At 61.8% G+C, this 227492-nt stretch carries 218 protein-coding genes and 2 tRNA genes (2 of these 220 cut by a window edge); 152 read left to right on the top strand and 68 right to left on the bottom strand.

Annotation, left to right across the window (positions count from 1 at the left end):
- The 4 genes from fliG to motA form a co-directional block, all read right to left on the bottom strand.
- Nucleotides 1–25, bottom strand: partial view of a flagellar motor switch protein FliG gene (gene fliG, locus K6M89_RS06155; protein ID WP_097582523.1) — the 5' end (the start) only. 1016 nt of this gene lie to the left of the window's left edge; only the first 25 of its 1041 coding nucleotides appear in the window; its start codon is at nucleotides 23–25; the stop codon falls past the left edge of the window.
- A gap of 27 nt (nucleotides 26–52) precedes the next feature.
- Nucleotides 53–640 carry a flagellar motor switch protein FliN gene (gene fliN, locus K6M89_RS06160; RefSeq protein ID WP_222138783.1) on the bottom strand — a complete coding sequence of 196 codons (588 nt, stop codon included), beginning with the start codon at nucleotides 638–640 and terminating at the stop codon, nucleotides 53–55.
- A 65-nt stretch (nucleotides 641–705) separates the two neighbouring features.
- A complete protein-coding gene (locus K6M89_RS06165) occupies nucleotides 706–1656 on the bottom strand; it encodes a FliM/FliN family flagellar motor switch protein (protein ID WP_222138784.1) in 951 nt (316 codons plus the stop codon).
- Nucleotides 1657–2529 carry a flagellar motor stator protein MotA gene (gene motA, locus K6M89_RS06170; protein WP_009993223.1) on the bottom strand — a complete coding sequence of 291 codons (873 nt, stop codon included), beginning with the start codon at nucleotides 2527–2529 and terminating at the stop codon, nucleotides 1657–1659. It abuts the gene before it with no gap.
- Between the two features lie 252 nt (nucleotides 2530–2781).
- Between motA and flgF the strand changes: the two genes are divergently transcribed.
- The 13 genes from flgF (at nucleotide 2782) to fliP (ending at nucleotide 11798) form a co-directional block, all read left to right on the top strand.
- Complete coding sequence (gene flgF / locus K6M89_RS06175; protein WP_097582528.1) at nucleotides 2782–3516, top strand: flagellar basal-body rod protein FlgF; 735 nt, start codon at nucleotides 2782–2784, stop codon at nucleotides 3514–3516.
- Nucleotides 3517–3611: 95 nt separating this feature from the next.
- Nucleotides 3612–5006 carry a flagellar protein export ATPase FliI gene (gene fliI / locus K6M89_RS06180; RefSeq protein WP_222138785.1) on the top strand — a complete coding sequence of 465 codons (1395 nt, stop codon included), beginning with the start codon at nucleotides 3612–3614 and terminating at the stop codon, nucleotides 5004–5006.
- Nucleotides 5007–5008: 2 nt separating this feature from the next.
- Complete coding sequence (locus K6M89_RS06185) at nucleotides 5009–5551, top strand: flagellar protein (RefSeq protein WP_222138786.1); 543 nt, start codon at nucleotides 5009–5011, stop codon at nucleotides 5549–5551.
- Nucleotides 5552–5712: 161 nt separating this feature from the next.
- Complete coding sequence (gene flgB, locus K6M89_RS06190; protein WP_183839495.1) at nucleotides 5713–6105, top strand: flagellar basal body rod protein FlgB; 393 nt, start codon at nucleotides 5713–5715, stop codon at nucleotides 6103–6105.
- 4 nt (nucleotides 6106–6109) lie between these two features.
- The gene (flgC, locus tag K6M89_RS06195) at nucleotides 6110–6526 is read left to right on the top strand and encodes a flagellar basal body rod protein FlgC (RefSeq protein ID WP_010029463.1); all 417 of its coding nucleotides are present in this window, start codon (nucleotides 6110–6112) and stop codon (nucleotides 6524–6526) included.
- Nucleotides 6527–6529: 3 nt separating this feature from the next.
- Nucleotides 6530–6871, top strand: a complete 342-nt coding sequence (gene fliE, locus K6M89_RS06200; protein WP_222138787.1) for a flagellar hook-basal body complex protein FliE — start codon at nucleotides 6530–6532, stop codon at nucleotides 6869–6871.
- Between the two features lie 19 nt (nucleotides 6872–6890).
- The gene (flgG, locus tag K6M89_RS06205; RefSeq protein WP_097582536.1) at nucleotides 6891–7679 is read left to right on the top strand and encodes a flagellar basal-body rod protein FlgG; all 789 of its coding nucleotides are present in this window, start codon (nucleotides 6891–6893) and stop codon (nucleotides 7677–7679) included.
- Nucleotides 7680–7695: 16 nt separating this feature from the next.
- Entirely contained in the window at nucleotides 7696–8178 is a 483-nt protein-coding gene (gene flgA / locus K6M89_RS06210; RefSeq protein ID WP_097664721.1) for a flagellar basal body P-ring formation chaperone FlgA, read from the top strand.
- Nucleotides 8175–9296: a flagellar basal body P-ring protein FlgI gene (locus K6M89_RS06215; RefSeq protein WP_222138788.1), complete on the top strand. Its 1122-nt coding sequence runs from the start codon at nucleotides 8175–8177 to the stop codon at nucleotides 9294–9296. Before flgA ends, K6M89_RS06215 begins: the two co-directional genes overlap by 4 nt.
- Nucleotides 9293–9832 carry a MotE family protein gene (locus K6M89_RS06220; RefSeq protein ID WP_097582542.1) on the top strand — a complete coding sequence of 180 codons (540 nt, stop codon included), beginning with the start codon at nucleotides 9293–9295 and terminating at the stop codon, nucleotides 9830–9832. Before K6M89_RS06215 ends, K6M89_RS06220 begins: the two co-directional genes overlap by 4 nt.
- Nucleotides 9829–10545: a flagellar basal body L-ring protein FlgH gene (gene flgH / locus K6M89_RS06225; RefSeq protein ID WP_085776958.1), complete on the top strand. Its 717-nt coding sequence runs from the start codon at nucleotides 9829–9831 to the stop codon at nucleotides 10543–10545. The genes K6M89_RS06220 and flgH overlap by 4 nt, the downstream gene beginning before the upstream one ends.
- A 12-nt stretch (nucleotides 10546–10557) precedes the next feature.
- The gene (locus K6M89_RS06230) at nucleotides 10558–11064 is read left to right on the top strand and encodes a flagellar basal body-associated FliL family protein (protein WP_222138789.1); all 507 of its coding nucleotides are present in this window, start codon (nucleotides 10558–10560) and stop codon (nucleotides 11062–11064) included.
- Nucleotides 11061–11798 carry a flagellar type III secretion system pore protein FliP gene (fliP, locus tag K6M89_RS06235; protein ID WP_222138790.1) on the top strand — a complete coding sequence of 246 codons (738 nt, stop codon included), beginning with the start codon at nucleotides 11061–11063 and terminating at the stop codon, nucleotides 11796–11798. Before K6M89_RS06230 ends, fliP begins: the two co-directional genes overlap by 4 nt.
- A gap of 75 nt (nucleotides 11799–11873) precedes the next feature.
- Here the strand turns inward: fliP and K6M89_RS06240 are convergent, their stop codons facing one another.
- A complete protein-coding gene (locus K6M89_RS06240) occupies nucleotides 11874–13790 on the bottom strand; it encodes an O-linked N-acetylglucosamine transferase, SPINDLY family protein (RefSeq protein WP_222138791.1) in 1917 nt (638 codons plus the stop codon).
- 433 nt (nucleotides 13791–14223) lie between these two features.
- Between K6M89_RS06240 and K6M89_RS06245 the strand changes: the two genes are divergently transcribed.
- From K6M89_RS06245 to folD, 26 genes are all read left to right on the top strand, one after another.
- Nucleotides 14224–15129, top strand: coding sequence for a flagellin N-terminal helical domain-containing protein (locus tag K6M89_RS06245; protein WP_097582550.1), 906 nt, complete (start codon nucleotides 14224–14226; stop codon nucleotides 15127–15129).
- Nucleotides 15130–15411: 282 nt separating this feature from the next.
- Nucleotides 15412–16320, top strand: a complete 909-nt coding sequence (locus K6M89_RS06250; protein WP_097582552.1) for a flagellin N-terminal helical domain-containing protein — start codon at nucleotides 15412–15414, stop codon at nucleotides 16318–16320.
- A 246-nt stretch (nucleotides 16321–16566) separates the two neighbouring features.
- A complete protein-coding gene (locus K6M89_RS06255; protein ID WP_222138792.1) occupies nucleotides 16567–17478 on the top strand; it encodes a flagellin N-terminal helical domain-containing protein in 912 nt (303 codons plus the stop codon).
- 299 nt (nucleotides 17479–17777) lie between these two features.
- Complete coding sequence (locus K6M89_RS06260; RefSeq protein WP_222138793.1) at nucleotides 17778–18740, top strand: flagellin N-terminal helical domain-containing protein; 963 nt, start codon at nucleotides 17778–17780, stop codon at nucleotides 18738–18740.
- 201 nt (nucleotides 18741–18941) lie between these two features.
- A complete protein-coding gene (locus K6M89_RS06265) occupies nucleotides 18942–19571 on the top strand; it encodes a hypothetical protein (RefSeq protein ID WP_222138794.1) in 630 nt (209 codons plus the stop codon).
- The gene (locus tag K6M89_RS06270) at nucleotides 19568–20887 is read left to right on the top strand and encodes a MotB family protein (RefSeq protein WP_222138795.1); all 1320 of its coding nucleotides are present in this window, start codon (nucleotides 19568–19570) and stop codon (nucleotides 20885–20887) included. Before K6M89_RS06265 ends, K6M89_RS06270 begins: the two co-directional genes overlap by 4 nt.
- Before the next feature lie 10 nt (nucleotides 20888–20897).
- Entirely contained in the window at nucleotides 20898–22193 is a 1296-nt protein-coding gene (gene motC, locus K6M89_RS06275) for a chemotaxis protein MotC (protein ID WP_222138796.1), read from the top strand.
- On the top strand, nucleotides 22190–23623 hold the full coding sequence (gene fliK, locus K6M89_RS06280; RefSeq protein WP_222138797.1) for a flagellar hook-length control protein FliK: 1434 nt from the start codon (nucleotides 22190–22192) through the stop codon (nucleotides 23621–23623). Before motC ends, fliK begins: the two co-directional genes overlap by 4 nt.
- The gene (locus K6M89_RS06285; protein WP_376744682.1) at nucleotides 23571–24128 is read left to right on the top strand and encodes a lytic transglycosylase domain-containing protein; all 558 of its coding nucleotides are present in this window, start codon (nucleotides 23571–23573) and stop codon (nucleotides 24126–24128) included. Before fliK ends, K6M89_RS06285 begins: the two co-directional genes overlap by 53 nt.
- A gap of 280 nt (nucleotides 24129–24408) precedes the next feature.
- Entirely contained in the window at nucleotides 24409–25080 is a 672-nt protein-coding gene (gene rem, locus K6M89_RS06290) for a transcriptional activator Rem (protein ID WP_097582565.1), read from the top strand.
- Between the two features lie 124 nt (nucleotides 25081–25204).
- Nucleotides 25205–26506 (top strand): flagellar hook protein FlgE, encoded by a 1302-nt coding sequence (locus tag K6M89_RS06295; RefSeq protein WP_097582567.1) that lies wholly within the window; start codon nucleotides 25205–25207, stop codon nucleotides 26504–26506.
- A gap of 19 nt (nucleotides 26507–26525) precedes the next feature.
- Nucleotides 26526–28013, top strand: coding sequence for a flagellar hook-associated protein FlgK (gene flgK, locus K6M89_RS06300; RefSeq protein ID WP_222138798.1), 1488 nt, complete (start codon nucleotides 26526–26528; stop codon nucleotides 28011–28013).
- A gap of 3 nt (nucleotides 28014–28016) precedes the next feature.
- Nucleotides 28017–29069: a flagellar hook-associated family protein gene (locus K6M89_RS06305; protein ID WP_097582571.1), complete on the top strand. Its 1053-nt coding sequence runs from the start codon at nucleotides 28017–28019 to the stop codon at nucleotides 29067–29069.
- A 36-nt stretch (nucleotides 29070–29105) separates the two neighbouring features.
- Nucleotides 29106–29453 carry a flagellar biosynthesis regulator FlaF gene (gene flaF / locus K6M89_RS06310; protein ID WP_010028573.1) on the top strand — a complete coding sequence of 116 codons (348 nt, stop codon included), beginning with the start codon at nucleotides 29106–29108 and terminating at the stop codon, nucleotides 29451–29453.
- Nucleotides 29450–29899, top strand: a complete 450-nt coding sequence (gene flbT / locus K6M89_RS06315; RefSeq protein ID WP_012482697.1) for a flagellar biosynthesis repressor FlbT — start codon at nucleotides 29450–29452, stop codon at nucleotides 29897–29899. Before flaF ends, flbT begins: the two co-directional genes overlap by 4 nt.
- The gene (flgD, locus tag K6M89_RS06320) at nucleotides 29890–30330 is read left to right on the top strand and encodes a flagellar hook assembly protein FlgD (RefSeq protein ID WP_222138799.1); all 441 of its coding nucleotides are present in this window, start codon (nucleotides 29890–29892) and stop codon (nucleotides 30328–30330) included. Before flbT ends, flgD begins: the two co-directional genes overlap by 10 nt.
- A gap of 90 nt (nucleotides 30331–30420) precedes the next feature.
- Nucleotides 30421–30687 carry a flagellar biosynthesis protein FliQ gene (fliQ, locus tag K6M89_RS06325; RefSeq protein ID WP_009992823.1) on the top strand — a complete coding sequence of 89 codons (267 nt, stop codon included), beginning with the start codon at nucleotides 30421–30423 and terminating at the stop codon, nucleotides 30685–30687.
- Between the two features lie 90 nt (nucleotides 30688–30777).
- A complete protein-coding gene (flhA, locus tag K6M89_RS06330; RefSeq protein ID WP_222138800.1) occupies nucleotides 30778–32865 on the top strand; it encodes a flagellar biosynthesis protein FlhA in 2088 nt (695 codons plus the stop codon).
- On the top strand, nucleotides 32862–33614 hold the full coding sequence (gene fliR, locus K6M89_RS06335) for a flagellar biosynthetic protein FliR (RefSeq protein ID WP_222138801.1): 753 nt from the start codon (nucleotides 32862–32864) through the stop codon (nucleotides 33612–33614). Before flhA ends, fliR begins: the two co-directional genes overlap by 4 nt.
- A gap of 7 nt (nucleotides 33615–33621) precedes the next feature.
- Nucleotides 33622–34035, top strand: coding sequence for a hypothetical protein (locus K6M89_RS06340; protein ID WP_097582577.1), 414 nt, complete (start codon nucleotides 33622–33624; stop codon nucleotides 34033–34035).
- A 31-nt stretch (nucleotides 34036–34066) separates the two neighbouring features.
- The gene (locus tag K6M89_RS06345) at nucleotides 34067–34630 is read left to right on the top strand and encodes a rod-binding protein (RefSeq protein WP_222138802.1); all 564 of its coding nucleotides are present in this window, start codon (nucleotides 34067–34069) and stop codon (nucleotides 34628–34630) included.
- Nucleotides 34631–34754: 124 nt separating this feature from the next.
- A complete protein-coding gene (locus K6M89_RS06350) occupies nucleotides 34755–35120 on the top strand; it encodes a hypothetical protein (RefSeq protein ID WP_097582581.1) in 366 nt (121 codons plus the stop codon).
- A complete protein-coding gene (locus tag K6M89_RS06355; RefSeq protein ID WP_222138803.1) occupies nucleotides 35120–35659 on the top strand; it encodes a hypothetical protein in 540 nt (179 codons plus the stop codon). The genes K6M89_RS06350 and K6M89_RS06355 overlap by 1 nt, the downstream gene beginning before the upstream one ends.
- A gap of 293 nt (nucleotides 35660–35952) precedes the next feature.
- Nucleotides 35953–36792 (top strand): WecB/TagA/CpsF family glycosyltransferase, encoded by an 840-nt coding sequence (locus K6M89_RS06360; protein WP_097582584.1) that lies wholly within the window; start codon nucleotides 35953–35955, stop codon nucleotides 36790–36792.
- A gap of 190 nt (nucleotides 36793–36982) precedes the next feature.
- Complete coding sequence (locus tag K6M89_RS06365; RefSeq protein ID WP_222138804.1) at nucleotides 36983–38743, top strand: GumC domain-containing protein; 1761 nt, start codon at nucleotides 36983–36985, stop codon at nucleotides 38741–38743.
- 121 nt (nucleotides 38744–38864) lie between these two features.
- Entirely contained in the window at nucleotides 38865–39764 is a 900-nt protein-coding gene (gene folD, locus K6M89_RS06370; protein WP_097605621.1) for a bifunctional methylenetetrahydrofolate dehydrogenase/methenyltetrahydrofolate cyclohydrolase FolD, read from the top strand.
- An 8-nt stretch (nucleotides 39765–39772) separates the two neighbouring features.
- Here folD and K6M89_RS06375 read toward each other — a convergent pair whose 3' ends face one another.
- Nucleotides 39773–40807: a LacI family DNA-binding transcriptional regulator gene (locus K6M89_RS06375; RefSeq protein WP_097584632.1), complete on the bottom strand. Its 1035-nt coding sequence runs from the start codon at nucleotides 40805–40807 to the stop codon at nucleotides 39773–39775.
- Nucleotides 40808–41106: 299 nt separating this feature from the next.
- Between K6M89_RS06375 and K6M89_RS06380 the strand changes: the two genes are divergently transcribed.
- From K6M89_RS06380 to K6M89_RS06405, 6 genes are all read left to right on the top strand, one after another.
- The gene (locus K6M89_RS06380; protein WP_222138805.1) at nucleotides 41107–42468 is read left to right on the top strand and encodes an ABC transporter substrate-binding protein; all 1362 of its coding nucleotides are present in this window, start codon (nucleotides 41107–41109) and stop codon (nucleotides 42466–42468) included.
- Nucleotides 42469–42655: 187 nt separating this feature from the next.
- Complete coding sequence (locus K6M89_RS06385) at nucleotides 42656–43669, top strand: carbohydrate ABC transporter permease (RefSeq protein WP_222138806.1); 1014 nt, start codon at nucleotides 42656–42658, stop codon at nucleotides 43667–43669.
- Between the two features lies 1 nt (nucleotide 43670).
- Complete coding sequence (locus tag K6M89_RS06390; RefSeq protein WP_222138807.1) at nucleotides 43671–44834, top strand: carbohydrate ABC transporter permease; 1164 nt, start codon at nucleotides 43671–43673, stop codon at nucleotides 44832–44834.
- 34 nt (nucleotides 44835–44868) lie between these two features.
- Nucleotides 44869–46521: a beta-galactosidase BglA gene (bglA, locus tag K6M89_RS06395; protein WP_097584625.1), complete on the top strand. Its 1653-nt coding sequence runs from the start codon at nucleotides 44869–44871 to the stop codon at nucleotides 46519–46521.
- 21 nt (nucleotides 46522–46542) lie between these two features.
- On the top strand, nucleotides 46543–47631 hold the full coding sequence (locus tag K6M89_RS06400; RefSeq protein ID WP_097584623.1) for an ABC transporter ATP-binding protein: 1089 nt from the start codon (nucleotides 46543–46545) through the stop codon (nucleotides 47629–47631).
- Between the two features lie 176 nt (nucleotides 47632–47807).
- Nucleotides 47808–48161: a hypothetical protein gene (locus K6M89_RS06405; RefSeq protein ID WP_020920408.1), complete on the top strand. Its 354-nt coding sequence runs from the start codon at nucleotides 47808–47810 to the stop codon at nucleotides 48159–48161.
- A gap of 84 nt (nucleotides 48162–48245) precedes the next feature.
- Here K6M89_RS06405 and edd read toward each other — a convergent pair whose 3' ends face one another.
- The 5 genes from edd to K6M89_RS06430 form a co-directional block, all read right to left on the bottom strand.
- A complete protein-coding gene (gene edd / locus K6M89_RS06410) occupies nucleotides 48246–50066 on the bottom strand; it encodes a phosphogluconate dehydratase (protein WP_097584621.1) in 1821 nt (606 codons plus the stop codon).
- Nucleotides 50067–50133: 67 nt separating this feature from the next.
- Nucleotides 50134–50832 (bottom strand): 6-phosphogluconolactonase, encoded by a 699-nt coding sequence (gene pgl / locus K6M89_RS06415; RefSeq protein ID WP_097584619.1) that lies wholly within the window; start codon nucleotides 50830–50832, stop codon nucleotides 50134–50136.
- Nucleotides 50833–50842: 10 nt separating this feature from the next.
- Nucleotides 50843–52318 carry a glucose-6-phosphate dehydrogenase gene (gene zwf / locus K6M89_RS06420; protein WP_222138808.1) on the bottom strand — a complete coding sequence of 492 codons (1476 nt, stop codon included), beginning with the start codon at nucleotides 52316–52318 and terminating at the stop codon, nucleotides 50843–50845.
- A 135-nt stretch (nucleotides 52319–52453) separates the two neighbouring features.
- Nucleotides 52454–53749: an NAD(P)/FAD-dependent oxidoreductase gene (locus K6M89_RS06425; RefSeq protein WP_222138809.1), complete on the bottom strand. Its 1296-nt coding sequence runs from the start codon at nucleotides 53747–53749 to the stop codon at nucleotides 52454–52456.
- 10 nt (nucleotides 53750–53759) lie between these two features.
- The gene (locus K6M89_RS06430; protein ID WP_097584615.1) at nucleotides 53760–55196 is read right to left on the bottom strand and encodes a glutamine synthetase family protein; all 1437 of its coding nucleotides are present in this window, start codon (nucleotides 55194–55196) and stop codon (nucleotides 53760–53762) included.
- Nucleotides 55197–55283: 87 nt separating this feature from the next.
- Between K6M89_RS06430 and K6M89_RS06435 the strand changes: the two genes are divergently transcribed.
- The 4 genes from K6M89_RS06435 (at nucleotide 55284) to K6M89_RS06450 (ending at nucleotide 61717) form a co-directional block, all read left to right on the top strand.
- Nucleotides 55284–56504 carry a BaiN/RdsA family NAD(P)/FAD-dependent oxidoreductase gene (locus K6M89_RS06435; protein ID WP_222138810.1) on the top strand — a complete coding sequence of 407 codons (1221 nt, stop codon included), beginning with the start codon at nucleotides 55284–55286 and terminating at the stop codon, nucleotides 56502–56504.
- Between the two features lie 176 nt (nucleotides 56505–56680).
- Complete coding sequence (locus tag K6M89_RS06440; protein ID WP_167482299.1) at nucleotides 56681–56824, top strand: hypothetical protein; 144 nt, start codon at nucleotides 56681–56683, stop codon at nucleotides 56822–56824.
- A 312-nt stretch (nucleotides 56825–57136) separates the two neighbouring features.
- A complete protein-coding gene (locus tag K6M89_RS06445) occupies nucleotides 57137–59665 on the top strand; it encodes a methyl-accepting chemotaxis protein (RefSeq protein ID WP_222138811.1) in 2529 nt (842 codons plus the stop codon).
- A 204-nt stretch (nucleotides 59666–59869) separates the two neighbouring features.
- Complete coding sequence (locus K6M89_RS06450) at nucleotides 59870–61717, top strand: methyl-accepting chemotaxis protein (RefSeq protein ID WP_222138812.1); 1848 nt, start codon at nucleotides 59870–59872, stop codon at nucleotides 61715–61717.
- On the opposite strand, the gene K6M89_RS06455 is transcribed toward K6M89_RS06450, so the two are convergent.
- Nucleotides 61690–61944 (bottom strand): hypothetical protein, encoded by a 255-nt coding sequence (locus K6M89_RS06455; protein ID WP_097584607.1) that lies wholly within the window; start codon nucleotides 61942–61944, stop codon nucleotides 61690–61692. The two genes, K6M89_RS06450 and K6M89_RS06455, sit on opposite strands and share 28 nt — an antisense overlap.
- 87 nt (nucleotides 61945–62031) lie before the next feature.
- On the opposite strand from K6M89_RS06455, the gene K6M89_RS06460 reads away from it, so the two are divergent.
- Nucleotides 62032–62901 carry a LysR family transcriptional regulator gene (locus K6M89_RS06460; protein WP_222138813.1) on the top strand — a complete coding sequence of 290 codons (870 nt, stop codon included), beginning with the start codon at nucleotides 62032–62034 and terminating at the stop codon, nucleotides 62899–62901.
- 86 nt (nucleotides 62902–62987) lie between these two features.
- Here K6M89_RS06460 and K6M89_RS06465 read toward each other — a convergent pair whose 3' ends face one another.
- Nucleotides 62988–63224, bottom strand: a complete 237-nt coding sequence (locus tag K6M89_RS06465) for an SMc00767 family acetate metabolism repressor (RefSeq protein ID WP_039617955.1) — start codon at nucleotides 63222–63224, stop codon at nucleotides 62988–62990.
- Between the two features lie 21 nt (nucleotides 63225–63245).
- Nucleotides 63246–64535, bottom strand: coding sequence for an isocitrate lyase (gene aceA, locus K6M89_RS06470; RefSeq protein WP_222138814.1), 1290 nt, complete (start codon nucleotides 64533–64535; stop codon nucleotides 63246–63248).
- A 192-nt stretch (nucleotides 64536–64727) separates the two neighbouring features.
- On the opposite strand from aceA, the gene K6M89_RS06475 reads away from it, so the two are divergent.
- From K6M89_RS06475 to K6M89_RS06495, 5 genes are all read left to right on the top strand, one after another.
- The gene (locus tag K6M89_RS06475) at nucleotides 64728–66137 is read left to right on the top strand and encodes a helix-turn-helix domain-containing protein (protein ID WP_222138815.1); all 1410 of its coding nucleotides are present in this window, start codon (nucleotides 64728–64730) and stop codon (nucleotides 66135–66137) included.
- Between the two features lie 124 nt (nucleotides 66138–66261).
- Nucleotides 66262–67359 (top strand): polyamine ABC transporter substrate-binding protein, encoded by a 1098-nt coding sequence (locus tag K6M89_RS06480; RefSeq protein ID WP_222138816.1) that lies wholly within the window; start codon nucleotides 66262–66264, stop codon nucleotides 67357–67359.
- Between the two features lie 204 nt (nucleotides 67360–67563).
- The gene (locus tag K6M89_RS06485; protein ID WP_222138817.1) at nucleotides 67564–68706 is read left to right on the top strand and encodes an ABC transporter ATP-binding protein; all 1143 of its coding nucleotides are present in this window, start codon (nucleotides 67564–67566) and stop codon (nucleotides 68704–68706) included.
- A gap of 4 nt (nucleotides 68707–68710) precedes the next feature.
- Nucleotides 68711–69622: an ABC transporter permease subunit gene (locus K6M89_RS06490; RefSeq protein ID WP_222138818.1), complete on the top strand. Its 912-nt coding sequence runs from the start codon at nucleotides 68711–68713 to the stop codon at nucleotides 69620–69622.
- 3 nt (nucleotides 69623–69625) lie between these two features.
- Nucleotides 69626–70444 carry an ABC transporter permease gene (locus K6M89_RS06495; protein WP_184313066.1) on the top strand — a complete coding sequence of 273 codons (819 nt, stop codon included), beginning with the start codon at nucleotides 69626–69628 and terminating at the stop codon, nucleotides 70442–70444.
- A gap of 1 nt (nucleotide 70445) precedes the next feature.
- Here the strand turns inward: K6M89_RS06495 and K6M89_RS06500 are convergent, their stop codons facing one another.
- On the bottom strand, nucleotides 70446–72338 hold the full coding sequence (locus K6M89_RS06500; protein WP_222138819.1) for an AsmA family protein: 1893 nt from the start codon (nucleotides 72336–72338) through the stop codon (nucleotides 70446–70448).
- Nucleotides 72339–72568: 230 nt separating this feature from the next.
- On the opposite strand from K6M89_RS06500, the gene K6M89_RS06505 reads away from it, so the two are divergent.
- Nucleotides 72569–74521, top strand: a complete 1953-nt coding sequence (locus K6M89_RS06505) for an acetoacetate--CoA ligase (protein ID WP_222138820.1) — start codon at nucleotides 72569–72571, stop codon at nucleotides 74519–74521.
- Between the two features lie 329 nt (nucleotides 74522–74850).
- On the opposite strand, the gene K6M89_RS06510 is transcribed toward K6M89_RS06505, so the two are convergent.
- The gene (locus K6M89_RS06510; protein WP_222138821.1) at nucleotides 74851–78648 is read right to left on the bottom strand and encodes a sensor histidine kinase; all 3798 of its coding nucleotides are present in this window, start codon (nucleotides 78646–78648) and stop codon (nucleotides 74851–74853) included.
- A 211-nt stretch (nucleotides 78649–78859) separates the two neighbouring features.
- Here K6M89_RS06510 and K6M89_RS06515 point away from each other — a divergent pair, with 211 nt between their 5' ends.
- From K6M89_RS06515 to K6M89_RS06530, 4 genes are all read left to right on the top strand, one after another.
- Nucleotides 78860–79309 (top strand): phasin, encoded by a 450-nt coding sequence (locus K6M89_RS06515; RefSeq protein ID WP_222138822.1) that lies wholly within the window; start codon nucleotides 78860–78862, stop codon nucleotides 79307–79309.
- Nucleotides 79310–79440: 131 nt separating this feature from the next.
- Nucleotides 79441–79517 (top strand) — tRNA-His (locus K6M89_RS06520).
- Nucleotides 79518–79609: 92 nt separating this feature from the next.
- Entirely contained in the window at nucleotides 79610–80047 is a 438-nt protein-coding gene (locus tag K6M89_RS06525; RefSeq protein WP_222138823.1) for a DUF4174 domain-containing protein, read from the top strand.
- A gap of 33 nt (nucleotides 80048–80080) precedes the next feature.
- On the top strand, nucleotides 80081–80248 hold the full coding sequence (locus tag K6M89_RS06530; protein ID WP_097667589.1) for a hypothetical protein: 168 nt from the start codon (nucleotides 80081–80083) through the stop codon (nucleotides 80246–80248).
- Here K6M89_RS06530 and K6M89_RS06535 read toward each other — a convergent pair.
- Nucleotides 80245–81126, bottom strand: coding sequence for a LysR family transcriptional regulator (locus K6M89_RS06535; RefSeq protein WP_222138824.1), 882 nt, complete (start codon nucleotides 81124–81126; stop codon nucleotides 80245–80247). The genes K6M89_RS06530 and K6M89_RS06535 overlap by 4 nt on opposite strands.
- A complete protein-coding gene (locus tag K6M89_RS06540; RefSeq protein WP_222138825.1) occupies nucleotides 81123–81437 on the bottom strand; it encodes a putative quinol monooxygenase in 315 nt (104 codons plus the stop codon). Before K6M89_RS06540 ends, K6M89_RS06535 begins: the two co-directional genes overlap by 4 nt.
- Before the next feature lie 173 nt (nucleotides 81438–81610).
- Between K6M89_RS06540 and K6M89_RS06545 the strand changes: the two genes are divergently transcribed.
- The 10 genes from K6M89_RS06545 (at nucleotide 81611) to K6M89_RS06590 (ending at nucleotide 92433) form a co-directional block, all read left to right on the top strand.
- Nucleotides 81611–83107, top strand: a complete 1497-nt coding sequence (locus K6M89_RS06545) for a CoA-acylating methylmalonate-semialdehyde dehydrogenase (RefSeq protein WP_222138826.1) — start codon at nucleotides 81611–81613, stop codon at nucleotides 83105–83107.
- Nucleotides 83108–83262: 155 nt separating this feature from the next.
- A complete protein-coding gene (locus tag K6M89_RS06550) occupies nucleotides 83263–84345 on the top strand; it encodes a YjgN family protein (RefSeq protein WP_222138827.1) in 1083 nt (360 codons plus the stop codon).
- On the top strand, nucleotides 84335–85384 hold the full coding sequence (locus K6M89_RS06555; RefSeq protein WP_222138828.1) for a M48 family metallopeptidase: 1050 nt from the start codon (nucleotides 84335–84337) through the stop codon (nucleotides 85382–85384). Before K6M89_RS06550 ends, K6M89_RS06555 begins: the two co-directional genes overlap by 11 nt.
- 110 nt (nucleotides 85385–85494) lie before the next feature.
- Entirely contained in the window at nucleotides 85495–85977 is a 483-nt protein-coding gene (gene rirA, locus K6M89_RS06560) for an iron-responsive transcriptional regulator RirA (protein WP_222138829.1), read from the top strand.
- 335 nt (nucleotides 85978–86312) lie between these two features.
- Nucleotides 86313–87908 carry an ABC transporter substrate-binding protein gene (locus K6M89_RS06565; protein WP_222138830.1) on the top strand — a complete coding sequence of 532 codons (1596 nt, stop codon included), beginning with the start codon at nucleotides 86313–86315 and terminating at the stop codon, nucleotides 87906–87908.
- Nucleotides 87909–87995: 87 nt separating this feature from the next.
- Nucleotides 87996–89000, top strand: a complete 1005-nt coding sequence (locus tag K6M89_RS06570) for an ABC transporter permease subunit (RefSeq protein ID WP_222138831.1) — start codon at nucleotides 87996–87998, stop codon at nucleotides 88998–89000.
- A 9-nt stretch (nucleotides 89001–89009) separates the two neighbouring features.
- The gene (locus tag K6M89_RS06575) at nucleotides 89010–89900 is read left to right on the top strand and encodes an ABC transporter permease subunit (protein ID WP_222138832.1); all 891 of its coding nucleotides are present in this window, start codon (nucleotides 89010–89012) and stop codon (nucleotides 89898–89900) included.
- The gene (locus K6M89_RS06580) at nucleotides 89900–90916 is read left to right on the top strand and encodes an ABC transporter ATP-binding protein (RefSeq protein WP_222138833.1); all 1017 of its coding nucleotides are present in this window, start codon (nucleotides 89900–89902) and stop codon (nucleotides 90914–90916) included. Before K6M89_RS06575 ends, K6M89_RS06580 begins: the two co-directional genes overlap by 1 nt.
- Complete coding sequence (locus K6M89_RS06585; protein WP_097605589.1) at nucleotides 90913–91866, top strand: peptide ABC transporter ATP-binding protein; 954 nt, start codon at nucleotides 90913–90915, stop codon at nucleotides 91864–91866. The genes K6M89_RS06580 and K6M89_RS06585 overlap by 4 nt, the downstream gene beginning before the upstream one ends.
- A 27-nt stretch (nucleotides 91867–91893) precedes the next feature.
- On the top strand, nucleotides 91894–92433 hold the full coding sequence (locus tag K6M89_RS06590) for a gluconokinase (protein WP_222138834.1): 540 nt from the start codon (nucleotides 91894–91896) through the stop codon (nucleotides 92431–92433).
- Here the strand turns inward: K6M89_RS06590 and K6M89_RS06595 are convergent.
- From K6M89_RS06595 to K6M89_RS06605, 3 genes are all read right to left on the bottom strand, one after another.
- A complete protein-coding gene (locus tag K6M89_RS06595; RefSeq protein WP_222138835.1) occupies nucleotides 92423–93670 on the bottom strand; it encodes an NAD(P)/FAD-dependent oxidoreductase in 1248 nt (415 codons plus the stop codon). The genes K6M89_RS06590 and K6M89_RS06595 overlap by 11 nt on opposite strands.
- Before the next feature lie 73 nt (nucleotides 93671–93743).
- Entirely contained in the window at nucleotides 93744–94247 is a 504-nt protein-coding gene (locus K6M89_RS06600) for an isoprenylcysteine carboxyl methyltransferase family protein (RefSeq protein WP_222138836.1), read from the bottom strand.
- Complete coding sequence (locus tag K6M89_RS06605) at nucleotides 94244–95296, bottom strand: type III polyketide synthase (protein ID WP_222138837.1); 1053 nt, start codon at nucleotides 95294–95296, stop codon at nucleotides 94244–94246. Before K6M89_RS06605 ends, K6M89_RS06600 begins: the two co-directional genes overlap by 4 nt.
- Nucleotides 95297–95463: 167 nt before the next feature.
- On the opposite strand from K6M89_RS06605, the gene K6M89_RS06610 reads away from it, so the two are divergent.
- From K6M89_RS06610 to K6M89_RS06620, 3 genes are read left to right on the top strand one after another with little or no spacing between them, the layout of a single operon-like run.
- Nucleotides 95464–96000, top strand: coding sequence for a tetratricopeptide repeat protein (locus tag K6M89_RS06610; RefSeq protein ID WP_222138838.1), 537 nt, complete (start codon nucleotides 95464–95466; stop codon nucleotides 95998–96000).
- Nucleotides 96001–96044: 44 nt separating this feature from the next.
- Entirely contained in the window at nucleotides 96045–96650 is a 606-nt protein-coding gene (locus K6M89_RS06615) for an RNA polymerase sigma factor (protein WP_222138839.1), read from the top strand.
- The gene (locus tag K6M89_RS06620) at nucleotides 96647–97447 is read left to right on the top strand and encodes an anti-sigma factor family protein (RefSeq protein ID WP_222138840.1); all 801 of its coding nucleotides are present in this window, start codon (nucleotides 96647–96649) and stop codon (nucleotides 97445–97447) included. Before K6M89_RS06615 ends, K6M89_RS06620 begins: the two co-directional genes overlap by 4 nt.
- A 42-nt stretch (nucleotides 97448–97489) precedes the next feature.
- On the opposite strand, the gene K6M89_RS06625 is transcribed toward K6M89_RS06620, so the two are convergent.
- The gene (locus K6M89_RS06625; RefSeq protein WP_222138841.1) at nucleotides 97490–98278 is read right to left on the bottom strand and encodes a glycosyltransferase family 2 protein; all 789 of its coding nucleotides are present in this window, start codon (nucleotides 98276–98278) and stop codon (nucleotides 97490–97492) included.
- A 251-nt stretch (nucleotides 98279–98529) separates the two neighbouring features.
- Here K6M89_RS06625 and rfbA point away from each other — a divergent pair, with 251 nt between their 5' ends.
- From rfbA to K6M89_RS06735, 22 genes are all read left to right on the top strand, one after another.
- Nucleotides 98530–99441: a glucose-1-phosphate thymidylyltransferase RfbA gene (rfbA, locus tag K6M89_RS06630; RefSeq protein ID WP_222138842.1), complete on the top strand. Its 912-nt coding sequence runs from the start codon at nucleotides 98530–98532 to the stop codon at nucleotides 99439–99441.
- A gap of 24 nt (nucleotides 99442–99465) precedes the next feature.
- Nucleotides 99466–99840 (top strand): sugar 3,4-ketoisomerase, encoded by a 375-nt coding sequence (locus tag K6M89_RS06635; RefSeq protein WP_096764889.1) that lies wholly within the window; start codon nucleotides 99466–99468, stop codon nucleotides 99838–99840.
- 1 nt (nucleotide 99841) lies between these two features.
- Nucleotides 99842–100948 (top strand): DegT/DnrJ/EryC1/StrS family aminotransferase, encoded by a 1107-nt coding sequence (locus tag K6M89_RS06640; RefSeq protein WP_222139028.1) that lies wholly within the window; start codon nucleotides 99842–99844, stop codon nucleotides 100946–100948.
- Nucleotides 100945–101820 (top strand): ABC transporter permease, encoded by an 876-nt coding sequence (locus K6M89_RS06645; RefSeq protein ID WP_222138843.1) that lies wholly within the window; start codon nucleotides 100945–100947, stop codon nucleotides 101818–101820. The genes K6M89_RS06640 and K6M89_RS06645 overlap by 4 nt, the downstream gene beginning before the upstream one ends.
- Complete coding sequence (locus K6M89_RS06650; RefSeq protein ID WP_222138844.1) at nucleotides 101820–103139, top strand: ABC transporter ATP-binding protein; 1320 nt, start codon at nucleotides 101820–101822, stop codon at nucleotides 103137–103139. Before K6M89_RS06645 ends, K6M89_RS06650 begins: the two co-directional genes overlap by 1 nt.
- Nucleotides 103136–104116 carry an NAD-dependent 4,6-dehydratase LegB gene (locus K6M89_RS06655; RefSeq protein ID WP_222138845.1) on the top strand — a complete coding sequence of 327 codons (981 nt, stop codon included), beginning with the start codon at nucleotides 103136–103138 and terminating at the stop codon, nucleotides 104114–104116. The genes K6M89_RS06650 and K6M89_RS06655 overlap by 4 nt, the downstream gene beginning before the upstream one ends.
- On the top strand, nucleotides 104109–104822 hold the full coding sequence (locus K6M89_RS06660) for a sugar phosphate nucleotidyltransferase (RefSeq protein WP_222138846.1): 714 nt from the start codon (nucleotides 104109–104111) through the stop codon (nucleotides 104820–104822). The genes K6M89_RS06655 and K6M89_RS06660 overlap by 8 nt, the downstream gene beginning before the upstream one ends.
- Complete coding sequence (locus tag K6M89_RS06665) at nucleotides 104815–105660, top strand: NAD-dependent epimerase/dehydratase family protein (protein ID WP_222138847.1); 846 nt, start codon at nucleotides 104815–104817, stop codon at nucleotides 105658–105660. Before K6M89_RS06660 ends, K6M89_RS06665 begins: the two co-directional genes overlap by 8 nt.
- A gap of 1 nt (nucleotide 105661) precedes the next feature.
- On the top strand, nucleotides 105662–106732 hold the full coding sequence (locus K6M89_RS06670) for a radical SAM/SPASM domain-containing protein (protein ID WP_222138848.1): 1071 nt from the start codon (nucleotides 105662–105664) through the stop codon (nucleotides 106730–106732).
- Between the two features lie 73 nt (nucleotides 106733–106805).
- On the top strand, nucleotides 106806–107822 hold the full coding sequence (locus tag K6M89_RS06675; protein ID WP_222138849.1) for an N-acetylneuraminate synthase family protein: 1017 nt from the start codon (nucleotides 106806–106808) through the stop codon (nucleotides 107820–107822).
- Entirely contained in the window at nucleotides 107819–108496 is a 678-nt protein-coding gene (locus tag K6M89_RS06680) for a cytidylyltransferase domain-containing protein (RefSeq protein WP_222138850.1), read from the top strand. The genes K6M89_RS06675 and K6M89_RS06680 overlap by 4 nt, the downstream gene beginning before the upstream one ends.
- The gene (locus tag K6M89_RS06685; protein WP_222138851.1) at nucleotides 108478–109443 is read left to right on the top strand and encodes a PseG/SpsG family protein; all 966 of its coding nucleotides are present in this window, start codon (nucleotides 108478–108480) and stop codon (nucleotides 109441–109443) included. Before K6M89_RS06680 ends, K6M89_RS06685 begins: the two co-directional genes overlap by 19 nt.
- Complete coding sequence (locus tag K6M89_RS06690) at nucleotides 109440–110141, top strand: WbqC family protein (protein WP_222138852.1); 702 nt, start codon at nucleotides 109440–109442, stop codon at nucleotides 110139–110141. The genes K6M89_RS06685 and K6M89_RS06690 overlap by 4 nt, the downstream gene beginning before the upstream one ends.
- Complete coding sequence (locus K6M89_RS06695) at nucleotides 110138–110770, top strand: PIG-L deacetylase family protein (protein ID WP_088395293.1); 633 nt, start codon at nucleotides 110138–110140, stop codon at nucleotides 110768–110770. Before K6M89_RS06690 ends, K6M89_RS06695 begins: the two co-directional genes overlap by 4 nt.
- The gene (locus K6M89_RS06700; RefSeq protein ID WP_222138853.1) at nucleotides 110755–111633 is read left to right on the top strand and encodes a hypothetical protein; all 879 of its coding nucleotides are present in this window, start codon (nucleotides 110755–110757) and stop codon (nucleotides 111631–111633) included. The genes K6M89_RS06695 and K6M89_RS06700 overlap by 16 nt, the downstream gene beginning before the upstream one ends.
- A gap of 1 nt (nucleotide 111634) precedes the next feature.
- Nucleotides 111635–112501: a methyltransferase, TIGR04325 family gene (locus K6M89_RS06705; RefSeq protein WP_222138854.1), complete on the top strand. Its 867-nt coding sequence runs from the start codon at nucleotides 111635–111637 to the stop codon at nucleotides 112499–112501.
- Nucleotides 112498–113484, top strand: coding sequence for a class I SAM-dependent methyltransferase (locus tag K6M89_RS06710; protein WP_222138855.1), 987 nt, complete (start codon nucleotides 112498–112500; stop codon nucleotides 113482–113484). Before K6M89_RS06705 ends, K6M89_RS06710 begins: the two co-directional genes overlap by 4 nt.
- Nucleotides 113485–113498: 14 nt before the next feature.
- Entirely contained in the window at nucleotides 113499–114377 is an 879-nt protein-coding gene (locus K6M89_RS06715) for a glycosyltransferase family 2 protein (protein WP_222138856.1), read from the top strand.
- Nucleotides 114374–115381: a class I SAM-dependent methyltransferase gene (locus K6M89_RS06720; RefSeq protein ID WP_222138857.1), complete on the top strand. Its 1008-nt coding sequence runs from the start codon at nucleotides 114374–114376 to the stop codon at nucleotides 115379–115381. The genes K6M89_RS06715 and K6M89_RS06720 overlap by 4 nt, the downstream gene beginning before the upstream one ends.
- Before the next feature lie 11 nt (nucleotides 115382–115392).
- Nucleotides 115393–116526, top strand: coding sequence for a CgeB family protein (locus tag K6M89_RS06725; protein ID WP_222138858.1), 1134 nt, complete (start codon nucleotides 115393–115395; stop codon nucleotides 116524–116526).
- Nucleotides 116526–117338, top strand: a complete 813-nt coding sequence (locus K6M89_RS06730; protein WP_222138859.1) for a class I SAM-dependent methyltransferase — start codon at nucleotides 116526–116528, stop codon at nucleotides 117336–117338. Before K6M89_RS06725 ends, K6M89_RS06730 begins: the two co-directional genes overlap by 1 nt.
- Entirely contained in the window at nucleotides 117335–118306 is a 972-nt protein-coding gene (locus tag K6M89_RS06735) for a hypothetical protein (protein WP_222138860.1), read from the top strand. Before K6M89_RS06730 ends, K6M89_RS06735 begins: the two co-directional genes overlap by 4 nt.
- A gap of 48 nt (nucleotides 118307–118354) precedes the next feature.
- Here the strand turns inward: K6M89_RS06735 and rfbB are convergent, their stop codons facing one another.
- On the bottom strand, nucleotides 118355–119410 hold the full coding sequence (rfbB, locus tag K6M89_RS06740) for a dTDP-glucose 4,6-dehydratase (protein WP_222138861.1): 1056 nt from the start codon (nucleotides 119408–119410) through the stop codon (nucleotides 118355–118357).
- Between the two features lie 181 nt (nucleotides 119411–119591).
- Between rfbB and gmd the strand changes: the two genes are divergently transcribed.
- Nucleotides 119592–120653, top strand: coding sequence for a GDP-mannose 4,6-dehydratase (gmd, locus tag K6M89_RS06745; RefSeq protein WP_222138862.1), 1062 nt, complete (start codon nucleotides 119592–119594; stop codon nucleotides 120651–120653).
- The gene (gene fcl, locus K6M89_RS06750; protein ID WP_313138690.1) at nucleotides 120654–121607 is read left to right on the top strand and encodes a GDP-L-fucose synthase; all 954 of its coding nucleotides are present in this window, start codon (nucleotides 120654–120656) and stop codon (nucleotides 121605–121607) included. It abuts the gene before it with no gap.
- 191 nt (nucleotides 121608–121798) lie between these two features.
- Here fcl and K6M89_RS06755 read toward each other — a convergent pair whose 3' ends face one another.
- The 3 genes from K6M89_RS06755 to K6M89_RS06765 all read right to left on the bottom strand — a co-directional run bounded on the left by K6M89_RS06755 (nucleotide 121799) and on the right by K6M89_RS06765 (nucleotide 125711).
- Entirely contained in the window at nucleotides 121799–123328 is a 1530-nt protein-coding gene (locus K6M89_RS06755) for an AMP-binding protein (protein WP_222138863.1), read from the bottom strand.
- A gap of 30 nt (nucleotides 123329–123358) precedes the next feature.
- Nucleotides 123359–124189, bottom strand: coding sequence for a p-hydroxycinnamoyl CoA hydratase/lyase (locus K6M89_RS06760; RefSeq protein ID WP_222138864.1), 831 nt, complete (start codon nucleotides 124187–124189; stop codon nucleotides 123359–123361).
- 70 nt (nucleotides 124190–124259) lie between these two features.
- Complete coding sequence (locus K6M89_RS06765; RefSeq protein ID WP_222138865.1) at nucleotides 124260–125711, bottom strand: aldehyde dehydrogenase; 1452 nt, start codon at nucleotides 125709–125711, stop codon at nucleotides 124260–124262.
- Between the two features lie 130 nt (nucleotides 125712–125841).
- On the opposite strand from K6M89_RS06765, the gene K6M89_RS06770 reads away from it, so the two are divergent.
- Both K6M89_RS06770 and mhpT read left to right on the top strand, forming a co-directional pair.
- Nucleotides 125842–126324 carry a MarR family winged helix-turn-helix transcriptional regulator gene (locus K6M89_RS06770; protein WP_222138866.1) on the top strand — a complete coding sequence of 161 codons (483 nt, stop codon included), beginning with the start codon at nucleotides 125842–125844 and terminating at the stop codon, nucleotides 126322–126324.
- A 47-nt stretch (nucleotides 126325–126371) separates the two neighbouring features.
- Nucleotides 126372–127580, top strand: a complete 1209-nt coding sequence (gene mhpT, locus K6M89_RS06775; RefSeq protein WP_222138867.1) for a 3-(3-hydroxy-phenyl)propionate transporter MhpT — start codon at nucleotides 126372–126374, stop codon at nucleotides 127578–127580.
- An 82-nt stretch (nucleotides 127581–127662) separates the two neighbouring features.
- Here mhpT and K6M89_RS06780 read toward each other — a convergent pair whose 3' ends face one another.
- Nucleotides 127663–128430 (bottom strand): coniferyl-alcohol dehydrogenase, encoded by a 768-nt coding sequence (locus tag K6M89_RS06780; protein WP_222138868.1) that lies wholly within the window; start codon nucleotides 128428–128430, stop codon nucleotides 127663–127665.
- An 82-nt stretch (nucleotides 128431–128512) separates the two neighbouring features.
- Nucleotides 128513–129985, bottom strand: a complete 1473-nt coding sequence (locus K6M89_RS06785; protein WP_222138869.1) for a benzaldehyde dehydrogenase — start codon at nucleotides 129983–129985, stop codon at nucleotides 128513–128515.
- Nucleotides 129986–130308: 323 nt separating this feature from the next.
- Between K6M89_RS06785 and K6M89_RS06790 the strand changes: the two genes are divergently transcribed.
- On the top strand, nucleotides 130309–132108 hold the full coding sequence (locus K6M89_RS06790) for a sigma-54-dependent Fis family transcriptional regulator (RefSeq protein WP_222138870.1): 1800 nt from the start codon (nucleotides 130309–130311) through the stop codon (nucleotides 132106–132108).
- A gap of 487 nt (nucleotides 132109–132595) precedes the next feature.
- Here the strand turns inward: K6M89_RS06790 and K6M89_RS06795 are convergent.
- Nucleotides 132596–132669 (bottom strand) — tRNA-Gln (locus K6M89_RS06795).
- A gap of 242 nt (nucleotides 132670–132911) precedes the next feature.
- On the opposite strand from K6M89_RS06795, the gene K6M89_RS06800 reads away from it, so the two are divergent.
- From K6M89_RS06800 to K6M89_RS06810, 3 genes are read left to right on the top strand one after another with little or no spacing between them, the layout of a single operon-like run.
- On the top strand, nucleotides 132912–134462 hold the full coding sequence (locus K6M89_RS06800) for a Ppx/GppA phosphatase family protein (protein WP_222138871.1): 1551 nt from the start codon (nucleotides 132912–132914) through the stop codon (nucleotides 134460–134462).
- Between the two features lie 10 nt (nucleotides 134463–134472).
- The gene (locus K6M89_RS06805) at nucleotides 134473–135192 is read left to right on the top strand and encodes an RlmE family RNA methyltransferase (protein WP_222138872.1); all 720 of its coding nucleotides are present in this window, start codon (nucleotides 134473–134475) and stop codon (nucleotides 135190–135192) included.
- 34 nt (nucleotides 135193–135226) lie between these two features.
- Complete coding sequence (locus K6M89_RS06810) at nucleotides 135227–135610, top strand: VOC family protein (protein WP_222138873.1); 384 nt, start codon at nucleotides 135227–135229, stop codon at nucleotides 135608–135610.
- A gap of 5 nt (nucleotides 135611–135615) precedes the next feature.
- Here the strand turns inward: K6M89_RS06810 and K6M89_RS06815 are convergent, their stop codons facing one another.
- Nucleotides 135616–137037: a DHA2 family efflux MFS transporter permease subunit gene (locus K6M89_RS06815; RefSeq protein ID WP_222138874.1), complete on the bottom strand. Its 1422-nt coding sequence runs from the start codon at nucleotides 137035–137037 to the stop codon at nucleotides 135616–135618.
- A gap of 241 nt (nucleotides 137038–137278) precedes the next feature.
- On the opposite strand from K6M89_RS06815, the gene K6M89_RS06820 reads away from it, so the two are divergent.
- The 6 genes from K6M89_RS06820 (at nucleotide 137279) to K6M89_RS06845 (ending at nucleotide 145239) form a co-directional block, all read left to right on the top strand.
- Nucleotides 137279–138271, top strand: a complete 993-nt coding sequence (locus tag K6M89_RS06820; protein WP_222138875.1) for an MBL fold metallo-hydrolase — start codon at nucleotides 137279–137281, stop codon at nucleotides 138269–138271.
- A 209-nt stretch (nucleotides 138272–138480) separates the two neighbouring features.
- Entirely contained in the window at nucleotides 138481–139965 is a 1485-nt protein-coding gene (gene guaB / locus K6M89_RS06825) for an IMP dehydrogenase (RefSeq protein ID WP_038687056.1), read from the top strand.
- Between the two features lie 2 nt (nucleotides 139966–139967).
- Nucleotides 139968–140522 (top strand): hypothetical protein, encoded by a 555-nt coding sequence (locus tag K6M89_RS06830; RefSeq protein WP_097580079.1) that lies wholly within the window; start codon nucleotides 139968–139970, stop codon nucleotides 140520–140522.
- An 86-nt stretch (nucleotides 140523–140608) separates the two neighbouring features.
- The gene (locus tag K6M89_RS06835) at nucleotides 140609–141025 is read left to right on the top strand and encodes an MAPEG family protein (RefSeq protein ID WP_097580078.1); all 417 of its coding nucleotides are present in this window, start codon (nucleotides 140609–140611) and stop codon (nucleotides 141023–141025) included.
- A gap of 211 nt (nucleotides 141026–141236) precedes the next feature.
- A complete protein-coding gene (locus K6M89_RS06840; RefSeq protein ID WP_222138876.1) occupies nucleotides 141237–144335 on the top strand; it encodes an autotransporter outer membrane beta-barrel domain-containing protein in 3099 nt (1032 codons plus the stop codon).
- Nucleotides 144336–144597: 262 nt separating this feature from the next.
- Nucleotides 144598–145239 (top strand): TetR family transcriptional regulator, encoded by a 642-nt coding sequence (locus K6M89_RS06845; protein WP_097580109.1) that lies wholly within the window; start codon nucleotides 144598–144600, stop codon nucleotides 145237–145239.
- 6 nt (nucleotides 145240–145245) lie between these two features.
- Here the strand turns inward: K6M89_RS06845 and K6M89_RS06850 are convergent, their stop codons facing one another.
- A complete protein-coding gene (locus K6M89_RS06850) occupies nucleotides 145246–146202 on the bottom strand; it encodes a LysR substrate-binding domain-containing protein (protein ID WP_012482798.1) in 957 nt (318 codons plus the stop codon).
- Between the two features lie 202 nt (nucleotides 146203–146404).
- On the opposite strand from K6M89_RS06850, the gene K6M89_RS06855 reads away from it, so the two are divergent.
- Nucleotides 146405–146704, top strand: coding sequence for a YjiS-like domain-containing protein (locus K6M89_RS06855; RefSeq protein ID WP_010032235.1), 300 nt, complete (start codon nucleotides 146405–146407; stop codon nucleotides 146702–146704).
- Nucleotides 146705–146792: 88 nt separating this feature from the next.
- Here the strand turns inward: K6M89_RS06855 and K6M89_RS06860 are convergent, their stop codons facing one another.
- From K6M89_RS06860 to K6M89_RS06890, 7 genes are all read right to left on the bottom strand, one after another.
- Nucleotides 146793–147686, bottom strand: coding sequence for a DUF937 domain-containing protein (locus tag K6M89_RS06860; RefSeq protein ID WP_222138877.1), 894 nt, complete (start codon nucleotides 147684–147686; stop codon nucleotides 146793–146795).
- 176 nt (nucleotides 147687–147862) lie between these two features.
- Nucleotides 147863–148351: a GNAT family N-acetyltransferase gene (locus K6M89_RS06865; RefSeq protein ID WP_222138878.1), complete on the bottom strand. Its 489-nt coding sequence runs from the start codon at nucleotides 148349–148351 to the stop codon at nucleotides 147863–147865.
- 171 nt (nucleotides 148352–148522) lie between these two features.
- Nucleotides 148523–149896 carry a glutamate--cysteine ligase gene (locus tag K6M89_RS06870; RefSeq protein WP_222138879.1) on the bottom strand — a complete coding sequence of 458 codons (1374 nt, stop codon included), beginning with the start codon at nucleotides 149894–149896 and terminating at the stop codon, nucleotides 148523–148525.
- Nucleotides 149897–150043: 147 nt separating this feature from the next.
- Entirely contained in the window at nucleotides 150044–150781 is a 738-nt protein-coding gene (locus K6M89_RS06875; RefSeq protein WP_097580074.1) for a 16S rRNA (uracil(1498)-N(3))-methyltransferase, read from the bottom strand.
- Between the two features lie 132 nt (nucleotides 150782–150913).
- The gene (locus tag K6M89_RS06880) at nucleotides 150914–152422 is read right to left on the bottom strand and encodes an inorganic phosphate transporter (RefSeq protein WP_222138880.1); all 1509 of its coding nucleotides are present in this window, start codon (nucleotides 152420–152422) and stop codon (nucleotides 150914–150916) included.
- 62 nt (nucleotides 152423–152484) lie between these two features.
- Entirely contained in the window at nucleotides 152485–152997 is a 513-nt protein-coding gene (locus K6M89_RS06885) for an NUDIX hydrolase (protein ID WP_222138881.1), read from the bottom strand.
- A 375-nt stretch (nucleotides 152998–153372) separates the two neighbouring features.
- A complete protein-coding gene (locus K6M89_RS06890) occupies nucleotides 153373–154269 on the bottom strand; it encodes a LysR family transcriptional regulator (RefSeq protein WP_222138882.1) in 897 nt (298 codons plus the stop codon).
- 147 nt (nucleotides 154270–154416) lie between these two features.
- Between K6M89_RS06890 and K6M89_RS06895 the strand changes: the two genes are divergently transcribed.
- From K6M89_RS06895 to K6M89_RS06910, 4 genes are all read left to right on the top strand, one after another.
- Entirely contained in the window at nucleotides 154417–155856 is a 1440-nt protein-coding gene (locus K6M89_RS06895) for an FAD-linked oxidase C-terminal domain-containing protein (RefSeq protein WP_222138883.1), read from the top strand.
- Entirely contained in the window at nucleotides 155853–157055 is a 1203-nt protein-coding gene (gene glcE, locus K6M89_RS06900; protein WP_222138884.1) for a glycolate oxidase subunit GlcE, read from the top strand. The genes K6M89_RS06895 and glcE overlap by 4 nt, the downstream gene beginning before the upstream one ends.
- A 221-nt stretch (nucleotides 157056–157276) precedes the next feature.
- Nucleotides 157277–158587: a glycolate oxidase subunit GlcF gene (gene glcF, locus K6M89_RS06905; protein ID WP_222138885.1), complete on the top strand. Its 1311-nt coding sequence runs from the start codon at nucleotides 157277–157279 to the stop codon at nucleotides 158585–158587.
- 46 nt (nucleotides 158588–158633) lie between these two features.
- Nucleotides 158634–159074: a hypothetical protein gene (locus tag K6M89_RS06910; RefSeq protein WP_097580067.1), complete on the top strand. Its 441-nt coding sequence runs from the start codon at nucleotides 158634–158636 to the stop codon at nucleotides 159072–159074.
- 27 nt (nucleotides 159075–159101) lie between these two features.
- On the opposite strand, the gene K6M89_RS06915 is transcribed toward K6M89_RS06910, so the two are convergent.
- From K6M89_RS06915 to K6M89_RS06925, 3 genes are all read right to left on the bottom strand, one after another.
- A complete protein-coding gene (locus tag K6M89_RS06915) occupies nucleotides 159102–159776 on the bottom strand; it encodes an outer membrane protein (RefSeq protein WP_222138886.1) in 675 nt (224 codons plus the stop codon).
- Between the two features lie 122 nt (nucleotides 159777–159898).
- On the bottom strand, nucleotides 159899–160585 hold the full coding sequence (locus K6M89_RS06920) for a L,D-transpeptidase (protein WP_222138887.1): 687 nt from the start codon (nucleotides 160583–160585) through the stop codon (nucleotides 159899–159901).
- A gap of 135 nt (nucleotides 160586–160720) precedes the next feature.
- Complete coding sequence (locus K6M89_RS06925; RefSeq protein WP_222138888.1) at nucleotides 160721–161467, bottom strand: L,D-transpeptidase; 747 nt, start codon at nucleotides 161465–161467, stop codon at nucleotides 160721–160723.
- Nucleotides 161468–161695: 228 nt separating this feature from the next.
- On the opposite strand from K6M89_RS06925, the gene K6M89_RS06930 reads away from it, so the two are divergent.
- Both K6M89_RS06930 and K6M89_RS06935 read left to right on the top strand, forming a co-directional pair.
- Entirely contained in the window at nucleotides 161696–162325 is a 630-nt protein-coding gene (locus K6M89_RS06930) for a DNA-3-methyladenine glycosylase I (RefSeq protein ID WP_222138889.1), read from the top strand.
- The gene (locus tag K6M89_RS06935; protein ID WP_222138890.1) at nucleotides 162322–162828 is read left to right on the top strand and encodes a hypothetical protein; all 507 of its coding nucleotides are present in this window, start codon (nucleotides 162322–162324) and stop codon (nucleotides 162826–162828) included. The genes K6M89_RS06930 and K6M89_RS06935 overlap by 4 nt, the downstream gene beginning before the upstream one ends.
- A 38-nt stretch (nucleotides 162829–162866) precedes the next feature.
- On the opposite strand, the gene K6M89_RS06940 is transcribed toward K6M89_RS06935, so the two are convergent.
- Nucleotides 162867–163571: an HAD family hydrolase gene (locus tag K6M89_RS06940; RefSeq protein ID WP_096762661.1), complete on the bottom strand. Its 705-nt coding sequence runs from the start codon at nucleotides 163569–163571 to the stop codon at nucleotides 162867–162869.
- Between the two features lie 269 nt (nucleotides 163572–163840).
- Between K6M89_RS06940 and K6M89_RS06945 the strand changes: the two genes are divergently transcribed.
- Nucleotides 163841–164890 (top strand): aldo/keto reductase, encoded by a 1050-nt coding sequence (locus K6M89_RS06945; protein ID WP_222138891.1) that lies wholly within the window; start codon nucleotides 163841–163843, stop codon nucleotides 164888–164890.
- Between the two features lie 216 nt (nucleotides 164891–165106).
- Here K6M89_RS06945 and copM read toward each other — a convergent pair whose 3' ends face one another.
- Both copM and K6M89_RS06955 read right to left on the bottom strand, forming a co-directional pair.
- Nucleotides 165107–165445: a CopM family metallochaperone gene (gene copM, locus K6M89_RS06950; protein WP_222139030.1), complete on the bottom strand. Its 339-nt coding sequence runs from the start codon at nucleotides 165443–165445 to the stop codon at nucleotides 165107–165109.
- Nucleotides 165408–166157 (bottom strand): hypothetical protein, encoded by a 750-nt coding sequence (locus K6M89_RS06955; protein WP_222138892.1) that lies wholly within the window; start codon nucleotides 166155–166157, stop codon nucleotides 165408–165410. Before K6M89_RS06955 ends, copM begins: the two co-directional genes overlap by 38 nt.
- Nucleotides 166158–166294: 137 nt before the next feature.
- On the opposite strand from K6M89_RS06955, the gene hisS reads away from it, so the two are divergent.
- The 3 genes from hisS to hisG all read left to right on the top strand — a co-directional run bounded on the left by hisS (nucleotide 166295) and on the right by hisG (nucleotide 169806).
- A complete protein-coding gene (gene hisS / locus K6M89_RS06960) occupies nucleotides 166295–167818 on the top strand; it encodes a histidine--tRNA ligase (protein WP_222138893.1) in 1524 nt (507 codons plus the stop codon).
- 174 nt (nucleotides 167819–167992) lie between these two features.
- Nucleotides 167993–169114 (top strand): ATP phosphoribosyltransferase regulatory subunit, encoded by a 1122-nt coding sequence (locus K6M89_RS06965; RefSeq protein ID WP_222138894.1) that lies wholly within the window; start codon nucleotides 167993–167995, stop codon nucleotides 169112–169114.
- Nucleotides 169111–169806 carry an ATP phosphoribosyltransferase gene (gene hisG, locus K6M89_RS06970; protein ID WP_097580058.1) on the top strand — a complete coding sequence of 232 codons (696 nt, stop codon included), beginning with the start codon at nucleotides 169111–169113 and terminating at the stop codon, nucleotides 169804–169806. Before K6M89_RS06965 ends, hisG begins: the two co-directional genes overlap by 4 nt.
- An 81-nt stretch (nucleotides 169807–169887) precedes the next feature.
- Here hisG and K6M89_RS06975 read toward each other — a convergent pair whose 3' ends face one another.
- The gene (locus K6M89_RS06975) at nucleotides 169888–170301 is read right to left on the bottom strand and encodes a DoxX family protein (protein ID WP_097580057.1); all 414 of its coding nucleotides are present in this window, start codon (nucleotides 170299–170301) and stop codon (nucleotides 169888–169890) included.
- 200 nt (nucleotides 170302–170501) lie between these two features.
- Here K6M89_RS06975 and K6M89_RS06980 point away from each other — a divergent pair, with 200 nt between their 5' ends.
- Nucleotides 170502–171212, top strand: a complete 711-nt coding sequence (locus K6M89_RS06980) for a glutathione binding-like protein (RefSeq protein WP_222138895.1) — start codon at nucleotides 170502–170504, stop codon at nucleotides 171210–171212.
- A 229-nt stretch (nucleotides 171213–171441) separates the two neighbouring features.
- On the opposite strand, the gene K6M89_RS06985 is transcribed toward K6M89_RS06980, so the two are convergent.
- From K6M89_RS06985 to groES, 3 genes are all read right to left on the bottom strand, one after another.
- On the bottom strand, nucleotides 171442–171888 hold the full coding sequence (locus tag K6M89_RS06985) for a hypothetical protein (protein WP_222138896.1): 447 nt from the start codon (nucleotides 171886–171888) through the stop codon (nucleotides 171442–171444).
- A 602-nt stretch (nucleotides 171889–172490) separates the two neighbouring features.
- On the bottom strand, nucleotides 172491–174128 hold the full coding sequence (gene groL / locus K6M89_RS06990) for a chaperonin GroEL (protein WP_097580054.1): 1638 nt from the start codon (nucleotides 174126–174128) through the stop codon (nucleotides 172491–172493).
- Between the two features lie 71 nt (nucleotides 174129–174199).
- On the bottom strand, nucleotides 174200–174496 hold the full coding sequence (gene groES / locus K6M89_RS06995) for a co-chaperone GroES (protein WP_004675403.1): 297 nt from the start codon (nucleotides 174494–174496) through the stop codon (nucleotides 174200–174202).
- 335 nt (nucleotides 174497–174831) lie between these two features.
- Here groES and K6M89_RS07000 point away from each other — a divergent pair, with 335 nt between their 5' ends.
- The 4 genes from K6M89_RS07000 (at nucleotide 174832) to K6M89_RS07015 (ending at nucleotide 180628) form a co-directional block, all read left to right on the top strand.
- On the top strand, nucleotides 174832–175680 hold the full coding sequence (locus K6M89_RS07000) for a TIGR01459 family HAD-type hydrolase (protein ID WP_222138897.1): 849 nt from the start codon (nucleotides 174832–174834) through the stop codon (nucleotides 175678–175680).
- A 14-nt stretch (nucleotides 175681–175694) separates the two neighbouring features.
- A complete protein-coding gene (locus K6M89_RS07005; protein WP_222138898.1) occupies nucleotides 175695–176678 on the top strand; it encodes a bifunctional riboflavin kinase/FAD synthetase in 984 nt (327 codons plus the stop codon).
- 282 nt (nucleotides 176679–176960) lie between these two features.
- Nucleotides 176961–179867, top strand: coding sequence for an isoleucine--tRNA ligase (gene ileS / locus K6M89_RS07010; RefSeq protein WP_222138899.1), 2907 nt, complete (start codon nucleotides 176961–176963; stop codon nucleotides 179865–179867).
- A 131-nt stretch (nucleotides 179868–179998) separates the two neighbouring features.
- Complete coding sequence (locus tag K6M89_RS07015; RefSeq protein WP_097580051.1) at nucleotides 179999–180628, top strand: hypothetical protein; 630 nt, start codon at nucleotides 179999–180001, stop codon at nucleotides 180626–180628.
- A 315-nt stretch (nucleotides 180629–180943) separates the two neighbouring features.
- On the opposite strand, the gene K6M89_RS07020 is transcribed toward K6M89_RS07015, so the two are convergent.
- Entirely contained in the window at nucleotides 180944–181381 is a 438-nt protein-coding gene (locus K6M89_RS07020; RefSeq protein WP_222139031.1) for a nucleoside deaminase, read from the bottom strand.
- A 90-nt stretch (nucleotides 181382–181471) separates the two neighbouring features.
- On the opposite strand from K6M89_RS07020, the gene K6M89_RS07025 reads away from it, so the two are divergent.
- The 3 genes from K6M89_RS07025 to K6M89_RS07035 are packed head-to-tail and all read left to right on the top strand — an operon-like array spanning nucleotide 181472 to nucleotide 184950.
- A complete protein-coding gene (locus K6M89_RS07025) occupies nucleotides 181472–183514 on the top strand; it encodes a pseudouridine synthase (RefSeq protein WP_222138900.1) in 2043 nt (680 codons plus the stop codon).
- Nucleotides 183495–184055, top strand: coding sequence for a 16S rRNA (guanine(966)-N(2))-methyltransferase RsmD (rsmD, locus tag K6M89_RS07030; RefSeq protein ID WP_222138901.1), 561 nt, complete (start codon nucleotides 183495–183497; stop codon nucleotides 184053–184055). Before K6M89_RS07025 ends, rsmD begins: the two co-directional genes overlap by 20 nt.
- A 13-nt stretch (nucleotides 184056–184068) precedes the next feature.
- Complete coding sequence (locus K6M89_RS07035; RefSeq protein ID WP_097580048.1) at nucleotides 184069–184950, top strand: patatin-like phospholipase family protein; 882 nt, start codon at nucleotides 184069–184071, stop codon at nucleotides 184948–184950.
- 4 nt (nucleotides 184951–184954) lie between these two features.
- Here the strand turns inward: K6M89_RS07035 and K6M89_RS07040 are convergent, their stop codons facing one another.
- The 4 genes from K6M89_RS07040 to K6M89_RS07055 all read right to left on the bottom strand — a co-directional run bounded on the left by K6M89_RS07040 (nucleotide 184955) and on the right by K6M89_RS07055 (nucleotide 189238).
- On the bottom strand, nucleotides 184955–185410 hold the full coding sequence (locus K6M89_RS07040; protein WP_222138902.1) for a copper uptake system-associated protein: 456 nt from the start codon (nucleotides 185408–185410) through the stop codon (nucleotides 184955–184957).
- A 13-nt stretch (nucleotides 185411–185423) separates the two neighbouring features.
- A complete protein-coding gene (locus K6M89_RS07045; RefSeq protein ID WP_222138903.1) occupies nucleotides 185424–186797 on the bottom strand; it encodes a PepSY-associated TM helix domain-containing protein in 1374 nt (457 codons plus the stop codon).
- Nucleotides 186798–186886: 89 nt separating this feature from the next.
- A complete protein-coding gene (locus K6M89_RS07050; protein ID WP_222138904.1) occupies nucleotides 186887–187309 on the bottom strand; it encodes a DUF2946 family protein in 423 nt (140 codons plus the stop codon).
- A 114-nt stretch (nucleotides 187310–187423) separates the two neighbouring features.
- A complete protein-coding gene (locus K6M89_RS07055; RefSeq protein WP_222138905.1) occupies nucleotides 187424–189238 on the bottom strand; it encodes a monovalent cation:proton antiporter-2 (CPA2) family protein in 1815 nt (604 codons plus the stop codon).
- 119 nt (nucleotides 189239–189357) lie between these two features.
- On the opposite strand from K6M89_RS07055, the gene K6M89_RS07060 reads away from it, so the two are divergent.
- From K6M89_RS07060 to lpxK, 6 genes are all read left to right on the top strand, one after another.
- Complete coding sequence (locus K6M89_RS07060; RefSeq protein WP_222138906.1) at nucleotides 189358–190704, top strand: TldD/PmbA family protein; 1347 nt, start codon at nucleotides 189358–189360, stop codon at nucleotides 190702–190704.
- A gap of 28 nt (nucleotides 190705–190732) precedes the next feature.
- On the top strand, nucleotides 190733–191542 hold the full coding sequence (locus tag K6M89_RS07065) for a 3'(2'),5'-bisphosphate nucleotidase CysQ (protein ID WP_222138907.1): 810 nt from the start codon (nucleotides 190733–190735) through the stop codon (nucleotides 191540–191542).
- Between the two features lie 63 nt (nucleotides 191543–191605).
- Complete coding sequence (locus K6M89_RS07070; RefSeq protein ID WP_004673745.1) at nucleotides 191606–191854, top strand: DUF4170 domain-containing protein; 249 nt, start codon at nucleotides 191606–191608, stop codon at nucleotides 191852–191854.
- 183 nt (nucleotides 191855–192037) lie between these two features.
- Nucleotides 192038–193357, top strand: coding sequence for a lipid IV(A) 3-deoxy-D-manno-octulosonic acid transferase (gene waaA, locus K6M89_RS07075; protein ID WP_097580042.1), 1320 nt, complete (start codon nucleotides 192038–192040; stop codon nucleotides 193355–193357).
- A gap of 9 nt (nucleotides 193358–193366) precedes the next feature.
- On the top strand, nucleotides 193367–194089 hold the full coding sequence (locus K6M89_RS07080) for an HAD family hydrolase (RefSeq protein WP_222138908.1): 723 nt from the start codon (nucleotides 193367–193369) through the stop codon (nucleotides 194087–194089).
- Nucleotides 194090–194203: 114 nt separating this feature from the next.
- Entirely contained in the window at nucleotides 194204–195250 is a 1047-nt protein-coding gene (gene lpxK, locus K6M89_RS07085) for a tetraacyldisaccharide 4'-kinase (protein WP_222138909.1), read from the top strand.
- 175 nt (nucleotides 195251–195425) lie between these two features.
- On the opposite strand, the gene K6M89_RS07090 is transcribed toward lpxK, so the two are convergent.
- The 3 genes from K6M89_RS07090 to mutL all read right to left on the bottom strand — a co-directional run bounded on the left by K6M89_RS07090 (nucleotide 195426) and on the right by mutL (nucleotide 198563).
- Nucleotides 195426–196307 carry an AraC family transcriptional regulator gene (locus K6M89_RS07090; RefSeq protein WP_222139032.1) on the bottom strand — a complete coding sequence of 294 codons (882 nt, stop codon included), beginning with the start codon at nucleotides 196305–196307 and terminating at the stop codon, nucleotides 195426–195428.
- Nucleotides 196308–196447: 140 nt separating this feature from the next.
- Complete coding sequence (locus K6M89_RS07095; protein WP_003588271.1) at nucleotides 196448–196678, bottom strand: DUF2093 domain-containing protein; 231 nt, start codon at nucleotides 196676–196678, stop codon at nucleotides 196448–196450.
- Between the two features lie 67 nt (nucleotides 196679–196745).
- Nucleotides 196746–198563 carry a DNA mismatch repair endonuclease MutL gene (mutL, locus tag K6M89_RS07100; RefSeq protein ID WP_222138910.1) on the bottom strand — a complete coding sequence of 606 codons (1818 nt, stop codon included), beginning with the start codon at nucleotides 198561–198563 and terminating at the stop codon, nucleotides 196746–196748.
- 183 nt (nucleotides 198564–198746) lie between these two features.
- Here mutL and K6M89_RS07105 point away from each other — a divergent pair, with 183 nt between their 5' ends.
- Both K6M89_RS07105 and K6M89_RS07110 read left to right on the top strand, forming a co-directional pair.
- Nucleotides 198747–200477: a response regulator gene (locus K6M89_RS07105; RefSeq protein ID WP_222138911.1), complete on the top strand. Its 1731-nt coding sequence runs from the start codon at nucleotides 198747–198749 to the stop codon at nucleotides 200475–200477.
- A 167-nt stretch (nucleotides 200478–200644) separates the two neighbouring features.
- Nucleotides 200645–202009: a putative bifunctional diguanylate cyclase/phosphodiesterase gene (locus K6M89_RS07110; RefSeq protein WP_097580037.1), complete on the top strand. Its 1365-nt coding sequence runs from the start codon at nucleotides 200645–200647 to the stop codon at nucleotides 202007–202009.
- Between the two features lie 94 nt (nucleotides 202010–202103).
- Here the strand turns inward: K6M89_RS07110 and K6M89_RS07115 are convergent, their stop codons facing one another.
- The 5 genes from K6M89_RS07115 to K6M89_RS07135 form a co-directional block, all read right to left on the bottom strand.
- Nucleotides 202104–202709, bottom strand: a complete 606-nt coding sequence (locus tag K6M89_RS07115) for a PRC-barrel domain-containing protein (protein ID WP_222138912.1) — start codon at nucleotides 202707–202709, stop codon at nucleotides 202104–202106.
- Between the two features lie 221 nt (nucleotides 202710–202930).
- Nucleotides 202931–203818: an SMP-30/gluconolactonase/LRE family protein gene (locus K6M89_RS07120; RefSeq protein WP_097580035.1), complete on the bottom strand. Its 888-nt coding sequence runs from the start codon at nucleotides 203816–203818 to the stop codon at nucleotides 202931–202933.
- Between the two features lie 4 nt (nucleotides 203819–203822).
- Nucleotides 203823–204455 carry a 2-dehydro-3-deoxy-6-phosphogalactonate aldolase gene (locus tag K6M89_RS07125; protein WP_097580102.1) on the bottom strand — a complete coding sequence of 211 codons (633 nt, stop codon included), beginning with the start codon at nucleotides 204453–204455 and terminating at the stop codon, nucleotides 203823–203825.
- Between the two features lie 13 nt (nucleotides 204456–204468).
- Nucleotides 204469–205383: a 2-dehydro-3-deoxygalactonokinase gene (locus K6M89_RS07130; RefSeq protein WP_222138913.1), complete on the bottom strand. Its 915-nt coding sequence runs from the start codon at nucleotides 205381–205383 to the stop codon at nucleotides 204469–204471.
- Nucleotides 205383–206153 carry an SDR family NAD(P)-dependent oxidoreductase gene (locus K6M89_RS07135; RefSeq protein ID WP_097580033.1) on the bottom strand — a complete coding sequence of 257 codons (771 nt, stop codon included), beginning with the start codon at nucleotides 206151–206153 and terminating at the stop codon, nucleotides 205383–205385. The genes K6M89_RS07130 and K6M89_RS07135 overlap by 1 nt, the downstream gene beginning before the upstream one ends.
- 101 nt (nucleotides 206154–206254) lie before the next feature.
- Here K6M89_RS07135 and K6M89_RS07140 point away from each other — a divergent pair, with 101 nt between their 5' ends.
- From K6M89_RS07140 to K6M89_RS07195, 12 genes are all read left to right on the top strand, one after another.
- Nucleotides 206255–207052 (top strand): IclR family transcriptional regulator, encoded by a 798-nt coding sequence (locus tag K6M89_RS07140; protein WP_222138914.1) that lies wholly within the window; start codon nucleotides 206255–206257, stop codon nucleotides 207050–207052.
- A 227-nt stretch (nucleotides 207053–207279) separates the two neighbouring features.
- Nucleotides 207280–208017: a LuxR family transcriptional regulator gene (locus K6M89_RS07145; RefSeq protein ID WP_097580032.1), complete on the top strand. Its 738-nt coding sequence runs from the start codon at nucleotides 207280–207282 to the stop codon at nucleotides 208015–208017.
- Between the two features lie 239 nt (nucleotides 208018–208256).
- Nucleotides 208257–208526 carry a hypothetical protein gene (locus K6M89_RS07150; protein WP_222138915.1) on the top strand — a complete coding sequence of 90 codons (270 nt, stop codon included), beginning with the start codon at nucleotides 208257–208259 and terminating at the stop codon, nucleotides 208524–208526.
- 25 nt (nucleotides 208527–208551) lie between these two features.
- Nucleotides 208552–209736, top strand: coding sequence for an Mrp/NBP35 family ATP-binding protein (locus tag K6M89_RS07155; RefSeq protein WP_222138916.1), 1185 nt, complete (start codon nucleotides 208552–208554; stop codon nucleotides 209734–209736).
- A gap of 452 nt (nucleotides 209737–210188) precedes the next feature.
- A complete protein-coding gene (locus K6M89_RS07160) occupies nucleotides 210189–211163 on the top strand; it encodes a magnesium transporter CorA family protein (RefSeq protein ID WP_097580030.1) in 975 nt (324 codons plus the stop codon).
- Nucleotides 211164–211181: 18 nt separating this feature from the next.
- Nucleotides 211182–213080, top strand: coding sequence for a potassium transporter Kup (locus K6M89_RS07165; protein ID WP_097580029.1), 1899 nt, complete (start codon nucleotides 211182–211184; stop codon nucleotides 213078–213080).
- Nucleotides 213081–213415: 335 nt separating this feature from the next.
- On the top strand, nucleotides 213416–214663 hold the full coding sequence (locus tag K6M89_RS07170) for a cell wall hydrolase (RefSeq protein WP_222138917.1): 1248 nt from the start codon (nucleotides 213416–213418) through the stop codon (nucleotides 214661–214663).
- A gap of 271 nt (nucleotides 214664–214934) precedes the next feature.
- Entirely contained in the window at nucleotides 214935–215273 is a 339-nt protein-coding gene (locus tag K6M89_RS07175; RefSeq protein WP_097580027.1) for an AtpZ/AtpI family protein, read from the top strand.
- A gap of 62 nt (nucleotides 215274–215335) precedes the next feature.
- The gene (locus tag K6M89_RS07180) at nucleotides 215336–216088 is read left to right on the top strand and encodes a F0F1 ATP synthase subunit A (RefSeq protein ID WP_222138918.1); all 753 of its coding nucleotides are present in this window, start codon (nucleotides 215336–215338) and stop codon (nucleotides 216086–216088) included.
- A gap of 67 nt (nucleotides 216089–216155) precedes the next feature.
- On the top strand, nucleotides 216156–216383 hold the full coding sequence (locus K6M89_RS07185) for a F0F1 ATP synthase subunit C (protein ID WP_010026583.1): 228 nt from the start codon (nucleotides 216156–216158) through the stop codon (nucleotides 216381–216383).
- A 77-nt stretch (nucleotides 216384–216460) separates the two neighbouring features.
- On the top strand, nucleotides 216461–217084 hold the full coding sequence (locus tag K6M89_RS07190) for a F0F1 ATP synthase subunit B (protein WP_222138919.1): 624 nt from the start codon (nucleotides 216461–216463) through the stop codon (nucleotides 217082–217084).
- A gap of 3 nt (nucleotides 217085–217087) precedes the next feature.
- Nucleotides 217088–217579, top strand: coding sequence for a F0F1 ATP synthase subunit B (locus tag K6M89_RS07195; protein WP_097605506.1), 492 nt, complete (start codon nucleotides 217088–217090; stop codon nucleotides 217577–217579).
- Between the two features lie 206 nt (nucleotides 217580–217785).
- Here the strand turns inward: K6M89_RS07195 and rnhB are convergent, their stop codons facing one another.
- Nucleotides 217786–218475: a ribonuclease HII gene (gene rnhB / locus K6M89_RS07200; protein ID WP_222138920.1), complete on the bottom strand. Its 690-nt coding sequence runs from the start codon at nucleotides 218473–218475 to the stop codon at nucleotides 217786–217788.
- Nucleotides 218476–218639: 164 nt separating this feature from the next.
- Nucleotides 218640–219797 carry a PA0069 family radical SAM protein gene (locus K6M89_RS07205; RefSeq protein WP_222138921.1) on the bottom strand — a complete coding sequence of 386 codons (1158 nt, stop codon included), beginning with the start codon at nucleotides 219795–219797 and terminating at the stop codon, nucleotides 218640–218642.
- A 139-nt stretch (nucleotides 219798–219936) separates the two neighbouring features.
- Between K6M89_RS07205 and K6M89_RS07210 the strand changes: the two genes are divergently transcribed.
- Both K6M89_RS07210 and K6M89_RS07215 read left to right on the top strand, forming a co-directional pair.
- A complete protein-coding gene (locus K6M89_RS07210; RefSeq protein WP_097580022.1) occupies nucleotides 219937–220455 on the top strand; it encodes a glycosyltransferase family 2 protein in 519 nt (172 codons plus the stop codon).
- Nucleotides 220456–220665: 210 nt separating this feature from the next.
- A complete protein-coding gene (locus K6M89_RS07215) occupies nucleotides 220666–220980 on the top strand; it encodes a hypothetical protein (RefSeq protein ID WP_222138922.1) in 315 nt (104 codons plus the stop codon).
- A gap of 103 nt (nucleotides 220981–221083) precedes the next feature.
- Here the strand turns inward: K6M89_RS07215 and moaB are convergent, their stop codons facing one another.
- From moaB to K6M89_RS07235, 4 genes are all read right to left on the bottom strand, one after another.
- Complete coding sequence (gene moaB, locus K6M89_RS07220) at nucleotides 221084–221635, bottom strand: molybdenum cofactor biosynthesis protein B (RefSeq protein WP_097580020.1); 552 nt, start codon at nucleotides 221633–221635, stop codon at nucleotides 221084–221086.
- The gene (locus tag K6M89_RS07225; protein ID WP_222138923.1) at nucleotides 221635–222531 is read right to left on the bottom strand and encodes a 4-(cytidine 5'-diphospho)-2-C-methyl-D-erythritol kinase; all 897 of its coding nucleotides are present in this window, start codon (nucleotides 222529–222531) and stop codon (nucleotides 221635–221637) included. The genes moaB and K6M89_RS07225 overlap by 1 nt, the downstream gene beginning before the upstream one ends.
- Nucleotides 222532–222543: 12 nt before the next feature.
- Nucleotides 222544–224379: a tetratricopeptide repeat protein gene (locus K6M89_RS07230; RefSeq protein ID WP_097580018.1), complete on the bottom strand. Its 1836-nt coding sequence runs from the start codon at nucleotides 224377–224379 to the stop codon at nucleotides 222544–222546.
- Between the two features lie 131 nt (nucleotides 224380–224510).
- Nucleotides 224511–225527: a polyprenyl synthetase family protein gene (locus tag K6M89_RS07235; protein ID WP_097580017.1), complete on the bottom strand. Its 1017-nt coding sequence runs from the start codon at nucleotides 225525–225527 to the stop codon at nucleotides 224511–224513.
- Between the two features lie 108 nt (nucleotides 225528–225635).
- On the opposite strand from K6M89_RS07235, the gene K6M89_RS07240 reads away from it, so the two are divergent.
- Nucleotides 225636–225863 carry a putative signal transducing protein gene (locus K6M89_RS07240; RefSeq protein WP_097580016.1) on the top strand — a complete coding sequence of 76 codons (228 nt, stop codon included), beginning with the start codon at nucleotides 225636–225638 and terminating at the stop codon, nucleotides 225861–225863.
- 7 nt (nucleotides 225864–225870) lie between these two features.
- On the top strand, nucleotides 225871–226668 hold the full coding sequence (locus tag K6M89_RS07245) for a tRNA1(Val) (adenine(37)-N6)-methyltransferase (RefSeq protein ID WP_222138924.1): 798 nt from the start codon (nucleotides 225871–225873) through the stop codon (nucleotides 226666–226668).
- Here K6M89_RS07245 and K6M89_RS07250 read toward each other — a convergent pair.
- On the bottom strand, nucleotides 226658–227492 hold the 3' portion of the coding sequence (locus K6M89_RS07250; RefSeq protein ID WP_222138925.1) for an Nramp family divalent metal transporter. 506 nt of this gene lie beyond the right edge of the window; only the last 835 of its 1341 coding nucleotides appear in the window; its start codon lies beyond the right edge, outside the window; it ends in the stop codon at nucleotides 226658–226660. The genes K6M89_RS07245 and K6M89_RS07250 overlap by 11 nt on opposite strands.

Genomic DNA, 227492 nt, shown 5'->3' on the forward strand with positions numbered 1-227492 from the left:
CGCCGAAATCGTCAAAGTCCATCATGGTCTAACCTCTCCGTCCCCACAGGGATCAGGCTTTTTTTGTACTCAAAACTTCTATCAGTTTCACGCCGAATCGGGTGTCGTCATTATCAAGCACGGTGATCTCGCCGCGTGCAATTCTGCGGCCGTTCACCATGATCTCGACAGGTTCGCCGATTTTCTTGTCGAGAGCGATCGTCGCTCCTTCGTTGAGATTCATCAGGCCGGAGACCTGCATCCGGCTGGTGCCGAGCATGATCTGGACATCGATCGGAATGTCCATGATCAATTCGAAGTTCGAAGTCAGCGCGCTGCCGAGCGGCGCCGGCGACGCCTCGAACGAAGAGCTGTCGCCGAAATCCATGCCTGCAGCCGGGCTGGTATTGCCAGCGCCGAAATCGCCGCCGAAATCGTCGCCGCCGAAAGGGGAATCCAAAATCTCGCCGCCAAAGGCCGCCAGGTCCGTTCCTGCTCCGAAGGCATCATTCTCCAGGTCGCCGCCAAACTGCGACAGGTCGCCATCGGCATCCTGCTTCAGCACGCCGCGCAGATCGTCGATCGCCTGGTCGAGATCCGCTTCGCTGCCCGGCACATCCAGGGAGAGGTCGCTGTTCTGCTGTGTTTTCTTCGTAGCCATGAAATCACTATTCCAGTTGAAACTTGCCTCAAACTGCCTTTGCAGCCCAAAATCCAGAGAACCGACTAATTCATTAAATGACGGATGAGTTCGTCATCCGAGTTCATCGTATCCTTGACGCGGACCATGTAGTTTTCGCCTGAGCGCCCGAACTCGCAGATATACAATTCCTTGCTGTTGGCGCTGACCTCGACGCGCACCTCGCCGCTGTCGCGGAAGGGGATGACGTCGCCGACCATCAGCTTCGATATCGTCCGCAGCGTCAGGTCCTGCAGCCTGATCCTGGCCTCGAGCGTGACATGCGAGCGGCGGACCTGGTCGCCGAGCTGTTCGGTCCATTCCGGAGAGGCGCCGCCGGCCTGGCGCTTCGGCTTCGGCGGCGTCACCTTGGTCTTCAGCAGCGCCGTTTGCGGAACGATCAACGAGAATTCCGAAACGATGCCGGCGAGCGTGATCGACATGTTGATGGCGGCGGCGAATTCGTCCGGCTTGTCTTCTGCCGCCCGGGGGCGCGTGTCATGGGCGTGCGGGGCCGAAAGGCTTGGTTCGAAACCGCCCTGCGCGTTGACCGCCGAGCGCAGCACCTTGGCGATCTTGTCGAAGACCATGACCGCCAGATCGAGTTCGATGATCGAGAGCAGCCGGTCGGCCGGTTCCTCGATCGTATCGGCGGTGGCGCCGAGCAGGTGCTCCATCAGGGTGATGACGAAACCATTGCCGCAGGCAAGCGTGACGTTCTGCGACCAGTTGCGCAAGGTCGCATCGACGAGGGTGACGTTGGCGCTGAGGTCGTCGATCAGGTGGTTCTTGTAGCCGATCTCGCAGCCGAGATAGTTGACCGTCACATCGAGGCCGGTCTCGCTTTTGATGACATCGGGAAAGAACTCGCTATAGACCTCTCCGAAGGCGCTGCAGATCTTGGATACTCTGCCCCTGTCGCCAAGCCCGCCGGTCAGCTTGGCGAGAAGGGCAGGATCCATTGCCGGTTTGTCATGCGAAGCATCGCTCATGGTCATTTAAGCCGCCTTGTTTTCGCCGCCTGGGTTCATCATTTCCTGTTCGACTGCGTCGATGGACGGACGCTCGTAGGCCGAGATCGTCTTGCGGCCGTATTCGAGAGCCACCTGCGGCACCGAACCGTTCATATAGGCCAGCAGAGTTTGCTTGACGATGACGTAGAGGCGATGCTGCTTGTTGCGGACGACCTTGATCTGGGAGACCAGCGGCGAGCAGAGGCAGTAGGACAACAGGATGCCGAGGAAGGTGCCGACCAGCGCCGAGCCGATCAGGTGGCCGAGCACTTCGGGCGAATCGTTGATGTGGGCCATCGCCTTGATGACGCCGAGAACGGCCGCGACGATACCGATCGCCGGGAAAGAGTCGCCCATGATCTGGATCGCATGGTAGGGCTTCATCTTGTCGTGCATGATGGTATTGAGCTCTTCATCCATCAGCGCCTCGATTTCGTGGCTGCGCGCATTACCGATGATGATCAGGCGGACGTAATCGCAGATGAACGCCGTCAGTTCCTTGTTCTTCAGAACCGTAGGTGCCTGCTGGAAGATCGTCGATTCGGCCGGATTGTCGATATGGGCTTCGATTTCGTTTCGTGACTTGGTGCGCAGGTCACGCATCAGCGAATAGAGCACGCCGAGCGTGTCGAGATAATTGCGCTCCTTCGGCACGGCGTGCTTGAAGGCTTCCCCGAGCGCCTTGCCGGAATCCTTCACCACCTTCATCGGGTTGGCCATGATGAAGCTGCCGAGACCCGCGCCGCCGATGATGACGAATTCGAACGGCTGAAACAGTGCTTCCACGTGGCCGCCCATCGCCATGAAGCTGCCGATGACACAGCCGCAAGTCACTATAAATCCGATAATGATGTTCATCGTCAGCCCAATCTGAACGTTGCTTTTCTTTGAGACCGATAGGGTTTCTTCCTTGCGTGAGGCTGATGAAAGGCCGCATGCAGGCATTTCAGCGTGCCAGCTTCGCGCAAGCATCTTCCGTCAATCTGAAGGAGACGAATGGGTGTTCGCGCCCGTCTCTGAGATGCCGCCTCAGCGAAATTCCGGCCGAACCAGATCAGACGACGCCCGGCTTTTCGTTCCGTTCATCGCCAATGCTTGGAGCTTTCCGACATGCAATCCGGTCTTTACGTTTCTCTGTCGTCGCAGATGGCGCTCGAAAAGCGCCTGAACACCATCGCAGACAACATGGCCAATGTGAACACGACCGGTTTTCGCGCCACCGAGGTGAAGTTCGACGAGATGGTGGCGGCCACCAAGAACAAGCTGAACACCAAGGTTGCCTTCGTCTCCCAGGGCAATGATTATCTGAACGAGCAGAATGGCGAACTGCAACATACCGGCAACATGCTCGATTTCGCAGTCAAGGGCGATGCATGGTTCTCGCTCGATACGCCGGCCGGCCGCGTGCTGACGCGCGACGGCCGCTTCACGATCAAGGATACCGGCGAGCTCGTCTCGATCCGGGGATATCCGGTTCTCGACGCTGGCGGCGCGCCGATCCAGCTCGATACGAAAGCCGGCGAGCCGGCGGTCGGCACCGACGGCGTCATCTATCAGGCCGGCCGTCAGGTCGGATCGCTCGGGCTGTTCGAGGCCGATATCAGCAAGGGTTACCTGCGCTACGAAAACAGCGGCATCATGACCACCGATCAGCCGCGCGCCGTCGTCGACCGCTTCAATGTCGGCGTCGAGCAGGGATATCTGGAAAACTCCAACGTCAACGCCATGCGCGAGATCACCCAGCTGATCGAAGTCAACCGCGCCTTTGAAAGCATCTCGTCGCTGATGCGAGACAGCGAGGATTCGTTCAAGGAAGCCGTCCAGACGCTTGGGGGCAGCCGCTAATGCATGTCGCCCGAAAGTGTGCAGCGGTTTTGGGAGGACGACATGCATAGGAACAAAGACCGAAAATGCGTCGCATTTTCCGGTGGGATTGAAGCATGAGCACGCTACTGTCCGAGGACGGTCTTTCCCCGAAGCTGGCGCATCTGGCGGGTCTCGTCGAGCAATATGCATTGCCGGAGTTCGCGGTCGCCCATGGCGGTCGCGTGCAGACCATTGCCGCCGGCCACTACACCGTTCGCGGTCTTTCCCGCCATGTTCGTCTCGGCGAGTTCGTGGCGCATAAATCCGCCTCCGGCGTCCATCTCGGCGAAGTCGTTCGTGTCGAGCCGGAGCTGATCTACGTCTGCCCGATCGAACCGGGCGAGCCGATTGGCATCCATGATACCGTCATCCGCAAGGGCGCCTTCCGCATTTCGCCGTCCGACAGCTGGTGCGGGCGCACTATCAACTCGCTTTGCGAGCCGATCGACGGGCTCGGTCCGATCGTCGAGAGCCTCGATCGCCGCTCGATCTCCAATACCGCGCCGCCGTCGATGACCCGCCAGCGGGTCGGGACCGGCTTCAAGACCGGCGTGCGCGCGATCGACATCTTCTCGCCGCTCTGCCTCGGGCAGCGCCTCGGCATTTTCGCCGGATCGGGCGTCGGCAAGTCGACGCTTCTGTCCATGCTCGCCAGCGCCGACGCCTTCGACAAAGTTGTCATCGCACTCGTCGGCGAACGCGGCCGCGAGGTGCGCGAATTCATCGAGGATACGCTCGGCAGCAATATGAAGAAGGCGATCGCCGTCGTCGCGACCAGCGACGAGAGCCCGATGCTGCGCAAGATGGCGCCGCTGACGGCGATCACCATTGCCGAGCATTTCCGCGACAAGGGCGAGAACGTCCTCTTCATCGTCGACAGTGTCACCCGTTTCGCCCACGCGATCCGCGAGGTGGCAACCGCCTCCGGCGAGCCGCCGATCGCGCGCGGCTATCCCGCGTCGGTCTTCACCGAACTGCCGCGCCTGCTGGAGCGCGCCGGTCCAGGCCCCGAGGGCGCCGGCACGATCACCGCGATCATCTCGATCCTCGTCGACGGCGACAACCACAACGACCCGATCGCCGATTCGACGCGCGGCATCCTCGACGGCCATATCGTCCTGCAGCGCAGCCTCGCCGAAGAAGGGCGTTATCCGCCGATCGATCCGCTCGCCTCGATCTCGCGTCTTGCCCGCAAGGCCTGGACGCCGGACCAGGAAAAGCTGGTGTCGCGGCTGAAAGTGTTGATCCACCGCTTCGAGGAGACTCGAGACCTGCGCCTGATCGGCGGTTACCGCCAGGGCGCCGATCCCGATCTCGACATGGCGGTCAAGCAGGTGCCCATCATTTACGACGTCCTGAAACAGGCGCCGGGCGATCGTCAGTCGGTCGACGCCTTTGCCGACCTCGCCGGCGCGCTGAAGGCCGCAGCCGGCATGGGCAATCCGGGCGCACCCATCCAGAGGAGATAAACTTGGCTGAATTCGACGACGAACGCATCGCTTCGCTGAAGCAGCGCAGGAAGGGCGCCACGCTGGATCGGTTCCTCACTTACACCGGCCTGGCGCTTGCCGGCGCTTCGGCCTTTTTCCCCTGGTACGTCTTCTTCAACGCCGACAAGTTCGGCATCAACGTCGCCGCCAGCAGCAATTCGCGCGAACTCCCGGATTGGCCGGCCCGCAACGTCTTCAGCGTCTCGCCGCTGGCCATGGTCAACAAGAACGAGGCGGCCAAGAAAGTTCCGCCGGTCGATCCGCTGACGACGGCAACGGTCTCCGATCTCGGCAAAGCGCGTGATGGCGGCGACTTTCTGGAGGAGCAACCGTTCCCCGGCAAGTCTTCCTTCCGCCTGCTGCATGTCTCCAACGGCCGGGCGTTGATCGAGGATCCCTCGGGCATGTATGTGGTGCGCATCGGCTCGGTCCTGCCCGACGAAAGCCGCCTTGCGACGCTGGAGCAGCGGGACGGCAAGTGGGTGATCATCACTTCCAAGGGTGAGATCTACAAGAACGACTGAACCGCTTTGCAAAGGCCGAAGGCAACGGGGGCTCCGCCGCAGACCGGCAGGAGCCCTTTCTCTTATGCGGCCTGGCCGAAAGCGCCTCCAAGTCCGATTTCCGGTAAGTCCCACGCAAGATTACCGCACTAGGTTCGGGCTAGTAAAAACGGAGAGTTCTCATGCAACCGATCCAACTTTTCGACTTGGCTTCGCGACAGGCGGAATGGCTGACGATCCGTCAGCAGGTTGTTGCCGGCAATATCGCGAATGCCAATACCCCGAAATTCCGCGCCAAGGACGTCACGCCCTTTGACGCCGTGCTCGACAAGTCCGACATCGCCATGGCGCGCACCAATCCGGCGCACTTCAGCGGCAACGATCTCAGCGACAGCGGCGATATCGACGTCAAGGACGCCGCGCTCGACCAGGAGATCGGCATCCAGGAATCCGGCAACACCGTCGGACTGGCCGAAGAGCTTTCGAAGTCGGGCGACATCAAACGCCAGTACGATCTGAACACCTCGCTGGTCAGCTCCTTCAACCGCATGATGCTGATGACCGTCAGGAAGTAATTTCATGGATCCGCTTTCCGCCGCTATGAAAATTGCCGGTTCGGGGCTCGAGGCGCAATCGACGCGTCTGCGCATCGTCTCGGAAAACATCGCCAACGCCCGTTCGACCGGCGACACGCCCGGCGCCGATCCCTATCGCCGCAAGACGATCACCTTCGGTCAGCAGATGGACCGCGCGAGCGGCGTCGAGACGGTCAACGTCAAGAAGGTCGGCGTCGACGAAGGTGATTTCAGCACCGAATTCGACCCCAGCAACCCGGCTGCGGACCAGAAGGGCGTCGTCAAGCTGCCGAACGTCAACATCCTGGTCGAGATGGCCGACATGCGTGAAGCCAACCGCTCCTACGACGCCAACCTGCAGACCATCAAGCAGACCCGCGACCTCATCTCGTCCACGATCGATCTTCTGAAGAGCCAATAATAAATGATCAGCAGCGTCCAGAATGTCAGCAACCTTTCGATGACCCGTGCGCTCGGCGCCGTCGACACCGAAAATTCCGCCTCATCGTCCGCAACGACCATGCCGGGCACCGCAGGTGCGGGCAACGGCATGAGCTTCGCCTCCGTCATGGGCAACATGGCGACCGAGGCTGTCAACAGCCTGAAGGGCGCCGAAAGCATGTCCTTTGCCGGCATCAAGGGCACGGCGACGACCCGTGAAGTCGTCGATTCCATGCTCCAGGCCGAGCAGACGCTGCAGACTGCGATTGCCATCCGCGACAAGGTCGTCTCGGCCTTTCTCGAAGTCACCAAGATGCAGATGTAACTGATTTGAGGACGAACACATGAGAGCGCTCGCCATTGCAGCAACGGGCATGGATGCCCAGCAGACCAATCTGGAAGTCATCGCCAACAACATCGCCAACATCAACACCACAGGCTTCAAGCGCGCCCGCGCCGAGTTCACGGATCTGCTCTATCAGACCGAACGCGCCAAGGGTGTCGCCAACCGCGCCAACCAGGCCGTCGTTCCCGAAGGCGCCAATATCGGTCTCGGCGTTCAGACGTCTGCGGTGCGCAATCTGCATCTCCAGGGCGAACTTACCCAGACCGGCAACGATCTCGACATAGCGCTGATCGGCAAGGGCTTCTTCCAGATACAGTCGACCGACGGCACCACGCTCTATACCCGCGCCGGCGCCTTCAACAAGAACGACCAGGGCCAGCTCGTCACGATCGATGGCTATGAAGTCCTTCCCGGCATCACCATTCCGCAGGGTTCGACCGAACTGACTATCAGCCGCTCCGGCGAGGTCTCGGTCAAGCTGCCGGGCTCCACCGATACGACCGTGCTCGGCCAGCTGACCCTTGCCGACTTCGTCAACGAGGCGGGCCTGCAGCCGATCGGCGACAACCTCTTCCAGGAAACGGCCGCCTCCGGCGAGGCCGTCGTCGGCAATCCCGACGAGGAAGGCTTCGCCTACATGAAGCAGGGCTATCTGGAGTCCTCGAACGTCGATCCCGTGAAGGAAATCACCGAGCTGATATCGGCCCAGCGCGCTTACGAAATGAACTCCAAGGTGATCACCACCGCTGATGAAATGGCCTCCATCGTCAGCAAGAACCTGAAGTAAAGGGAAGGGCCGAAACATGATGTTTTGCCGGGCAGGACACATCTCGGGATGGGTAGCGGCAGCCATGATCGCAGTCGCGGGCATCGTCATGCCCGCAGGCGCCGACGCCGGCATGGGTTATGCCGTCGTCCCGACGACCATCATCTACCCCGGCGATACGTTGTCGGCCAGCCAGCTTCAGGAGGTCGAGGTCACCAACCCCAACCTTGCCGGCGATTTTGCCAAATCCATCTCCCAGGTCGAAGGCCTGGTCTCCAAGCGCACGCTGCTGCCGGGCCGCACGATTGCGGTTTCGGGTCTGCGCGAACCCTATACGGTGACGCGCGGCTCTTCGATCCGCCTGGTCTTCTCGCTCGGTGCGATGACCATCTCGGCCGCCGGCACGCCGCTCGAAGACGGCGCCACCGGGCAGCTCATCCGCGCGCGCAATATGGATTCCGGCGTCATCGTCAGCGGCACGGTGCTTGCCGACGGCACGGTCCATGTGAGGGCAAAATGAGATTGTTGTTCCGTTTCCTGACCCTTGCCGCGGTTCTCTCGATGAGCCTGGCCGAAGTCGCGCCCGCCTGGGCGCTGACCTCGCGCATCAAGGATATTGCCTCCCTCCAGGCCGGCCGCGACAATCAGCTGATCGGGTATGGCCTCATCGTCGGCCTGCAGGGCACCGGCGACGGATTCCGGTCGTCGCCCTTCACCGAGCAGTCGATGCGGGCGATGCTGCAGAATCTCGGCATCTCGACGCAGGGCGGCCAGTCCAGCGCCAAGAACACCGCCGCCGTGATGGTCACCGCCAACCTGCCGCCTTTCGCAAGCCCCGGCAGCCGGATTGACGTGACCGTGAGCTCGCTCGGCGATGCGACGTCGCTGCGCGGCGGCACGCTCGTCATGACCTCGCTTTCCGGTGCCGACGGCCAGATCTACGCCGTCGCGCAGGGCTCCGTCATCGTCTCCGGCTTTCAGGCGCAGGGCCAGGCGGCGACCGTGACCGAAGGTGTGACCACCGCCGGCCGCGTGCCGGGCGGCGCCATCATCGAACGCGAGCTGCCCTCCCGCTTCAAGGATGCGGTCAATCTCGTCCTGCAGCTGCGCAATCCCGACTTCTCGACGGCGATCCGTATTGCCGACATCGTCAACGGTTATGCCTCGACCCGCTTCGGCGGCCCGGTCGCCGAAGCCAAGGATTCGCAGGAAGTGGTGATCCAGAAGCCGCGCCAGGCCGATCTCACCCGGCTGATGGCCGATGTCGAAAACCTCATCGTCGAAACCGATACGCCGGCCAAGGTTGTCATCAACGAGCGCACCGGAACGATCGTCATCGGCTCCGATGTCCGCGTCTCGCCGGTCGCCGTCAGCTACGGCACTCTGACGGTCCAGGTGACCGAGACGCCGCAGATCATCCAGCCGGAACCCTTCTCGCGCGGCCGGACCGCGGTCCAGCCGCAGACCGACATCGCGGCTGAGCAGACCGGCGGACGCGTCGCCATCATCGACGGTCCCGACCTCAGGACCCTTGTCGCCGGCCTCAACAATATCGGCGTGAAACCGGATGGCATCATCGCCATTCTCCAGGGCATCAAATCGGCAGGCGCCCTGCAGGCGGAGCTTGTGCTGCAATGAAGACGATCTTGAACCCTGACCTGACGGTCCTGCAACTGCTGCGCCGGCTGGCGCTGCCGGCAGCAGGCCTCATCCTTCTGTCGATCCCAGGCGCCTTCGCGCAGCAGCACCCGGAGGGGGACATCACCTCCGAGGACGAGATCAGGCAGTTCTGCACCAACATCGCCGATCCCGCCCGCGACCAGCGCTACCTCCTGCAGAAGCAGGAACTGGAAAGGCTTCGCGCCGACATCGACGCCCGCATGGCGGAGATGGACAAGCGCAAGGCCGAATATCAGGACTGGCTGAAGCGGCGCGACGACTTCCTCAAGCAGGCGGAAGCCGGTCTCACCGAAATCTACAGGAAGATGAAGCCGGATGCGGCCGCACTCCAGCTGCAGGATATGAAGATCGAGGTGGCCTCCGCCGTGATCATGCGGCTCGGCCCGCGCCAGTCGAGCCTCATCCTCAACGAGATGGACCCGCAGAAAGCCGCCGTCATCGCCAGCGTCATCGCCAGTGCGTCCGATCCCAATACGTCGAAGGATCCTTCATGAACATGCGTTTCCCGGCCGCGATCGCCGCCCTCGCACTCCTAGCAGGCTGCCAGTCCCCGACGGCGGTCAGCGAGATCGGCCGCGCGCCCGCCATGAGCCCGATCGGCAGCGGCCTTGCCTATGGTCAGACGCCGCAGATGGCGCTCTATCCGAAGCAGCCGCGCGCCGTCGCGCAGGGTTATTCGCTGTGGAGCGATTCGCAGGCCGCGCTGTTCAAGGATGCGCGCGCGCTCAACGTCGGCGACATCCTGACCGTCGACATCCAGATCAACGACAAGGCCTCCTTCGACAATGAGACCAACCGCAGCCGCACGAATTCGAGCGGCATGAACTGGGACATCAACGCCCAGATCTTCGGTTGGACGCCTGAATCCAAGACCGACCTGACCTACGGTTCCGACACCAGCACCGACGGCAAGGGCAAGATCGAGCGCACCGACAAGCTCACCCTTCTGGTCGCGGCCGTCGTCACCGGCATTCTCGAAAACGGCAACCTCGTCATTTCGGGCTCGCAGGAGGTGCGCCTGAACCAGGAGCTGCGCATCCTGAACGTCGCCGGTATCGTGCGTCCGCAGGACGTCAACGCCGACAACCAGATCTCCTATGACAAGATCGCCGAAGCCCGCATCTCCTATGGCGGCCGCGGCCGGCTGATGGAAGTGCAGCAGCCGCCGCGCGGCCAGCAGGCCGTCGACCTTTTCTCGCCGCTTTGAGGCCGAACGACGATGGCAGACGCAGACATAAGCGCAGGTCAACCGAAGCAGAAATCCGGCCCGCTGATGACGATCATCGGCGTCGCCATCCTGACCTTGCTCGGCGCCGGCGGCGGCTGGGCGGTCGGCACGATCGTCGCGCCCGAGATCAAGGTCGCCACGGAGGCCGAACAGGCCAAGGAGGCCGAGGCCAAGAAGAAGGCCGAGGAAGGCCTGGCGCGCATCTCGACCGAGGCCAACAACGTCGTCCAGCTCGAACCGATCACCTCGAACCTCGCCTACCCCTCGGAAAACTGGGTGCGGCTGGAAGTCGCGCTGCTGTTCAACGGGCCGCCTGACGTCAAGGTTTCGGAGGATATTCACCAGGATATCCTCGCCTATATCAGGACCGTTTCCCTGCAGCAGATCGAGGGGCCGCGGGGCTTTCAATATCTCAAGGATGACATTCAGGAACGTGTTGACCTTCGTTCGCAAGGGCGGGTATCGAAGGTCATGTTCAGGACATTTGTCATCGAATGATTCGATTTATAATTTTCCTTGCCGCCATGATGGCGGTACCGGAACTGGCGGTGGCACAGCAGCTGCCGACTGATTTGTTGAATGTGCCGGTCGATGGCTCCGTCGCCGCCTGGATCATCCGCACCTTCGGCCTGCTGACCATCCTTTCGGTCGCGCCGGGCATCCTGATCATGGTGACGAGCTTCCCGCGCTTCATCATCGCTTTCTCGATCCTGCGCTCCGGCATGGGCCTCTCCTCGACGCCCTCCAACATGATCCTCTTGTCGCTGTCGCTGTTCATGACCTTCTACGTCATGTCTCCGACCTTCGATCAGGCTTGGCAGAACGGCGTGCAGCCGCTGCTTGCCAACCAGATCAACGAGACCGAGGCGGTCCAGCGTATCGGCGAACCCTTCCGCACCTTCATGGCGGCCAATACCCGCGACAAGGACCTGGCGCTGTTCGTCGATCTGGCGCGCGAACGCGGCCAGAATATCCAGACATCAGATCCGATCGATTACCGGGTGCTGATCCCCGCCTTCATGATTTCCGAGATCCGCCGCGGCTTCGAGATCGGCTTTCTCGTCGTGCTGCCGTTCCTCGTCATCGACCTCATCGTCGCAACCATCACCATGGCGATGGGCATGATGATGCTGCCGCCGACCTCGATCTCGCTGCCGTTCAAGATTCTCTTCTTCGTGCTGATCGACGGCTGGAACCTGCTCGTCGGCAGTCTGGTGCGCTCGTTCAGCTGATACGCCGCCGCCCATCATTGGCCCCAAGTAAACCCCGCCGGAGCGATCCGGCGGGGTTTTTCATGCAAGTCGACCTTACTCGGAAGCGAACGGGGTGGTGCGTGGCGGCAGCGCCGGAATGTCCATGTGCTCGGGGGCGAGATGCTGTTTGGCGCGATCGGCCATGATTTCGTAGGCCTGCTCCAGATGATTGCAGAAACGTTCGGCGTCGAAGAGCGGCGCGATATAACGCTGCTCCTTCAGGCGCGCCTTGTATTCGGCGATCCGCCCGGGATTCTGTGCCAGCTCGACGGCAAGATCCTCGTAGGCCTGCAGGTCGCCGGCAACGAGCTCGGGCAGATCGATTGCTCTCAGCAGGCTCTCGCTGACGCGTGAGGCGAAATTGGTGCCCTTGACGGTCAGAACCGGCAGGCCGCCCCAGAGCTGTTCAGAGGTGGTCGTGTGGCCGTTGACGGGGAAAGTGTCGATGCCGAGGTCGGCCGCCTGCTGGCGGTCTATATGTTGTTCGTAGGGTGCGCGCGGGCAGAAGATGATCCGCTTGGGCGAGATGCCTGCCGTCTGGAAGTGCTTCAACAGGTTCGCCTGGTTGCGCGGCGTATTCGCCATCAGCCAGAGCACACTGTTCGGCGCCCGCTTCAGAATCCGGCACCAGCTGTTGATCGTCTCCGGCGTGATTTTGCGGTTGCCGTTGAACGAGGCGAAGATGAAGGCCTCTTCCGGCAGGCCGAGCTGCTCGCGGCTGACCGGACGCGGCTTCGGACGATGCATCGGGTCGTTCGGCTGGTAGCTCTCCGGCAGCCGGCAGAATTTCTCGTGATAGAAAGGCTTTGCGGCTTCGGGCAGGACAGAATGGTCGCCGATGACGTAGTCGAGGTCAATGTTGACCGTGCTGCCGGGAAAGCCGAGCCAGCCGACGTGCACAGGTGCCAGCGGCAGGTTGAAGGCTGACGCGCGGCTGCCTGACGTATGGCCCTTCAGATCGACCATGATGTCGATATTATGCTCGCGCACGACTGCCAGCACCGCCTGGTCGGAGAAGCCGTGAATGTCGACGATCCTGCCCCAGCGGCTGCGATCGGTGTCATTGTGCTTCAGATATTCCGGGCCGGTATGGCAGAAGAGCGTCACCTCGAACCGGTCCTTGTCATGCAGCTCGAGGATGCGCTGCAACAGCTTCATCGTCGCGTGGCGATCCCAGAAGTCCGACGACATGTAGCCGATCCGGATCTTGTTTGACCATGTGTGCGGCTGGTTGCGGCGGAAAGCTATCCGTTCCTGGTTGAGCGGCGTGGTGCCGATCGTTGCATACCGGTTGAAATCCTCGTTGCCGCACCAATGCAGATGATAAAAGGGGTTGTCCTTGCGCAGGATCTCGAGATCGCCCTTTGCCAAGGCCCCGTCGATCACCGCCCGATGCTTGGCTGCCTCTTCGAAATCATTGAATTCGCGGGCGAAAACAAGATGGAGAAAGCGGAAGGCGTGATTGCCCGGAAAACGCTTGAAGAGGTTGCGCGCAAGCGTCTGGTTGGTTGCATCGTTGAGATCGTCGCTGAGCAGCAGGGCCGCCAGGCGCATGTGATCGGGATTCATGCTTTCCGACAGCACCGTCTTGAACGGGCGGATGATATCCCGCTGCTGGCGCTTCAGATAGATCGCGGTGATGATGAAGGCGAGTTCGGCATCTTCCTGCGCCCTGGTGAGGTTGCGCATGGCGATCAGCAGCGCTTCGTCCTCGTTGCCGGTCTCATAGTAGAGCTTGGCAGCCTGCTTCTGATATTCGTAGGCGTTCGGTCCTTCGCAATTGCCGGCCAGGCCATAGGCTTTCGCGGCATCGGCTTTGAAGCCGAGCTGCACGAGGTTCTTGGCCAGCAGCGCGTAGGTCTTGGCGTCCTGCTGGATATCCATGAGCTGGTTGAGCGTCGCCAAGGACTGTGTGTAGCGGCCCGCCTGATAATCTCTGGATGCCGCAGAGAACGAAACTTTGCTGTTCAAAACCCAACTCCGTGAAGGAAATGTTCTGGCATGGCTGTCGATCGCCCGGCGCAGGCACGGGCCGTCCTCCCCGAAAACGGGTGGATGATCCGATGGTGCTATCCCGGGCACCTGCCACATTGCCATTCGAAGCTTGCTTGAAACCGGTGCGTCTGATGAAGACGCTTCCTTTCGGGAGGGGAAAACGGTTTCTTTCCCGGTATGTTAGCATGCGAAGAAACAGATTCAGCCAGCATTAACTATGCGATCTAAGGAGGCGGCACGGCACCTCGATTTTTAAGAAGTTGGCAAGCATTGGCTGCGAGATTGCCCTGGACATGACGGGTTTGGGCCAAACAAGCAGGCGCCGAGTAGCATGAAGCTGGTCCGTCATCGCCGGTACTACAGTCCGGTATGTCCTCCTTTTTGTATCTAGTTTCCAGGGGACAGATTTATGACAAGCATTAACACCAATTCTTCCGCACAGGCCGCTCTCCAGACGCTGCGCAGCGTCAACCAGAACCTCAACAGCACGCAGAACCACGTTTCTTCTGGTTACCGCGTTGAAAAGGCTTCGGACAACGCTGCTTACTGGTCGATCGCAACGACCATGCGTTCGGACAACAAGGCTCTCTCGGCTGTTTCCGACGCGCTCGGCATGGGTGCTGCCAAGGTCGACACCGCTTACACCGCAATGGACAGCGCCATCGATGTCGTCGGCGACATCAAGGCCAAGCTGGTTGCCGCCACTGAAAACGGCGTCGACAAGGCCAAGGTCCAGGAAGAAATCAGCCAGCTGCAGGAGCAGCTGAAGAGCATCGCGCAGTCGGCCTCCTTCAACGGCGAAAACTGGGTTGCCGGCGCTGACGGCACCAAGAGCGTCGTTTCCTCGTTCGTCCGCGACGGCTCCAACGCCGTTTCGGTCACGACGACCGACTATGTTCTCGACGACGGCTCCGCCGGCAACGTCCTGTTCGGCATGAGCAACGGCACGGTCGAAACCTCAACGGGCATCCTCGGGACCTCGTCGGGCGCGACCGGCTCGATCTACGCGATGGACATCACCAACTTCACCGCCGGCCAGATCCAGTCGGCTCTGACCAATGTTGAAGCGGCTCTGAAGGCCATGACCAGCGCCGGCGCCGCTCTCGGCTCGCTCTCCAAGCGCATCGACAGCCAGGACGACTTCGTCTCGGCTCTCAGCGACTCGATCGACTCCGGTGTCGGCCGTCTCGTCGACGCCAACATGGAAGAAGAATCCTCCAGGCTCAGCGCCCTGCAGACCCAGCAGCAGCTGGCGATCCAGTCGCTGTCGATCGCGAATTCCTCTTCGCAGAACATCCTGTCGCTCTTCCGCTGAGACCGGTCGGCACAAGACTTTCAAGTTTCGCGGCCGGGTCGTCCCCGGCCGCGAAATGTTTTAACATTAGGTTAATGAAAATCCTTCTAAGTGTCAGATATTTTTACGCTATTTCTATTTTGAATTCAGCTTTCCTTAACCATCTTGCTGTTTTCTAGGCCCATCGAAACGGCGAGTTAACCTTAACGAGATTGGTTAACAGGCATGATGCTGATCGCTGTGGGCCGGCCGAAAATCCGGAATGTCCCTTCTTAAAATCTGCCAACAAGGGGCAAGCAAACTATGACGAGCATCAACACCAATAACGCTGCAATGGCAGCCCTCCAGACTCTCCGTGGCATCAACCAGGGTCTCCAGACAACCCAGGCTCACGTTTCGTCCGGCTATCGCGTCGGCCAGGCTTCCGACAATGCTGCCTACTGGTCGATCGCAACGACCATGCGTTCGGACAACAAGGCTCTCTCGGCTGTTTCCGACGCTCTCGGCCTCGGCGCCGCCAAGGTCGACACCGCTTACTCCGCCATGGACAGCGCCATCGATGTCGTCGGCGACATCAAGGCCAAGCTGGTTGCCGCCACTGAAAACGGCGTCGACAAGGCCAAGGTCCAGGAAGAAATCAGCCAGCTGCAGCAGCAGCTCCTGAGCGTCGCTCAGTCGGCTTCCTTCTCCGGTGAAAACTGGGTTGCCGGCGCTGACGGCACCAAGAACGTCGTTGCCTCCTTCGTCCGCGACGGCTCCAACGCCGTTTCGGTCGTGATGACCGACTACGTTCTCGACGACGGCTCCATGGGCAACGTTCTGTTCGGCATGAGCGGCGGTGCAGTCGAAACCTCCACGGGTATCCTCGGCACGTCGAATGGTGCGACCGGTTCCGTCTACGCGATGGACATCACCAACTTCACCCTCGGCCAGATCCAGACCGCTCTGACCAACGTCGAATCGGCTCTGAAGGCCATGACCAGCGCGGGCGCTGCTCTCGGCTCGATCTCCAAGCGTATCGAACTGCAGGAAAACTTCGTCTCGGCTCTCAGCGACTCGATCGACTCCGGTGTCGGCCGCCTCGTCGACGCCAACATGGAAGAAGAATCCTCCAAGCTCAGCGCCCTGCAGACCCAGCAGCAGCTGGCTGTCCAGTCGCTGTCGATCGCGAACTCCTCGTCGCAGACCATCCTGTCGCTGTTCCGCGGCTAATAGCCCTCGGAAACATCGGCCCGCCGGTCTCCGGCGGGCGCCTCGAAATCGAGCCGCGCTTCGATGGAGCGCGGCTTTTTTATTCCCGTTAACGATTGATTAACCATAATGCTGTTTTCTCAGGCCAACGAGACGGCGAGTTAACCGAAATTAAGAGCCGGTTAACAGGCATGAGGCTGATCCCCGTTCCCGGTGGCTTTCCGGAATGTCCCTTTTTCCCACCTGCCGACAAGGGGCAATCATTTCATGACCAGCATTTTGACCAACGTCGCGGCGATGGCCGCTCTTCAGACGCTCCGCGGCATCAACGACAGCCTCGAAAGCACGCAGAACCGCGTATCCTCGGGTTACCGCGTCGAAAAGGCCGCCGACAACGCCGCCTACTGGTCGATCGCAACGACCATGCGTTCGGACAACAAGGCACTTTCCGCCGTTTCCGACGCTCTCGGCCTCGGCGCCGCCAAGGTCGACACCGCTTACTCCGCCATGGACAGCGCCATCGACGTGATCAGCGAAATCAAGGCGAAGATCGTCGCTGCAACCGAAAAGGGCGTCGACAAGACCAAGGTCCAGGAAGAAATCGGCCAGTTGCAGCAGCAGCTCCTGAGTATCGCGCAATCGGCTTCCTTCTCCGGCGAAAACTGGGTTGCCGGCGCTGACGGCACCAAGAGCGTCGTGTCGACCTTCGTCCGTGACGGCAACGGCAATGTCTCGGTCAAGACGACGGACTACATCCTGGACACGAGCTCCACGGGCAACGTTCTCTTCGGCATGACCTCGACCGGCACGATCGATACGAGCGCCGGCATTATCGGCACATCTTACGGTACGATCGGCTCGATCTACTCGATGGATATCAGCACCTTCGGTTCGGCTGAGATTTCCATGGCATTGACCTCGATCGAGGCCGGCCTCGAAGCCATGACCAAGGCTGCCTCGCAGCTCGGTTCGATTTCCACGCGCATCGAACTCCAGGAAAACTTCGTTGGAGCGCTGAGCGATTCGATCGACTCGGGCGTCGGCCGCCTCGTCGATGCCGACATGGAAGAGGAATCGAGCAAGCTGACGGCGTTGCAGACCCAGCAGCAATTGGCCATCCAGTCGCTGTCGATCGCCAACTCCAGCGCGCAGAACATCCTCACCTTGTTCCACAGCTAAATCGGCCGCTGAAGCTGGACCGAATCTTGCGCCGCCATCCGGCGATACGCAGAAAACCATCTGGACCGCGCCCGAAACGGCGCGGTTCTCTCTTTTATATCAATAACTTGCTCGGATGAATGTTTCACTGGTTGCGCTTGCCGCTGCGCTCTTGCCGAACAGGTTGATATCGAGTTAACTTCACCTTGAGTTGATTTGCTTTTGCGACACCCGGTGGAAATTTCGCCGGAGGCATGACGCCACTTCAGTCGCCGCCGGCAACCCGGCCTGCCCTTTCATCTTATTCCGAGACCCTGTCGATGACCGTAAAGATTACCAGCGCGGCCGCGGTGAATGCACTTGCGGTGCTGCGCAGCATCAACAAAGAAGCCAGTCAGACCCAGCAGCAAGTTTCGTCGGGATATCGGATCGAGACGGCGGCCGATGATGCCTCTTACTGGTCGGTGGCGACTGTCATGCGCTCGGACAGCACCAATCTCGGCACGATCGGCGACGCGCTCGGTCTCGGGGCCGCCAAGGTGGATGCGACCTACACGGCGATGACTTCGGCGATCGATCTCGTCAGCCAGATTCGCGCCAAGCTCGTTGCGGCAAGAGAGCCCGGCACCGACAAGGACAAGATCAACGCCGAAATCAGCGAATACAAGGATCAGCTGAGGACCGTCGTCGAATCGACGTCCTTTGCCGGGGAAAACTGGTTGCTGAACAGCGACAAGGCGGCGCCACCGACATGGTCGGTCATCTCAGGCTTCGTGCGCGCCTCGACCGGCGAATACCAGGCTCAGAGCATCGACTTCCCGTCGTCGCAGACCATCCTCATCGACAAGAACAATGCGAGTGGCGGCCTGTTCACCAAGGCGATCGATGCCCAGGCGATCAACAACAGCGGCACGGGACCGCGGAACTATTACCTGCTGGACGCCGATTCGACGACGCCGGCGACGGGCACGGAAGTCGCGATCAGCAATAGCACCACCGACGCCCAACTCGCCGACATGCTTGATGTGACCGACTCTCTGCTCTCCTCGCTGACGACGACGGCCGCCTCGATCGGCGTGATGAAGGCGCGTATCGACGATCAGATCGATTACACCGCCGATCTGTCCGATTCGATCGACAAGAGTGTCGGCGCGCTCGTCGATACCGATATGGACGAGGCTTCGATCCGGCAGAAGGCGATCGAAACCCAGAAGCAGATGGCCGTCGAAGCGATCTCGATCCTGAACACGGCCGCAAGCAAGATCCTCATTCTGCTGGAATAGAGCTGGGCGCGATCGTCGATGGCGGCGGCGCCATTCATCCTCGCGCAAGTTTGACTTCCTAGTTTCCGGCATGAAGGCATCGTCCGAAATCATGCCGGCGCAAGGTCAGACCCTTGTTCGCTGTGAAGGACATGTCGCGCGCAAGGTCATTTTGAACGGGAGGCAGCATGCCGCGTGTCTCCCGGATGCTGGATGGTTGCTATGAGCATTTCGCTTTCTCGGTATTTGAAGGATTTCGGCGAACCGAAACCGTCAGCACCGATCATCGACATCGACGATTTCCCCGGCGATGCTTTTCCCGAGACGCCGAGCGAACCGCCGGTCGACGTCGAGGCGGAGCGTCGGGATGCCTACGCGCAGGGCCATGCTGCGGCGACCGCTGATTTGACCGAGAAATACGAAGGCGAGGCGCGCGCTCTGGCCGAGGTCCATGCGCGCGAGCTCGAAGAACTGAAACTTCGCTATGAAGTCGAGGCGGCCGCGGTCATCGCATCCCGCGTCCGCGATATCGCTGAAGAAGTCGCGCAGCTGGTCAGCGCCGGCGCGGCCACGGCCATTGCGCCCGTCATGACGGAAGCGCTTGCGGCCAAGGCTGCTAGGGACCTCGGCGCATTGCTGCGTGATGCGATTCTCGAGGGGGCTGCCGGGTCGATCGTCGTCAGGGGGCCGACCAGGCTCTTCGACATATTGAAGGCCGAGCTCGGTGAACATGCCGCGGCCGTTCGCCACCTCGAGGCCGACGATATCGATCTTGCCGTCGAAATCGGTGAATCCGTCATCGTCACCCGCATGTCCGCCTGGGCGGCCAGCTTGAAGAAAGTTCTCGAATGAGCGAAGGCGAAAACCATCACCACGGCAGGAACGAGATCATCATCGTCAAGCGGCATGGCGGCGGTGATCACGATGGTGCCCATGGCGGTGCGTGGAAAATTGCCTATGCCGACTTCATGACGGCGATGATGGCGTTCTTCCTGGTCATGTGGCTGGTCAACGCCGCCAACGAGGAAACCAAGGCCGCGGTCGCGACCTATTTCAATCCGATCAAGCTCGCCGACGAAAAGCCGACGGAGAAGGGCCTGAAGAAGCCTGTCGACCATGCCGAGGGCGAGGAGAAGAAGGAAAAGTCGAAGCAGAAGGAAGACAATCCGACCGAGGGCAAGTCCGCCGCGGATGGTGACGACCAAACGTCGACTTCAGGCGACCAGACCAATTATTCCGAAGCCGACTTCTTCGAAAATCCCTATTCGGTTCTCGCCGAGATCGCACAGGAAGTCGGCCAGCAGGCCAATGTCAGCGCCAAGGGCGATGGCGGCGCGGCCGATTCCGGCCCGGCGACCGGCGCCGATGGCGGCGAAGCCTATCGCGATCCCTTCGATCCGGATTTCTGGACGAAGCAGGTCGAAGTGACAACCGCCGGAAAAACCCTGCCGCCCGGCAAGAGCGAGCAGCAGGCGGCCGAGAGCGAGGCGACCGAGGTCGCCAAGGCCGAGGATATGAAGCCGGTGCCTCTGGCGACCGACCAGAAGCCGGCCAAGGACGCCAAGGAGAGCAAGGAAACCAAGGGCGCCGCCGAGACCAAAGAGGCCAAGGCGGACGGCAAGGTGCCTGACGAGAAGAAGGCGGAAGCTCAGAAGGACGCCGATCATCAGAAGGATGCCGACAAGAGCGCGGCCGGGACCGAACAGCAGAAGAAAGAAGCGGATGCGCTTCAGGCGCAGATCGCCCAACAGATCGGCGGCGTTGCCGGCAAGCTTGCCGAAGGCCTGACGGTGACGGCGGCCGAAGGCGGCCTGCTGGTCAGCATCTCCGACCAGAACGACGATTCGATGTTCAATATCGGTTCCGCGGTTCCGCGCCAGGAGATGGTGCTCGCCATGGAAAAGATCGGTACGATTCTGAAGGAGAGGGGCGGCGCCGTTGCCATCCGTGGTCACACGGACGGGCGTCAGTACAAGGGCGCGCAGAACGAGAACTGGCGGCTTTCGATGGACCGCGCCCAGAGTGCCTACTACATGCTCGTGCGCGGCGGGCTGGACGAGAAGCGTATCTCGCAGGTCTCCGGCTTCGCCGACCGTCGGTTGAAGCTGCCTGCCGACCCGTTCAACGCGACCAACCGCCGGATCGAGATCCTGGTGCAGGCGGATTAAGGATAGTCGGATGGCGCGTCGGCAGCATCGTTACGTCGGAGTTATGGCCCTAGGCCTGGCGATGCTTTCGCCTGCCGCAGGCAATGCGCAGGATCCGGACGATCTCTCGCCGTACAAGATGCTGCGGTCGCTGCAGTTCGTGCAGGATTCCGTCGTCGCCGGCGATCATTCGGCCGGCGAGATGCAGCGCTTCATGCTGGGCACGATCGACGAGCGGCTGCGCACGGCCGATACGTCGATCTACGACGACGACCGCAACGTCGATGCGGCGCTGATCTATGCGATGAGCGGCGGCAATCCCCAGACACTCGAATATCTGATCGCCCATGACGTCAACGGCTATTTCGACAACCGCGTCACCGACGTACTGCGCAAATATCTGACCGGCAAAGGGCTCCTCGTCGCCAAGACGCTGGAGGAAACCGCCAGGGAATATCGCGACAAGAAGATCGGTCCCTACCTGGCGTTGATCGGCGGCAACGTGCTGATCGCCACGAAACCGACAGATGCGCTGGATCTCTACGACCAGGCGCGTCTTGCAGCACCCGGTACGATCGTCGAGGAGGCGGCCTTGCGCCGTTCCGTCGCCATCTGCGTCGACAAGGGAATGCTCGACAAGGGGCTGGCCTATTCGCAGCGTTATGCTCGCCGTTTCCTGCATTCGCCCTATGCCAGCCAGTTTGCCGATCTTTTCGTCAAGCTCGTCGTCGCCCATGATCGCGACGTGAAACCGCAGGATGTCGTCGACATCCTGTCCTTCATGGATGCGCCGCGCCAGCGTGAGGTCTATCTGCGCATCGCCCGTGCTGCCGCAATATCAGGCAAGCCGGAGCTGGCGCGCATGGCGGTCGACCGTGTGCAGTCGCTTGGCGCAGGCACCGACAACGCCTTCGGCCCGCTCGCCGATTTCTACGGCGGCATGGCCGGCCTTCCCACGAAGGATATCGATCAGGCGGCGAAGAATGTCAGCGGCATCGACGGCAATGCACTGTCGCCGCGGGATCAGGCGCTGCAGGCGGCGGCGCGATCCGTCGCCGAGCAGATCCTGCGCGCGCCGGACCCGGCAAGCCTGACGCAAGCATCCGATCCTAATACTTCTCATCAAGAAATCACTTCTGACAAGGCTGCGGCGATAGCCATGCAAGCGGGAGCGCCGGGCGCGCATCCCGAGCCTGTACCGGGAGGTGTGGCATCGACTGGCCAGAGCCAGGATACCGACCCCTCATTCAACGCATTTGTGACGACCAGCCGATCCAAGCTCGACGAGATCGATGGTCTTCTGGCGCAGGAAGGCAACGAACAATGATGGATTTGAGCGTCTCGGGCGGAGCCTCTGGTGCGGAGGCGGCCGCGGCCGCGAAATCCGCCAAGGCGGCTGGTAAGGGTGACGCCGCCGGTCAGAAGGGCGACTTCTCCGATGTGCTTGCTAAGGCGAGCGGCAGCGCCGCCAACGACGCGCCCGACGGTGCGGAGCCGGATCAGGGCGCGGTTGCCGATGGCGACGCGGCGAAGGTCGCTCGGACGACCCGCAGCCGCGCCAAACCGTTGATCGATCTCAGCGACACCGCGCTGAAGGCGCAGGCCGAGGTGCAGCCGGAAACGATCGCAAATGGCGAAAAGACCGCCGCAAAGCCTGCAAAGGATCAGCGCAAATTGCCGGCCGATCTCGGCAGACTCGATGCCAAGGATCCGCCCGCCGACGAGACAGGGCAGGTGGCCAAAGGCGTCAAGCACGCCAAGAGTGACCTCTCGAAAACAGATGCGGATGCGGACAGCGAGGACGATGACGGCGGCATTTCCGATGTACTCGGCCTGCTGAAGCAGGAGCCCGCCGGCGCGGCGGTCGCCTTGCCGGCCGCAGCCGCCGCTCATCTCGCCGCCACGGCCGGGGAGGCCGGGCCTGTTGACAAGAAGACCGCGGCTGACGCCAAAACGAACGGCCACGCATCCGACGCCCTGGCGGCCGTCAGCGGCAATGTCGACGACGTCAAGACGGATAAGATCGGGGCTCCGGGGACGGAGAACGCCGACGCGGCTGACGGCAGAACCTTCCGGCTCAGCCGCGCCGACGGCCGCGGCGTATCGATGGATGTTCACATCGGTGCGGATCAGGCCGGGCCGAAGGACGGCTCGAAGAAAGCCGATGTCGAAAACGTCTCGGTCCTCGAATCGCGCCGCTATATCGGCTTGGCGCAGAATACCAATTCCGCCGCCGTCACGGCAGCCCTCTCCGGCGATTCCGAATGGGCGCGCGCCATGGAGCCGAGTTCGGCGCTCTCCAACGCGGCGGAATGGACGAGCACCGGCAAGGTGGTCAATACGCTGAAGATCCAGATGAACCCGATCGATCTTGGCTTGGTGACGGCGACCATGCGCCTGTCCGGCGACGCCTTGAACGTCGACCTCAAGGTCGAAACCGGTGCAGCCTATCGGCAGCTGAAGGAAGATCACGGCAAGATTCTCGAAGCACTGCGCAGCCAGGGCTACGCGGTCGACAATGTTACCATCAGCATGGCCCCCGTCGAGCGTGCCGACGCCGGCAACCAGGCCGACCAGGGGCAGGCCTCCCAGCAGCAGTCGCTCGCCCAGCAAGGGCAGGGCGGGGCGGCGCGCGAGCGCCACAATCAGACGGCGCAGCGGACGGATGGAGGCTTCAATGGCGCAGGCGAGACCGGAATTGAAGATGTTTCTGCTGGCGGGGCTCGCAGCAGCGGCGCTGGCGGCGTTTACCTCTGAGGCGGCCGCCTCAACCGGCGCCTGCGAACGCGAAATCCAGTCGGCTGCCGCCAAATACGGCATCCCGGAAGGCATCCTCTATTCGGTCGGTCTGACGGAGACCGGCCGCAAGGGTTCACTCTATCCCTATGCCATGAACGTCGAAGGCAAGGCGATCTTCCCGCCCTCGGAAGAGGACGCAATGAGGCAGTTCGATGTCGCTCGCAGAAGCGGGGCGAAGCTCATCGACATCGGATGCATGCAGATCAACCACTATTATCACAGCGAGAATTTCACCTCCGCCGAGGATATGTTCGATCCGCATCGCAACGTCGAATATGCGGCTAGGTTCCTCCGCAACCTGCATGACCGTCATGAGACGTGGACCATGGCGGTAGCCAGATACCACGCCGGCCCGAACAACGACCCTGCACAGAAGCAATATGTCTGCCGCGTCATCGCCAATCTGGTGGCCACGGGCTATGGCAAGTGGACTCCCAATGCGAGTAACTTCTGCCGAAATTAATTCAACCCAAAATAGAAGTGGTATATTGTGACGAAAATGTGCCATAATATGGCGGGATTCCGGCAGGAATCGCATGCGCAAGTCATAATTAAGAGGCCGTTAACTTTTCCACGAAATTTTTGTGTGCACAATTTAGTAGGCCCACTATATGTAGATCAAATCGCCACGCCGATCTTAATCAATTATTAATTTCTGCCATTAACTTTAACGAGTTGTCGCCGATTCGTGCGATTCGTACCCATAGATCATCGAAGTGCCACACTGATTCGGAGGCGGACGAATGATCGTAGTGGTTGATGAGCGCGAGCTCGTGAAAGACGGATACACATCTTTGTTTGGCCGGGAGGGCATTCCCTCTACCGGTTTTGATCCATCGGAATTCGGCGACTGGGTGCAGACCGCCGCCGATTCGGATATTGCGGCTGTCGAGGCTTTCCTGATCGGTCAGGGCCAGCGCAGCCTGGAGCTGCCCCGGGCGATCCGGGATCGCTCGATGGCGCCGGTGATCGCGGTCAGCGACCAGCACTCGCTGGAAAACACGCTGGCGCTTTTCGATTGCGGCGTCGACGACGTGGTGCGCAAGCCGGTCCATCCGCGCGAAATCCTCGCCAGGGCGGCTGCGATCCGGCGCCGGCTGAAGGCGATCGCCAATTACACCGATATCGGCGGCATCCGCGTCTTCTCGGATGGTCGCGACCCCGAGATCAACGGCGAAGTCTTCGCGCTGCCCCGGCGCGAGCGCCGCATCCTCGAATATTTGATCGCCAATCGCGGTCGCCGGGTCACCAAGACCCAGATCTTCAATGCCATCTACGGCATCTTCGATGAAGAGGTCGAGGAAAACGTCGTCGAAAGCCACATCTCGAAGCTGCGTAAGAAGCTGCGCAAGAAGCTCGGCGTCGATCCGGTCGATTCCAAGCGCTTCCTTGGCTACTGCATCGATTGGGCCTGATTTTCTCGGCCGGGTGGCGGCGCCCGGCTGGACCTCGATATTGGCCTCGCCTCGCCATGACAGACAGCTTCACGCAAGGCCCGACAAATACTCTCGAGTTTAATAGGTAAAACGAGGTTTTCAGATGAGCATTTTCGGCAGCATGAAGACGGCAGTATCGGGGATGAACGCGCAGGCGAACCGCCTCAGCACCGTCGCCGACAACATCGCTAACGTGAACACCACCGGCTACAAGGCCGTGTCGACGAGCTTCTCGTCGCTGGTCCTGCCCTCCTCGGGCGGCAACTACAATTCCGGCGGCGTTCAGACCTCCGTCCGCCAGGCTGTCTCCGATCAGGGCGACATTTCCTACACCACCTCGGGCACCGATCTCGCGATCTCCGGCGACGGCTTCTTCATCGTCCAGGGCGCCGACGGCACGCCGGTTCTAACCCGCGCCGGCGACTTCCAGAAGGACGACGAAGGCAACCTCGTCAACGCCGCCGGCTTCCAGCTGATGGGCTATTCCTACGATTCCGGTTCTCCCGCCGTCGTCGTCAACGGCTTCGACGGCCTCGTTCCCGTCAACGTCAACCAGGACGGCCTGACCGCCATCGCCTCGACATCGGGGGTCTTCAAGGGCAATCTCGATTCCAACGCCAAGATCCCGGTCGCCCCGGCGACGCTCCCAAGCGCCAATCTTGCTACCGCGACGACCGACACCAAGAAGGTCTCGATGGTTGCCTATGACCGCCTCGGCAACAAGGTGATGTACGACTTCTATTTCACCAAGCAATCGGTGGCTGCAGCACCGCCGCCAGCACCTCCCGCCACCGCTGCCACCTGGGAAGTGGCGATGTTCCGCAACGCCAACGCGGCGGTCGGCGGCACGACCTCCTTCCCCTACAGCGCCGGTGGCGCAGTCGGCACCGGAACGCTCACCTTCGACTCGAACGGCAAGATGACCTCGAGCGGCGCCGTTAACATCACCGATGGCGTGACCGGCCAAACGATCGCCATGGATTTCTCCGGTTTGACGCAGCTCGGTGCCGACTTCTCCGGCACCGGCACGCCGAACGGCCAGGCGGCGACCCCGGTCAAGGACGTCACCATCGACGGCGACGGCATCGTCTACGCCAAATATGAAGACGGCAGCACCAAGCCGCTCTACCGTATTCCGCTGGCCAATGTCGCAAGCCCGGACAAGCTGACGCTGATGAGTGGCAACGTCTACAGCGCCAACGGCCAGTCGGGCGTTACCGTCACCGGCTTCCCGCAGACCAACGGCCTCGGCACGATCAAGTCAGGCGCGCTCGAAGGTTCGAACGTCGATCTCGCCGGCGAACTGACCGAGATGATCGAATCGCAGCGCAGCTACACCGCCAATTCGAAAGTATTCCAGACGGGTTCCGACATCATGGACGTACTCGTCAACCTCAAGAGATAAGTAAGGTAACGGGTAAGCCATGTCGCTCACGTCCGCACTTAATACCGCGCAGAGCATATTCAACAATACCGGCACGCAGAGCAGTGTCGTATCGAACAATATCTCCAATGCCGGCAACAAGGATTACGTGCGCCGGCAGGCAATGCTTACCACGTCCCTGAACGGCGCCCAGGTTGTGCAGATCAACCGGGCACAGGAAGATGCCCTGCTGCGCCAGTATCTCAAGACCTCCTCTCAGGACAGCGCCCAGCAGACCTTGCTGGGCGGTCTCGAGGACCTCAAATCGATCATGGGTGGCAATGACTACGAAACGTCGCCGTCCACCTATCTCGGTGTTTTCCAGCAGAAGCTTCAAGCGTTCCGCACCACGCCCGGCAGTACGGTCGCCGCCCAGGGCGCCATCACCGCCGCTCAGGACGTGGCCAACTCGCTGAATAATGCCTCGCGATCCGTCCAGGATGTTCGCGCCAACGCCGATAAAGAAATCGCCACCGCCGTCGATACGCTGAACACGCTGCTCAGCCAGTTCGAAAAAGCCAACAATGCGGTCAAGACTGCCACGGCCTCCGGCACGGACGCATCCGGCGCCCTCGATGAGCGCGAGAAAGTCCTCAAGCAGATTTCGCAGATCGTCGGCGTCAGCGCGACGACGCGCGACAACAACGACATGGTGCTGAGTACGCCCGACGGGACGATCCTCTTCGAGACGATCCCGCGTAAGGTGACGTTCAAGTCCCAGGATGTCTATACCGCTTCCACCGTCGGCAATTCGGTCTATATCGACGGCGTTGCGCTGCCGCTCGGCAAGGGCTCAACCACGACGGGGCAGGGGAGCCTCCAGTCGCTTCTCCAGATCCGCGACGAGATCGCCCCCAACTTCCAGAAGCAGCTCGACGAAATCGCCCGCGGCCTTGTCTCGCTCTTCAAGGAGCAGAATACCGCTGCGCCCCCGGCCTATGTGCCCGGTCTCTTCACCTGGAGCGGCGGCACGGTCGATACCGGTGCCACCGCGGTTGCCGGCATGGCCTCGACCATCAGCGTCAGCACCCGCGTGATCACCTCGCAGGGCGGCGACCCGATGCGCCTGCGCGATGGCGGCGTCAACGCCACCGGTGTCGTCCTGAACACATCAGGCGTCAGCGGTTACACGGCTGAACTCGACCGACTCTATACCGCGATGAGCGCCGACATCGATTTCGATCCGGCAGCCGGAGCGCCGGTCGGTTTCGACGCGACGACGGGCATCGATTCGAATGTCAGCATCATGGAATACGCCACGAATTCCCTCGGCTGGCTCGAGCAGTATCGCAGCAACGCCACGACGGCGGCGGAAAATACCTCGGCAGCGCTGTCGCGCTCCGACGAAGCCTATTCCAATGAGACGGGCGTCAACCTCGATGAGGAGCTGACGCTGCTTCTCGATATCGAGCAGTCCTACAAGGCGGCGACCAAGATCCTGAACGCCGTCGATGAAATGTTGAAGTCATTGCTGGATATCGCGAGTTAAGCCATGAAGAGCTCATTTATTTCAAGTTCGGCCATTCAGAATGCGATGCGGTTGACGATCCGTCAGGCGCAGAACCAGATGACCAAGGCGACGATGGAAGCAACGACGGGAGTCTATGCGGATATCGGTGTCTCGCTCGGTGGCAATGCTGCCCGAAGTGTCGATTTCACCCGCGAGACCGACCGGATCGATTCGATCAAATCAAGCAATTCGCTTGTCACCGCCCGCATGGAATCCTCGCAGCTCGGCTTGTCCAAGATGAAGGACGTCGGCGATGGCCTCGTTTCGAAGCTGACGGCACTCCAGGGCAGCAAGGACCCCGGAAGCATCACCGTCGCCATTCAGTCGGCGACCAGCGCGTTGTCCACCATGATGGACACGGCCAATACCATGGTGAACGGCGAATATCTGTTCTCCGGCATCAACACCGACGTGCAGCCGCTGACCGACAAGACGACCGCCACGAGCGCGGCCATCGTTACGGCGCTGAACAGCTACGCCGCGGCTCTTGTCCCACCGAAGGCCGTCAGCGATCTTACCGGCGCCGAAATGCAGACCTTCATCACGACGACGGTCGAGCCGATGTTCAGCGAAGCGAATTGGACCAATGCGGCGACCGGATGGTCGCAGGCATCGAGCCAGAACATGACGAGCCGCATCAGCAACTCGGAAGTGATCGAATCCTCGACCAACGCCAATTCCGAAGGCATGCGTTATTTCGCGCTCGCCTCGGTCATGACCTCCGCGCTGCTCGGCCAGAACCTCAGCACGGATGCAATGACGACTGTCTCCAAGCAGGCAATCAGCTACACGGCCAAGGCGACCAGCGGCCTGGTGACGCAGGCAAGCCAGCTTGGCCTCTCTCAGGAGCGGGTCAAGAAGTCGAACGACGCACTCGACGCCCAGTCGAACATCATCAAGAACAAGCTGGTCGACCTCCAGGGCGTCGACCCGTACGAGGCCTCGACCCTCGTCAAGACTTTGGAAACACAGCTTGAAACCGCTTACACGATCGTTTCGAAGATCCAGCAGTTGAGTCTCGTAAACTACCTTTGATGAGCAAAGGCGCGCAATATAAACGAGGATGCATGAATGTATCAGTTCTCATATGCCGAAGTCATGCAGGACTCGGTGGCCGACGCGAAAGAGCGGGAATGGCAGGTTCTTGACCGGTCCATAGAACTGCTGTCGTTGGCGCGCGACAAGGAAAAATACGGTCGGGAAGCCATTGAAGCCCTGTTTTATACGCGTCGGGTGTGGATCAGCTTCATCGAGGATCTGAAGCATCCGGACAACCAGCTGGATGTTCAGCTCAGGGCCAATCTCATCTCAATCGCAATCTGGATTTTGAAGGAATGCGACAGGATCAGAAAACGTCTGTCGAATAACTACCAGGGCATCATCGACGTTACCACCATCATCAGGGATGGACTTAAATGAAAAGTACACTTCGCATTTCTCTGAAAGCCGGGGAAAGAATCTTCATCAACGGCGCCGTCCTGCGTGTCGACCGCAAGGTCGCGCTGGAATTCCTGAATGATGTGACGTTTCTTCTCGAAAATCACGTCCTCCAGCCGGAAGGCGCGACGACGCCTCTGCGCCAGCTCTATTTCATCGCGCAGATGATCCTCATCAACCCCGAGGGCAAGGACCACTCGACGGCGATGTTCCGCAAGTCGATCACCATGCTGCTCACCTGCTTCAAGAACGAGGAAATCCTCGCCGAACTGAAGCGTATCGATGCGCTCGTCTCGACCGGCCGCGCTTTCGACGCGTTGAAAGCGATCCGCGGTCTCTACGCGATCGAAGACAATATCCTCAACAACCACGAGCTGCCGCCGACGATGGTCGAGCAGATTCGCAGGGAAATCGCACCATGGCGGTAGACGCAACATCGAGCGTGAGCACTTCGACGACGAGTTCAATGAATTCCGCCCAGAAAAAAGCGACGTTGAATTACGACAATTTCCTTCAGCTGCTCATCGCGCAGATGAAGAACCAGGATCCGACCGATCCGATGGATGCCAGCGAGCAGATGTCGCAGCTGGCAAGCTTCTCGCAGGTTGAGCAGACGATCCAGACGAACACCAAGCTCGATACGCTTCTGTCAAGCTCGAGCCTCACCCAGGCGAGCAGCTACGTCGGCAAATATATGGAAAGCGCCGACGGCACCGTCAAAGGCACCGTCGAATCCGTCAAGGTTTATTCCGACGGGATCATTGCGACGACGACGGATGGCGGTAAGATACTCGTTCAGGCGGGAATCACCGTTGCTGACAAGGCCCCGACCACGACCAGCGACAGCAGCGATACCTGATACCGCGGCGCCGACGCGTCGGGTGGATAAAAATCAACAGCGGCCCGGCCATAGCGGGGCTGCTTCGAGGCGATATGAGGTTGCCTTCAGATGAATGAAGCTGATGCATTGGATCTGTTCCAGGCCGCGATCTGGACCGTCCTGATTGCCGCCGGTCCCGCCGTCATCGCCGCGATGGTGGTGGGTCTCGTCATTGCCCTGATCCAGGCATTGACCCAGGTGCAGGAGGCGACGCTGACCTTCGTGCCGAAGATCGTCGCAGTGCTCATCACGGTCGGCGTCACCGCGCCCTTTGTCGGCTCGCAGATCTCGATTTTCACCAATCTGGTCTTCTCCCGCATTCAATCCGGCTTCTGAGCCACCTTCGCGCAAGCTTCGCCATTTAACTGTCGGTCCGAATTGGGTGGACTTCAGGTCCGCCTCCTCTCATGAAGAGACGGAACTGTCATGGCGCAACCACCTGCACTCCCCCTTCCGAAAGTCGCCCCGAGCCTGCGCGATGTCGGTTTTGCCCTCGGCATTATCGGCATCATCTGCATTCTTTTCCTGCCCATCCCGCCATTCCTGATCGACATGGGACTGGCCTTCTCGATCGCATTCTCGGTGCTGATCCTGATGGTCGCGCTGTGGATCCAGAAGCCGCTCGATTTCTCGTCCTTCCCGACCATTCTGCTGATCGCGACGATGACCCGGCTGGCGCTGAACATCGCGACGACACGCGTCATCCTGTCCCACGGCAATGAAGGCCACGACGCGGCCGGCGGCGTCATCGCCGGTTTCGCAAGCCTTGTCATGTCGGGCGACTTCGTCATCGGTCTGATCGTCTTCCTGATCCTCATCACCATCAACTTCATCGTCATCACCAAGGGCGCGACGCGTATCGCCGAAGTCGGCGCGCGTTTCACGCTCGATGCCATCCCGGGCAAGCAGATGTCGATCGACGCCGATCTTTCGGCCGGCATCATCGATGAAAGGGAAGCCCAGCGCCGGCGCAGAGAGCTCGAAGAGGAAAGCTCGTTCTTCGGTGCGATGGACGGTGCCTCGAAGTTCGTGCGCGGCGATGCCGTCGCCGGCCTGATCATCACCGCCATCAACGTCTTCGGCGGCATCATCATCGGTTATTTTCGCCATGGCATGCCGATCGGCGAAGCGGCCGACGTCTTCGTCAAGCTCTCCGTCGGCGACGGCCTCGTCTCGCAGATGCCGGCCCTCATCGTCTCGCTCGCCGCCGGCCTGCTCGTCTCCCGCGGCGGCACCACCGGCTCCACCGACCAGGCGGTCGTCAACCAGCTGAGCGGCTATCCCCGCGCGCTCTCCGTCTCGGCGGTGCTGATGTTCGTCCTGGCGCTGATGCCGGGCCTGCCGTTTGTCCCTTTCGTGGTCCTCGGCAGTCTTCTTGCCTTCGGCGCCTGGTTCATCCCGCGTCAGGTCGAGGTTGAAAACAAGCTGCGCCGAGAGCAGGAGGAAAAGAAGGTCGTCCAGAGCAAAGAACTGGAAAAGGATTCGGTCAAGTCGGTGCTACGCACCTCGGAAATCGAGCTCGCACTCGGCAAGATGGTCTCGACGCGCCTGCTCGGCGCCCACCAGGAGCTGGCTTTCCGCGTCGGCAAGATGCGCAAGAAGTTCGCCACGCAATACGGTTTCGTCGTGCCGGAGATCAAGGTCACCGACGATATCGCCATCGCCGAGAAGTCCTATCAGATCCGCATCCACGGCACGACGGTCGCCTCCAACCTCTTGCGCGTCGGCGAAGTTCTGGTCGTCACCGGCGCCGGCCGGCGCCCGAGCATTCCCGGCGACGAAATCCGCGAGCCCGCTTTCGGCATGCCGGCCGTCTCGATTCTCGAAAACTTCGCAGACGATCTGAAACGCGAAGGTTTCCAGCCGATCGACAACGTCTCCGTCGTGCTGACCCACATGAGCGAGGTCATTCGCAACAACCTGCCGCAGCTTCTGTCCTACAAGGACGTCAAGGTGCTGATCGATCGCCTCGACCCGGAATACAAGAAGCTCGCCGACGAGATCTGCTCGTCGCACATGTCCTATTCGGGCCTGCAGGCGGTGCTCAAGCTCCTGCTTGCCGAGCGCGTTTCGATTCGCAACCTGCACCTCATTCTGGAGGCGGTGGCCGAGCTCGCGCCGCATGTCAGGAAGACCGAGCAGATCGTCGAGCATGTCCGCATCCGCATGGCCCAGCAGCTCTGCGGCGATCTTGCCGACAATGGCGTGCTGCGTGTGCTGAGATTGGGCAGCAAATGGGATCTCGCCTTCCACCAGGCGCTGAAGCGCGACGCCAAGGGCGAGGTGATCGAGTTCGACATCGATCCGCGCAGCCTGGAGGAGTTCAGCGAACAGGCCAGCAAAGTTATCCGTGAGTTCATGGATCGCGGCCTGCCATTCGCCCTTGTCACGTCGCCGGAAACACGCTCCTATGTGCGCATGATCATCGAACGGCTGTTCGCCACGTTGCCGGTCCTGTCGCATGTCGAACTGGCCAAAGGCATCGAGATAAAGATTTTGGGCTCGATTTCATGATATCAGACCCGCAAGGGACCGTTCTCGCGCTGTTTCTGGTCTTCTGCCGGATCGGCGGCTGTGTGCTGGCTCTTCCGGGTTTTTCCTCGGCGCGCGTGCCCGAGCAGCTGCGCGTCTTCATTGCCGGCGCGCTGTCGATCGCCGTCTTGCCGCTGCTCTGGGACACGGTCTATCCGGCTGTCCACACGGGATCTGCAACCTATATCGGCCTGATTTTCAGCGAATCGCTGATCGGCGTGATGTATGGCATGCTGGCGAGAATCTATACGCTCGGCATGCAGTTCGCCGCGACGATCATCGCCATGATGGTCGGCTATACTCAGCCAGGCTCCGCCGACGTCATCGAAGACGCGCCGGAGACCAGCCTTTCCGGCTTCATCACCTTTGCCGGCATCATGATTCTCTTCATCATGGATTTCCATCACATCGTCTTCCGCGCGCTGGTCGATTCCTACACGACCATGCCCTTCGGCGGATTGACGCAGATGCGCGCGACGCTGATCTCCTTTACCGACACGCTGGAGCAGACCACCTACATCATGCTGCGGTTGTCGAGCCCCTTTCTGATCTACGGTATGATCTTCAACGTCTCGATCGGCTTCATCAATAAGCTGGCGCCGCAGATCCCGGTCTATTTCATTTCCACGCCCTATCTGCTGATGGGCGGGCTCTTCCTGTTCTATGTCTCGGTCGCGGCGCTGGTCAGCCAGTTCGGCCAAGCCTTCAGTTCGATCTATATCGGGCGATGAGGCTGATATGATCGAGAAGAGCCGCTCCCAAAAACTCAAGCGTCTGCTGTCGGTGCAGCGGCATATCGAAAGGATGGCGGAGAACGACCTGGCCGAAACCAGCCGTCAGCGCATCGAGGTCAATGCGGCGATGGACGACGTCATTCTCGCTCTCGGTTCGATGGACCCGGTCCACCACGCCTTCTCGCAGAATTATGCCGACCGATTCGGCAGGCTGACGATCAAGGATCAGCAGCTGACCGGCATGCAGCAGATCCACGAAATGCGGCTGACGCGCGAACGCGCCAAGGCCGATCGCCTGGAGGAGGGCATGAAGGAGGCCTTGGACGCCGAGCGTCGCGAGGCCGACGACAATGCCGTCTACGATGTGATCGATCAGCAATTCGCAACGCCAGCCTCCAGCAAGCTTCAAAAACCATAATCGTTACGATCTTAATTTAGAGGATTGTAACGTGGCTATTTCGCCCCCCAGTGATCTGGTCCTGGACGTTGTCAAAGCTGCCGACCCCATGGAGGTTCAGGTAGCCCAGGAAAAGTTGAAGGCAAATCGTGCGGCCTTTGCCGCAACGAGCCTCGCCGAGAACGGCAAGGGCTTCTCCAATACCGTCGACGTTCTCGATCATGTCAGCCAGAAGAGCGGCCTCTCCAACATTCAGAACCGCACCAAGACCGAGGAGGTTCCGGAAAGCTACCGGAAGTTCGAGGCCATGGTGCTGCAGAATTTCGTCAAGTCGATGCTTCCGAGCGAAAGTGAAGACGTCTACGGCAAGGGCGCGACCGGCGATATCTGGAAGGGCATGATGGCCGAGCAGCTCGGCAACACCATGGCCAAGGGCGACGGCATCGGCATTGCCAAGCAGATGTACAGCGAGCAGTTGCGCCGGCAGGAAGGCAAGATCGTCAATGCCTCGACCGATGATCGTGACCGCAACACCGCGCTCAGCATGATCGACGACTTCCAGCGCAAGACCTTTGGCACGCCGACGGCGGACGCCAAGGCCGATAGAACAGGATGATTTCAGGCCCGTTGGCCTGAAATTTGAATCCTGTTCTAAATTAAATAGTTAGAGCGTGATGTCGTCCGAAAACCGCGCACACTTTTCGGCATCATGCTCTAAGCGACGCATAATCGAGGGTAAAATGGAAATAATTTCGAACGAATACAGGATCAAATCCGTTCTCGGACGCCTCGAAATGATCATCGACAATGAGAATACCCGGATCGGCAACGATCCGCAGTTCGATCTCAAGGTCTCCAACGCGCATAAGAGCCGCTGCCTCTACGAGCTGTCGATGCTCTTCCGCGATACAGATCCGACCGAGCTTGCTGCTGCCCATCTCGATCAGCTGCACGGCCTGAAGAAGAAGCTGGTTCTCAACGCCCGGCGCGTCGAGGCGCATCTCGAAGCGGTTCGCGCTGTTGCCGACCTCCTGAAGAATGCCGTTCAGGACGCCGACGCCGACGGCACCTATTCCCAGGAACAATTCGCCGCGCGTGGAAACTGATGATCAAGCTCGTCCTCACCGGCATCTGGGTTTGCGCCATCACCTTGGCCTCGGTCTATTTTTCGGTGTATCTGGCGACGGCGCCGGCGCCCGCGATATCCGATTCCAGGCAGAACGCGCTCGAACTGGTGAAGGGTGAAACGATCACTGTGCCGGTCATCGGCAACGGCGCGATCACCGGTTATTTCCTCGGCCGCATTTCCTTCATGATGAACAAGGACATGCTGAAGGGCGTGACCTTGCCGCTGACCGAGATGACGACCGACGAACTTTTCAGCCTGCTTGTCGGCAACAAGATGGTCGATCTCGCGCACATCAAATCCTTCGACCCGAAGGCCTTCCGCGAGGAGATCAAGAAGGGCATGAACGAGCGCCTCGGCGGCGAATATGTCGCCGAAGTGATGCTGGAGCAGCTCGACTATCTCTCCAAGGAAGAGGTCAAGCAAAACGCATCAGGTGAGCCGAAGAAGCTCGGCGCGCCGGTCAAGATCATCGAGGGTGCCCCGGCCGGGGAAGCACCGGCGCCGGCCGCCCATTGAGATAGCCGAAGATCGAGACACAGACGGCGCCTTCGGGCGCCGTTTGTCGTTGCGGCTGATGTGGTTAATAAACTACTTATACGAGCATCAAAATCCAAGGAATTTTCCTAAGGGTTGTTTGAAAGCCTCCTGTTATATCGGGTGTCACAGCTTGGCGTGCGCCGTTTCCGCGATCGGGGCGACGCCGTCCATGCCTGACGCGACCGGTCCTTTCGAGACCCCGGGGTGCGGAAAAATATCGGCTTGTTTTCCGGGATGTCGGGCGCATGACGCACCCTCGGCAGGAGGTAGGAATGAATTTGATTGCAAACTTCGCGGTGCTTGCGTCGCGGCGGACGATCTTCGATCTGCCGGTCTGCGATCTCGGCTGGGATGATGCCCTCGTTTTTATCAACGAGCTGGCCTCCATTCCCGTCGGTCAGACCGTGGTTTGCTTCGTCAACGCCCACAATATGCTGACGGCTTTGCGCGACGACGAGTATTATCGGATCATGTCGCACAATCTGGTGCTGCCTGATGGCATCGGCCTCAACATTGCATCCCAGATCGCCCATGGCTCGCCGTTTCCCGCCAATCTGAACGGCACCGATTTCGTGCCGGCCTTTCTTACCTTCATGGAGGCTCCGCGCCGCATCGGCCTGATCGGCGGCACGCGCTCGGTCGTCGAGGCGGCGGCGGAAAATTTCCGCAGGCACACGCCCTGGCATGAATTTGTCGTCATTTCCGACGGCTTTTTCGACAAGGTCGATTCCACCGATGTCACCGAAGAGATCGAGCGCCAGAAGCTCGACATTCTCATCGTCGGCATGGGGACGCCGCTGCAGGAGAAATGGGTCCACGACAACATTCGCGCCGACCATGCGCGGCTGGTGCTGACGGTGGGCGCGCTCTTCGACTTCGTCTCCGGCGCCGTTCCGCGAGCGCCGAAGACGGTGCGGATGATGCGTCTCGAATGGGCCTATCGGCTGATACAGGAGCCTGGGCGCCTCTGGCGGCGCTACATCATCGGCATTCCGGTTTTCCTTTTCCACGTCTTGCGCTACCGCTTCCGCCGCCGCGAAAGAATTCTCAGCCAGCCGGAAGAGCAGCGCAGCGTCTCGCAGCCGATTGTGGATCGCAGGAAGGCGGGCTGAACAGGCCCGGCGCGGTTCCCGGACCTGTGAAGACCGTTACCGGTTCAAATCTGAGACGTGGAGCCGCAATTCTTGCCAGTCGCGGTCGCGGTTAACCATTTCTTTGCCATGAATATTTAGAGTAGCTTAATCATCTGCATCGCGTGCGGATGATTGAACTCGGCCATCATGTGCATGAGATGTGGCGCAAATGTACGATATCAGGGCGAGAAACAGCTTCCAGGATCGCGCAGCCGCGGGGCCGCGCACCTTTGACGTCGCCTATCGCCGGCGGTCGAAGGGGGCCGATATCGCGCCGCCCGAGGCCGAATTGCTGCGCGCGATCGGCCGCGCGCTGGAAGAGCAGCGCGCAATGGCGGTGCGTCCGGCGCCGCTCGTCGACCGCATCGAAACCATCCTCGGCAACCGCCTTCGGGCTGCCAACGATGCCGGCCGTGCTCTTCTGCCGGCGCCGGCCGGTCATGAGGAGCCGAACGCTGCGGTCGAAAAAGCCGCGTTCCCGCCCGAACCGCCGGCCGTCATCCGTGAGGAACCCGCCAGATTCCAGCCGGCAACGTCCAGCCACCGCGCCAGCCGCTTCGGCCTTGCCATGACGGTCGTCGCCGCCACGGTCCTCGGCGCTGGCCTGCCGGCCCTGATGCCCGTCTCGCCCGCCCTCTACCGTGCCGAGACGACGCTTTCGGTCAGGACGGATGCGGCAAGCCGCGCCGCCTTCACCCAGGCTGCGGCGAAAGGCCTGTTGTCGGCGCGCATGATGGCGTTGACGGTCGCTGCGCTGAAACTCGATCACGACCCGGAATTTGCCGGCCCCAGGGCCAATGCGCTCGGCGTTGCGCTCGATCTCCTCTCGGCCAGCGGTGCTGCCGCCGATCCGGCCTCGCGCGCCGAGGCGGCGCTGAAACATGCGGTCGAGATCATGCCCGATGTCGCCGCCGGTACGATCCTCGTCAGGGTGACGACCGGCGACAGCGGCAAATCCATGCGCATCGCCGCACGGCTTGGCGAAGCGGTGTCCGCAGGCGGCGGTCCCGGCCGGGGCGCCGAAACCGACACTGTGCTGCGCAAGGCCTATGACGAGGCGAAGGCGGAGCTTGCCGCCTTCACGGCCAAAAGCGGCGAGGGCAACGTCAAGGTGGCGATCGATCTTCGCCGTCAGATCGACGGGCTCGATGCCGATCTGAAACAGGCCGACCAGAATATCCTCGCCGCCAAGGCGCGCGCCGACGGGCTGAAGGCGGCAAAACTCGCGGGCGTGCTGGATGGATCGCTCCCCTCCGATATGCTCTCGCCGGCGCTGCAGGATTGGCGCGACAAATATGCCGTCGCCAGGACGACGCTGGCGCAGCTTTCGGCCGAGCTTGGCCCGCGCCATCCGCGCCTGCTGCAGCAGCAGGCCGAAACGGATGGACTCAAGGAGAACATGGGCAAGGAGCTTGCCCGTCTGGCCCAGCTCGCCAATGCCGCCGCCAAGGCTGCGGTCGATGCGCGCAAGGGCCTGAACGATCGCCGCAACACGCTGATCGCCCAGAGCCGGGATACCGGCGTCGATCTGCCCCGGCTGACCGAGCTGCGCGAAAAGGCGAATGCCGCGCGCTCGCGCCTGGAAGAGACGGCGCCGACATCGGGAGGCGATGACGGCCATTTGACCGTCCTGAAACCACCGCTTGCGGCGGCTGTGCCGGGAACGAATGGTCTGATCGGCCGCGTGCTGGCCGGGGCCGCGACAGGCCTTGCGCTCGGTCTCGGCCTCACCCTCCTGCTGTTCTGGCGCAAATCCGCCGCGGCTTCCGCAAGCGAGGAAATGCCGGCGCCGTCTTCGCTCGCCTCTTCGCCGGCGCCCGCGCCGGCCCCGGCGGCGGCCGACGAGATGGAGGTGCTGCGCTCCGAGATCTCCGGCCTGCGCGACCGGCTTCGACTTCACGTGATGGAAGCACGGCAGCCGCTGCGCTGAGCCCGACATTTCCTTGCAAGTTTGATATTGCCTTGCCGCTTTCCGACAGGATAGGGCGTTAGCGGGCATTTGACGCTCGTCAACTATCAATAGATTGGCGCGAAACAGGGCGGAGAGACGCGTGGCGACAGTAATCGACGGCAAGAACGTAGCTGCATCAGTCATTCAGACGGTCAAGAGTGCGACGGCGGCGCTGGAAAAGAGCAGCGGCGTCACCACCGGCCTGGCCGTCATCATCGTCGGCGACGATCCGGCAAGCCACGCCTATGTCGGCTCCAAGGGCCGCATGGCCAAGGAATGCGGCTTCAAGTCCGTCCAGCACACATTGCCGGCCGAGACCAGGCAGGAGGAGCTGGCAGCGCTCGTTGCCACCCTCAACGCCGATCCGTCGATCCACGGCATCCTGGTGCAGCTGCCCCTGCCGAAGCCGCTCGCCAGCGAGCCGATCATCCAGTCGATCCTGCCGGAAAAGGATGTCGATGGCTTGAGCGTCGTCAATGCCGGCAAGCTCGCCACCGGCGACCTGAAGACCGGACTGGTCTCCTGCACGCCGGCCGGCGCCATGGTCTTCGTCCGCCGCACCCATGGCGAGGATCTCTCGGGCCTCAATGCCGTCGTCATCGGCCGCTCCAACCTGTTCGGCAAGCCGATGGCGCAATTGCTGCTCAACGCCAATGCGACGGTGACGATGGCCCATTCGAGAACGAAGAACCTCGCCGAGGTCTGCCGCAACGCCGATATTCTGGTGGCCGCCGTCGGCCGTCCGGAGATGGTCAAGGCCGATTGGGTCAAGCCGGGTGCGACGGTCATCGACGTCGGCATCAATCGTGTGCCGGCTCCCGACAGGGGCGAGGGCAAGACCCGGCTCGTCGGCGACGTCGCCTTTGCCGAGGTCTCTGCTGTCGCCAGCACCATCACCCCGGTTCCCGGCGGGGTCGGGCCGATGACCATCGCCATGCTGATGGCCAACACCGTCATCGCAGCCCACCGCGCCGCAGGGCAGACGCCGCCGCAGTTTTGAGGCTGGGCTTAAGCTTCGTGGGACTGCGGGGCAGGGCCGGTCGAGGCCCTGACGATCAGTTCGGTCTTCCAGAGTTCCTGCTCGGGGAAGGGGCCGGCCTGTTTCACGGTCCCGATCAGCCGCTGGGCGATGCGGGCGCCGGCGGCCCTGAGCGAGGAGCGTGTGGTCGTCAGCGGCACGGAGAAGCTTTCCGGCTTCAAGAGCGGCAGCACGTCGTCGTGGGCGATCAGCGAAATGTCCTCGCCGAGCCGCAATCCCGCCTGGTTGACCGCACGGATCGCCCCCAGCGCCATGACCGTGCTGGAGCATAGGATCGCCGTCGGCCGCTGCGGCAGTTGCAGGAAGCGTTCCATCGCCAGAAGGCCCTGTTCGTCGGTCATCAGCGCGTGGCTCACGCAATCCTCCTCGAGCGTCAGGCCGCGTTCGGCAAGGGCCGAGATGACGCCGTTCCTTCTGCGGATGGCGAAATCGAGATGCGTCGGCCCGTTCATCAGCGCAAAGCGCGTATGGCCGAGCTGCAGCAGCAGCCGGGTCGCGTCGTAGAAGGCGCCTTCATTGTCGATGTCGAGATAGGGATAATCCGGCTCCGCGCCGAAGGAGCGGCCATGCACGACATAGGGCATGGAGAGCGATTTCAGCATGGGAAGCCGCGGATCGTGGCCGCGCATATAGGCGACGAACAGTGCGTCGACATTGCCGCTGATCGCAAGCCGCCGGAGTGCCGCCACCTCGTCGTCAGGATCGGCCGGCATGATGACGAAATGGAAATCGTGACGCACGGCTTCCTCGCCGAGCCCGGCCAGGAATTCGCCGAAATGCACGTCCGACTGGTGGCCGGGCGCCGTCGGCATGACCAGGCCGATCGAGCCTGCTTTGCCGGTCGCAAGCCGCTGGGCTGCCTTGTTCGGCCGGTACCCGGTTTCCTTGACGGCCTGGAGCACGCGCTCTCGGGTCGCTTCATTGACCTCGGGATAGCCGTTGAGCGCCCGGCTCACCGTCGTCTGCGACAGCCCGAGCAATTCCGATAGCTGTTTGAGATTCACCTGTTATGCTTCCTCCCGGCCCGCCCGTCGGCCGCTCTAAAAGGCCTGCCGCCTCCCAATGGCATCCAAAGCGCTTTCAAATATGTAGCATCTCGCGCGCTTGACTCAAGAAAAATCGCTCCATATTCCCCGATAGGCGCCGTTGCGCTGCGATATCCCGCGTGTTTATGGCGAGTTTTCGCGAATTGACTTGACTTCATTCCACTGGAAGTGAAATGAGTTGGGTGTCAAAGCGCTTTGAAATTTCTTTTTTGCAGAGAATTCGGCGCGGGTTGGGATTGTGATGGGAGGTTGATCACATGAAAAAGTCATTTTTGGTGGGCGTTGCCGTTGCGGCGCTTTTTGCCGGTGCTGCGTCCGCGGCCGATCTGAAATTTGCCCCGGGACAGGATTCCAAGTTCAACTGGAAAAGCTATGACGAATTCAAGGCCGCGCATGCCGATTTGAAGGGTCAGCCGCTGACCATCTTCGGGCCGTGGCGCGGCGAAGACGAGGCGTTCTTCATGAGCGTTCTTGCCTATTTCACCGAAGCGACCGGCATCGAGGCGAAATATTCCTCTTCCGAAAACTACGAGCAGCAGATCGTCATCGACACGCAGGCGGGCTCGCCGCCGAACATCGCCATTCTGCCGCAGCCGGGCCTCCTCGCCGACCTCGCCGGCAAGGGATTCCTGACGCCGCTCGGCGATGACAACTCCAAGTGGCTCAAGGACAATTACGGTGCCGGCGACAGCTGGGTCGGTTACGGGACCTACAAGGGCAAGGACGGCAAGGAAGCCTTCTACGCCTTTCCTTACAAGGCTGACGTGAAATCGCTGGTCTGGTACGTTCCGGAGAATTTCGAGGAAGCCGGCTACAAGATCCCGACGACCATGGAAGAGCTGCATGCCCTGACCGACCAGATCGTCAAGGATGGCGGCGTTCCCTGGTGCATCGGTCTCGGTTCCGGCGGCGCCACCGGTTGGCCGGCGACCGACTGGGTCGAGGACATCATGCTGCGTATGCAGCCGCCGGAAGCCTATGACAAGTGGACGACCAACGAGCTGAAGTTCACCGATCCGGCCGTCGTTGCCGCGATCGACGAATTCGGCAAGTTCGCCAAGAACGAGAAATACGTCAATGGCGGCGTCGCGGCCGTGGCCTCGACCGACTTCCGCGACAGCCCGAAGGGCCTCTTCTCCGTTCCGCCGAAGTGCTACATGCACCATCAGGCCTCGTTCATTCCGTCCTTCTTCCCCGAGGGCACGAAGCTCGGCCAGGATGCCGACTTCTTCTACATGCCGACCTATGCTTCGCATCCAGAACTCGGCAAGCCGGTTCTCGGCGCCGGCACACTCGTCTCGATCGCCAAGGACTCGAAGACGGCCCGCGCTTTCATCGACTTCCTGAAGACCCCGATCGCGCATGAAGTCTGGATGGCGCAGTCGAGCTTCCTGACACCGTACAAGGGCGTCAGCGTCGACGCCTACGCCAATCCGCAGATGAAGAAGGAAGGCGAGATTCTGACCTCCGCCACCACCTTCCGCTTCGACGGTTCCGACCTGATGCCGGGCAAGATCGGTGCCGGCGCCTTCTGGACCGGCATGGTCGATTTCGTCGGCGGCAAGTCCGCCGAGGAAGCTGCCGGCGAAATCCAGAGCGCCTGGGACGGCATCAAGTAATCTTCCAAAATTATGCCGCCGGCTTGCCGGCGGCATGACCTGCCTGAGTGGCCGGGCTCATGCGCAGCCCGGCCATCGCAGGATATATTGTGATTGGACAATACAAGTGGATTGACGGTGACCGGCGTTGCCCCGTCAGAATGAAAGCCGGTCGGAATAAGATCAGGGGAAGCAGGGGAGGGACGTAATGCTGTCGCAGATAGTGTCCGCTTTGGGCGTCGTGGTATTCGCCGTTTTTGCGTGCTCGGCCTATTTCTATTTTTCCAACAAGCTTCTGGATCTGGCCCTGCCGGTGAAGGATGGCGACATTCGCGCCGCATCGCGCAATCTCAATCGCCGCGCGGTCATCAGGCCGTGGCTGTTCCTCGGGCCGGCGCTCTTCCTGCTCTTCGTCTACCTCGTCTATCCGGTCGTTGCGACCTTCATCCTCTCCTTCTATGACCGAACCGGCCTGCAGTTCGTCGGCCTCGCTAACTACAAATGGGCGATCGGCGACCGCGAATTCCGCCAGTCGATCTTCAATAACATCCTCTGGCTCGCCGTCGTGCCGGCCGCCTGCACCTTCTTCGGCCTGGTCATCGCTGTCATGACCGATCGCATCTGGTGGGGCAATATCGCCAAGAGCATCGTCTTCATGCCGATGGCGATCTCTTTCGTCGGCGCCTCGGTCATCTGGAAATTCATCTATGAATATCGCGGCGGCAACGATGTCCAGATCGGCCTCCTGAACGCCATCGTCCAGCTCTTCGGCGGCACGCCGGAGGTGTGGATCTCGGTTCCCTTCTGGAACAATTTCTTCCTGATGGTCATCCTGATCTGGATCCAGACCGGTTTTGCCATGGTCATCCTGTCGGCGGCACTGCGCGGCATCCCCGAGGAGACGATCGAGGCCGCCGTCATCGATGGCGCCAACGGCTGGCAGATCTTCTGGCGCATCATGGTGCCTCAGGTCTGGGGTACCATCGCCGTCGTCTGGACGACGATCACCATCCTCGTCCTCAAGGTCTTCGATATCGTGCTGACCATGACCAACGGCCAGTGGCAGACGATGGTCCTGGCGAACCTGATGTTCGACTGGATGTTCCGCGGCGGCGGCGATTCCGGCCGAAGTGCCGTCATCGCCATCATCATCATGCTCGCCGTCACGCCGATCATGGTTTGGAACGTGCGCCGCGCCAACCGCGAACTGAAGGGCCATTGAGATGATCGCTGTCGGAAGCTACTTCAAGATCGGTCCCGCCCGCCTCTTCGTCCACCTTGCGGTTCTCCTGATCGTCATCATCTGGCTCATCCCAACGCTCGGTATCTTCGTCAGCGCCCTGCGCGACAAGGACCAGATCGTTGTGTCCGGCTGGTGGACGTCCTTCGTCGGCTCGACGCAGACGGTCGCCGTGCGCCTGGGCACGCCGGACCAGCAAAAGCAGGAAGGCGCTACCTACGTCATTTCGGGCAATGTGCTGGAAGGACAGACCGGCCGCTCGGTCAAGGCCTTCGGCAACCGCGTGCAGCAGCCGGCGGCCTTCGAGGCCGGCCAGACGGCCGATCTCGGCGACGGCGAAAGCCTGCTGATCAACAGCGACGGCAGCTACCGCTACATGAAGAACGCCGCCTTCTCGCCCGACGAGCGGCCGCGGCGTATCTATGTCTCCGTCTCGGCGCCGCCGGAATTCACGCTGCAGAACTACAACACGGTTCTGACCGGCGAGGGTATCGGCCAGTCCTTCATCAATTCGTTGACGGTGACGATCCCGGCGACGATCATCCCGATCCTGATTGCCGCTTTCGCCGCCTATGCCCTGAGCTGGATGGACTTTCCCGGCCGCGCGCTGCTGATTGCGCTCGTCGTCGGCCTCATCGTCGTGCCGCTGCAGATGTCGCTGATCCCGCTTCTGCGCCTCTATAACGAAGTGGGCAACATGCTCGGCCAGCCGTCGAAGACCTATCCCGGCATCTGGCTTGCCCATACCGCCTTCGGCATGCCGCTCGCCATCTTTCTGCTGCGGGCCTATATTGCCGGCCTGCCGAAGGAGATCATCGAATCCGCCCGTGTCGACGGTGCGAGCGACTTCGAGATCTTTACCCGCATCGTTTTGCCTCTGTCCTTCCCGGCACTCGCCTCCTTCGCCATCTTCCAGTTCCTGTGGGTGTGGAACGACCTGCTCGTCGCCATGGTCTTCCTCGGCACCGACAAGGACCACATCGTGCTGACCGGCAGCCTGAACGCGCTGCTCGGCTCGCGCGGCGGCAATTGGGAGATTTTGACGGCGTCGGCCTTCGTCACCATTATCGTGCCGCTGCTCGTCTTCTTCGGGCTGCAGCGCTATCTGGTGCGTGGTCTGCTGGCGGGCTCGGTCAAGGGCGGCTGACCATTTTCGAACGTGACTTCAGACAGGATATTCCATGAACGTGGCTCCCCAATCGATCTTGACCGCCGATAAGGACTGGTGGCGCGGCGCGGTGATCTATCAGATCTATCCGCGCTCCTACCAGGATTCCAACGGCGACGGTATCGGCGACCTCAAGGGCATCACCGCCCGGCTGCCGCATGTGGCAAGCCTCGGCGTCGATGCGATCTGGATCTCGCCCTTCTTTACCTCGCCGATGCGCGATTTCGGTTACGACGTTTCCGATTACGAAAATGTCGACTCGATCTTCGGCACGCTGGTGGACTTTGACACGATGATCGCCGAGGCGCATCGCCTCGGCATCCGCGTGATGATCGACCTGGTCATCTCGCACAGCTCCGATCAGCATCCCTGGTTCGTGCAGAGCCGCTCCAGCAAGACCAACGCCAAGGCCGACTGGTATGTCTGGGCCGACGCCAAGCCGGACGGCACGCCGCCGAACAACTGGCTGTCGATCTTCGGCGGCTCGGCATGGGCGTGGGATCCGACGCGCATGCAATATTACCTGCACAATTTCCTGACCTCGCAGCCGGACATGAACCTGCATAACCCGGAAGTGCAGGACCGTCTGCTCGATGTCGTGCGCTTCTGGCTCAATCGCGGCGTCGACGGCTTCCGCCTCGACACCATCAACTTCTATTTCCACGACCCGCTGTTGCGCGACAATCCGGCATTGGCGCCTGAGCGCCGCAACGCCTCGACGGCGCCGGCGGTCAATCCCTATAACTTCCAGGAGCATGTCTACGACAAGAACCGGCCGGAGAACCTCGCCTTCCTGAAGCGGTTCCGCGCCGTTCTCGAGGAATATCCGGCAATCGCCGCCGTCGGCGAGGTCGGGGACAGCCAGCGCGGCCTCGAAATCGTCGGCGAATACACCTCCGGCAACGACAAGATGCACATGTGCTACGCCTTCGAGTTCCTGGCGCCCGATCCGCTGACGCCGGAGCGCGTCGAGGAGGTGATGGAGGATTTCGAAGCCGCAGCCCCCGATGGTTGGGCCTGCTGGGCCTTCTCCAATCACGACGTCATGCGCCATGTCAGCCGCTGGGGCGGGCTGGTCGCCGATCACGACGCCTTCGCCAAGCTCTATGCTTCGCTGCTGATGACGCTGCGCGGTTCCGTCTGCCTCTATCAGGGCGAAGAACTGGCGCTGACCGAAGCCGATCTCGCCTATCAGGATCTGCAGGATCCCTATGGCATCCAGTTCTGGCCGGAGTTCAAAGGCCGTGACGGCTGCCGCACGCCGATGGTCTGGGACAGCCACGTCACCCAGGGCGGCTTTTCGACAGTCAAGCCCTGGCTGCCGGTGCCGGTCGAACATATTCTGCGCGCCGTCAACGTCCAGCAGGGCGACGAGACGTCGGTGCTCGAGCACTATCGACGCTTCATCGCCTTCCGCAAGCTGCACCCGGCCTTTGCCAAGGGCGAGATCGAATTCGAGGAGACCGAGGGCGATACCCTGGTCTTCACCCGCGAATACAGTGACGAGAAGCTGCTCTGCATTTTCAACATGAGCCCGGCCGAAACAGGCGTTACCCTGCCTGCGGGAGAATGGCAGGCGTTGACGGGGCACGGCTTTATCAGCAACAACTATGGCGACAAGATCGATATTCCGGCCTGGGGGGCGTATTTCGCCCGTCTCGCTTAAGGATCAGGAGGGGAGAGAGACATGACTGGACTGACGCTGAAGGATATCCGCAAATCCTACGGTTCCGTGGACGTTCTCCACGGCATCGACCTCGATATCAAGCAGGGCGAATTCATCGTCTTTGTCGGTCCGTCCGGCTGCGGCAAGTCCACGCTTCTGCGCATGATCGCCGGTCTCGAGGCGATTACCGGCGGCGAGATGTATATTGACGGCCAGCTGGTCAACGACGTGCCGCCGTCGAAGCGCGGCATTGCCATGGTCTTTCAGTCCTACGCGCTCTATCCCCATATGACGGTCTACGACAACATGGCCTTCGGCATGAAGATCGCCGGCGAAAGCAAGCAGGAGATCGACCGTCGCGTGCGGGCGGCGGCCGACAGCCTGCAACTGGGCAAATATCTCGACCGCCTGCCGAAGGCGCTTTCCGGCGGCCAGCGCCAGCGCGTGGCGATCGGCCGCGCCATCTGCCGCGACCCCAAGGTCTTCCTGTTCGACGAGCCGCTGTCCAACCTCGATGCTGCGCTGCGCGTCGCGACCCGCATCGAGATCGCCCGCCTCAACGAGCAGATGGCCGATACGACGATGATCTACGTCACCCACGACCAGGTTGAGGCGATGACGCTTGCCGACCGCATCGTCGTGCTTTCCGCCGGCAATATCGAGCAGGTCGGCGCGCCGCTGGAGCTTTACGAGCGCCCCGCCAACCTCTTCGTCGCCAAATTCATCGGCTCGCCGGCCATGAACATCATCCCCGCGACGATATCAGGCACCGGCAGCCAGACGACCGTGACGCTGACCGGCGGCATGTCGGTCACGCTCGATGTGGCGACCGACGCGTCCGAGAAGGGCAAGGAGGCGAGCTTCGGTGTTCGTCCTGAGGATCTGAGGATCGCCGACGGTGCCGACTATGTTTTCGAGGGCGAGGTCTCGATCGTCGAAGCGCTCGGCGAAGTGACGCTGCTTTATATCGAAGGCCTGGTCCCCGGCGAGCCGATCGTCGTCAAACTGCCCGGCATTTACGATGTCCATAAGGGCCAGAGGATGCGCTTTGCCGCCGACCGGCAGAAGCTGCATCTCTTCGATGCGAGCGGCCATACCTACCGGAAATGAGATCGCCATTTTTGGGGTAATCATCCCGAGAATTATACTTGGCGGACCGAATTCTCACTTTCTGTTAAAGATCGGCTGCTACTTTTTCCTCGTCAATTTATGAGGGGGATAAGCAAGTGGCCGCTTCCAATCCGTCACAGCCAAGATCTCATTTCCTGAGCAAGGAAGAATCCTTCATGTATGACCGCGAAGCGCGGTTCAAAATGGAGGACACGATGAATGCCGCGCGCATCGAATATACGGAAAAGGGCGTCATGCACGCGGCTTCGCGCCGCTGCGACATCGTCCGGATCTCGATGAGCAGCGCGACGCTCGCAATTCTGACCCAGTTCAGCCTGCCGAAGCAGTTCTATCTGGACATTCCGGATGCCCGCATCACCAAGGTCGGCTGCCTGCTGATGAAGGTCAATGCCAACAACACGATCGAAGTCCGCTTCCTGCGCCTGCTGACGCAGAAGGAGCTGAACAAGATCTTCGTCTACAGCACGCACCCGGCGCACAAGGATTACGTTCTCGACATCCGCGCCTGACGGATAGATCGGGACCGCCAATAGCAAAACCCGCGGGACGCTGCGTGCGCCTCGCGGGTTTTTGCTTATCTGCGTTGGTTATGTTCAGTGGAAGAGAACGCTCGCCCCTTGGTCCGAAGCGCCGACGGCGCGGCGGAAGGGCGCGAAGAGCTCGCGGCCCATGCCGAATTCATTATCGGCGAGATCGACGGTTACCGGTTCGCGCTCGGCCATGTCGGCGGCATCGACGAGCACTTCCAGCGTGCCCTTGATCGCGTCCAGGCGAATGATGTCGCCGTTCTTGATGCGGGCGATCGGGCCGCCGTCGACCGCTTCCGGCGTGACGTGGATCGCCGCCGGCACCTTGCCGGACGCGCCGGACATGCGCCCGTCGGTCAGAAGCGCCACGTGGAAGCCACGATCCTGCAGCACGCCAAGTGGCGGCGTCAGCTTGTGCAGTTCCGGCATGCCGTTCGCCTTCGGCCCCTGGAAGCGCACGACGGCGACGAAATCGCGGTTGAGCTTGCCTTCCTTGAAGGCGTCCTGCAGTTCCTGCTGGCTGTGGAAGACGATCGCCGGCGCCTCGATGATGTGGCGCTCCGGCTTGACGGCGGAGATCTTGATGACTGCCTTGCCGAGATTGCCGCGCAGCATCTTCAGCCCGCCATTGGCCTGGAACGGCGTCTCGATGCTGGAGAGCACCTTCGGATCATGGCTCTTTTCCGGCGACGGCTCGCGCAGGACGGTGCTGTTTTCGCCGAGGCGGGCATCGACCGTATAGGCCTGGAGACCCTGGCCGAAGACGGTGCGCACGTCGTCATGCACCAGGCCGTGCTTCAGGAGTTCCTTGATCAGGAAGCCCATGCCGCCGGCCGCCTGGAAATGGTTCACGTCGGCAAGCCCGTTCGGATAGACGCGGGCAAGCAGCGGCACGACTTCCGAAAGCTCGGCGATGTCCTGCCAGGTGAGCTGGATGCCGGCTGCGCGCGCCATGGCGACGAGGTGCAGCGTGTGGTTGGTCGAGCCGCCAGTCGCATGCAGGCCGACGACGCCGTTGACGACCGAACGTTCGTCGATCATCTCGCCGGCCGGCGTGAATTCGTTGCCGAGCGCGGTGATCGCCAGCGCCCGCTTGGCCGCTTCGCGCGTCAGCGCTTCGCGCAGCGGCGTGCCGGGATTGATGAAGGAGGAGCCGGGCATATGGAAGCCCATGATCTCCATCAGCATCTGGTTGGAGTTGGCCGTGCCGTAGAAGGTGCAGGTGCCGGGACCATGATAGGATTTCGATTCCGCCTCCAGGAGCTCGGCGCGGCCGACCTTGCCCTCGGCAAAGAGCTGACGCACCCGCGACTTCTCGTCGTTGGGCAGTCCCGTCGTCATCGGCCCGGCCGGAACGAAGATCGACGGCAGATGCCCGAAGGAGAGCGCCGCAATGACGAGGCCGGGAACGATCTTGTCGCAGACGCCGAGGAAGAGGGCGGCATCGAACATATTGTGCGACAGGCCGACGCCCGCGGCCATGGCGATCAGGTCGCGTGAAAAGAGCGACAGCTCCATGCCCGGCTGCCCCTGGGTGACGCCGTCGCACATGGCAGGCACGCCGCCGGCCACCTGGGCGACGCCGCCTGCTTCGGCGGCCGCCTCACGGATGATTGCCGGATAGGTCTCGAACGGCTGGTGAGCCGAGAGCATGTCGTTATAGGCAGTGATGATGCCGAGATTGGGGATGCGGTCGCCGGCAAGCGCGTCCTTGTCGGCGGGGGAACAGACTGCAAAGCCATGGGCGAGGTTGGCGCAGCCGAGCACCGAGCGGTGCACGCCCTGGGAGGCGGCGGCGCGCAGCCGTTCCAGATAGCGCTCGCGGGTCGGCTTCGAGCGTTCGACGATGCGGTTGGTGATCGCAGCAATGCGTGCGTGAGCGGACATGGAAGATCCCTGCCTTGTTCTGGTTCGTCTCAATGTGTTCGCCGGCTCCGGCGGCCGTCAGGCCGTATCAGGGAGCCCAGTAGATCTCGACCGGGGAAGTGGCCCGGCGCAGAACGGCGCGGATCGGCATGTCTGCCTCGTCACCGCTGCCTTCCGCCTTGGCGAGAACGTCTTTTTTGCCTTCGCCCTCGATATGGAGAACCAGCAGTGCGGCATCCTGAAGACTGGAGAAGGTGAAAGTCAGGCGTGGTTCGCCGGCTCCTTCTGCCTCCATGGTGATGACGCCGCGCGGCGTCGAGGCATCGAGCGCCTCGGCAAGATTGCTGCCGCCGGGAAAGAACGAGGCCGTGTGGCCATCGCCGCCCATGCCGAGGATGACGACGTCGAAGGGGATGCCGATCTCGGCGCTTTTTTCCGTCGCCAGCCTTGCGGCCTCCTCGACCGAGGCTGCCGGCTGGTAAAGCGGCACGAACCGCGCCGCCTTTGCCTTGTCCTGCAAGAGATTGGCATCGACCAGCAGATGGTTCGAGCGGGTATTGTCGGCCGGCACGAAGCGTTCGTCAACCAGCGTGATCGTCACCTTGTCCCAGGCGATATCGCGTGTCGACAGGGCCTGGAAGAAGGCCTTTGGCGTCGAGCCGCCGGAAACGGCGATGGAGGCGGCGCCGCGGGCGGCGATTGCTGCCGAAAGCGTATCGGCGACCTTGTCGGCGAGGCTGCCGGCGAGATCTGCGGGGCTGGCGAAGGAATGCAGGGTCGATGCCATCGATGTCGTCCTAGATATCGTCATGCCAGGTGCGGCCGTCGCGCTCGATCAGCGCGATGGCCTGGCTCGGGCCCCAGGTGCCGGCCGTATAGCCCTGCACCTGCTGGCCGGTGGTTTCCCAACCTTTCAGGATCGGGTCGACCCATTTCCATGCGGCTTCGACTTCATCGCGGCGCATGAACAATGTCTGGTTGGAGCGGATCACGTCCATCAGCAGGCGTTCGTAGGCGTCGGGATTGCGGACGTTGAAGGCCTGGGCAAAACTCATGTCGAGCGAGACGTTGCGCAGGCGCATGCCGCCCGGACCCGGATCCTTGATCATCAGCGACTGCTTGACGCCCTCATCCGGCTGCAGGCGGATGATCAGCTGGTTGGCGACGATGCGGCCGGCCGCCTGGTCGAAGATCGCATGCGGGATCGGCTTGAAGGTGATGACGATCTCGGACATGCGCCCGGTCAGGCGCTTGCCGGTTCTGATATAGAAGGGAACGCCAGCCCAGCGCCAGTTGTTGATCTCCGCCTTGATGGCGACGAAGGTCTCGGTGTTGGAGACGCCGCCTTCGAGCTCTTCGAGATAGCCCTTGACCGGACCGCTGCCGGATGCGCCGGCGCGATACTGGCCGCGCACCGTCGCCTGCTCGACATTGGAGGCATCGAGCGGCTTCAGCGCGCGAAGCACCTTCAGCTTCTCGTCGCGAACGGCTTCCGAATCCATCGACGAAGGCACTTCCATCGCCGTCAGGCAGAGCAGCTGCAGGATGTGGTTCTGCACCATGTCGCGCAATGCGCCGGCCGTATCGTAATAGCCGGCGCGGCCTTCGAGGCCGACCGCTTCGGCCACGGTGATCTGCACGTGATCGATGTAGTTGGCGTTCCACAGCGGCTCATAGAGCGCATTGGCAAAGCGCAGCGCCATCAGGTTCTGCACTGTTTCCTTGCCGAGATAGTGGTCGATGCGGAAAATCTGCTCTTCCTTGAAGGCGCGGCCGATCATGTCGTTGAGCTGCAGCGCCGAGGCGAGGTCGCGGCCGATCGGCTTCTCGACGACGATGCGGGTCGATTTGGTGATCAGCTTATGGTCGTGGATCTTCTGCGAAATGTCGCCGAAGATGCCGGGTGCGACCGCCAGATAGAAGGCGCGCACCCGATCCTTGCTCTCGTCGAGCAGCCTCTTCAGCTGATCCCAGCCGCTGTCGGAGCGGGCATCGACCGAGACGTAATAGAGGCGGGCGCAGAACTTCTCGACTTCGTTCTCGTCATATTCGCCCTTCTTCAGGTGTTCCTTCAGCGCATCGCGGGCGAATTTGCGGTATTCCTCGTGCGTCAGCGGGCTGCGCGAAGCGCCGATCACCCGGGTCGGTTCGCCGAACTGGCCTTCGATCTGGCGATGATAGAGGGCCGGCAGCAACTTGCGTTCGGCAAGGTCGCCGCTGCCGCCGAAGACGACGTAATCAAAAGGCTCAACGGGAATGATCTGGCTGCTCATGAGCTTGTCTCTCAATCAGGCTTGGTTGACGGCCCTTTTAATCTAATCGATTTAAAAAAGCCAGTGTGCAGTGCAATGAATCTGTCGGGCACCGGTTTTAGAGCGAATTTCCATGAGATGAAATCCGCAAGCGGACTAAAACTTGTCGCGAAGCGCAAACCACGACAAGGCGAGGAAAAGCAACGGCGCCCGCATCCAGGCCCCGCCGGGAAAGGCGGGGATGTCGAGCGATTTGAACAGATCCAGATCGCCGGATTTCCCAAGCACCGTTTCCGCATAGAGCCTGCCACAGTAGTTTGACAGCATGACGCCATGGCCGGAATAACCGCCGATCGAGGTGACGCCCGGCATTACCTCGCGCACGAAGGGCTGGCGCGGCATGGTGATGCCGACGCTGCCGCCCCAGGCATGGGTGATCTCGATGTCTTTCAGATCGGGATAGATTTCGCCGATCTGCCGGCGGATATGCTGCGAAATGTCTCGCGGATTGTCGGCTGTATAGGCCTCGCGTCCGCCGAACAGCAGACGGCCTTCGAATCGGCGGAAATAACGCACGACGAAGCGCGAATCGGCGACGGCCTCGCCGCCCGGCAGCACTTCGGGATGCTTATCGAGCGGGGCGGTGGCGCCGATGAAGGAGCGGATCGGCATGACATGGCTTGCCGTCACCGGTTCGAGGCCATCGATATGCCCGTCGCAGGCGATCAGCGCCCGGTCGGCGGTGATCGTGCCCCGCTCAGTTTCGATCGTCACCTTGCCGCCGCCCTGGCGGATCGCCGTCGCCTTGGTCATCTCGAAGATATCAGCACCCGCGTTGGCGGCGACACGGGCGAGCCCGATGAGCAGCTTCAGCGGATGGATATGGCCTGTGCCGACATCGCGCACGCCGCAGTGGAAACGCTTCGAGCCGAGCCTTTCCTGCGTCTCTTTCTTGTCCATAAAGCTGATGTGCGGATAGTCATAGCGCTGCGCGGCGATCTCGGCATTCTCGCGATAGTCGCGTTCGTAGCTCGCCTTGTGGGCGACATTGAGCTGGCCGGGCACGAAGTCGATCTCGATCTGGTGCTCGCTTGCAAAATCGAGGAGATGGCGCTTGGCCGCCTCGGCAACGTCGAACAGCGCCTTCGAGCGTTGATAGCCGATTTTTTCCTCGAGCTCTTCCGGCCACCATCGCTGGCCGGTGCCGAGCTGGCCGCCATTGCGCCCGGACGCTCCGTCGCCGAAGCGGCAGGCCTCGATCAGGACGACCGAAACGCCTGACTTGGCGAGGTGATAGGCGGCCTGCAGGCCGGTATAGCCACCGCCGATGATGGCGACGTCGCATGCTCTCGGACCGTCGAGAGCGGCATAGGTGGGCCGCTCGCCGACGGTTGCCTGATACCAGGATAGGCCCGGGCAGATCGGGCTCTGCCACATCTCATTTCGTGCCATGACGATCCCCTCACACGTTGAGCAGAAGGAATTCCCGCTCCCAGGGGCTGATCACCTGCATGAAGGTCTCGAACTCGCCGCGCTTGACGCCGGCATAAAGGCCGATGAACTGCGTGCCGAACACCTCTTCGAAGGCGGGCTCGTCCTCCATCAGCGCCACGGCTTCCAAGAGGCCGCGCGGCAGGTCGATTGAGCCCTCATTGGCCGAATCCTCCGTCGGCGCCGTCGGCTCGATCTCCTTCATGATGCCGAGCAGGCCGGAAGCGAGCGAGGCGGCAAGCGCCAGATAGGGATTGGCGTCCGAACTCGGCAGCCGGTTTTCCACGCGCCGCGCCTGCGGATCGGACACCGGGACGCGGAAAGCGGTGGTCCTGTTGTCGTAGCCCCAGGCATTGTTGACAGGGCAGGACATGTCCGGCTGCAGGCGGCGGTAGGAATTCACATAGGGCGCCAGCATCGCCATCGCGCTCGGCACGAATTTCTGCATGCCGCCGATGAAATGGAAGAATTCCTTCGAAGCCGAGCCATCGGGGTTGGAGAAGATGTTCTTGCCGGTCTCGATATTCACTACCGACTGGTGGATATGCATCGCCGAACCCGGCTGGCCCTGCATCGGCTTGGCCATGAAGGTTGCGTAGATGTCGTGTTTCAGCGCCGCCTCGCGGATCGTGCGCTTGAACAGGAACACCTGGTCGGCAAGCTCGATCGGATTGCCGTGGCGCAGGTTGATTTCGAGCTGCGCCGGTCCCTCTTCATGGATCAGTGTATCGATCTCCAGCCCCTGCTTCTCCGAGAAATGATAGACGTCATCGATCAGCTCGTCGAACTCGTTGATGCCGGCGATCGAATAGCCCTGGCCGCCGAGGATCGAGCGGCCGGACCGGCCTTTGGGCGGGTGCAGCGGATAGTCGGGATCGTCGTTCTTGGCGACGAGATAGAATTCGATCTCGGGCGCCACGATCGGTTTCCAGCCGCGCTCATGATAGAGGCTCATGATCCGCTTCAGCACGTTGCGCGGCGTATAGGGCACTTCGCCGCCGTCCGAATCGACGATGTCGCAGATCACCTGCGCCGTCGGATCGCTCTCCCAGGGCACGACCGACAGCGTCGAAAGATCGGGCATCAGCTTCAGGTCGCTGTCGCGCGGCTCGTAGCGGAAGCTCTCCGTCTCCTCGGGATATTCGCCGGAAATCGTGTGCCGGTAGATCGCCGAAGGCAGCGCCAGCGAGGTGTTGGAGGTGAATTTCGAGCTCGGCATCATCTTGCCGCGCGGCACGCCGGCAAGGTCGGGCGTGATGCATTCGATGTCTTCTATGCCCCTGGCTCTCAGCCACTGCGCCGCTTCCTTCCAGTTCGCAACGCCGCGCAGGGATCCGGGGTCCGGGGGAGTTTTCGTCGAGGCGGGTACGGTTCTGGCAGGCTTCAGCGTCGTCTTTTTTGGGGACATGACACACCGGTTTGGTTGATCGTGGCGCCATCATAGCCGGACTTTGCCAATTGGCGAGGGGTCGAGAACGTTGACTTTCGCCCTTCGATGGAAAAAGAAGACGCCGATTTGATTGGGGAAACGGGTTTGCAGCGCAAAAGCGACGTCATCGTCATCGGCGCCGGGGCGGCGGGCATGATGGCGGCCATCCGCGCGGGAAAACGCGGTCGCTCGGTCGTCGTTCTCGACCATTCGCGAGCGCCCGGCGAGAAGATCCGCATCTCCGGCGGCGGCCGCTGCAATTTCACCAATATCCATGCCGGACCGAAGAATTTTCTGTCCGCCAATCCGCATTTCTGCAAGTCGGCGCTTGCCCGTTTCACGCCCACCGATTTCATCGCCATGGTCGAGCGGCACGGCATTGCCTGGCATGAAAAGACGCTCGGCCAGCTGTTCTGCGACGACAGCGCCAAGGACATCATCCGCATGCTCTTGGACGAGATGCGCGCCGCCGGCGCGGCACTCGATCTGTCTACCGAAATAACAGGCGTCGAAAGGACCGATGCGGGCTTCCGCGTCTCGACCGGGCAGGGCGCCTATGAAGCCTCATCGCTGATCGTCGCGACCGGCGGCAAATCGATCCCGAAGATGGGCGCCACCGGCTTTGCCTATCGCCTCGCCGAGCAGTTCGGCCTGGCCGTGCTCGAAACCCGCCCGGCCCTGGTGCCGTTGACGCTCGATCCTGGCCTGCTCGCAAGCATTGCGCCGCTTGCCGGCATTTCCGCTCCGGCCGAAATCCGCCATGGCAAGACCGCCTTCCGCGAAGCGCTGCTGTTTACCCATCGGGGCCTCAGCGGACCTGCCATCCTGCAGATCTCCTCCTATTGGCGCGAAGGCGACGAAATCGTCCTTGCCATCGAACCGGATATCGACATCGCCGCGCAGCTGAAGGCGGCAAAGCAGCTGAACGGACGCCAGTCGGCCCAGACCGCGCTTGGCGAGGTCCTGCCGAAGCGGCTGGCGCAGTTTCTCGTCGAGCGCGAAAAGATCTCCGGCAATATGGCGGACCTACCTGACAAGGCGCTGCTCAGCCTTGCCGCGAGCGCCCAGAACCTTGCAATCAAGCCTTCCGGCTCTGAAGGCTATCGCACCGCCGAAGTGACGCTCGGCGGCATCGACACGGCCGCGCTCGATTCACGCAGCATGGAGGCCAAGGCCGTGCCCGGCCTCTATTTCATCGGCGAATGCGTCGACGTCACCGGCTGGCTCGGCGGCTATAATTTCCAATGGGCGTGGGCCTCGGGATTTGCCGCGGGCGAATGCGCCTGAAGCTTTCGCTTTCTGCATATCGGTGGAACCCGTATATTAGAAATGCCGATTCAAGACTTCTTAAGAGAGGTGCGCCATCCTGTCTCAATTGGCGGTTTGCAGAGCTCTTCCTAGATTAAGCTTTACCGGCAAGCCGTTTTGTTGGATTGTTGTGTCAGAAGAGTGAGGTTTCGAGCATGACCAGACACGCACGACGCGCCCGCGCCATCGCAATCACCCAGGCAAAGCCTGACATCAGGATGGCAGTCCTGCGATATTTGATGCTCGCAGCCGGCGCCACAGCCGCCAGCCTGGCCCTGTTGCTCGCGCACGTCCTCTGACCTGTCCTTTCATCCGAAAGTAACCTTGCCGCCTTCCGATCGCGACATCGCGGTCCTGTGGGGCATATATTGCAACTATTTCACCGCCTTGGCTTTTAACCGCCATCACCGCTTATCCGAAAATTAATATCTAATCTGACACAATTGCCCGCGATTATTTGGGCATCTCCAACTTGCTTGGACATGAACCGGCAATGACTGCCGCCTGGCTTCCGGGTTCCCCGATGTAAAGAGAATAGTTTGATGTGCACTCGGCTGGCGCGCCTGATGGCTGCCCGCGGGAGGAGTTGTGTATGAAAGGCCCGGAACGCCATGTTGATTGACAAGATTCTTTCCCGCTTCAGGATCAAGACGAAGGTTCTGATCTTCGTTCTGCCCTTCGTTGTGACCATTTCGGCGGTGGGTCTGACGGGCCTTTATGCTTCCGGACTTCTGCAGGGCCGCATGGAAATCTCCAACAGCGTGCTGCAGTCGTTGAGCGGGTTCAAGGATCTCTACGGTTCGATGGACGACTTCCTGCGCATCACCAGTCAGTCGGCGCGCGACAAGCTGCTCACCGATCTGAAGACCCAGCAGGGCGTGCTCGACCAGACGCTGAACCAGGTAGGCGAACAGGCGGCCGGCCGTGACAGCCTTGCGGAAGCCTCAAGCCGCACCAAGGACATTTCAGGCGTCGTCGACAAGCTCTGGGCGCTGCATGAGCAGGAAGTCGTGCTGCACGAGCAGATCGACGCTGCGCAGAAGAGCCTGATCAGCACCCGCTTCACCGTCTCCTACCAGGCCGAGGAATTGCAGACCGCGCTGCAGCGCGACGAGAGTGCTGCCACCGTCACCCTTCGCACCGCCGACCGCCTGCTGAAGGGCGGCGATTTCCTCGGCACCGTCGCCAGCGGCTTCAGCAAGCCGCAGACGCCACAGGACAAGATCGCCTTCATCAACGAACAGATGCCGGAGATCGTCAAGGCCCAGCGCCTGATCGCCATTTCGGTTCCGACCAATCAGAAAAACGTCATCGACGCCCTGGCGGCGACCATCGACAGCATCAAGGCGATCGCCCAGATGCCCGCGCCGACCGACGAGAACGTCGCCGAACTGGGCCGCCTGGTGTCTCGCTTCCGCCAGACCTCGACCTATACGCAGCTGACCGCGACGCAGAAGATGCGCGAGGCGACCCAGCGGTTTGCCGAGCTCGAAGGCCGCATCGCCCAGACCAACTCCGTCCTGCAGGATACGCGTCGTCTGGAAAATTCCGTCTATGCGCTGCAGATCGTCCTGTCAGACTTCCTCTCCAATTCGAGCAAGGACAATCTCGTGCGCCTGCAGCAGCAGGCCGGCACGCTCGGCAAGGACATGCAGGTTCTGACCACCAGCGCCAAGGGCATGGGCTTTGCCGAAGGCATTTCCGGCGCGATCCAGCCGGCCCTCGACGCCATTTCCGGCGGTGGCTCGAAGATCGTCGATACGATCGGTGAGCGCGTCACGGCCTATGCCGCCGCCCGCCAGGAACTCGACCAGATCTGGACGAAGCTGACCGATTTCGCCGAGCTGCAGAAACAGACGGCCGGCACCGAGCGCACCCAGGCAAACAGCATCTCGGTGCTCACCACCGGTCTCGGCATCCTGCTGTCGATCCTCGGCGGCATCGCCTTGGTGCTGACGCTGCAGCGCCCGATCAGCCAGATCACGGCCGCCATGCGCCGTATCGCCGAAGGGTCGCTGGAAACCAGCATTTCAGGCGAGCAGCGGTACGACGAAATCGGCGACATGGCCCGCGCCCTCGGCATCTTCAAGGAGAATGCCATCTCGAAGATCCGCATCGAGGAGCAGAGCGACGAGGAACGCGCCGCCGCAGAACACGAGCGCCAGCGCAACGACGCCGAAAAGCGCGAGATGGACCGGCAGATCGAATTTGCGGTCAACGCGCTTGCCGCCGGCCTCGAACGCATGTCGCAGGGCGATATCTCGACGACGATCGAAACACCCTTCATCGGCCGCCTCGAACAGCTGCGTCAGGATTTCAACGGTTCGATGCTGCGCCTGCAGGCGACGATGAGCCAGATCCGCGACAATGTCGAACTGATCCAGGGCAACGGTAACCAGATGGCCCAGTCGGCCGAGGATCTCTCCAAGCGCACCGAACAGCAGGCCGCTTCGCTCGAAGAGACGGCGGCTGCCGTCGATCAGATCACCGTCACGGTGCGCTCGTCGGCCGAACGCGCCAAGGATGCCGACCAGATCGTCCGTCAGGCCAAGCGCAGCGCCGATGATTCCGCCGTCGTCGTCAACAATGCGATCGACGCTATGGGCCGCATCGAGGATGCCGCGCACCAGATCGAGCAGATCATCGGCGTCATCGACGAGATCGCCTTCCAGACCAACTTGCTGGCGCTCAACGCCGGCATCGAGGCGGCGCGCGCCGGCGAGGCCGGCAAGGGTTTTGCCGTCGTCGCCATGGAAGTCCGCGAACTCGCCCAGCGCTCCGCCGCCGCGGCGCAGGAGATCAAGGGATTGATCAACAAGTCGACCAACGAGGTCAGCTCCGGCTCGCAATTCGTGCAGGAGACCGGCACGGTGCTCGCCAAGATCAGCGCCCAGATCGTCACGATCAGCCAGCATGTCGAGATGATCGCCCGCGCCAGCCACGACCAGTCCAATGCGCTGCAGAGCGTCAATGCGACGGTCAACCAGATGGATCAGATGACGCAGCAGAACGCCGCCATGGTGGAGGAGACGACCGCCGCCAGCCGCGAACTGGCCGACGAGGCCGATGCGCTACGCCGCCTCATCCAGCAGTTCAAGATCGACGGGGTGGGCGAAGCGTCGGTCTACCGCGCCGCCTGATCAGCGCTTGATTTCCATTGTTTCGACGGCCCCGGTTTTCCGGGGCCGTTTGCGTATTGGTAAGGCGCGATCGGCCGCCTTGGCAGGCCAAATGGAATGTCCGAAAACGGGGCGGTTGATTATCCTGGCCAATCCAGATTTACGGAAAATTTTCCTTAACGCTTTTCCTCTAATTTAGCCCTTGTTGTGCCGCCGGGGGTTTTGATGCCGCGCCTTTTCTCTACATCCATCGTCCGCCAGATCGTTGCGATCACGCTATTTCTGCTGGCGATCAGCACGGCGGCCATTGTCGGCGTGACCTATTACAATCTGAGCCGCCATGTGATGGATGGCGCCGTCTCCGACGCGAGGGACGCCGCCCGCGCCATGGCCGTCCTCTACGGCGCGGCCGATCAGGCCGCCAAGGTCGAGGTCAAGGACAACAAGCTCTCTGCCGTCACCGAAGAGGCCATTCCGGCCCTTGCCGATCATTCGTTGGTCGACCGCACCGCCCAGTCGATTGGCGGCGTTGCGACGATCTTCCAGAAGCAGGGCGGCGACTACGTCCGCATATCCACCAACGTCAAGAAGGAAAACGGCGACCGCGCCGTCGGCACCAAGCTTGCAGCCGAGCACCCGGCCCAGCCGGTTCTCGCCCGTGGCGAGGCCTATTTCGGCCCGGCCGAGCTGTTCGGCCGCAAGTTCATGACCGGTTATTTCCCGATCAAGAACGCATCGAACGCCAATGTCGGCATTCTCTTCATCGGCATTCCGATGGAGTTCTATTATCAGCGCATGAACGAACTGCTGATCCTGGTTCTCGGCATCGGCGCCGTCGTCATGCTGCTCGTCGGTGTTCTCGCCTTCTATGCGATCCGCCAGTCGGTGAAGCCTTTGCAGGCGCTGACCGCCAGCGTCCACTCGATCTCCTCGGGCGATCTCGACGAGGCAATCCCCTGTCTTGAGAAGAAAAACGAGTTCGGCGAGATCGGCCGCGCCCTTTCGCTATTCCGCGACAGCGCCCGCGCCCGCCGCGACCTGGAATCCGAGGCGGCCGAACAGCGCGCCTTGAGCGATGCCGAACGCGCCAGGAACGATGCCGACAAGCGCTCGCTCGACGGCCAGATCGATTTTGCCGTCAACCAGCTTGCGGCCGGCCTCGGCCGCCTGTCCCAGGGCGACGTCTCGCAGACGATCGGCACGCCCTTCGTCGGCCGGCTGGAGCAGCTGCGCGTCGATTTCAACGCCTCGCTTCTGCGGCTGCAGGATACGCTCTCCGGCATCCGCGACAGCGCCTCGACGATCCAGCGCAATAGCGGCGCCGTCTCGGCTTCCGCCGATGAGCTTTCGAAACGCACGGAAGCGCAGGCGGCAAACCTCGAGGAGACCGCCGCCGCGGTCGAGGAGATCACCGTCACGGTTCGCTCTTCCGCCGAGCGCGCCCGTGAAGCCAACAGCGTCGTCGCCGCCACCAAGAAGACCGCCGACAATTCCGGCGCCGTCGTCGGCGATGCCGTCGCTGCCATGGAACGGATCGAAGAGGCCTCGCAGCGGATCGAGCAGATCATCGAGGTGATCGACGATATCGCCTTCCAGACCAATCTTCTGGCGCTCAATGCCGGCATCGAGGCGGCGCGGGCGGGCGAGGCGGGCAAGGGTTTTGCCGTCGTCGCCCAGGAGGTCCGCGAGCTCGCCCAGCGTTCGGCCGATGCGGCGCGCGAGATCAAGTCGCTGATCGAGACATCGAGCCGCGAAGTGACGGCGGGCTCCGAACTCGTCCAGAGGACCGGCCGCGTCCTTGCCTCGATCAGCCACGAGATCATCGCGATCAGCGGCCATGTCGAGACCATCGCCACCGCCAGCCGGGATCAGTCGGCGGCGCTGCATGAGGTCAACGGTTCCGTGAACGCCATGGACCAGATGACCCAGAAGAACGCCTCGATGGTTGCCGAGACGACGCAGGCAAGCCGTCTGCTTGCCGGCGAAGCCGATACGCTGATGGCGCTCATCGAGCGTTTCCGCATCGGCGCAGAACCGGCGGCCGCTCACCTCGGCGCAAGGAAAGTCGCCTGAGGAGCACGGCCGTGACGGCCGCAGGATTGCGCCGCAACGCTGCGGCGTTTTCCGTTCGCTGCGACCCGCTTTAAAATGAGGTCGATCGAAGTCAGCCAGGCGGCGAAGCGAATGATGCTGCTGTCTCCGAACTCGGCATAGAACCGCTCTTCATCCGCCTTTGAGCCGCTTGGCTTGCAGGAATGCCGGTATCCGTGAACGCCAGCAATGGTGATCATGTCGAACATGGCGATGTCCTTTCCGTTAGACATCACTTCATCTAGGCGTCAAAATCCTCTTCATAAACAGGGAAAATCCCGCTATGTTTTTCATCAATGAAAAACGCGAATTGGGATTCCTATCAGCTTTTCCTGCAGGTCGCCCGGCTCGGCGGCCTGACGGGAGCAAGCGCTGCCAGCGGGCTCAGTCCCGCGACCGTCGGCCGGCGCATGCTCGATCTTGAGCAGGAGGTCGGCCGCGCCTTGTTTTCGCGCAGCCAGACCGGTTACCGCCTGACGCAGGATGGCCAGGCGCTGCTCGACCATCTGCAGGAAATGGAAGCCGCCGCCCGCAAGGTGGAGGCCTGGCGGCAATCCGGTGAGGGCGGCACGACCGTCAGGATCACCGCCGGCACCTGGCTCGCCTGGCTGCTGACCGAAAATTTCGCCGCAATCCGCATGCCGAGCGATGGCTTCGCCATTGCTCTCTCCATCGGCGAGGCGCGGGCGAGCCTTGCCTATCGTGAGAGCGACATCGGCATTCGCGCCTTCGAGCCGGAGGAAGCCAACCTGGCCGCACGCCTGCTCGGGGAGGTGGCCTATGCCGTCTATGCCAGACGCAACGCCGCCGAGACCGACGAGCGCTGGATTGCCGTCGGCGAGGAGGAGGCGATCTCGGCCTATCTGCGCTGGCCGCACGCCCATGCCGCATCCGGGATCGTCGCCACCGTCAATCGGCCGCGCTCGCTACCGGACATGGTGCGCGCCGGCGCCGGCAAGGGCGTGCTTCCATGTTTCGTCGGCGATCTTCATCCGGAATTGCAGCGCCAGGGCGGCGAACTGCCGGAACTGCGTCACCGCCAATGGATCGTCATGAATGCCGAGGACCGCCATCGCCCCGAAATCCGCACGGTCGCCGACCGAATGACCAAGCTCATCCGAAGCTATGCCGATCTCTTCGCCGGAAAACGGCCGAGCCGCGGTTGAAGTTTACGATGAAGCGCCCGCGCATCTCCGGGACACGCGGGCGTTCAGATGAAGGGCGGCGACCCGAGGTCGCCAGGCTATGCTTGTCAATGCCGGTTGGTGACGACGACCGGAATGAGCAGGTCGCCCCAGTTGCCGTCGCCGCCGTGATGACGGGCCGAGCGCACCAGTTCGACCGAGACGCCGGCCTCGACGGCTTTCATGACCGACTGGTTCAACCGGTGCAGGTCATTGGCGAGCATACGGATCGTCGTCTGCTGATCCTCGCTCATGCTGGACGTCTGCTCTTCGGCCCGTTCCCGGACGCGTGAAATGGATGCCATGGTTCTGTCCTCCTGTTCGGGTTATTCCGCAGCCGGTTTGAACTGCGCATGTTCGGTCGAATCGTGCATCGCCGTGGTCGATGACCGGCCGCCGGTGATGGCGAGCGATACGGCGTCGAAATAGCCGGTGCCGACCTCGCGCTGATGTTTGGTGGCGGTATAGCCGTAGTCCTCTGCGGCGAATTCCGCCTGCTGCAGCTCGGAATAGGCCGACATCTGCCGCTGCCGGTAGCCGCGCGCCAGTTCGTACATGCCGTAGTTCAGCTGGTGGAAGCCGGCGAGCGTGATGAACTGGAACTTGTAGCCCATCGCGCCGAGTTCGCGCTGGAACTTGGCAATCGTCGCCTCGTCGAGGTTCTTCTTCCAATTGAACGAAGGCGAGCAATTATAGGCGAGCAGCTTGCCGGGATGAACCTTGTGCACGCCCTCGGCAAAGCGGCGCGCCTGCTCGAGATCCGGTTTGGAAGTCTCGCACCAGATCAGATCGCAATGCGGCGCATAGGCGACAGCCCGGGCGATGCACGGCTCGATGCCGTTCTTGACCTGGTAGAAGCCTTCGACCGTTCGCCCGGCATCGTAATCGACAAAGGGCTGGTCGCGCTCGTCGATGTCGGAGGTCAGCAGCTTTGCCGCTTCCGCGTCGGTGCGGGCGATCACCAGCGTCGCCACGCCCATGACGTCGGCGGCAAGCCGTGCGGCGTCGAGATTGCGGATATGGGCGGCCGTCGGGATCAGCACCTTGCCGCCGAGATGGCCGCATTTCTTTTCCGAAGCGAGCTGGTCCTCGAAATGGACGCCGGCAGCACCTGCCTCGATATAGGCCTTCATGATCTCGAAGGCGTTGAGCGGCCCGCCGAAACCGGCTTCCGCATCGGCGACGATCGGCGCGAACCAGGTCTCGACGGAAAGCCCCTGGCCCTCCGAGGTTTCGATCTGATCGGCGCGCTGCAGCGTGCGGTTGATGCGCTTGGCAAGCTCCGGCCCGGCATTGGCGGGATAGAGCGATTGGTCGGGATACATCGCCGATGCCGTATTGGCGTCGGCCGCCACCTGCCAGCCGGAGAGGTAGATCGCCTTCAGCCCGGCGCGCACCATCTGCATGGCCTGGTTGCCGGAGAGTGCGCCGAGCGCATTGACGAAATCCTCCTGGCGCAGCAGCCGCCACAACCGGTCCGCCCCCATTTCGGCCAGCGTGTGGGTCAGCGCCACCGAGCCTCTGAGCCGCTGCACGTCGGCGGCCGAATAGGGCCTTTCGATGCCGTCGAAGCGGCCCGCCGGTGCATTGGGAACGAGTTTGTAAAAATCGGTCATGCTGATCTCCTCAATAAAAACCGATATCAGGGGCGTTGATGACAAGATTGACAATATCGCACGTAATGGCCAGAAAAACCTTTGATTTCTGTGGCGGAAAGAGGTTAAGATGACGAGGATTGACAGAGTGGCGCTGTGAATTTGTAAAGTTTTGTAAATGTTAGCGCCGCTTGCCTGTCAAAGGGTATGACAATGGCGGAACGGAAGATATTCGCAGGCCCGAAATTGCGGCGCATCCGCAATGCGCTGGCGCTGACGCAGACCGCCATGGCCGAGGCGCTCGAAATATCACCCTCTTACCTGAACCTGATCGAGCGCAACCAGCGGCCGTTGACGGTGCAGCTGCTGTTGAAGCTCGCGGCCGTCTACAGGGTCGATCTGGAGGAACTGCGCGGACAGACCGGCGGCAGCCTCGGCCAGCTCAAGGAGGTCTTTGCCGATCCGCTGCTTGCCGGCGAATTGCCCGGCGACCAGGAACTGGTGGAAGTGGCCGAGGCCGCACCCAATGCTGCGGCCGGCATGATCAAGCTCTATCGCGCCTATCGCGAACAGGCCGCCCGGCTGTCGGACCTGACGGCGCTGATGGCGGCCGAAGGGCACGCACCCGTCGCCGTCGGCCGGTTGCCGCTCGACGAGCTGCGCGAGACGCTGGAGCGCAGATCGGCCTATTTCGGACGGATCGAGACGGCGGCGGAAGCCTTTGCCGCGACGCTTCCCGGCGGCGCCGACCTTGCCGCCGGGCTGAAGGACTGGCTGCGCGCCGAGCGCGGCATTGCGGTGCGTGTCCTGCCGGTGCACGTCATGCCGGATCTGCGCCGCCGTTTCGATCGGCATTCGATGCGGCTTTTCATTTCCGAGCGCCTGTCGCCGGCCGACCGTGCGCATGAGATCGCTATCGAGGCCGCGAACCTCGCTTTGCTGTCGGCGATCGATGCCGAGCTCGACGATCTCTCGCTCTCTTCCGCCGAGGCGCGCCGCATTGCCCGCTTCGAGCTGGCCCGCATCGCGGCCCTGGCGCTCGCCATGCCCTATGAGTCCTTCCTGGCGGCGGCCAAGGCGACGCGCTACGATATCGACATTCTGCGCGCTCGCTTCGGCGTCTCTTTCGGCCATGCCGCGACGCGTCTGATCATGCTGCAGCGGCCGGGGGCGGCAGCCATCCCCTTCTTCATGATGGAGATCGATGCCGCCGGCCACCGGCTGCGGCGAGGCGGCGCCCAAGGCTTTCCGCAGGCCCGTTTCGGCGGCGGTTGTCCGAAGCTCAATATCCACGCCGCCTTCCTGCAGCCGGGCCAGATTCTTGCCGAGACGGTGGTCATGCCGGATGGAGCATCCTTCCTGACGGTCGCCCGCACGCTCGAGGGGCCGAGCGTCGAATTCGGCGAAAGGGTCAGGCGCACGGCGATGCTGATCGGCTGCGATGCCGCCCTTGCAGACGGCCTGGCCTACGGGCAGATGACGGCGGTCGATCCGGTCGCGATCGGCCCGGCCTGTCGCCTCTGCGAGCGGCGCGGCTGCCTTTCCCGCGCCGAGCCGCCGGTGACGAGACCACTCGGGCTCGACGAGATGGTGGCGGGGCTCAGCGCCTTCGACTTCCAGTGATTGTGAAATCGTCGACAGCGCAGTTTTTGCGCTTGTGGGCTTAGAAATTCCTTCTTAGTCTGCGGGCAAACCAGAGGGAAAAGACGTCCGGGGATGCGGACGCTTTGAACAAACAGGAGAAGTCATGAGGTCAACCATCGCAAGTGTGACGGCCGCCGCCATCGCCGCGCTCTTTGCCGCCGCTCCGGCCTTTGCCCAGGAGCGCGTGGTCAATGTCTACAACTGGTCGGATTATATCGACGACAGTATCCTGACCGACTTCACCAAGGAAACCGGCATCAAGGTCGTCTACGACACCTTCGATTCGAACGAGACCGTCGAAACCAAGCTGCTTGCCGGCGGCACCGGTTATGACGTCGTCGTTCCCACCGCCGACTTCCTGCAGCGCCAGATCCAGGCCGGCGTCTTCCAGAAGCTCGACAAGTCGAAGCTGCCGAACCTTTCCAACATGTGGGACGTGATCCAGCAGCGCACCGCTGCATACGATCCGGGCAATGAATATGCCGTCGATTACATGTGGGGCACCGACGGCATCGGCTACAACGTCAAGAAGGTCGCTGAAATCCTGGGTCCCGATGCCAAGCCCGGCCTCGAAGTGATCTTCGATCCGAAGGTCGCCGAAAAATTCAAGGACTGCGGCATCTACGTGCTCGACACGCCGAAGGACGTCATGACCACGGCGCTGCGCTATCTCGGCCTCGATCCGAACTCGACCAAGGCCGAGGATTTCAAGAAAGTCGAGGAACTTCTGACGGCGGTTCGCCCGTATATCCGCAAGTTCCATTCGTCCGAATATATCAACGCCCTTGCCAACGGCGATATCTGCATCGCCTTCGGCTATTCCGGCGACATGTTGCAGGCCCGCGACCGTGCGGCCGAAGCCAAGAACGGCGTCGAGGTCAACTACTCGATCCCCGTACAGGGCGCCCAGATGTGGTTCGATATGATGGCGATCCCCGCCGATGCCAAGCATGTGGCCGAAGCGCATGAGTTCCTGAACTACATGATGAAGCCCGAGGTCATCGCCAAGGCGAGCGATCACACCTTCTATGCCAACGGCAACAAGGCCTCGCAGCAGTTCGTCAGCAAGGACGTGCTGAACGATCCGGCTATCTATCCGACCGAAGAAGTGATGAAGAACCTGTTCACCGTCAAGCCGTGGGACCCGAAGACCCAGCGCACGGCGACGCGGATCTGGACGAAGGTCGTCACCGGCCAGTAAGTCAATGCCAGGCCCGGACGGCAACGTCCGGGCCTTTCAATTGGCGGCCTAGAACAGGATGATTTTAGGCCGGTCGGCCTAAAATCTGAATCCTGTTCTAAATTGAAGAGTTAGAGCATGATGTCGTCCGAAAACCGCTCACACTTTTCGGCATCATGCTCTAGGTGGAGGCCGGCCGAATACGCATATTTTTCGGGGAATAATATGAAATCCTTAGGCAATATCCGCCGCACTTTCGCGCCTTGGACCGATCCGTCCGCAAAACCTTTCATTGCCTTCAAGAATGTCACCAAGCGCTTCGGCGATTTTACCGCTGTCAACGACCTGTCGCTGAACATCTATCACCGCGAGTTCTTCGCGCTGCTCGGCGCGTCCGGGTGCGGCAAGTCGACGCTTCTGCGCATGCTCGCCGGCTTCGAGCAGCCGACATCCGGCGAAATCGTTCTCGATGGCACCGATCTCGCTGGCACGCCGCCCTACAGGCGGCCGGTCAATATGATGTTCCAGTCCTACGCGCTTTTCCCGCACATGACCGTCGAGAAGAACATCGCCTTCGGCCTGAAGCAGGACGGCATGCCGAAGGACGAAATGGCCGAGCGCGTCGCGCAGATGCTGAAACTCGCCAAGCTCGAGCAATTTGCCTCCCGCAAGCCGAACCAGCTCTCCGGCGGCCAGCGTCAGCGCGTGGCGCTCGCCCGTTCGCTCGCCAAGCGCCCGAAAGTGCTGCTGCTCGACGAACCGCTCGGCGCGCTCGACAAGAAGCTGCGCGAGGAAACCCAGTTCGAGCTGATGGACCTGCAGCAAAGCCTCGGCCTCACCTTCGTCGTCGTCACCCACGACCAGGAAGAGGCGATGACCATCGCCGACCGCATCGCCGTCATGAGCCATGGCAAGGTGGTGCAGGTGGCAACGCCGGCCGAAATCTACGAGGCGCCGAATTCCCGTTTCGTGGCGGATTTCATCGGCGACGTGAATATCTTCGACGGCAAGGTGACGACATCGGGGAGCGGGCCAACCGAGATCGCCGTCGACAGCGGTTTCACCATCCGCACCGCCGCCGCAGGTTCCCCCGCGATCGGCAGCACGGCCGGTTTTGCCATCCGCCCCGAGAAGATCCGCGTCAGCCGCGCGGCGCCGGCGAACGCCTCGGTCAACGCGGCCAAGGGCGAGATCTGGGATATCGGCTATCTCGGCGACATGACCGTCTTCCACATCAAGCTGCCGAGCGGCAAATTCGTCAGAGCCTCTTCCCTCAACGCGCAACGCTTCGTCGAAGACCCCTTCACCTATGATCAGGACGTCTGGGTCTCCTTCGATGAAGACGGCGGCGTGCTGCTGAAGGATTGAGAACATGGGAACGCTGGCATCACGCTTCTATAACCGCCTCGTCATCGTCATTCCCTATGCCTGGCTGCTGCTCTTCTTTCTGGCGCCGTTCTTCATCGTCTTCCGCATCTCGCTGTCGACGACGGCGATCGCCATACCGCCCTATGAGCCGGTCTTCTCTTTTGCCGACGGCTGGAGCGGTTTCTGGAGCAAGGTCGCGACCTTCTCCTTCGACAATTACGGCTATCTCACCGACGATCCTCTCTACTTCAATGCATATCTGTCGAGCGTCACCATCGCCGGTATCTCGACCCTGCTGATGTTGCTGATCGCCTATCCGATCGCCTATGGCATGGCGCAGGCGCCGCGCACCATCCGCCCGACGCTGCTGATGCTCGTCATCCTGCCGTTCTGGACGAGCTTCCTGATCCGCGTCTATGCGTGGATTGCCATCCTGAAGCCCGAGGGATTGCTGAACCAGCTCCTCTTGTCGCTGCATATCATCGACACGCCGCTGATCATTCTCAACACCCCGACGGCCGTCTATATCGGTATCGTCTATTCCTACCTGCCCTTCATGGTGCTGCCGCTCTATTCGTCGCTCGAAAAGATGGACGGCACGCTGATCGAGGCGGCCCAGGATCTCGGCTGCACTCCGATCCGGGCCTTCTGGCGCGTCACGTTCCCGCTGTCGATCCCAGGCGTGGTAGCAGGCTGCATGCTGGTCTTCATCCCCGCCGTCGGCGAGTTCGTCATCCCCGATCTTCTCGGCGGGTCGCAGACGCTGATGATCGGCAAGACGCTGTGGAACGAGTTCAATGCCAATCGCGACTGGCCGGTCTCCTCGGCGGTCGCAACCATCCTGCTGATGATCCTGGTGATCCCGATCGTCTTCTTTCAGAATGCACAGGCCAAGGCCGAAGAGCGGGGGAGATAGACCATGCTGCGGTGGACCCGTTTCAACGTCATCTCCGTCGTGCTCGGCTTTGCCTTCCTCTATCTGCCGATCGTGCTGCTGGTGATCTTTTCCTTCAACGAGTCGAAGCTCGTTACCGTCTGGGGCGGCTTCTCGACCAAATGGTACGTCTCGCTGCTGTCGAACCAGGCCCTGCTCGACGCCGCCTGGGTGACGATCCGCGTCGGTCTGCTGTCGGCCACCTTCGCCACCGTCCTCGGCACGATGGCGGCGCTGACGCTGGTGCGTTACACCCGCTTTCGCGGCCGCATGCTTTTCTCAGGCATGGTCTATGCGCCGCTCGTCATGCCCGAGGTCATCACCGGCCTGTCGCTGCTGCTGCTTTTCGTGGCAATCGGTTTCGACCGCGGCTTCTGGACGATCACGCTGGCGCATACGACGCTGACCATGTGCTTCGTCGCCGTCGTCGTGCAGTCACGGCTCCTGAGCTTCGATCAGTCGATCGAGGAAGCGGCGCAGGATCTGGGGGCGCCGCCGGTGCGCACCTTCTTCGAAATTACCCTGCCGATCATCTCGCCGGCCGTGTTTTCGGGGTGGATCCTGGCGTTCACGCTGTCGCTGGATGACCTGGTGATCGCAAGCTTCACCTCGGGCCCGGGCGCAACCACGCTGCCAATGAAGATCTACAGCCAGGTGCGCCTCGGCGTGACGCCGGAGATCAATGCGGTCTGCACCATCCTGATCGGCATCGTCGCGATCGGCGTCATCTGCGCCTCGATCATCACCAAGCGCCGCGAAATCCAGCGTGATCGGGACGAGCGCGCGGCGGCTGCCGGAGCCTGATTTACTGCGCGTGAGGTGTGTTGCCGAAAAGCGGGATCGGCGAAATGACAGGGTTTGGCCATGAACCGCCGATGAAGAACGGCAGAAGCGGCAGCTCGGCCGCCTTGGCCGGATCGGTGGCCTCCAGTGACCCGGAAAGCGCCAGCCCGCTCGATTGGTAGGTGATGACGCCGGAAAGTGTCAGCGTCTGTGCAGGCCCGGCGATATCGGCGTCGTGGATCTCGGCCGAACCATTGGCGAAATCGGCCTGAAGATCCAGCCGGCTGAAGGCAAAGGCGCCGTTCGCCGCCGCGCTCAACGGAAAGAACGGCTTTTCAGCGGCCTGGGTCCGCAGCGCTGTGGCGTCGATGCCGGGGATTATGCCCTCCTTCGTCCAGAAGTGCAGCCTGCCGGTGACGTCGGCAAGGCCGGTCGTCCAGATCGCTTTTGGCGACTGCAGGTCGAGATCGAGCGATCCCGTCGCAAGCGGCAGCGGCCCTTTGAGCTGCAGGCGCTCGGCAAGAGCGGCGAAGTCGGCATCGCGAATCGACAGCTGCAGTTTGCCGCCGCCGTCGAAATCACGCTGCGTCGCTTCCAGATGCGCGGTCAGCTCGCCGCCTTCGAAGGCGCTGTCGCCGATATCGAATTTCGCCTCGCCGCCGGTCACGATCATGCTGGCGCCGACATCGGAAAGCTCGAAGAGGCCCATCTGCGCGCGGCGCGCCGAAAGCCTGACGTCGATGTCAAGCAGTTGCAGCGGTTCGCGCATGCCTTTGGAGATATCCTCTGCCTCGCCGGCGGCGAGCCTCAGCGCGAAGGCATCGAGGAAAGGTTTGAGGTTCATCTGGTCGAAGGCAAGCGTGCCGCCGATCTTCGGCCGTCTGCCGGGCACGGTCGAAAGGTCCATCACGCCGGTGGCGCTTGCCTCGTTCAGCGACAGGCTGAGATCGTTGAAGCGCAGCCCGCTGCCCGACGACATGATGTCGGATTCCAGCGATGCGCTCTTCAGCGTCCCGATGCCGGGGATCGATTTGCCCGACCATGTGAGAAGCGCCGGCACATCGGGAATGCTGGCGGCGATATTGCCGGAAACGGCCGAAAGGCGGGCGATGCTGGCAATTCCCTGGAAACGCGCCGTCAGCAGGTTTGACGTCAGCGATGTCCGCGTCTCGGCGCTCTTGCCGGCAAAAACGAGCAGCGGCTGGCGCGAGGCGAAATCGACCTTCAGGTCCTCGCCGTTGATGCGGGCGATGACGACGGCCGAGATCGCGCCTGAGAGCCGCGGCCAGGCGATGTCGGCCGTGACACTGTCGAAATTGTAGGTCTTGGCGCTCCCGATGTCGGTGACGGCAAGCGTGCCGTCCTCGACGGTCACCGCGCCGATCTCGGCATCGAGAGCCGGATCGAGCACCTCGGCTCCGTTTTCGTAGCGCACGCCGCTGATCGCACGGGCAAGCAGGCCGGCATAACTCCAGTCGATCAGGCCCTTTTCGTCACGCGTCAGCGCCAGGTTGGGGCGCAGCAGATGGAATTCGTGGAAACTGGTCCGGCCTCTCAGCGCATCGATGAGGCTGAATTCGGCCGACAGGCTTTCGATGCTGCCGAGCAGCTTGTCGCCGCTTTCGCGCGGCTGGCGGATCGTGACCTCGTTCAGCGTGATGCGTGGCGTCGGCCAGAATTCGAGAACCGGATTGCCTTCGATCTCGGCCTGATACCCCGTCCATTTCGACAGCGCGTCCTCGATGCCGGAGCGCACGAAACCGGTCGTGATGAGATAGGGCGCGGCCACCCTCAGCGCCACGAAAAGCCCAAGCGCAATCAGCAGCAGCACGGTCGAAACACGCGCGAAGGCCGGCAGCCAGCGCGAAACGGGTCCGATCTTCCTACGCCACCTGCGATGTCTTGACGTACCCATGATCTCCGCCGGTCATTCAGCCGGTTAAGCCGTTAAGCGCTGATTTCGCCGGATATAGGAAATATCGGGCAGATGCAAATCCCTCCAGCACCGGCGTGTGCGCGGGTATTTTGATCGCTGAGATCGGTTGCGCTTTCCGCCCTGTTCGCCGGACGTCGGATGCGCTCGGGTTCCGCCCTTTATAATGCAATGCAGCATGATATAAAGGCGAGATTGGGGAGGAGGATTGAATGCAGGACAACAGACCACTTTGGGTGCCATCGGACGAAACCGTCGCAAAAAGCCCGATCCATGCCTTCATGGCGCGATGCAATGCCGACTTCGGGCTGTCGCTTTCAGGCTTTGAGGACCTGCATGCATGGTCTGTCGCCGAGCGGGAGAAATTCTGGTCGACCGTCTGGGGTTTCTGCGGCGTGAAGGGAAGACGTGGCGCGGAAGTGCTGACCGACGGAGACAGCATGCTCGGCGCCCGCTTCTTTCCCGACGCGACGCTGAACTTCGCCGAAAACCTGCTGCCCGGCCGCGGCGAGGGCGACGCCATCCTCTTTCGCGGCGAGGATAAGGTTGAGGATCGCTGGTCGTGGGATCGGCTGCGCGCGCTGGTCTCGAGGCTGCAGCAGGCCTTCAAGGCGCAGGGTATCGGCGAAGGCGACCGCATCGCCGCGATGATGCCGAACATGCCGGAGACCGTCGCCGCCATGCTGGCGGCCGCCTCGATCGGCGCCATCTGGTCGTCCTGCTCGCCCGATTTCGGCGAACAGGGCGTGCTCGACCGTTTCGGCCAGATCGGCCCGAAGCTGTTCATCGCCTGCGATGCCTATTGGTATTCGGGCAAGCTGCAGGATGTCGGTGCCAAGGTCGCCGCGGTGGCGAAAAGCCTGGGCGTGCCGACGATCGTCGTCCACTATGCCGGCGACGCGGACGCAGTGGCGCGCGCAACGCCTGGCGCTTCGACGCTGGAAACCTTCATTGCGCCCTATGAGGCGAGCGAGATCGAATTCACCCAACTCGCCTTCGCCCATCCGCTCTACATCCTGTTTTCCTCCGGCACGACGGGCGTTCCGAAATGCATCGTTCATTCGGCCGGCGGCACGCTGTTGCAGCACCTCAAGGAGCAGCGGCTGCATTGCGGCCTCGAGGCCGGCGAGAGGCTCTTCTACTTCACAACCTGCGGCTGGATGATGTGGAACTGGCTGGTCAGCGGTCTTGCCAGCGGCGCCACGCTCTGCCTGTTCGACGGATCGCCCTTTGCGCCCGACGGCAATGTGCTGTTCGACTATGCCGAGGCCGAGAAATTCGCGATCTTCGGCACTTCGGCGAAATATATCGATGCGGTGCGCAAAAGCGGTCTGACGCCGCGCCAAAGCCACGATCTCTCCAGTCTGCGCCTGATAACCTCGACCGGCTCGCCGCTGTCGCCCGAAGGATTCACCTTCGTTTATGAGGGTATCAAGGCAGATGTGCAGCTCGCCTCGATCTCCGGCGGCACCGATATCGTCTCCTGTTTCGTGCTCGGCAATCCGCTGCAGCCGGTCTGGCGTGGCGAGATCCAGGGGCCGGGCCTCGGCCTTGCCGTCGACGTCTGGAACGATGACGGCAAGCCAGTGCGCGGCGAGAAGGGCGAACTCGTCTGCACCAAGGCCTTCCCCTCGATGCCGGTCATGTTCTGGAACGACCCCGACGGCGCCAAATATCGCGCCGCCTATTTCGACCGGTTCGACAATGTCTGGTGCCACGGCGATTTCGCCGAATGGACGGAGCATGGCGGCTTGATCATCCACGGCCGTTCGGATGCGACGCTCAATCCCGGCGGCGTGCGCATCGGCACGGCCGAGATCTATAATCAGGTCGAGCAGATGGCGGAGGTGGTCGAGGCGCTGTGCATCGGGCAGGAATGGGACGACGACGTGCGCGTCATCCTTTTCGTTCGCCTGGCAGCGGGCGTGACGCTGACCGAGGATCTGGTCAAGGCGATCAAGACACGGATACGCACCGGCGCCTCGCCGCGCCACGTGCCGGCCAAGGTCATCGCGGTTGCCGATATTCCCCGCACCAAGTCAGGCAAGATCGTCGAGCTTGCGGTGCGCGAGGTTGTGCATGGCCGGCCGGTGAAAAACCAGGAAGCGCTCGCCAATCCCGAGGCGCTGCGGCTCTTTGCGGGCTTGAGCGAACTGAAGGATTGATAAGGAATCGTAAACCACAAGCTTTCACCATTCAGCAATCCCCTGTCATGGAAACCTTTCGTTAAGAAAGGTTAGGCAAAGGTTGGAGCAACTTGGGGGCCGCACATGAACGAGGCGGCCTGAAGCCCTACAGCGCCGCGCGTCTCAGACGCGCAAAGGACGCTGTAGCACTTTAAGTTGCTGCATGATTCCTAAATCGATTCCCATTTAGGAATCATGCAGGCGGGCTTACGAAACATGACGTTGATCGACTGAGCTCTTGTTGAACAGCACCAAATTCAAGGCAGCCTCTGGCTGCCTTTTTTTTACGTTGCGCCAGAGATTAAGAATCAGCCGGCCAGCACGCGTTGCGACGGGAAGGTGATCTCAACCAGTGTGCCTTCGTTCGGAGCCGAATTGATGGAGAATGTCGCCCGGTTGGCGTCGACCATCGCCTTGGTCAGCGGCAGGCCGAGCCCGGTGCCGTCGCCGCGATGGCGCGACTGGGTCGAGGAGACCTGCCGGAACGGTTTCATCGCATGGTCGAGTTCGGCGCGCGTCATGCCAATGCCGGTATCGCGGACCCGCAACACCACGCTGCCATTCGCCTCGTAGGAGGTAGAGACGACGATCTGCCCGCCCGACGGGGTAAAGCGGATGGCGTTCGACAGGATGTTGAGCGCGATCTGCTTGATCGAGCGCAGATCGGCCACGACATCGGGCACCGCATGCGACAGCGCCGTGCGGATGATGACGCGCTGGCCATTCGCCTGCGGCTGGACCAGCGCCACCGCCTCCGAGACCGCCTCGTTGAGGCCGACGGCGGCAAAGTCGAGATCCATCTCGCCCGCCTCGATCTTCGAAATGTCGAGCAGGTCGTTGACGATGTCGAGGACGTGCCGGCCGGAGCGGCCGATATCGTTGGCATATTCGATATAACGGGGATGGCCGATCGGGCCGAAACGCTCGCCGGCCATCATATCGGAAAAGCCGATAATGGCGTTGAGCGGAGTGCGGATTTCGTGGCTGACGCGGGCGAGGAAATCGGTCTTGTGGGCATTGGCGGTTTCGGCCGCCCCCTTGGCGTTGCGCAGCTCGTCCTCGGTGCGCTTCCACTGGGTGATATCGCGGATGACGGCGCAATAGCCATTCGAGGAGGTGAGCCGGCCCATCGTCATGAACAGCGGCACGAAGCCGCCGGCGGCTTCGCGGCCGATCACCTCGCGCCCGTCGTTCAAGACGCTGGCGACGCCATGGCCGGAGAGGCCGTTCAGATAGTCGAGAACGGCTTTCTGGCTCTCATGGGCAAACAGCATGACGAAGGGTTTGCCGCGCGTCTCCTGTTCGTCATAATTGAAAAGCGCGCTGGCCGAGCGGTTCATCGAGCGGATATCGCCCTCCGTGCCGATGACGACGACGCCGTCGGTCGCCGTTTCCAGGATCGAGCGCAATTCCTCCACTTCCACCTGAAGCTTGGCCACCTTCTCCACCATCCGCTCGGGGCGGGCTTCGGATCGGCCGGCGTCAGCGCGGGCGTCTTCCTTGCCTTCCACCGGCATCAGCGCCAGCATCAGGGCGTTGGCATCTTCCCAGCGCACCGATTGCAGCCGCGCGGTGACCGGCGTCAACGTGTCGTCGGCCTTGACCAGCATCATGGTGCCGGAGCCCGTGGCATTCTCCTCGAGTTCGCGGCGCTGCAGCAGCGCTTCGATGCCGCCGACGTCGCGCAGCGCATCGAGCGACGAATAGCCCGTCAGCCGCATGAATTCGGGATTGGCATGCATCAGCGCGTCGCCGACATGGATGAGCACAGCGACAGGCAGCTGGTCGACCGTTCCGGCCGACAGCCCGTCGGTCATCTTGACCCGCGGCGGGATGAAGCTTGTGAGAACCTCGATCTGGCTCACCGTCTCCTCGAGCCCTTCCGTCGCCTGGTCCTCTTCTATGGCGGCGGGCTCTTCGGCGTCTTCTTGCACCACTTCGGCCGCGTTCTCGAAGATTGCTTCCTGCGGCGCCATTTCCTCGGCCGAAGCAATGTCGGCCGTACCGGCGACAGGCGTTTCGTCCTTGAAGGTTTCCGGTTTCGAGATCTCTTCGAAGGCCGCCGTTTCCGTGGCGCCGGCGTCGCTCGGCGCCGAAGCGGCAGGATCTTCGTTGCGGGCGCCGAAGGCTTCCAGGCGCTTGGCGATTTCGCGGAAATTCGCCTGTTCGGCGGCCGTCAGTGCGGCGCCTGTGCTGTGGAGCTGAACGACCTTGTCGGTGAAACGGCGATTGGGTGTTTCGACGATGCGAAGCGCCGGCGGTTCATCTGCAGAATCTTCCCGGGCAGGTGTCTCGGAGCTTGTCTCTACATCGGTCGCCGCTTCCGGGGCCGTCTCTTCGGCCTGCGGCGCGGCTGCTGCCGGCGTCTCAAGCCCGTTCTCGTCCGCCACGAGCGGTTCCGCCGTGGTCTCCTCGGACGTGGCTTCCATGTCAGGCGCCGGTTCGGCGACAGGCTCGGCGATCGGGCCGAGGCTTGCCGTATCATGGCCGACGCCATCCGGGCCGAGCGTCAAGCCAAGCGCCAGCGGATCCTCCTGCGCGTCGGAGAGCCTGACGACGCCGAAGCCGCGAAAACCGTCGAAGTCGCGGTTGCGGGTATAGGTCGGCAGTGCCGCGAGATCGACCGGAACGACGAGGCTGGTGCCTTCGACCGGCCAGAGGATCGTCTTGCCCGACCATGTGTCGCGGCGCGCGAGCGCCTCGGACAGCTTGCCGTCCGGATCAAGGTTGAAAAGAGCGGCGATATCGCTGAAGGCCGAGCCGATGATGGCGGATGCATGCGGACCGACGGCCTCGGCAAACTCGTGGCTGACCTCGTTGAACCGGCCTTCCGCATCGATCTTCCAGACGAAGCGCGTGGCGCGGCTGTTCGGCCGGAAGACGAAGCCGGATTCCCGCGCAAGTGCCGGGGCAGGGGGCGCGTCGGAAATCAAGGGCGCCGTAGCGGCCGGCGCTTCACCGGCCATCGCTGGCGCCTCTTCAGCGGGCATTGGATTGGCATCGGCCGGTTCTGCCGTCCCGTTCGTTTCCGCGGTCTCACCAGCGGAATGGGCCGCGTCGCCGTCGACAAGCGCGGCAGGCGCGTCGGCCTCATCCGCACTGCCGTCGATTACGCCGTCGTCGTTTTCCAGCGCCGCTTCTTCACCTTGGTGCATCTCCGCAATCGTTTCGTCGGCGGATGCGGCGGCCGCCTCTGCCGGCTGTTCGCTTTCGACGGCGATCTCTTCGAAGGTCTCCTCGACCTCTTCGATATCAGACACCGCGTCGACGATCTCGGTGAAGCTGGTTGCTGCGACCGGCTCTTCCGGGGGAAGTTCGGCCGGCGGCGCGCTTGCTTCCCCCGCGGGCGCGTCAGCCGCCTGCGGCGGTGCATCGACAGCGTCGAGCACAGCTGCATCGACTGAGTCGAGCACGGGCGCATCGACCGGGTCGAGATGACCGATCGCGGTCTCCACGGCAAACAGCAGATTGAGCGGCGGCTCGTCGCTAAGCTTGCCGACCGCGGCCGGGAGATAACCCCTGCCGGTGGCAACCGGACGCTTCACCAATCGGTCGGGATGCGCGCCGGCAAGATTGATCAGGGTCTTGGCGGTCTCGCCGGAGATGGCAAGCGAGGCAAAGCCCGGCGAGGCGGCGATGACCTCGCCATTGGCGCCGATGACGGCCATATGCGTGTCGGGATCGTCGAGCCCCTGCAGCATCTGGGCGGCCGAGGCGTCCGATGCAAGCGGCCTTGCCGAGACCGGCACCGAAAACAAGATGGCCTTTTCGCCCTGGGAAAGCCGGATAAGTTCGGCCGCCGCCTGCACCTGCGCGCGCTGGAAGCCTTTGGCGACGCGGATCATCAGGCTTCTGAAGTCACCGATATCGGCGAGCTGGCGCGCTGCCGTTTCCAGCTGGCGAAAGGTGATATCGGTGCGATCGACGCCCTGATCGAGCAGATCATAGACCGCCGAATGACCGAAAAGCTCCGCACCCGCGCCGTTCGCCCAGAGCAGCCGGGCAAGATCGGCCGAAAACAGCACCATCGCCTCGCCGCGTGAAAAGCGCTCCCGCACCCGCGCATGCACGGCGATATCGATGAACGGATATTGGACTGCGGGCATGATCGAACCTTGTCGCTGTCGGCCTTCTAAATTAACGGCTTATTAATAACTGCAGGTCGCATGCCGGTCCAGAACAGCGGGGTAGTTTCGGCCCACAGGGTTAACGACTTGTGCAGTGCACAATAATTGTTGCAATGCACAATGAAATGCCCTATATAGACGTCATTCGATGATCACAGGCAGCGACTGCCTCAACCCAAAGGAATGCGACATGGCTACCATAAAGACCGATGACGTTTTTTCAATCGCTTCTTTCGACCCGTCCAAGCTCACGGAATCCTTCCGCGAATTCGCTGAAAAGGGCGCACAGCAGTCGAAAGACGCCTATGCCAAGCTGAAGACCGCCGGCGAAGAAGCCGGCAAGACGCTCGAAGCCACCGTCCAGACGGCCCAGGCCGGCACCGTCGAGATCGGCCTGAAGGCAATCGACGTCCTGCGGGTCAATGCCGAGAGCTCGCTCTCGCACATGGAAGCACTGCTCGGCGTCAAGTCGGTCGCCGAATTCGTCGAGCTGCAGACTTCGTTCCTGCGCAAGCAGGCCGAACTCGCCGTCGACCAGGCGAAGTCGATGCAGGAAACCACCAAGCAGGTTGCCGAAAAGCTCGCAAAGCCTTCCAAGGAAGCCGCCGAAAAGGCCATGGCCTCCTTCAAGGTTGCCTGATCGGTCTTTGCCGATTGCAAACAAAAAGGCTGGACCCCGCGTCCAGCCTTTTTGTATATTGACGAGGAATGGGGCTTGAATTCATCGCCAAGTCCTCGTATGTGACCCCCATCGCGCCCGGCGCGGTTTATGCGGTTGTAGCTCAGTTGGTTAGAGCGCAGGTTTGTGGCACCTGAGGTCGGAGGTTCGAGACCCCCCAACCGTACCATCTCCCCCTTCAGAGTGAAAATCCGGTTCCCACCGTTTCAATGGAACCCATGCCATATCCGCACCGTTCTCCGGGTTAACGGGAGAATATGCATGTCGAAAACCCTTCTCTACGGCGCGACCAAGATCGACGAGACGAACAGCGCCTATGCGCCGATCGAAAGCCTTGCTGCCTTCCAATGGAAGAACCGCGTCTTCATTCTTTTCGCCGACAAGGACAATGCCCGCGCGGCGCGCCAGGAAAACCAGCTGCTTTCTGATCGCGCGGCGCTCGACGAGCGCGATATGGTGATATTGAAGGTGTCCGCCGGTAATGTCCGGCCGCTTTTCGGCGCTGCCGATGACCTCGACGGCGAAGCGATCCGCCGTGATCTCGAGGGGCCGGAGGCGGGAGAATTCGCCGCTTTCCTTCTTGGGAAGGACGGCACTGTGAAGCTCAAGGTCAGCGAGCCGATCACCAACGGCGAGCTCTTCGCCATTATCGACAGCATGCCGATGCGCGCTGCCGAGACGCTGAAGGCGGACAAATAGCCCGGAACATCGCAAACATGAAGGGAGGCGGTCATGTCCGTGCCCAACGAACCCATTCCCGATCAGCCACCGATGCCGGCACCCGGCTGGAAGCCGGTGCCGCCGATCACCGAACCGGAGCCGGACCGGCTTCCGGATGAAGCGCCGGTTCCCAATCCGGATGAGAACGATGAGCCAGCCAAACACGTTTCCGGGAGTTAAAGGAAGATTTGCCGCTCGGCGCTGACGAGCTCTTGCAGGAAGTCGACGACACTGCGGACGCGCACGAGATCGCGCGCCGTTTCGTGATAGGTGGTCCAATAGGCGCGGCGGATCGAAACCTCAGGCAGGATGCGCTGAAGTTCCGGATATTGCCGGGCGATATAATCGTGCAGGATGCCGATGCCGGCGCCGGATCGCACCGCCTCGGTCTGGCCGATCGCCGTCGAGATTTCGAATCCGGCGTCCCAACTGCGCATCACTTCGCCGGAGAAATTCAGCGAGGCGGTGAAGAGCAGGTCCTCGACATAGCCGATGCGCGGATGCGCCTTCAGCGCCTCGACATCGCCAGGCCTGCCGTGGCGGGCGAGATAGTCGCGCGAGGCATAGAGGCCGAGCGTATAGTCCGTGAGCTTGGAGGAAACCAGACGGCCCTGTTCGGGACGCTCCAGCGTGATGGCGATATCCGCCTCGCGCTGCGACAGCGAGAAGGAGCGCGGCACGGGCACCAGCTGGATTTTCAACGCCGGATGGCGCTCGATCAGCCTGCCCATGCGCGGCGCCAGAAACGAGACACCGAAGCCATCGGGCGCGCCGACACGTACGGTACCGGCGATTGCCGTGTCGGTGTGGCCGAGATTGGCCTGCACTGCCAGCATTTCAGTTTCCATGCGCTCGGCGGCGTGCAGGAAGACCCCGCCTTCGGCCGTCAGCTCGCAGCCATTCGTGCGGCGGATGAAAAGCCGCGTCTTCAACGCCTCTTCGAGCGACGTCAGCCGCCGTGAAAGCGTGGCGTGATTGAGCCCCAGCCGCTTCGAAGCGGCAAGGATCTGCCCGGTGCGGGCGACGGCGAGGAAAATGCGGACATCGTCCCAGTTCATGGCTTGGCACGCATGACTATCGGATCGACATCGATCAGCAAGAGCGATGTCACCATGCCGGCCGTCTCACTCTTGTATTTGAGGAAATGCGGTGTCCGCAGATGGGCCTCATAGGCTTCCTGGTCGGCGTAGACCTCGAGGATACGGATCAGGTTTGGATTGTTCCGGAGCGAAACGGCGCTGAGCGAGAGAACGCCGTCTTCCAGAGCGAGCGACGCCTCGATTTCTTCTGTAAGCAAAGCGCGGTAGGCTTCCAGCTTGGCCGGATCAATCTCCAGCTCCGCCATTCTGACGACAGGTTCCCGGCTCATCGGCTCGACCTCTCCTTGGGTTTGACTTGTTCAAATGGGGTGCCAAGTTTGAAAATATCAGCACCCGATGCAACAATCGAGCTATAATATGCGCACAACGGTTGCTTATATCAGCGCATTGATTTGTGCAAATTGAAGTGCGATTGTAGGCCATCGAAACAGGAGGAACATCCATGCGTGAGATCGGACATTTCATCGGCGGCCAGCAGGTCGCCGGCACCAGCGGCCGTGTCAGCAACGTCTACAATCCGGCAACCGGCGAAGTGCAGGCGACCGTCGCACTTGCAAGCGTTGAGGAATTGCGCGCCGCCGTCGAAAACGCCAAGGCCGCGCAGCCGAAATGGGCTGCCACCAATCCCCAGCGCCGCGCCCGCGTCTTCTTCAAGTTCGTCGAACTCTTGAACAAGCACATGGATGAACTGGCCGAAATGCTCTCCAAGGAGCACGGCAAGACGATCGAGGACGCCAAGGGCGACGTCATCCGCGGCCTCGAAGTCTGCGAATTCGTCTGCGGCATTCCGCATCTCGCCAAGGGCGAGTTCACCGAGGGTGCGGGTCCGGCGATCGACATGTATTCGATCCGCCAGCCGGTCGGCATCGGCGCCGGCATCACCCCCTTCAACTTCCCCGGCATGATCCCGATGTGGATGTTCGCGCCGGCGATCGCCTGCGGCAACGCCTTCATCCTGAAGCCATCCGAGCGTGATCCCTCCTTGCCGATCCGTCTCGCCGAACTGATGATCGAGGCCGGACTGCCGGCCGGCATCCTCAATGTCGTCAACGGCGACAAGGGTGCGGTCGACGCGATCCTCACCGATCCCGATATCGGCGCCGTCTCCTTCGTCGGCTCGACGCCGATCGCCCGCTACGTCTACGGCACGGCAGCGATGAACGGCAAGCGCGCCCAGTGCTTCGGCGGCGCCAAGAACCACATGATCATCATGCCGGACGCCGATATGGATCAGGCCGTCAACGCGCTGATGGGTGCAGGTTACGGTTCGGCCGGCGAACGCTGCATGGCGATTTCGGTGGCCGTCCCGGTCGGCGAGGAAACCGCCAACCGGCTCGTCGAGAAGCTGACGCCGAAGATCGAATCGCTGCGCATCGGCCCCTACACCGACGACAAGGCCGACATGGGCCCGCTCGTCACCAAGGACGCCTATACCCGCGTTCGCGGCCTGATCGACCGCGGCGTCGAGGAAGGCGCCAAGCTCGTCGTCGACGGCCGCAATTTCAAGCTCCAGGGTTATGAAGACGGCTATTTCGTCGGCGGCTGCCTGTTCGATCACGTCACGCCCGAGATGGATATCTACAAGACCGAAATCTTCGGACCTGTCCTCTCCGTCGTTCGCGCCCAGAACTACGAGGAAGCGCTGTCGCTGCCGATGAAGCATGAATACGGCAACGGCGTCGCCATCTACACCCGTGACGGCGATGCCGCCCGCGATTTCGCCTCGCGCGTCAATATCGGCATGATCGGCATCAACGTTCCGATCCCGGTTCCGCTCGCCTACCACTCCTTCGGCGGCTGGAAGGCATCGAGCTTCGGCGACCTCAACCAGCACGGCACCGACTCGATCAAGTTCTGGACCAAGACCAAGACCGTCACCGCCCGCTGGCCCTCCGGCATCAAGAGCGGCGCCGAATTCGTCATGCCGACGATGAAGTGATCCGCGCGATAGATCGAACTGCAATTCGGGGGCCTTTCGGCCCCCGTTTTCGATTTCAGGTTGTTGATTTCTTCGCTCTTTGCTTTTCTGTTGGTGCGCCCGACACGTGATTCTCATCATGATGTGTTGGGCAATGTGCTGGGGGAACAAAGATCATGGACAACAGAGTGTCCGCGGGCGCCGCGGCAAATGCGTTCGAGCGTGCCCGGTTCACCGGCACGGCTTCGGAATATTTCGGCATCTGGATCGTCAACGTCCTTTTGACGATCGTAACGCTCGGCATCTATTCAGCCTGGGCGAAAGTGCGGCGCAATCGTTATTTCTACGGCAACACCGTCGTACTCGGCCGCGCTTTCGAATATCACGCAAGCGGCATGCAGATATTCATCGGCCGCCTGATCGTGTTCGCCTTCATCGTGGTGGCCAACATTCTGGCGGCGATTCATCCGCTGTTCTCGGTCGTGACCACGATCCTTGTGCTGATCACGCTCCCCTGGTTGATCGTCAGAGGCCTTCGCTTCAATGCCCGCGTGACCAGCTACCGCAACGTGCGATTTGATTTCACCGGCACCGCTGGCGGCGCCTTCGTCTGCGTGATGCTCGGAAGCCTCGTCGCTTTCCTGTCGCTGGGATTGCTTGCACCCTTCGCCAGCCGGTGGCTCAACCGCTATGTTTTCAACAATCTCCGCTACGGCAATCGGCCTTTCGAGACCGATCCCAAGATCGGCGCGCTCTACCGCGCGCTTCTCATCCCGGCCCTGATGGTCGTGCTGGGCCTGGTCGTTCTCGCCGGCTTGGTTGCGATCGCGGTCGTCGGGATTCAGGCCAATGACCCCGGCGTAATCGAGCATGACGCCGCTATGTTAATGATAGTGTCGGGAATGTATCTTGTCGTTTTCGGCCTCATCATCGTCTATGGCCTTGCAGGCCTCATCTATCGGGCAGCCGTCCATAACATCGTCTGGTCGTCGACCCGCATCGACGGCCGGCATCTCCTGAGAAGCGATCTTTCCCGGGCGCGTTATGCCTGGATCGCCATATCGAACGTTGTGGTGACGATGCTCACCCTCGGCCTGATGCGCCCCTGGGCGGCGGTTCGCCTGGCGCGTTATGTCGCCGAGCACACGGCGATTCGCATCGACGGCGAAATCGGCGAGGTCTTTACGCAGTTTCAAACGGCTGGCGCCGCCGTCGGTGCGGAATATATGAGCATGGAAGGGATCGATTTTGGTTTCTGATGCAGACATCATCGCGAGAGGGGAATGGTATCCGCCGCACTCGAGCGGCTCCGTTCCCGCCCGCCTGCTGTCGCGCGGGGGGCGCCTGCTCGCCGTAACCGAAGAGGATGTCGCTCTTTCGGATAGCGCGGCCGGAGGGGTCTCCTTCACTCCGCGCGTCGGGTCGATCCCCCGACGCGCCATCTTTGCCGACGGCTCGATCTTCGAGAGTGGCGAGAATGATGCCATCGACGCCTTTCTTGGCGGCGGCGGAAGAAGCGGCTGGGTGCATCGGCTGGAGGAATTTCATCCCCGCATCTTCGTCTTCGCGGTCGCGGTTGTTCTGCTTGCCGTCGCAATTTATCGTTACGCGCTGCCGGCGCTCGTCGAAGTCGCCATCTTCGTGACACCGCCTGTGGTCTCCGAAGCGATGTCCCGTGGCGCTCTCAATACGCTGGATGCGACGGCGCTGTCCCCCAGCCATCTGACGGTCGCCCGGCAGGCCGAAATCGCCGGCCGCTTTAACCAAGTGGCTGCCAGTGCCGACGGTGGTGCTAACCGTTATGTGCTGAATTTCCGTGATGGCGGTCTGATCGGTCCCAATGCTTTCGCGCTTCCCGATGGCAATATCGTCATTACCGACCAGTTGATCGAACTGGCGGATGGCGATGACGAGATGATAACCGGCGTTCTCGCTCACGAGCTCGGTCATGTCGAATATAAGCACAGCCTCAGGCAGCTCTATCGCGCCGCAGGTGTGGCCGGCCTCGTCATGCTGATTGCCGGCGATGTCGGCTCCGGTGTCGAGGATATCCTGACGCAGGGCGGCGGCCTGCTTGCATTGTCCTATTCACGCAGTGCAGAGGCCGAGGCCGACCGGCGCTCGGTGGAACTGATGCGCAAGGCCGGCTTGGATCCAGTTGCGATCGCTCGTTTTTTTGATCTCCTGGAAACGAAACTAGGGGATCATTCCGGAACCAGCATGCTCTCGACCCATCCAGGCACCCCGGATCGCAAGCAGGCCATCCTCGACTATAATGAGACCCTGCAGCGGAATTGACGTCGCGGCATTTGACCTCATAAGCTGAATGCGAATTTCATATTTTGGAATTGTTCAAAACTACCAAACCGCCTATATAGGTCTGAACAGGCACGAGTCAGGAGAATGGCATGCGGTTGACGAAGCAGACCAACTATGCGGTTCGCATGTTGATGTATTGTGCTGCCAACGACGGGCACCTCAGCCGGATTCCGGAAATCGCCAAGGCTTACGGCGTTTCCGAGCTCTTTCTTTTCAAGATCCTTCAGCCCCTGAACAAGGCAGGTCTGGTCGAGACCGTGCGCGGCCGCAACGGCGGCGTGCGCTTGGGCAAGCCGGCGGCCGACATCACGCTCTTCGACGTGGTGCGGGTCACGGAAGACAGTTTCGCCATGGCCGAATGCTTCGAGGATGACGGCGTGGTCGAATGCCCGCTGGTCGACAGCTGCGGCCTGAATTCGGCGCTGCGCAAGGCGCTCAACGCCTTCTTCGCCGTGCTTTCGGAATATACCATCGACGATCTCGTCAAGGCGCGTCCGCAGATCAATTTCCTTCTTGGACTGACCGGCGAGCAGGACTATCGCAAGCCCGCGATCGTCGTCCCGGCCGCCTGAATTCACAGCAGAACAGACTTGTAAAACCGCGGTTGCCCCGGCAGCCGCGGTTTTTGTTTGCGGCGTTTTCGCCGGGCTCGCGGACGCGGGAAACGGTCATTATGCGCAGCTGAGGGGGTGCAATATCCAAAATGCGACGAAATTCCGCTGGTTTTTATCCAAATATTTCCAATTGAGGCTGATTTTTGACCGAAAATTTCTAAAATTGTCCAACTGGAAAAATTTTCTCCGTAGCCCGTTGCTTTCAGTAGATAAATGTCGTTCCATCGACCGTCGATCGGGATGCCTATCTGCGGTCTCCAGACATCAAAAAAGAACAACCGGGAAACAATACTATGAAAAAGATCTCTGTCATGCTGGCAGCGACGGCCCTGATTTCGGTCATGGCGACGTCGGCCTGGTCCAAGACCCTTGTTTATTGCTCCGAGGGCTCGCCGGAAGGCTTCGACCCGAGCCTCTACACGGCAGGGACGACCTTCGACGCGTCGTCGCGCACCGTCTACAGCCGCCTCGTCGAATTCAAGCACGGCGGCACCGAGATCGAACCCGGTCTGGCCGACAGCTGGAGCGTTTCGGACGATGGCAAGGAATACACCTTCAAGCTTCATCCCGGCGTCAAGTTCCAGACCACCGACTTCTTCACCCCGACGCGCGATTTCAATGCCGACGATGTCGTATTTTCCTTCGAGCGCCAGTTGAAGTCCGACAATCCGTGGAACAAGTATGTCGAGGGCGGCTCCTACGAATATGCCGCTGGCATGGGCTTCCCTGAGCTGATCAAGTCGGTCGAGAAGGTCGATGATCTCACCGTCAAGTTCACGCTCAACCACCCGGAAGCGCCGTTCCTGGCCGACCTCGCCATGGACTTCGCCTCGATCGTCTCCAAGGAATATGCCGACAAGCTTGCCGCCGACGGCAAGATGGCGCAGCTGAACCAGCAGCCGCTCGGCACCGGGCCGTTCACTTTCGTCGCCTACCAGCCGGATGCCGTCATCCGTTACAAGGCGAACGAAACCTACTTCAAGGGCAAGGAAAAGATCGACGATCTGGTGTTCGCTATCACCTCCGACGCTGCGGTGCGCGCGCAGAAGCTGAAGGCCGGTGAGTGCCACCTGATCCCCTATCCGAACGCAGCCGATGTTCCGGAACTGAAGAAGGATGAGAACCTGACGGTCCTCGAGCAGCCCGGCCTCAACGTCAGCTACCTCGCCTACAACACGCAGATGGCTCCCTTCGATAAGCCGGAGGTTCGCCGCGCACTCAATATGGCGATCAACAAGCAGGCGATCGTCGACGCCGTCTTCCAGGGTGCGGCCACCGTTGCCAAGAACCCAATCCCGCCGACCATGTGGTCCTATAACGACGCCGTTCAGGACGAAAAATACGATCCTGATGCAGCCAAGAAGGCTCTTGCCGATGCTGGCGTCAAGGATCTCAGCATGAAAGTCTGGGCGATGCCGGTGTCGCGTCCCTACATGCTGAACGCGCGCCGTGCCGCTGAACTGATCCAGGCCGATTTCGCCAAGATCGGCGTCAAGGTCGAGATCGTTACCCATGAATGGGCCGAATATTTGAAGCTCTCTTCCGACGTGAAGCGCGACGGCGCCGTCATCCTCGGCTGGACCGGCGACAACGGCGACCCTGACAACTTCATGGATACGCTGCTCGGTTGCGATGCCGTCGGCGGCAACAATCGCGCCCAGTGGTGCAACAAGGAATATGACGACCTGATGACCAAGGCCAAGCTGACTGCCGATGTCGGCGAGCGCACCAAGGCCTATGAGCAGGCCCAGCTGATCTTCAAGAAGGAAGCCCCGTGGGCGACCCTCGATCACTCGCTCGTCTTCGTTCCGATGAGCAAGAAGGTATCCGGCTTCCACATGGACCCGCTAGGCATTCACCGCTTCGACGGCGTCGACGTATCCGAATAGCAAGAATAATGTAAGAATGCCCGGCAGAGCTGGGCGCAGCCGGCGGTCAGGCACCCCCTGACCGCCGGAAACTATTGGACATCTGCCATGTTGCGTTTTTTCATCGGCCGCCTTGCGGTGCTGATCCCGACATTCCTCGGCGTTTCCCTCATTGCCTTCTCGTTCATCCGCATGCTCCCCGGCGATCCCGTCATGCTTCTGTCCGGTGAACGTGTCATGGCGCCGGAACGGCACGCCCAGATCATGCACGATCTCGGTTTCGACCGGCCCATGTATGTGCAGTATTTCGATTATCTCGGAAAGGTGTTGCAAGGCGATCTCGGAACCTCGATCGTCACCAAGCGGCCCGTTCTCGGCGAATTCCTGACGCTGTTTCCGGCGACACTCGAACTTTCCTTCTGTGCCATCATGCTCGCCGTCTGTCTTGGCGTGCCCGCCGGCATCTTTGCCGCCGTCAAGCGAGGCACCTGGTTCGATCAGAGCGTGATGGGTATTGCCCTGATCGGCTATTCCATGCCGATTTTCTGGTGGGGCCTACTGCTGATCATTTTCTTCTCCGGCTACCTCGGCTGGACGCCTGTTTCGGGCCGCATCTCGCTGATGTATTTCTTCAAACCGGTCACCGGCTTCATGCTGATCGACAGCCTGCTGTCGGGCCAGAAGGGGGCGTTTTCCTCGGCTGTCAGCTATCTCATCCTTCCGACAATCGTGCTGGCCACCATCCCGCTTGCCGTCATCGCCCGCCAGACGCGCTCGGCGATGCTCGAGGTTCTGGGCGAGGACTACGTCCGCACGGCTCGCTCGAAAGGTTTAAAGCCGTTGCGCGTCGTCGGCGTGCATGCGCTGCGCAACGCGATGATCCCCGTCATCACCACGATCGGCCTGCAGATCGGCGTTCTTCTTGCCGGCGCCATCCTCACCGAGACGATCTTCTCCTGGCCGGGCATCGGCAAATGGATGGTCGATTCGGTGTTCAAGCGCGATTACGCCGTGGTTCAGGGCGGTCTTCTGCTGATCGCCGGCGTCATCATGCTGGTCAATCTGATTGTTGATGTTCTCTACGGCTTCATCAATCCGCGTATTCGTCACTAGGAGCGGTCCATGAGCACGGTCACCGTCAAAACCGGCCAGCCATCCGCTCTTGCGGAGTTCTGGCATTACTTCTCCCGCAACAAGGGCGCCGTCATCGGCCTCGTTGTTTTCGTCATCATTCTCGTCGTTGCGATTTTCGCTCCGGTCTTCGCGCCGCATGCGCCGAACGAGCAGAACCGTGAGGTGCTGCTCGCTGTGCCTGCCTGGATGGAGGCCGGCCGTGCCTCCTTTCCACTCGGAACGGATGCCGTCGGCCGCGACATCCTCTCGCGGCTGATCTATGGCGCACGGTTCTCGCTGTTCATCGGCGTCGTGGTCGTGACAATTTCGGTGGTTTGCGGTGTTTTGATCGGCCTGGTCGCCGGCTATTTCCGCGGCAAGATCGATACGGCGATCATGCGCCTGATGGATATCATCCTGGCCTTCCCGTCGTTGCTGCTTGCTCTCGTACTGGTCGCCGTGCTGGGGCCTGGCCTGACCAACGCGATGATTGCGATTTCGCTGGTCAACCAGCCGCATTTCGTGCGGTTGACGCGCGCCTCGGTCATCACGGAGCGTGAGAAGGAATATGTGATCGCCTCGCGTGTCGCCGGTGCGGGCACCCTGCGCTTGATGTTCAAGACGATCCTGCCGAACTGTCTTGGGCCGCTGATCGTCCAGGCGACGCTCGCCTTCTCGGCGGCGATCCTCGATGCCGCGGCCCTCGGCTTCCTCGGCATGGGCGCCCAGCCGCCGACGCCCGAATGGGGCACGATGCTCGCCGAATCCCGCGAGTTCATCTCGCGCGCCTGGTGGGTCGTAACATTCCCGGGTCTTGCAATCCTCATCACCGTTCTTGCCATCAACCTGATGGGTGACGGCCTGCGCGATGCGCTTGACCCCAAGCTGAAGAGGTCGTGATGCCACTTCTCGAAATCGAAAACCTGACTGTCGAATTCCAGACCTCCTCCGGTCTCTTCCGCGCCGTCGACCGCGTCTCGCTCGCCTGCGACAAGGGTGAAATCCTCTCCGTCGTTGGCGAATCCGGCTCGGGCAAATCCGTTGCCATGCTGGCCCTGATGGGGCTTTTGCCCTGGACGGCAAAGATCACCGCCGACCGTATGCAGTTCGACGGCCAGGATCTGCGCGGCATTTCCGGCCGCCAGCGTCGCAGGATCGTCGGCAAGGACATGGCGATGATCTTCCAGGAGCCGATGTCGAGCCTTAACCCGTGCTTCACGGTCGGCTTCCAGCTCGGCGAGACCCTGCGCTTCCACATGGGCCTCAATAGGAAGGAGCGTCGCCAACGCTCGATCGAGCTCTTGAACCTGGTCGGAATTCCGGCGCCGGAGGATCGGCTGTCAAACTTCCCGCACCAGATGTCGGGCGGCATGAGCCAGCGCGTGATGATCGCCATGGCGCTCGCCTGCAATCCGAAGCTCTTGATCGCCGACGAGCCGACCACCGCGCTCGACGTGACGATCCAGGCGCAGATCCTCGATCTGCTTGTGCGTCTGCAGAAGGAGCACGGCATGGCGCTGGTGCTGATCACCCATGATATGGGTGTCGTTGCCGAAACCGCCGAGCGCGTGCAGGTGCAATATGCCGGCCAGAAGGTCGAGGAACAGCCGGTGAAGGCGCTGTTCCGCGATCCGCACCATCCCTATACCGCTGCCCTGCTCGCCGCCCTGCCGGAGCGGGCCAAAGTCGGCCAGCGTCTTCCCTCGATCGCCGGCGTCGTGCCCGGCCAGCATGGCCGCCCGACAGGCTGTCTGTTCGCGCCGCGCTGTGGCTACGCCACGGTCGAATGCGATCGCGGTGTCGTGCGCCAGGGGCCGGAGCTCGGGTTGGCACTGTGCAACTATCCTTTGAAGGACGGCAAGCCGCTCGGGCATCCCGGCGTCATGGCCACTGAAACTGCAGGAGACCTGGTATGACGGGCGCTGTTCTCGAGGGCAGGGATCTCGCCCGCTTCTACACCGTCAACCGCGGTCTCTTCAAAGCCGATGCCACCGTCAAGGCGTTGAACGGCGTCAGCTTCAGCCTCCATTCCGGCAAGACGCTCGCCGTCGTCGGCGAATCCGGTTGCGGCAAGTCGACACTCGCCCGCCTGGTCACCATGATCGAGGATCCGACGGCCGGGGAACTGCTGATCGACGGCAAGCCTGCGCGCATCGGCGACCGCAGCCTGCGCAGCCAGGTGCAGATCGTCTTCCAGAACCCCTACGGCTCGCTCAACCCGCGCCAGAAGGTCGGTTCGATCCTCGAAGAGCCGCTGAAGATCAACACCGATCTCAATGCCGCCGCCCGCCGCCGCAAGGTGGAGGAGATGATGGCCCGTGTCGGCCTGCGTCCGGAACACTATGGCCGCTATCCCCATATGTTCTCCGGCGGCCAGCGCCAGCGCATCGCCATCGCCCGCGCCCTGATGCTGCGGCCGAAGGTGCTGGTGCTCGACGAACCGGTTTCGGCTCTCGACCTGTCGATCCAGGCGCAGGTGCTGAACCTGTTGATGGACCTGCAGAAGGAGATGGGCCTTGCCTATCTCTTCATCTCGCACGGCCTCTCCGTCGTCCACCACATCGCCGACGAGGTGATGGTGATGTATCTCGGCCGCCCGGTCGAAACCGGTCCGGCCGCCGAGGTCTTCGCCCGGCCGCGCCATCCCTATACGGCAGCCTTGCTGTCGGCGACACCGATTGCCGATCCGGAACGCGCCAAGAACCGCATCCGGCTGCAAGGCGAGCTGCCGTCGCCGCTGAAGCCGCCGTCCGGCTGTCACTTCAACCCGCGCTGCTGGAAGGCGCAGGACTATTGCCGTCAGGTTTCTCCCGAACTAAGTGGAGAAGGTGCGCAAAAATATGCCTGTCACTTCCCACTCGATTGAGCGGGAAGCCGGAGTCTCGGAGGGATCATGCCGGGTGAGCGGAGGGAAAGACCCCATGCGATCATCGTCATGGGGGTCAGCGGCTGTGGCAAATCCTCGGTCGGCGAAAAGCTGGCGGAAGCCCTGCACCTCGCCTTCGTCGAAGGCGATGCGCTGCATCCGACCGCCAATGTCGAGAAGATGTCGAAGGGCATTCCGCTGACCGATGAGGACAGGATGCCCTGGCTCGACCGCATCGGCGAAGACATCAAGGCCTCGCTGGAGAAAGGCGAGGGCATCATCGTCTCCTGCTCGGCGCTGAAGCGCATCTATCGCGACAGGCTGCGGGCTGCGGCCGGCGGCAACCTGTTTTTCGTTTACCTCGAAGGCTCCAAGGCGCTGCTGACCAAACGGATGGGCGAGCGCAAGGGCCATTTCATGCCGGTCTCGCTGCTCGAAAGCCAGCTGGCGACGCTGGAGGTGCCGACAGCCGAGGCGGGCGTCGTCACCGTCGATATTGACGAGACGGTGGAAGGCATCGCGGCGACGGCCCTGAAAGCGCTTGCCGCTCTCGGCGTCACGGGTTGAAACGCTGCGGCGAATAGGCCGCAATATCGATGAACGGTTTTTCGCCGGTGATGAGCTCGGCCAGCACGCGCCCGGTCACCGGCCCGAGCGTCAGCCCGTGATGGGCATGGCCGAAGGCGAACCACAGGCCCTGATGGCGCGGCGCCTTGCCGATAACAGGCATCATGTCGGGCGTGCACGGCCGCGCGCCCATCCATGGTTCGGGATCGAGCCTGTCGCCGAGCGGGAAGATCGTGCGGGCAACGGCTTCGGCCCGGTCGAGTTGGACCGGCGTCTTCGGCGCGTCGAGCGTTGCGAACTCCGCTCCGGTCGTCAGCCGGATGCCGCGGCGCATCGGCGCCAGGAGATAGCCGCGTTCGGCATCGAGCACCCAGTTGTTGAGCACGGCATTGCCCTTGGCGGCATAATGCATGTGATAACCGCGCTTGACGCCGAGGGGCAAGAAATAGCCGAGCCGGCGTGTTGCGAGCGCCGACCAGGGGCCGAGCGCAATCACCGCATCGTCGGCTTCGAGCGCGCCTTCCCCCGTCATGACCTTCCAGCCCGAGCCGAACGGGCCGAAGGAGGCGGCGTCGCCTGTGACGAAGCGGCCGCCGAGGCTTTCGAAATAACGGCGATAGGCTGAGGTCAGCGCATGCGGGTCGAGCACCGACCAGGGATCGCGCCAGCGGATACCGCCGGCGAAATCGCCTGTCATGTCAGGCTCCATGCGGGCGATGTCGGCCGAGGTCAGGCTGTCATAGTCCACCCCGAATTCACTTTGCCAGAGTGCGGCCTCCGCTAAGGCCTGATCGCGTTTGCCCTCGGTCCGGAAGATCTTCATCCAGCCATCCCTGCGGATCAGCGCTTGCGCCTCCGACGCCTCGATCAGATCCTTGTGCTCGGCGATCGAATGTTCGATCAGCGGCGCGTAGGCCCGGGTGATGATCGCGTGGCGCCGGGCATTGGAATTCCACCAGTAACGGGCGAGAAAGGCGAGCTGGCTCGGCAGCGTGCTGAGGTGATAATGCGCATCGATGCGGTTGTTGAGTGCATAGCGCAGCAACAGGCTGAGCTGCTGCGGAAAGCCGTAGGGCGCGACACCTTCGCGCTGAATCAGTCCGGCATTGCCGAAGGAGGTTTCGTTGCCCGGATCCTTGCGGTCGATCAGCGTCACCTGCCGGCCGCGCCGCTGAAGATGGATGGCCACCGAGACCCCGACGATACCGGCGCCGAGCACAATCGCGTTTTTCGTCATTCCCCTGCATTCCGCTTTGTTGTCGGGGTGAAAATGCTCCCGCCGATATTGCTGCGCAAACGAAAAATCGCATTCATTTCACAATCATTACGCTTTTCAGTGCGGCATTTTCGGCCTTCATGCGGACAAGGAGGACGCAAGCGTTGAGAAGCGAAAAGCCGATCGCGTAAAGCGTCAGCCCGAAGACGAGAGGAAGGGCGAAGATCTCGCCGACAACGATTGCGTAGTTTGGATGCCGCAGGAAGCGATAGGGGCCCGATGTGACGAGCGGCGTGCCGGGCAGGATGATAATGCGCGTCGTCCAGCGGTCTTTCAAGGTCGCCAGCACCCAGAGCCGCAGCGCCTGCAGCCCCATGAACACCGCAAACCAGAAGAGATCGACCGGCTTGCCCGGCGCCAGCAGCCAGAGGCCGATGATCCAGCCGGCATGCAGCGCCACCATGACGGGATAGTGCTCCGGCGCCACCTCCTTGCCGCCTCTGGCGAGAAGGGCGGCGGTGTTGCGCCGGGCGAGCGCAAGTTCGCCAAGCCGCTGCAGCGTCACGAAGGTAAGCAGCGCGATCGACGGCCACATCATGCCGGCCTCTTGAGCGTCACGCAGCTCGCCGAAAAGCCAGGCCCCATGGCGATCATCGCCGAGCGCTCCGGCAATCCGGCGCGGATCGCCCGCTCCAGCACGAAGAGAACGGTCGGCGACGACATATTGCCGTAGTCGGCAAGCACGCCACGCTCGTGATCGAGAGCGCCCGGCGTCAGCGACAGCGCGCTCTCCATCGCGGCCAGCACTTTCGTGCCGCCGGGATGGCAGATGAAGCGGTCGATATCGTCTGGTGCCAGTCCGCTCCGCGCCAGAATGGCCGTCACCGCCGGGCCGAGCTCCTGCTCGGCAAAGGGCGGCAGGGCTTGCGCCAGCACAATGCCGAAGCCGCCATCGTCGATTTTCCAGCCCATGATATCGAGGGTATCGGGAAAGAGATGCTCGCCGGTCGATTCCACTTCCGCCAGCCCGCCGTCGCCCGATCGCAACACGCAGGCGGCGGCGCCGTCGCCGAAAAGCGCCGTCGCGATGATGTTCGGCCGCGTCAGCTCGTCGAGGCGGAAGGCCAGCGTGCAAAGCTCGATCGAGACGAAGAGCACGACGGCGCCCGGCCGGCTTCGCGCCAGTCGCGCGGCGATGGCAAAACCCGACACGCCGGCCGCACAGCCGAGCCCGAACACCGGCACCCGCTCGATATCGGCCCTGAACCCCATCCGGCGGGCCATCTGCGCATCGAGGCTTGGCGTCGTGAAACCGGTGGAGGAGACCGTCACCACACAGTCGACATCGCCGGCCTTAAGCCCGGCCTGCTGAAGGGCCGAGCTCGCGGTCTCGACAAAAAGCCCGCCTGCCACCTCCGCATAGGCCTGCATCCGGTCCTGCCAGCCATGCGCTTCGTCGAACCAGGCAAGCGGCCGCGCGGCATGGCGCTTTTGAATGCCGGCACTGTCGAAGACGCGGGCAAGATGGCGGAAATCCTCGAAACGGTCGGCAAACAGCCGGGCGGAGGCTTCGAGCGCTTGCTTCTGGAAAATGACATGTTCGGGTGCGGCGACGGCGAGGCTGACGAGTTTTACGGTATCGGTCACGGAATTCTCCTTGTCGTTCCCGGCGCAACGCTGAGAACACCCGGTCCCGATGATTTATTCGGCTTCGGTGGCTTCACGAAGCCGTCATGGAGAAAATAGGAGGCCGGCGAATAAAGTCCGGGGCAGCGGTGTTTTCTCCTCGCAACGTCACTTTCGAGGAGTTTCCCATGACGATCATGACAGCCCGTTTCGCTTCCATCCTTCTCGGCGGCTGCCTTGCCGCTTCCCTCTTCTCCGGCCCTGTCTTTGCGGTCGGCGATGACAACAGCACGATGCCGACCTGCAAGAAGGGCGAGATCTACGACCAGAAGACCAAGAAATGCGTCAAGCAGCAGAGCGCCAACGTCTCGGACGAGAACCGCACCGACTATGCCTATTCGCTGGCCAAAGCCGGCCGTTATGAGGAGGCGCTTGCCATGCTCGACACGGTCAAGGACCAGAACAGCGCCGAAGTGCTGAATTATCGCGGTTATGCCACCCGTAAGCTCGGCCGCACCGACGAAGGCATCTCCTATTACCTCCAATCGGTGAAGCTAGACCCGCAATATGCCAAGGTGCGCGAATATCTCGGCGAAGCCTATGTCATCAAGGGCCGGCTCGATCTCGCCAAGGAGCAGTTGACGACCATCAAGGCGATCTGCGGCACGGCCTGCGAGGAGTATCAGGATCTGAACGCGGCTATCCTCGATCCGTCGAAGATCTGATTGCCGGCATGGGCGGGAAGACGGAACCAGAAAGGCATGTGAGAATGTCGGTCGCGCGCGCCTCATTTCCTGCCTATAGTCGCGCGAGAACGGAATCGCCGGTACATCCGGCGGTTCCGAAAAACGCAGGATCGTCGGAGGCGGCCATCGCCAGCGCAGCGGATATCAGGAGCGGCCTGACGGAAAATCTGGCAAGGCTCTGGCGTTATGGTCTTGTTCTCTCGCATCAGCGCGATGTCGCCGACGATCTGGTGCAGGCGACCTGCCTTCGCGCGCTGGAGCGCGCCGATCAATTCGTCCCCGGCACCCGGCTCGACCGCTGGCTGTTTTCGATCTTGCATTCGATCTGGCTGAACGAGATCCGCTCGCGCAGGGTGCGCCAGGGCCAGGGCTTCGTCGATGCTGGCGAGGTGCTGACCTTCGATGGCGCCCACGACACAGAAACCCATGTGATGGCGAGCCAGGTGCTGAAACGGGTGAGTGCGCTGCCCGAGGCGCAGAGGACGGTGGTTTTCCTCGCCTATGTCGAAGGACTTTCCTATCGCGAGGTTGCAGGCATACTGGATATCCCGATCGGCACCGTGATGAGCCGGCTGGCGGCAGCCCGCGCCAAGCTCTCCGGCGACGAGCGGGAAGGGGGACGGCAATGACGACGAAATACACCACTCCCTCCGACGAGGACCTGACCGCCTTCATCGACGGCGAACTGACGGCCGAAGATGCCGCCCGGATCGTGGCCATTGTGAAGGAAGACGAGCGCGTCGCCGAGCGGCTGGAGTTCCTGGCGCGCGCCAGCCTGCCGTTCGAGCAGGCCTTTGCCCCGCTGCTCCAGGAAGCGCCGCGCGAAAAACTGGAGAGAATGCTCGAAGCCATCCCTGCGCGGGAGGATGCAAAAGCTGTCTCGGTGCCCGCTGCCAGCCGCCGCCGCTTCCTCGCCGCGCTCGCCGCGTCGCTCGTCGCCGGCATCGCCATCGATCGCGCCGTCCTCGGCCTCGGCGGACGCTTTTCGGCAAAGGACGAAAGCAGCGAATGGCGCGCCGTGGTCGCCGATTATATCTCGCTCTATACCGCGGAAACGCTGGCCGGCCCGTCGCCCGCCTGGGAGTCTCAGGCCGCCCAGCTTGCCCCCTTCGACGAAAAACTCGGCCTGTCGCTCTCTCCCGAAGCCGTTTCGCTTCCAGGCGTCGATTTCAAACGCGCTCTGCTGCTGCAATATGACGGCAAGCCGCTCGCCCAGATCGCCTATCTCGATCCTGAAACCGGGCCGATGGCGCTTTGCATCGTCCGGTCCGATGCCGGCCCCAAAGCGCCGGACCTCGAAAGCCGCAAAGGCATGAACGTCGTCTACTGGTCGAACGGGAGACACGCCTTCATGCTGATCGGCCATGCGCCGGCCGACAGGATGGCAGCGATTGCCGATGGGGTGCGCGGGAGGGTGGCTGCCTGACCAGCGATTAGCCCTGCGTGAAATCTGACGTGATGCGCCCTGCTATCGATTTCGTGTGAGGAACTGGCCGAGGCGGTTCACAAGCTTCGATGCCCAGAATAGAGGGGTCGAGACCCTGAAGCCGTGGTCGGCAAGCGCGCGCAGCACTTCCTTGTTCTGACGCGATATGTTCTGGACGTTTTTGTTTGTGGCGCCCCCCAGGCGCATCCTGACCAACACGCGGGGGATATAGATGGTTCTGATGCGCGCGACTTCCAGAAATCGCATCATAAGCTCGACGTCGGCTGCCAGTCGATAACGCAGATCGAACGTGCCAAACCGGTCATAGATACGACGCCGGACGTAGAATGTCGGATGCGGCGGACACCAGCCGCGTCCAAAGGAACCGGGTTCGAACGCACAGGATTTCCAATAACGGACTTTGCGGTCGGTATTCTGGTTGGAAACATAGATGAGATCGCCGTAGCAGCCGTCATATGCCTCGTCTTCCAGCGCGGCGGCCACGGTTTCGAGAGAGTCGCTGCTCTCGAAGGTGTCATCCGCATTCAAGAATCCGATAATGTCACCGCTCGCAAGACCAATCCCCTTGTTCATGGCCTCATAGATGCCACCGTCTCGTCCCGAAAGTACGCGGCGGTTCTCCGCCGGCGCCCAAGCAATGATCGCGAGTGTGGAATCGCTCGAGCCGCCGTCAATGATGATGTGCTCGAAATTGCGGTAGGTCTGAGCGTCGATCGATCGCAACGTATCGGCAATGGTCTGCTCGGCGTTCCAGCAAACAGTGATGAGGCTTATCCGGGGAGGGTGTGGATCGACAGTGTCTGCAGCCATTTTGACGGGTGTCTTGCTCATATTCAAGGGGGCGAAATCTGGCCAACCCGTAGCAGACGGAAAGGCGGCGTCGCAATCCAGTACTGCGGATTATCCTTGATCAATGCTGGATTGATGCGCGATTAGACTGTTTCCCGTCTCGGTAAGTGCATTGCATGCCGATCGATCTATCTGTAGTGAGCAGTGTCAAACAGCGATCATCATCACGAGGCTCGTGGGTGCGCGCGGATTTACGAGTTGCAGGAGGTCTCTTGTCTTCGAAGAATAAGCTGCGCAAAGGTATATTGCTCGCCGGTGGCTCAGGCACTCGGCTCCATCCCGCGACCCTCGCCATTTCGAAGCAACTTCTTCCGGTTTTTGACAAGCCGATGATCTACTATCCGCTGTCAACGCTGATGCTTGCAGGTATCCGGGATATCCTGATTATCTCGACGCCGCAGGACACCCCACGGTTTGAACAGCTGCTGGGTGACGGCGCCCAATGGGGATTGAATCTTCAATATGCCGTGCAGGCCGCGCCGGACGGAATTCCCCAGGCATTCTCGATCGGCAGGGAATTCATCGGGCGAGAGGCAACCGCCCTCGTGCTGGGAGACAATATCTTTTACGGAAACCTCCTGACCCACGATTTATCCGCGGCTTGTGCGAGATCGGACGAAGCGACGATCTTTGCGTATAAAGTCCACGATCCCGAACGGTATGGGGTGGTGGAGTTTGACGGTCAGGGCAAAGTCCTCAGCCTGGAAGAAAAGCCATCCAGGCCCCGCTCTTCTTATGCGGTGACGGGTTTATATTTCTACGACAATGACGTGGTTGACATTGCTGCCGGTTTGAAGCCATCGCCGCGCGGTGAAACCGAAATTACCGATATCAATCGGCATTATTTGTCGGCCGGCAGGCTGAACGTTGCCGTTCTGGGGAGAGGGCACGCCTGGCTCGATACGGGCACGCACGATTCGCTCCTTGAAGCCAGCCAGTTCATTGCCACCATCGAGCGGCGCCAGGGACTGAAGATTGCTTGCCCCGAAGAAATCGCCTTTCATTTGGAATACATAGATGCCGAGCAGTTGCTAAGGCTGGCCGCTCCACTTGAAAAGAGCTCTTACGGTCGATACCTCATCAGCCTGGTGAGGGAACCAGCTCCGCATTTCCCGCCCGGCTGAACCCGCAAAACTGGAAAACCAATATTGTCTGCTTTTACCCTGCTTACGTTAAAGACGATGTCCGACGGACGAGGCGCGCTGACCGTCATGGACGGAATATTGCCATTTCCGGTCGTCCGGAGCTTCTGGATCTATGGTGCCGACGGATATACACGCGGCGGCCATCGTCATCACCGGACCCGGCAGGCGTTGGTGGCGATTTCGGGAAGCGTGATGGTTTTGATGGACGATGGAAAAGCCAGGGAAGAGATCACCTTGTCGTCACCGGACCAGTGCCTCCTGGTAGAGCCAAGGGACTGGCACGAAATGACCTTCGGTCCCGGTTCGATCCTGCTCGTTTTTGCCTCTCACGGGTATGATAAGGACGACTACATCGACACCCCCTATGAACGGCCCTGAGATGATTGAGTATGAAAGTCTTGCGCAGGCCAACCGCGCGCTAATGGAAGAGTTGGAGGCGGTTGCATCCCGCGTCATTCGCTCCGGTTGGTACATACTTGGGAATGAGGTCTCCTCATTCGAAGCCGAATTCGCCGCCTTTGCGGAAAGCAAACATTGCATCGGCGTGGCCAATGGCCTGGATGCGCTGATCCTGTCGATCGAAGCGCTCGACCTGGCGAAGGGCAGCGAAATAATGGTTGCCTCCAACACCTATATAGCCACCATACTGGCAATTCTTCGCGCCGGCCACAAACCCGTTCTGGTGGAGCCGGAACGCGAAACGTTCAATATTGATCCGGAGCGACTTCCCGCGGCGCTGACACGCAACACGCGGGCAATATGTGTGACGCATCTTTTCGGCAAGGCCTGCCGGATGACGGAGATCACAGCATTTGCGCGCGAGCATGGCTTGCAGGTGATCGAGGATTGCGCCCAGTCTCACGGCGCGCGCTATGACGGCAAGCTGACGGGAACCTTTGGAATTGCCGGCTGCTTCAGCTTCTATCCGACCAAGAACCTCGGCGCCCTGGGAGATGCTGGCGCGATCGTCACGGACGATGATGCGTTCGCCGATCGCCTCAGGCATATGCGCAATTATGGTTCGAAGAAAAAGTACGAAAACGTCTATGTCGGCGTGAATTCCAGGCTTGATGAAATGCAGGCGGCATTCCTGCGGGTCAAACTGCGTCACCTCGAGCAGGTGACTGCACATAAGCGGGCATTGGCCGATATCTATTTTGCCAACCTGCCCAAATGGCTCGCGCAACCGCTTCGTCGATCTGCCGAGTATGACGTATTTCATATCTTCGGGATACGTCACCCGGCCCGCGACGAGTTGCGCCAATGGCTGCTCGATAACGGGGTCAAGACCGAGGTGCATTATCCGATACCGCCGCATCGGCAGAAGGCGATGCAAGGCATTCTTTCCGGCGATTACCCCATTGCCGATGAACTGCATGCCACCGAGCTCAGCCTGCCTATATCGGCGGGGCATAGCAACGACGAAATCGAGCGCGTCTGCAGATTGCTTGCCACGCTCCCGGAAAAGCTGAAGTTGGCGGCATGACAGAGCACCTGAAGGGATCGGCCTCCGCACACGAGGAAGATTGGGATATCATTATCAAGCCATCAAAGGGCAGCGCACCGGATCTTAGGCTCGTCTGGCGCTATCGCGATCTCATCTGGATGTTCTTCAAGCGGGATTTCACGACATTTTACAAGCAAACCGTTTTGGGGCCGGTCTGGTACATCATTCAACCGTCATTGACGGCCATGACCTATTATGTCGTGTTCGGAAAGATAGCCAATCTTTCCACGGATGGCCTTCCGCCTTTCTTGTTCTACATGTCGGGCACGATCATCTGGAGTTACTTTGCTGCGTGCCTGACCAATAATTCCGAAGTCTTCTCCAAGAATGCCAATCTTTTCGGAAAGGTTTATTTCCCCAGGCTTGTGGTGCCGCTATCCGTCGCGATGAGCGGCCTTGTCGCGTTTGCGATCCAGTTCCTGCTGTTGCTGATAGTCGCCTTCGGCATCAAGTTCGCGTATCCAGACCTGGCATTGAGCTATCGGTTTCTGTTTTTGACGCCACTGATATTGCTCTACATTGCGGTGCTGGGTGTGGGCGCCGGGCTCGTCGTATCTGCCCTCACGGTTCGTTTCCGCGATCTCGTCTACGCCGTCGGATTTATGACGCAGCTCTGGATGTATGCGACTCCGATCGTATATCCATTCAGCCAAATCCCTGAGCAATATCATTGGTTCTATTATCTCAATCCAATGACGATGCCGGTTCAGACCTTCCGCTGGGCGCTATTTGACGTTTCTGCTTTGCCTGTCGGTCTCTATCTTGCCAATCTGGCAGTGACCGTTGCGATCACCCTATGCGGCCTGGCACTTTTCTCGCGTGCGGAAGCCAACGCGATGGATACCGTCTGATGAACGATGTCGTTATTCGAGCTGAGCATGTCAGCAAGCTATATCGTCTCGGCGTGATCAACCACGGCACCCTTTATCGTGATCTTCAGAGTTGGTGGGCGAAGTGGCGCAATCTCCCCGACCCGAATGTTTCGGTATCAGACTTTACGTCTGACCGGGGCAGACAGGCGCGGCTGAAGGGCGACATCTTCTATGCACTTGATGATGTTTCCTTCGAGGTCGGGCATGGCGAGATCGTCGGAATTATCGGCAGGAACGGAGCCGGAAAATCCACGCTGCTAAAAGTAATGTCACGTATCACCATGCCCAATTCGGGTTTCATCGGTATTCGGGGCAGAATTGCCAGCCTGCTTGAGGTTGGCACCGGATTTCATCCAGAGCTCACCGGTCGAGAGAACGTCTATCTCAACGGCGCCATCCTTGGCATGAGTCGTGCGGAGGTCAGATCTAAATTCGAGGAGATCGTCGAATTTGCCGAAATCGGTGAATTTATCGACACGCCGGTGAAGCGATATTCCTCTGGAATGTACGTTCGTCTGGCTTTCTCCGTGGCGGCGCATCTTGAGCCGGAAATTCTCCTGGTCGACGAGGTCCTGGCCGTCGGCGACGTCAACTTCCAGAACAAATGTATGGGCCGCATGCAGGAGGTGACGAAGGCTGGCCGAACGATCATCTTCGTCAGCCACAATATGACCGCGATAAGCAGCATCTGCCCGAAGTCGATTTTGATGGCCGATGGCAAGGTCGCGGCAATGGGCGATACTGCAGATGTGATAAAAGCCTATCTCGATCGCCCTGAATTCGGCGGCACGGCGACTTACGCGGTCAATCCCGAGGACGTCGACGGGAAGGCGGTCATATGCCGTGTCGCAGTCCTGAACGAGAAGGACGAGGTTTCGGGAACGCTGGAACTGTCGAAGGGATTCTCCGTCGAGGTCGAGTACGAGTTGAGGGAGCCTCTTTCCGGCCTCTCGGTCGGGATGCAGGTCATGATGGAGGATGGCTATACTCCCCTCGTCAGCCTTTCCGATCCCGAGCTCGACATTGGGCGCTTGGAGACCCGGCCGGCCGGCTACTATCGAGCCCGTGTCAGGTTTCCCGGGCTTCTCCTCAACACAGGCACCTTCTACCTGCGACTCGGCATATCGAGTCGCTTCTCGATATATTCCGTCGCCGAGGGTATTCGGTTTGACGTGGAGGACAATGTCGGAATTATCCAGATGCTCGGTCAACAGCGGAAGCCGTCGATTTCGGCGATACAGTTGCCTTGGGAGGTTGAGAAGGTCTTCCAGCGCGATTCTGAAGGTGTTTTGAAATGAAGAAGGCGCTTGTCACCGGAGCAGATGGGTTCATCGGCTCTCATCTTGTCGAGACGCTGGTCAGATCGGGCGTCGAAGTCCGCGCGCTCTGCCAGTACAACTCGTTTTCCAGCTGGGGCTGGCTCGATCAGTCCGAATACCGCGGCAAATTCGAGGTGATCCTCGGAGACGTCCGCGATCCCTCGCAGATGCGCTCCGTCGCCAAAGGCGTCGACACGATCTTTCACCTCGCAGCTCTGATCGCGATTCCCTATTCCTATCAGGCTCCCTCAAGCTACGTTGACACCAATGTGCATGGGACGCTGAACGTCCTGCAAGGAGCCCTCGACGCCGGCGTCGGAAGAGTGATCCAGACCTCGACGAGCGAAGTCTACGGCACGGCGCGTTTTGTGCCGATCAGCGAAAGCCATCCCCTGCAGGCGCAGTCGCCCTATTCGGCGTCCAAAATCGGCGCCGACGCGATTGCCTACAGCTATCATTCGAGCTTCGATCTGCCGGTGACGATCGCACGGCCTTTCAACACGTACGGACCGAGACAATCGGCGAGAGCAGTTATTCCGACGGTGATCTCACAGCTTCTCAGCGGACGGACGACGCTGAAACTTGGGGCGCTCTCACCCACGCGGGATTTCAACTTCGTTCAGGATACGTGTGACGGTTTTCTCGCCCTCGCGGCCTGCGACGAAGCCGTCGGCCAGACGGTCAATATCGGCTCCGGCAGCGAGATATCGATCGGCGATACCGTTCGGCTGATCGCAGACATCATCGGCGTCAGCGTGGAGATCGAATGCGACGAACAGCGGTTGCGTCCTGTAAACAGCGAAGTGGAACGTTTGTGCTGCGACAACAGCCTGATCAAGTCTCTGACGGGATTTTCGTCCCGCTATAGCTTGGAAGAAGGTCTGAAGGCGACCGTCGAATGGCTGCGTCAGCCGCAGAATCTGGCGAGATACAAGGCGGATATCTTCAATGTCTAGACGCGCGGTCATTCTGGCGGGCGGAATGGGAACGCGGCTGCGGCCTTACACCGTCGTGCTTCCAAAGCCGCTGATGCCGATCGGCGACTATCCCATTCTCGAGGTCATCATCCGTCAGCTGATAGCAGGTGGCTTTCAGCACATAACGCTTGCCGTCAACCACCAGGCCGAGCTGATCAAGGCGTTTTTCCAGGATGGCGACAAATGGGGCGTGCGCATCGATTATTCGCTCGAGGACGAACCGCTTGGCACCATGGGACCGCTGCGGCTGATCAAGGATCTGCCGGAGAATTTCCTTGTCATGAACGGGGATATTCTCACCGACCTGAACTATGCCGATTTTCATGACGCGCATGTCCGCGACGGGAATATATTCACGATTTCGTCCAAGACACGCCAGCATCGCATCGATTACGGCGTTCTCGACACCAGCGAGAGTGGGCTGCTGACCGGGTTTCGCGAGAAGCCGACGGCTGAATACAAGGTCAGCATGGGCGTCTATATGGTGTCGTCGGGAGCCGTCGAACACATACCGCAACGCGGCGCCTACGGCTTTGACCAGTTGATGCTCGATCTTCTAGCGGTAGGAAAGCCGGCCACTGTTCGCGATTTTGCGGGCTATTGGCTCGATATCGGACGCCCTGACGATTATGCCTTGGCGATCGAGCAGTTCGAAACCATGCAGTCCAGGTTCTTGAATGGTTGATGCCATCGTCACCGGTGCTGGCGGCTTTCTCGGGAAGCGTCTGGTTGAGCGGCTTAAACAGGCCGGCGTCGATGTGCTTGCGGTTGACCGAACGCATGGTGATATAAGCGGAGAGGGGATGTGGCAGGAGCTTCCCGCTGCCGGCACGCTGTTTCATCTGGCAGGCAGGACATTCGTTCCCGACAGTTGGACGCAAGGCCCGAGCTTCATGGCCGCCAATGTTCTCGGTACGCAGCATGCTCTGAACTGGTGCAAGCGGCACAAGGCCAAGCTCGTATTCGCAAGCGCCTATGTGTATGGAGTGCCGGAGCGACTGCCGATCCAGGAAAGCGATCCGGTCAGGCCGAATAACCCTTATGCGCTTTCCAAGCATCTTGCCGAACAACTCTGTGAGTTCGCTGCCACACATGAGCAAATACCGGTCGTGGTATTGCGCCTTTTCAATATATATGGGGCTGGGCAGCGCCCGGAGTTCCTGATACCGACACTTCTGAACCGGATACGGGCGAAGCAGGACATACAGGTCATGGACCTCAGTCCGCGGCGGGACTACGTCTTCGTTGACGATGTCCTGAGTGCCTTCGCCAAGGCCATGGACGTTCCGGAAGGTTACCACTGCATCAATATCGGCTCCGGCAGGTCGTATTCGGTGCAGGAAATAATCGATATCTTGCAAGAGGCCGCCGGCACTGCTCTACCTGTAGTGTCATCTTGCGCCGTTCGGCGGAATGAAATACCTGACGTGCGGGCCGATATTACAAGGGCTCGCGCTGTTCTTGGATGGCGGCCGGAATGGGATCTGCCGGCCGGCATCCGCGAACTGATGAAGGAGTCGTAAATTGAACGAGCGTTACGTTCCGATCAACAAAGGCAACTACTCGATGGACACGGACGAGCGCGAAGCCGCGTTCGACAGATACCGTGGCGAGGGTTGGGAAGCCGAATACGCGGATTACCGTCGCAAGTGGTCGGAATATGCCCTGAACCAGCAGGTTTCGGATTATCCGCTGCTGGTTGATCTCGAGCTGGCCTCGATCTGCAATCTGCGCTGCCCGATGTGCTATACGATCAGCGACGAGTTCAAGAAGAGCGTCAACACCACCCGGATGGACTGGGACCTCTACTGCCGCATTATCGACGAGATTGGCGGCAAGGTTCCGGCGATCCGCCTGTCGCTGCGCGGCGAAGCCACCCTGCACAAGCGCTTCGCCGACTGCGTGCGCTATGCCAAAGACCACGGCATCAAGGAAGTCTCGACACTCACGCACGGCTTCAAGCTCAACAGAGACTATTTCGCCCAGCTTGTCGATGCCGGGATCGACTGGATCACCGTTTCGATCGACGGCACCGGTGAGACCTACGAGAAGATACGCAAGCCGATCAAGTTCGAAGCCCTGCTCGACAAGATCAAAGACATAAAGAAATACAAAGACGAGCGCGGTCTCCACCGTCCTGTTATCAAGGTACAGGGCATCTGGCCGGCGATCCGCGAAAACCCCGATCTCTATTACGATACCTTTGCGCCCCACGTGGATCTGGTCGCCTTCAATCCGCTGATCGATTACCTCGGCAACGATTCAGACATCGCCTATCTCGACAACTTCACCTGCCCGCAGCAATACCAGCGCCTGGTGATCGGTGCCGACGGATTGGTCATGAAGTGCTCGAACGACGAAGAAAATCGCGAGGTTATCGGCGACGCGAACACCGAAACCGTGCATCAGATATGGCACGGGGAAAAAATGAACGCCGTCCGTGCTCTGCACAAGGAACCGCAGGGCTTCCTGAAGAGCGATGTCTGCCGCAGGTGCTACCTGCCGAGAGAGACCAACGACGAAACCGCACAGATTTGCGGCAGACAGGTCATTGTCCGGAATTACGTCGACCGGAACCAGGAAATCGGGCGATAGACGGCAGATTGGGCCGCGGCATCCACCAGGACGCCAGGTAATTTTGCCGCTCGTGAATTACAGGGAGTGACGAATGTTCCGCAACTACCGGCCTGATCGCTGCTATATCATAGCCGAGATCGGCGGCAACTTTACGACGTTTGATCAGGCAAAGCGCCTGATCGACGAGGCAAAGGCGTCAGGGGTGGATGCCGTCAAACTCCAGACCTATCGGGCCGAAACATTGTCGAGCCGGAATGCCATGTTCGATATGGAAAACACCGGCGTTACCTCGCAATTCGAGCTTTTCCGTAAATATGAAATCGGACACGAGCTTCATGAAGCGGTTTTCCGCTATGCGGAGGAGCATGGGCTGGACTGGTTTTCGTCACCGTCCCACGAAACCGATGTCGACCTGCTCGAGAAGTGTGGAGTTGGCGCCCACAAGGTCGGTTCGGACGATGCGGTCAACATCCCCTTTCTCCGCTATCTGGCAAAAACGGGTAAGCCCATTATCCTGTCGACGGGGATGTCGACGCTCGAAGAAGTTCGGGAATCCGTCGCAGCAATCAAGGAAGCCGGCAACGACAAGCTCATTCTGCTGCATGCGATTACAAGCTATCCCACGCATCCGGAAAATGTGAACCTGGGCGCAATGCAAACGATGATGGAGGTCTTTCCGGATCTCGACGTTGGCTATTCCGACCATACATTGAACCCTGTCGCAAGCCTTTGTGCGGTCGCAATGGGGGCCCGCGTCATCGAGCGGCATTTCACCTACGACAAGGCCGCCGACGGTCCTGATCATATGCTTTCGGCTGATCCAGCGGAGATGAAATGGCTTGTGGATGCGATACGCGCGTTCGAGATCATGAAAGGCAGTGGCCGCAAGGAGCCGGCTGCAAGCGAGGCGACCACCAGGCTGAACAACCGCAAGAGCGTCGTTCTCAATCGACCGCTCAAAGCCGGTGATGTCATCTCCGCCGGTGACATCTCGGTGAAGCGGCCGGGGACGGGGATCGAGCCCAAACATCTCGAAACTCTCGCCGGGCGACGGGTGATCAGGGATCTCGACGGCGACGCCGTCCTGCAGTGGAGCGATCTGGCGTGACGCTTGGGATCATCATCCAGGCGCGGATGGGATCGACGCGGCTACCTGGAAAAGTCCTTCGCGACATTTCCGGCAAGCCCCTGCTCGGGCATGCTCTTGGCAGGCTTCAGATGTTGAAGCGGCCGGCCAAAGTCGTCGTTGCGACATCATCGGCCGGCGAGAACGATGTTATCGAAGCCTGGTGCCTCGAGCACGGCGTAAGCTGCTTTCGCGGCGACGAAGCCGATGTTCTCGATCGCTATTTCCAATGTGCAAGGTCGCTTGGAATGTCTGATATCGTGCGATTGACCGCCGATAATCCGTTCACTGATATCGAGGAACTGGAGAGGCTGATCGACCTGCACCAGAAGCAGGGATTCGACTACACGCACGCGTTCGGCCAGTTGCCGATTGGCGTCGGCGCCGAGATATTTACGTTCGAAGCCCTGTCGCGCAGTCATCGCGAGGGAAAGCTGCCGCACCATCGCGAACATGTGAACGAATACTTCACCGATCGGCCCGAGCTCTTCAAGATCGGCCAGCTCGATATTCCCTCGGCCAAAGTCTCTCCGAACCTGCGCCTGACGGTGGATACCGAGGAAGACTGGAGACGTGCTTGTGCGCTCGCCGCGCAGGCGGGGGGTACCTGGCTTGGGACAGAGGAAGCGATCAGACTATGTTCGTCTTCTGCATAGAGAGTTCGCATGCACGCGGCATGGGGCATTTGTTTCGGTCGTTGACGCTCGCCACCGAACTGCGTTCGCGCGGTCATTTGGTGCGTTTCCTGGCGAATGATCATCCGAATTCGCTGAGAATCATTCGGGAGCGCGGCTTTGATGTCGCGCTTTACGATCTCGCCGCCGTCACAGGATGGGAGGATGCTTTCGTCGACCCCGCCGGTCCGTCACCGATCTGGATCAATGACCGTCTGAATACGCGGCGATCTCACAGCGAAACGATCAAGGGTTTGGGCGCCAAACTCGTCACTTTTGATGATCGCGGCGACGGCGCGGAACTCGCCGACGTCAACATCTGCGCTCTCCTTTTCGAAAAGACGGAGGATCTAAGGGGCAAGGATGTGAGGCCGGGGGTGGAGTACATGATACTCAACCCTGAAATAGAGAGATATCGCAGAGTGCGGCAAGGCCTTGCATCGATACTCGTCACGCTCGGGGGCGCCGATACCTATGGCGTCACGGTCCGCGTCGCCAAATGGCTGAGCAGCAAGCCTTTTCCGGTCACCATCGTCACGGGCCCAAGCTTCCAGCACATGGGGGAGCTTGAAGAGGTCGTCTCGACATCCGCGCCGGACCGGTTCAAACTGCTGAGCCAGGTGCCCTCGCTTGCGGCAGAGATGTATCGGCACGACCTGGCGATTACCGGTGGCGGCGTTACGCCCTTCGAAGCCTGTGCGGCCGGCCTGCCCTGCGTGGTGATCGCCAATGAACCTTTCGAAATCCCGGTCGGCCGGGCTCTTGAACAATTGGGGGCAGCATTCTTTGCCGGACATCACTCCGCATTCGATCTCGGCATCCTGGAAAAGCCGATCCCCATCAGGACCATGAGCCAGACGGCCATGACCAAGGTCGACCTCGGCGGGGTCGGCCGCGTTGCCGATTTGCTGGAAAGACTGGCTGCATGACCATGACAGCGGTTATTCATCAGCCGGATTTCGCTTCATATCTCGGCTTTTTTCAGCGTTTCCTCAACGCCGACCTCTACATCGTTCTGGATCACGTTCAGTTCGTCCATGGCACGAGCAAGAGCTGGACGCATCGTGACAAGATAAAGACGGCACAAGGCGACCGCTGGCTCACCGTCGGAATCAGGAAGCCGACTTTCGGCACGCCGATCAACGAGGTGGAATTGGCGCCGGGCAGCGGTTGGATCGACCAGAACCTTTCCCTGCTTCGGGAAAACTATCGGAAGTCCGCCGGTTGGAGCGAGGTGTTTCCGCGCATCGAGGCTCTCTACGGCAAGCGGTTCGATCTGCTGGCCGATTTCAACATGCATTTCCTCGACGGCATCCTGGATATGCTTCAAATCACGATGCCGACAGTGCGGTCGAGCACCTTAAGCCCGGAGGGGCATAAGAACGAATTGCTTATCGAACTGCTGCGCAAGGTGGGAGCAACACGTTATCTCTCGGGACTCGGCGCGCGCGGCTATATGCAGCCGGAACTATTCGAGGCAGCCGGAATCGAAATAGAATGGCAGCATTTCGTCCATCCAGTTTATCCACAGCCGTTCGGCGAATTCATGCCCTATCTCAGTATCCTCGACACACTGCTGAATTGTGGTATTGCAGGCACGCGTGACCTGCTCTGGAGTTGCAAATGAATATTCTCGCGATCGGTGCCCATTTTGACGACGTGGAACTAGGCTGTGGCGGTGCATTGGCACGCCATGCGGCAAACGGCGACACGGTTTACGTCTATGTTGCAACCGTATCCGGTTTTTCCAATCAGTATGACCAGTCCGTCCGCAGCAGCCAGGTCGCCAGAGCCGAAGCGGATGCCGCGATGGAAATTCTCGGCGTCCACAAGATGTTTTGCGGCGAGTTCAAGACGCTGCAGATCGAATTCGTCGATCCGCTGAATATCGAGATCCTCAAGCTAGTGCAGGACCTGAAGATCGACATGGTCTACACCCACTGGGTCGGAGACATTCACCACGACCATCTTGCCTTGTCGCGGGCATCGCTGCACAGCTGCCGCCATGTGCCGCGCCTTCTGATGTATCGCAGCAACTGGTATCATTCGACGGTCGATTTCCGGGGGAATTTCTACGTCGACATCACCTCTCACTGGGAGCAGAAGGAAAAGGCGATCCTTGCCCATGAATCCGAAATGGAGCGCACAGGACGGAAATGGGTGAGCTTCTTCCGCAATGAAGCCGAGAACGCCGGCCAGCGCATCGGTGTAAAATATGCCGAAGTCTTCGAGGTGGTGAAGTGGCTGCAGCCTTGAGAAAGGTCATCACCTTCGCCTCCATGCTGCTTCCATATGGTGTGCATGAGTTGAGGCGCAGGCACCGACAGCGTATCGAACTCTCGGAACCCATATTGCGGGCTTTGAAGGCCAATCGGGAACTGGCGGGATGCCACCGAGGCCAGCGCTGCTTTGTCTTGGCCAACGGGCCGAGCGTGAAGGCTCTGGATCTGACGGCGCTTGAGGGAGAAACGGTAATAAGCGTGTCGAATGGCTATCTTCATGCCGACTTTATGCGCTTCGCACCGAAGTATCACGTAGTTCCGCAGATTACCTATGGCACGATGACCGAGGATCAGGTTGCACGCTGGTTCGCCGAGATGCACGAAAATCTGGGCGAGGCAGAGCTGTTTCTAAACGAAACGGAAGCTCAGATTGTCGCGGAGCGTAAGCTGTTTGCCGGCCGGAAAGTGCGTTACGTGGCCCTTCGGACGAATTTCGACGAAATCGGCGATACTTCGATCATCGATGTCGCAAAGCCGATACCGCGCGTCGATTCCGTGCCGGTCTTGGCCTTGATGATCGCCATGCATATGGGCTTCAAGAGTATCGTCCTGCTCGGCGCCGATCACGACAGCTGGCGGAGCGGATATTATACATATGCCTTCGATTTGAAGACGCAAGCCGGCACGGATTTCTCGGTAACGTCCGATGGGAGGATCCTGTCTCCGAACTACGATACATTTCAAAGCCTTGCGCGCCTCTGGCGTCAATATCGGCGGCTAGGAATGATCGCATCCGCCAATGGCGTCCGGATAATAAATGGAGGCGTCGGGGGTGAGCTCGACGAGTTCGAAAGGATTCCTCTGAACCTGCTGCTCTCGCAAGACAAGGTGCGGTGATATGCGCGCTCGTCTTTTTTCGCTGGTGCGCCGCTTTCTCAAGCCCCAGAAACCGATTGGCTCGCAAACCCAGACCGGCTACATCGGCGAATTTATCACCTGGGAAGAGGCAAAGGCGGGTTCGCCTGGCTATTCAGACCCGGACATCGCTCAAAGAGTGGCTTATGGCACGATCGAAGTCCTGAATGGACGCAAGGCCTACGAGCGGGATTCGATTACGTTCGAGACAAGGCAATATGCCTTCCCGATCGCAACTGCTCTTTTATGGGCTTCACATGCGCGGGGGGCGCTCAATGTCCTTGATTTCGGAGGAGGGCTTGGGACGACCTATTTCCAGAACAGACCATTCCTACAGGCTGTCCCTCGCGTGAACTGGGTGATCATCGAGCAACAGACATTTGTTGAACAGGGAAAACATCTATTCCGAGATAGCCAAGTCAGCTTCTATTCTGATATGCGCGAAGGCTTGGCGAAGGAGAGCCCGGACATAGTCCTTTTCTCTAGTTCCCTCCAATATGTCGAGAGGCCTTACGATATGCTGGAGGCCGTGAAAGCCTCAAAGGTTCCGATGGTCGTGTTTGACAGAACGTTGTTTTCGAGCCGCCCACAAGACGTTCTCACGCGCCAATATGTATCGGCTGATATATTTTCGGCCGTCATCCCGACCTGGATTTTCAGCGAAGCCAAATTTCTCAATTTTATGGCGTCGAGCTACACGCTCGTTTCCAAATTTCCAGCGTCCTGTTCCACGGTCGAAAATGATCGAGAAAATCGGAACCTGCAAGAATCCGGTTATTTGTTCGTGCTGAACGGATCGGAATACGATAGCGCGCTGCAGTCGCCCGTAATCAGCGAGAATTTACAATGAGCTCTTTGGAAAAGCACCCCCAATCCTGCCCTTTGTGTGCGGGAAGGCAAATCGGATTGCATCGCTGGTTCGATGTGGACGCATTGAAAGCCGATTGGCAGAAGGGGTTTGGCTTCGAACCCTTCAGCCGGCTTGGCATCGCGGGCGTAGCGCATCAGTTTCGGTGTTTCGACTGTGACCTGAGATTTTTTGATCCGGCAACCGAGCTGGCTGGGGACGGGCAGTTCTACAACGAACTTTCGAGCCGTTTTTCCTGGTACTACGAGAAGGACAAGTGGGAATTCGACGTCGCGGCGGAAATTCTCGCCGGCCTCGATGGGATAAAGAAGGTGTTGGAGGTTGGCTGCGGCCAGGGCCATTTCCTCGTTCGAATCAAGAATCGTTACGAGGTGAAGGGCCTGGAATTCAATCCTCAGGCGATTGCCGATTGTAAAGCCATTGGCCTCGATGTCACGAGCGACGAGATGGCGACGCTGGGCGAAGGTAGTTTCGACATCGTTTCGGCGTTCGAGGTGCTGGAGCATTTGCCTGCGCCACGTGAATTCATCGAACAGTCCTTGAGGCTTTTGCGACCCGGCGGCTACCTATTGTTCGCAGTGCCTGATCCGGAAGGATATTTCACGGAAGCAGAAAAAGTCCTTCTTGATATGCCTCCCCACCATGTAATGGGCTTTTCCAAGAAAGCGTTCAAAAACATGGAGGCTTTGTTCTCTCTTAAGTTGGAACAGGTCCATCAAGAGCCTCTTCGCTTCGCCCACTACAGATCCTATTTGGGTAATTTCCTTGCTCCTCCGCCTCCGCCGAGGAAGCCGAGCTTTCTCGATCGCGTGCTTTATCGATTGTTCGGCTACCAGAATGAGCGTGACGTCGAGCTAAAGAGGCTTGGGGGGAAGATTGTGGAAATGCAAATGGCAACGTCTTTTCAAAACGCCAAAGACAAACTGGTCGGTCAAACGCATCTTGTCTTGCTTCAGAAGCAATAGGTGCCCGCACTGCAATGATCGTATTTGTCCTGATACCGGTTTTCAATCGTCTCGAACACACAAGGCGTGTGATCGCTTCCCTGCGTGCTCAGAGCATAGCAGACAAATTGAGAATCATAGTCGTCAACGACGGCTCGACCGATGGAACGGCGGAATACCTGCAGTCGCAGCATGACGTCGTCGAAATACGAGGCGACGGCAACCTTTGGTGGGGCGGCGCGATCGAGCAAGGACTGAAACACGTACTGCCGTCCTGTGGGGCGGAGGATTATATCCTGTTTCTGAATAATGATACGTGGTTTGGCGATCATTATATAGAAACTTTGGTGCAAACGTCCAAGGAAAATGGCGAGGCCGCAGTCGGAAGCGTTATCCATGAGGAGGGCCGGGACCCGCCTCTTGTCAGCATCGGGGCCAAGGTCAACGTCAACAGGCTTGCCGTGTGGGACTTACTCTCGGAGTTGAGTGAGACGGAAAAGCGGTCGCCCAACAGGCAGTATCGCGTTGACGCACTGAGTGGTCGAGGAACGCTCTACCCTGCCGGCCTGTTCAAGAAATATGGCGGCATGCGTCCGTCCCTGCTGCCGCACTACATGGCTGACTATGAAATTGCCATGCGCTTCGCACGTGCGGGCGTACCACTGGTTGTCAGCAGCGAGGCAATCGTTTATTCGCCTCCGGTATATGGAAACGACGCGTCCAGCCTTTCCTGGCGGAAGCGTTTGTTTGGCAGGCGTTCGGCGCACAACGTGTTTCAGCGTCTTATTTTTTACTCGCTTGTCGGGTCGCCGCTACAACGCATTACTGCGCCACTTCGCATGGCGTATTTCTCGTGCAGTCGCACGTTTTCGACGTGGAGGTTACTGGCGAAACGAAAGGAAGGAACGATATGAGCGGCGGCCAGCATCAGCAGTGCATCGCATGTGGATCGAAGATGCGAACCTTTATCGAGCGCATCAGCGATGACCGATATGGCTGCCCGGGCGTCTACTCGATAGACCGGTGTGTTTCCTGTGGTCACATGTCGACGACGCCGCGGCTGACGGAAGAGGATCTCCCCGCGCTCTATAGCAACTACTATCCACGCCGGGAGATCGATTTCGATGCGCTGGAAAGAGAGGCTGCTTTGGTCGAGAAGCCTCTTGCCGGATTCCGCCGGTGGATGGCCGGAACCGACAACCAAGGACATTATCTCGCCAAGCCGGGGCAGAAGGTCCTGGATATCGGCTGCGGTTCGTGTCTCTCTCTTCTGGAGATGCGCAAGCTTGGCGTGGAATGCTGGGGTATCGAGGCTGATCCGAACGTTCGTACGATAGCCGAAAAATATGCTCTGCGCGTTCATATCGGCAACATCTATGACGTGCCTTTCGCAGATCAGAAATTCGATCTGATCGTGCTCAATCAAGTCATCGAACATGTTCCCGATCCGCTTGCCATGCTGGCGGCCCTCAAGGCCCGTCTCAATCAAGACGGACGCGTCGTGTTGGCTTTCCCGAATACCGGCTCCTTTCATCGCAAGCTCTGGAAGTTGCGTTGGATAAACTGGCACATTCCGTACCATCAGAACCATTTCAACCGAACGTCCTTTGCGTTGCTTGCGCGAAAATCCGGTTACGACGTCGAGCGCATCAGAACGATCACCCCCAATTTGTGGTCGGTGCTGCAAATAAGAACGTCGCAGGAGCAGCGGCAAGAGGGCAAAGCCTCCAATACCTGGTCGGAAAGCGGCAGTTCTCAGACGCCCCCGAGTTTTGTCCGAAAGCTCCGTAACGCCGCAGCTTCGCGCAGCGCACGGCTTGCCGGCGTCATGATGGGGTTCGTAAACCGTACTCTTGATGTCATGGGGCAGGGCGATAGTCTCTTGGTAGAACTCCGGCTCTCCGCGTCAAGGAACTAGGATCTAGCGTCATGCGGATTGCCGTATTCGACACCTACTATTCCCGATTTCTGACGATGCATTATCGCCGCAATCGGGCTTTGAGGTCGGCCCCGTCCCAAAAGCAGACGGACGCTCTGCTTGAGGCTGCGTTCGGCACATCCGACTTCTATTCGCGCCACCTGAAAGAGCTCGGTTGCGAGGTCATTGATATCGTCGGCAATTGTGTTCCGTTGCAATCGGCCTGGGCACAAGAGAATAACGAACCGTTCAGTCCGTGGGCGATGAAACTGCCGCACCGGTTTTTCAGATTGCCTTACATCGGCGCGCGTCTCGCGGCACTCCCCGGCCTGCTCGAAGTCGCCATGGCGCGGGTCCGAGCGTTCAAGCCGGATGTTCTCTATTGTCAGGATCTCAGCTTTTTCCCGCCACATGCGCTAATTGAGTTGAAAAAGACGGTGCGGTTGATCGTTGGCCAGATCGCTTGTCCGCTACCGCCGGACAGTTTTCTGCGGCCCTACGACCTCATCCTCACATCCTTCCCGCATTTCGTGCCTCGTTTTCATCAGATGGGGATAAAATCCGAATATTTCCGGATCGGCTTCGACACCCGGGTGCTCGATATCTTAGGCGACGTTCCACGCGATGTGCCGGTGAGCTTCGTCGGCGGCATAAGTCGTCATCACGGCAAAGCCATACCCTTGCTCGAATATCTTGCCAACACGACGCCGATACAGTTTTTCGGCTATGGCGCCAGGACGCTTCCGCGATCATCTCCGATTCGACAACGTCACAATGGCGAAGTCTGGGGTCCGGATATGTACCGCGCGCTGGCTCGCAGCCGAATTACTGTCAACCGGCATATCAATGTTGCCGAGAACAATGCCAACAACATGCGGCTCTACGAGGCAACGGGTGTCGGATCGCTGCTGATTACCGACAAAAAAGACAACCTCGGGGAAATTTTCGACGTCGGCAAAGAGGTGGTTGCTTACTCCAGCCCTCAGGAAGCCGCAGAACTTATCCGCTACTATATAGATCATCCCAACGAGGCCGATGCCATCGCAAAGGCCGGTCAGGCAAGGACGCTGAAGGACCACACCTACAAGACCAGGATGGAAGAACTGATGCCGATCCTTAAGCGATATCTGGAGACACAGGGCTGATGTCCTTTCTGCGCGCAAGTCTCAATCGCTTTCCAGCAGTGAAGAGCCAGTTGAAGCGGTTGCGGGAACGGCTGTTGCCTGCGACATCGGTATCGTCCCGCTATGTCGAGATAGATGAGGCTCGTCGTGACAGCGAAAGTTCACGCCTTGCCGCGTCCTGGAAAACGGCCGACCTGCCCGCACGTCAGAGGACACTCGTCGAGCGCCAACTAAAGGAATACCGCAGCGGCGTCTCGGTAGACGTGTTCGATGTTTTCACCGCCGCCTTGCGTAAAATTGACAATCTGCCGGCCGATGGCTCGCTGCTCGAAATCGGCTGTTCCAGCGGATATTACTCCGAAGTGCTTGAGGTGAATGGCTTGCCGCTGCGCTATCGCGGCTGCGATTATTCAGATGCGTTTATTGATATGGCGCGCAGCATCTATCCGGGGCTGGCATTCGACGTTGAGGATGCGACTCGGCTCAGCTATCAGGATGATACATTCGATGTCGTGGTCTCGGGATGCTGCCTGCTGCATATTCCCAATTATGAAGCGGCGATCGCCGAGAGCGCCCGTGTCGCCAAGGACTACGTTATTTTTCACCGCACGCCGGTTGTTTATGGCGAGCCGACAAAGTATTTCCGCAAGCAAGCTTATGGCGTCGAGACCATAGAGATTCATTTTTCAGAGTCGCAGCTACTGGATATGTTTCGTGTTCATGGCCTGGAAGTCCTGGCGACCTTCACGCTGAGTGAGAACGTGGACCAGCGTGACAGCAGCAAGGGCAATGCAAGCCGCACCTATGTATGCAGGAAGCCATTTCAATCATGACGAACTACTTCTGCACCCTTTTTGACAGCGGTTATCTCATCAAGGGGATGGCCATGATGGAAAGCCTCGTCGAGTGGTGCCCTGACGCGCATATTTTCGTGCTCTGCATGGATCAGAAGACGCAGGAGATATTAACCGCTTTCAACAGGTCCTACATCACTTGTATTGCACTTGCGGATATCGAGACGCCGGAGCTCTTAGAAGCGAAGAAATCGCGTGGCGTTGCCGAATATTGCTGGACCCTGTCACCGTGTCTCCCGACCTACGTGCTGCAGCATCATCCGGAAATCGATTTTATTACCTATCTCGACTCCGACCTGCTGTTCTATTCGCCGATCCGTCCCATCCTCGACGAAATCGGTGATCGTTCCATCGCAATTATCGAGCATCGTTTTGCGCCCCGGCTGCAGGACAGGGAAGTGAACGGCCGTTTCTGTGTGGAATGGGTGAGCTTCCGGCGCGACGAGGAGGGGATGCGTTGCCTTTCCCGTTGGCGTGAGCAGTGCATCGAATGGTGCTACTATCGCCTCGAAGACGGCAAAATGGGTGATCAGAAATATTTGGACGAGTGGCCCGTCCTCTACCCAAAGTGCCATATTATCGCTCACCCGGGAGCAGGGATTGCGCCTTGGAATTACGAGAAGCTGCGCTTCACGGAGGATAGCTCAGGCCAGATATTCGTCGACGGCGCGCCGTTGATCTTCTACCATTTCCATCAGTTTCAGCTGCTGGCTGACGGCGATTTCGACAGACTGTCCGCTTTCTACACTTCTGTCTGCAGGGAACCCGACCCTGTCTACGCAGCATATGAAGCTGCGCTCATGCGAGCGCTTTCGGAGATAAGAACGATCTCACCAGGATTTTCCGGCGGCCTTCGCGAGGCTGGTGCTGTCGCGAGGCGTAGATGGGCACAACGCTACATCCCGTTCGGCGTTAAGCGCGTTCTGCACCGCCTGCTGCGCTATTGACCCAGCGCAGCTTCGAGGCACGAGCTATTATGAAATGGGTCAGTATTCTTATCGGTACTGGCGGTCGATCCACTGGCGGTAGCTGCCGCTTGTGACGTTTTTTACCCAGGCTTCGTTGGCGAGATACCATTGGACAGTCTTGCGAATGCCTGTCTCGAACGTCTCGCTCGGGCGCCAGTCCAGGTCGCGCTCGATTTTATCAGCATCGATGGCATACCGGCGATCATGACCGGGCCGGTCCCGCACAAAGGCGATCTGGGACTGGTAGCTTGCCGCATCCGGCAGCGGTCTCAATTCGTCGAGGATCTCGCAGAGCGTATTGACGACCGACAGGTTCGTCAGTTCGTTCCTGCCGCCTACATTGTAGGTTTCGCCGACTTTTCCATTCTCCAGAACGCGTCGGATCGCGCTGCAATGATCCTTGACGAACAGCCAGTCGCGCACCTGCATTCCGTCACCGTAGATCGGGATCTGTTTGCCTGAGAGGGCATTATGAATGACCAGGGGAATAAGCTTTTCGGGAAAGTGATAGGGGCCGTAGTTGTTCGAACAGTTCGTCGTCAGAACAGGCAGGCCATAGGTGTGATGATAGGCGCGCACCAGATGATCGCTGGCCGCCTTGCTGGCGGAATAGGGGCTGTTCGGCTCGTATTTGCGCTGTTCGCTGAAAGCGGCCTCCGTCGGAGCCAGAGAGCCGTAGACTTCGTCCGTCGATACATGGAGAAAACGAAAGCCGGCGCGGAAGGCTTCATTCTGTGCGGCAAGAAATCCGCGGGTCGCCTCCAGCAGGCGAAACGTGCCGACGATATTCGTCTGGATAAATTCTTCGGGACCGTAAATCGATCGGTCGACGTGGCTTTCGGCGGCGAAGTTCAGGATTGCCCGCGGACGATGGAATCGGAGCAGTTCCTCGACGAGATCATGGTCCGCGATGCTGCCTTTGACAAAGAGATGGCGCGGATCGTTCCAGACGGAAGCGAGATTTTCCAGATTGCCGGCATAGGTCAGCACATCTAAATTGACGACCGGTTCATCCTGAAGCGCAAGCCAATCGAGCACGAAGTTCGCGCCGATGAAACCAGCTCCTCCCGTCACTAGGATCATATTTCCTCCTTGGAGATCAGACAGTTTGTGATGCTCTAGTCTCATTGCCCCGGCCTCAGGTCAACCGCGGAGATCCAAAATGCTGATTTCGCTTGGGCGCGCGCGGTTATATAAAGGTTGCGCTCGTTTCGTCGTTTCCATAAACACATCCCAAGGATTGCATCGAAAGACGACGTGAAAAATGACAAAAACTGCGCTTATCACCGGGGTGACTGGTCAGGATGGTGCCTATCTGGCCGAATTGCTTCTGAGCAAAGGCTACACGGTGCATGGCATCAAGCGGCGATCCTCGTCTTTCAACACCGGCCGTATCGAACACATCTATCAGGATCCGCATGAAGCTCATCCGCGGTTCATCCTCCATTATGGCGATATGATCGACTCGACCAATCTCCTGCGAATCGTGCAGCAGACGCAGCCTGACGAAATTTACAACCTTGCCGCACAAAGCCATGTTGGCGTCAGTTTCGAAACGCCTGAATATACGGCGGATGCCGATGGCATTGGGACGCTGAGGCTGCTTGAGGCAATTCGTATCCTGGGTCTTGAGAAAAGGACCCGATTCTACCAGGCATCGACATCGGAACTCTACGGCCTTGTGCAGCAAGTGCCGCAGAACGAGAAGACGCCGTTTTATCCGCGCTCTCCCTATGCCGCCGCCAAGCTCTATGCCTATTGGATCGTCGTGAATTATCGCGAGGCCTACGGCATGCATGCGTCCAATGGCATTTTATTCAACCACGAAAGCCCGCTTCGCGGCGAAACCTTCGTCACCCGCAAGATCACGATGGCGGTGGCTGCCATCCATCTCGGCCTCCAGGATAAGCTCTTCCTCGGCAATCTCGACGCCAAGCGCGACTGGGGCCACGCGCGCGAATATGTCGAAGGCATGTGGCTGATGCTGCAGCAGGACAAGCCGGAGGACTACGTATTGGCGACGGGCGAGACGACCAGCGTGCGCCAGTTCGTCCAGTGGGCCTTTGCCGACGTGGGCATTACTTTGGAATGGAAGGGATCCGGCGTTGATGAGAAGGGCTATGATGCTGCCTCCGGCCGATGCCTTGTCGAAATCGATCCTCGGTATTTTCGCCCGACGGAAGTCGACCTTTTGCTTGGCGATCCGACCAAAGCACGTCAGAATTTGGGCTGGCACCACAAGACGCCGGTTCGCGAACTCGCCGCCGAAATGGTGCGTGAAGATATCAAGCACTGGAAGACACAGAACAGTAGGAAAGAGATCTGAGTGTCCGACTTGTCCAACAAGAAAATCTGGGTGGCTGGCCATCGGGGTATGGTGGGCAGCGCTCTTGTGCGCAGGCTTCACTCAGAAAATTGCACGGTCATCACGGCAACACGGCAGGAGCTCGATCTGAAGCGGCAGGACGAAGTCGAAAGATTCGTCCAGACCAACAGACCGGATGCGATCATCCTCGCGGCTGCCAAGGTTGGCGGGATTCTGGCGAACGACACGCTTCCGGCCGATTTTCTCTACGACAACCTGATCATCGAGGCCAATATCTTCGAAGCCGCGCATCGCAGTGGCGTCGACAGGCTTCTGTTTCTGGGGTCGAGTTGCATTTATCCCAAATTTGCGCCGCAGCCGATTCCTGAAGATGCGCTTCTGACCGGCCCGCTCGAGCCGACCAACGAATGGTATGCCGTCGCCAAGATTGCCGGCATCAAGCTGGCGGAAGCCTACCGCAAGCAGCACGGGCGCGATTATATTTCTGCCATGCCCACCAATCTTTATGGTCCGGGCGATAATTTCGATCTGCAATCCAGTCACGTCCTGCCGGCGCTCATTCGCAAAGCCCACCTGGCAAAGGTGACGGAGGCGCCCGAAATTACCATCTGGGGAACCGGAACGCCGCGGCGGGAATTTCTTCACGTCAATGATTGTGCCGATGCGCTCGTTTTCCTGTTGAGAAATTATTCCGACGCTGAGCACGTCAATGTCGGTTCGGGAGAGGATATCGAAATCGTTGAACTCGCGCGCTTGGTTTGCCGCGTTGTCGGTTATGAAGGAAAAATCGCCCACGACCTCTCCAAGCCGGACGGTACCCCGCGCAAGCTCATGAGCAACGACAAGCTGAAGAACATGGGCTGGAAGCCGGGCATCTCGCTGGAGGAGGGGGTTCGCGCCGTATATGAATGGTTTCTGCAGGTCGAAGGCAACGGCGCCACGGTGCGACAGTAGCGATCCAGCCGTTTAGAATCGCATCGATAACAATTGCGTCGCAGATCCGTTGGAGCGGCAAGATCAGCTGCCGTCATGGCGCGGCGCAGGTCCGATGTCTCGCCGTAAGCGGCGCTGTTGATCGAAGCACGCGATGACGCTCTGCCTCACGCCAATCATTCAATCCATCGTAATTGTGATGCCGCGGACGCCTACCGCCTGAAATCACTGCCGGGCTTCGAGCGGCACTCCTCCAGCGCCTCCTTGCGCAATATATGTTTGATCACTTTTCCGGATCCGGTTCTTGGAAGCTCGTCGACAAAGCGGAACTCTTTTGGAACCTTGTAGCGGGCAATCAACGACTGGCAGTGATGGGCGAGTTGGTCACTGTCGAGGTCCTGCCCCGGCGCGGCAACGACGTAGGCGCGACCGACCTCGCCCCATCGCTCGTCGGGAATGCCGACCACAGCTACCTCGCGCACACCGGGATGTTCCGAAAGCGCGGCCTCAACCTCGACGGGATAGACGTTCTCGCCGCCGGAAATGAACATGTCCTTGCGGCGGTCGACAATCGTGATGTAGCCGTCTTCGTCGCGCCGCCCAACGTCTCCGGTGCGGATCCAGCCGTCCTCGGTGAAGCTGCGTTCACGTTCCTCCGGCCGGTTCCAGTATCCGCCGATCACGTTCGGACCGAAGACCAGAATCTCGCCCGGCGTGCCGTCAGTCACGTCTCGGTCATCCTCGTCCACCAGCCGCACCGCCGTCAGTGGCCCAGGAACGCCCGCGGCTCCCGCTTTGCTGCGCAGCAGGTCGCGTGAGAGCGGCATGCCAAGCGTGGTGCCGGTTTCGGTCATGCCGTAGCCATCCACCACCCGCACGCCACGGTCGAGCCACCAGCGGATGTGCGCCGCCGGATTGGGCGCGCCGCCGGTGAACAGCGCCTTGAGCTTCGTCCAGCGTTCGGGTGCGAAGTTTGGCGTCTGGCGCAGCGCCTCGGCCATTTGCGGCACGCAGAAATAGTGCGTGACGCCGAAGTCAGGGTTGCCGAGCCGGTCGTTGGTCTTTTCCGCGTCGAAACCGGGAGAGACAATGAACGTGCCGCCGCGCAGCAAGGGCGGCCAGATCTGTGCGACGATGCCGATCACATGGAACATCGGGGTGTCGCACAGAAATATGCAGCCGGTATCGACCTCCCCGAGCACGTTGAAATTTATCGCCGTGGCCAGAAGAAATCGGGCAGTGATCAGCGCTCCCTTCGGAACCCCTGAAGTGCCGGAGGTGTAGAGAATGATGCAGGTGTCGCAGCCCGAACGCAGGGGACAGCGCGGCGCTGGATCGAAGGCAGACATTTCGGAAGCGAAGGAGGAGAAGCTGTAGCTCCGGCAACCCGGTGGCAGGGGGGGAATCTCATCGTCGGTATAGAGAATGGCTGGGGTGCAGTCCTCCAGCAGGAGCGCCAATTCCTGCTGCGACAGCCGCCAATTCAGTGGCACGAAAATCGCGCCGAGCCGCATCAACGCCTGTTGCAGGATGATCTGGTATACGCTGTTGCGCGCAAGGACGGCGATCCGGTCGCCTTTACCGATGCCCTCGTGATGCAACAGGGCGACTGCACGTTGGATATCCGCATCGAGTTCGCGGTAGTTCCAACGGCGATCGCTTGCAAGGTCAGTGCAGGCAAGCGAATCCGGTCGAAGGCGCACGTGCAGCGCTGCCGGATCGGGGCAAAAAAACTCCTGCATCTTTCTCCTCCTCCTGCCCTCCTCAGGGCGTCAGCGGGGCTGGCGATCCTTGTCGTAAGCGCCAAGACCCGGCCTGTAGGACTTCTCGTCGATGAACTGACGAATGCCCTCCTTGCGCCCTTCATCGTCGAACGAGTTGGCCGCCTCCTGGGCGCGGACGAGGTAGTCCTCCGCCTCATCGTAGGTCATCACGCCGACGCGGCGCACGGCGTCCTTGGTGGCTTTCAGCGCCACAGGGTTCTTTTCGAGCAGCACCTTCGCGACCTCGGTAACCCGGCTCTTGAGCGCCGCGAGCGGCAAGCTCTCGTTGACGAGACCCCAATCCGCCGCGGTTCTCCCGTCGATCGGCTCGCCCGTGAGCGCATGGTACATGGCCTTGCGGAAGGACAGTAGCTCGACCGCGACCTTGGTCGCGCCGCCGCCCGGCAGGATACCCCAGTTGATTTCCGAAAGGCCGAACTTTGCTTCATGCGCCGCGAAGGCGAGATCGCAGGCGAAGAGCGGACCGTAACCGCCGCCGAAGCACCAGCCATTGATCATGGCGATGGTCGGCTTCTGGTACCAGCGCAGCCGGCGCCACCAGCCGTAACTCTCGCGCTGCGACTTGCGGACGCCCTTGAGACCCTCCGCCTCCGTCTCGCGGAAATATTCCTTGAGGTCCATGCCGGCCGTCCAGGCGGCGCCTTCGCCGGTGAGTACCAGGACTCCCACATCTTCCCGGAACTCGAGTTCGTCGAGCACCTCCATCATCGCGCGATTGAGCGTCGGGCTCATTGCGTTGCGCTTGTCGGGCCGGTTGAAGCGCACCCAGGCGATGCGGTCGACGACATCATAGGCGACGGTGTCTATATCGTTGGCCATAGGGCCCTCCTTGCATGTGCACAGCCTCGGCCGGTCGGCCGGAACGGTTTCTACGAATCTGTTCGGCCGTTCAGAGCGGAAAGCGACCGGGCTCGGTCTCGATGGTGATCCAGCGCAACTCGGTGAACTCGGCGATGCCGGCTTTGCCGCCGAAGCGCCCGTAACCCGAGGCCTTGGTGCCGCCGAAGGGCATCTGCGCCTCGTCGTGAACCGTCGGGCCATTGATATGGCAGATGCCGGAACGGATGCGACGCGCCACCGACAGTGCCCGCGCCGCGTCGCGGCTGAACACCGCCGCGGACAGGCCGTACTCACTGTCATTTGCGAGGCTGACTGCGTCCTCCTCGTCTTTCGCGCGCAGGATGGCGACGACCGGGCCGAAGCTTTCCTCGGAATAGAGGCGCATGTCGGAGGTCACTTTGTCGACCACCTGGGCCGGCATGAGCACCCCTTCCGCAACGCCGGCCCCGGTCACCGTTGCGCCCTTGGCCACGGCGTCTGCGATCAGCGCTTCGACCTTCTCGACCGTGCGCACATCGACGACGGCGCCGAGCGGGGTCGCTCCCTTGCGCGGGTCGCCAGCCTTCAAGGCCCTGGCGCGTTCGGTGAACTTTGCCACGAATTCTTCCGCTACGTCGGGAACGACGATGATCCGTTCGGTCGACATGCAGATCTGGCCCTGGTTGAAGAAGGCGCCGAAGATCGCGGCCTTCACCGCCTCGTCAACGTCGGCGTCCTTTAAGACGAGGAGCGGCGCCTTACCGCCGAGTTCCAGGAGCACCGGCTTCAACTGTCGGGCCGCACGTTCGGCGATGATGCGGCCGACCTCGGTGGAGCCGGTGAAGTTGATGCGACGGACGGCCGGATGGTCGATCAGCGCCCCGACGACGTCACCCGCATCCTCCGGCGCGTTGGTTACGAGGCTGACCACCCCGCCGGGCAAGCCGCCCTCCTCGAGCGCCTCTACGATCAGCGCGTGGGTGCGAGGGCAGATCTCCGACGCCTTGAAGACGACGCTGTTGCCGCAAGCAAGCGGGGTTGCGAGAGCGCGGACGCCGAGAATAACCGGCGCATTCCAAGGCGCGATGCCGAGCACGACGCCGGCCGGCTCGCGGGTCGCCATGGCGAGGCAGCCCGGCTTATCAGAGGGAATCACTTCGCCGGCGACCTGCGTCGTGAGCGCGGCCGCCTCGCGCAGCATGGACGAGGCGAGCATGACGTTGAAGCGAGCCCAGGCCTCGGTTGCGCCAATCTCGGAGGCCATTGCGGCGACGAAGGCGTCCCCCTTAGCGGCGAGCGCGTCTGCTGCTTTCAGGAGCACGGCGCGGCGAGCATTGGGCCCGAGCCCGGCCCAGGAGGGGAAGGCGGTCGCCGCCGCGTCGACTGCAGCGACGGCATCGGCAACGGTGGCCGCGGCGGCTTCGGTCGCCACCTCGCCGGTTACCGGATTCTGTCGTCGGAATGTCCGGCCGGTAGAGGCGGCATGTTCCGCCCCGGCAATACGCATTGACACGAAAGTCATTTGTCTCCTCCCAAAGACGGTCGGCGACGCTCGAAAGCTGCCGGCGAAAGAACCGCTATGTCATATAGCGGATTGACTGTTATGTGACATAGCATTATGAAGAATGCAAGTGCCAATGAGAGACGTCGTCATGCCTTTGGAAAAGACGCAGCCCGAGCAGGATCCCGAAGACGCAAAGATTTGCCGGCTGCAAGACCTGGTGGGCTACCATCTACGCCGTGCCTCGGTTTTCGACCTGCAAGGGGCCGTTTCGGCGCTCGAGCCTGCGAACACACGGCCTGTGCCGATGAGCGTGTTGCTCAGTATCATCGAGACACCCGGCATCAGCTCGGCGGAGATCTGCCGTGCGCTCGGCATGCAGAGGGCAAACATCGTACCGATCCTGGCGGAGCTCGAGGAACGGGGGCTTTTTCTGCGCGAGGCGGACGAGTCCGACCAGCGCATCCAGCGACTCTTCCCGACCCGTCGGGGCGAGGAGGAGGCGGCGGCGTGGCTGGCACTCGTTTCCGAACATGAACGTAGCATGCTCCGTCGCCTGACGGCGGAGGAACAGACGGAGCTTCGTCGGCTATTGGCGAAGATCTGGCAGGAGGATGGGCCGAAGCAGGGCTAGGCCTGCAACCAGCGGGGAGGTAGGAACCCGCTTTCTGGGAGGACGAAATGCAGATTACCATCGACCACCGCTCCGGCGGGCGGCGAGCGCTCTTGCTCGCATTCATGGCAGCCGTCATCGAAGGCTTCGACCTGCAGGCGGCTGGCGTCGCGGTGCCCAAGTTGGCGCCGGCGTTTGGGCTCACGCCCCAACAGATCGGACTTTTCTTCTCGTCGGCGACGGTCGGCCTGATCTTCGGGGCGCTCGCCGGCGGACGGGTTGCCGATGCTTGGGGTAGGCGCTCCGGACTCGTGCTTTCGCTGGTGACCTTCGGGATATTCTCGGCCGCCACCGCCTATGTCACCAGCTTCGAACAGCTCGTCGTCATGCGCTTCCTGACCGGGGTCGGTCTCGGCGGCGCCTTGCCGAACCTCGTCAACATCGCCGCGGAATCGACAGATCCTAGCCGCCGGGGGCGCGCTGTCTCCATCATGTATGCCGGCGTCCCCCTGGGCGGGGCCGTGGCAAGTGGCGTCGCCATTCTCGGCCTGCACGGCGGCGACTGGCACTCGATCTTCCTCGTGGGCGGCATCATGCCGTTGCTGGTCGCGCCGGCCATCCACATCCTGCTGCCGCCGCTCGGCGTGGTGAAGAGCGAGGCGAAATCCACCTCGGGAGCTCTTTCGCGCATTCTGGCGCCGCAGACGCTGCTTACCACGGTGGCTCTCTGGGTGTCGTTCTTTCTCGGGCTGCTCGTCGTCTATCTGCTCTTGAACTGGATGCCGCAGCTTCTCGTCTCCCGCGGCCTTGCCCGTGAGGAGGCCTCTTTCGTCCAGATCCTGTTCAACCTGGGCGGCGCGGCAGGTAGCCTCGTCGGCGGTCGGATGCTCGACCAGAGGAACCCGGTGATGCCGGTCGCGCTCGGCTTCGCGGCCGCGGCCGCAGCTTTGCTTATGCTCAGCCTGCTGCCCGCACATCTCGGGCTCACCCTCATGGCTGGAGCGCTGGTGGGCGGTGCTATCCTTTGCGTGCAGGCAATCCTCTACGGCGTGGCGCCTCAATGCTATCCCTTCGAAATCCGTGGCACCGGTGTCGGCGTGGCGGTGGCCGTCGGGCGGCTCGGTTCCATCGCGGGACCATTGCTGGCGGGTTTTCTCGTCGCCGGCGGCAGCAGCCCGTCTGACGTGATCTTCGCGCTTGTTCCGATCACGCTTCTGGCGGGGTTGACCACCGTTCTGCTGCTGGCGCGACGGGAACGTGCCTTGCAGGCGGCCTGACGCGGGGATCAGCGCAGGAACAGCAATGAGGAGGCCACCGAGGTGGCCTTCTCAAATGCCTGCTTGCACGTCGGTCTTCGGTTCAACTGTAGACGGCAGCAAGCCCGCCATCGATCGGTAAGTTAATGCCCACGACCCAACGGGCGTCGTCCGAGCAGAGGAAGAGGACAGGACCCGCGATCTCGTCGGCGAAAGCCGGACGCTTCATCAGATCCGCGTCCTGTTCGACGCGCTCCTGGCCGAGCATGGTGATGAAATCCCCGAGGATCGGCGTGAACACGGGGCCTGGGGCTACAGAGTTCATGCGAATGTCGTGGCGCATGAAGAGCTCGAAGCTGCGCTTGTGCGACCAGACGATCAACGCCTCTTTGAAATACTGGTAGCAGGTTTCCTGTTGGACCGGATTCTCCTCGATCCAGGCCAGGCCTTCGGCGAAGCTGGCGGTAGCTGCCAAGGCCTTGTGGGCTTCGGCGCGCTTTGGCCATTCGGCGCCGAGAATGGAGGCGAAATTGACGATCGAGGCGCCCCGCGGCATGCGATGCACCATGGCTTCCGTCAAGTGGCGCAAGCCGAGATAGTTGACTTTGGCGACGATGTCGCGGTCGACAGTCCCCGGAACGCCTACGGCATTGACCAGAGCGTCGATCTGCTCCGGCAGTTGGGCCACGGCCGCGTCGATTGCCTCCGGACCGCTGAGATCGGCCTTGACGAAACCGTCGAGGGTCAGCATCGGGTCGTTGCGGTCGATGCCGACGACGCGGGCGCCGTGGAAGCGGGCGAGGCGGGCGACTTCGGCGCCAATCCCTGAAGAGGCGCCGGTGATGACGATGATTTTTCCGTTAAGGGTCATGCCTTGTTCCTGTCCATGTAGAGTCAACGCGTGCCGAGCGGACGGCTTTGCGTGTTCTAATTCTGCGTTCGTTCGGGCTCGGTCAAAACGGATAGGGCGTCGCCTTGTCCTTCACCGACACCCATTGCCACTGGGTGAATTCCTCGATGTCGGCGGGGCCGCCGACGCGCGTGCCGTTGCCCGACTTGCCGCGGCCACCGAAGGGGGCGTAGGGTCCGCCGTTCACCGTCTGGTCGTTGATGTGCAACTGGCCGACGTTGAGCTGGTCGCCGACGGCCATGGCGCGACCGAGATTGGCGGAAATCACGCCGGCCGCCAGCCCGTATTCGGAGCTGTTGGCGAGTTCTATCGCTCCCTCATCAGTCTTGAACGAGACGATGCAGGCGACGGGTCCGAAGATTTCCTCTTCGAAGGCGACCATGCCCGGCTGGACGCCGGCAAGCACGGTCGCGGCATAAAAGCGGCCGTCATGCGTGCCGCCTGCGAGCAGTCTGGCTCCCTTGGCGACGGCATCGTCAACGATCCTCTGGATGTTCGCGACCTGCGCATCAGAAATGATCGGGCCGAGAGCGACCTGGTCGCTTGAGGGATCGCCCGCTGGCAGATGCAGCGCTTTCGCGACGAGACGCTCTGTAATTGCCTGCTCGATCTTCTCATCGACCAGCACTAGGCCGGTAGCCATGCAGATCTGGCCCTGGTGCAGGAAGGCGCCCCAGGCGGCGTTGGAGGCGGCGATGTCGAGGTCGGCATCGTCGAGGATGATCAGCGCATTCTTGCCGCCGAGTTCGAGTTGGACGCGCTTCAAGTGACGGCCGCACACCTCGCCGACCCGGGCGCCGCCGCGGGCAGACCCGGTAAAGGAGATCATCGCCACGTTCGGGTCGCTGCACAGCGCCTCACCAGCATCGGCGCCGCCAGGCACGATGTTGAGAACGCCCTTTGGCAGACCGGCTTCCTCGAAGATCCGGGCGATGATGATGCCGCCGGAGATCGGCGTGCGCGGATCGGGTTTATGGACGACGGCGTTGCCGAGCGCCAGCGCTGCCGCAATCGATCGGACCGAAAGCACCAGCGGGAAGTTGAAGGGCGAGATCACGCCGACGACGCCGTGCGGTACGCGACGCGCATAGTTGGCGCGCGCGTCCATCCCGGGCAGGAACATGCCCGTCGGCGTGATGGCGAGCATTGCCGCATGACGGATGAAGAGGACGCCGTGTTCAATCTCGATCATCGCCTTGGGGTGGATGGAGCCAGACTCCTTCATGATCCACTGGGCGAGCTCGCCGCCGTTTTCCTCGAGCAGATCGGCCGCTTTGTTCAGGATCCTGGCGCGTTCGACCGGAAGCGTCTTGGCCCAGCTCTTCTGGGCGGCACGGGCTTCGCCTGCCGCTTGCGCGACGTCCTCCGGGCCGCCGTAGCCGACCGAGGCGAGTACAGTGCCGTTGGCGGGATTGGTCACGTCGATCGTGCCGCCGCGTGTTTCAGCCCATTCGGATATGAAGGCGCGGCCGGTCCAGCGGCCCGCATCGAGAAAGTTCCGGTTATGCATGTTCATTGGTCGAAGTCCTCCTCGGCCTAGTTGGATGGAAGAAGACCTGGCTTCGCCGCTCCCGAGGCGAGGGTGATTTCGCCCCGTTTCCGGGCTGTCGCTGGTGCAATCCTCCGGGCCGCATCCTCCGGCGGCCTGCCAAGGCACCGCAAGGAGCGTGCCAGTTTCAGCGCCCATCCTTGCATCACCGTCATTTTCCGTCGATGACCCTGAAACAATTGCATTTTTGCAGCTTGCATGGTGGGCCGGCACTGGCGCCAGGAGGACTTGCCCTCTTCAGGAAATAATGCAAGATTTCATCATTTTCAGATTTTCATGAAGGCGCGTGGATGCACAACAGCGAACGTCCCCCGCAGCTCATCTCCCTCGCCGACGTGTCGAAGACGACGGGCAAGATGCTCTCGAAGGGCGCCTTCAGCGAGCTCGAGACCGGTGCGTCGCCCACCCTGACCGAACTCACCGAAGCCCTGCATTTCGCCCTCGGCGACGGCCGTATCTGGCTCAACGACCAGCGCATGGTGCTGATGCAGTCGCAGGTGCTTGGTCGGCTGCGACAGGAGATCATCGAGGCTTTTGGCGTGGAGACGGCCAAGGGCATCTTCATGCGTGTCGGCTACATGCAGGGCGTCCGCGACGCCGAGCTCGTTCGCAAGCGCTTCCCCAACCAGGATCTGACGCATGCATTGGCGGCAGGGCCGCGCGTCCATACACTCGAGGGCTTCGTGAAGGTCACGACCAGGCACTTCGAGTTCGACAGCGTCAAAGGCACCTATCTCGGCGAATTCCAGTGGGACGATTCCTCCGAAGCCGCCGAGCATATCGCCCATCATGGCCTTGCGAGCGAACCGGTATGCTGGATGCAGAGCGGCTATCCGACCGGCTATACCAGCACCTTGTTCGGACGGCCGGTCATTTTCCGGGAGACCGAGTGCGTCGCGATGGGGGCGCCGCGCTGCGTGGTGGTCGGCCGGAATGCCGAAGAGTGGGGCGAAGATGCACCGGAGCGGGCCTATCTCGGGCTCGAATGGAAGCGTACACGGCGCCCCCCGCGGCTAAAGGTCGAGCCCGTCCAATCGGCGGCGGAGTGCCCTCCGACAGGCAAGGACGAAACGCGGCGCGTCCACGACCAGATCGTCGGCGTTTCTGCCAGCTTTCTGCGCGCCAAGCTGATGGTGGAGAAGGTCGCCGACACTGAGGCGACGGTTCTGCTGATCGGCGAGTCCGGCGTCGGCAAGGAGATCTTCTCTCAACAGCTCCATCGGCTGAGCGCCCGCACCGGAGGACCGTTCGTGCCGATCAACTGCGCCGCGATACCCGAGGGTCTGGTGGAGTCGGAGCTGTTCGGCGTCGAAAAGGGCGCCTTCACCGGAGCGGTCGCTTCGCGGCCGGGTTACTTCGAGCGAGCCGCCGGCGGCACCATCTTTCTCGATGAGATCGCTTCACTCGGCTATGCCGCCCAGGGCAAGCTGCTGCGGGCGATCCAGGAGCGCCAGATCGAGCGGGTCGGGGGTACGCGCACCATCCCCGCCGATGTCCGCGTCATCGCCGCATCCAACGTCGATCTTGCCGACGAGGTGCGCGCCGGTCGCTTCCGTCAGGACCTCTATTTCCGTCTCTGCGTCTTTCCGATCGTCATTCCGCCGCTGAAAGAGCGGCGTGACGATATCCCGCTGCTCGTCGACCACTTTCTACGCCTGTTCCGTGAACGCCATCGCCGAGATGTCGCCGGCCTGTCCCGCCGGGCGATGGACGCGCTCCTGGCTTATGATTTCCCCGGCAACATCCGGGAATTGCAGAACCTGATGGAGCGGGGTGTTATTTGCGCGGAGCGAGGCGGTCAGATCGACGTTCAGCATCTCTTCATAGCCGGCGAGGTCTCGCCCGTTTTCCCACAAGCACTTAGTCGGGAAGGAAAGGTGACGGCAAAGCCGTCACGCCCGACTACTTCCGACCCAGCCACAATCCCGGCGCGGATTTCCTCTGCGGGGGATCTCGCTACAGCCGAGAGCGCTCTTTACGAAGACGCCCTCCTGCGCGCCGGGGGCAACGTCTCGGCTGCCGCGCGAAGTCTCGGCTTGACCCGCGCCAAACTAGAATACCGGCTGCGAAAAATGGGCCTAATCGGCTGAGAAGCTCGGCAAAGCGGGCCCACACGACGCCGCGGAACGATGCGGCGCGTACCCCAACTTCTTGACGGCATGATAATAGTCGATGAAGCTCAATCGAACCATTTCTTCGGGCACAGCCAGCAGTCTCCGTGACTGTACGTTTTTCAACCGTCGAAGCCCGTTGGTGCGAAAGGATGATGATGTAGCCCTTATCGTCCTCTGCAATGTCGTCAGCTGCCAACCCCGCAAACTCTTTACGTCCGGCCCCAAGATAGGCGAACAGGATCGTCAGATAGCAGAGAGAATCGTGGAAGACATGCTTGCCGGGTTAGCGCCTTTTTCCGCGCAGATGATCCTGCAAGGCCGTATAGATCGGACTTGAAAAAATCGGAGCAATATCATCCGGCTTCGGCTTGTATTGCTGTTCTGGGCATCAGGTCGCCAGTGATGCCAAAACGGGATCCGGCACGACTGGAAAATCAATGAATTAAGGGCATTTAGGGGGAATTGGCTGGGGAACCTGGATTCGAACCAAGATCGACGGAGTCAGAGTCCGCTGTTCTACCATTGAACTATTCCCCAGCAGGAACCGGCAGGCGGTTCGGCTGGTGTGCGGCGCTTATAAACAAAAGCCCGCCGATTGCAAATACCTGTTTTGAAAAAAATCGGCCGTCTCAGCCGGGGCTGAAACTATTCCGCAAATCCCTCTGCCAAAAAAGAATTTGGTGATTTTGGCGGGCGCTGATATTCTTGCGACAACGCAAAAATCGAATGAGCGCCTGCTGCATACCTCAGGGAGTTGCGCGGCGCGGTGGAAAAACAACGTGGAAGACCCCGAAGGCGGCGTGAAGCCGCAATTTGACGGGGCGTCGGCGGCAGGGCGCAAGGACGGCAAGAAGTCCAGGCGTCGCAAGGGCAAGCGCGGCGGGCAAACCCGCAGCGCCGCTCATCCCGCTTCGCATGAGCTCTCCGGCAATGCCGGGCAGCCAGCGCGCCCAATGGAAGATGCCGCCGGACATCCGGCCCGCAAGCGAAAGCGGCGCCGTCGCGGCGGCCACGGCGCTTCGCAGGAGGGCTTGCTTCAACCCCAGCCGATGGAACAAACGGGCGTCGCAGCCAATGCCGCCCGGGACAGCGGCGATTCGCCGTCGAGCCGGCGTAACCGCCGCAAGCATCGTGGCAAGCGCGGCCTGCAGGGGCGGCCGCTGACATCGGCCAAGCCTTCCCATATCCAGCCGCAGGAAAACCGGGCTGAGGAGACGGCGCGTGCCGCCGTGCCGCGCGAGTTGCAGAACGGCGCCGGCCGCAAGGGCCGCCCGGAGAACCACGCGCACCAGGGGGATCGCCCGGCAGCCGAGCATGCCTTGCCGGAAGAGCTTTATGCCGCTCTCGATCTCGGCACCAACAATTGCCGTCTGCTCATTGCCCAGCCGACCCGTCCGGGCCAGTTCCGCGTCGTCGATGCCTTTTCCCGCATCGTCCGCCTCGGCGAAGGCCTGGCGGCGAGCGGCCGTCTGTCCGATGAGGCGATGGAAAGGGCGATCGAGGCGCTGAGGGTCTGCGCCTCCAAGCTCAAGAATCGGGAAATCCGCCGCATGCGGCTGATCGCCACCGAAGCTTGCCGCCAGGCGGTCAATGGCGAGGAATTTCTTGGCCGCGTCGTTGCCGAAACCGGTCTCGAGCTTGAGATCATCGATCGGGAGACCGAGGCGCGGCTTGCCGTCTCCGGCTGCTCTTCGCTGGTCGGCCGCGAGACACGCTCCGTCGTGCTCTTCGATATCGGCGGCGGCTCGTCGGAGATCGCCGTCATCCGCATCGGCGACAATCGCTTCAGCCGGCTCGCCAATCACATCACCCATTGGACGTCGTTGCCGGTCGGCGTCGTGACGCTGTCGGAGCGTCACGGCGGGCGCGATGTCACGCCGGAGCTTTTCGAAGGCATGGTGCGCGAGGTCGAAGGCATGCTCGGGAGCTTCGATTGCCCGGAGATCGAAATTGTCCAGACCGGAGATTTCCACCTGATCGGCACGTCGGGCACGGTGACGACGCTTGCCGGCGTCCATCTCGACCTGCCGCGTTATGACCGGCGCAAGGTCGATGGCATCTGGCTGTCGGATGATGAGGTCTCCGCCATGCAGGCAAAACTTCTCTCCTGGGATTTTGACAGCCGTGCGGCCAATCCCTGCATCGGGCCGGACCGGGCCGATCTGGTGCTCGCCGGCTGCGCCATCCTCGAGGCGATCCGCCGCCGCTGGCCGAGCCCGCGCATGCGTGTTGCCGATCGCGGCTTGAGGGAAGGGCTGCTCACCGACATGATGGCTGATGACGGCGTGTGGCGGCGCAATCGCAATCGCCGCGGCCAGCGCACGAAATGAGGGGAAGGGCATGACCAAGGCACCGATCGCGGGAAATCGCACCGGCCGCAAGCTCGGCCAGCGCGTCAAGAACAAGAAGATGAAGGCCTCCTCCCGCCAGTGGCTGCAGCGGCACATCAACGATCCCTATGTGCAGCGCGCCCAGCTCGAAGGCTATCGCGCCCGCGCCGCCTTCAAGCTGTTGGAGATCGACGAGAAATACCACATCCTGCGCGGCGCCAAGCGGATCATCGATCTGGGTGCGGCGCCCGGCAGCTGGTCGCAAATCGCCGCCAAGGTCACCGGCTCGACCGATGAGGATGTCCGCGTGGCGGCGATCGATTTCCTCGAAATGGCCCAGCTTCCCGGCGTCAAGATCCTGCAGCTCGACTTCCTTGATCCGAGCGCGCCGGAAAAGCTGATGGAGGCCGTCGGCGGCACGCCCGATCTCGTCATCTCCGATATGGCAGCGCCGACCACCGGCCACCACCGCACCGACCACCTGCGCACCATGCATCTGTGCGAGGTAGCGGCCCATTTCGCCATCGAGGTGCTGGGGGAGGGCGGGCATTTCCTCACCAAGACCTTCCAGGGCGGCACCGAGCGTGATCTGCTCGCCATGTTGAAGCAGAATTTCCGTCAGGTCGTCCACGTCAAGCCCAACTCGTCGCGCGCCGAATCGGTCGAGATGTTCCTGCTCGCCAAGGGCTTCAAAGGCCGCAAGGCGGAAGCTGACGCAGAGCAAGCTTGATCTCGGGCCGATCCCGGCCGATGATGACGATCCCATGCTTCTTTACGTCACGCTCGGAACCAACGACCTAGACCGCGCAGGGCATTTTTACGATGCCGTTCTGCCCGTGCTCGGCTATCGCCGCCAGCATTATTCGCAGGAGGAGATCGGCTATTCCGCCGCGGGCGATACGCGCTGCCGCTTCTGGGTGGTGACGCCCTTCAATCGCCGCCGGGCGACTGCGGGCAATGGCGCCATGGTCGCGTTCACGGCCGAAACGCGGGCGGCCGTCGATGCCTTCCATGCGGCGGCAATTGCGGCAGGTGCTGCCGATGAAGGCGGGCCGGGTCTGCGCCCCTACCATGCCCATTTTTATGCCGCCTATGTCCGCGATCTCGATGGCAACAAGCTCTCTGCCGTCTGCGAGAGCCCTGAATAGAAAGCTTATTTCACGGCCTGCTGTTCGGCATCGATCGGTCCCGTCAGGCGCCTTGAGCGGTGACCGGAAACCAGCGCGCCGGCGTTGCGGTCCATCCTGATGAAGGGAATGGTCGCAATCACCGTCAGTCCGGCGATGATGTAGAAGGCAAGGTGGAAATCGGCCACCTGCAGCGCCTCGCCCCTGATATAGATCGAGCTTTCCAGGATCGCGGCCGCGACCGCGACGCCGAGCGCCAGGCTGATCTGCTGCATCACCGAGCTCATCGAGGTCGCCTGGCTGGCTTGCGCATCGTCGATATCGGCAAAGGCCAGCGCATTGACGCCGGTGAACATGAAGGAGCGGGAGAAGCCGCCGATGAGCAGCACGCCGATGATGACGAGATGCGGCGTTGCTGGTGTGAACAGGCCGGTAATGACGGTGACGACAGTCGTCACCATGGCGGCGCCGAGCAGCGTCGTGCGGAAGCCTATGGCTGCGAAGACGCGCTTTGCCATGAACTTGGTGGTGATCGCGCCGATCGCGCCGGCAAAGGTGATAAGGCCGGATTGGAACGGCGTCAGACCGAAACCGAGCTGCAGCATCAGCGGCGTCAGGAACGGCATGGCGCCGACGCAGATGCGAAAGAGGTTGCCTCCCGTGGTCGAGACCCGGAATGTCGGGTTCTTGAAAAGGCCGAGGTTGAGGATCGGCGCCGGATGGCGCTTCGCATGGCTGATATAGAGGAAGCCGCAGAGGAGGCCGATGCCGGTGGCGGCGATGCCGATGATCGGCGGCAGGGCCGGCAGGCTGACCACCGACAGGCCGAAGACGACGCCCGCGGCCGAAAGCGAGGTCAGCACGAAACCGGTGAAATCGAGCTTCGGCGGGGCTGTCGCCTCCACCTCCGGCAGGAAGATCGTCGCCAGCCAGATGCCGATGATGCCGACCGGCACGTTGATCAGGAAGATCCAGTGCCAGCTGAAATAGGTGGTGATGAAGCCGCCGAGCGGCGGGCCGGTGAGCGGGCCGACAAGGGCCGGGATGGTGAGCAGCGCCATGGCCGAGACCAGATCGCTTCGCTGCGTCGTGCGCACCAGCACGAGACGGCCGACCGGCGTCATCATCGCGCCGCCCATCCCCTGCAGGAAGCGGGCAAAGACGAATTCGACGAGGTTGGAGGAGATGGCGCAGAAGATCGAGCCGATGACGAAGACGGAGATGGCGAGGCGAAAGATCTTCTTGGCGCCGAACCTGTCGGCCATCCAGCCGCTGACCGGAATGAACACCGCAAGCGCCACCATGTAGGAGGTCAGCGCCAGCTTCAGCGTGATCGGCCCGACATGGAGGTCTGCGGCGATCGCCGGCAGCGCCGTCGAGATCACGGTGGAGTCCATCTGTTCCATGAAGAGAGCGACGGCGAGGATCAGCGGGACGATGCGGTTCATAGGCGGGAGCCTTGATGGGCGCGGATGGAAGCTGGAAGGCCCGTGCTGTTTAGTCCGAGTTCCGGGAGCTGCCAATGCTCAAATCCGGTTCGATGCGATGTTTGCTTCACGTCTGCGTGAGACGGCTTGTCCGACAAGGTCCGCTACCAAGATTGACATATGTTTTACTGGCCGGGGCAAGAAATCCGGCGGGTATCATCGGCCGCGCAGCGACAAAGCACGCGTCATGGGGGATGGATATATGGCAATTTCAACGCGAATGACACGGCGCACGCTTTTTGCAGCAAGCCTCGGCCTGCTGGCGGCGCCGGCAATTTTGAGAGAGAAGGCCGAAGCGGCCGCCACTGGAGCAAGCAGTCGTATGGATATAGCGCCTTTACCCGAAATCAATCAGTTCAAGCTCGGTTCCTATAAGTTCACCGTCGTCAGGGACGGGATCAATATCTCCGAAAAACCTTATGAGACCTACGGCACCAATCAGGATCCCGAAACCGTCCAGGCGTTGCTGACCGCCAACTTCCTGCCGGCCGACAAGCTCCTGAACGGCTATGCGCCTGTTCTTATCGACACCGGTTCCGATCTCATTCTCGTCGACACCGGCTTTGGCGCGGGCGGCCGCGCCCGCGGGCTCGGAAAGCTCGCCGAGGGCCTGAAGCTGGCGGGATATTCGCCCGAGGACGTGACCCTGGTGGCTCTGACCCATCTGCACGGCGATCACATCGGCGGGCTGATGGAAGACGGCGCGCCCGCCTTCAAGAACGCCCGTTATGTCATCGGTAAGGCCGAATATGATTTCTGGTCGAACACCGCGCGCGAGGGCACACCGGCCGAGGGCGGCCACAAGGCGGTGCTTGCCAATGTGACGCCGCTCGTCGAAAAAGCCACCTTCATCAAGGACGGCGCCAGCGTCGCGCCGGGCATGACCGCGATGCTGGCAGCCGGCCACAGCCCTGGGCACATGGTGTTCCACGTCGAATCGGAAGGAAAGCGCCTGGTGCTGACCGGCGATACGGCCAACCACTATATCCTGTCGCTGCTGCGGCCGGATTGGGAGGTGCGCTTCGATATGGACAAGGCGCAGGCGGCCGCCGCCCGCCGCAAGGTTTTCGACATGATCGCGGCCGAGAAGATCGCCTTCCTCGGCTATCACATGCCGTTCCCGGCGGTCGGTTTCGCCGAGCGGCAGGAAGGCGGCTATCGCTTCGTGCCGAAGACCTATCAGTTCGATATCTGATCGCAAGCGGTTCCGCTTTTCGCGGGAATTGCTCTTCGTGCATGGCACCCATGACGAGCCCGGCGAACACGCCGGGCTTTTTGCTATTTCCTTCCTGTCATAGACGTGTTACCAGCCCTCGCCAACTTCCAAGCAACTCATGCACACCGCCGGGGCGGACGATTCGTTTCCGGGACGGGTTGCATTTTCTTAACTGAAGGAATTTGGCCATGGCCCGCATCATTGAAACGGCAACCGGCGCGGACGCGCTCACCTTCGACGACGTGCTGCTGCAGCCCGGCCACTCCGAAGTCATGCCGGGGCAGACGAACATCGCGACCCGCATCGCCCGCGACTTCGATCTCAACATCCCGATCCTCTCTTCGGCCATGGACACGGTCACCGAGAGCCGGCTGGCGATCGCCATGGCCCAGGCCGGTGGCCTCGGCGTCATCCACCGCAACCTGACGCCGGTCGAGCAGGCCGAAGAAGTCCGCCAGGTGAAGAAGTTCGAAAGCGGCATGGTCGTCAATCCGGTCACCATCGGGCCGGATGCAAAGCTTGCCGAGGCGCTCGGCCTGATGAAGTCGCACGGCATCTCCGGCATCCCGGTCGTCGAGAAGTCCGGCCGCCTCGTCGGCATCCTGACCAATCGCGACGTTCGCTTCGCCTCCGATCCGGAGCAGAAGATCCACGAGCTGATGACCAAGGACAATCTGGTCACCGTCAAGGAAAACGTCGATCAGCAGGAAGCCAAGCGCCTGCTTCACTCGCATCGCATCGAAAAGCTGCTGGTCGTCGACACCGAAGGCCGCTGCGTCGGCCTCATCACCGTCAAGGATATCGAGAAGTCGCAGCTGAACCCGAATGCCTCCAAGGATGCCCAAGGCAGGCTTCGCGCCGCCGCCGCCATCAGCGTCGGCGATGACGGCTTCGAGCGCGCCGAGCGGCTGATCGAGGCCGGCGTCGACCTCTTGGTCGTCGATACCGCTCACGGCCACTCGCAGCGCGTGCTGGATGCCGTCACCCGCGTCAAGAAGCTGTCCAACTCGATACGCATCATGGCCGGCAACGTCGCCACCTATGACGGCACCAGAGCGCTGATCGATGCGGGTGCGGATGCCGTCAAGGTCGGCATCGGCCCGGGCTCGATCTGCACGACGCGCATCGTCGCCGGCGTCGGCGTTCCCCAGCTCGCCGCCATCATGTCGGCGGTTCAGGCCGCCCAGGATCAGGATGTGCCCGTCATCGCCGATGGCGGCATCAAATTTTCCGGCGACCTTGCCAAGGCGATCGCCGCCGGCGCTTCCGCCGTCATGATCGGCTCGCTGCTTGCCGGCACCGATGAGAGCCCGGGCGAGGTCTATCTCTACCAGGGCCGTTCCTTCAAGGCCTATCGCGGCATGGGCTCCGTTGGCGCCATGGCCCGCGGCTCGGCCGACCGTTATTTCCAGGCGGAGGTGCGCGACACACTGAAGCTCGTGCCTGAGGGCATCGAGGGCCAGGTTCCCTACAAGGGCCCGGTCTCGGCCGTCGTCCACCAGCTCGCCGGCGGCCTCAAGGCGGCCATGGGCTATGTCGGCGGCAAGGATCTGAAGGACTTCCAGGAGCGGGCCACCTTCGTGCGCATCTCCGGCGCCGGGCTTCGCGAAAGCCATGCACATGACGTGACGATCACCCGGGAAAGCCCGAACTATCCGGGCGCCGGTCTCTGACCATGAAGGCGGGCAGCGGGATTCCGCTCTGGATCATCGCGCTGCTCGCGGCTCTTTGCCTTGCCGTGCTCGCCTGGACGACCTTCGGCTTCGTCGTTCCCTTCAAGCATGAAACCGGCCAGGCGGTGCTCGACACCTATTTCGCCGGTTACGACGAGTCCGCCGTCTTTCACATGCAGGCGCTGCTCGATGACAACGAGACGGCGGCAAGGCTTCTCAGCGCCATGTATTTCGGGCCGGAGCTGGTCTTTCCGGCATTGCTGACGGCGCTCTTGCTTCTTTCCTTCCTCAGGCTCGGCCCTGTCGGCGCCTGGTTCGGACGATCGCTGCATCCGCTCGTCGGCCGAGCGGTCTATCTGCTGCCACTCCTCTACGGCATCGCCGACTACGGCGAGAATATCTCAAGTCTGATCGCCTTCGGCGATGGCGGAAACGCAGGTCTTGCGGCGCATCTGCTGCCGTGGATGACGCGGCTGAAATTCGCAAGCCTCGCCATCTGCTTCGTCCTCCTCGCCCGGCTTGCCATCGTCCGCAGGCTGTCGCCGCGCCAGGACTGAGACGCGGCCTCAGCCGCTGGCATCCTGCTTCCCTTTCGGCTACTCCTCGCAACGAATGCGGAAACGGAAAGGACTTGAGGGAGCATATGACCGGCTATCAAATCTTCTGGCCACTGCTTGCCCATGTGGCCCTGGTCTATGGTCTCTATGCGCTTCTTGGGCAGCGGCGCGCGAAAATGGTCCGCGCCGGCAGGATCGCGAAATCGGATTATCGCGAAAATCGTGACGAGCCGGCCGAAAGTCTCGCCGTCAAGAACTGTCTCGCCAACCAGTTCGAACTGCCTGTGCTCTTCTATGCCTGCTGCATTCTTCTCTATGTCACCGAGGCCGACAATCTTGTCGCCGTCACGCTCGCCTGGGTCTTCGTCGCCCTGCGTTATGCGCATGCGGTCATCCATGTCACCAGCAATGATCTGCGCTACCGCAGCCCGATCTTCGCCGCCGGTTACCTCGTGCTCGCCGCCATGTGGGTCTGGCTGGCCGGGTGGATGGCAATCGGATAACGCGCTGTGACCAACGGCATAACTCCCTGAATCGGAATCGATTCAAGAACAAAATTATGCATAAATTCAAAATGTTGCAGCATCCCTCGCGCGTGCGGAAAGACACGGGCGCTCGTCGAAGAATAACTTCGGGAACATGGTTACTAATATTTAAATTGATTCGTCTATTTCTGCGCGAGCGAGTGATGGCGGGGACGGTTTGCGAGCGAAGATGGACGAGAGGACAGGCGGGGCGGCGATCCATCGCATGGCCATGCTGCGACTTGCGGGCTCGGCGAGCACTGCGGCGCTGGCGCTGATGCTGGCAGCGGAGCCCGGATGGGCGCAGCAGGTCGTTACCGGCAACGACACGGAGATCGTCGACGGCAACGATCCGGGCGGCACCGGCCCGGGCACGCAGCCGAGTCCCTGGACCATCAATACCGATCTCGTGATTGGCGATCAGAATGGCGACGATGCGACCCTCATCATCCGCAACGGCGGCGCAGTCAGCAATGATACCGGCGTGCTCGGCGTCGATCCCGGCGCCGGCGGTACGGTGACGGTCACCGGTTCAGGCTCGAGCTGGAGCAATTCCGACGACCTTTATGTCGGCCATCAGGGCACCGGCGCGCTGACCATCGAGGACGGCGCTGTGGTCGACAATCAGTTCGGCCATATCGGCTATTTCTCCGGCGCCAGCGGCACGGTAACGGTCACCGGCACAGGTTCGACCTGGACGAACTTCCAGGATCTCACCATCGGCGACAGCGGCACCGGCACTTTGATCATTTCGAATGGCGGAACGGTCAACAGTGCATCCGGCTATATCAGCAATGATTCCAGCGCCATTGGCGAGGTCATCGTTACGGGCGCCAACTCGCTGTGGAGCAATTCCATCGAGGTCTCGGTCGGCGCGGCCGGCGCGGGAACGCTGACCATTTCCAATGGTGGCTCTGTCACCGGCAGCTTCGGTTATGTCGGCTTCAGTTCGAACGGCAGCGGTGTGGTCAGCGTGACCGGCGCAGGCTCGAGCTGGATCAGTTCCGGAACGCTGTTCGTCGGCCAATTCGGTTCAGGCAGCGTGACCATCGACGATGCCGGCGTGGTATCGGCGTCCGAGGTCGTTATCGCTGATGATTCCGGCGCGACCGGCACTGTCGAACTTGCCGGAAGCGCCGGGAGCGGGCGCGGCGTCCTGGAGACCGGCTATGTCGAGAGAGGCGGCGGCAGTGCGAGCCTCGTTTTCGACGGCGGCATTCTGAGGGCAACGGGCAACGAGGCGAATTTCCTGCGCGGCTTCAGCGCCGGCGAAGTGACGACCAATTCGGGCGGTGCCTTTATCGACACCAACGGCTTTGCTGTCGGCATAACCACGGATCTGCAAGGCGTCGGCGGCCTGACCAAGCAGGGTACGGGCACGCTGACGCTGTCCGGCACCAACATCTATACCGGCGTGACGACGGTCGAGGCGGGCACGCTGCTGGCGGGCAGTGCCGGTGCTTTCGTGCAGAACGGCGGTTACGCCATCAATGGCGGCATACTCGATCTCGGCGGCTTCGACCTGACCATGGGGGAGCTTTCGGGAAGCGGCGGCGAGATCGCGCTCGGCAGCGCCGACCTCACGCTCGATCAGGCGAGCGACAGCACCTATGGCGGCGTACTCTCCGGCAGCGGCGACTTCACGATGGCCGGCAGCGGCACCTTGCGCCTGACCGGCGACAGTTCGGCTTTTGCCGGGACGGCCACGGTTTCGGACGGCCGCCTGATCGTCAATGGCAGCCTTGGCGGCATCCTGACGATGACGGGCGGCAGACTGGGCGGCTCGGGCGATATCGGCGCGCTGACCGCCGGGGCGGGCGTCACCATCGCGCCGGGCAATTCGATCGGAACCTTGACCGTTGGCGGCAATCTCACTTTCGATCCGGGCGCTACTTATGAGGTCGAGGTCGATCCCGCCGGCACCGCGAGCGATTTGATCTCGGTTACCGGCACCGCCTTTCTCAACGGCGCGACCGTTTCCCATATCGGAATGAATGGCGAGTACAGGCCGTTCTCCACCTATACGATCCTGACCGCGAGCGGCGGGGTGAGCGGAACCTTCGGCGCCGTTACCTCCAATTATGCCTTTCTGGCCGCCGACCTCTCCTATGATTTGAACAATGTCTACCTGGAAATTGCCCGCAATGATGTGAGCTTCGCCGACATGGCTGCGACGAGCAACCAGATTGCCACGGCGGCGGCTGCCGAGAACCTCGGCTCCGGCAACGACATCTACGATGCGATCGTCACCCTGCCTGACGACGAGTCGCAAGTTCAGGCGAGCTTCGATGCGCTTTCCGGCGAAATCCATGCGTCGATCAAGACGGCGTTGATCACCCAGAGCCTGTTTGTTCGCGAGGCCGCCAACGAACGTCTGCGCTCCGCTTTCGGCGATCCCGTCGCGAGCGCGGTTCCGATACAAGCCTTCTGGCCCGGCGCTCCGGCAGCGACCGCCGCCGAGACTGCGGACGGGCCGGTTTTCTGGAGCACGGCCTTTGGCGGGCTGAGCGAGGCATTCACGGATGGCAATGCCGCCACGTTCCGCCATCAGACGGGCGGGTTTCTCGCCGGTGTCGACAGCAGTTTCGACGAGGTCAGGTTCGGCCTGATGGCCGGCTACGGCAATTCCCGGTTCGATCCCCGTCACCGGGCTTCGTCGGATTCGAGCGACGATTATCATCTCGGCCTCTATGCCGGCACGCACTGGGGCGGCCTCGCCTTCCGTTCCGGCCTCGCCTATGCGTGGCATGACATCGAAACCAGCCGCCGTGTCGCGATCGGCAGCTTCGAGGACAGGCTGGACGCGAACTATGGGGGCGGCACGCTGCAGGGCTTTGCGGAGCTCGGCTACCGGTTCGAGAGGGCGGCGGCCTCCTTCGAGCCCTTCGTCAATCTCGCCCATGTGGGCATTCGAACGGCGGGCTTTTCCGAAGAGGGCGGAGCGGCCGCACTCGACGTCTCCGGCCGCACGACCAACACCACCATCACCACGCTCGGCCTGCGTGCCGAAATGGAGGTTCGCCTCGGCGGGACGAGTGCCACCCTGCACGGCATGTCAGGCTGGCGCCATGCCGCCGGCGACATCGTCCCCTTGTCGACGCAGGCTTTCGCAGGAGGCGATGCCTTCACCGTGGCCGGCGTGCCGCTGGCGCAGAACGCCTTCGTTCTCGACGCCGGCCTTGACGTCGCCCTCAACGATGGTGCTGCGCTCGGGATTGCCTATTCCGGCCAGATCGCGGAAGCCGCCCAGCAGCATGGTGTTAAGGCGACGCTGTCTGCGAAGTTCTAAAATCTCTGGACGGTCATTCCCCCCGCAACGAAGAGTGGCGACATCAGCGTTTTCCCGTCGAAGAGAATTTTCGCAACTATTTCAAGGGTTCTCTAGCGAGGCGCAACCGGTGGGAACTGCTGCACTCCCGATTTTCAGACGCGTTTGCCGGTCGTTAAAATGCGAGCCTTTCCGTTTACGCCTGATGAAGACCTGCATGTCATATCCGCTCGATGCGCTGGTGGCAGAAGCTTCCGCGCGCAACAATAAGAATGGGAACGACATGGGCGTGGAAAGCATGGATCGCATCGGCTTGCGAAGGAAGCCGAAGCAGGAGCGCAGCATTCAGAGGCTGGATCTTATTCTCGCCGCCGCTGCCAGGATTATCGCCGAGAAGGGCGTCAGCGCCATGCGGATGACCGAGCTCGCGATCGCCGCCAAAGTGCCGATCGGCTCCGTTTACCAGTATTTCCCGGAGAAAGCGGCGATCGTCAAAGCCCTGTTCGATCAGCACGCTTCAGCGATCCAGACGAAGACGGCGGCGATGTTCTCCGACGTGCAGTCGCTCGACCAGGCGCTCGATCTCGTCTGCGATATCATCGATTGGTACTATGATTCATACCATGACGATCCCGTCTATCTCGGCGTCTGGATGGGGACGGAGACCGATCAGGATCTGCTGCGGCTGAATATAGAGCATAGCGGCCGTGTCGCCGGCATTTTTCACGACGCCGTGCGCAGGCTGGCCCCCGACCTTTGCGACGAGGAAATGTTCGCCCGCACTTACCTTTTCAGCCATCTGATCGGCGCTGTCATCCGGCTTGCCGCCATCAGCGAAGAGACCATAGCGCGGCGCATGCTCGGCGAGTGGAAACGCGTCATCCGCGCCTCCCTTTTTACCGAGGCCGCGCCGCGCGCCGCCTGAGAGCCTCTACCAGCTCGGCACCATATTGGCGGCCTTCAGCCGCGGATAAAGGCGCGCCTGCGCGGATTTGACGTCCGCATCCAGACCGTCGTCGATGACAGCAGGCGTGATGTTGTCGAGGCAGGCCGTGATATGCGCGGTGATCGCGTTCATCAGCGAGATCGAAACGCCCGGCCGTTTCATGATGCCGATCTGCACCGGCGGCAGCGCCGGAAAGCCGTCCGCCTGGCTCAGCACCTTCATGCCGGTCCGCAGCGCCGATTCCGGCATCACCGAGACCGCCATGCCGGCAAGCACGGCCGCGGCGACGACGGTGCAGGACCAGCTGGTGAACAGGATCTGGTGTTCACGGCCCACGGCATCGAGCGCCGAGCAGGCGAGCTGGCGCCACTGGCAGTCGCGGCGGCCGACGGCAAGCGGCACCGGCGCGTCGTCGCGGATCGGATGATTGGCCGAGCCGACCCAGCAGAGCGGTTCGGTTCGCACCACGTCGGACATGCGCTCGCGCGGATTGTGGGTGACAAGCGCGATATCGAGCTCACCCTTGTGCATGCGCTCGGCAAGGTCCATCGACGGCTCGCAGACGATGTAGAGCTCGACGTTCGGATGCGTCTTGGCAAAGCGGCCGATGATCTCGGGCATATAGCGGTCGGCATAGTCGTCCGGCGTGCCGATGCGCAACATACCCTCCAGCCTGTTGTCGTCAAAAGCGGCGATTGCTTCATTGTTGAGGCGGATGATGCGCCGGGCGTAGTTGAGCAGCTTCTCGCCCTCGACCGTCAGCCGGTTGCCGCGGCCGTCCTTGATGAAGAGCTGCTTGCCGATGCGCTCTTCGAGGCGACGCATCTGCATGGAGACGGCCGATTGAGTCTTGTAGACCTTGTCGGCCGCCTTGGTGAAGCTGCCGGAATCGACGATGGCGATGAAAGTCTGCAATTGGTCGAGATCAAGAGGCGCGGACATGGTGTCACCCATAAAGATAGCTGATGATAATCATTAGAAACATTCGTTGGACTGATCAATAGGTCTTTGGCATCTTCGGGATGCAAATCAAGCAAAGTGAAGGACAGACACCCTGCCTGTCCAAGCAGAATTCAGCCTTATCCCCTCTCGCACGACCTCGCGGGAGGGGTGGGTTGTTGCGTGCCCGAGAAAGGAGAGTTCGATGCACACGACAGACCGAACACTAGAACTCGACTGCAGCAAGCTGACCCCGACGCTTTTCCAGCGTCTGGTGGCAGGCCTCGCTCCACTGGTCTCCCTCTTTCGCGGGTTTCGCAATCGAATGGAGGTCAACGGGCTGCATGATCTGAACGACAGTCAGCTGAGGGATATCGGCCTCACCAGGGCCGACCTGACCTCCGCCTTCCTGGCCTCGACCTTTTTCGAGGACCCGTCGGAACATCTGACGCGCTCGGCGCGCAATCGCTGGCGCCTGCAGCTCTTCCGCTCCCACGAGGAGTAGGAGTGTCGAGTTTCCCCGCAGGGTGATAGCCAATAGCCCTGCCGCTTGACCCGGCGATCGGCTTTTCCCAAGCCATCGCCGGGTTTTTTTATGCCTTGGTTTCGGGGGGCTTCGGCCGGTAGGTTTCGAAGATCGCTTCGAGATTTCGCTGGTAGCTCTTCTGCACCTCAAGCCCACTGTCGAACATGGCGTTCAGCACGTCGCTATAGCTCTCGGCATTGGCTTTCGCATCATCCTTCTGCGTCTCCGGCGACTTGGCCGCCGGTTGTTTGCCCGCTGGTTGTTTTGCTGGCGGTTGTTTGCCTGCTGGCTGCTGGCCGAGCCCGGCCATCATTTCCTGAAAGGCCTTGGCGAAGGGATTGTCGAGGAAGGGGTTCGGCTGCGGCGCCGGTTCCTGCCTCGGCATCGAAAACATCAGCTGCATCGCCTGGGTGAAGGGATTATCGAAGATGTTGGGTTCCGGGGCCTTCGGTTTCGGCGCAAAGCCGGTGCTTTCGAGCCATTTCTGAATGGTCTCACCCATCGCCGTGTTGACAAAGGGGTTGACCGGCGAGGCCATCTGGCCGGTCGTCTGCTTGAACAGACCGCCCATCAGCGTATCGGCCAAGACGGGCAGCATCTGCTTGTAGATATCCTGGCCGATCCCGGTCATCTGCGCCGCCTGGGCGGCGACCGCCCGCGAAACCTCTTTCGAGCCGAAGAGCTGGGCAAGGATGTTGTTGCCGTCGGAAATTCCCTCCGGCGTGAAGGCGCGGCTCATATCCTCGAAATAGCGTGCATAATTGCCGGAGGCGACGGCCTGCATCAGCCCGACGAAATCATAAGGATTGCTGGTGCTGCGCTTCAGACCGGCGGAAAAGGCCGGCATCAGCGCCGCCATGGCTTTGGTCGCCTGTTCCTGCGCCAGGTTGAACTGCCGGGCGACTGCTTCCATCGCCGCACCGTTCTGCGCCTGCATCATCATGTCGAAGAGTGGCAGCATGGAGGTCCCTTTCCCCGAGTCGTGACGCTTGTAACGCCACTATATCCGGAAAAGGTAATGTGCAAACCGCTTTTTGCCATAAGACCTTAAAGCCGTTCCAGCAAAGAACCGGAGCGAGTTTTCCAAGTTGGAGAAGCCCGGAGATGCGGACGAAGCTGCGAATGATGGTATGCCGCTTACCGCCTCGCAAGCATTGGCAAAATCAAGCCCCACCGCGTCTCTTGAGGTGATCCGGACGGCTCGAAACCCACTTTCCTGTAGACGGCAATCGCCCGTTCATTGGCAGGGTGAGGATCGGTCGCTATAACGGGTACACCCGCATCGAAGAGCGCCCTCATTCTCGCCCCGATAAATGCTGATCCGTGCCCAACGCCGATCATTTCGGGGTCTCCTATATATTGATCGATTCCCCGCGATCCCGTGGGAAGCTTGGCGAAATGGTGATCTTCCCAGCCGTGGACGGTATAGTCCTGCATGAACGCAAAGGGGCGTTCGGCGGTTGAAACAATCCAACGCGCTACCCTGGGATCAGCCAGGTCTTCTGCATCGTACGGCTCATCTGAGTCCCACCATGCGCGGACATGCGGGGTCGATTGCCATGCTGCAAGCAACGGGAGATCATCCAACGTCGCTCTGCGAAAACTGTATTGGGTGGCGGCCGTCATTTGACAAGCTTAGCACGCTGGCAGCCGGTAGACATAGGCTCTTCCAAGACGATCAAGCTTCGGCGCCTACTGACAGCATTGCGACCTGCTACGGCAAGCGCGCTGCCAACTGCCTCTCTTTCGTCAAGCTGGCGGCCATACGGCTCTGGCTGGCGTTGGTGAGTCCACGTCCTAGTACTGATAGTCCTCGAAGACCGGTTCCACCGAGCCGTTCCAGCGGCCGTGATAGAGCGACAGCAGATCCTCGGCGAGCGTCGCTTTTTTGGCGAGTACCTCGTCGAGCGGCGCCAGGAAGATGCTTTCGTCCTGACCTTCGCGGTTGAGCTTGCCGCGCGTCTTGAGACCGGTCCTCGAAATGGCGACCACCTCGCGCGCCACATCGAGCAATGCATGCCCGCGAAACTCAGCCTTCAGCCCTTCGGCGGGGACGGCGTCGCGCAGCGCGGCGACCTCGGCAAAGCTCCAATTCCTGGTCAGTTCGTCCGCAGCCTGAAGCGCCGCATCATCATAGAGCAGGCCGACCCAGAAGGCCGGCAATGCACAGATGCGCCGCCACGGACCGCCATCGGCGCCGCGCATTTCGAGGAAACGCTTCAGCCGCACGTCGGGGAAGAGCGTCGAAAGATGGTTCGTCCAGTCGCCCATCGTCGGCGCCGGGTCGGCGACCTCGCCCTTCAGCACCCCGTTCATGAACTGGCGGAAGGTGACATGGGTGCAATCGTGATAGCGGCCGTCGCGGACGATGAAATACATCGGCACGTCGAGCGCCCATTCGGCATAGTCGCGGAAGCCGAAATCGTCGCGGAAGGTGAAATCGAGCAGGCCCGAGCGCCGATTGTCGGTATCGCGCCAGATATCGCCGCGCCAGGAGAGCAGCCCGTTCGGCTTGCCCTCGGTGAAGGGCGAGGATGCAAAGAGCGCGGTCGCCAGCGATTGCAGCTTCATCGAGACGCGCATCTTCTGGCGCATGTCGGCTTCCGAGGAGAAGTCGAGATTCACCTGGATCGTGCAGGTGCGGTACATCATGTCGAGACCCTTGCTGCCGACCTTCGGCATATAGCGGGTCATGATCTCGTAGCGCGATTTCGGCATGTGCGGCGTTTGCGCATAGGTCCATTTCGGACTGCCGCCGATGCCGAGGAAGCGGATGCCCATCGGTTCGGCGATTTCGCGCAGCGTCGCCAGGTGCTGGTTCGATTCCCTGCAGGTTTCATGGAGCGTCTCCAGCGGCGCGCCGGAGAGTTCGAACTGGCCGCCGGGCTCGATCGAGATGGCGCCCATGCCGCTCTGTTCGGCGAGGCCAATGATGTTGCCGGCGTCCATAATCGGTTCCCAGCCGCTCTTTTCCTGCAGGCCGGTGAGCAGGGCCGAAATGCTGGCATCGCCGAAATAGGGAACCGGGCTGTTGTCGGCGCGGAAGAAGGCGAATTTCTCGTGTTCGGTGCCGATCCGGAAGCGCTTCCGCGGCTTGTTGCCCGCGGCGATGTAATCGGTCAGATCCTGAACCGAAGAGAGCGGCGTCTGGTCGGTAGTGTCGCGGGCCATGCGGGATACCTGTATTCAAAAAGGCGCCCAGGGGGCCGGGCAGCTGGAAGGCTGATTAGGACCCAAGCCACCCATGTTGCAAGTGAAATTCTTTCAACGGTGCATCAAAAAAATAGCAGCGATTTCCATGTCAACCCGTTTTCAGCATTAGTTCCAGTCGCCGATTGCCGCCTGCACCACGGCGAGTGCGGCAACCGCTGCCGTGTCGGCCCGCAGGATGCGCGGTCCAAGCGGGATGGCGGTAACGAAATCAAGGCTGCGAAGCCGTGCGCGCTCCTCTTCCGAAAAGCCGCCCTCCGGCCCGACGAGCAGTGCAAGATGCTTTTCCCGGATCGCCGACAGCACCGGCAGCGGGTTCTGGCCGGCCTCGCCCTCGTCGCAATAGATGATGCGGCGCTCCTTCGGCCAGCGGTCGAGCAGGTCGGAGAGCTTCACTGGGTCGGCCACCTCGGGAATGCCGAGAACGCCGCATTGCTCGGCCGCCTCGACGACATTGGCACGCAACTTGTCCAGATTGGTGATCTTGCCCTGGACGTGCTGGGTCATGACCGGCTGCAGCAGGCCGGCGCCCATTTCGACCGCCTTCTGCACGAGATAATCCATGCGGCCGACTTTGAGCGGCGCAAAGAGATAGTGCAGATCGCAGGGAGAGGGCTGCGGCCGCGTCTCTTCGATTGCCGTCAGCAGGATGCGTTTGCGCGTGGGAAAGGTCAGGCTGGCTTTCCACTCACCGTCACGGCCGTTGAAAAGCAGAATCTCGGCATCGGCCTCCATCCTCAGCACGTTGGCGAGATAGTTGAACTGCTCGGCGCTCGCCTCCACGACGGCGCCGGCAGAAAGCGGCGCGTCGACGAAAAGCCGTTGCATGCGAAAATTAGCGCGCATTGAAAAAACCCACGGGGTTCAGAGCATGTTGCCGAAAAGTGTGAGCGGTTTTCGGGCGACATCATGCTCTAACGCTTTAATTTTAGAACAGGATTCGGACTTTAGGCCCAGCGGGCCTAAAATCATCCTGTTCTAGACGAAGAGCGCGAACATAGCCCAATAAATCACGGCGGCAAGCGCTGCCGAGACCGGCACGGTGACGATCCAGGCGGCGACGATCGTCATGAAATGCGAGCGGCGCACGAGATAGCGCCGGCGCTGCTCATGGATGTTCGGCTCCTCCGGCTCGTCGATATCGAAGCTCTCGGCCTTGCGCCTGATATAGGCGATGCGGCGCTTCGAATGGCGCGTATACCATTCGCGGAAGAAGCCGACGCCGAAGACGGCGCCGACAGCGATATGCGTGGTGCTGACCGGCAGGCCGAGCCAGGAGGCGACGATGACGGTGAACGCGGTCGACAATGCGACGCAATAGGCCCGCATCGGATTGAGCTTGGTGATCTCCTCGCCGACCAGGCGAATGAGGCGCGGTCCGAACAGCAGCAGGCCGACGGAGATGCCGAAGGCGCCGATCAGCATCACCCAGAGCGGCGGATGCCCGACGCCGTCGACGCCGTCGACGCCGCCGATGCCGACCGAGTGGACGATTGCCGAAAGCGGCCCGACGGCGTTCGAAACGTCGTTTGCGCCATGCGCGAAGGAAAGCAGCGCCGCCGAGCCGATCAGCGGCAGCCGGAACAGCACCCGCAGCGAGCTGTTGCGGTTTTCGAGATCCCGCGCCTGGGCGAGAACGAGCGGCCGGGCGGCAAGCCAGCTGACCAGCCCGATGCCGATGCCGATGAGGATGACGGTGAAAGACGGAAACCGGCCGGGCGGCGACAGCTGCAGCACCATATAGGCCATGAAGCCGCCGGCCATCACCGCGACCAGCACCGGCACCCAGCGCTGAGCCGCCGCGATCTTGTCGTCGCGATAGATGATCAGGGTCTTGACGAGGTAGAGCAGGCCGGCCGCGATCAGCCCGCCGATCAGCGGCGAGGTGATCCAGCTCGAGGTGATCTCCAGCATGACCCGCCAGTTCACCGGCTCCGTCCCGACGGCCGAGATGCCGGCGCCGATCACGGCGCCGACGATCGCATGGGTGGTGGAAACCGGCGCGTTCATCCAGGTGGCGAGGTTGATCCAGAGGGCCGCCGCCATCAGCGCCGCCATCATGATCCAGCCAAGTATCGCCTGCGGCACCTGGATGGCGTCGACGATGTTGGAGGAAATCGTCTTGACGACCTCGCCGCCGGCGATCGTGGCGCCGAGGACCTCGAAAATCGCGGCGATGATGAGTGCCTGGCCCATCGTCATGGCGCGCGCACCGACGGCCGCACCGACATTGTTGGTCACGTCGTTGGCGCCGATATTCATCGCCATGTAGCCGGCAAGGGCCGCCGCCGCCACGACGAGCATCGCTCCCGGGCGGTCGAACACATAGACACCGGCAAAGATCATCGTCAGGCCGACGAAGATCAGCCCGAGGCCGGGCGCCACCAGCCGCCGCAAGACGTGCTTTGCCGCATCCTCGGCATGGGTGATCTTGTCGAGATCCTTGTCGAGCGTGCGTTTGGTGAGAACGGCGGGACGGGGTGGCATTCTTTCTTCCAACTATGAATCTGCTTTTACGCTGCCTTTTTAGCAGCGCAAGATGGCAGGATTCATTCCGCCGGAATTTGCTTTGCCGCTTTGGCCGAAAGCCGCTCGGTCATCTTGCGCTTGAAGGCGAGGAAAAGGCCGCGTAGCTCCGGCTCGCGCACCCGCCCGGCCGCTTCGTCGAGCGAGACCCATTCGATGCGGCGCTCGCCTTTTTCCTTGAAGTTCTTCGCCATGTCGGTGACTTCGAGCGCATAGACCTGCACCTTGCAGACCACCTGCACCCCGTCGCGCAACACCTTCGGATAGGTGTAGGCGCCGAGCGTCTCCGTTTCGGCGACGCCGCGGACACCGGCTTCCTCGAAGGCTTCTTGCGCGGCGACCTCATGAGCGCATTTCCCGCTCATCGGCCAGCCTTTGGGGATGACCCAGCGGCCGGTGTCGCGGCTCGTCAGCAAGAGCACCTCGACCTCACCGCTCTTCTTTTTCACCCGGTAACAGATCGCACCATATTGCTGTCGCGGCGGCCGCCGAAACATCAGTTGCACATCGGATGCCAATCGGGCGAGAAGAGTCAATTGTCGGGTCACCTTCTCAGTGGTTGTTAGGAATCACTCATATACGTGTATCACGAAAAGCTTACGCAATCCAAAGCCTCAGACGATCCGAAACGCGATTTGATCGCTGTTTCATTAAGGGAAATCGAGCCGGGGCAGGCTCAGAAATCCGTCACGTCCTGTCTTGAATGCGTCACGTTGCACAGGTGTACAATATGGCTTCGTCCCGACTCCTAATCAATGGCGGCATCCATTGTTCCACTAGGATTTTTGTAAATGTGGTAACTATGCCTCTCAACGCCGTCCGTGCCTTTCAGGCCGTCATGGCAGCAAAGTCGCCGAAGAGCTGAACGTGGTCTCGTGCGTGGGCATGGTGGCGAATGCCGTGCCGAAGTGTCAGCGCTCCCAATAGGGGACTGGCCCGTAAAGTTCGGTGAGATAGTCGATGAACAGCCGCACTTTGGCCGGCAGGAACTGCCGGCTGGGATAGACGGCCGACAGCGTGACATTGTGCGAGCCCTCATAGGCCGGCAGCACCTGCACCAGACGGCCGGCTTTGAGTTCTTCGCCGATATCCCAGGTGGAGCGCAGTGCGATCCCGAGGCCGGCGATGACGGCCTCGCGGATCACTTCGCTGGAATTGGTGACCAGCATGCCTTCCGGCCGCAGGCTGAGCGCCCCATTCGGCCCGTTCAGCCGCCAGGTGTCGCCATTGTGTGCCGGCAGGCAGCGATGGTGTTTCAAATCGTCGATATCACGCGGCTCGCCATGTGCCGAGAGATAATCCGGCGAGGCGCAGAGCAGCCGGCGCACCGGTGCCAGCCGCCGGGCGACGAGGCTGGAATCGGTGAGTTCCGCGATACGGATCGCCAGATCAAAGCCGCCACCGACGATGTCGCTGAATTCGTCGGTCAGAACCAGGTTGATCGCCAGCTCCGGATGCGCCTGCATGAACGCTTTCAGGTGCGGCGCGATATGCATGCGGCCGAAGGAGGTCGGTGCCGAGATCTTCAGCGTCCCGTGCATCTGCGCCGCGCGGCCGGAAATATAAAATTCGGCCTCTTCCAGCCCGGCCAGGATGCCGAGAACGCGGTCGTAGAAACCCTGGCCGGCCTCCGTCAGCGAGATCTGCCGCGTCGTGCGCTGCAAAAGCCGGGTGCCGAGCCGGTCCTCCAGCCGCTTGATGCGCTTGGAAACGACGGCGGGAGAAAAGCCGAGCATGCGCCCGGCAAGCGACATGCTTCCCGTCGAAACGACCTTGGCAAAGATTTCGAGATCGCCCAGATTGGTCATAAGCTTTTGTGACTTTTCCCCTTTTGGCATAAGTGCTTAGCATTTGCGCCCCTATTGGGAAAGTGCTAAGCCGATCTCACGGCGGCAGGCAAGATCTGACACCCGTTCCTGCCGTCGTCATCTTTCCGGGAGGCCAGGGAGAAGGCCATGTCCGACGCCATTCCGTTTCTTGCGCCCCGCGCCGATGTCCTGGCCCGGCGCTCTCAGATCGTCGCCGATCTCACCGATCTGCTGCCGCCGGAATGCCTGGTTCATGAGGCGCGCGAACTGGTGCCCTTCGAGACCGATGCCTTCGTATCCTATCGCCGCCTGCCGCTCGCCGTCGCCCTGCCGCGCACCACCGCCGAGGTTGCGGCCGTCATGCGTTATTGCCATCGCTACGGCGTTCCCGTCGTGCCGCGCGGCGCCGGCACCTCGCTTTCCGGCGGCGCCATTCCGCAGGAGGATGCCGTGGTGCTCGGCCTGTCGAAGATGAACCGCATCCTCGAGATCGATCTGCCGAACCGCGTCGCAGTGGTGCAGGCGGGCGTGACCAATCTCAGTATTTCCGACGCCGTCGCAGCCGACGGGTTTTTCTATGCGCCCGATCCGAGTTCGCAGCTTGCCTGCACCATCGGCGGCAATATCGGCATGAATTCCGGCGGCGCCCACTGTCTGAAATACGGGGTCACCACCAACAATCTGCTCGGCGTCAGGATGGTGCTGGTCGACGGCACGGTGATCGAGCTCGGCGGCAAGGCGCTCGATGCAGCCGGTTATGACCTGCTCGGTCTCGTCTGCGGCCATGAAGGCCAGCTCGGTATCGTCACCGAGGCGACGGTGCGGCTGATCGCCAAGCCGGAAGGCGCGCGCCCGGTGCTCTTCGGCTTCGAGAGTTCGGAAGAGGCCGGCGCCTGCGTCGCCGATGTCATTGCCGCCGGCATCATCCCCGTTGCGATCGAATTCATGGACAAGCCGGCGATCGAAATCTGCGAGGCCTTCGCCCATGCCGGCTATCCCCTCGATGTCGGCGCGCTGCTGATCGTCGAGGTCGAGGGATCGGAGGCTGAGATGGACGCGATGCTGAAGGACGTGGTCGACATCGCCCGCAACCACGGCGTCAAGACCGTGCGCGAATGCCAGTCGGCCACCGAAGCGGCGCTGATCTGGAAGGGCCGCAAATCCGCCTTCGGGGCCACCGGCCGCATCGCCGATTATATCTGCATGGACGGCACCGTGCCGCTCAGCCAGCTGTCGCACGTGCTGAAGAAAACCGCGGAAATCGTCGATCACTACGGCCTGCGGGTCGCCAATGTCTTCCATGCCGGTGACGGCAACATGCATCCGCTGATCCTCTTCAACGCCAACGATCCGCAGGATGCCGCCCGTGCCGAAGCCGCCGGCAACGATATCCTCAGGCTCTGCGTCGATGCCGGCGGCTGCCTGACCGGCGAGCATGGTGTCGGCATCGAAAAGCGTGACCTGATGCGGCACCAGTATTCGGAGGCCGATCTGGCCCAGCAGATGGCGGTGCGCGCCGCCTTCGATCCGGGCTGGCTGCTCAACCCGTCGAAGGTCTTTCCGCTGGAAGGGCGCCCCGCCGCATGATCGATCTGATGCCGACGAGCGAGGAACAGGCGGCGGCGATCGTCCGCGCACATCAGGAGATGAACCGGCCACTCGCGATCTGCGGCGGCGATACGCGCTCGGGTTTCGGCAATGCCGTCGCAGCCGAAGACCGGCTGCGATCGACCAGGCTTTCCGGCATCGTCGCCTACAATCCCGGCGAGATGGTCATGACAGCGCGTTCGGGTACGCCGCTTGCCGAGGTCGAGGCGGCGCTGTCCGAAAATAGCCAGATGCTTGCCTTCGAGCCGATGGATCATCGCCCCATTATGGCGAGGTCGGGCGAGCCGACCATCGGCGGCGTCTTTGCCGCCAATGTCTCCGGCCCGCGCCGCCTCATTGCGGGCGCTGCCCGCGACAGTTTGCTCGGTGTGCGCTTCGTCAACGGCAGCGGCGAGATCATCAAGGCCGGCGGTCGGGTGATGAAGAATGTCACCGGCCTCGATCTCGTCAAGCTGATCGCCGGTTCGCACGGCACGCTGGGTTTTCTGACCGAAGTCACCTTCCGCGTGCCGCCGCGCCCGAAGACGGAACGGACGGTGGTTCTCTCGGGCCTCAACGATGCCGAAGCGGCCAGCGCCATGGCGACGGCGATGGCGCTGCCGGTCGAAGTCTCGGGTGCGGCCCATCTGCCTTTGACGGTGACGTGGAAATTCCTCGCCGGCAAATTGCCCGAGGGCGAGGCGACAGTTCTGCGCATCGAGGGCTTGGCTGGCTCTGTCGACGTGCGCGTCGAAAAGCTTGCGGCGGCAATGTCCGCCTTGGCCACGGTCACGCAGCTGGATGAGAGGGAAAGCCAGAGGCTTTGGCGGGAAATCCGCGATGTGCTGCCTTATGCCGACGGCACGGGGCGGCCGGTCTGGCGCGTCTCGGTCGCCCCCGGCACCGGCCATCGGCTGGTCGCAGCGCTCCGTCTCGAAGCCGGCGTCGATGCCTTTTATGATTGGCAAGGCGGCCTCGTCTGGATGCGCATGGAAGCGGAGCCGGAGGCCGAACTGATCCGCCGCTTCGTCAAAGGGCTCGGCGGTGGTCATGCGACGCTGATCCGGGCGCCGGCGCAGGCGAGGGCGGCGACCGCCGCCTTTCACCCGGAGCCCGAGCCGGTGGCGATGTTGTCGCGGCGGGTGAAGGAGAAGTTCGATCCGGCGGGGATATTGAATCCGGGGAAGATGGGGTGGTGAAGATGCTTGTTGCCGACTGCCCACGCTTGATGGATTGCACGAGGGTGCCTCTTGCTCCCCCTTCGCCCCAACGGGGAGAAGGTGGCCCGAAGGGTCGGATGAGGGGGCCACACGGCATGCAGTCTGTTGTCTTCTCGCTTTTGTCCCGGGTGCGGCCCCCTCATCCGCCCTTCGGGCACCTTCTCCCCGCTGGGGCGAACGGGGCACGGGAGGCCGCGTAGATGCAGACCAACTTCACCCCCGCCCAGCTCCTCGACCCCCATGTCGCCGAATCCGAGCAGATCCTGCGCAAATGCGTCCATTGCGGCTTCTGCACCGCCACCTGTCCCACCTATGTGACGCTCGGCAACGAGCTCGACAGTCCGCGCGGCCGCATCTATCTGATCAAGGACATGCTGGAAAACGGCCGGCCCGCCGATGCCGAGGTCGTCACCCATATCGACCGCTGTCTCTCCTGCCTTGCCTGCGTCACAACCTGTCCCTCGGGTGTCGACTATATGCATCTGGTCGATCACGCCCGCGCCCATATCGAAAAGACCTACAGGCGCCCGCTGATGAACCGGCTGACGCGCGCGCTCCTGGCGGCCGTGCTGCCCTATCCCGGCCGTTTCCGCCTGGCGCTCCGTCTCGCCCGTCTTGGCCGCCCCTTCGCCGGCCTGATGCGCGGGGCGGCACTCAAACCCTTTGCCGCCATGCTGGCGCTGGCGCCGCGGCGCCTGCCGCCCGCCTCGGATCTTTCAAAACCCGGCAGCTACCGGCCCGAGACGGCGCGGCGCGGCCGAGTGGCGATCCTGACCGGCTGCGCCCAGCCGGTGCTTGATCCTGGCATCAACGCGGCGGCGATCCGGCTCCTGACGCGGCTCGGTATCGAGGTCGTGGCGCCGGAAGGCGAGGTCTGCTGCGGCTCGCTGGTCCACCACATGGGCCGCGCCGAACAGGCGCTCGAAAGCGCGCGGATCAACGTCAACATATGGACGCGCGAAATCGAGACGCAGGGGCTCGACGCGATCATCATCACCGCTTCGGGCTGCGGCACGACGATCAAGGATTACGGCCACATGCTGCGCCTCGACCCCGCCTATGCGGCAAAGGCGGCCAGGGTCTCGGCGCTGGCAAAGGATATCACCGAATATCTGGCAACGATCGAGCTGCCGGCCCATATGCCGAGGGGCATTACAGTCGCCTATCATTCCGCCTGTTCGATGCAGCACGGCCAGCGCATCACCCTTGCGCCGAAGCAATTGCTGAAAGCGGCGGGCTTTACGGTGCGCGATCCGGCCGAAGGTCATCTCTGCTGCGGCTCGGCCGGCACCTACAACATCATGCAGCCGGAGATCTCGGCGGCGCTGAAGGAGCGCAAGGTCAGGAATATCGAAGCGACCAAGGCCGATATCATCGCCACCGGCAATATCGGCTGCATAACCCAGATCGCCACCGGCACTGCTATTCCGATACTACATACGGTCGAGCTGCTCGATTGGGCCTATGGCGGCGCTATGCCGGAAAAATTAACAGGTTTGCCATTAGGCTGAAGGGAATGCAGCCGGCCCATTCGGGCCGCTCTCGGGAGGTCGGGCGATGTGGCGGGGAATGATTATACTTGCGGGACTACTCGCGGCGGCAGGCGCGGCCCATGCCGACAGCCGCTTATTCTGTTCCGCCGATGACGCGCAAGCGCGTTTTACCCTCGAAAGCGGTTTCGCAAGCGATGCCGGCCACAGGCTCAACCATTTCCGCGGCGCGCTTATTGTCAAGGATTCCGCGCAAGCGCCGGCCTTCGCAAAACGCGTGTTCGAATCGCAGCATCTGAGCAACCACTGGGCGCGCGATGGCGAGCTGCTCCTGGAAGTCTTTGATGGCGGCGGTGACGATACCGAAGGGGCAACGCTCGATCTGGTGGTGGTCGCTGGCGTGCGCGGCAAGCCTTCGGCAAATTTCGGCGGCACCTATTCCCTGACGATCGAGGGCGGCAGCAAACCTTACGCCGCCGAGGGCAAGGTCAGCTGCGGCACGAAATAGCGAGCGCCGCAGCCGAAATTCAATTCATTACCAGTGGAACGAGACGCCGACGTTGACGGCATTCGTGAAGATGTTGGTCTTCAGCCGGTCGCCGCTGTCGATCGGAACGTCGACGCGCGAATAGGTGCCCTTATATTCGACGAAGGTCGACCAGCGCTCGGTAACCTTGAAGTCGACGCCAGCCTGGGCCTGCAGCGTCACGCCGCCGAATTCATAAGCCCATGTCTTGCCTTCGGGGCGAATCACTTCGACATGCGGAATGTTCACGCCGATACCCGCGCCGAGATAGGGCGTCCAGCGGCGAGCCGGATCCTGGAAGCGATAGAGACCGTTCACAGTGAGCAGGTTCAGACCGTCGGTGAATTCGAAATGCGACCAGCCGGCCTTGGCGAGCGTGTCGTCGTCGGCATAAACCTTGTCATGGGTAAAATCGAGCGAGATACCCCAGTTCGGCTTGTTGAAATCCTCGAGCCACCAGGTGACGCGAGCGCCGTAATAGGGCGGCGCGCCGAAGGATTTGCCTTCCCAGCCGGCGGTGAAACTCGTGCCGTCGGAGACGTCGACGCCGCTGTGCGGCGCGGTCTGATAACCGCCGTAAATGGAAAATTCCAGGTCTTCCGCCGAGGCGGAAGCTGCCGAACAGAATGTGAAAAACGCGATGCCCGCAAGGAGGGAGGCGGAAGAACGCAGCGCATATGTCATTGAATAGCCCCGATATTGCAAATATGTCGACTCTTAGGCACCTCTGCCAGCTTTCCGCCGCAAAGTCCAAGAGAAATAAAAGGCGCTTCTAAAAAGCGCCTTCGTTTTTTAGCAGGTGTTGCTCAGCCGCCGAACATGGTGCGCAGCACGTCGATGCCCCTGTCCTCGAACGCCACCTTGCCCTGCTTGTTGCCGGGACCGATGACGATCACCTTGGTGCCAACGGCGGCGCGATCATAAAGATGCATCACGTCGGCGTTCATCATACGGATGCAGCCGGAGGACATGTTGAGGCCGATCGTCCAGGGCTGATTGGTGCCGTGGATGCGGAAGATGGTGTCGCGGCCGCCCTGATAGAGATACATGGCGCGGGCGCCGAGCGGATTGTCCTCGCCGCCTTCCTGGTAGGCGGGGATGATGTGACCCTTGGCGGCTTCGCGGCGGCGCATTTCGGCCGGCGGCGTCCATGCCGGCCATTCGGCCTTGCGGCCGATCTTGACGATACCCGACCAGCCGAAGCCGTCACGGCCGACGCCGATACCATAGCGGGTGGCGCGGTTGTTGCCTTCGACGAGATAGAGATATTTGTTGTTGGTATCGATGATGACGGTGCCGGCTGCTTCCGTCGTCACCAGGCGCACTTTCTTGCGCTTGAACTGCGGCTTCACATATTTCGGCATCTGCGCAACGCGCACGACCTGAGCCGGGCGCTGTGTGTTGTCGGAGCCGGCCGGCGCTGCAAAGGCGGACGTGGACATCAAGGACAGAACAAGTCCGGCCGCGGCCAGACCTGGCATCAATTTGATCATGATCGATTCCCCTCAAGCAAATTCGCCCGAAACTACATGAACTTCTGCCTGATTCAAGATCGGCCCGGCCGGATAAAGCAATTTCGGCAAAGGAAACCGCCTGTTCTTGCGGCTTCCAAGATAATGTATGTGCCGTTACATGACGATGACGCGGGTTCCGACGCTGACGCGGTCATAGAGATCGACGACATCTTCGTTGCGCAGCCGGATGCAACCGGAGGAGACGGCGCTGCCGATCGACCAGGGCGCATTGGTGCCGTGGATGCGGTAGAGCGTCGAGCCGAGATACATGGCGCGGGCGCCGAGCGGATTTTCCGGGCCGCCGTCCATGCGCGCCGGCAGGTAATGACCCTTGGCGGCTTCGCGGCTGATCATCTCGGAAGGCGGCGTCCAGTCCGGCCATTCCTGCTTGCGGGTGATTTTGTGGGCGCCGGCCCATTCGAAGCCGGGCTTGCCGACGCCGACGCCGTAGCGCCGCGCCTTGCCGCCCTCCATCACCAGATAGAGAAAGCGATTGTTGGTATCGATGACGATCGTGCCGGGCTTTTCCTGGGTGTCGTAGTCGACCATCTGCGGCAGGAATTGCGGCTCGATCGGATGGCGGACCGCCGGAACGCCGGGGTTGATCACCGAGACGGTCTGCGGTGCCGGCCGCGGCGCCTGGCGGATGACGCGGCGCTGGAAAAGGCCGCGCTGCCGCGGCTGGACGACCGGCCGCTGGTAGACCACGGGGCGAACCTTGCCACCGAGCTGGTTGATCCATGGTGCCGTCAGATCAGGGCTGAGCACGACAGGCGGGCGGGTGGCGTAGCGGTCGTCGGCAAGGGCGGCCGTGGAGAAGGTGCCGAAGAGGGCTGCGGCAAGAACAAGCTGTTTCATCATCGGACGAACTCTCTACAAATGGCCGAAAATGGTTTGGCGGGACAGGTCCGCCAGCAAGGACGCTGCCACCTGATCCGCCAGCGAATGGTAAAGATCGATTTCTGAAAAGCCGACCGATCGGATAAACTTTTCGTCAGGGTTACCGTTCGGTTTGGAAAGACGGTTTGCAAATGGTAAAGCCGGAATCATGACCGGAAAACGAAACGGACCCCGGCAGAATGAAGGATCATGAGCGAGACAGGCATCATCATCGGCGAGGACGGCAGGAGCCGTTGCCACTGGCACGCCAATCTGCCCGATTATCTCAAATATCATGACGAGGAATGGGGCCGCCCTGTTACCAACGACATCCGCCTCTTCGAAAAGATCTGTCTCGAAGGCTTCCAATCCGGCCTGTCCTGGCTGACCATCCTGCGCAAGCGGGAGAATTTCCGCGCCGCCTTTGCCGGCTTCGATTTCGACAAGGTGGCGCATTTCGGCGAAGCGGATGTCGATCGCTGCCTTGCCGATGCCGGCATCATCCGCCATCGCGGCAAGATCGTCTCGACCATCAACAATGCCAGGCGCGCCATCGCACTCCGGGACGAATTCGGCTCGCTCGCCCATTATTTCTGGGGTTACGAACCCGGCCACAACGAGCGGCCGGCCGTGGTCGATCGCGGCCATATCCTCGCCAATCCGACGACACCGACCTCGGTCATCATTTCGAAGGATCTGAAGAAGCGCGGCTGGACCTTTGTCGGCCCGACCACAGTTTATGCTTTCATGCAGGCGATGGGCCTCGTCAACGATCATCTGGAGGGCTGCTTTTGCCGGCCCGAGGTGGAGGCGATGCGCGCCGTCCTGGTTCGACCATGAAAGATCTGTCCGTGAAAACATCGATTGCTGCCCTCGCCCTGTTCTTCCTGCCGATCTCGGCCATGGCGCAGACGCCGCAGCTCGATCCCGGCGAGAAGCTGGAGAAGCTGCAATTCCCCGCTGTCACCATGCAGCTCAAGGGCTGGACGAAATTCGGCAACAGCCATGTCTACATGCTGCCGGTGCGCGCCGGCCAGCACGTCAAGATCAGCTTTGCCACCAAGAGCAAGTTCGCCTTCCTGGCGATTTTCGACCTGTCGAAGCCCGATGACGAGGCTTTCTTCGGCACCGACGAAGACGGCATGAATTTTCAGACGACGGCGAAGGAAAACACCACCTGGCTGCTGCGCCCCTATTATTCCAAGGTCTCGCCGCGCCGCGGCCTTGGCGCGCCCTTCAGCATCCTGATCGAACCGCTGACGGCCGCCCCGCCGCAGCCGAAACCGCCGGCCGAGCCGGAGCAGCCGTCGCTGTTTCCGAAGGCGCCGCCCAAGCCGCAATAGGGCAGGGCGGAACGGCCGGCATCGATCGGCCGCTCGGCCTATGCCAGCCGGTCGATCAGCTCGCGCAATTCGCCGAGATGGCCGATCTTGCGGAAGCGCGGCGCTTCCGTCGGTTCGTCCACATGTTCCAGCACCCAGGTGAGTTCGTGCGGCACGAAGACGCCGTAGCTGCCGGCCGCGATCGCCGGCACGATATCCGATTTCAGTGAATTACCGACCATCATCGCCCGCTCCGGTCCGTCACCGACCTTGGCGAAGATGCGGCGATAGGTGACGGCGGTCTTGTCGGAAACGATCTCGACCGCATCGAAGAAGTCGCCGAGGCCGGATTGGGCAAGCTTGCGCTCCTGGTCGAAAAGATCGCCCTTGGTGATCATGACGAGCAGATATTTGCCGGCAAGCGCCTCCAGCGTGTCGCGCGCATGCGGCATGGTCTCGACAGGATGGGACAGCAGGTCGCGGCCGGTATCGAGGATCTTGGCGATGACGCTCGAGGGAACCTTGCCCTCGGTGATCTCGATCGCCGTCTCGATCATCGACAGCGTAAAGCCCTTGATGCCGAAGCCGTAATGGCGAAGGTTGCGCTTCTCGGCCTCCAGCAGCCGCTCCGAAATCTTCGGCCCTTCGGCGAAATCGGCAAGAAGCTCGGTAAATTGCGCTTCCGTCAGTCGGTAATATTGTTCGTTCTGCCAAAGCGTGTCGTCGGCATCGAAGCCGATCGTTGTCAGTCCTCGCGTCGTCACATGCACACCTCTTGAACTATGGCCGGCAATCTATCGGCCGCCTGTGTCGAGACAAGGGCTGTGTCACGACGGGCTGCGTCGGGGCAAGGGCGTTCGCTGCTGGTGCGCAAGCTGTGGCGTTGAAAAGCGCCGCCGTCGCACTACATCGAATTGGCCTCACCCTGCAGCCAGCCGCGGCTGTGCCTGTCGCGCGCAGGCCAATAATCAAAAAATGAAGTTCTGAAGTTCGCAAGCCCCTCTTGCGGCAGACACAAAGGATTTTTTCGACCATGCGTTACAATCAACTCGGAAATACGGGACTTTTCGTCTCGGAAATCTGCCTGGGCACGATGACCTTCGGCGAGGCCCAACAGGGCAGCATGTGGGGCGCCATCGCCGATGTCGACCAGAATGCCGCCGACCGGATCGTCGAGCGCTCGCTGGCGTCAGGCGTCAATTTCATCGACACGGCCGACGTTTATTCATCCGGCGAATCCGAAAGGCTGCTCGGCCAGGCGCTGAAGAACCTCGACGTACCGCGCAAGGACGTCGTCATCGCCACCAAGGTCTATGGCGTCATGGGCGACAAGCCGAACGACCGCGGCGCCTCGCGGGGCCATATCATGGATTCCGTCGAGGCGAGCCTCAAGCGGCTGCAGACGGACCATATCGATCTCTACCAGATCCATGCGACCGATACGGTGACGCCGATCGAGGAGACGCTGCGTGCCCTCGATGATCTCGTTTCGCGTGGCCTTGTCCGCTATATCGGCGTCTCTAACTGGCAGGCTTGGCGTATTTCCAAGGCGCTAGGTCTCTCCGAACGGCGCGGCTTCGCCCGCTTCGAAACGGTGCAGGCCTATTATTCCATCGCCGGCCGCGATCTCGAACGCGACATCGTGCCGATGATACAGGAGGAAAAGCTCGGCCTGATGGTCTGGTCGCCGCTCGCCGGCGGTCTCTTGTCCGGTAAATATGGCCCCGGCGCGCCCGGCAACGGCGAGGGCCGCCGCGCCAGTTTCGATTTTCCGCCGGTCGACAGGGACAGGGCCTGGGCCTGCGTCGCCGCTATGCGCGAGATCGCCGAAAAGCATGGCGCCGGCGTCGCCACCGTCGCGCTCGCCTATATTCTCGCCAAGCCTTTCGTCACTACTGTCATCATCGGCGCCAAGCGTGTCGATCAGCTCGACCAGAACCTCGCCGCCGTCAGGCTGAAGCTCGACGACGAGGATATGAAGCGGCTCGACGAGGCGAGCGCCCTTGCCCCCGAATATCCGGGCTGGATGCTGTCGCGACAGGCCGCCGGCCGCCGCCCGGCTGACTTCGAGCCGAAGGGCTGAGCAAAATTGTTGCAGACGCCGGGTATCCCCGGCGTTCTCAGTTTGTTTGGAAACCTTGCTCCCTCCTCTTTCGTCATCCTTCGGCCTTGTGCCGAGGATCTGCTACCCCTGTTGCAGATGCTCGGGACAAGCCCCGAGCATGACGAAAGAGGAGTGGCCGACTTTATCAGCAGTCTGGGAACGCCAGCTCCGCGTTCCCCTTTCGCGAGCGATCGACTACTTGCCGCGGGCCTTCAACCAGGCATTCATTTCGGCGATCTCGGCCTCCTGCGCCTTGATCACGGCTTCGGCGAGCTTGCGGATTTCCGGATCCTTGCCGTATTGAAGCTCGATCTTCGCCATGTCGACCGCGCCCTGATGGTGCATGCCGCGGACGAAATCCACATCGGCGTCGCCGCTATATTCGATCATCATATCCTTATGCATCTTGGCATTCGCCTCAATGAAGGCGTGGCTTGCCGCGTCGTGACTGTCCATCGGCTTGCTCATATCCATTGGCTTGTCGCGGTCTGGTGTCTCACCATGCGGCAATGACCTTATGCTCGATCCTGTAATCCCGGCTCTCCTCGCCGAGCGGCGCGACCGGCCATGTCCAGGTGGCTTTCGCCGGCGGCGGCGAGACGCCGTGCAGCAGGTCGGCCTCCTCATGCGTCTTGCCGTTGCGGTCGATGACGGCATAGGCGATGTCGGTCACCAGGCAACTGCGGCAGGTAAGTCCCGAAAGCCCGGCCAGATGCGCTCCGATCAGCCTTTCCACCGTGTCGGCAGGCATTCCGGCGGCCTCGGCCTCGTAGCGCCGTTTCACGCCCCGGCCGATCTGCGACAGGAGATTGGCCGAAACCACGAAATCGAGATAGGGCACCGAGCGCAGGAAGCCGAGCGGTTCGGGCTCTCTGCCGGCGGCGAGCGCGTCATAGCCGGAAAGATCGCGCTCGATCAGCCGGATATTGCGATAGGCCTTGGCCGATAGCCGCACCGAGGCGAGGTGAACGAGGTCGACCAGAACGACGGTGTCGAAATCGCGGGCCAGTGCCTCGATCGGCACGTCGCGCAGCAGGCCGGAGCCGAGCACGACGGCGGTCCGCTTCTGCCTGAGATCGGCCGTCGCCGCACGGATCGCATTGCGGCTCATCTCTTCATGTTCGGCCCAGTCGCGAGCGCAACGCCCGGCCCGCGACCAGAGATTGACGGAATAGCGGATGAACTTTCGATGCGCCTTGCCGGTCAGCGGCCATGTCGCGGCATAGAGAAGCGCTTCAGCGATCATGATGCATATCCCGCGTTTCGGATGGATACCCTCGTTCAATCGATTCTGGCAGCGACATCAAGACCCCTGCGCCCTTGCCGCTCCCCGCCCGATCGGTTAGGACACCGCCACTGTCACAGTCAGCGGAATTCCCGGAAATGAACGACAAGCAGAAGAAACCGCAAAAGCTCAAGGCCCGCCTGCCGCGCGGCTTCGTCGACCGGGCGGCCGGCGATATCCGCGCCGTCAACGAGATGACGGCAAAGATCCGGGAAGTCTATGAGCATTATGGTTTCGACCCCGTGGAAACGCCGCTGTTCGAATATACCGATGCGCTCGGCAAGTTCCTGCCCGACAGCGACCGGCCGAACGAGGGCGTCTTCTCGCTGCAGGACGACGACGAGCAGTGGATGTCGCTGCGTTACGACCTGACGGCGCCGCTTGCCCGCCATGTCGCCGAGAATTTCAACGAGATCCAGCTTCCCTATCGCACCTATCGCGCCGGCTACGTCTTCCGCAACGAGAAGCCAGGCCCCGGCCGCTTCCGCCAGTTCATGCAGTTTGATGCCGATACCGTCGGCGCGCCGGGCGTTCAGGCCGATGCCGAAATGTGCATGATGATGGCCGATACGCTTGAAGCCCTCGGCATCAAGCGCGGCGACTACGTCATCCGCGTCAACAACCGCAAGGTCTTGGACGGCGTGCTCGAGGCGATCGGCCTCGGCGGCGACGACAAAGCGGGCCAGCGGCTGAACGTGCTGCGCGCCATCGACAAGCTCGACAAGTTCGGCCCGCAAGGTGTGGCCCTGCTGCTCGGCCCCGGCCGCAAGGATGAATCCGGCGACTTCACCAAGGGCGCCGGCCTCGACCAGGCGCAGATCGACAAGGTGCTGTTCTTCGTCGGCATCAAGGACTATGCCGAAAGCGCCGCGCGCCTCGCCGATCTCGTTGCCGGAACGTCGAAGGGCGGCGAAGGCGTTGAAGAACTGAATTTCATCGGCGCGCTGGTTAAGAGCGCCGGCTATCAGTCCGACCGCATCAAGATCGATCCCTCGGTCGTGCGCGGCCTCGAATATTATACCGGCCCGGTCTATGAGGCCGAGCTGAGCTTCGACGTCACCAACGAGAAGGGCGAGAAGGTCGTCTTCGGTTCGGTCGGCGGCGGCGGCCGTTATGACGGCCTGGTCTCGCGTTTCATGGGCCAGCCGGTTCCGGCGACGGGCTTTTCGATCGGCGTCTCCAGGCTGATGACGGCGCTGAAGAACCTCGGCAAGCTCGGCGCCAGCGAAGTGATCGAGCCGGTGCTGGTGACCGTCATGGACGGGGATGTCGAGGCGATGGGCCGCTATCAGAAGATGACCCAGAAACTGCGCGCCGCCGGCATCCGCGCCGAGATGTTTCAGGGCAACTGGAAGAAATTCGGCAACCAGCTGAAATACGCCGATCGCCGCGGCTGCCCCGTCGCCATCATCCAGGGCGGCGACGAACGCGCAACCGGGGTCGTCCAGATCAAGGATCTGATCGAGGGCAAACGGCTTTCCGGCGAGATCGAGGACAATGCCAGCTGGCGCGAAGCCCGCGTGGCGCAGGAAACGGTCCTGGAGGCCGACCTCGTCGCCAAGGTGAGGGAGATTCTTGCGGCGCAGGCGGAAGATCGGAAGAGGGCGGGCGATGCGCAATAAACCCTTCCCCAACCCCTCCCCACAGGGGGGAGGGGCTTCAAGTGGCGCCCCTGTGCCCAGCTCGAGGTTCGCTTCGCCGACGCCGCTCTCGATTTATATCGACGCTGGCCGCCGGTTAGTCCCTCCCCCTTGTGGGGAGGGGTTGGGGAGGGGACTTTTCCCAGGAGCTACACCATGCCCCTGATCAACCTCCCCGAATTCTCCGCCGAGCTGCTTGCCGAGTTCGACGCCCGCAAGGCCGAGCGCGTCGATACGCCTGTCATTCAGCCGGCCGAGCCTTTCCTCGATATCGCCGGCGAGGATCTGCGCCGCCGCATCTTCATGACCGAGAGTGAGACCGGCGCCAGCCTTTGCCTGCGTCCCGAATTCACCATCCCCGTCTGTCTGCGCCACATCGAGACGGCGACCGGCACGCCGAAGCGTTACGCCTATCTCGGCGAGGTCTTCCGCCAGCGCCGCGACGGCGCCAATGAATTCTACCAGGCCGGCATCGAGGATCTCGGCGATATCAACATACCGAGCGCTGACGCCCGCGCCATCGGCGATGCCACCGGCATTCTTGCCCGCCTGCTGCCGGGCCGGCGCCTGTCGGTGACATTAGGCGACCAGGCGGTATTCGAGGCGGTCGTTCAGGCGCTCGGCCTGCCGCTCGGCTGGCAGAAGCGGCTGATCCATGCCTTCGGCAACATGACGCAGCTGGAAGCGCTGCTGGGCGGTCTCGTCAGCCCGCAATTCGTCACCGGCCTCGACGACGATATCGCAAGGCTTGTCGCATCAGGCGACGAGCAGGCGCTGGTCGCCCATCTCGAGCAGGAAATGCAGGCGACGGGCTATTCGACCAAAGACAGCCGCTCGCCGCTGGAGATTGCCCGGCGGCTCAAGGAAAAGCTCATTCTGTCGGAGACGCGCCTCGACGATGCTGCCTTCCATGTGCTGGAAGAGTTTTTGTCGCTCGACGTCCCGCTCGTCAATGCTTCCGCGGCGCTGGCCGGCTTTGCCGATGCCGCCGGCTTGAAGCTTGGCAATGCACTGTCCCGTTTCAACGGTCGCGTCGGCGCCCTTGCGGATGCCGGCGTCGATCTGTCCTGCCTGGATTATCGCGCCGCCTTCGGACGGCCGCTCGATTACTACACCGGTCTCGTCTTCGAGGTGACGGTTGAAGGCTCGAGCGCAGTTCTGGCGGGCGGCGGCCGCTTCGATAAGCTCCTGACCTTCCTCGGCGCGACGGACCGCATTCCGGCCGTCGGCTTCTCCTTCTGGCTCGACCGCATCGAAACCGAAAGGGCAGCCGCATGACCATTACCATCGCGCTTCCCTCCAAGGGCCGGATGAAGGACGACGCTTCGGCGATCTTCGAACGTGCCGGCATGACGATTACGGCCGTCGGCAACGACCGCTCCTACCGCGGCCGGGTCGAGGGCTGGGACGATGTGGAGGTCGCCTTCCTCTCGGCCTCCGAAATCTCCCGCGAGCTTGGCAACGGCACCGTCGATTTCGGCGTCACCGGCGAGGACCTGATGCGGGAAGGTTTTGCCGAGGTCGACAAACGCGTCGAGTTCTGCGCCCGCCTCGGCTTCGGCCATGCCGATGTCGTCGTCGCGGTGCCGGAGATCTGGCTGGATGTCGAGACCATGGCCGATCTCGGCGACGTCGCCGCCGATTTCCGCGCCCGCCACGGCCGTCGCCTTGCCATCGCCACCAAATATTGGCGCCTGACCCAGCAGTTCTTTTCGAGCCAGCACGGCATCCAGCTTTATCGCATCGTCGAGAGCCTCGGCGCCACCGAGGGCGCTCCGGCCGCCGGCTCGGCCGATATCATCGTCGATATCACCTCCACCGGCTCGACCCTGCGCGCCAACCATCTGAAGGTGCTTCAGGACGGCGTCATCCTGCATTCGCAGGCCTGCCTTGTGCGCGCCCGCAAGGAAAGCCATGCCGACGAACCAGTCGTGCAGGCGATTATCGAAGCGGTGCGCGCCGCCCTCTGATCTCCGCCAGCAATGCACAAGAAAACCCGCCGTCAATTCAATGACGGCGGGTTCTGCATGTCTGGGAGGATGTCTGCTGGATCAGGCAGCCGCATAGGCGCCGCGGCGGGCGTCAATCGAATAGGCACCGGCACCGACGGTTGCGAGCAATATATACGCACCGGCAAGCGTGATGTTCTTCATGACCATGATCTGGTTGAGAATATTCACGAGTTCCGCGCCACTTGCGTAGGGCAGATGGAAGGCAACGGCCGTGAAGACACAGAAGACTGCGAGCAGCCAGCCGGCAATGCGGACCTGGAAGCCTGTGAGAACCGCAAGGCCGGCGAGCAGTTCGAAAAGGCCTGCGACATAGGCCAGCAGAGTTGCTGCCGGCAGGCCGGCACCGGCGATCATGCCCGCAGTACCGGCAGGATCGGTTAGCTTCATGAAGCCGGAAAGGACGAACATGAAAGACAGAAGAATGCGGGCAATCAGGATAAAGGCGTTCGACATGGATGTTGCTCCGTTGAATGGCTCTGGAGATCTTGGTGCCCCCGGGCACGCTGTGGATCTCTGATATCCCTATCTCGCCTATTTCCTTCGTTATGCAAAGGTAGACGGAAGGGGACACTTCGTTCAATAATATGAAACGATGCCTCGCTTGCTTTTCCAGAGCCTCGTCTCCTATGGTCGGCCCCCACATGGAGACTCCGATGGCAGATCTGTCCGCATTTCCGATCACGACCCGCTGGCCGGCGCAAAACCCCGACATTATCCAGCTCTATTCGCTGCAGACGCCGAACGGCGTGAAGGTATCCGTCGCCCTCGAAGAGCTCGGTCTCGACTATGAGCCGCATTATATTTCCTTCGACGCCAACGAACAGAAGTCACCGGAATTTGAATCTCTCAATCCGAACGGCCGCATTCCGGCGATCATCGATCCGAACGGGCCGGGCGGCAAGCCGATCGGCCTTTTCGAATCCGGCGCCATCCTGCTCTATCTCGCGGAGAAGACCGGCAAGCTCATCCCCGCGGATGCCGTCGGCCGCTACGAATGCATTCAGTGGGTGTTTTTCCAGATGGCCGGCATCGGCCCGATGTTCGGCCAGTTCGGCCATTTCTACAAATTCGCCGCCGACAAGGTCGCCAATAATTCCTATCCGGTGGAACGCTATCGCGACGAATCCAAACGGTTGCTCGGCGTGCTCGAAGGCCGGCTGAAGGGGCGGCAGTGGATCATGGGCGATCAGTATACGATCGCCGACATCACCACCTTCACCTGGGTCCGCGGCGCCGATATCTTCTATGGCGGCCGCGAGGTCCTCGACTATGCGAGTTTCCCGGCCGTTTCCGATTGGCTGGAACGCTGCATCGCCCGTCCGGCCAGCGCCAGGGGCCTCAATATTCCGGTCAAGCCGGAGTAGCTGACGGTTCCGGAAAGCGCAGAGGCCGCTCTCGGGAGCGGCCTCAAACTATATGCCAACGCGGCTTCCCCCCGCCAACGTCATCTTCGGCCTTGTGCCGAGGATCTGCTGCCCTATCGGCCCGAGGCAGATACTCGGGACAAGCCCGAGTATGACGAAAGAGAAGTTGGCCGGCTTTTTCAGCAGTCTGACCACTTTCAGCGGAGACCGTTATTTCGCCCGCCGGCCTCTATTGCCGGTTGGTGATCTGCCTTGCGCCTTCAAGCTTGAAGCGCGGAAAGACGAAGACGCCGGCCAGGCTGCCGCTGTATTTCTCCTCGAGCCCGTTTGACTCGCCCATGCAGAACAGCGGCTGGCGCAAGCCGTTTGGCATGATGATCGTCGTCGAAAAGCAGAAGGAGGAGCAATGTGTTGCCGCCTGTTCGAACAGTTCCAGCACATGACTGCGATCTCCGGAATCATAGCATCGTATCAGGTTGAGCAGTCCGCATTCCTCTGCAGAGAGGCCGTGCAACATGGCGCTCCACTTGCCGAGACGGAGCACGCCGCTCGACAGATCCCCGGTCCAGCTTTCGGAAACGGAAAACTGCGCCAGCATCTCGTGCAGTTGATTGTTGTCGTTCATCGAGCCGGGCAGCAACGGCACGGCTGCATTGGCTTTGGCAATCTTGAACACGGGCGTTCCCTCGTTCGCATGCGGCTCCTCCGCCGCAGGCTCGGCAAACACTAGACACAGGCTTAGGCAGCAGCGGGCATAATGCCCGCGCCCATACCGGCGATCATTGCCAGCGGCCATCCGAGCCTCCGAACCGGAGCCCTTCGAAACCGACTATTCTGGCATCGCCTTCCCGCGCTCGTCTGACAGCGAAAATGATCGCCGGGCGCGCTTCAATTGCAGCGCGGATTTATAGGGGCTTTTGCACAAACGGCAACGGCTTTTTAAGGGGCGTTCGCATCGAGATCCTTTGCCGAAGATGTCGGATCTGCGCGCTGTTGGCGAGAATGGAGGCCAATTTTCAGCGCTTTTCCCCCGTTTCACCCCACTTGGCGGGAGATATATCGCAGCAAGACGACGATCTCCCGCAGGTTGCGTGGAGAGAAAAACAAGCAGGGGCGCAAGCCTCGGGAAAGCTTGGCCCGCCGGCAAATGCGATGCACGGCACAAAATCGCGCGCAACGGATCGAATCGTTTCGAGCAAGCTCGCGGCAAAGAAAAAGGGCGACCCGAGGGCCGCCCTTCCTGTTCCGGATGCCGGAATGAGTGCAGGCTTTCGCCTATCACATCATATCCATGCCACCCATTCCGCCCATGCCGCCCGGCATTGCCGGAGCGTCCTTCTTCGGCAGCTCGGCGATCATGGCTTCGGTGGTGATCAGCAGCGATGCGACGGAAGCGGCATCCTGCAGGGCGGTGCGAACGACCTTGACCGGGTCGATGATGCCCATGCCGATCATGTCGCCATATTCGCCGGTCTGGGCGTTGTAACCCCAGTTGTCCTGATCCTTGTCGAGGATCTTGCCGACAACGATCGAGGCTTCGTCGCCTGCGTTCTCAGCGATCTGGCGGGCCGGAGCCTGCAGCGCGCGGCGAACGATGTTGACGCCGGCTTCCTGGTCGTCGTTGATACCCTTGGAGGTGATCTTGACGGAGGAGCGCAGCAGGGCAACGCCGCCGCCCGGTACGATGCCTTCCTGAACGGCAGCGCGCGTCGCGTTGAGGGCGTCGTCGATGCGGTCCTTCTTTTCCTTGACTTCGACTTCCGTCGAGCCGCCGACGCGGATGACGGCAACGCCGCCGGCGAGCTTGGCAAGGCGTTCCTGCAGCTTCTCGCGGTCGTAATCGGAGGTGGTTTCTTCGATCTGGGCCTTGATCTGGGCAACACGGCCTTCGATGTCGGACTTGGCGCCCGAACCGTCGACGATCGTGGTGTTTTCCTTGGAGATCGAAACCTTCTTGGCACGGCCGAGCATGTCGAGCGTGACGCTCTCGAGCTTGATGCCGAGGTCTTCGGAGATCACGGTGCCGCCGGTCAGGATGGCGATGTCTTCGAGCATGGCCTTGCGGCGGTCGCCGAAGCCAGGAGCCTTGACGGCAGCGATCTTCAGGCCGCCGCGCAGCTTGTTGACGACGAGCGTAGCAAGAGCTTCGCCTTCGACGTCTTCAGCGATGATCAGGAGCGGCTTGCCGGTCTGGACGACAGCTTCGAGAACCGGGAGCATCGACTGCAGGTTCGAGAGCTTCTTCTCGTGAAGGAGAATGAAGACGTCTTCGAGGTCGGCGATCATCTTTTCCGGGTTGGTCACGAAGTAGGGGCTGAGGTAGCCGCGGTCGAACTGCATGCCTTCGACGACTTCGAGTTCGGTCTCGGCGGTCTTGGCTTCTTCAACCGTGATGACGCCTTCGTTGCCGACCTTCTGCATGGCTTCGGCAATGTCGAGACCAACCTGGCGCTCGCCGTTTGCAGAGATCGTGCCGACCTGTGCGACTTCTTCCGAGGTGTTGATCTTCTTGGCCTTGGCCTGGAGATCCTTGACGACTTCGGCGACGGCGAGATCGATGCCGCGCTTCAGGTCCATCGGGTTCATGCCGGCGGCAACAGCCTTGGCGCCTTCGCGAACGATCGCCTGGGCAAGAACGGTTGCAGTCGTCGTGCCGTCGCCGGCGATGTCGTTGGTCTTCGAAGCAACTTCGCGGACCATCTGGGCGCCCATGTTTTCGAACTTGTCTTCGAGTTCGATTTCCTTGGCGACCGAAACGCCGTCCTTGGTGATGCGCGGCGCGCCGAAGGACTTGTCGATGATGACGTTACGACCCTTCGGGCCGAGCGTGACCTTGACTGCATCGGCGAGAATGTCGACGCCGCGCAGCATCTTTTCGCGCGCGGTGCGGCCAAACTTGATTTCTTTAGCTGCCATGTTTGTGACTCCTGAATTCGATTTGTTCGGGCAAAAGCCCGTCAGTCATTTCGGGAAAGCGGATCGGCCAATCAGCCGATGATGCCCATGATGTCGGCTTCCTTCATGATCAGAAGGTCTTCGCCGTTGATCTTGACTTCGGTGCCGGACCACTTGCCGAACAGTACGCGGTCGCCAGCCTTGACGTCGAGTGCGACGACCTTGCCGGACTCGTCACGAGCGCCGGAACCGACGGCGACGATTTCGCCTTCCTGCGGCTTTTCCTTGGCGGTGTCGGGAATGATGATCCCGCCCTTGGTCTTCTCTTCGGACTCGACGCGACGAACGACGACGCGGTCGTGAAGCGGACGGAAATTGGTGCTTGCCATTGTCTAATCCCTCGATCGAATGACATTCGCGGGCCGGAGCGGCCCACATGGATAGGTGTTAGCACTCCCTTGCGGTGAGTGCTAGCGACGTGCATTTAGGGATGGCTCCGAAAGGAGTCAATGAGAGCAATCACGAATTTTTGTGCCGGAATTGTGAAGAGACCGGAGAAATGCCGGAGATTTCCGCCGAACCCTCTGCCGCGGCCGAGCCCTGCCGATCACGCGCCGGATTGTCGCGACAGGGCTTTGCGGTGGCCGATAGCGAAGAAAATGCCTTGCCATCGTCCTGCGCCTTTGCAATGTCACCGGTGACTGCAGCAACTCGGGATATTGGAATGGCCAAGCGGATAGAAACCTTCTCTGAGATCACCGATCGCTATGATGTGGTGCTCTGTGATGTCTGGGGCGTCGTTCACAATGGCGTCGATCCGTTCCCCAAGGCTGCCGCTGCCCTTCAGGCCGCCCGCGAGAGCGGCCTCGCCGTCGTCCTCATTACCAACTCGCCGCGGCTTTCGTGGCAGGTCGTCGAGCAGCTGCGTCATATCGGCGTGCCCGACAGCGCCTATGACAGGATCGTCACCTCGGGCGACGTCACGCGCGGGTTGATTTCCGAGGGGCCGAAGACGGTCTTTCTGCTCGGCCCCGAGCGCGACAAGGCGCTGCTTGAAGGCATCGGCGTCGAGCGGGTGCCGGCCGGCGAAGCGCAATCGCTCGTCTGCACCGGCTTTTTCGACGATGAGACCGAGAAGCCGGAAGATTACACCGACATGCTGCTGGATTTTCAGGCACGCGAGGTGCCGATGATCTGCGCCAATCCCGACCTCGTCGTCGAGCGCGGCCATCGCATCATTCCCTGCGCCGGCGCCATGGCCGCCTACTACGAGCAGCTCGGCGGCAAAACCCGCATCGCCGGCAAACCGCACCGGCCGATTTACGAGGCGACGCTGGCCGCTGCCCGCGAACTTCGCGGTGATGTCCCCGCCGAGCGCGTGCTGGCGATCGGCGACGGCATGCCGACCGATGTCCGCGGCGCCTTGAATTTTGGCCTCGACCTTCTCTACATCAGCGGCGGGATACACGCCAAGGAATACACCTTGAACGGCCAAACCGACGAGGCAATCCTCAACGCCTATCTCGAACGGGAAAACGCCGCGCCGAAGTGGTGGATGCCGCGCCTTGCATAAAGAGAAGCCAGCCGATGACCGTCTTCCACCGCAATGAAACCCGCGATCCCTTGCCCGCCCATCTCAAGGGCGGGGTGATCGCCATCGGCAATTTCGACGGTGTGCATCGCGGTCATCAATCGGTGCTGAACCGCGCGCTTGAGATCGCAAGGGCGCGCGGCATCCCCGCCTTAGTGCTGACCTTCGAGCCGCATCCGCGCACGGTCTTCCGGCCGCAGACGCCGGTGTTTCGCCTGACACCCGCGCCGCTCAAGGCCCGCATCCTGGAGACGCTGGGGTTCAACGCCGTCATCGAATATCCTTTCGATTACGAATTCTCGCAGCGCTCCGCCGATGACTTCATCCATTCGATCCTGAAGGATTGGCTCGGCGCCTCCGAAGTCGTCACCGGCTTCGATTTCCATTTCGGCCGAGGCCGCGAAGGCGGTCCGGCCTTCCTGATGAATGCCGGCCAGACCTACGGCTTCGGCGTCACCCTGATCGATGCCTTCCGCGACGAAAACGCCGATGTCGTCTCGTCGAGCCATATCCGCATGCTGTTGAAGGAGGGCGATGTCAGCGAAGTGGCCGGCATGCTGGGTTACCGCTATACGGTGGAAGCCGAGGTGATCGACGGCGAAAAACTCGGCCGGCAGCTTGGTTTTCCCACCGCCAACATGCGCCTGCCGCCGGAGGCCGAGCTTGCCGCCGGCATCTACGCCGTCCGCTTCCGCCGCCAGGACGGAACGCTCCACGATGCGGTCGCAAGCTACGGCCGCCGCCCGACGGTGACGGAAAACGGCGCGCCGCTGCTCGAAACCTATGTCTTCGATTTCAGCGGCGATCTCTACGGCCAGCTCTGCGCCGTCTCCTTCTTCGGCTATATTAGACCTGAGCTGAAATTCGACGGTCTCGATCCGCTCGTCGCCCAGATCAAGCGCGACGAGGAGGAGGCGCGGGCGCTGCTGGCGGGTGTCAAGCCGCTCGGCGAACTCGACCGGAAGCTTTGCTTTTCCTGAGGTCGTGGTCAGCGCGGCGTCTTTCGTGCGCAAAAACCTCGGCGCCCCGGCGATCGCATCGCAGAATTCTTCTCTTCCTTTTCCGCCGAAAAACGCCTATGAACCGGCCCGATGAGAAAATTTCGGCTGGCGATCACGATGCGAATTATCGGCCCGGCCTTCCGCGCGCGCTAAGCGGCCGGGAGGTCCGGGTTTTCGGCGCTTGGATACGAGCGCTTCCGTCACCAGCTTTTTCATACCCGTTGCGCCCCTTTCTGGGCCGCCAGAAACGATTGTCCCAATATGACCGACACAGCCGAAAAGATCGATTACTCGAAGACCCTCTATCTGCCCGAAACCGATTTCCCGATGCGCGCCGGCCTGCCGCAGAAGGAGCCGGAGCTCGTCAAGCGCTGGCAGGAGATGGATCTCTACAAGAAATTGCGCGCCTCTGCCGCCGGCCGCGAGAAATTCGTCCTGCATGACGGCCCGCCCTATGCCAACGGCAACATCCATATCGGCCACGCGCTGAACAAGATCCTCAAGGACGTCATCAACCGTTCGTTCCAGATGCGCGGTTATGACGCCAACTACGTGCCCGGCTGGGATTGCCACGGCCTGCCGATCGAATGGAAGATCGAGGAGGAGAACTACCGCGCCAAGGGCAAGGCCAAGCCGGATCTCAAGGAGCCGGCGGCGATGATCGAGTTCCGCCGCGAGTGCCGCGCCTATGCCGAAAAATGGATCAAGGTTCAGGGCGACGAGTTCCAGCGTCTCGGCATCGTCGGTGATTTCGACAACCCGTATCTGACGATGAATTTTCACGCGGAGAGCCGCATCGCCGGCGAGCTGTTGAAGATCGCCTCAAGCGGCCAGCTCTATCGCGGCTCCAAGCCGATCATGTGGTCGGTGGTCGAGCGCACCGCGCTCGCCGAAGCCGAAGTCGAGTACCACGACTACGAGAGCGACACGATCTGGGTGAAGTTCCCGGTCGGCAAAGGTCCCGACGGCGTCAAGGATGCCTCCGTCGTCATCTGGACCACCACGCCCTGGACGATCCCCGGCAACCGGGCGATCGCCTATTCCTCGCGCGTTGCCTACGGTCTTTACGAAGTCACGGCTGCCGAAAATGATTTTGGCCCGCGCCCGGGCGAGAAGCTGATCTTTGCCGATAAGCTGGCCGAGGAATCCTTTGCCAAGGCGAGGCTGCAGTACAAGCGTCTTGCCGACGTTGCGGCTGCCGATCTCGCCGGCCTCACCTGCGCGCACCCGCTCAAGGGTCTCGGCGGCGGCTATGCATTTGCCGTGCCGCTGCTCGAAGGCGACCATGTCACTGATGACGCCGGCACGGGCTTCGTTCATACTGCGCCCAGCCACGGCCGCGAAGACTTCGACGTCTGGATGGCGCATGCCCGCGAGATCGAGGCGCGCGGCATCGACACCAAGATCCCGTTCCCGGTCGACGATGGCGGCTTTTACACATCGGATGCCCCCGGCCTCGAAGGTGCGCGCGTCATCGACGACAACGGCAAGAAGGGCGATGCCAACGACCGCGTCATCAAGGCGCTGATCGAATGCACTGCGCTCTTTGCCCGCGGCCGCCTGAAGCACCAGTATCCGCATTCCTGGCGCTCCAAGAAGCCGGTCATATTCCGCAACACGCCGCAGTGGTTCGTCTATATGGACAAGACGCTGCCGGATGGAACGACGCTGCGCAGCCGTGCGCTCACCGCGATCGACGACACCCGCTTCGTGCCGGCTGCCGGCCAGAACCGCCTGCGCGCCATGATCGAGCAGCGCCCGGACTGGGTGCTTTCCCGTCAGCGCGCCTGGGGCGTGCCGATCTGCGTCTTCGTCGATGAGCACGGCGCCGTGCTGCAGGACGAGGCCGTCAACCGGCGCATCCTCGATGCCTTCGACGCCGAAGGTGCCGACGCCTGGTTTGCAGAAGGCGCCAAGGAGCGCTTCCTCGGCAATGAGCATGACCCGGCCAAGTGGTCGCAGGTCATGGATATCCTCGACGTCTGGTTCGATTCGGGTTCGACGCACACCTTCACGCTGGAGGACCGCCCGGACCTGAAGTGGCCGGCCGATCTCTATCTCGAGGGCTCCGACCAGCACCGCGGCTGGTTTCATTCCTCGCTCCTGGAATCGGCTGCCACCCGCGGCCGCGCGCCTTACGACGCCGTCCTAACCCATGGCTTCACCATGGACGAGAAGGGCGAGAAGATGTCGAAGTCGAAGGGCAACGTCACCGCACCGCAGGAGGTGATGAAGGATGCCGGCGCCGATATCCTGCGCCTCTGGGTGATGACCTCGGACTATGCCGACGACCTGCGCGTCGGCAAGACGATCATCCAGACCAATGTCGATGCCTATCGCAAGCTGCGCAACACCATCCGCTGGATGCTCGGCACGCTGGCGCATGACACGGGCGAGGAGATCGCGCTTGCCGACCTGCCGGAGCTGGAGCAGCTGATGCTGCATCGGCTTGCCGAGCTCGATCAGCTGGTGCGCGAAAACTACGACGCGTTCGATTTCAAGAAGATCGCCCGCGCGTTGATCGATTTCGCCAATGTCGAGCTTTCGGCCTTCTATTTCGATGTCCGCAAGGATGCGCTCTATTGCGACGCGCCGTCGAGCCTGCGCCGGCGCGCCAGCCTGCACGTCATCCGCCAGATCTTCGATTGTATGGTGACCTGGCTTGCCCCGATGCTGCCCTTCACCACCGAGGAGGCCTGGCTGTCGCGCAATCCGTCCGCCGTTTCCGTGCATCTGGAGCAGTTCGCCCCTGTTGCAAAGGAATGGCGCAACGATGCCCTGGCCGAGAAGTGGAAGAAAATCCGCGCCGTGCGTTCGGTGGTAACCGGCGCGCTGGAAATCGAGCGCAAGGACAAGCGCATCGGCTCTTCGCTGGAAGCGGCGCCCGTCGTCCATATCGCCGATGCCGAGCTTCGCAAGGCACTCGAGGGTCAGGACTTCAGTGAAGTCTGCATCACCTCGGGCATCACCATCAAGGCGGACGCCGGTCCGGCGGAAGCCTTCCGCCTGGCCGAAGTGCCTGATGTCGCCGTCGTGCCGAAGCTCGCCGAGGGTGTCAAATGCGCGCGTTCCTGGCGCATCACCAGCGATGTCGGCTCCGATCCTGATTATCCCGACGTCTCGGCGCGCGACGCTGCGGCGTTGCGCGAACTCGGCATCCGCGCCTGAAGATATTTGCCGGGTGAATTGCCTTTATGGCGTTCATCCGGTAAAAGCTGCCTGAAAATGGCCGGATTTTTGCGTCAGGGGGACGGTTGTCCGGTTGGGCAACGATTGCACCGGTGGCTGGAAGGGTTTTCATGTTCGCAACGCATTGGTTCCGTATGGGCGCCTGCCTGTCTGTTGTAGTGGCGGGATGCTCCCTGGTCTCCAGCTGCGCCAGCAGCCCGACCTACGGCACCGACAAGACCGCCATGGAGCAGCTGACCGACGACCTCGGCCAGTCCGTGTCGCTGACCGGGCCTGATCCGAAGAACAAGGGCGTCAAGTACACGCCGCGCCCGACGCTGGTGCTGCCGGCTGAGGGGCAGAGGGAGACCCTCGTTCAACCGCAGCAGACGGTTGCCAACAAGGACAATCCGCAATGGCTTGAATCGCCGGAGGAAACCCGCGCCCGCCTCGTTTCCGAGGCCGACGCGAACTCCGACAATCCGAACTACCGCTCGCCGCTCGCCAGCTCCGCCATCGAAGGCGGCCGGCGCACAACGGAAGCCCAGACCCAGGCCTATCGCGAGGCCCGCGCCCTGCAGAAGGGCTCCTACGTCGATCAGCGCCGCTATATTTCCGACCCGCCGCCCGGTTACCGCACCGTCGACGACCCGGCAAAGCTCGAAGATGTCGGCGAGCCCGAGCTCAAGAAGCAGAAGAAGCGCAAAAAGGAAGCGGCGATCGCCAACAGCGGCAAGCAGTGGTGGAACTTCCTGCAATAGCAGTTTGTCCCAGGGCGTAGGACTGTTTGTCCGGCTGGTACGCGTTCATGCGACTGCCCCGGAGATCGTCGATAGCGGCCCCTCATCCGCCTGCCGCCACCTTCTCCCCGTAAACGGGGCGAAGGGAATATGCCGCAACCTCTCCGTCCCCCATTAACCCCTCGCAGGGCACGTCCCCTAGCCCCGCAAGCGGGGGTCCGCAGGACGGGTCGAGACCAGTGGCTCGACCCCGGTAAGGGTTAGGGTGAGGGCAGCCATTCGCACCAACCGCACTCGCGGCACGCGGCTGAAGATGACCGCATCGCGCCCTGGAGCCTACGGCGTCTCTCTCTTTTGCGAAAAGAACGTCCGTAAAATCTCGGCCGACTGAACCTCGTTGAGGCCGGAATAGACTTCCGGGGCGTGGTGGCAGGTCGGCTGCGCATAGAATCGCACGCCATTGTCGACCGCGCCGCCCTTCGGGTCCTCGGCGCCGTAGTAGAGCCTGCGGACACGCGCAAACGAGATGGCTGCCGCGCACATGGTGCAAGGCTCCAGCGTCACATAGAGATCGGCGCCGGCAAGGCGCTCTTGTCCGAGCGCTTCGCAGGCGAGCCGGATCGCGGCGATTTCGGCATGGGCGGTCACATCATTGCGCTCGCGCGTGCGGTTTCCCGAGCGTGAAACGGCAATATCGTCGATGACGACCACCGCGCCGATAGGCACTTCGCCGCGTTCGCCGGCGGCGCGCGCCTCTTCCAGCGCCATCTCCATGAAACGATTTGTCTTCACGATCGCAAGAATTTCCACTTAACCGCAGATGCGTGACCTGATAGACAGGCCCAAAAGGCAGGCAAACAACAAATGACACCCAAAGACAAGCCAAAACGCCCGGGCGCAAAGCCCTTTTCACGCGACGCCGGGGCCAAGGCCGGCCCGAAAGCGGGCGGCGCGAAGCCGGCAAAGGCTGCAGCCGCGCGCCCGGCCGCGGCCGAAACCGACGGCGAGGCCAAGGCCGAACGCATTTCCAAGGTGATGGCGCGCGCCGGCGTCGCCTCCCGCCGCGACATCGAACGGATGATCATGGAAGGCCGCGTGACCCTGAACGGCAGGGTTCTCGAAACCCCCGTCGTCAACGTCACGCTTGCCGACCGGATCGAGGTCGACGGCGTGCCGATCCGCGGCATCGAACGCACCAGGCTCTGGCTCTATCACAAGCCGGCCGGTCTCGTGACCACCAATGCCGATCCGGAAGGCCGCCCGACCGTCTTCGACAACCTGCCGGAAGAACTGCCGCGCGTCATGTCGATCGGCCGTCTCGACATCAACACCGAAGGCCTGCTGCTGCTGACCAATGACGGCGGTCTTGCCCGGGCGCTCGAACTGCCGGCGACCGGTTGGTTGAGGCGTTACCGCGTGCGCGCCCATGGCGAGATCGATCAGGAGGCGCTCGACAGACTGAAGGACGGTATTGCCGTCGACGGCGTGCTTTATGGCTCGATCGAGGCGACGCTCGACCGCACGCAAGGCTCGAACGTCTGGATCACCATGGGCCTACGCGAAGGCAAGAACCGCGAAATCAAGAACGTGCTCGGCGCGCTCGGTCTCGACGTCAATCGCCTGATCCGCATCTCCTACGGCCCGTTCCAGCTCGGCGATTTGCCGGAAGGCCATGTCATCGAAGTGCGCGGCCGCACGCTGCGAGACCAGCTCGGCCCGCGCCTGATCGAGGAAGCCAAGGCGAATTTCGACGCGCCGATCTACAATGCGCCGGCAGTCGCCGCCGAGGAAGAGACTGAAGCTCCAGTACCGGAAAGGCGCGAGCGTCCGCGCCGCGACGAGGACAAGCGCGAACGGGCGCTGAGCCGCCTCGACACCAAGCGTGACGACCGCCACGGCGGCGGGCGCAGAGATGACGATCGCCGCGACGGCGGCCGCAGCAGGGACGACGACAAGCCGAAGCGGCCCCAGCCGCTCGGCCAGCGCCGCAGCGCCAATGTCTGGATGGCGCCGGGCGCTCGGCCGCTTGGCGAAAAGGCGGCGGCGAAAGCCGCCAAGAACGCGCAGACGGCGCGCCGGCGCGGCGAAGAGCGGCCGGCAAAGGGCACTGGCTTCGATCGCATCGAGGATCGTCCGCGCACCCAGATCAATCGCGTGCGCGAGGAGGACGGCGAATGGATCCGCTCGAGCGAGCAGCCCCATCGCAAGGATGAGGGTGAGGGCTCCGGCCGCAAGCGCTCTTTCGGGGATCGCCCGCCGCGCGAAGACCGCGGCTTCGGCGACCGCCCGGCCCGCGGCGAACGCCGCCCCCGCGAAGGGGGTGACGAACGCCCGCGTGCCAGAAGCTCTGCCGGCGAAGGCCGGCCGGAGCGTCCGCGCGGCGAGCGGCCTTTCGGCGATCGTCCCCCGCGTGGCGACCGGCCTTTCGGCGACAAGCCGCGCGGTGACCGTAAGCCGCGTGCGGTTGGTGACGAGCGCCCGCGTGCTGCCAGAGCCTCCACCGGCGAGGCCCGTTCGGAGCGTCCGCGCGGCGAGCGGCCTTTCAGCGATCGTCCCTCGCGTGGCGATCGTCCCTTCGGCGACAAGCCGCGCGGTGATCGCCGGCCGCGCGAGGATGGTTATGAGCGCCCGCGGGCAGCCAGAAGTTTTGCCGGTGAGGGTCGCTCCGAGCGTCCGCGCGGCGAAAGATCGTTCGGCGATAAGTCCCCAGGCGGCCGGCCTTCGGGCGACAAGCCGCGCGGCAAGGGCTTTGGCGCCAAGCCGGGTGGGCCTAAGAATTTTTCCGGCAAGCCGAAGGGCGCCAAGCCGGGCAGCGACAGGCCGGGCGGCGACAGACCTGCTGGCGGCCCGTCCAGAGGTGGTGCTAGAGGAAAGGGAATGACGCGCGGTGCGGATCGTCGGCGGTGAGTTTCGCGGACGGCCTCTCGCCGTGCCAAAATCCAACGAGATCCGGCCGACTGCCGACCGGACGCGCGAGAGCCTGTTCAACATATTGAGCCATGCCTATCCGGAATGCGTTGACGGCACCCGGATCCTCGACCTTTTTGCCGGAACCGGCGCCGTCGGCCTCGAAGCCGTGTCGCGCGGCTGTCGCCATGCGCTCTTCGTCGAAAACAGCGTCGAGGGCAGGGCGCTGCTCTGGGAAAACATCGACGCGCTCGGCCTGCACGGCCGCACGCGCATCCTGCGCCGCGATGCGACCGATCTCGGCAGCGTCGGCAATCTCGAAGTCTTCGACGTGCTGTTTGCCGATCCGCCCTATGGCAAGGGGCTCGGCGAAAAGGCGATGGCGGCGGCGGCCCAGGGCGGTTGGCTCAGGCCAGGCGCGATTGCGGTGCTCGAAGAACGCGCCGATATTGTCGTTTCCGTGCATCCTTCCTATGTTTTCCTCGAAGACCGCGTCTTTGGCGACACGAGGGTGCATTTCTTCCGGTATCAGCCGCAATAAGCGGGGGCGGGGCGTGCAGCAGGCAGAATTCATCAGCCCGAAACTGCCTGCGATCAGCGACCTTCCGACGGTCGCGGTCGCTTTCGGCGGCGGCGGTGCGCGCGGACTTGCCCACATCCATATCATCGAGACGCTCGACGAACTCGGCATCCGCCCGGTGGCGATATCGGGCTCGTCGATGGGGGCGATCATGGGGGCCGGCATGGCCGCCGGCATGTCGGGGGCCGAAATCCGCGAACATGCGCTGACGACCGTCGGCAACAAGACGGCGGTCGTCGCCCGCATCTGGGGCCTGAGGCCGGCGACGGTGCGCGATGCGGTGGCCAAGGGTATCCGCATCGGCCAGTTCAATCTGGAGCGGATCCTCAGGGCCTTTCTGCCGGCCGAGCTACCGGCCCGCTTCGAAGATCTGCTGGTGCCGATGAAGGTCATCACCACGGATTATTACGGGCAGAACGAGGTCATCATCGAAGACGGCGAGCTGTTTCCGGCGCTCGCCGCCTCATCCGCCATCCCCGCCGTCTTCATGCCGGTGCGCCTGCGCGGTCGGGTGATGATCGACGGCGGCATCAGCAATCCGGTGCCCTATGAACCCCTGATGGATCTTGCCGATATCGTCGTCGGCATCGATGTCGTCGGCGCGCCGGAAGGCGACGGCACCCATATTCCAAACCGCATGGAGAGCATCTTCGGCTCCGGCCAGCTGATGATGCAGACGGCGATCTCGCTGAAGCTGAAGCTCTGCCAGCCGCACATCTTCCTGCGCCCGACGGTCGGCCGCACCGGCGTCATGGATTTTTTGAAGGCTCGCGACGTGCTGGCCATGTCGGTCGGCGTCAAGGACGAGCTGAAATTCGCCCTTGACCGGGAAATCGAAGCGCGGCTGAAGCGCTGAAGCATTATTGGGCGTGGCCTTCATGGCCGCCGCCCGCGCCATCCGATGCTTCGTTCATCATCATGACCGTGCCCTCGAAGCTTGAGAGCAGTGCAAGCGTGGGGGGATCGATGTTCGCCTCGGCATCGCGCAGTTTCGCAGCCAGTCCGTTCGCGTCATTCGCCGGGAGCCCGATCTTCTGCAGCGTACCGGCATCCTTCAGGCTGTCGCCGCTGCAGAGATAGATGCTCCAGCCGTGATGCGTCTTTTTCAACAGGGCGCGTCCGCCGCGTCCGTCCTGCCGCCAGCCGACGATCGCCCAATCGGCCTGAACGGCGACGACCGGCGTGAGCTCCAGGGGCTTGTCCACCGTTTCGAACATCAGCTTCAGTCTTGCCGGGATGACCTGCTGCGGATCGTCGTCTGCAGATGCCATGGATGCGAGCAGCATGCAGGCAAGGAGAGCAATGATCGTCTTCATCTCTTGGTCTCCTTCAGGCGAGAACGCGTTTCAACACGGGCACGAAGCGCACGACGATCTGGTCGAAGGCGATCATGACGACAATGGCAAGCCCGCTCATCGGGAAGGCGACGGCGAAGATTGCGGTAATCACCCACAGGCCGTAGTAGACCGAGCGCCTTGGCGGCATGGGTGGCACGCCGAGCCGGCCCACCGGTCGCCGTTTCCACCACATGACGACTGCTGTCACGCAGCTGAGCACAATGGCCTGGCAGGTTGCGAGCATCAGCAACTGGTTGAAACGCCCCCATTCCTGTCCCTGGTGGACATTGATACCCCATTCGATCGCCTTGCCGAGCAACGGATATTGGTTGAAGCCGATATCGATCAGCGGTTTGCCGGAATACTGGTCGATATGGATGGTCCGTTCGTCGGCGAGATCGTCGGGATAGAGCGAGGCGGTATAGACGCCGGTCGCGTCGGAGGGGATCGCCATGTCGAAACCCGGCGCCATGCCCAGCTGCTCGGCGATCTCCACGGCCCTGTCGAGGCCGATCGGTTTGGCCGATTGCGCTATGGCTATATCAGAAAGCGGAACCGGCGCTTTCTCGACGATCCAGCCGCTCTTCGGCAGGATGTCCTCGGTGACTTTCTGCGACTTCGGCACGTCGTCCCAGAGCTGGACGGGATAGCCGAGCCCGTGTTCGGTCAGCCAGGCATTGGCGTTTGCGCCCCAATAGCCCGACCATGGCATGCCTGTGATCGCCAGGAAGAAGATCAGCAGGCCGGCAAAAGCCCCTGTCACCGCATGCAGGTCACGCCAGAAAACCCGGCGGCCCGGCGTTCCCCGCACGCTGACGACGCCACCCGTTTGGCGGCGCGGCCACCAGAGATAGATGCCGGTCGCGACCAGCACCATGGCAAAGCCGCCGGCAATCTCGATCAGCCGGTTCGCCGCCTTGCCAAAATAGGCAAGGCTGTGGATGCGCTTGACGACATAATTGAACTCGTCGGTCGATCCGACCACATCGAGCACCTTGCCGTCATAGGGATTGACGAAGACAAGCATCGCGCCGGCATTGCCGGCGACGGTGACGATGGCCGATCGTTCGGGTCCGGCCGGGTTCTTGTAGGAGGTCGCCGTCGAGCCCGGCTCGGCGGCGGCCGCAATCTCGGCGAGCCGTTCCGCCGGCAGCGTGTCGCCTGCCGGCTCGACAATGTAGCGGTGGGCGAAGACGGTGCTGTTGATCTCGTCCTTGAAGAGATAAAGCGATCCGGTCACGGCCAGATTGAGCATGAAGGGAATGACGAGAAGCCCGGCAAAGAAATGCCAGCGCCAGATGGCGCGGTAGAGCGAAGCGCCGCTGGCGGCGTGCTGCGCCGGTTCGGCGGCAGTAATGGTCGACATGAGAATGGATCCGTATCCACGGGCGACTGCTGGAGCGCAGCTCGGCCGGCGTTGAAAGGCGTGTCGCGGTATCTGCCGCAACACGGAGTTCAGGCAGGGATCGGATCGGAAGGGGGAGCGCGCGGGCCGGTATTCGGCGGAAAGAGCTGACGATGGAAGGCTTCGGCCCGGATCGGCAATTCGACCGCAACCGCAAAGCCGATCGGCGCGCCGGCCACATCCGCCGGCGCCGGCAGCAGCGTGGCGGCGCCGATCCGGCAGGCTTCGCAGCCATGCGAATGCGTCTTGTCGTGCTTGCCGGTGCCGGATTTGTCGGTGCCTGACTCATCCGTGACGGTCACGCAAAGCGTCGGCAGGCTCCCGTCCGGAAGGATGTATTGAGCGAGCTCGGCCGGATCGAACGTGCCGGCGGCTGAGGCGGGAGTTTGATGGGCGAACCCGACGAAGACAAGCGCGACGGCGCACAGGATGCGCAGTGCCCATTGTTCGATGTGTTTCGCCCGCCTGATCAAATTTCCCTCTCGGATCGCGCCGATTGCCCGCTTGATAAACGCCGGCCCGCTGACAATCAATGCGTCACTTTTGCGGGGCCGCTCGTCGGCCGGTCCGGGGGCGACAAGACGGGGTCAGGCGTCGGCCGTAGCGTCCGCGGTGTCCGCCAGCGGATCGTCCTCGAAGGGATCGGCGGCGCGTTTCGGTTTGACCAGCGGTTCCGGACGCACCGGGTGGGAAAACAGCATGTCGCGTCCGGCCTGCAGTCCTTCGGAGACCTGCAGGGCAAGCCGCGCCTCGTCGCGCTTGCGGATATCCTCGCCGATCTCATAGGCGTCGACCTCGGCGACGCCAAGCGCTTCCAGCGTCCGCCGTCCGAAGAGCAGGCCCGATTCCAGCGTTTCGCGCAGTTCGAAATCGACGCCCTTGTTGCGCAGCTCGATCGAATGGATGCGGTCGTAGGAGCGCACATAGAGCCTGGTGTGCGGATAGTCGGCCTGCACCAGTTCCACCACCTTGTCGGTGATCTCCTTCTTCTGCGTGCAGACGAGCACGATCTTTGCCCGATCGATGCCGGCCGAGCGCAGCACGTCCTTGCGCATGCCGTCGCCGAAATAGATGCGGAAGCCGAAGGAGGAGGCCTGGCGGATGCGGTCGGCGGAAAAATCGATGACGGTGACGCTGCGCCCGCCGGCAAGCAGGATCTGGGCGGCGATCTGGCCGAAACGCGAGAAGCCGACCATCAGCACGTCGGCGCCCGCACCATCGAAATCCTCGTCGAGCTCCTCCCGGGCGTCGCCGCTGAGCAGCCGCTTCGAAAGTGCCGCTCCGATCGGTGTCAGCGCCATGGAGAGCGTGACGATCGCCACCAGTAGCGATGCCGTGCTCGTCGACATCAGCCCGGCCGCACCCGCCGTTGTAAACAGCACGAAGCCGAATTCGCCGCCCTGCGGCAGCAGGAAGGCGATGCGGATCGCGTCATCGTGCGGCGAGCCGGAGATCCGGCAGAGCCCGTAGATGATGGTGGCCTTGACGGCCATGACGATCGGCACGGCGACGACGACGAAGAGCGCGTTGTCGAAGAGAACGTCAAGCTCCAGCGACAGACCGACGGCGATGAAGAAGATGGCGAGCAGTACGCCGCGGAACGGCTCGATATCGGCCTCCAGCTCGTGCCGGTAGGAAGATTCGGCCAGCATCACGCCGGAGAGAAAGGCGCCCATCGCCATTGAAAGTCCGGCAAGCTGCATCAGGCTTGCCGATCCCATGACGACGAAGAGGGCGGCTGCGATCATTGCCTCGCGCGCGCCGGTGCGGGCGATGACCTGGAAGAGCGGCGTCAGCAGGTAGCGCCCGGCGACGACCATCGCCGCGACCGCGCCGACGGCCACCGCGAAATCGGTCAGCGGTGCGTTGCTGCCTTTGTCGCTGCCGTCGAGAACCGTGATCAGCGCCAACAGCGGCACGATCGCCAGGTCCTGGAACAAGAGCATCGAGAACGAACGCTGCCCGTATCTCGTATTGACGTCGCCATCGCCCTCGAGGATCTGCATGGCGAAGGCGGTCGAAGACAGCGCCAGGCCGAAGCCGGCGACGATGCTGCCGCGCCAGTCGAGCACTTCAGAAAACCAGGCAAGCGCGGTCAGCGCCAGCCCCGTCACCACCACCTGCGCCGTGCCGAGGCCGAAAATGTCGCGCCGCATCTGCCAGAGGCGGCTGGGCTTCAATTCCAGCCCGATGATGAACAGCAGGAAGACGACGCCGAGCTCGGCGACGCCGAGAATCTGTTCGCCGTCGGTGATGCCGTGGAAAACAGGACCGATGACGATGCCGGCAGCGAGATAGCCGAGGACGGTGCCGAGCCCGAGCTTCTTGAAGATCGGAGCGGCGACCACCGCGCCGCCGAGCAGCAGGATCGTTTCGGAAAAAAGGTCATTGGGTGCTGACATGCTGGCGATTTCTTTCAGGTGGCGGGAAACATCCGGCAGCCCTGATAAAGAATCGGCGGCGGCGGCCTTGATGCTTGGGAGAGTGCACAATAAATGGAAGCCGAAGGAAAGGCCAAATCATGTCCTCTGAAATCGACTCCTCGACACTTCTTTCCCGCGCAAGTCAATTGATCGATCTGGCAAGGAAGGCAGGGGCCGACGCCGCCGACGCCGTCGTCGTTCGCTCGCGGTCGCAATCGGTCAGCGTCCGTCTTGGCAAGGTCGAGGGAACGGAATCCTCCGAAAGCGATGATTTTTCTCTGCGCGTCTTCATCGGCAAACGCGTCGCCAGCGTTTCGGCCAATCCGGGCTTCCATCTGCAGGCGCTTGCCGAACGCGCCGTCGCCATGGCCAGGGTTTCCCCGGAGGATCCCTTCGCCTGCCTCGCCGATGAGGCGAGCCTTGCGAAATCCTATCCCGACCTGCAATTGTTCGATGCCACCGAGGTGTCCTCCGAGATGCTGCGCGAGGCAGCCCTTGCCGCCGAGGCGGCGGCTCTTGCGGTCAAGGGTGTGACCAATTCCTCCGGCGCCGCCGCATCCGCCGGCATGGGCGGCCTTGTCCTCGCCACCTCGCACGGTTTTGCGGGCAGCTATATGGGTTCCCGTTTCGGCCATTCCGTCAGCGTCATCGCCGGCGAAGGCACCGGCATGGAACGCGACTATGATTTCGACACCCGCCTCTATTATGCCGAGCTCGACGACCCCGCCGACATCGGCCGCCGTGCCGGCGAACGGGTGGTGAAGCGTATCAATCCGCGCCAGGTGCCGACCGGCAAGAACGTCACCGTCATCTTCGACCCGCGTATCGCCCGCGGCTTCGTCGGCCATATCGCCGGCGCGATCAATGGCGCCGCCGTCGCCCGCAAGACCAGCTTCCTGCGCGACAGGATGGGTCAGCAGGTGCTGAAGTCGGGCCTGTCGATCACCGACGATCCGCTGATCGTGCGCGGCCCCGCCTCGCGGCCCTTCGACGGCGAAGGTGTATCCGGCGAGCGGCTGGTGATGATCGAGGACGGTGTTCTGAAGCACTGGTTCCTTTCGACCTCGACCGGCCGCGAGCTCGGACTTGAAACGAATGGCCGCGGCGTGCGCGGCGGCACCGCCGTTTCGCCGTCCTCCACCAACCTCGCCCTCGAACCCGGCGACATCTCGCCGGAGGAACTGATCCGCAGCGTCGGCAACGGCTTTTACGTCACCGAATTGATCGGCCACGGCGTCAACATGATCACCGGCGAATACAGCCGCGGCGCCACCGGCTTCTGGATCGAGAACGGCGAACTGACCTTCCCGGTGTCGGAGGTGACGATCGCCTCGAACCTCAAGGACATGTTCATGCGCCTGACGCCGGCAAACGACATCGACCGCAAGTTCGGCGTCGCCGCACCGACCTTCGCCATCGAAGGCATGACGCTCGCAGGACAGTGAAATAGGGCAGAAGGAAACGATTGACGCGATGAGCGATAGGGAAAAGCTCCGCTGGCAGGGCGATCTCGCCTTGATCACCGAGGCTGCGAGGGAGGCCGGCGCGGTCGCCTTCGGCTTCTTCAACCAGTCTCCCGAGGTCTGGTGGAAGAATGACGATCGCTCTCCCGTCAGCGCCGCCGATTTCGCCGCCAACAAGACGCTGGAATCGATCCTGCGCAAGGCGCGACCGGATTATGGCTGGCTGTCTGAAGAAACCGACGACGATGCCGACCGCCTGGGGCGCGAGACGCTGTTCATCATCGATCCGATCGACGGCACACGCGCCTTCCTCGGCGGGCAGAAGGTCTGGTGCGTCAGCGTCGCGGTCGTGCATCGCGGCCGCCCGGTCGCCGGCGTGCTCTACGCCCCGGCGCTCGAAGAGCTTTACGAAGCCGTCGAGGGCGGCCCGGCGCTGAAGAACGGCGTACCCATCACCGTTTCGGCCGCCCTGCCGGAGGAGATGCGCCGGCTGGCGATCGGCGAAGATCTGTTGAAGACCTTTCCCCCGGCGTTTCGCGAACAAGTGAGGCGCGAGAAATACATTCCCTCGCTTGCCTATCGCATTGCCATGGTGGCGGACGGACGGCTCGACGGCACGTTCGTCAAGGGCAATTCGCATGATTGGGACCTTGCCGCCGCCGATCTGATCCTGGCTTGCGCCGGCGGCCGCCTCGTCGATCTCGACGGAAATCCGCTCGTCTACAATCGCGCCGAAGTCACCCACAAGGTGCTGTGTGCGGCGCCGGCGCCGCGCATCGAAGAGTTCCTCGCGGCCTTTGCCGGGCGACGAGACAGTTGACGTTTCCGTCAAAATCCCGCAGATGGGGTGGCGGAGGAGAATGGGCAGAAAGAGAACAAGAAAATGACTGAGTCCGGTGACAAGAAGCAGCTTTTGCATCTCGTTTTTGGCGGCGAACTGGAAAGCCTCGATGACGTCCAGTTCCGTGACCTGAAGGGTCTCGATATCGTCGGCATCTTTCCCGATTATGCCACGGCGCTGACGGCCTGGAAGGCGAAGGCGCAGCAGACGGTCGACAATGCGCATATGCGCTATTTCATTGTCCACATGCATCGTTTGCTCGATCCGCAGGAAAAGGCCGGCGGCCACTGACCTCGGCCATCGTTCTGCGCCAAGTGCCGGCGGCCGCCATCGGTCGCGCCGGGCTTCGTGCATCGGCCGTCCGTCGATCCGGATCGTTTGACGCATTCTGAACAAATTAATCGGCCATTTCGGCCGCAACGATAATCAGGGAATGGGTTTGATGTCGATCGTCTTGGATCGGAGGCTGGCGCAATGAGCTCCCGGATGGCGCGGTTCGGTCTGAGCGCATATCGTCTGGCGGGAACCGTAGCCTCTCCTGTCGTCGGCCTTTATATCACCTACCGCACGGCCAAGGGCAAGGAAGACCGCGCGCGCCGCCTGGAACGCTTCGGCTATCCGAGCGCCAACCGGCCGCAGGGCCCGCTCGTCTGGTTTCATGCCGCAAGTGTGGGCGAAACCAATGCCGTCATTCCGCTGATCCGCGAAATCCGCCGCCGCGATATCCACGTCATTCTGACGACCGGCACTATCACCTCGGCCAGGCTCGCCGCCGAGCGCCTCGGCGATGAAGCGATCCATCAATATGTCCCGCTCGACCTGAAACCGTCGGTCAGCCGCTTTCTCGATTATTGGCAGCCCGATTGCGCCATCATCGCCGAATCCGAGATCTGGCCGGCAACCGTGCTGGAGCTCGGCCGCCGCCGCATTCCGCAGATCCTGATCAATGCCCGCATGTCGGACCGCTCCTTTGCCCGCTGGCGCCGCCGCCCATCGATTGCCGAAGCCCTGTTCGAAAATCTCGCCCTCGTCATCGCCCAGTCGGATATCGATGCCGAACGTTTCCGCGATCTCGGCGCCGTTCCCGTCATCACCTCGGGCAATCTCAAGGTCGATACCGACGCTCCGCCCTATGACAGCGCCGTCCTCGCCCGCTACAAGAAGCAGATCGGCGATCGCAAGACCTGGGCGGCGATTTCGACCTTCGACGGCGAGGAGAATGCCGCCGGCATCGTCCATCGCGCCCTGAAGGAACGTGATCGCCAGTTGACGATCATCGTGCCGCGCCATCCCGAACGCAGCGACGAGATCGAGGCGGCTCTGGTCAAGCAGGGCCTCAAGGTCGCCCGCCGCACCCGCGACGACGTGCTGTCCGCCGATATCGATATTTTCCTCGGCGATACGATCGGTGAAATGGGCCTTTATCTTCGCCTGACGGAGATCGCCTTCGTCGGCCGTTCGCTGTTTGCCGAAGGCGGCCAGAACCCGCTGGAGCCGGCCATGCTTGGCTGCGCCATCCTCTCCGGCGGCAATGTGCAGAATTTCCGCGAGGCCTATCAGAAGCTCGCCCGCAGCGGCAGCGCCCGCATGGTGCGCGATACCGAAATGCTGGCCAAGGGCGTGCATTACCTTTTGATCAACGACGACGCCCGCCGCAAGATGATCGAAGCCGGCATCGCCACCGTGCACGAGATGCGCGGCGCGCTCACGGCGACGGTGAGGGGGCTGGAACCCTATATCAATCCGCTGACGGTCAAGGCGCGCCTGCTGCCCAAAGCCGTCGCCCAGCTCTGAGGAGGCGCGATGTCGGGCCCGGCGCGTATCAAAGGCATCCTCTTCGACAAGGACGGCACGTTGCTCGATTATGACGAGAGCTGGTTGCCGGTCAATCGCGAGCTTGCCCGCATCGCCGCCGAGGGCGATCCGCTTCTCGCAGACCGGTTGCTTTTGGCTTGCGGCATGGATCCTCAGACCGGCCATATCGTTCCCGACAGCCTGCTCGCTGCCGGCAACACCCGCCAGATTGCCGAGGGGCTCGTCGCCGCCGGCTCGATGGTCGATGTCGGCGAATTGACGACCCGCCTCGACGATCTCTTTTCCGGCGCTGCCGAATTTTCCGTGCCGGTGACCGACCTCGCTGGCTTCTTCGCCAGGCTGCACCAGCGCGGCTTCAAGCTCGGCGTCGCCTCCAGCGACAATGAACGCTCGATCCGCCAGACCGCCGAACGCTTCGGTTTTGCCGGTTATGTCGATTACATCGCCGGCTATGACAGCGGCTTCGGCGTCAAGCCGGAACCCGGCATGGTGCTCGGCTTCTGCGCCGCGACCGGTCTTTTGCCGGAAGAGGTCGCGATCGTCGGCGACAACAATCATGATCTGCACATGGGCCTGAATGCCGGGACGGGGCTCAGGATCGCGGTGCTGACCGGCACCGGCTCGCGGGCCTCGCTTGCCGCCGCTGCCGATCATGTGCTCGACGATATCACCGCCATCGAGACATTGCTGCCGGACCTGCAGCCGGCCTAACGCGTCGCCGTCTTGGCAAGGACTTGCATTTTCACCGGTTTTGGCTTCTCAATCCGGCCGGGTCGAAAAGCAAGGGGCCGGTTCTGAAGCCGGGCAGGGGAGCGGGACGGCAAGATGATATCCGAAGCGCCGCCGTTCTGGTGGAGGAAAGCCGATTGGCGGGCCTGGATGCTGGCGCCGCTTTCCTTTCTCTACGGCCGCGTCGCCGGCTACCGCATGGCCCACGCGCGCCGCGCCTCCGTTTCCGTTCCCGTCATCTGCGTCGGCAATTTCACCGTCGGCGGCGCCGGCAAGACGCCGACGGCGCTGACGATCGCCCGCGCCGCCAAGGCGAAAGGCCTGAAACCCGGCTTTCTCAGCCGGGGCTACGGCGGCTCCCTCGACGTGACGACGGTGGTCGATCCTCATCATCACCGGGCCGTCGCCGTCGGCGACGAGCCGCTGCTGCTTGCCCAGGAGGCGCTGACGGTGATTTCCCGCAGGCGCGTCGACGGCGCGAAGCGTCTGGTGGCGGAAGGCGCCGACCTCATCATTATGGATGACGGTTTCCAGAGCGCCCGGCTGGCGATCGACTATGCTCTGCTCGTCATCGACGCGACGCGCGGCCTCGGCAACGGCCATATCGTGCCGGCCGGCCCCGTCCGCGCCCCGATCCGCCAGCAGCTGCGCTCGGCGACAGCTTTGCTGAAGGTCGGCGGCGGCCATGCCGCCGACAGGATCGTCCGCATGGCGGCGCGCGCCGCAAAACCCTATTTCACTGCATCGCTCAAGGTACGCGGCGACGATAGGCTCGCCGGCATCAGGGTGCTGGCCTTTGCCGGCATCGCCGATCCCGGCAAATTCTTCCGTACCGTCGAATCGCGCGGCGCCGAAATCACAGTCGCCAAGACCTTCGGCGACCACGAGCACCTGACCGAGGAGGAGATCGGCGACATCCTGACGACCGCCGAGCGCCAGGATCTTCTGATCGTCACCACCTCGAAGGATTTCGTCCGCCTCGCTGGCCATCACGGCAAGGCGGCAGAGTTGGCGCAAAAGTGCCGGGTGATCGAGGTCGACATGGTCTTCGACGATCACCTCGCCCCAAGTCTGATCATCGACCGGGCGATCGTCGCCTGCCGCGAGCGGCGCCTGCGGGAGATGAAGGCCGGAAACCCGTAAAGCGCGTCGCGTCAATCATGATTCATGCGACGCGCTTTAGCCCTTTATTTTGATGCATGTCGTTATCCCGGAACCGCTGCATCACTTCCGGGCGACATGCATTAAACCGGGATTGGGCGGATAGCGGCCTGTCCGTCTCCTGCGCGCGGAAGCGGCAGGCCGCCGTCGAAGGGCGCTATTTCAGCGGCAAAAACAGTTCCGCGACTGTCTCATGCTCCGCCACTTCAGGGAAGAAGCGCAGCCGCTGGCAATAGATCGGGAAGTCGCGCGCTTCCTCGCCGCTGGCCGGCAGCCAGTCGCGATAAAGGTAGAGCGCGGCGGGCTCCAGGTTGTCGGTGTTGCCGACGACGCGCAGCACCGCGCATCGTCCGCCGGGAATCTCGCCGGCTTTGATCTCACCGCCGTCCGCCTCGATTGCTTTGTCCACCCCGACACAAAGGTCCACGCTAAAATCGGCGGGCGACGCGGGACGCCGCTCGGAGCGCCAGATATTGAAGGTCGGATTTGTCTTGGGGTGCAGACCGGCCCCCTGGCGCCAGGCGATGAAGCGCTGGATGGTGGCGCCGAGCGTTGCGGGATCGCCCCGATGCTCGATGATCGCCACCGGCGTGGGAGGCACATCGCGGATCGTCACGTCGTCAATCGTAAAAGTCTTCTGCATGAGCTTGCTCCTGGCGTTGTCGAGAGGCCCGAAGGCCACAAGCCACGGCTCCCAGTCGGGAGACTTCCGGAAAGACGAAGGCGATTGGCCGAACCGTTGCCGAAAGGCGCGGGCGAAGCCGTCAGGGCCGTCGTAGCCGGCTTCCATCGCTATATCGGTGACGCTTTGGGCATCCCTGTAGGCTAGCTGGTATGAAGCGCGCTTCATCCTGACGAGCTGGATATAGCGATGCACGGATAGACCGAAGGTCGCCGTGAACTGCCGATGGAAATGATATTTCGAGTAGGCTGCGACATTGCTCAGCGCATCCAGGTCCAGATCATCGTCCAGATGCCGGTCTATGTGATTCAACACCCGCTGCATGCGGGCATGGTAGTTTTGAAGCGCCGCCTTCATCATCCCGTTCTCCGTGGAGGCACCAGCTAAACGTTGGCGGACATGAGCGCTCGACCGATCTTGCGGTTTTGTCACGGGTCGCAGAACAGCCAAAGGCCGTTTGGGGTCACGCCAATTACAGGAGAACGGCGAGAATTGCTCTAACGCCGCTGGTTCGGCAGCACGCCGGCGCGTTTGTCGGCTTCGATCGCCGAGATCACGTCGGCATAGGGCTCCTGGCGGGCGACGCTCCAGTAGCGCAGCTCGTCGAGCGGGATTTGTTTTCCGGTCATCGCGCAGACGACGTAGGAGCCGGGCGAGAGAATCTGGAAATCGCCGTCGAGATAGCGGATCTTCGCCTCGCGGTTTCCGTGCCCTTCGAACAAATTCATGCGCTCCGTTCCCTGCTACCTGTCATGCGTCTGCCATACTCCCGCAACAGCGGCTTTGCCAGCTTTTTTAGCTTCTGCCGAAAAGCCGCTCGATATCGCTGAGCTTCAATTCGATATAGGTCGGCCGGCCGTGATTGCACTGGCCGGAGCCGGGCGTCACTTCCATTTCTCTCAGCAGCGCGTTCATTTCCTCCGGGCGCAGCCGCCGTCCGGAGCGAACCGATCCATGGCAGGCCATGGTCGCCGCCACATATTCGAGCTTGGCCGACAGGCCGGACGCCGTGTCCCATTCGGCGATCTCGTCGGCAAGCTGACGGATGAGGCCGTGCGCGTCGACCTCGCCGAGCATCGCCGGCGTTTCGCGCACGGCAATCGCCCCGGGACCGAAGCGCTCGATCGCCAGTCCCAGTTCCGAAAGCTCGGCCGCATGCTGCATCAGCCGGTCGCAATCCTCCTCGGTAAGGTCGATGATCTCAGGGATGAGCAGCACCTGCGAGGCGAGCCGCTTCGAATGCAGCGCCTTGCGCATCGCCTCGAACACTAGCCGCTCATGCGCGGCATGCTGATCGACGATGACGAGCCCGTCCTCGGTCTGGGCGACGATGTAGTTGGCGTGGATCTGGGCGCGTGCGGCGCCGAGCGGATAGCGCCCGGTTGCTTCGGGAGAGGCCGGTTCGGGTGCGCCTGGCTGGGCCGAAGGCGGCGGCTCGGCCCGCGCCGTCGGCATCGATAGCCCGTCGAAGGACGCCTGCGGCCGTTCACTGAGACCGCTTGCCGGCTGGTAGGGCCGAAAGGGCGAGGTTTCGGCCGACCATGGCGCCTGTGGCCGTTGCGCATGGGATTGGAAGCCGGGGCGGAAGGCGCGCAGCATGTCGCTCGCTCCTGTTGTCGCCGCCCGGCTGCCGTCGCGCGCCAGGGCCTCGCGGATGGCGCCGACGATCAGGCCGCGCACCAGGCCCGGGTCGCGGAAGCGCACGTCGGATTTTGCCGGATGCACGTTGACGTCGACGAGAGCCGGATCAAGCGTGATCGACAGCACCGCCACCGGATAGCGTCCTGAAGGGATCGTCTCGGCATAGGCGCCGCGGATCGCCGAGAGGATCAGCTTGTCCTGCACCGGCCGGCCGTTGACGAAGGCATATTGATGAGCGGAGTTGCCGCGGTTGAAGGTCGGCACCCCGGCAAAGCCGGTCAGCGCGATGTCCTCGCGCACGGCGTCCAGGAGAATGGCGTTATCGCGGAATTCCTTGCCGAGCACCTGCGCCATGCGCGCCAGATGATCGTCGCCGGTCGCCGGAAATTCCAGCGTCGTGCGGTCCGAACCCGACAGCACGAAGCGCACGGCGGGAAAAGCGATCGCCATGCGCTTGACGATCTCGGTAATGGCGCCGGCCTCGGCCTTTTCGCTCTTCAGAAATTTCAGCCGCGCCGGCGTGGCGAAGAACAGGTCGCGCACTTCGACAATGGTGCCGGGATTGGCGGCGGCTGGCCGGAGATGCACGATCTTGCCGCCGGCAACGGTGATCTCGTGCCCGCCGGCGCTGTCGCGCCTGCGGCTGGCGATGCTGAGCCTGGCGACGGAACCGATCGACGGCAGCGCCTCGCCGCGGAAGCCGAGCGTGCGGATATCCTCGAGCGTCTCGGAGATCTTCGAGGTGCAGTGGCGCCGGACCGCCAGTTCCAGATCGGCCGCCTCCATGCCGGAGCCGTTGTCGCTCACCCGCAGCAGCGCCTTGCCGCCGCCTGCCGTGGCGATCTCGATGCGCGTCGCCCCGGCGTCGAGCGCATTTTCGATCAGTTCCTTGGCAGCGCTCGCCGGCCGTTCGATGACCTCGCCGGCGGCAATCTGGTTGATGAGCGTTTCGGAAAGCTGTCTGATGGCCATGGGCTATTTTCGGGGATTCGCGGGGTGGAGGGAAGGGGATTCCATAGGCTTTACAGAAGCGTGATCTGCGGCTCCCCCGTTTCGACGGTCGGCAGTGTTAAGCCGGTTTTAACAGAAAAATGGCATTTTTATTCATATACCTCCGGAAGCTGCGAAAATCGAACAGATGTGGGACGCAATAGAATGAGTGCCGGCTTCGAAAAGGCGGACACGTCATCGGAAATCGACGGGACTCCCGCCGAGGCCGATCTGCAGACGGCGCTTTTCGATGTCGTGTGCGACGGTCTTTCGGCAGCGTTCATCATCTACGACAAGAACGATCACCTGATCTTCGCAAGCCGCCAGATCCTCGAATTCTTCCCGCTGCCGGCCGAGATGCTGAAGCCGGGCACGCGGCTGCGCGATTTCCTGGGCGCGATCTACGATACCGGCGTTCGCCAGCAATATGACGTCAGGCAGGGCGGCTCGCTCAGCCGCGAGGACTGGCTGTCGCAGAAGATCGCCTCGCATTGGCGCGAGCGATTCGACGCCGTCGAGCGCCATGGCGCCGACAGCTGGGTCCGCTTCGTCAAGCGCCGGCTGCCGGGCGGTTACGGCGTCACCATCGTCTCCGACATTTCCGAGGACAAGAAGCGCGAGGAGCAGTGGCGCTCGGATCTGGAGCGCGTGCAGCTCACCGAGGACATTCTCGACAACCTGCCGTTTCCGCTTTTCGTCAAGGACCGCAACCTTATCTATGTCGCGGTCAATCTCGCCTTCTGCGAGAAATACCAGACCACCGCCGACGAGGTGCTCGGGCGCAAGAGCGGCGACCTTTTTTCCCCCGAGATCGCCAAACGCTTCGAAGAGAGCGACCGTCACGTGCTGGAGACCGGCGAAATGTCGATCTCCCGCCAGCGACAGATCTCCCGAGACGGCATCGAGCGCGACATCGTCAGCCGCAAGCACCGAATCGGCAAGCCCGGTCTCTATTTCCTGGTGTCGACGACGCAGGACCTGCCGCGCGACGGCGCCGATCTCGAGGAGTTCGACCGCGCCTCGGCGATCACCACCTCCGCCAACCAGAGCTATCGCCGCGCCTATGTGCCGGTGAAGAGCGCGGTGGAGCGTCGCGAGCCGGCGGCGATGGAAGCGATCGTTCCGGAGAATTTCTCCGGCCGCAAGATCCTCGTCGTCACCGCCGACCTCGCCGCCGAGGCCGCGGCTTTGCGCACGCTGTCGAAATACGGTTTCGAATCCTGTTCGGTGCGCGGCGAGGACGAGGAGGAGCGCTTCCTGGAAATCGCCACCTCCTCCGGCATCTCGCTCGATCTCTTGATCATCGACAATCAGATGGGCATGCGCTGCCTCGAGCTCTCGGAGCAATACGGCATACCGGCGCTCGTCATGGACGGCTTCCAGATCGCCAATGAGCTCACCTTTCAGATCGCCCGCCATTTCAATCGCAACAGCCGCAACAACGGCGCCGGCACGGATGCCGATTGGGAAATCAGCATCTCCGACGACGCGGTCGGCCTGCAGGTTCTCGTCGCCGAAGACAATGATATCAACCAGATCGTCTTCACACAGATCCTCGAGGGCCTCGGTTATCGCCATATGATCGCTGCGACCGGCGACGAGGTCGTGCGCCTCTGGGCCGAACACAGGCCGCAGGTGGTGCTGATGGATATTTCCCTGCCGGGCTTCAACGGCTTCGAAGCCGCGCGCCTGATCCGGCAGATGGAGGAAGCCGGGGTCGCAGCCCGCACCCCGATCATCGGCGTGCTCACCCAGGCCTTCGAGCGCGATCGCGCCGAATGCGCCAAATCGGGCATGGACGACGTCATCATGAAACCCGTCAGCCCCGACATGCTCGAGGCGGTATTTCAGAAATATCTGGTGGAAGAGGGCGTTCGGGTTCGAACGAGCGCGTGATACTGAAAAATATGGCCGTCTTCTCGTGACGGCACCCTGCTCTCGCCGATAGCGTCAACCCCTTAAATTTGGGACGAATCGGGCTGTCAGGGCGGCTGATTTACTAGCGAATTGTTAATAAATGCCGGTCATTCTTTGCTCGGCTGCGGAGGAAAGCTCGGGTTTGGATGATGAAATCGGCGGACATGGCTTCCTTGACCGTGAGTCACAATGAGCTTCAGGCGATGGCCTATACCGATCCGCTCACCGGATTGGGAAACCGCAATCGCATGCGCGAGAAGGTCCTGCAGATTTCCGCCGAGCGCGCCAGCGATCCGGCTCCCTTCACCATCGGCATTGCCAATCTCGACAGCTTCAAACCGATCAACGATCTTTTCGGCTCCTCGGCCGGTGATGAAATCCTCTGCCAGGTCGCCCATCGCCTCAAGGCCTGCATTCCGGACGGTGCGCTGGTCACCCGTCACGACGGCGACGAATTCGCCTTCGTGCTGCCGCTGATTTTCGAGCGGGCGAGCGCGGAGAAATTCGGCCAGATGATCCGCGAGGTGCTGTCGGCGCCTTATGATCTCGGCGACCGCAACGTCCGTCTCTCCGCCTCCTTCGGCTTTGCCATCTACCCCTTTGCCGGAGAGGACTGCGAGGAGCTGCTGAAGAGCGCCGAAACGGCGCTCTATCGGTCCAAGCGCCGCGGCCGCGGCCAGATCACCGTCTATTCGCGTGAGATCGCCCAGGAGATGAAGCGCGCCACGCAGCTGGAGCAGGCGCTGAGAAACGCCATCATATCGGACGCGATCGACGTGCATTTCCAGCCGATCGTCTCGTTATCAAACAACCAGGTCGTCGGCTTCGAGGCGCTGGCGCGTTGGAACGATACCGATCTCGGCTTCGTTTCGCCCGGCGTCTTCGTGCCGCTCGCCGAAGAGCGCGGTTTCATTGACGCCCTGTCGGAAACGCTGCTGCGCAAGGCCGCGGAAGCAGCGCTTTCCTGGCCGCGCGAACTCTTCCTGTCGTTCAATCTTTCTTCGGCGCAGCTGATGGATCCCGGCACGAGCGGCAGCATCCTGTCGATCCTCGGCAGGGTCGGTTTCGATCCGCATCGTCTGGAACTGGAAATCACCGAAACGGCGGTGATGGGGTCGGCCGACACCGCCCACCGCATCATAGCAGATCTGCGCGCCGCAGGCGTGCGCATCTCGCTCGACGATTTCGGCACCGGCCAGTCGAGCCTCGGGCGCCTGCGCGACTTCATCTTCGACAAGATCAAGATCGACCGTGCCTTCGTCTCGCGCATCAATTCCGACCGCGCCTCCGAACACATCATCAAGGCGATCCTTGCCATGTGCGACGGCCTGGAACTGGAAGTCGTGGCCGAGGGAATCGAGGATTACGCCGAGGCGGTGAAACTGCGCACGCTCGGCTGCGGCATGGGCCAGGGCTATCATTTCGGCCGCCCGGCCGATGGCATCGCCACGCTGCGTTTCCTGCACGAGAACTACTACGACATGGCGATTGGCGAGCGCGTCAGCGCATAAGCCATTCCGCTTGCAATTGCGTTCAATGAAACCGCCAACAAAGCGATGGCGCCCCTAGGAGCGCCATCGCCTACGCTATACTACCGCGCGCGGTTTACTTAGGCGTGGTCGAGCCGGTTGCCGTTGTATCGGTACCGGGTGCGGCCGGGGCCTTTTCTGCAGACTGCATTGCCAGCGTCTTGAACTCAGGCGCAGCCTTCAGCGATTCAGCCGTCTCGGTGGTCGTCAGCTTGAGGCTGCCGTCCTGGGTGTTCTGAGCGATGGCAATCTTATCCATCGGCACCGCGACGTTCTTTTCGCCGATGCCCAGGAAGCCGCCGACGCCGACGATCGCAGCAACGATGCCGCCGTCCTTCTTGAGGATGAGGTCGTTGATGCTGCCGATGCTTTCATTGTTGGGGTTATAGACCGACTGGCCGATATAGGTGTTAGCGCTGATCTGATCCGGAGCCTGCTCCGTCAGATAGCTGCCCTCAGCCACATCCGTGCTCGGTGCTGCGGCCGGAGCCTGTGCGGCATCGCCCGCGGGTTTGGTGACGTCAGGGGTTACCGGCTTGGGGGCAGCCGGATCAGCCGGCGCTGTCTGGGTCGGAGCAGCGGGATCCGCAGGCTGCGGCGCGGTCTGCGAGAAGGCCGCCGGTGCGAAAGCCGTGGCAAACAGCGCGCCAACGGCAACGGTCGTCAAAAGTTTGCGTGTCATTTCGAACCTACTTTCATTTCCCTAGAGTGAGCGCTGACCCGGCAATGCGTATTCCTTGCCGCGCCGGTTCGTAGGGAAAATGAGCGGTGCGCCGATTGGTTCCGGTTGAAAACACGGAAAATTTCTCGATTCTCACGGAACTTTTATCCAGGCATGGCCGCCGAAACGAGAAAGCGCCCCCGCTCGGGAGCGCCTTGCATGGCCGTCGTCAGACGCCGTCTTCAGATGACGTAGACGGGATCGAACACACCCTTGACCCCGATGCCGAGTTCGAGCAGCGCCCCGGCTGAGGGCTGGGCCGAACGGGCGTCCTCGTCGAGCCCTTCCCAGGCTGTCGTCACCGCCAGCCGGTCGGCATTGACGCCGATGAAGGCGGGGCAGGATGGCTGGACGGCGGGAACCTTGTAGCGCGAGATGCGCAGACCGTCGGGATTGTAACGATCGACGACGCCGGCGCCCCAGCGGGCGTTCCAGATATAACCGTCGGCATCGACCACCGAGCCGTCGATGTCGCCGGGCTCGTTCATGCTGTCGACGAGCACGATCGGCTCGCCCGCCGGCAGGCCGGTATGCGGATCGACCATGACGCGCATCAGCCGGTTGATGCGGGAGTCCGTATAATAGCCGATCGTGCCGTCGGGCGAGAAGCAGATCGAATTCGGAATGCTGATACCGTTGAAGATCTTCGTCACCTTGCCGCTCGCGACATGATAGATGGCGCCGGCCTGGTTTTCCGCCCGCTTGCTCATCGTGCCGATCCAGAGCGCACCGCAAGGGTGGGTGCGGCCGTCGTTCGAGCGGTTTTCCGGCCTGTCGTTTTCGAGCGCGGCGTAGAAGGTGAGGTTGCCGCTTGCGAGATCGCGCACGAAAAGCCCTTCTTCCGTCGCGATCAGCTGCCGTCCGGCGTCGATGCGGGCCAGCACGCTTGCCATCACCGGCAGCGGGTGCACCTTTTTCTCCCCCGTCGCCAGTCTGAGTTCGTGCAGCTCCTTGCCGAGGATGTTGAACCACCAGACCGTATTGCTGTCCGGATCATAGGTCGGCCCTTCGCCGAGGACGGAATTGGTGTTGCAAAGGGTCTTGCCTTCGAACTCGTAGATGTCGGTCATACGCTCACGCTCCCATGGCTGCATCATAGGCGTAAATGGTCGTCTTGGCACGCTCGGCAACCTCTGCCGCGGTCATTCCCGGCTTGTAGAGGCTGGTGCCGAGGCCGAAGGCGAGGATGCCGGCCTTGGTGTAATCGGCGAAATTCTTGTCCGATACGCCGCCGACGGCGGCAATCGTCAGTTCCGGCGGCAGGATCGCGCGGATCGCCGTGATCCCGGAAGGACCGAGCACGCTCGCCGGAAAGAATTTGAGCCCGGTGGCCCCGGCCCGCGCTGCGGCCAGCGCCTCGGTCGGCGTGAAGACGCCTGGCATCGTCACCATGCCGTATTGGCGCGCCCGGATGATTACCTCTGGCTCGACATTCGGCGTCACCAGCAGCTTGCCGCCGGCCGCATTCAGGCTGTCGACCGCCTCGACCGTCAGCACCGTGCCGGCGCCGATCAGCACCTCGGGCGGCGCCATTTTGGCGGCGATCTCGATCGATTTGAACGGCTCCGGCGAGTTGAGCGGAATTTCGATCGCCGTCAGGCCGTTGTCGATCAGCGCGCCGACGACGCTTTCGGTCTCGTCCGGCCGGATGCCGCGCAGGATGGCGATCAGCGGGCGCTTCATGTCGGGGAAGGGGATACGGTTCATCATGTCAGCTTTCTCAATTCGGCCAGATGGCTTCGGCGGCGGCCGACAGCCCGCGGCGCACGGCGGCATCCGCATCGATGGCGGTGAAGGCAAGGGAAAGGGTTTTGAAGGCCTGTTCGTAGAGCGTCTGCAGGCGTCCGGAGGCGACGAGGGTGATGCCTGAGTTGGCGGCATCGTGCAACGCTCCGGCGATTTCGAGGCCGATCAGCGTGCCGGAGAGCCGGGCTTGCGCGGCAGCGGCGGAGATCCCGTGCAGCAGCTGGCCGGAGCGGGCGGTAAACAGCAGGTTGGAAGCAAGGGCCGGCCGGGCGAAAGCGGCCGAGACCGCCGCCTCGAAGGCGGCCGCATCGGCCGGCTGCGCCTCGGCTCCGGCAACGGCATGCGCAAGGATCGTGTGTTTGCTGATTGCGTCGAAGAGCTCGCCGGTCATGAAGGTGGAAAAGCCGCTGACCTTGCCGTCGCTGACATGCACCCATTTCGAATGCGTACCGGGCATGCAGACCGCCTGGGCGCCGGCACTCGTGCTGCCGAGCGCGCCGAGAAGCTGGGTTTCCTCGCCGCGCATGACGTCGGGTGTCGCCGCCTGCCGCTGGGCAAGGCCCGGCAGAATGCGGATATCGCGGCTTTCGCCGGGCACGGAAACCGCGCCGGTGAGGATGGCCGCAAGCGGCGTGGGCACGTCGATATAACCGGCCTCGATCCAGCCCTGCCTGGCGCCGGCCATGCCGCAGACGATCACCGGCAGGTTTTCCGGTGCCTCGACAGCGGCGAGATGGCTGGCAAGCACGGCGGAAAAGCCGGTTTTTGCAGCGCTCGTCATGCCTTCGCCGCTGCGGCGCTCGGCAAGGACGCTGCCGTCCCGGCCGATCAGCCACAGCCGGAAGCTGCTGGTGCCCCAGTCCACCGCGACATAAGCGGGATTCGTCATTACAGAATGCCTCCATCGACAATCAGGGACTGGGCGGTCATTCCGGCCGCGCAGTCGGATGCAAGAAACAGGCAGGGACCGACGATCGCATCGGCTTTGAGCGCGACCTTCAGGCATTGCTGCTCGACCGAGTGGGCGATGCTCTCTTCGGTCAGCCAGAGCTGCATCTGCCGTTCGGTGACGACCATGCCGGGCAGGACGCAGTTGACCCGGATATTTTCCGGGCCGAGCCTGCCGGCCATGCTCTTCGTCAATCCGACGACCGCGGCCTTCGCCGCCGCATAGGAGGGAAAACCGCCCATGTTGAGCTTGAAGGCGATCGACGACATATTGATGATCGCGCCGCCGCCGGCGGCCCGCATCGATGGCGCCACAGCCTGCGAGGTGAAAAACACATGCCGCAGATTGACCGCCTGGTTGTTGTCCCAATAGGCCTCGGTGACCGCGTCGAATTCGTGGCGGTCGTCCCAGGCGGCATTGTTGACGAGCACGCGGATCGGCCCTGAAGCGGCAACGACGGTATCGACGGTGCGCCGGATCGCCTCGATGTCGCGCAGGTCGGCATGATAAAAGGAAACCGGATGCGCCGTCTCAAGCGACAGCCTCTCGACAAGTGCACGGCCGGCGGCCTCGGCGATGTCGATGAAGGACACCTTGGCGCCCTGACGCGCAAAACCTTCGACGATCGCCGCACCGATGCCCGATCCGCCGCCGGTTACGAGCACGGTTCGGTCTTTGAACTCCGGAAACTGGGCTGACGTCGCGGTCATCGTCTTCTCCCGAAGAGGTATTGTTCCATTATTTGGAACTGAATTTGACTATATGGAATTATCGGATTATGCTGCCCTTTCTGTCAAGGGCGGATGAGACGATGAATGCAAACGGCGACGGCATGGCGCAGGCCCGCGAGACCGGCACACTCGGCAAGCTGATGGTGCTGCTCGATCTCGTCACCCATGCGGATGCGCCGCTGCGTTTCACCGATATCCTGTCGCTTGCCGGCCAGCCGCGCGGCACCCTGCACCGCCAGCTCAGCCACCTGGTCGAGGAGGGGCTGCTCGAATTCGACGGCGACGGCCGCTATGCGCCGGGCCTGCGCCTGCTCGATTTCGCCGCCCGCAGCTGGGCGCGCAACGAATTCCGCCTGATCGCCGAACCGCATCTTGTCGATCTGCAGCAGGCGACCGGCGAGACCGTGCATCTCGGCGTTCTCAGGGGGCAGTCGATCATCTACCTCGACAAGGTCGAGGGCCGCCAGCCGGTGCGCATGTATTCGCAGATCGGCAATGCCTCGCCCTGTTACTGCACCGGCGTCGGCAAGGCCGCCCTTTCGCTGCTTCCGGCCGAAAGCCTGGTCGATCTCCTCGCCGGCGTGAATTTTACCCGCTTTACCGCCGCCACCCACGCTTCGCCAGCAAGTCTGCTCGCCGAAATCCGTGAGATCGCCGATCAGGGCTATGCTTTCGATCGTGAGGAGCACGAGGCCGGCATCCGCTGCGTCGCCGCACCCATCTGGTCGGACGATCGGACTTTTCTCGGCGGCGTCTCGATCACCGGCCCGGCCTACCGCCTGTCGATGGAACTTCTCGCCCAATGGGTCGTTCCGGTTCAGCGCGCAGCCGGAAGGATCATGGAAGGCATGCGCATCCGCCTCGGCCCGCGTCGCTAGCCTGAGGCGACGAGCAGCGGTCCGGGGACAACGCGTGTATAAGACAAAAGACTGAAACGGAAAAAATTGAGATTTGCCGGCGAATCACGACAACTGGAAATAGTCCGCGAAATCGACAACACTACCGGCCGAATGCGTAAACGCCGCGGCCGATTGTATTGACCCATGGCAATCGTCATTCCCCCGATGCAAGCGAACGGCCGCGGCGCCGAAGATGAAGAAATGTGATGGAACCCTTGTCGCAAACATCCACGGAAGAAGAAGACGATTACATCAAGGAAATTGCGGGCCTGAAGACCCAGTTCGACATTTTCCGGTTCATGAAACGCGTGACCGAAGCCTATCGCTGCCGCGCCTTCATGGTTCTCAATCTGCCGCCGATCACATCCCTCGATCTTCAGGGCAACACCGTCATCACCAGCTGGCCGGCTGAGCTTCTGGCGCTCTACGACCAGGAGGGGCTGATGGTGAACAGCCCGGTTCTGCGGCGGCTGAGAACATCGGCGCGGCCCTTCTTTTACGACATGTCGCGACAGAACTGGCCGCGCGACGACGGCAAGTCCGCCCTCGTCGTCGGGCTGTTCGAACGTTTCAGGATGACGCGTTGCGCCTATTTCCCGACGCATGAGCCCTCCGGCCTGCGCGGCGCCGTCTCCTTCGCCGGCGATCGCGAACCCTTTAGCCCGGCCGAGATGCGCGAGCTTTGTTATATCGCCATCCATGTCTTCGACAGGCTTGCCGAGATCCGCAACCTCGATACCCGCATAACCGATGCGCTCACCGACCGCGAGATCGATTGCCTGAACTGGACGGCGGCCGGAAAGACCAGCGCCGAGATCGCCGAAATCCTGGCGCTGTCCGAGCATACGGTCAATCATTACCTCAACCGCGCCACCAAGAAGCTCGACACCGTCAACCGCACCCAGGCTGTCGCCAAGGCGCTGCGGATCGGCCTGATCAAATAAGTTGCAAAGACGCCGATCCGCTCTAGCCGGCCGCCCAGCATGTAGGCAGATCGGAGCGTCGTCCCGGCGCATTCGACCGCGTTTCCCGCATTTTCCATCTGGCACGCTTTCTGCATCTCTTCTGCCAGAGGTCCGGAGGGGACTTTAATGACCAGCGCCAGCAAATGGCGCGGCCGACACACCACCGCGCGACGCCGATGCCGCTTCTCTCTCCCGGCTCTCGGCGTCGGCGGCGGTTGTTGCCTTTCGGCACCGCTTCTTGCGCAGCTGTTCACGATTTCCTGCTGCCGATCACTTTTTTTCTGGCCTTTTTTTCGGCTTGCGCTAGTTCGCCCCGCATTGCGCCGGTTCTCGGGGAGAGAGACCGTTGCGGCCATCAGGGCGAAAGCCCGGCGGACTTGATGGCCGCAACGGATTTCGAATTCCGGCCGGCGTTTTTCAAAGCCGGCAAATCGATTTTCCTCCCGATGATTTTGTTTGGCGAAGACGTGCGCCTCCACTATCTGTGATCCAAGAAGAAGCAGTGAGGGTGGAATGACCGACGTCACCAAGGAACAGGTTCTCGAAACGCTGAAGACCGTGCGCGGACCGGATCTCGAGCACGACATCGTCGCGCTCGGCATGGTCTCCGATGTCTTCATCTCCGACGGCAAGGTCTATTTCTCCATCACCGTCCCGGCCGAGCGCGCCAGGGAGCTGGAGCCGATGCGGCTCGCCGCCGAGCGCGTCATCAAGGAAATGCCGGGCGTCAAGGGTGCGCTCGTCACGCTGACGGCGGACAGGAAGGCGGCGGCCGCAGCACCTGCTGCCCGCCCGGCGGCGAACCCGCCGCACGGCCATGCCGGTCATGATCATGGCGGCCACGATCACCAGCATCAAGCCCATGCGCCCCAGCAACAGCCGCCGCGGGCCGGCAAGATCGGCGTTCCCGGCATCGGCGCCATCATCGCCGTCGCCTCCGGCAAGGGCGGTGTCGGCAAGTCCACCACCGCCGTCAATCTGGCGCTCGGCCTGCTCGCCAACGGCCTTCGCGTCGGCATTCTCGATGCCGATATCTACGGGCCGTCCATGCCGCGGCTCCTGAAGATATCCGGCCGCCCGACGCAGATCGACGGCCGTATCATCAATCCGATGGAGAATTACGGCCTCAAGGTCATGTCGATGGGCTTCCTCGTCGACGAGGAGACGGCGATGATCTGGCGCGGGCCGATGGTTCAGTCGGCGCTGCTGCAGATGCTGCGCGAAGTCGCCTGGGGCGAGCTCGACGTCCTTGTCGTCGACATGCCGCCCGGCACCGGCGATGCGCAATTGACCATGGCCCAGCAGGTGCCGCTTGCCGGCGCCGTCATTGTCTCCACGCCGCAGGATCTCGCCTTGATCGATGCCCGCAAGGGCCTCAACATGTTCCGCAAGGTCGAGGTGCCGGTGCTCGGCATCGTCGAGAACATGAGCTATTTCATCGCGCCCGACACTGGCACCCGTTACGACATTTTCGGTCACGGTGGCGCCCGCAGGGAGGCCGAGCGCATCGGCGTGCCCTTCCTCGGCGAAGTGCCGCTGACGATGAATATCCGTGAAACCTCCGATGCCGGCACCCCGCTCGTCGCCTCCGACCCGAACGGCGTCGTCGCCGGCATCTATCGCGGCATCGCCGCCAAGGTCTGGGAGCAGCTCGCCGGCCAGTCCCGGCGTCCGGCGCCGGCGATCGTCTTCGAATAGCGCTGGCCTGCCGGAACCGCACGGCGGCGCCGGCGTAAGGACATACCGGAAGGCCAAGCGCCGAATCACCGCTGCGATCACCCCAATTGTGGGGGAAACGTGGTGAAAAGCCGCGCTTCACGGAAGATGTCTTGATTATTTCACGGCTTTGCTGCATATGCCGCGGCGCCATGATGGCGTTGCTGCAGATGCTCAATGACGGCCGCCTTCGTTTCGAAGGTTCTGGCCCGCCTGCAAGATCGAAGGATTGGTAACTGCGATGCGGTGGAGCACAATGCGCATGCTGGCCTTGAAGGCCGGATGCAGCCGGAGTCTTATGAACTTTCTTGATCCGCTTCCGTTTGGACCTGGGACGAGCGACCTTCGCGGCGCCGCGATGGCGGCCGCATGGAAAGGCTTTCGATGAAAATGGCGATGGCCACCAAGCGTCGTGAGCATCGGAGACACTGCCGGTGATCACCGCTTACTGCTCCAATTGCAAATCGGTCGAGATTCGCGATCTCTCGCAGCCGGCATCCTTTCCCGAGGATGTCGTCTGGATCGACATGGTCGAGCCGAGCCGCGAGGAGGAGCTTTATGTCGAGAAGGTTCTCGGCATCGAGGTTCCGACCCGCGAGGATCTCAAGGACATCGAACCTTCGGCTCGCCTCTACATCGAAAACGACGCCGTCTTCATGACCGCTTCGCTCGTCTGGAAGGCGGAGACCGACGCGCCGACGCTCACCGATGTCGCCTTCATTCTGGCCGGAAACCGTCTGGTCACCATCCGTTACGCCCATCCAAAATCCTTTGCGCTGTTCATCGCCGCCCTTCACCGGCTGCCGGAAAACTGGCGCAGCGGCGCGGCCCTCCTTGCCAGGCTGTTGGAGACGATCGTCGACCGCACCGCCGAAATCCTCGAAACCTCCGTCTCGCGCATCGACATTTTGTCGACGCATGTCTTCGGCCGGGCGAAAAGGGTGCGCAAGCCGTCGAACTACCTCGAGCAAAAATTGCGCGATATCGCCGGTCATCACCGCATGATCAGCAAGCTGCGCGATAGTCTCGGCTCGCTTTCCCGGCTTCTGACGTTCTTTCACACGATCCCGGCGATCCAGCAGGACCACGAGGCGAAGGAGCTCTGCCGCACCATCTCGCGCGATATCCAGTCGCTGTCGGAGCATGCCTCCTTTGTCGCCGCCAACATCACCTTCCTGCTCGACGCCTCGCTCGGCCTGATCAACATCGAGCAGAACTCGATCATCAAGATCTTCTCGATCGCCTCGGTCGTGTTCTTGCCGCCGACATTGGTCGCCTCCGTCTATGGCATGAACTTTCAGGTCATGCCGGAGCTGGCCTGGACGGCGGGTTACCCCTTCTCGCTGGCTTTGATGGTGATATCAGCCGTGATCCCCTTTTTCTTTTTTCGCTGGAAAGGCTGGCTCTGAGAAGCCTGTTGAAATTTCATGTCCGAAGAGAGCCATCCGCACGAACGCCAAATGACGCCGCGCAAGCTTTTTTATCTCGCGCTCGGTTCCGTCGGCGTCGTCTACGGCGATATCGGCACCAGCCCGCTCTATGCTTTTCGCGAGGCGCTGAAGCCCGTCGCCCACGACGGCGTCACCCGTTTTGAGATCATCAGCCTGATTTCGCTAATGATCTGGGCGCTGACGATCATCGTCACCATCAAATATGTGCTCTTCCTGCTGCGCGCCGATAACGAAGGGGAGGGCGGCACGCTGTCGCTGCTTGCCCTTCTGATGAAGACTGCCAACGGCCATACCGCCATACTGATGCTGCTCGGCCTAATGGGGGCTGCCCTCTTCCTCGGCGATGCGATGATCACGCCGGCTCTGTCGGTGCTGTCGGCGGTCGAAGGCCTGAAGCTCGTCACACCAAGGCTGTCGGAATATATCGTGCCGATTTCGGTGGTGATCCTGGCGCTGCTCTTCGTCGTGCAATCGCGCGGCACCGGCGCCGTCGCCAAGTTCTTCGGCCCGATCACCGCCGTCTGGTTTCTGGTCATGGCCGCCGCCGGCATTTCCCATATCTCCGATGACTACGGCATCCTCGCCGCCTTCAATCCCTATTATGCCGTCGCCTTTCTGCTGCATGAGGGCTTTTACGGCGTCGTCGTGCTCGGCGCCGTCTTCCTGACGGTGACGGGCGCCGAGGCGCTTTATGCCGATCTCGGCCATTTCGGCCGCCGCCCGATCCAGTGGGCCTGGTTCCTGCTGGTATTCCCGGCGTTGACGCTGAACTATCTTGGCCAGGGCGCCCTCGTTCTCGGCAATCCGATGACGATGTCCGATCCCTTCTATCTGATGTATCCGAAATGGGCGCTGCTGCCGGTCGTCATCCTGGCCACCGCCGCGACGATCATCGCCAGTCAGGCGGTCATCACCGGCGCTTTCTCGATGGTGCGTCAGGGCATCAATCTCGGTTTCCTGCCACGCATGGAAATTCTCTTCACCTCGGAAACCAATACCGGGCAGATCTTCGTGCCGTCGGTCAATGCCGTGCTGTTCTTCGGTGTCATCTTCCTGGTCTTGGGCTTCAAGACCTCGGACGCGCTGGCGACCGCCTACGGCATCTCGGTCACCGGCGCCATGGTCGTCACCTCGATCATGGCCTTCGAATTCGTCCGCGCCCGCTGGAACTGGTCGCTGCCCCTCGCGGTAATCGCGCTCGCGCCGCTGGTCGTGCTCGAATTGATCTTCCTTGGCGCCAACCTGTTGAAGATTCACGACGGCGGTTATATCCCGATCCTGATCGCCACCGCCTTTACCGTCGTCATGTGGACCTGGCGCCGCGGCACTGCGATCCTGCTGGAAAAGACCCGCCACACCGATATCCCGCTCGCCTCCTTCGTCAGTTCCATCGAGCGCAAGAGCGAGCATTCGCCGGCCCAGGTTCCCGGCACGGCGATCTTCCTGACCAGCGATCCGGAATCCGCACCCGCCGCCCTCTTGCACAATCTCAAGCACAATCACGTGCTGCACGACCGCAACGTCATCCTGACGATCCGCACGGTCAACAAGCCGCGCGTGCCGAGCCACGACCGTTACAAGGTCGAACCGATCTCCGAGCGCTTCTCGCGCGTCGAACTGCTGTTCGGCTTCATGGAATCGCAGAACGTTTCGCAGGCCCTGGCGACGCTGCGCAAGACCGGGCTGAAGTTCGACATCATGTCGACCTCCTTCTATCTCGGCCGCCGCAAGCTGGTGCCGGACGCCAAGTCCGGCATGCCCTACTGGCAGGACCGGCTCTACATCGCGCTCGCCAACGCCGCCACCAACCCCTCGGACTACTTCCGCCTGCCGGCAAACCGCGTGGTGGAATTGGGGTCGCACGTTATTATTTGAGGGGGGCTGGGCGACATTCCGGACGCGGGTGTCCGCGCTTTGACTTCTTCCGCCACCTCATCCTCCGTCATGCTCGGTCTTGAGCCGAGCATCCACACCGGGGCCACCAGCAGGTGTGGCATGGATCCTCGGCTCAAGGCCGAGGATGACGGAGACCGGTGATGCGTTCCCGTTAAATCACCGTACAGAGATAGGTCAACAGGCAGAGGTCCATGAGGAGCGCAGCGGCTCCAGAGGGACGAAATTAGCAGCCACCTTAGAATATCCGGAACTTCGGATGGCCACATTCCGGCACGGCTCGTTAACCGGACGTCAAGGTTAATAAGGGATTTTCGATGGAATGTTCCCGCGTTCCATGCCCGGAGTTCGTGTTGCGTCGAAAGAGCCCTTCCCGTAGCAAGCTGCCTCTTCTTCCCGAGAACTGGGTGTCACCTGTCATCTTCGGGCTCGCCGGCTGGCTGATCTTCCCGAGCGTTGCCTCCCACGCCGATCTCGCCACCATGCTCGCCGGTCTCGATCGTGAGGGCGAGAGCTGGCGCATGGTTCTGACCAATTCTCCGGCCGGCTCCATTCATCAGGCCGAACTCGCCTTTGCCGATCCTGAAGTGACGGGCTCGATCTCGTCGGGCGCCGGCATGGTGCTGCCCGATGGCCGCAAGGTCGCTTTCTCTGCCGAGGACAAGGGCACCGCCAAGGACAAGGGCACCGCCAAGGAGAAGGGCCACGAGGACACGCCGGACGAGGATCGCGTCAACCGCGGCATGAAGAAGAGCCGAATCGTCGCGGTGGAAAAGATGCAGCCGCCGAAGGATTTTTCCGCCGGCTCCATTCTTGAGCGCACAAGGATGCTCTTCACTCCGAGCTTCGACCTCAAGGACCGATCGGCCTTCGTCAAGCCGAAGATCCAGGGCAAGGAAATCGAGATCGCCACGTCCTTCTATAAGAAGCAGCCGGTGATCGAGGAGAGTGGCGTGCCGGCGATGCTCGCAAACCTCGTCACCAGCAACAAGGCCGATGTGCTGGCGACGGCCTATGCGCCGGCAGCACCCGACTATGCCCGCCAGTCGCCGTTCGATTCGATCCTGACCGAGCCGGACAGCGGCCGCTTCGTCCCCGAGATCGGCCCGCGTGATCACGCCTGGGCCGCAAGTGTGCTGCCGCCGAGCGTCTTTTCCGCCCGCGAGCAGCAATGTCTTGCCTCCGGCATCTATTTCGAGGCGCGCGGAGAATCGGTGAAGGGGCAGGCGGCCGTCGCCCAGGTCATCCTCAACCGCGTCCGCAACCCCGCCTATCCCAAGAGCATCTGCGGCGTCGTCTATCAGAACGAGGATTGGCGCAACCGCTGCCAGTTTTCCTTCGCTTGCGACGCCATCAAGGACAGGGTGAATTCGGAATATCACTGGCGGGTCGCCCGCGACGTGGCGATGGCGGTGACATCAGGCAAGATCTGGCTGCCGCAGGTAGGCTCGGCGACGCACTACCACGCCGTCTACGTCCGCCCGAAATGGGCAAAGACCATGGAAAAGGTCGGCCGCATCGGCCTCCACGTCTTCTACCGCACCTATGGCGGCGGCTGGAGCTGAGATAAATCGTCCGGGCCGGCCGATTTCCGGCCCCGAAAAGCGGATTCTTTCCGTCGAATTTGCCCGATCGACCCATGATCGCTTTATCCCTTTGATTCGACGTGATTATTTTCTCGCTGGACAGAAGCTGTCTACGCCTTGACTATACCAATCCCTAAAACTATGTTGCGCGCGACTTCAGAACGGGCCGGAAGGGTCTCAACCTTCGCGTCCGGGGTCCGAATGACCGGGGTAGCGGGAGTGCGGGCGACGGGCAGGCGAGGAGAGAGCAATGACGGACGACCGCGAGGAAAGTCTTGAGAAGCGCCGTGCGCAGCTGGGAGCGGAACTCGCGACCAAGCGCGTCGAGGCAAAAGTGGACGAGGCAAACGAAGCTCGCGCCGAGGTAAGCCGCAAAGGTTATGCCCAGGCGATGAAGCTTTCCAGCGAGTTCATTGCCGCCATCGTCGTCGGTGCCGTCCTTGGCTATCTCCTCGACCGTTTTGTTGGCACGGCGCCTTGGGGGTTGATTGTTCTTCTGCTTCTCGGATTCTGTGCCGGCGTTCTGAACGTGTTGCGTTCTGCGGGGGTGGTGGCCCATCCCCTGGACGACAAGGACGACAAGAAATAAGGACCGGTCCCGGTCCAGTGCAATGACCCCGCGTCCTGCGGGCCAAAGAGAGAGAACAAGCGGTGTCTAACGATCCGACTCATCAGTTCCTGATCCAGAAGATTGTCCCGATCGAAATCGGCGGAATTGATTTTTCGTTCACCAACGCATCGCTCTTCATGGCCGCTTCGGCTGCCGTTGCCGCAGGCTTCCTCTATTTCGCGACCTCGAACCGCGCCATCGTGCCGGGCCGTTCGCAGTCGGTCGCGGAAATGTCCTATGAATTCATCGCCAATATGCTGAAGGAAGGCGCGGGCAAGCAGGGAATGAAGTTCTTCCCGCTGGTCTTCTCGCTTTTCATGTTCGTCCTGACGGCGAACCTGCTCGGCATGTTCCCCTATTTCTTCACGGTGACGAGCCAGATCGTCGTCACCTTCGCGCTGGCGATCCTCGTCATCGGCACGGTCCTGGTCTACGGCTTCTATAAGCACGGCTTTCACTTCCTGAACGTCTTCGTGCCCTCGGGCGTGCCGGGCCTTCTGCTGCCGCTGGTCGTCCTGATCGAAATCATTTCCTTCCTGTCCCGTCCGATTTCGCTCTCCGTTCGTCTTTTCGCAAACATGCTCGCCGGTCACATCACGCTGAAGGTGTTCGCAGGCTTCGTTGCCTCGCTTGGAGCCCTCGGTGCAGTCGGTATCGGCGGAGCCGTTCTTCCCCTCATCATGACCGTCGCCCTGACCGGTCTCGAGTTCCTCGTTGCCTTCCTCCAGGCTTACGTCTTTGCGGTGCTGACTTGCATGTACCTCAACGACGCGATCCATCCGGGCGGGCACTAAGGATAACGACATCGACGTCAAAGGGCGTCAGTCATTCGCCGCAACAACCATTTCAAAGGAGTTCAACATGGAAGCGGAAGCAGCAAAGTTCATCGGTGCAGGTCTGGCTTGCTTTGGTATGGCCGGTACGGCTCTCGGCCTCGGCAACATCTTCGGCAACTACCTCTCCGGCGCTCTGCGCAATCCGTCTGCCGCTGACAGCCAGTTCGGCCGTCTGGTATTCGGCTTCGCCGTTACGGAAGCTCTGGGCATCTTCTCGCTGCTCGTCGCTCTCCTCCTCCTCTTCGCCGTCTGATATTGGCGGATAGATGGATCACGGCCTGCGACCGCAAGCCGTGATCCTTTGCATTTGCAGTCCACCTGGAGGTGAGCATGTTTTTTGTGACCCCGGCTTACGCTGAGGAAGCACCGGCGGCAGCGACCGGCACGGATGCGCATGGCGCTCCGGCCGCAGGCGAGGTCCATACCGAGACCGGCGTAGCCGAAGGCGAACACGCCCGTGGCCCGTTCCCGCCCTTCGATTCGACGACCTTCGCGTCCCAGCTGCTCTGGCTGGTGATTACGTTCGGCGTCTTCTACCTCCTTATGCAAAAGGTCATCGCGCCGCGCATCGGGGCCATTCTCGATCAGCGCCACACGCGCATCTCCCAGGACCTGGAAGAAGCAGGCCGCCTGAAGGCGGAAGCTGACGCTGCCGTCCAGACCTATGAAGGCGAACTGGCCGCTGCCCGTGCCAAGTCGAATGCGATCGGCTCCGCCGCCCGCGACGCCGCCAAGGGCAAGGCCGAAGAGGAACGCCGCGCTGTCGAGACGAGCCTGTCGGAAAAGATCAAGGCTGCCGAAGCCCGCATCGCCGACATCAAGGCGAAGGCTTTCGCCGATGTCGGCACCATTGCCGAAGAAACGGCGGCTGCCGTCGTCGAACAGCTGATTGGCGGCAATGCCGCCCAGGCTGATGTCGCCGCCGCCGTCGCGGCCGCCAAGAAGGAGGCTTGATCGATGGAATTTGCTTTTGACGCGACTTTCTTCGCCTTTGTCGGCCTCGTTCTCTTCCTGGCGCTGGTTGTCTACTTGAAGGTCCCCGGCATGATGGCACGGTCGCTTGACGACCGCGCCGACCAGATCCGCAACGAGCTGGCCGAAGCCAAGCGCCTTCGCGAGGAGGCCCAGCACCTGCTCGCCGAATACCAGCGCAAGCGCAAGGAAGCGGAAGCGGAAGCGGCGCACATCGTTGCCGCCGCCGAGCGCGAAGCCGAGATGCTGACTGCCGAAGCGAAGAAGAAGACGGAAGAATTCGTCGCCAATCGCACGGCGCTCTCCGAGCAGAAGATCTTGCAGGCCGAGGCCGAAGCGATGAAGGCGGTTCGTTCCGCCGCCGTCGATCTGGCGATCGCGGCCGCCGAAACGGTGCTCGCCAAGAAGGCGGATGGCAAGGTCCAGTCCGAACTCTTCGGCAATGCCGTCGGCCAGGTCAAGACACGGCTCAACTGAGCGGTATCGAATGGAATGAAGAAGGCCGGGCATGTCCCGGCCTTTTCTTGTTGATGAATACTCAATCTCGGTCGAGGGCATGCCGCTCCTCTCGATTCCCTCTTCTCCCCACCGGGGAGAAGAGGATATGCCGCGGCCTCTCTTTTCCTCGCGCGCCTCTTACAGCGCTCGTCCGGCTTCTCATTGCCCGGTTTTCTTTGGGTGACCTATTCCGGTATCAACTCGTCCGTCTCAGGCCCGTCCTCGCCCTTGCGCAACGGCCGAAAACTCATCCGGTGCAGGGAGCAGGGGCCATGCTTCTCGATGCCGGCGCGGTGCTGTGCCGTGCCGTAGCCGGCATGCGCGGCAAAGCCGTAATCTGGAAAGACATTGTGGGCGCGCGCCATCATCCGGTCGCGCGTCACCTTGGCGACGATCGAGGCGGCGGCGATCGAGACCGAGCGGGCGTCACCCTTGACCACGGCCTGGCCGGGGCATTCGAGGCCGGGCGGCACGTCGAGCCCGTCCGTCAGAACGTAGCTTGCCGGAACGGCAAGGCTGCAGATGGCGCGGCGCATGGCGTCGAGGCTTGCCTTGCGGATATCCGTCTCGTCGATGCGCGTCGAGCTGGATGAGGCGATCGAGACGGTCGCGGTCGCGAGAATCTGCACGAACAGTTCCTCGCGCCGCTGCGCCGAAAGCTGCTTGGAATCGTTGAGGCCCTCGGGGATGCGCTTCGGGTCGAGGATAACGGCGGCGGCGACGACCGGCCCGGCGAGCGGCCCGCGGCCGGCCTCGTCGGCGCCGGCGACCGGCCAGTGGCCGGCCTTGCGGGCTTTGAGTTCCAGGCGGAAATCCGGCACGAGCGGAGCCGTGTCGAAAAGCAGGGGAGAATCGGGTGGCGTGCGAGGTTTCATGCGGCTGAACCTCGCACGCCAACCCGATTTCCCGCAAGTCCCCGGATCAGGGCGGCGGCCGGGGACGGTCCGGCGGATGGTGGCGGTCAGGGCCATCCGCGGGAATTGCGCTCGGGCTCGAAAACAGGGCGGTTTCTCGATGGGCCGATGCGCAAATCTATAAATCAGAGCAGCGACAGCTGGACGCCGCTGCCATCAGGCGGCACGAACAGATCGTCGCGCAGCGGCAGACCGCGCCGCGTCAGGCCGAAGCGCCTCGCCGCCATTTCAAAGCGGCGGGCGATCTGCCACGCATAGGGACCGGCGCCCTTCATGCGCTTGCCGAATTCAGCATCGTAATCCTTGCCGCCGCGCATCGAGCGCACCAGCGACATCACATGCCGGTAACGATCGGGATAATGCTGCAACAGCCAGTCGCGGAAGAGCGGGCTGACCTCGAGCGGCAGCCGCAGGATGACATAGCTCGCCTCGACGGCGCCGGCCGCCTTGGCCGATTCGAGGATGCGCTCCAGCTCGTGATCGTTCAGCGCCGGGATCAGCGGCGCGGCCATCACGGCCGTTTGGATCCCTGCTTCCGACAGCGTGTGAATGGTCTCCAGCCGACGCGGCGGCGTGGCGGCACGCGGCTCCATCGTCCGGGCAAGCTTGCGGTCGAGCGTGGTCACGGAGATGCCGACGCGCACCAGGTTCTTCGCCCCCATCTCCTGCAGAATGTCGAGATCCCGCAAGATCATCGCCGACTTGGTGACGATCGAGACCGGGTGGTTCGCCTTGTTCAAAACCTCGAGAATGCCGCGCATGATGCGCCATTCCTTCTCGACCGGCTGATAGGGGTCGGTATTGGTGCCGATTGCGATCGCCCGCACCTTGTAGCCCGGCTTGGCGAGCTCCCGCTCCAGCAGCTTAGCCGCATCCGGCTTGGCGAACAGCTTCGTCTCGAAATCGAGCCCCGCCGAAAGCCCCATATAGGCGTGTGTCGGCCGGGCGAAACAATAAATGCAGCCATGCTCGCAGCCGCGATAGGGATTGATCGAGCGGTCGAAGGCGACGTCGGGCGATTCGTTGCGGGTGATGGCCGTGCGCGGCTTTTCGATCTGCACCTCGGTCTTGAACGGCGGAAGCTCTTCCAGCGTCTGCCAGCCGTCGTCGAAGTTCTCCCGCTGCAGCGCCTCGAACCTGCCCGTCGGGTTCAGTCCGGCGCCGCGCCCGCGCCGACGGTCGACCTCGACCCTCAGCCCGGAGGAGACGATCATCGCATCGGCAATATCTGCCGTATTGGCAGGCGCGAATGCGGCCTGCCCTGCCAGGGACTGCTCTCTCATCGGATTCTCCCGCAGCGGAAAGCGATCGCCTCCGCCCGTTTTGATGATTAAATTCCTATCGGCAAATTGAGAACAATGCAAGAACAAAATGCGGAAAACGCCGCTGGCAAAAATTTGTGCGGCGCATTATGACTAGGAAATGTTGACGGTTGTTCTCGAATGTCAGGATCAGGAATCTGAGCTGGCCCAGACCTTATCGGTCTTGGTGGCAGGCGCCGTGGAGGGTCTCGTCGGCGATGTGGTCGTGCTCGATCACGGCTCGCGCGACGGCAGCTCGCGGGTCGCCGACGCGGCCGGCTGCCGGTTTCATTCGCAGTGGGATATCAAGGACATCGTCGCTTCCGCCCGGGGCGACTGGCTGCTTTTCGTCGAGCCGGGTGCACGTCCGCAGGCGGGCTGGATCGACGAGATTGCCGAATATATCGCGCTCAACAAGGCGCCGGCGCGCTTCACCGCCTCGCGCGGCTACCGGCGCCCATTTTTCGAGCGCATCGGCCGCGCCGCGCCGCCGCTGGAGCTCGGTCTGCTGATGCCGAAGAGCCAGGCGCTGGCCGCCGCTAGGAGCGGCATGCGCCTTGCCGAATTCGCCAAGGGCCGGAAGCCGCGTAAACTCGCAAGCGAATTGATTCCTTCCTGGGTGGCGCGCTCGGCCCGGTAAGCATTTTCACTCGCCCGCACCGGAGCAGCATCACAACCGTCCCCACATCGCGCGCAAAAAATGGCGCTCAATCAGATTTCGCGCTATAATTCGCCCATGGCGCCGCCGAAGCGCCGCGCTTCGCAACGGGTGGCCATGAATGCCGGTGGACGGCAGAACAGGTCGGCGAAATCTCCTCTTCTGCCGGGTTCCGGCGAAAGGAGGTGCGTCATGATCCGCCATATGCTTTACGGTCTTGTGGCCGTCATATCGGCGACGTTGATGATCGCGCATCCGCATTCGGCAGCATCGCAGGCGATGCTCAGTTGCGCAGGCCGATCCGACGTCGTCAAATTCCTGGACAAGAATTTTGCTGAGAAGCTGACGGCGGTCGGGCTGGTCAATCAGAACGCCGTGCTGGAGGTCTACACCGCCGAAAGCGGCACCTGGACGCTCGTCGTCACGGATGTTCACGGCATAAGCTGCATCCTGCTGTCGGGTAACAGCTGGGAAACGATGCCGTCTCTGCCGGGCCTTGCGACCTAATGCATGTCGCCCGGGAGTGTGCAGCGGTTCAGGGACAACGACATGCATTAAAACAAAGAGCTAAAGCGCGCCGCGATCGTTCGGATTGGCTTCTCGCGAAATTCTATTTCTGTGCGCCGCGTTTCAGATGCTCGTCGAGACGCGGCATGATCTCGACGAAGTTGCACGGCGTGCTGCGGTAGTCGAGCTGCCCCTTCAGGATGCCGTCCCAGGCATCCCGGCAGGCGCCGGGCGAGCCTGGCAGGGCGAAGATGAAGGTGGCATTGGCGACACCTGCCGTGGCGCGCGACTGGATCGTCGCCGTGCCGATCTTCTCGTAGGAGATGCGGTGAAAGACGGCTGAAAAGCCGTCCATGCGCTTTTCGAACAAGGGCTCCAGCGCTTCCGGCGTCACGTCACGGCCGGTAAAGCCGGTGCCGCCAGACGTGATGACGACATCGATGTCGTCCCGCTCGGTCCAGGCCTTGACCTGCGCGGCGATTTTGTCGCGGTCGTCAGGCACGATCGCCCGGTCGACCAGCCGGTGACCCGCTTCGGTGATCCGCGCCGCCAGCGTATCGCCGGATTTGTCGGTTTCCGGCGTGCGGGTATCCGAAACGGTGAGGACAGCGATGCCGACGGCGATAAACGGCCGCTTTTCGTCCAGACCTGCCATTACATGCCTCCCGAAACCGTTTCCGTCGCCTGGACATACCAGTCGGGGCGCTCGCCGTGAAGAGCTGACGCTGCCTCGTGCGCCGCCGCCATGCTCGTAAAAATGCCGAAGCAGGTGGCGCCGGAGCCGGACATGCGGGTGATGAGCGCGCCATGGGCCTGCAGCATCTGCGAGATCACGGCAATCTCCTGCACCAGTTCGCGCGCCGGCGCCTCCAGATCGTTGCGGGCCGAGCCGATCGCCGTCAGCCAGCCGGAAGTCCCGGACAGACCGGGCGCAAGGTGCAGAGCCGGATTGTTCTTTGCCGCCAGCCGGCGGAAGACTTCGGGCGTCGACACGCCCTTCAGCGGATTGGCGAGCACCATGGCAAAGGCCGGCAGCTCAGGCACGGCTTCGATCCTTTCGCCGATGCCGCGGGCAATCAGCGGCCTGCTTTCAAGGCACATCGGCACATCGGCGCCGAGCTTCAGCGCGAGGCTGGCAAGCGTCTCCACCGGCAAGTCCATGCCCCAGAGCCGCATCAGTCCGCGCAGCGTCGCGGCCGCATCGGCTGAGCCGCCGCCGATGCCGGAGGCGATCGGCAGGTTCTTTTGCAGGTGGATATGCACAGGGAAGGCGAGGGCGCCGACCGTCTCGCGCAGGAGATCGCGGGCTCGCAGCACCAGGTTGGCGCCGCCGTCGCCGGCAAGCGTCTCGCCGAAAGGGCCCGACAGCGTGAAAGCGTCGGCCTGTGCAGGCAGAAAGCCCAGCCGGTCGCCGCAATCGGCGAACGTCACCAACATGTCGAGCAGATGGTAGCCATCCGCCCGCTGGCCGGTCACATGCAAGGCGAGATTGATCTTCGCGCGCGCCTCTTCGGTGACGCCGAAAGCGTCGGCCAGGCCTTCTTCAGGCATGCTTGCCGCCCGTCAGGATTTCTTGTCGACCGGCGGCGGGGTGACGGGCGCCGGATCCGGCTGCTTCTTGTCGGCCGCCTTGGCATCGTCGCTGGCAGGAGGCAGGCCGTTGGCGACCTTGTCCTTGATCTTCGGAATTTCGGCGGCTTCCGGCTCGGAGGCGAGCGCCCGGTTCCACTGATAGACGGCCTCGAGCTTGCGGCCGACGCGCCAGTAGGCGTCGCCCAGATGGTCGTTGATCGTCGCGTCGCCGGCCTTGATCTGTGCGGCCCGCTCCAACTCGTCGACAGCATCGTCGAAGCGGTTGAGGCGGAAATAGGCCCAGCCGAGCGAATCGATGATGTAGCCGTCGTCAGGGCGAAGCTCGACGGCCTTCTTGATCATGCCGAGGCCTTCGTCGAGGTTCCGGTTCATGTCGATCCAGGAATAGCCGAGATAGTTCAGCACCTGCGGCTGGTCGGGATTAAGCTCCAGGGCCTTGCGGAAGTTGGGTTCGGCCTGGTCCCACTTCTTCAACCGCTCATAGGCAATGCCGCGCTGGAAGAAGACGCTCCAGTTGGCGCGGCCGGCAATTGGGCCGATCGCTTCGACCGCCTTGTCGTAATTGGCGGCCATCGCCTCATAGTCCTTGGCGTCGGAGAGCACGCTGCCATAGGCGAGGTAGCTGCGGATGTCCTTCGGGTCGGAGGCGATCAGCGCCTGCAGGTGCTTGCGCGCCTCTTCCACCTTGCCGCCCTGGGCAAGGGCAAGGCCGAGCTGCAGCTCGGAGATGCGGCGCATCGGCGAATTTTCCGGCACCTTCTTGTAGAGCGCGATGGCGCGGTCCATCTGGTTCTGCTTCTCGGCGATGCCGCCGAGCAGCACCAGCGTATCGGCGCTGTTCGGGTCGAGTGCTTTGGCCGTCTGCAGGTAGAGCGAGACGATGTCCTCGGCGCCGTCGCGGTTCAGCGCACCGCCGACCGAAAACAGCACGCCGGCGGCCCCTTCTTCTGCGGTCTTGACCTGCTGTTCCTGCTTCTCGCCCTTCTCGATACTGTCGCGCAGCGCGTTCAGCGGCGCGTAATTCGGCAGCAGGTTGTCGCCGACGGAAACGGCGTCGAGCGCCTTCTGCTTGTTGCCCTGTGTCGCTTCGAGGCGAGCAAGCGCCATGACCGCCCGCATGAAGGTATCGGGCGCCGTCGCGCCCCCCTCCTTGTCGAGCACGGCGTCGTTCAGATGCTTTCGGGCGGATTTCACGTCGCCGATGGCGATGGCGATCGCGCCGGCATTGTAATTCTGGAAGATGCGGAACCAGTCCGGCCCCTTCATCTTCTCGACCATGGTGAGTGCTTCCTTGCCGCGGCCAGCGCCGACGCGGGCCCAGGCAAGCAGCAGGTCGTTCATCATCCGGTCGAGATCGTTCGGGCCCTTGTATTTCAGGATGACTTCGGCGGTCTTGTAGTCGTCACGGCGCACGGCATCCATGCCGCGCACGATCGTGGTGATGCGCTCGACGGAGGGGTCGCCCTTCAAGTCGTTGGCATATTTGACGCCTTCTTTGATGTCGCCGTTGAGCAGCAGCGAAATCATCAGCCGCTGGCGGATCTCCGGATTGCCGGGCTCGATCAGCAACGCCTTCTTGTAGAGCGCGATCGCCGTTTCGTAATCATGATCGACATCGGCCGTGCGTGCGGCGAGGAAGGCGCCGGAGAAGGTGGTGACGCTATCGGCATCGAAGGTCTCGGTTTTGCCGGCATCGCCCGCCGTCTTGGCCGCATCCTCGGCGTTCACGCCGGCGACGACGCCGAGCGAAAGAACAGCCGCCAATGCTGCGCTCGTAAGAAGACGGATGGCAATTCTCTGCCGCATGAGGAAACCTTTCTTCGAGAGCGCCCGGCCATGATGCCGGTCGCAAATCAGTTGTGATCACTGATTCATAACAGGATGGCTTTTTTGAAGCGGCGCCGCAAGAAAATCAGCCTGCAATCGAGAACGTTTGGTCAGTTGACGCGCTCGATGCAGAAGTCGATCACTTCCATCAGGGCGGATTTCCACACCGTATCGGGAAGCGGCGCCAGCGCATCGCGGGCGATCGTGCCGTAATGGACCGCCCGGCCGATCGTGTCGCTGAGCGTGCCGTATTTGGTGATCAGCCCGAGGGCTTTTTCCAGATTGGCGTCGCTGCTGTTGCCGGCCTCGATCGCATCGCGCCAGAAGGCGCGCTCGTCCTGCGTGCCGCGGCGATAGGCGAGGATGACGGGAAGCGTGATTTTGCCTTCGCGGAAATCGTCGCCGACATTCTTGCCGAGGTCGGCCGCCTTGCCGCCGTAATCCAGCGCGTCGTCGACGAGCTGGAAGGCGAGCCCCAGATTCATGCCGTAGGATTTCAGCGCGTTGCGGCCGGACCGGCCGGCCTCGGCGACGATCGGCCCGACTTCGGCGGCGGCCGCAAAGAGCGCCGCCGTCTTGGCGCGGATGACGGCGAGGTAATCGTCCTCGGTCGTCTCCATGTTCTTGGCGACGGAAAGCTGCAGCACCTCGCCCTCGGCGATCACGCAGGCGGCGGAAGACAGCACGTCGAGCGCATCCAGCGAGCCGACATCGACCATCATGCGAAAGGCCTGGCCGAGCAGGAAGTCGCCGACCAGCACGCTTGCCTGGTTGCCCCAGATCATCCGCGCTGTCGATTTGCCGCGGCGCAGGTCGCTTTCGTCGACGACGTCGTCATGCAGCAGCGTCGCCGTGTGCATGAACTCGACCGATGTGGCGAGCTTGACGTGATTTTCGCCGCGGTAATCGAACAGCGAGGCGGCCGCCAGCGTCAGCATCGGCCGCAGCCGCTTGCCGCCGGACGAGATCAGATGGTTCGCCACTTCGGGGATCATCTGCACGTCGGAGCCGGCCTTGGACAGAATGAGCTGGTTCACCCGCTCCATATCCGCCCTGGTGAGATCGACCAACGGCTTTATGGATGCCAGTTTGTTTTTGCTTTCTTCAAGCGGTATGACCACGCCCAACGACCCGGACTCCTGTTCATTCATTGCAGCTGACAATAGAAAGGGGCGATGGACGCGGCAAGAGGTGAATTGTCGCGCACGGCGAAATTGGAAGGAAAATGACGGCAAATGCATGAACTTATCCGCGCCAACGACCCCGTTCTGCTCTCCTTTGCGGAGAGTTTGATGAAGGATGCGGGCATTCATTGCTTCATCGCCGATCAGGGCATGAGCGTGCTCGAAGGCTCCCTCGGCATGCTGCAGCGCCGGCTGCTGGTGGATGAGGAGATGGCCGACCAGGCCCGCCGCATCCTCATCGACGCCGGTCTCGGCGGCGAATTGCGCGACAGGAGGTGAGGGTGGGATGACCGGGGAGCCTGCCCAAACCATCGACGCCTTTCATCGCGGCGCCTTTCATCTGGTGCAGCCGAAGGGGAGGGGCCATCGCGCCGGCATGGATGCGATGCTGCTTGCCGCCCTCGTTGCCGACGATCGCCCGGTCAAGGTGGCCGATCTCGGCGCCGGCGCCGGCGCGGCCGGCCTTGCCGTCGCCTCGCGCCTTGCCGATGCCGAGGTGGTGCTCTTCGAACGGTCGGCCGAAATGGCCGATTATGCCCGTCGCAGCATTCTCCTGCCCGAAAATGCCCATCTCGCCGCCCGCGTCAGCGTCGTCGAGGCGGATGTGGCGCTGACTGCCAAGGCGCGCAACGATGCCGGCCTCATCGATGAGAGCTTCCACCACGTCATCATGAACCCGCCCTTCAACGATGCCGGCGACCGGCGCACGCCGGATGCGCTGAAGGCTGAAGCCCATGCGATGACCGACGGCCTGTTCGAAAGCTGGATCCGCACGGCCGGCGCGATCATGATCCCCGGCGGACAATTGTCGCTGATCGCAAGGCCCGAATCGATCGCCGAGATCGTCGACGCCTGCGGCCGGCGTTTCGGCGGCATCGAAATGACAGCCATCCATCCGCGCGAGCGTGAAAACGCCGTGCGTATCCTGGTGACTGCAATCAAGGGGTCGCGGGCGCGGCTGTCACTGCGCGCACCGCTCATCATGCACGAAGAGGGGAGCCACAAATTCTCCCCTCTCATCGATGATTTCAACAATGGCCGGGCGGCCTATGCCAGGCTTCGATCCTCGGCAGCTAGCCGGTGACGAAATCGAGCAACAGCTTGACGTTCAGCCCGGCGATGACGACGGCGATCACATAGGCGATGCCGCTCAGCCAGCGGGGAGCCACAAGTTCGCCCATCTTGGCCTTGCTGGCGGTGAACATGACGAGCGGGAAGACGGCGAAGGAAAGCTGCAGGCTGAGCACCACCTGCGTGAGGATCAAAAGCTCCGCCGTGCCCTGGTCGCCGTACCAGATGGTGACGATCGCCGCCGGCACGATGGCGATGGCGCGGGTAATCAGCCGGCGCATCCACGGCTGCAGCCGGATCTTCAGGAAGCCTTCCATGACGATCTGGCCGGCAAGCGTCGCCGTCACCGTCGAGTTGAGGCCGCAGCAGAGCAGCGCAATGCCGAACAGCGTCGGCGCGATGGCGAGACCCAGCAGCGGCGACAGCAGCGAATGCGCCTCGCCGAGTTCGACGATGTCGGTCCTGCCATGCGCATTGAAGGCGGCAGCGGCCAGGATCAGGATCGAGGCGTTGATCAGCAGCGCGAAACAGAGCGCGACCGTCGAGTCGATCGTCGCATAGGTCAGCGCCTCCTTCTTTTCGGGAACCGTATGGCCGTAGGCCCGCGTCTGCACGATGCCGGAGTGGAGGTAGAGATTGTGCGGCATGACGGTCGCGCCGAGAATGCCGAGCGCGAGATAAAGCATCTCAGGATTGGTGACGATCTCGGTGGTCGGGAAGAAGCCGGTGATGACGGAGCCCCATTGCGGGTCCGCAAGCAGTATCTGTACGCCGAAGCAGAGCGCGATGACGCCGAGCAGCGTGATGATGAAGGCCTCCACCCAGCGGAAGCCGAGC

The organism is Rhizobium croatiense, from assembly GCF_019793465.1.
Taxonomy (GTDB): domain Bacteria; phylum Pseudomonadota; class Alphaproteobacteria; order Rhizobiales; family Rhizobiaceae; genus Rhizobium; species Rhizobium croatiense.

Coding starts and splice junctions, on each gene's coding strand:
- K6M89_RS06710 (WP_222138855.1), top strand. CDS start 112,498: ATGAGCTCTTTGGAAAAGCACCCCCAATCCTGCCCTTTGTGTGCGGGA.
- K6M89_RS06935 (WP_222138890.1), top strand. CDS start 162,322: ATGAAAGATCTGTCCGTGAAAACATCGATTGCTGCCCTCGCCCTGTTC.
- K6M89_RS06545 (WP_222138826.1), top strand. CDS start 81,611: ATGCGTGAGATCGGACATTTCATCGGCGGCCAGCAGGTCGCCGGCACC.
- K6M89_RS07025 (WP_222138900.1), top strand. CDS start 181,472: ATGACACCCAAAGACAAGCCAAAACGCCCGGGCGCAAAGCCCTTTTCA.
- K6M89_RS06695 (WP_088395293.1), top strand. CDS start 110,138: ATGAATATTCTCGCGATCGGTGCCCATTTTGACGACGTGGAACTAGGC.
- K6M89_RS06640 (WP_222139028.1), top strand. CDS start 99,842: ATGATTGAGTATGAAAGTCTTGCGCAGGCCAACCGCGCGCTAATGGAA.
- K6M89_RS06215 (WP_222138788.1), top strand. CDS start 8,175: ATGAGATTGTTGTTCCGTTTCCTGACCCTTGCCGCGGTTCTCTCGATG.
- K6M89_RS06535 (WP_222138824.1), bottom strand. CDS start 81,126: ATGAACTGGGACGATGTCCGCATTTTCCTCGCCGTCGCCCGCACCGGG.
- rirA (WP_222138829.1), top strand. CDS start 85,495: ATGCGGTTGACGAAGCAGACCAACTATGCGGTTCGCATGTTGATGTAT.
- K6M89_RS06380 (WP_222138805.1), top strand. CDS start 41,107: ATGAAAAAGTCATTTTTGGTGGGCGTTGCCGTTGCGGCGCTTTTTGCC.
- K6M89_RS06770 (WP_222138866.1), top strand. CDS start 125,842: ATGCCTTTGGAAAAGACGCAGCCCGAGCAGGATCCCGAAGACGCAAAG.
- K6M89_RS06660 (WP_222138846.1), top strand. CDS start 104,109: ATGTCTAGACGCGCGGTCATTCTGGCGGGCGGAATGGGAACGCGGCTG.
- K6M89_RS06440 (WP_167482299.1), top strand. CDS start 56,681: ATGACCAGACACGCACGACGCGCCCGCGCCATCGCAATCACCCAGGCA.
- K6M89_RS06880 (WP_222138880.1), bottom strand. CDS start 152,422: ATGCCACCCCGTCCCGCCGTTCTCACCAAACGCACGCTCGACAAGGAT.
- K6M89_RS06435 (WP_222138810.1), top strand. CDS start 55,284: ATGGAAAAAGAAGACGCCGATTTGATTGGGGAAACGGGTTTGCAGCGC.
- K6M89_RS06245 (WP_097582550.1), top strand. CDS start 14,224: ATGACAAGCATTAACACCAATTCTTCCGCACAGGCCGCTCTCCAGACG.
- flbT (WP_012482697.1), top strand. CDS start 29,450: ATGAAAAGTACACTTCGCATTTCTCTGAAAGCCGGGGAAAGAATCTTC.
- K6M89_RS07215 (WP_222138922.1), top strand. CDS start 220,666: ATGATCCGCCATATGCTTTACGGTCTTGTGGCCGTCATATCGGCGACG.
- K6M89_RS06610 (WP_222138838.1), top strand. CDS start 95,464: ATGACGATCATGACAGCCCGTTTCGCTTCCATCCTTCTCGGCGGCTGC.
- K6M89_RS06805 (WP_222138872.1), top strand. CDS start 134,473: ATGACCAAGGCACCGATCGCGGGAAATCGCACCGGCCGCAAGCTCGGC.
- zwf (WP_222138808.1), bottom strand. CDS start 52,318: ATGAGCAGCCAGATCATTCCCGTTGAGCCTTTTGATTACGTCGTCTTC.
- K6M89_RS06650 (WP_222138844.1), top strand. CDS start 101,820: ATGAACGATGTCGTTATTCGAGCTGAGCATGTCAGCAAGCTATATCGT.
- aceA (WP_222138814.1), bottom strand. CDS start 64,535: ATGACCGATTTTTACAAACTCGTTCCCAATGCACCGGCGGGCCGCTTC.
- K6M89_RS06755 (WP_222138863.1), bottom strand. CDS start 123,328: ATGCAGGAGTTTTTTTGCCCCGATCCGGCAGCGCTGCACGTGCGCCTT.
- K6M89_RS06785 (WP_222138869.1), bottom strand. CDS start 129,985: ATGAACATGCATAACCGGAACTTTCTCGATGCGGGCCGCTGGACCGGC.
- K6M89_RS07245 (WP_222138924.1), top strand. CDS start 225,871: ATGACCGGGGAGCCTGCCCAAACCATCGACGCCTTTCATCGCGGCGCC.
- K6M89_RS06450 (WP_222138812.1), top strand. CDS start 59,870: ATGCCGCGCCTTTTCTCTACATCCATCGTCCGCCAGATCGTTGCGATC.
- motA (WP_009993223.1), bottom strand. CDS start 2,529: ATGAACATCATTATCGGATTTATAGTGACTTGCGGCTGTGTCATCGGC.
- K6M89_RS07110 (WP_097580037.1), top strand. CDS start 200,645: ATGATGAAATCGGCGGACATGGCTTCCTTGACCGTGAGTCACAATGAG.
- K6M89_RS07145 (WP_097580032.1), top strand. CDS start 207,280: ATGGAACCCTTGTCGCAAACATCCACGGAAGAAGAAGACGATTACATC.
- fliP (WP_222138790.1), top strand. CDS start 11,061: ATGATTCGATTTATAATTTTCCTTGCCGCCATGATGGCGGTACCGGAA.
- K6M89_RS06620 (WP_222138840.1), top strand. CDS start 96,647: ATGACGACGAAATACACCACTCCCTCCGACGAGGACCTGACCGCCTTC.
- K6M89_RS06455 (WP_097584607.1), bottom strand. CDS start 61,944: ATGTTCGACATGATCACCATTGCTGGCGTTCACGGATACCGGCATTCC.
- guaB (WP_038687056.1), top strand. CDS start 138,481: ATGGCCCGCATCATTGAAACGGCAACCGGCGCGGACGCGCTCACCTTC.
- K6M89_RS06875 (WP_097580074.1), bottom strand. CDS start 150,781: ATGCGCGCTAATTTTCGCATGCAACGGCTTTTCGTCGACGCGCCGCTT.
- K6M89_RS07095 (WP_003588271.1), bottom strand. CDS start 196,678: ATGAATTTGTTCGAAGGGCACGGAAACCGCGAGGCGAAGATCCGCTAT.
- K6M89_RS06165 (WP_222138784.1), bottom strand. CDS start 1,656: ATGACCATGAGCGATGCTTCGCATGACAAACCGGCAATGGATCCTGCC.
- K6M89_RS06305 (WP_097582571.1), top strand. CDS start 28,017: ATGAAGAGCTCATTTATTTCAAGTTCGGCCATTCAGAATGCGATGCGG.
- K6M89_RS06390 (WP_222138807.1), top strand. CDS start 43,671: ATGATCGCTGTCGGAAGCTACTTCAAGATCGGTCCCGCCCGCCTCTTC.
- K6M89_RS06925 (WP_222138888.1), bottom strand. CDS start 161,467: ATGATGAAACAGCTTGTTCTTGCCGCAGCCCTCTTCGGCACCTTCTCC.
- K6M89_RS06295 (WP_097582567.1), top strand. CDS start 25,205: ATGAGCATTTTCGGCAGCATGAAGACGGCAGTATCGGGGATGAACGCG.
- K6M89_RS06580 (WP_222138833.1), top strand. CDS start 89,900: ATGCCACTTCTCGAAATCGAAAACCTGACTGTCGAATTCCAGACCTCC.
- groES (WP_004675403.1), bottom strand. CDS start 174,496: ATGGCAAGCACCAATTTCCGTCCGCTTCACGACCGCGTCGTCGTTCGT.
- K6M89_RS06575 (WP_222138832.1), top strand. CDS start 89,010: ATGAGCACGGTCACCGTCAAAACCGGCCAGCCATCCGCTCTTGCGGAG.
- K6M89_RS06855 (WP_010032235.1), top strand. CDS start 146,405: ATGCACACGACAGACCGAACACTAGAACTCGACTGCAGCAAGCTGACC.
- fliN (WP_222138783.1), bottom strand. CDS start 640: ATGGCTACGAAGAAAACACAGCAGAACAGCGACCTCTCCCTGGATGTG.
- fliR (WP_222138801.1), top strand. CDS start 32,862: ATGATATCAGACCCGCAAGGGACCGTTCTCGCGCTGTTTCTGGTCTTC.
- K6M89_RS07080 (WP_222138908.1), top strand. CDS start 193,367: ATGTCGGGCCCGGCGCGTATCAAAGGCATCCTCTTCGACAAGGACGGC.
- K6M89_RS06360 (WP_097582584.1), top strand. CDS start 35,953: ATGAATTTGATTGCAAACTTCGCGGTGCTTGCGTCGCGGCGGACGATC.
- K6M89_RS06505 (WP_222138820.1), top strand. CDS start 72,569: ATGCAGGACAACAGACCACTTTGGGTGCCATCGGACGAAACCGTCGCA.
- flgH (WP_085776958.1), top strand. CDS start 9,829: ATGAACATGCGTTTCCCGGCCGCGATCGCCGCCCTCGCACTCCTAGCA.
- K6M89_RS06865 (WP_222138878.1), bottom strand. CDS start 148,351: ATGACGGCCGCCACCCAATACAGTTTTCGCAGAGCGACGTTGGATGAT.
- K6M89_RS06645 (WP_222138843.1), top strand. CDS start 100,945: ATGACAGAGCACCTGAAGGGATCGGCCTCCGCACACGAGGAAGATTGG.
- K6M89_RS06765 (WP_222138865.1), bottom strand. CDS start 125,711: ATGACTTTCGTGTCAATGCGTATTGCCGGGGCGGAACATGCCGCCTCT.
- K6M89_RS06285 (WP_376744682.1), top strand. CDS start 23,571: ATGTTTCTGCTGGCGGGGCTCGCAGCAGCGGCGCTGGCGGCGTTTACC.
- groL (WP_097580054.1), bottom strand. CDS start 174,128: ATGGCAGCTAAAGAAATCAAGTTTGGCCGCACCGCGCGCGAAAAGATG.
- mhpT (WP_222138867.1), top strand. CDS start 126,372: ATGCAGATTACCATCGACCACCGCTCCGGCGGGCGGCGAGCGCTCTTG.
- K6M89_RS07190 (WP_222138919.1), top strand. CDS start 216,461: ATGTTTTTTGTGACCCCGGCTTACGCTGAGGAAGCACCGGCGGCAGCG.
- lpxK (WP_222138909.1), top strand. CDS start 194,204: ATGATATCCGAAGCGCCGCCGTTCTGGTGGAGGAAAGCCGATTGGCGG.
- motC (WP_222138796.1), top strand. CDS start 20,898: ATGGCGCGTCGGCAGCATCGTTACGTCGGAGTTATGGCCCTAGGCCTG.
- K6M89_RS06780 (WP_222138868.1), bottom strand. CDS start 128,430: ATGACCCTTAACGGAAAAATCATCGTCATCACCGGCGCCTCTTCAGGG.
- flaF (WP_010028573.1), top strand. CDS start 29,106: ATGTATCAGTTCTCATATGCCGAAGTCATGCAGGACTCGGTGGCCGAC.
- K6M89_RS06955 (WP_222138892.1), bottom strand. CDS start 166,157: ATGATCGCTGAAGCGCTTCTCTATGCCGCGACATGGCCGCTGACCGGC.
- K6M89_RS06350 (WP_097582581.1), top strand. CDS start 34,755: ATGGAAATAATTTCGAACGAATACAGGATCAAATCCGTTCTCGGACGC.
- fliE (WP_222138787.1), top strand. CDS start 6,530: ATGATCAGCAGCGTCCAGAATGTCAGCAACCTTTCGATGACCCGTGCG.
- flgD (WP_222138799.1), top strand. CDS start 29,890: ATGGCGGTAGACGCAACATCGAGCGTGAGCACTTCGACGACGAGTTCA.
- K6M89_RS06945 (WP_222138891.1), top strand. CDS start 163,841: ATGCGTTACAATCAACTCGGAAATACGGGACTTTTCGTCTCGGAAATC.
- K6M89_RS06465 (WP_039617955.1), bottom strand. CDS start 63,224: ATGGCATCCATTTCACGCGTCCGGGAACGGGCCGAAGAGCAGACGTCC.
- K6M89_RS07170 (WP_222138917.1), top strand. CDS start 213,416: ATGGAATGTTCCCGCGTTCCATGCCCGGAGTTCGTGTTGCGTCGAAAG.
- K6M89_RS06340 (WP_097582577.1), top strand. CDS start 33,622: ATGATCGAGAAGAGCCGCTCCCAAAAACTCAAGCGTCTGCTGTCGGTG.
- K6M89_RS06910 (WP_097580067.1), top strand. CDS start 158,634: ATGTGGCGGGGAATGATTATACTTGCGGGACTACTCGCGGCGGCAGGC.
- rem (WP_097582565.1), top strand. CDS start 24,409: ATGATCGTAGTGGTTGATGAGCGCGAGCTCGTGAAAGACGGATACACA.
- K6M89_RS06760 (WP_222138864.1), bottom strand. CDS start 124,189: ATGGCCAACGATATAGACACCGTCGCCTATGATGTCGTCGACCGCATC.
- K6M89_RS06585 (WP_097605589.1), top strand. CDS start 90,913: ATGACGGGCGCTGTTCTCGAGGGCAGGGATCTCGCCCGCTTCTACACC.
- flgG (WP_097582536.1), top strand. CDS start 6,891: ATGAGAGCGCTCGCCATTGCAGCAACGGGCATGGATGCCCAGCAGACC.
- K6M89_RS06790 (WP_222138870.1), top strand. CDS start 130,309: ATGCACAACAGCGAACGTCCCCCGCAGCTCATCTCCCTCGCCGACGTG.
- K6M89_RS07175 (WP_097580027.1), top strand. CDS start 214,935: ATGACGGACGACCGCGAGGAAAGTCTTGAGAAGCGCCGTGCGCAGCTG.
- glcF (WP_222138885.1), top strand. CDS start 157,277: ATGCAGACCAACTTCACCCCCGCCCAGCTCCTCGACCCCCATGTCGCC.
- K6M89_RS06810 (WP_222138873.1), top strand. CDS start 135,227: ATGCTTCTTTACGTCACGCTCGGAACCAACGACCTAGACCGCGCAGGG.
- K6M89_RS07000 (WP_222138897.1), top strand. CDS start 174,832: ATGGCCAAGCGGATAGAAACCTTCTCTGAGATCACCGATCGCTATGAT.
- K6M89_RS06260 (WP_222138793.1), top strand. CDS start 17,778: ATGACCGTAAAGATTACCAGCGCGGCCGCGGTGAATGCACTTGCGGTG.
- K6M89_RS06355 (WP_222138803.1), top strand. CDS start 35,120: ATGATCAAGCTCGTCCTCACCGGCATCTGGGTTTGCGCCATCACCTTG.
- K6M89_RS07115 (WP_222138912.1), bottom strand. CDS start 202,709: ATGACACGCAAACTTTTGACGACCGTTGCCGTTGGCGCGCTGTTTGCC.
- K6M89_RS06230 (WP_222138789.1), top strand. CDS start 10,558: ATGGCAGACGCAGACATAAGCGCAGGTCAACCGAAGCAGAAATCCGGC.
- K6M89_RS06930 (WP_222138889.1), top strand. CDS start 161,696: ATGAGCGAGACAGGCATCATCATCGGCGAGGACGGCAGGAGCCGTTGC.
- K6M89_RS06445 (WP_222138811.1), top strand. CDS start 57,137: ATGTTGATTGACAAGATTCTTTCCCGCTTCAGGATCAAGACGAAGGTT.
- bglA (WP_097584625.1), top strand. CDS start 44,869: ATGAACGTGGCTCCCCAATCGATCTTGACCGCCGATAAGGACTGGTGG.
- glcE (WP_222138884.1), top strand. CDS start 155,853: ATGATCGATCTGATGCCGACGAGCGAGGAACAGGCGGCGGCGATCGTC.
- K6M89_RS06265 (WP_222138794.1), top strand. CDS start 18,942: ATGAGCATTTCGCTTTCTCGGTATTTGAAGGATTTCGGCGAACCGAAA.
- K6M89_RS06590 (WP_222138834.1), top strand. CDS start 91,894: ATGCCGGGTGAGCGGAGGGAAAGACCCCATGCGATCATCGTCATGGGG.
- waaA (WP_097580042.1), top strand. CDS start 192,038: ATGAGCTCCCGGATGGCGCGGTTCGGTCTGAGCGCATATCGTCTGGCG.
- K6M89_RS06595 (WP_222138835.1), bottom strand. CDS start 93,670: ATGACGAAAAACGCGATTGTGCTCGGCGCCGGTATCGTCGGGGTCTCG.
- K6M89_RS07130 (WP_222138913.1), bottom strand. CDS start 205,383: ATGACGAATCCCGCTTATGTCGCGGTGGACTGGGGCACCAGCAGCTTC.
- K6M89_RS06365 (WP_222138804.1), top strand. CDS start 36,983: ATGTACGATATCAGGGCGAGAAACAGCTTCCAGGATCGCGCAGCCGCG.
- K6M89_RS06430 (WP_097584615.1), bottom strand. CDS start 55,196: ATGTCCCCAAAAAAGACGACGCTGAAGCCTGCCAGAACCGTACCCGCC.
- K6M89_RS06845 (WP_097580109.1), top strand. CDS start 144,598: ATGGGCGTGGAAAGCATGGATCGCATCGGCTTGCGAAGGAAGCCGAAG.
- K6M89_RS06460 (WP_222138813.1), top strand. CDS start 62,032: ATGAAAAACGCGAATTGGGATTCCTATCAGCTTTTCCTGCAGGTCGCC.
- K6M89_RS06530 (WP_097667589.1), top strand. CDS start 80,081: ATGTCCGTGCCCAACGAACCCATTCCCGATCAGCCACCGATGCCGGCA.
- K6M89_RS06850 (WP_012482798.1), bottom strand. CDS start 146,202: ATGTCCGCGCCTCTTGATCTCGACCAATTGCAGACTTTCATCGCCATC.
- K6M89_RS07105 (WP_222138911.1), top strand. CDS start 198,747: ATGAGTGCCGGCTTCGAAAAGGCGGACACGTCATCGGAAATCGACGGG.
- K6M89_RS07055 (WP_222138905.1), bottom strand. CDS start 189,238: ATGTCAGCACCCAATGACCTTTTTTCCGAAACGATCCTGCTGCTCGGC.
- ileS (WP_222138899.1), top strand. CDS start 176,961: ATGACCGACACAGCCGAAAAGATCGATTACTCGAAGACCCTCTATCTG.
- gmd (WP_222138862.1), top strand. CDS start 119,592: ATGACAAAAACTGCGCTTATCACCGGGGTGACTGGTCAGGATGGTGCC.
- moaB (WP_097580020.1), bottom strand. CDS start 221,635: ATGGCAGGTCTGGACGAAAAGCGGCCGTTTATCGCCGTCGGCATCGCT.
- K6M89_RS07225 (WP_222138923.1), bottom strand. CDS start 222,531: ATGCCTGAAGAAGGCCTGGCCGACGCTTTCGGCGTCACCGAAGAGGCG.
- K6M89_RS07065 (WP_222138907.1), top strand. CDS start 190,733: ATGAGCGATAGGGAAAAGCTCCGCTGGCAGGGCGATCTCGCCTTGATC.
- K6M89_RS06715 (WP_222138856.1), top strand. CDS start 113,499: ATGATCGTATTTGTCCTGATACCGGTTTTCAATCGTCTCGAACACACA.
- rfbB (WP_222138861.1), bottom strand. CDS start 119,410: ATGATCCTAGTGACGGGAGGAGCTGGTTTCATCGGCGCGAACTTCGTG.
- K6M89_RS06920 (WP_222138887.1), bottom strand. CDS start 160,585: ATGATCAAATTGATGCCAGGTCTGGCCGCGGCCGGACTTGTTCTGTCC.
- K6M89_RS06675 (WP_222138849.1), top strand. CDS start 106,806: ATGTTCCGCAACTACCGGCCTGATCGCTGCTATATCATAGCCGAGATC.
- K6M89_RS07165 (WP_097580029.1), top strand. CDS start 211,182: ATGTCCGAAGAGAGCCATCCGCACGAACGCCAAATGACGCCGCGCAAG.
- K6M89_RS06820 (WP_222138875.1), top strand. CDS start 137,279: ATGGCAATTTCAACGCGAATGACACGGCGCACGCTTTTTGCAGCAAGC.
- K6M89_RS06255 (WP_222138792.1), top strand. CDS start 16,567: ATGACCAGCATTTTGACCAACGTCGCGGCGATGGCCGCTCTTCAGACG.
- K6M89_RS06730 (WP_222138859.1), top strand. CDS start 116,526: ATGTCCTTTCTGCGCGCAAGTCTCAATCGCTTTCCAGCAGTGAAGAGC.
- K6M89_RS06525 (WP_222138823.1), top strand. CDS start 79,610: ATGTCGAAAACCCTTCTCTACGGCGCGACCAAGATCGACGAGACGAAC.
- K6M89_RS07005 (WP_222138898.1), top strand. CDS start 175,695: ATGACCGTCTTCCACCGCAATGAAACCCGCGATCCCTTGCCCGCCCAT.
- K6M89_RS06870 (WP_222138879.1), bottom strand. CDS start 149,896: ATGGCCCGCGACACTACCGACCAGACGCCGCTCTCTTCGGTTCAGGAT.
- K6M89_RS06475 (WP_222138815.1), top strand. CDS start 64,728: ATGGCGGAACGGAAGATATTCGCAGGCCCGAAATTGCGGCGCATCCGC.
- K6M89_RS07240 (WP_097580016.1), top strand. CDS start 225,636: ATGCATGAACTTATCCGCGCCAACGACCCCGTTCTGCTCTCCTTTGCG.
- rnhB (WP_222138920.1), bottom strand. CDS start 218,475: ATGAAACCTCGCACGCCACCCGATTCTCCCCTGCTTTTCGACACGGCT.
- K6M89_RS06830 (WP_097580079.1), top strand. CDS start 139,968: ATGAAGGCGGGCAGCGGGATTCCGCTCTGGATCATCGCGCTGCTCGCG.
- pgl (WP_097584619.1), bottom strand. CDS start 50,832: ATGGCATCGACCCTGCATTCCTTCGCCAGCCCCGCAGATCTCGCCGGC.
- K6M89_RS06250 (WP_097582552.1), top strand. CDS start 15,412: ATGACGAGCATCAACACCAATAACGCTGCAATGGCAGCCCTCCAGACT.
- K6M89_RS06425 (WP_222138809.1), bottom strand. CDS start 53,749: ATGGCACGAAATGAGATGTGGCAGAGCCCGATCTGCCCGGGCCTATCC.
- K6M89_RS07125 (WP_097580102.1), bottom strand. CDS start 204,455: ATGAACCGTATCCCCTTCCCCGACATGAAGCGCCCGCTGATCGCCATC.
- K6M89_RS07185 (WP_010026583.1), top strand. CDS start 216,156: ATGGAAGCGGAAGCAGCAAAGTTCATCGGTGCAGGTCTGGCTTGCTTT.
- K6M89_RS07020 (WP_222139031.1), bottom strand. CDS start 181,381: ATGGAGATGGCGCTGGAAGAGGCGCGCGCCGCCGGCGAACGCGGCGAA.
- K6M89_RS06890 (WP_222138882.1), bottom strand. CDS start 154,269: ATGACCAATCTGGGCGATCTCGAAATCTTTGCCAAGGTCGTTTCGACG.
- flhA (WP_222138800.1), top strand. CDS start 30,778: ATGGCGCAACCACCTGCACTCCCCCTTCCGAAAGTCGCCCCGAGCCTG.
- K6M89_RS06500 (WP_222138819.1), bottom strand. CDS start 72,338: ATGGGTACGTCAAGACATCGCAGGTGGCGTAGGAAGATCGGACCCGTT.
- K6M89_RS06860 (WP_222138877.1), bottom strand. CDS start 147,686: ATGCTGCCACTCTTCGACATGATGATGCAGGCGCAGAACGGTGCGGCG.
- K6M89_RS06270 (WP_222138795.1), top strand. CDS start 19,568: ATGAGCGAAGGCGAAAACCATCACCACGGCAGGAACGAGATCATCATC.
- K6M89_RS06735 (WP_222138860.1), top strand. CDS start 117,335: ATGACGAACTACTTCTGCACCCTTTTTGACAGCGGTTATCTCATCAAG.
- K6M89_RS06565 (WP_222138830.1), top strand. CDS start 86,313: ATGAAAAAGATCTCTGTCATGCTGGCAGCGACGGCCCTGATTTCGGTC.
- K6M89_RS07045 (WP_222138903.1), bottom strand. CDS start 186,797: ATGTCGACCATTACTGCCGCCGAACCGGCGCAGCACGCCGCCAGCGGC.
- K6M89_RS06510 (WP_222138821.1), bottom strand. CDS start 78,648: ATGCCCGCAGTCCAATATCCGTTCATCGATATCGCCGTGCATGCGCGG.
- K6M89_RS06480 (WP_222138816.1), top strand. CDS start 66,262: ATGAGGTCAACCATCGCAAGTGTGACGGCCGCCGCCATCGCCGCGCTC.
- K6M89_RS07120 (WP_097580035.1), bottom strand. CDS start 203,818: ATGACCGACATCTACGAGTTCGAAGGCAAGACCCTTTGCAACACCAAT.
- K6M89_RS06550 (WP_222138827.1), top strand. CDS start 83,263: ATGGACAACAGAGTGTCCGCGGGCGCCGCGGCAAATGCGTTCGAGCGT.
- K6M89_RS06570 (WP_222138831.1), top strand. CDS start 87,996: ATGTTGCGTTTTTTCATCGGCCGCCTTGCGGTGCTGATCCCGACATTC.
- K6M89_RS06485 (WP_222138817.1), top strand. CDS start 67,564: ATGAAATCCTTAGGCAATATCCGCCGCACTTTCGCGCCTTGGACCGAT.
- K6M89_RS06965 (WP_222138894.1), top strand. CDS start 167,993: ATGCCCCTGATCAACCTCCCCGAATTCTCCGCCGAGCTGCTTGCCGAG.
- K6M89_RS06615 (WP_222138839.1), top strand. CDS start 96,045: ATGTCGGTCGCGCGCGCCTCATTTCCTGCCTATAGTCGCGCGAGAACG.
- K6M89_RS07155 (WP_222138916.1), top strand. CDS start 208,552: ATGACCGACGTCACCAAGGAACAGGTTCTCGAAACGCTGAAGACCGTG.
- flgA (WP_097664721.1), top strand. CDS start 7,696: ATGATGTTTTGCCGGGCAGGACACATCTCGGGATGGGTAGCGGCAGCC.
- K6M89_RS06665 (WP_222138847.1), top strand. CDS start 104,815: ATGGTTGATGCCATCGTCACCGGTGCTGGCGGCTTTCTCGGGAAGCGT.
- K6M89_RS06495 (WP_184313066.1), top strand. CDS start 69,626: ATGCTGCGGTGGACCCGTTTCAACGTCATCTCCGTCGTGCTCGGCTTT.
- K6M89_RS07040 (WP_222138902.1), bottom strand. CDS start 185,410: ATGAAGACGATCATTGCTCTCCTTGCCTGCATGCTGCTCGCATCCATG.
- edd (WP_097584621.1), bottom strand. CDS start 50,066: ATGTCCGCTCACGCACGCATTGCTGCGATCACCAACCGCATCGTCGAA.
- K6M89_RS07230 (WP_097580018.1), bottom strand. CDS start 224,379: ATGCGGCAGAGAATTGCCATCCGTCTTCTTACGAGCGCAGCATTGGCG.
- fliQ (WP_009992823.1), top strand. CDS start 30,421: ATGAATGAAGCTGATGCATTGGATCTGTTCCAGGCCGCGATCTGGACC.
- flgK (WP_222138798.1), top strand. CDS start 26,526: ATGTCGCTCACGTCCGCACTTAATACCGCGCAGAGCATATTCAACAAT.
- hisS (WP_222138893.1), top strand. CDS start 166,295: ATGAACGACAAGCAGAAGAAACCGCAAAAGCTCAAGGCCCGCCTGCCG.
- K6M89_RS06655 (WP_222138845.1), top strand. CDS start 103,136: ATGAAGAAGGCGCTTGTCACCGGAGCAGATGGGTTCATCGGCTCTCAT.
- K6M89_RS06725 (WP_222138858.1), top strand. CDS start 115,393: ATGCGGATTGCCGTATTCGACACCTACTATTCCCGATTTCTGACGATG.
- flgB (WP_183839495.1), top strand. CDS start 5,713: ATGCAACCGATCCAACTTTTCGACTTGGCTTCGCGACAGGCGGAATGG.
- K6M89_RS06685 (WP_222138851.1), top strand. CDS start 108,478: ATGTTCGTCTTCTGCATAGAGAGTTCGCATGCACGCGGCATGGGGCAT.
- K6M89_RS06515 (WP_222138822.1), top strand. CDS start 78,860: ATGGCTACCATAAAGACCGATGACGTTTTTTCAATCGCTTCTTTCGAC.
- fliK (WP_222138797.1), top strand. CDS start 22,190: ATGATGGATTTGAGCGTCTCGGGCGGAGCCTCTGGTGCGGAGGCGGCC.
- K6M89_RS06915 (WP_222138886.1), bottom strand. CDS start 159,776: ATGACATATGCGCTGCGTTCTTCCGCCTCCCTCCTTGCGGGCATCGCG.
- K6M89_RS06400 (WP_097584623.1), top strand. CDS start 46,543: ATGACTGGACTGACGCTGAAGGATATCCGCAAATCCTACGGTTCCGTG.
- K6M89_RS06540 (WP_222138825.1), bottom strand. CDS start 81,437: ATGAGCCGGGAACCTGTCGTCAGAATGGCGGAGCTGGAGATTGATCCG.
- K6M89_RS06600 (WP_222138836.1), bottom strand. CDS start 94,247: ATGATGTGGCCGTCGATCGCGCTGCTTACCTTCGTGACGCTGCAGCGG.
- K6M89_RS07090 (WP_222139032.1), bottom strand. CDS start 196,307: ATGAAGGCGGCGCTTCAAAACTACCATGCCCGCATGCAGCGGGTGTTG.
- K6M89_RS06980 (WP_222138895.1), top strand. CDS start 170,502: ATGGCAGATCTGTCCGCATTTCCGATCACGACCCGCTGGCCGGCGCAA.
- fliI (WP_222138785.1), top strand. CDS start 3,612: ATGAGCACGCTACTGTCCGAGGACGGTCTTTCCCCGAAGCTGGCGCAT.
- K6M89_RS06835 (WP_097580078.1), top strand. CDS start 140,609: ATGACCGGCTATCAAATCTTCTGGCCACTGCTTGCCCATGTGGCCCTG.
- K6M89_RS07205 (WP_222138921.1), bottom strand. CDS start 219,797: ATGAGAGAGCAGTCCCTGGCAGGGCAGGCCGCATTCGCGCCTGCCAAT.
- K6M89_RS07210 (WP_097580022.1), top strand. CDS start 219,937: ATGTTGACGGTTGTTCTCGAATGTCAGGATCAGGAATCTGAGCTGGCC.
- hisG (WP_097580058.1), top strand. CDS start 169,111: ATGACCATTACCATCGCGCTTCCCTCCAAGGGCCGGATGAAGGACGAC.
- K6M89_RS06720 (WP_222138857.1), top strand. CDS start 114,374: ATGAGCGGCGGCCAGCATCAGCAGTGCATCGCATGTGGATCGAAGATG.
- K6M89_RS06895 (WP_222138883.1), top strand. CDS start 154,417: ATGTCCGACGCCATTCCGTTTCTTGCGCCCCGCGCCGATGTCCTGGCC.
- K6M89_RS07070 (WP_004673745.1), top strand. CDS start 191,606: ATGACTGAGTCCGGTGACAAGAAGCAGCTTTTGCATCTCGTTTTTGGC.
- K6M89_RS06705 (WP_222138854.1), top strand. CDS start 111,635: ATGCGCGCTCGTCTTTTTTCGCTGGTGCGCCGCTTTCTCAAGCCCCAG.
- K6M89_RS07060 (WP_222138906.1), top strand. CDS start 189,358: ATGTCCTCTGAAATCGACTCCTCGACACTTCTTTCCCGCGCAAGTCAA.
- flgF (WP_097582528.1), top strand. CDS start 2,782: ATGCAATCCGGTCTTTACGTTTCTCTGTCGTCGCAGATGGCGCTCGAA.
- K6M89_RS07135 (WP_097580033.1), bottom strand. CDS start 206,153: ATGACCGCGACGTCAGCCCAGTTTCCGGAGTTCAAAGACCGAACCGTG.
- K6M89_RS06975 (WP_097580057.1), bottom strand. CDS start 170,301: ATGTCGAACGCCTTTATCCTGATTGCCCGCATTCTTCTGTCTTTCATG.
- mutL (WP_222138910.1), bottom strand. CDS start 198,563: ATGGCCATCAGACAGCTTTCCGAAACGCTCATCAACCAGATTGCCGCC.
- K6M89_RS07015 (WP_097580051.1), top strand. CDS start 179,999: ATGTTCGCAACGCATTGGTTCCGTATGGGCGCCTGCCTGTCTGTTGTA.
- K6M89_RS07140 (WP_222138914.1), top strand. CDS start 206,255: ATGAATGCAAACGGCGACGGCATGGCGCAGGCCCGCGAGACCGGCACA.
- K6M89_RS06220 (WP_097582542.1), top strand. CDS start 9,293: ATGAAGACGATCTTGAACCCTGACCTGACGGTCCTGCAACTGCTGCGC.
- K6M89_RS07195 (WP_097605506.1), top strand. CDS start 217,088: ATGGAATTTGCTTTTGACGCGACTTTCTTCGCCTTTGTCGGCCTCGTT.
- K6M89_RS06815 (WP_222138874.1), bottom strand. CDS start 137,037: ATGAACCGCATCGTCCCGCTGATCCTCGCCGTCGCTCTCTTCATGGAA.
- K6M89_RS06385 (WP_222138806.1), top strand. CDS start 42,656: ATGCTGTCGCAGATAGTGTCCGCTTTGGGCGTCGTGGTATTCGCCGTT.
- flgC (WP_010029463.1), top strand. CDS start 6,110: ATGGATCCGCTTTCCGCCGCTATGAAAATTGCCGGTTCGGGGCTCGAG.
- K6M89_RS06490 (WP_222138818.1), top strand. CDS start 68,711: ATGGGAACGCTGGCATCACGCTTCTATAACCGCCTCGTCATCGTCATT.
- K6M89_RS06690 (WP_222138852.1), top strand. CDS start 109,440: ATGACCATGACAGCGGTTATTCATCAGCCGGATTTCGCTTCATATCTC.
- K6M89_RS06625 (WP_222138841.1), bottom strand. CDS start 98,278: ATGGCTGCAGACACTGTCGATCCACACCCTCCCCGGATAAGCCTCATC.
- K6M89_RS06405 (WP_020920408.1), top strand. CDS start 47,808: ATGTATGACCGCGAAGCGCGGTTCAAAATGGAGGACACGATGAATGCC.
- K6M89_RS06840 (WP_222138876.1), top strand. CDS start 141,237: ATGGACGAGAGGACAGGCGGGGCGGCGATCCATCGCATGGCCATGCTG.